Annotated in this window: 212 protein-coding genes (1 of these 212 cut by a window edge); 111 read left to right on the forward strand and 101 right to left on the reverse strand. The window is 70.8% G+C overall.

What is annotated here, in order from left to right; all coding sequences use genetic code 11:
- Positions 1-126: 126 nt before the first annotated feature.
- Positions 127-948, reverse strand: a complete 822-nt coding sequence (locus tag AC07DS_RS06225; protein WP_479143130.1) for a L,D-transpeptidase family protein — start codon at positions 946-948, stop codon at positions 127-129.
- 80 nt (positions 949-1,028) lie between these two features.
- On the opposite strand from AC07DS_RS06225, the gene AC07DS_RS06230 reads away from it, so the two are divergent.
- Together AC07DS_RS06230 and leuE are read left to right on the forward strand one after the other, a co-directional pair.
- Entirely contained in the window at positions 1,029-2,609 is a 1,581-nt protein-coding gene (locus AC07DS_RS06230) for an acyl-CoA mutase large subunit family protein (protein WP_479143132.1), read from the forward strand.
- 48 nt (positions 2,610-2,657) lie between these two features.
- Positions 2,658-3,308 carry a leucine efflux protein LeuE gene (gene leuE, locus AC07DS_RS06235; protein ID WP_479143134.1) on the forward strand — a complete coding sequence of 217 codons (651 nt, stop codon included), beginning with the start codon at positions 2,658-2,660 and terminating at the stop codon, positions 3,306-3,308.
- Positions 3,309-3,311: 3 nt separating this feature from the next.
- Here leuE and AC07DS_RS06240 read toward each other — a convergent pair whose 3' ends face one another.
- A complete protein-coding gene (locus AC07DS_RS06240) occupies positions 3,312-4,688 on the reverse strand; it encodes an FAD-dependent monooxygenase (RefSeq protein ID WP_479143136.1) in 1,377 nt (458 codons plus the stop codon).
- A gap of 69 nt (positions 4,689-4,757) precedes the next feature.
- Here AC07DS_RS06240 and AC07DS_RS06245 point away from each other — a divergent pair, with 69 nt between their 5' ends.
- Positions 4,758-5,408 carry a TetR/AcrR family transcriptional regulator C-terminal domain-containing protein gene (locus AC07DS_RS06245; protein WP_479143137.1) on the forward strand — a complete coding sequence of 217 codons (651 nt, stop codon included), beginning with the start codon at positions 4,758-4,760 and terminating at the stop codon, positions 5,406-5,408.
- A gap of 8 nt (positions 5,409-5,416) precedes the next feature.
- Here AC07DS_RS06245 and AC07DS_RS06250 read toward each other — a convergent pair whose 3' ends face one another.
- Together AC07DS_RS06250 and AC07DS_RS06255 are read right to left on the reverse strand one after the other, a co-directional pair.
- A complete protein-coding gene (locus AC07DS_RS06250) occupies positions 5,417-6,373 on the reverse strand; it encodes a class I SAM-dependent methyltransferase (protein WP_479143139.1) in 957 nt (318 codons plus the stop codon).
- A gap of 100 nt (positions 6,374-6,473) precedes the next feature.
- Positions 6,474-7,634 (reverse strand): acyltransferase family protein, encoded by a 1,161-nt coding sequence (locus AC07DS_RS06255; RefSeq protein WP_479143141.1) that lies wholly within the window; start codon positions 7,632-7,634, stop codon positions 6,474-6,476.
- Between the two features lie 262 nt (positions 7,635-7,896).
- Here AC07DS_RS06255 and AC07DS_RS06260 point away from each other — a divergent pair, with 262 nt between their 5' ends.
- Positions 7,897-9,360, forward strand: coding sequence for a glycosyltransferase family 29 protein (locus AC07DS_RS06260; protein WP_479143143.1), 1,464 nt, complete (start codon positions 7,897-7,899; stop codon positions 9,358-9,360).
- Positions 9,357-11,669, forward strand: a complete 2,313-nt coding sequence (locus tag AC07DS_RS06265; RefSeq protein WP_479143145.1) for a glycosyltransferase — start codon at positions 9,357-9,359, stop codon at positions 11,667-11,669. Before AC07DS_RS06260 ends, AC07DS_RS06265 begins: the two co-directional genes overlap by 4 nt.
- 62 nt (positions 11,670-11,731) lie before the next feature.
- On the opposite strand, the gene AC07DS_RS06270 is transcribed toward AC07DS_RS06265, so the two are convergent.
- A complete protein-coding gene (locus tag AC07DS_RS06270) occupies positions 11,732-13,066 on the reverse strand; it encodes an alpha-2,8-polysialyltransferase family protein (RefSeq protein WP_479143147.1) in 1,335 nt (444 codons plus the stop codon).
- Complete coding sequence (locus AC07DS_RS06275; protein ID WP_479143149.1) at positions 13,063-14,040, reverse strand: glycosyltransferase family 2 protein; 978 nt, start codon at positions 14,038-14,040, stop codon at positions 13,063-13,065. Before AC07DS_RS06275 ends, AC07DS_RS06270 begins: the two co-directional genes overlap by 4 nt.
- Positions 14,041-14,238: 198 nt before the next feature.
- On the opposite strand from AC07DS_RS06275, the gene AC07DS_RS06280 reads away from it, so the two are divergent.
- Genes AC07DS_RS06280 through AC07DS_RS06295 form a run of 4 tightly spaced genes read left to right on the forward strand, consistent with a single transcriptional unit; the run spans position 14,239 to position 19,012 of the window.
- Positions 14,239-15,549 carry a DUF6716 putative glycosyltransferase gene (locus AC07DS_RS06280; RefSeq protein ID WP_479143151.1) on the forward strand — a complete coding sequence of 437 codons (1,311 nt, stop codon included), beginning with the start codon at positions 14,239-14,241 and terminating at the stop codon, positions 15,547-15,549.
- Between the two features lie 32 nt (positions 15,550-15,581).
- Positions 15,582-16,865: a cytidylyltransferase domain-containing protein gene (locus AC07DS_RS06285; protein ID WP_479143153.1), complete on the forward strand. Its 1,284-nt coding sequence runs from the start codon at positions 15,582-15,584 to the stop codon at positions 16,863-16,865.
- A 12-nt stretch (positions 16,866-16,877) separates the two neighbouring features.
- Complete coding sequence (locus tag AC07DS_RS06290) at positions 16,878-17,816, forward strand: N-acetylneuraminate synthase family protein (protein WP_479143155.1); 939 nt, start codon at positions 16,878-16,880, stop codon at positions 17,814-17,816.
- A gap of 47 nt (positions 17,817-17,863) precedes the next feature.
- Positions 17,864-19,012, forward strand: a complete 1,149-nt coding sequence (locus AC07DS_RS06295; protein ID WP_479143157.1) for a hypothetical protein — start codon at positions 17,864-17,866, stop codon at positions 19,010-19,012.
- A gap of 80 nt (positions 19,013-19,092) precedes the next feature.
- Here the strand turns inward: AC07DS_RS06295 and AC07DS_RS06300 are convergent, their stop codons facing one another.
- Complete coding sequence (locus AC07DS_RS06300; RefSeq protein WP_479143159.1) at positions 19,093-20,844, reverse strand: multicopper oxidase family protein; 1,752 nt, start codon at positions 20,842-20,844, stop codon at positions 19,093-19,095.
- Between the two features lie 318 nt (positions 20,845-21,162).
- On the opposite strand from AC07DS_RS06300, the gene AC07DS_RS06305 reads away from it, so the two are divergent.
- Positions 21,163-21,318, forward strand: a complete 156-nt coding sequence (locus AC07DS_RS06305; RefSeq protein ID WP_479143161.1) for a hypothetical protein — start codon at positions 21,163-21,165, stop codon at positions 21,316-21,318.
- Here the strand turns inward: AC07DS_RS06305 and AC07DS_RS06310 are convergent.
- Positions 21,306-21,518 (reverse strand): DUF397 domain-containing protein, encoded by a 213-nt coding sequence (locus AC07DS_RS06310; protein ID WP_479143163.1) that lies wholly within the window; start codon positions 21,516-21,518, stop codon positions 21,306-21,308. The two genes, AC07DS_RS06305 and AC07DS_RS06310, sit on opposite strands and share 13 nt — an antisense overlap.
- An 8-nt stretch (positions 21,519-21,526) precedes the next feature.
- Positions 21,527-22,360 (reverse strand): helix-turn-helix domain-containing protein, encoded by an 834-nt coding sequence (locus AC07DS_RS06315; protein ID WP_479143164.1) that lies wholly within the window; start codon positions 22,358-22,360, stop codon positions 21,527-21,529.
- A 202-nt stretch (positions 22,361-22,562) separates the two neighbouring features.
- Here AC07DS_RS06315 and AC07DS_RS06320 point away from each other — a divergent pair, with 202 nt between their 5' ends.
- The 3 genes from AC07DS_RS06320 (at position 22,563) to AC07DS_RS06330 (ending at position 25,726) form a co-directional block, all read left to right on the forward strand.
- Positions 22,563-22,970: an ATP-binding protein gene (locus tag AC07DS_RS06320; RefSeq protein ID WP_479143166.1), complete on the forward strand. Its 408-nt coding sequence runs from the start codon at positions 22,563-22,565 to the stop codon at positions 22,968-22,970.
- 110 nt (positions 22,971-23,080) lie between these two features.
- Positions 23,081-23,968 (forward strand): glycoside hydrolase family 19 protein, encoded by an 888-nt coding sequence (locus tag AC07DS_RS06325; protein WP_479143168.1) that lies wholly within the window; start codon positions 23,081-23,083, stop codon positions 23,966-23,968.
- A 69-nt stretch (positions 23,969-24,037) separates the two neighbouring features.
- The gene (locus AC07DS_RS06330; RefSeq protein WP_479143170.1) at positions 24,038-25,726 is read left to right on the forward strand and encodes a serine/threonine-protein kinase; all 1,689 of its coding nucleotides are present in this window, start codon (positions 24,038-24,040) and stop codon (positions 25,724-25,726) included.
- On the opposite strand, the gene AC07DS_RS06335 is transcribed toward AC07DS_RS06330, so the two are convergent.
- Complete coding sequence (locus tag AC07DS_RS06335; RefSeq protein WP_479143172.1) at positions 25,723-26,376, reverse strand: class I SAM-dependent DNA methyltransferase; 654 nt, start codon at positions 26,374-26,376, stop codon at positions 25,723-25,725. The genes AC07DS_RS06330 and AC07DS_RS06335 overlap by 4 nt on opposite strands.
- A 226-nt stretch (positions 26,377-26,602) precedes the next feature.
- Here AC07DS_RS06335 and AC07DS_RS06340 point away from each other — a divergent pair, with 226 nt between their 5' ends.
- On the forward strand, positions 26,603-27,826 hold the full coding sequence (locus tag AC07DS_RS06340; protein ID WP_479143174.1) for an amidohydrolase: 1,224 nt from the start codon (positions 26,603-26,605) through the stop codon (positions 27,824-27,826).
- 237 nt (positions 27,827-28,063) lie between these two features.
- The gene (locus AC07DS_RS06345; RefSeq protein WP_479143557.1) at positions 28,064-29,140 is read left to right on the forward strand and encodes a BMP family lipoprotein; all 1,077 of its coding nucleotides are present in this window, start codon (positions 28,064-28,066) and stop codon (positions 29,138-29,140) included.
- A 155-nt stretch (positions 29,141-29,295) separates the two neighbouring features.
- On the opposite strand, the gene AC07DS_RS06350 is transcribed toward AC07DS_RS06345, so the two are convergent.
- Positions 29,296-29,634 (reverse strand): hypothetical protein, encoded by a 339-nt coding sequence (locus AC07DS_RS06350; RefSeq protein ID WP_479143175.1) that lies wholly within the window; start codon positions 29,632-29,634, stop codon positions 29,296-29,298.
- A 336-nt stretch (positions 29,635-29,970) separates the two neighbouring features.
- Between AC07DS_RS06350 and AC07DS_RS06355 the strand changes: the two genes are divergently transcribed.
- The 6 genes from AC07DS_RS06355 to AC07DS_RS06380 all read left to right on the forward strand — a co-directional run bounded on the left by AC07DS_RS06355 (position 29,971) and on the right by AC07DS_RS06380 (position 37,064).
- The gene (locus AC07DS_RS06355) at positions 29,971-31,017 is read left to right on the forward strand and encodes a BMP family lipoprotein (RefSeq protein ID WP_479143177.1); all 1,047 of its coding nucleotides are present in this window, start codon (positions 29,971-29,973) and stop codon (positions 31,015-31,017) included.
- A gap of 233 nt (positions 31,018-31,250) precedes the next feature.
- The gene (locus tag AC07DS_RS06360) at positions 31,251-32,924 is read left to right on the forward strand and encodes an ABC transporter ATP-binding protein (RefSeq protein WP_479143558.1); all 1,674 of its coding nucleotides are present in this window, start codon (positions 31,251-31,253) and stop codon (positions 32,922-32,924) included.
- Entirely contained in the window at positions 32,921-34,042 is a 1,122-nt protein-coding gene (locus AC07DS_RS06365; protein WP_479143179.1) for an ABC transporter permease, read from the forward strand. Before AC07DS_RS06360 ends, AC07DS_RS06365 begins: the two co-directional genes overlap by 4 nt.
- The gene (locus AC07DS_RS06370) at positions 34,042-35,304 is read left to right on the forward strand and encodes an ABC transporter permease (RefSeq protein ID WP_479143181.1); all 1,263 of its coding nucleotides are present in this window, start codon (positions 34,042-34,044) and stop codon (positions 35,302-35,304) included. The genes AC07DS_RS06365 and AC07DS_RS06370 overlap by 1 nt, the downstream gene beginning before the upstream one ends.
- Positions 35,301-35,708, forward strand: coding sequence for a cytidine deaminase (locus tag AC07DS_RS06375; protein WP_145879788.1), 408 nt, complete (start codon positions 35,301-35,303; stop codon positions 35,706-35,708). The genes AC07DS_RS06370 and AC07DS_RS06375 overlap by 4 nt, the downstream gene beginning before the upstream one ends.
- 72 nt (positions 35,709-35,780) lie before the next feature.
- Positions 35,781-37,064, forward strand: coding sequence for a thymidine phosphorylase (locus AC07DS_RS06380; protein ID WP_479143182.1), 1,284 nt, complete (start codon positions 35,781-35,783; stop codon positions 37,062-37,064).
- A gap of 61 nt (positions 37,065-37,125) precedes the next feature.
- Here AC07DS_RS06380 and AC07DS_RS06385 read toward each other — a convergent pair whose 3' ends face one another.
- Positions 37,126-38,046 (reverse strand): AEC family transporter, encoded by a 921-nt coding sequence (locus AC07DS_RS06385; protein ID WP_479143184.1) that lies wholly within the window; start codon positions 38,044-38,046, stop codon positions 37,126-37,128.
- Between the two features lie 101 nt (positions 38,047-38,147).
- Here AC07DS_RS06385 and AC07DS_RS06390 point away from each other — a divergent pair, with 101 nt between their 5' ends.
- Positions 38,148-38,501, forward strand: a complete 354-nt coding sequence (locus AC07DS_RS06390) for an STAS domain-containing protein (RefSeq protein WP_479143186.1) — start codon at positions 38,148-38,150, stop codon at positions 38,499-38,501.
- On the opposite strand, the gene AC07DS_RS06395 is transcribed toward AC07DS_RS06390, so the two are convergent.
- Both AC07DS_RS06395 and AC07DS_RS06400 read right to left on the reverse strand, forming a co-directional pair.
- Positions 38,385-39,398, reverse strand: a complete 1,014-nt coding sequence (locus AC07DS_RS06395) for a sigma-70 family RNA polymerase sigma factor (RefSeq protein ID WP_479143188.1) — start codon at positions 39,396-39,398, stop codon at positions 38,385-38,387. The genes AC07DS_RS06390 and AC07DS_RS06395 overlap by 117 nt on opposite strands.
- 151 nt (positions 39,399-39,549) lie before the next feature.
- On the reverse strand, positions 39,550-40,839 hold the full coding sequence (locus AC07DS_RS06400; protein WP_479143190.1) for an MFS transporter: 1,290 nt from the start codon (positions 40,837-40,839) through the stop codon (positions 39,550-39,552).
- A gap of 63 nt (positions 40,840-40,902) precedes the next feature.
- Between AC07DS_RS06400 and AC07DS_RS06405 the strand changes: the two genes are divergently transcribed.
- A complete protein-coding gene (locus AC07DS_RS06405) occupies positions 40,903-41,865 on the forward strand; it encodes a LysR family transcriptional regulator (protein WP_479143191.1) in 963 nt (320 codons plus the stop codon).
- A gap of 23 nt (positions 41,866-41,888) precedes the next feature.
- On the opposite strand, the gene AC07DS_RS06410 is transcribed toward AC07DS_RS06405, so the two are convergent.
- On the reverse strand, positions 41,889-42,650 hold the full coding sequence (locus AC07DS_RS06410) for a prolyl oligopeptidase family serine peptidase (protein WP_479143192.1): 762 nt from the start codon (positions 42,648-42,650) through the stop codon (positions 41,889-41,891).
- A gap of 121 nt (positions 42,651-42,771) precedes the next feature.
- Here AC07DS_RS06410 and AC07DS_RS06415 point away from each other — a divergent pair, with 121 nt between their 5' ends.
- Positions 42,772-43,947: an adenosine deaminase gene (locus AC07DS_RS06415; RefSeq protein ID WP_479143193.1), complete on the forward strand. Its 1,176-nt coding sequence runs from the start codon at positions 42,772-42,774 to the stop codon at positions 43,945-43,947.
- A gap of 151 nt (positions 43,948-44,098) precedes the next feature.
- Positions 44,099-44,452: an ATP-binding protein gene (locus AC07DS_RS06420; RefSeq protein ID WP_479143195.1), complete on the forward strand. Its 354-nt coding sequence runs from the start codon at positions 44,099-44,101 to the stop codon at positions 44,450-44,452.
- A 77-nt stretch (positions 44,453-44,529) separates the two neighbouring features.
- Here AC07DS_RS06420 and AC07DS_RS06425 read toward each other — a convergent pair whose 3' ends face one another.
- From AC07DS_RS06425 to afsQ1, 5 genes are all read right to left on the reverse strand, one after another.
- Positions 44,530-44,727, reverse strand: a complete 198-nt coding sequence (locus AC07DS_RS06425) for a PspC domain-containing protein (protein WP_145879807.1) — start codon at positions 44,725-44,727, stop codon at positions 44,530-44,532.
- A gap of 93 nt (positions 44,728-44,820) precedes the next feature.
- Positions 44,821-45,378, reverse strand: coding sequence for a VanZ family protein (locus AC07DS_RS06430; RefSeq protein ID WP_479143196.1), 558 nt, complete (start codon positions 45,376-45,378; stop codon positions 44,821-44,823).
- A gap of 93 nt (positions 45,379-45,471) precedes the next feature.
- Positions 45,472-46,083: a hypothetical protein gene (locus AC07DS_RS06435; RefSeq protein WP_479143198.1), complete on the reverse strand. Its 612-nt coding sequence runs from the start codon at positions 46,081-46,083 to the stop codon at positions 45,472-45,474.
- On the reverse strand, positions 46,080-47,672 hold the full coding sequence (locus tag AC07DS_RS06440) for an ATP-binding protein (RefSeq protein ID WP_479143199.1): 1,593 nt from the start codon (positions 47,670-47,672) through the stop codon (positions 46,080-46,082). The genes AC07DS_RS06435 and AC07DS_RS06440 overlap by 4 nt, the downstream gene beginning before the upstream one ends.
- Entirely contained in the window at positions 47,669-48,346 is a 678-nt protein-coding gene (afsQ1, locus tag AC07DS_RS06445) for a two-component system response regulator AfsQ1 (RefSeq protein WP_179851543.1), read from the reverse strand. Before afsQ1 ends, AC07DS_RS06440 begins: the two co-directional genes overlap by 4 nt.
- Before the next feature lie 230 nt (positions 48,347-48,576).
- On the opposite strand from afsQ1, the gene AC07DS_RS06450 reads away from it, so the two are divergent.
- A complete protein-coding gene (locus AC07DS_RS06450) occupies positions 48,577-49,314 on the forward strand; it encodes a SigE family RNA polymerase sigma factor (RefSeq protein ID WP_479143201.1) in 738 nt (245 codons plus the stop codon).
- A gap of 148 nt (positions 49,315-49,462) precedes the next feature.
- Here the strand turns inward: AC07DS_RS06450 and AC07DS_RS06455 are convergent, their stop codons facing one another.
- The gene (locus AC07DS_RS06455) at positions 49,463-50,098 is read right to left on the reverse strand and encodes a uridine kinase family protein (RefSeq protein WP_479143203.1); all 636 of its coding nucleotides are present in this window, start codon (positions 50,096-50,098) and stop codon (positions 49,463-49,465) included.
- A gap of 127 nt (positions 50,099-50,225) precedes the next feature.
- On the opposite strand from AC07DS_RS06455, the gene AC07DS_RS06460 reads away from it, so the two are divergent.
- Positions 50,226-50,648: a hypothetical protein gene (locus AC07DS_RS06460; RefSeq protein ID WP_479143204.1), complete on the forward strand. Its 423-nt coding sequence runs from the start codon at positions 50,226-50,228 to the stop codon at positions 50,646-50,648.
- A 107-nt stretch (positions 50,649-50,755) separates the two neighbouring features.
- Here the strand turns inward: AC07DS_RS06460 and AC07DS_RS06465 are convergent, their stop codons facing one another.
- Genes AC07DS_RS06465 through deoC form a run of 3 tightly spaced genes read right to left on the reverse strand, consistent with a single transcriptional unit; the run spans position 50,756 to position 54,094 of the window.
- Positions 50,756-51,664: an aldehyde dehydrogenase family protein gene (locus AC07DS_RS06465; protein ID WP_479143206.1), complete on the reverse strand. Its 909-nt coding sequence runs from the start codon at positions 51,662-51,664 to the stop codon at positions 50,756-50,758.
- Positions 51,657-53,093: an aldehyde dehydrogenase family protein gene (locus tag AC07DS_RS06470; RefSeq protein WP_479143208.1), complete on the reverse strand. Its 1,437-nt coding sequence runs from the start codon at positions 53,091-53,093 to the stop codon at positions 51,657-51,659. Before AC07DS_RS06470 ends, AC07DS_RS06465 begins: the two co-directional genes overlap by 8 nt.
- 5 nt (positions 53,094-53,098) lie before the next feature.
- Positions 53,099-54,094: a deoxyribose-phosphate aldolase gene (deoC, locus tag AC07DS_RS06475; protein WP_479143560.1), complete on the reverse strand. Its 996-nt coding sequence runs from the start codon at positions 54,092-54,094 to the stop codon at positions 53,099-53,101.
- Between the two features lie 137 nt (positions 54,095-54,231).
- On the opposite strand from deoC, the gene AC07DS_RS06480 reads away from it, so the two are divergent.
- Positions 54,232-54,891, forward strand: a complete 660-nt coding sequence (locus AC07DS_RS06480) for a PH domain-containing protein (protein ID WP_479143210.1) — start codon at positions 54,232-54,234, stop codon at positions 54,889-54,891.
- Between the two features lie 140 nt (positions 54,892-55,031).
- Entirely contained in the window at positions 55,032-56,687 is a 1,656-nt protein-coding gene (locus AC07DS_RS06485) for a hypothetical protein (protein WP_479143212.1), read from the forward strand.
- Positions 56,688-56,756: 69 nt separating this feature from the next.
- On the opposite strand, the gene AC07DS_RS06490 is transcribed toward AC07DS_RS06485, so the two are convergent.
- The 3 genes from AC07DS_RS06490 to AC07DS_RS06500 all read right to left on the reverse strand — a co-directional run bounded on the left by AC07DS_RS06490 (position 56,757) and on the right by AC07DS_RS06500 (position 59,879).
- The gene (locus tag AC07DS_RS06490) at positions 56,757-58,388 is read right to left on the reverse strand and encodes a phospho-sugar mutase (RefSeq protein WP_479143214.1); all 1,632 of its coding nucleotides are present in this window, start codon (positions 58,386-58,388) and stop codon (positions 56,757-56,759) included.
- A 103-nt stretch (positions 58,389-58,491) separates the two neighbouring features.
- Complete coding sequence (locus AC07DS_RS06495) at positions 58,492-59,316, reverse strand: purine-nucleoside phosphorylase (RefSeq protein WP_479143216.1); 825 nt, start codon at positions 59,314-59,316, stop codon at positions 58,492-58,494.
- Between the two features lie 125 nt (positions 59,317-59,441).
- Complete coding sequence (locus AC07DS_RS06500; RefSeq protein WP_479143218.1) at positions 59,442-59,879, reverse strand: gamma-glutamylcyclotransferase family protein; 438 nt, start codon at positions 59,877-59,879, stop codon at positions 59,442-59,444.
- Between the two features lie 99 nt (positions 59,880-59,978).
- On the opposite strand from AC07DS_RS06500, the gene AC07DS_RS06505 reads away from it, so the two are divergent.
- Positions 59,979-61,427, forward strand: a complete 1,449-nt coding sequence (locus tag AC07DS_RS06505) for an NAD(P)H-quinone dehydrogenase (RefSeq protein WP_479143220.1) — start codon at positions 59,979-59,981, stop codon at positions 61,425-61,427.
- A gap of 166 nt (positions 61,428-61,593) precedes the next feature.
- Positions 61,594-62,517: a DeoR/GlpR family DNA-binding transcription regulator gene (locus AC07DS_RS06510; RefSeq protein WP_403950111.1), complete on the forward strand. Its 924-nt coding sequence runs from the start codon at positions 61,594-61,596 to the stop codon at positions 62,515-62,517.
- A 165-nt stretch (positions 62,518-62,682) separates the two neighbouring features.
- On the opposite strand, the gene AC07DS_RS06515 is transcribed toward AC07DS_RS06510, so the two are convergent.
- Positions 62,683-64,455: an acetyl/propionyl/methylcrotonyl-CoA carboxylase subunit alpha gene (locus tag AC07DS_RS06515; protein WP_479143223.1), complete on the reverse strand. Its 1,773-nt coding sequence runs from the start codon at positions 64,453-64,455 to the stop codon at positions 62,683-62,685.
- Positions 64,456-64,830: 375 nt separating this feature from the next.
- On the opposite strand from AC07DS_RS06515, the gene AC07DS_RS06520 reads away from it, so the two are divergent.
- A complete protein-coding gene (locus tag AC07DS_RS06520; RefSeq protein WP_479143225.1) occupies positions 64,831-65,415 on the forward strand; it encodes a hypothetical protein in 585 nt (194 codons plus the stop codon).
- Here the strand turns inward: AC07DS_RS06520 and AC07DS_RS06525 are convergent.
- From AC07DS_RS06525 to AC07DS_RS06540, 4 genes are all read right to left on the reverse strand, one after another.
- Complete coding sequence (locus AC07DS_RS06525; RefSeq protein ID WP_479143227.1) at positions 65,387-66,004, reverse strand: Maf family protein; 618 nt, start codon at positions 66,002-66,004, stop codon at positions 65,387-65,389. The two genes, AC07DS_RS06520 and AC07DS_RS06525, sit on opposite strands and share 29 nt — an antisense overlap.
- A 26-nt stretch (positions 66,005-66,030) precedes the next feature.
- Positions 66,031-66,159 carry a morphogenic membrane protein MmpB gene (gene mmpB, locus AC07DS_RS06530; protein WP_261386320.1) on the reverse strand — a complete coding sequence of 43 codons (129 nt, stop codon included), beginning with the start codon at positions 66,157-66,159 and terminating at the stop codon, positions 66,031-66,033.
- A 148-nt stretch (positions 66,160-66,307) separates the two neighbouring features.
- Positions 66,308-66,517, reverse strand: a complete 210-nt coding sequence (locus AC07DS_RS06535; protein WP_479143230.1) for an acyl-CoA carboxylase epsilon subunit — start codon at positions 66,515-66,517, stop codon at positions 66,308-66,310.
- Positions 66,518-66,541: 24 nt separating this feature from the next.
- Positions 66,542-68,137, reverse strand: coding sequence for an acyl-CoA carboxylase subunit beta (locus AC07DS_RS06540; protein WP_145879841.1), 1,596 nt, complete (start codon positions 68,135-68,137; stop codon positions 66,542-66,544).
- Positions 68,138-68,248: 111 nt separating this feature from the next.
- Between AC07DS_RS06540 and AC07DS_RS06545 the strand changes: the two genes are divergently transcribed.
- Both AC07DS_RS06545 and AC07DS_RS06550 read left to right on the forward strand, forming a co-directional pair.
- A complete protein-coding gene (locus AC07DS_RS06545; RefSeq protein ID WP_479143232.1) occupies positions 68,249-69,109 on the forward strand; it encodes a biotin--[acetyl-CoA-carboxylase] ligase in 861 nt (286 codons plus the stop codon).
- A 574-nt stretch (positions 69,110-69,683) separates the two neighbouring features.
- Positions 69,684-70,808 carry an adenylate/guanylate cyclase domain-containing protein gene (locus AC07DS_RS06550; RefSeq protein ID WP_479143234.1) on the forward strand — a complete coding sequence of 375 codons (1,125 nt, stop codon included), beginning with the start codon at positions 69,684-69,686 and terminating at the stop codon, positions 70,806-70,808.
- Here AC07DS_RS06550 and AC07DS_RS06555 read toward each other — a convergent pair.
- Positions 70,799-71,407, reverse strand: coding sequence for a hypothetical protein (locus tag AC07DS_RS06555; RefSeq protein WP_479143235.1), 609 nt, complete (start codon positions 71,405-71,407; stop codon positions 70,799-70,801). The two genes, AC07DS_RS06550 and AC07DS_RS06555, sit on opposite strands and share 10 nt — an antisense overlap.
- A gap of 191 nt (positions 71,408-71,598) precedes the next feature.
- Between AC07DS_RS06555 and AC07DS_RS06560 the strand changes: the two genes are divergently transcribed.
- The 3 genes from AC07DS_RS06560 to hutH all read left to right on the forward strand — a co-directional run bounded on the left by AC07DS_RS06560 (position 71,599) and on the right by hutH (position 75,287).
- On the forward strand, positions 71,599-72,393 hold the full coding sequence (locus AC07DS_RS06560) for an enoyl-CoA hydratase/isomerase family protein (RefSeq protein ID WP_479143237.1): 795 nt from the start codon (positions 71,599-71,601) through the stop codon (positions 72,391-72,393).
- Between the two features lie 103 nt (positions 72,394-72,496).
- The gene (locus AC07DS_RS06565; RefSeq protein WP_479143239.1) at positions 72,497-73,684 is read left to right on the forward strand and encodes a GGDEF domain-containing protein; all 1,188 of its coding nucleotides are present in this window, start codon (positions 72,497-72,499) and stop codon (positions 73,682-73,684) included.
- 64 nt (positions 73,685-73,748) lie between these two features.
- Positions 73,749-75,287: a histidine ammonia-lyase gene (hutH, locus tag AC07DS_RS06570; protein WP_479143561.1), complete on the forward strand. Its 1,539-nt coding sequence runs from the start codon at positions 73,749-73,751 to the stop codon at positions 75,285-75,287.
- Positions 75,288-75,340: 53 nt separating this feature from the next.
- On the opposite strand, the gene AC07DS_RS06575 is transcribed toward hutH, so the two are convergent.
- Together AC07DS_RS06575 and AC07DS_RS06580 are read right to left on the reverse strand one after the other, a co-directional pair.
- Entirely contained in the window at positions 75,341-76,135 is a 795-nt protein-coding gene (locus AC07DS_RS06575) for a hypothetical protein (RefSeq protein WP_479143241.1), read from the reverse strand.
- A 42-nt stretch (positions 76,136-76,177) separates the two neighbouring features.
- Complete coding sequence (locus AC07DS_RS06580) at positions 76,178-76,504, reverse strand: LAETG motif-containing sortase-dependent surface protein (RefSeq protein WP_479143243.1); 327 nt, start codon at positions 76,502-76,504, stop codon at positions 76,178-76,180.
- Between the two features lie 110 nt (positions 76,505-76,614).
- Here AC07DS_RS06580 and AC07DS_RS06585 point away from each other — a divergent pair, with 110 nt between their 5' ends.
- From AC07DS_RS06585 to AC07DS_RS06610, 6 genes are all read left to right on the forward strand, one after another.
- Entirely contained in the window at positions 76,615-76,956 is a 342-nt protein-coding gene (locus tag AC07DS_RS06585) for a hypothetical protein (protein ID WP_479143244.1), read from the forward strand.
- A 219-nt stretch (positions 76,957-77,175) separates the two neighbouring features.
- On the forward strand, positions 77,176-78,423 hold the full coding sequence (locus AC07DS_RS06590; protein WP_479143246.1) for a L,D-transpeptidase: 1,248 nt from the start codon (positions 77,176-77,178) through the stop codon (positions 78,421-78,423).
- 143 nt (positions 78,424-78,566) lie between these two features.
- Positions 78,567-80,021 carry an ABC transporter permease gene (locus AC07DS_RS06595; protein WP_479143248.1) on the forward strand — a complete coding sequence of 485 codons (1,455 nt, stop codon included), beginning with the start codon at positions 78,567-78,569 and terminating at the stop codon, positions 80,019-80,021.
- 68 nt (positions 80,022-80,089) lie between these two features.
- Entirely contained in the window at positions 80,090-80,773 is a 684-nt protein-coding gene (locus AC07DS_RS06600; protein ID WP_479143249.1) for an ABC transporter ATP-binding protein, read from the forward strand.
- A gap of 241 nt (positions 80,774-81,014) precedes the next feature.
- Positions 81,015-84,317: a S8 family peptidase gene (locus tag AC07DS_RS06605; RefSeq protein WP_479143251.1), complete on the forward strand. Its 3,303-nt coding sequence runs from the start codon at positions 81,015-81,017 to the stop codon at positions 84,315-84,317.
- A gap of 82 nt (positions 84,318-84,399) precedes the next feature.
- Complete coding sequence (locus tag AC07DS_RS06610; RefSeq protein ID WP_479143252.1) at positions 84,400-85,170, forward strand: globin domain-containing protein; 771 nt, start codon at positions 84,400-84,402, stop codon at positions 85,168-85,170.
- Positions 85,171-85,218: 48 nt separating this feature from the next.
- Here AC07DS_RS06610 and AC07DS_RS06615 read toward each other — a convergent pair whose 3' ends face one another.
- From AC07DS_RS06615 to AC07DS_RS06625, 3 genes are all read right to left on the reverse strand, one after another.
- Positions 85,219-85,452 (reverse strand): hypothetical protein, encoded by a 234-nt coding sequence (locus AC07DS_RS06615; protein WP_479143254.1) that lies wholly within the window; start codon positions 85,450-85,452, stop codon positions 85,219-85,221.
- Positions 85,452-86,753 carry a WXG100-like domain-containing protein gene (locus AC07DS_RS06620; RefSeq protein ID WP_479143255.1) on the reverse strand — a complete coding sequence of 434 codons (1,302 nt, stop codon included), beginning with the start codon at positions 86,751-86,753 and terminating at the stop codon, positions 85,452-85,454. The genes AC07DS_RS06615 and AC07DS_RS06620 overlap by 1 nt, the downstream gene beginning before the upstream one ends.
- A 454-nt stretch (positions 86,754-87,207) precedes the next feature.
- The gene (locus AC07DS_RS06625) at positions 87,208-88,119 is read right to left on the reverse strand and encodes a helix-turn-helix domain-containing protein (RefSeq protein ID WP_479143256.1); all 912 of its coding nucleotides are present in this window, start codon (positions 88,117-88,119) and stop codon (positions 87,208-87,210) included.
- A 180-nt stretch (positions 88,120-88,299) separates the two neighbouring features.
- Here AC07DS_RS06625 and AC07DS_RS06630 point away from each other — a divergent pair, with 180 nt between their 5' ends.
- Complete coding sequence (locus tag AC07DS_RS06630; protein ID WP_479143258.1) at positions 88,300-89,340, forward strand: NAD(P)-dependent alcohol dehydrogenase; 1,041 nt, start codon at positions 88,300-88,302, stop codon at positions 89,338-89,340.
- A gap of 68 nt (positions 89,341-89,408) precedes the next feature.
- Here AC07DS_RS06630 and AC07DS_RS06635 read toward each other — a convergent pair whose 3' ends face one another.
- From AC07DS_RS06635 to AC07DS_RS06705, 15 genes are all read right to left on the reverse strand, one after another.
- Positions 89,409-90,158, reverse strand: a complete 750-nt coding sequence (locus tag AC07DS_RS06635; RefSeq protein ID WP_479143260.1) for a type 1 glutamine amidotransferase family protein — start codon at positions 90,156-90,158, stop codon at positions 89,409-89,411.
- An 84-nt stretch (positions 90,159-90,242) separates the two neighbouring features.
- The gene (locus AC07DS_RS06640) at positions 90,243-92,663 is read right to left on the reverse strand and encodes a SpoIIE family protein phosphatase (RefSeq protein WP_479143262.1); all 2,421 of its coding nucleotides are present in this window, start codon (positions 92,661-92,663) and stop codon (positions 90,243-90,245) included.
- Positions 92,664-92,901: 238 nt separating this feature from the next.
- Positions 92,902-94,179, reverse strand: a complete 1,278-nt coding sequence (locus AC07DS_RS06645) for an ATP-binding protein (RefSeq protein WP_479143263.1) — start codon at positions 94,177-94,179, stop codon at positions 92,902-92,904.
- Positions 94,180-94,248: 69 nt separating this feature from the next.
- Positions 94,249-94,740: a DUF6114 domain-containing protein gene (locus AC07DS_RS06650; protein WP_479143264.1), complete on the reverse strand. Its 492-nt coding sequence runs from the start codon at positions 94,738-94,740 to the stop codon at positions 94,249-94,251.
- Complete coding sequence (locus AC07DS_RS06655; protein ID WP_479143265.1) at positions 94,731-95,354, reverse strand: DUF6230 family protein; 624 nt, start codon at positions 95,352-95,354, stop codon at positions 94,731-94,733. The genes AC07DS_RS06650 and AC07DS_RS06655 overlap by 10 nt, the downstream gene beginning before the upstream one ends.
- A 328-nt stretch (positions 95,355-95,682) precedes the next feature.
- Positions 95,683-96,657, reverse strand: coding sequence for a hypothetical protein (locus AC07DS_RS06660; RefSeq protein ID WP_479143267.1), 975 nt, complete (start codon positions 96,655-96,657; stop codon positions 95,683-95,685).
- Positions 96,654-97,355: a cytochrome b N-terminal domain-containing protein gene (locus AC07DS_RS06665; protein ID WP_479143268.1), complete on the reverse strand. Its 702-nt coding sequence runs from the start codon at positions 97,353-97,355 to the stop codon at positions 96,654-96,656. Before AC07DS_RS06665 ends, AC07DS_RS06660 begins: the two co-directional genes overlap by 4 nt.
- Positions 97,352-97,540 (reverse strand): hypothetical protein, encoded by a 189-nt coding sequence (locus AC07DS_RS06670; RefSeq protein WP_479143270.1) that lies wholly within the window; start codon positions 97,538-97,540, stop codon positions 97,352-97,354. Before AC07DS_RS06670 ends, AC07DS_RS06665 begins: the two co-directional genes overlap by 4 nt.
- A 313-nt stretch (positions 97,541-97,853) precedes the next feature.
- Complete coding sequence (locus tag AC07DS_RS06675) at positions 97,854-98,156, reverse strand: hypothetical protein (RefSeq protein ID WP_479143272.1); 303 nt, start codon at positions 98,154-98,156, stop codon at positions 97,854-97,856.
- Between the two features lie 70 nt (positions 98,157-98,226).
- Positions 98,227-98,499 (reverse strand): hypothetical protein, encoded by a 273-nt coding sequence (locus AC07DS_RS06680; protein WP_479143274.1) that lies wholly within the window; start codon positions 98,497-98,499, stop codon positions 98,227-98,229.
- Complete coding sequence (locus AC07DS_RS06685) at positions 98,496-98,849, reverse strand: DUF6247 family protein (RefSeq protein WP_336111830.1); 354 nt, start codon at positions 98,847-98,849, stop codon at positions 98,496-98,498. Before AC07DS_RS06685 ends, AC07DS_RS06680 begins: the two co-directional genes overlap by 4 nt.
- A gap of 161 nt (positions 98,850-99,010) precedes the next feature.
- On the reverse strand, positions 99,011-99,724 hold the full coding sequence (msrA, locus tag AC07DS_RS06690) for a peptide-methionine (S)-S-oxide reductase MsrA (protein WP_479143276.1): 714 nt from the start codon (positions 99,722-99,724) through the stop codon (positions 99,011-99,013).
- Positions 99,725-99,801: 77 nt separating this feature from the next.
- On the reverse strand, positions 99,802-100,893 hold the full coding sequence (locus AC07DS_RS06695) for a hypothetical protein (RefSeq protein WP_479143278.1): 1,092 nt from the start codon (positions 100,891-100,893) through the stop codon (positions 99,802-99,804).
- 73 nt (positions 100,894-100,966) lie between these two features.
- Positions 100,967-102,607, reverse strand: a complete 1,641-nt coding sequence (locus AC07DS_RS06700; RefSeq protein WP_479143279.1) for a M48 family metallopeptidase — start codon at positions 102,605-102,607, stop codon at positions 100,967-100,969.
- 195 nt (positions 102,608-102,802) lie between these two features.
- Complete coding sequence (locus AC07DS_RS06705) at positions 102,803-103,921, reverse strand: hypothetical protein (RefSeq protein WP_479143281.1); 1,119 nt, start codon at positions 103,919-103,921, stop codon at positions 102,803-102,805.
- Between the two features lie 119 nt (positions 103,922-104,040).
- Here AC07DS_RS06705 and AC07DS_RS06710 point away from each other — a divergent pair, with 119 nt between their 5' ends.
- Positions 104,041-105,195 (forward strand): cystathionine gamma-synthase, encoded by a 1,155-nt coding sequence (locus tag AC07DS_RS06710; protein ID WP_145879884.1) that lies wholly within the window; start codon positions 104,041-104,043, stop codon positions 105,193-105,195.
- Between the two features lie 7 nt (positions 105,196-105,202).
- On the opposite strand, the gene AC07DS_RS06715 is transcribed toward AC07DS_RS06710, so the two are convergent.
- From AC07DS_RS06715 to AC07DS_RS06725, 3 genes are all read right to left on the reverse strand, one after another.
- Entirely contained in the window at positions 105,203-105,451 is a 249-nt protein-coding gene (locus AC07DS_RS06715) for a hypothetical protein (RefSeq protein ID WP_145879886.1), read from the reverse strand.
- Positions 105,448-105,978: a sigma factor-like helix-turn-helix DNA-binding protein gene (locus AC07DS_RS06720; protein ID WP_479143283.1), complete on the reverse strand. Its 531-nt coding sequence runs from the start codon at positions 105,976-105,978 to the stop codon at positions 105,448-105,450. The genes AC07DS_RS06715 and AC07DS_RS06720 overlap by 4 nt, the downstream gene beginning before the upstream one ends.
- Positions 105,979-106,108: 130 nt before the next feature.
- Complete coding sequence (locus AC07DS_RS06725; protein WP_479143563.1) at positions 106,109-106,612, reverse strand: MarR family winged helix-turn-helix transcriptional regulator; 504 nt, start codon at positions 106,610-106,612, stop codon at positions 106,109-106,111.
- A gap of 162 nt (positions 106,613-106,774) precedes the next feature.
- Here AC07DS_RS06725 and ilvA point away from each other — a divergent pair, with 162 nt between their 5' ends.
- From ilvA to AC07DS_RS06740, 3 genes are all read left to right on the forward strand, one after another.
- Positions 106,775-108,004: a threonine ammonia-lyase gene (gene ilvA / locus AC07DS_RS06730; protein WP_479143284.1), complete on the forward strand. Its 1,230-nt coding sequence runs from the start codon at positions 106,775-106,777 to the stop codon at positions 108,002-108,004.
- 232 nt (positions 108,005-108,236) lie between these two features.
- Complete coding sequence (locus AC07DS_RS06735) at positions 108,237-109,220, forward strand: ATP-binding cassette domain-containing protein (RefSeq protein ID WP_468813096.1); 984 nt, start codon at positions 108,237-108,239, stop codon at positions 109,218-109,220.
- Entirely contained in the window at positions 109,217-110,074 is an 858-nt protein-coding gene (locus AC07DS_RS06740) for an ABC transporter permease (protein WP_479143286.1), read from the forward strand. Before AC07DS_RS06735 ends, AC07DS_RS06740 begins: the two co-directional genes overlap by 4 nt.
- Positions 110,075-110,138: 64 nt before the next feature.
- Here the strand turns inward: AC07DS_RS06740 and greA are convergent, their stop codons facing one another.
- Positions 110,139-110,639: a transcription elongation factor GreA gene (greA, locus tag AC07DS_RS06745; RefSeq protein WP_479143288.1), complete on the reverse strand. Its 501-nt coding sequence runs from the start codon at positions 110,637-110,639 to the stop codon at positions 110,139-110,141.
- 171 nt (positions 110,640-110,810) lie between these two features.
- Positions 110,811-111,209 carry a DUF4307 domain-containing protein gene (locus AC07DS_RS06750; RefSeq protein ID WP_479143289.1) on the reverse strand — a complete coding sequence of 133 codons (399 nt, stop codon included), beginning with the start codon at positions 111,207-111,209 and terminating at the stop codon, positions 110,811-110,813.
- A gap of 123 nt (positions 111,210-111,332) precedes the next feature.
- Between AC07DS_RS06750 and mca the strand changes: the two genes are divergently transcribed.
- On the forward strand, positions 111,333-112,193 hold the full coding sequence (gene mca, locus AC07DS_RS06755) for a mycothiol conjugate amidase Mca (protein WP_479143565.1): 861 nt from the start codon (positions 111,333-111,335) through the stop codon (positions 112,191-112,193).
- The gene (locus AC07DS_RS06760) at positions 112,186-112,419 is read left to right on the forward strand and encodes a hypothetical protein (RefSeq protein ID WP_479143291.1); all 234 of its coding nucleotides are present in this window, start codon (positions 112,186-112,188) and stop codon (positions 112,417-112,419) included. Before mca ends, AC07DS_RS06760 begins: the two co-directional genes overlap by 8 nt.
- 4 nt (positions 112,420-112,423) lie before the next feature.
- Here AC07DS_RS06760 and AC07DS_RS06765 read toward each other — a convergent pair whose 3' ends face one another.
- Together AC07DS_RS06765 and AC07DS_RS06770 are read right to left on the reverse strand one after the other, a co-directional pair.
- Positions 112,424-115,627: a tetratricopeptide repeat protein gene (locus AC07DS_RS06765; RefSeq protein ID WP_479143292.1), complete on the reverse strand. Its 3,204-nt coding sequence runs from the start codon at positions 115,625-115,627 to the stop codon at positions 112,424-112,426.
- Positions 115,628-115,703: 76 nt separating this feature from the next.
- Complete coding sequence (locus AC07DS_RS06770; RefSeq protein WP_479143294.1) at positions 115,704-116,156, reverse strand: hypothetical protein; 453 nt, start codon at positions 116,154-116,156, stop codon at positions 115,704-115,706.
- Positions 116,157-116,268: 112 nt separating this feature from the next.
- Here AC07DS_RS06770 and AC07DS_RS06775 point away from each other — a divergent pair, with 112 nt between their 5' ends.
- From AC07DS_RS06775 to AC07DS_RS06800, 6 genes are all read left to right on the forward strand, one after another.
- On the forward strand, positions 116,269-116,880 hold the full coding sequence (locus AC07DS_RS06775; protein WP_479143295.1) for an ArsR/SmtB family transcription factor: 612 nt from the start codon (positions 116,269-116,271) through the stop codon (positions 116,878-116,880).
- A gap of 30 nt (positions 116,881-116,910) precedes the next feature.
- Positions 116,911-118,947 carry a thioredoxin domain-containing protein gene (locus AC07DS_RS06780; RefSeq protein WP_479143297.1) on the forward strand — a complete coding sequence of 679 codons (2,037 nt, stop codon included), beginning with the start codon at positions 116,911-116,913 and terminating at the stop codon, positions 118,945-118,947.
- Positions 118,948-119,162: 215 nt separating this feature from the next.
- On the forward strand, positions 119,163-120,431 hold the full coding sequence (locus AC07DS_RS06785; protein ID WP_479143298.1) for a glycosyltransferase: 1,269 nt from the start codon (positions 119,163-119,165) through the stop codon (positions 120,429-120,431).
- Entirely contained in the window at positions 120,428-122,080 is a 1,653-nt protein-coding gene (locus tag AC07DS_RS06790; protein ID WP_479143300.1) for an ArnT family glycosyltransferase, read from the forward strand. Before AC07DS_RS06785 ends, AC07DS_RS06790 begins: the two co-directional genes overlap by 4 nt.
- Positions 122,077-123,258 (forward strand): glycosyltransferase, encoded by a 1,182-nt coding sequence (locus AC07DS_RS06795; protein ID WP_479143302.1) that lies wholly within the window; start codon positions 122,077-122,079, stop codon positions 123,256-123,258. Before AC07DS_RS06790 ends, AC07DS_RS06795 begins: the two co-directional genes overlap by 4 nt.
- Positions 123,255-125,657 carry a galactose oxidase-like domain-containing protein gene (locus AC07DS_RS06800; RefSeq protein WP_479143304.1) on the forward strand — a complete coding sequence of 801 codons (2,403 nt, stop codon included), beginning with the start codon at positions 123,255-123,257 and terminating at the stop codon, positions 125,655-125,657. Before AC07DS_RS06795 ends, AC07DS_RS06800 begins: the two co-directional genes overlap by 4 nt.
- Here the strand turns inward: AC07DS_RS06800 and AC07DS_RS06805 are convergent.
- From AC07DS_RS06805 to trhA, 3 genes are all read right to left on the reverse strand, one after another.
- Positions 125,654-126,376: a Mut7-C RNAse domain-containing protein gene (locus tag AC07DS_RS06805; RefSeq protein ID WP_479143305.1), complete on the reverse strand. Its 723-nt coding sequence runs from the start codon at positions 126,374-126,376 to the stop codon at positions 125,654-125,656. The two genes, AC07DS_RS06800 and AC07DS_RS06805, sit on opposite strands and share 4 nt — an antisense overlap.
- Before the next feature lie 33 nt (positions 126,377-126,409).
- Positions 126,410-127,042, reverse strand: a complete 633-nt coding sequence (locus AC07DS_RS06810) for a TetR/AcrR family transcriptional regulator (RefSeq protein WP_479143307.1) — start codon at positions 127,040-127,042, stop codon at positions 126,410-126,412.
- 260 nt (positions 127,043-127,302) lie between these two features.
- Entirely contained in the window at positions 127,303-128,016 is a 714-nt protein-coding gene (gene trhA / locus AC07DS_RS06815) for a PAQR family membrane homeostasis protein TrhA (RefSeq protein ID WP_479143309.1), read from the reverse strand.
- A gap of 280 nt (positions 128,017-128,296) precedes the next feature.
- Here trhA and AC07DS_RS06820 point away from each other — a divergent pair, with 280 nt between their 5' ends.
- From AC07DS_RS06820 to AC07DS_RS06850, 7 genes are all read left to right on the forward strand, one after another.
- On the forward strand, positions 128,297-130,120 hold the full coding sequence (locus tag AC07DS_RS06820; protein WP_479143310.1) for a phosphoenolpyruvate carboxykinase (GTP): 1,824 nt from the start codon (positions 128,297-128,299) through the stop codon (positions 130,118-130,120).
- 349 nt (positions 130,121-130,469) lie between these two features.
- Entirely contained in the window at positions 130,470-131,462 is a 993-nt protein-coding gene (locus AC07DS_RS06825; protein ID WP_479143311.1) for a serine/threonine-protein kinase, read from the forward strand.
- The gene (locus AC07DS_RS06830; protein WP_479143312.1) at positions 131,449-131,904 is read left to right on the forward strand and encodes a hypothetical protein; all 456 of its coding nucleotides are present in this window, start codon (positions 131,449-131,451) and stop codon (positions 131,902-131,904) included. The genes AC07DS_RS06825 and AC07DS_RS06830 overlap by 14 nt, the downstream gene beginning before the upstream one ends.
- A 141-nt stretch (positions 131,905-132,045) precedes the next feature.
- The gene (locus AC07DS_RS06835; protein ID WP_479143313.1) at positions 132,046-133,095 is read left to right on the forward strand and encodes a hypothetical protein; all 1,050 of its coding nucleotides are present in this window, start codon (positions 132,046-132,048) and stop codon (positions 133,093-133,095) included.
- A 46-nt stretch (positions 133,096-133,141) separates the two neighbouring features.
- The gene (locus tag AC07DS_RS06840) at positions 133,142-133,906 is read left to right on the forward strand and encodes a vWA domain-containing protein (protein ID WP_479143315.1); all 765 of its coding nucleotides are present in this window, start codon (positions 133,142-133,144) and stop codon (positions 133,904-133,906) included.
- Positions 133,907-133,948: 42 nt separating this feature from the next.
- Entirely contained in the window at positions 133,949-134,752 is an 804-nt protein-coding gene (locus tag AC07DS_RS06845) for a PP2C family serine/threonine-protein phosphatase (RefSeq protein WP_479143316.1), read from the forward strand.
- A complete protein-coding gene (locus tag AC07DS_RS06850; protein ID WP_479143317.1) occupies positions 134,749-135,909 on the forward strand; it encodes a hypothetical protein in 1,161 nt (386 codons plus the stop codon). The genes AC07DS_RS06845 and AC07DS_RS06850 overlap by 4 nt, the downstream gene beginning before the upstream one ends.
- 49 nt (positions 135,910-135,958) lie before the next feature.
- On the opposite strand, the gene AC07DS_RS06855 is transcribed toward AC07DS_RS06850, so the two are convergent.
- The 6 genes from AC07DS_RS06855 to AC07DS_RS06880 form a co-directional block, all read right to left on the reverse strand.
- Complete coding sequence (locus tag AC07DS_RS06855; RefSeq protein ID WP_479143318.1) at positions 135,959-136,567, reverse strand: hypothetical protein; 609 nt, start codon at positions 136,565-136,567, stop codon at positions 135,959-135,961.
- The gene (locus tag AC07DS_RS06860; RefSeq protein WP_479143320.1) at positions 136,554-138,098 is read right to left on the reverse strand and encodes a vWA domain-containing protein; all 1,545 of its coding nucleotides are present in this window, start codon (positions 138,096-138,098) and stop codon (positions 136,554-136,556) included. Before AC07DS_RS06860 ends, AC07DS_RS06855 begins: the two co-directional genes overlap by 14 nt.
- Positions 138,095-139,264: a toxic anion resistance protein gene (locus tag AC07DS_RS06865; protein ID WP_479143322.1), complete on the reverse strand. Its 1,170-nt coding sequence runs from the start codon at positions 139,262-139,264 to the stop codon at positions 138,095-138,097. The genes AC07DS_RS06860 and AC07DS_RS06865 overlap by 4 nt, the downstream gene beginning before the upstream one ends.
- A 14-nt stretch (positions 139,265-139,278) precedes the next feature.
- Complete coding sequence (locus AC07DS_RS06870) at positions 139,279-140,355, reverse strand: hypothetical protein (RefSeq protein ID WP_479143324.1); 1,077 nt, start codon at positions 140,353-140,355, stop codon at positions 139,279-139,281.
- A 263-nt stretch (positions 140,356-140,618) separates the two neighbouring features.
- On the reverse strand, positions 140,619-141,038 hold the full coding sequence (locus tag AC07DS_RS06875) for an SCO4983 family protein (protein WP_479143325.1): 420 nt from the start codon (positions 141,036-141,038) through the stop codon (positions 140,619-140,621).
- A gap of 98 nt (positions 141,039-141,136) precedes the next feature.
- Positions 141,137-142,348, reverse strand: a complete 1,212-nt coding sequence (locus AC07DS_RS06880) for a pyridoxal phosphate-dependent aminotransferase (protein WP_479143326.1) — start codon at positions 142,346-142,348, stop codon at positions 141,137-141,139.
- Positions 142,349-142,474: 126 nt separating this feature from the next.
- Here AC07DS_RS06880 and AC07DS_RS06885 point away from each other — a divergent pair, with 126 nt between their 5' ends.
- Both AC07DS_RS06885 and AC07DS_RS06890 read left to right on the forward strand, forming a co-directional pair.
- Complete coding sequence (locus AC07DS_RS06885) at positions 142,475-143,212, forward strand: hypothetical protein (protein WP_479143328.1); 738 nt, start codon at positions 142,475-142,477, stop codon at positions 143,210-143,212.
- Between the two features lie 130 nt (positions 143,213-143,342).
- Positions 143,343-144,176 (forward strand): trypsin-like serine peptidase, encoded by an 834-nt coding sequence (locus tag AC07DS_RS06890; protein ID WP_479143330.1) that lies wholly within the window; start codon positions 143,343-143,345, stop codon positions 144,174-144,176.
- Positions 144,177-144,194: 18 nt separating this feature from the next.
- On the opposite strand, the gene AC07DS_RS06895 is transcribed toward AC07DS_RS06890, so the two are convergent.
- Both AC07DS_RS06895 and AC07DS_RS06900 read right to left on the reverse strand, forming a co-directional pair.
- Positions 144,195-145,805 (reverse strand): N-acyl-D-amino-acid deacylase family protein, encoded by a 1,611-nt coding sequence (locus tag AC07DS_RS06895; protein WP_479143331.1) that lies wholly within the window; start codon positions 145,803-145,805, stop codon positions 144,195-144,197.
- Positions 145,806-145,821: 16 nt separating this feature from the next.
- Positions 145,822-147,099, reverse strand: a complete 1,278-nt coding sequence (locus AC07DS_RS06900) for an alanine racemase (RefSeq protein WP_479143333.1) — start codon at positions 147,097-147,099, stop codon at positions 145,822-145,824.
- 124 nt (positions 147,100-147,223) lie between these two features.
- On the opposite strand from AC07DS_RS06900, the gene AC07DS_RS06905 reads away from it, so the two are divergent.
- The 4 genes from AC07DS_RS06905 to AC07DS_RS06920 are packed head-to-tail and all read left to right on the forward strand — an operon-like array spanning position 147,224 to position 153,609.
- Positions 147,224-148,291: a sugar kinase gene (locus AC07DS_RS06905; RefSeq protein ID WP_479143334.1), complete on the forward strand. Its 1,068-nt coding sequence runs from the start codon at positions 147,224-147,226 to the stop codon at positions 148,289-148,291.
- Positions 148,288-149,052, forward strand: a complete 765-nt coding sequence (locus AC07DS_RS06910; RefSeq protein ID WP_479143336.1) for an IclR family transcriptional regulator — start codon at positions 148,288-148,290, stop codon at positions 149,050-149,052. Before AC07DS_RS06905 ends, AC07DS_RS06910 begins: the two co-directional genes overlap by 4 nt.
- A complete protein-coding gene (locus AC07DS_RS06915; protein ID WP_479143338.1) occupies positions 149,049-149,459 on the forward strand; it encodes a RidA family protein in 411 nt (136 codons plus the stop codon). Before AC07DS_RS06910 ends, AC07DS_RS06915 begins: the two co-directional genes overlap by 4 nt.
- 13 nt (positions 149,460-149,472) lie before the next feature.
- On the forward strand, positions 149,473-153,609 hold the full coding sequence (locus AC07DS_RS06920; RefSeq protein WP_479143339.1) for a CHAT domain-containing protein: 4,137 nt from the start codon (positions 149,473-149,475) through the stop codon (positions 153,607-153,609).
- On the opposite strand, the gene AC07DS_RS06925 is transcribed toward AC07DS_RS06920, so the two are convergent.
- Positions 153,590-155,401 carry a caspase family protein gene (locus tag AC07DS_RS06925; protein WP_479143340.1) on the reverse strand — a complete coding sequence of 604 codons (1,812 nt, stop codon included), beginning with the start codon at positions 155,399-155,401 and terminating at the stop codon, positions 153,590-153,592. The two genes, AC07DS_RS06920 and AC07DS_RS06925, sit on opposite strands and share 20 nt — an antisense overlap.
- Positions 155,402-155,532: 131 nt before the next feature.
- On the opposite strand from AC07DS_RS06925, the gene AC07DS_RS06930 reads away from it, so the two are divergent.
- The 6 genes from AC07DS_RS06930 (at position 155,533) to AC07DS_RS06955 (ending at position 161,642) form a co-directional block, all read left to right on the forward strand.
- Entirely contained in the window at positions 155,533-155,997 is a 465-nt protein-coding gene (locus AC07DS_RS06930; protein ID WP_479143342.1) for a hypothetical protein, read from the forward strand.
- A gap of 61 nt (positions 155,998-156,058) precedes the next feature.
- Positions 156,059-158,266: a hypothetical protein gene (locus AC07DS_RS06935; protein WP_479143344.1), complete on the forward strand. Its 2,208-nt coding sequence runs from the start codon at positions 156,059-156,061 to the stop codon at positions 158,264-158,266.
- Positions 158,263-158,880 carry a hypothetical protein gene (locus tag AC07DS_RS06940; protein WP_479143345.1) on the forward strand — a complete coding sequence of 206 codons (618 nt, stop codon included), beginning with the start codon at positions 158,263-158,265 and terminating at the stop codon, positions 158,878-158,880. Before AC07DS_RS06935 ends, AC07DS_RS06940 begins: the two co-directional genes overlap by 4 nt.
- The gene (locus AC07DS_RS06945) at positions 158,877-159,428 is read left to right on the forward strand and encodes a hypothetical protein (RefSeq protein WP_479143346.1); all 552 of its coding nucleotides are present in this window, start codon (positions 158,877-158,879) and stop codon (positions 159,426-159,428) included. The genes AC07DS_RS06940 and AC07DS_RS06945 overlap by 4 nt, the downstream gene beginning before the upstream one ends.
- A 70-nt stretch (positions 159,429-159,498) precedes the next feature.
- Positions 159,499-161,064, forward strand: a complete 1,566-nt coding sequence (locus AC07DS_RS06950; protein ID WP_479143347.1) for an AAA family ATPase — start codon at positions 159,499-159,501, stop codon at positions 161,062-161,064.
- A 68-nt stretch (positions 161,065-161,132) separates the two neighbouring features.
- A complete protein-coding gene (locus AC07DS_RS06955; RefSeq protein ID WP_479143349.1) occupies positions 161,133-161,642 on the forward strand; it encodes a hypothetical protein in 510 nt (169 codons plus the stop codon).
- On the opposite strand, the gene AC07DS_RS06960 is transcribed toward AC07DS_RS06955, so the two are convergent.
- The 4 genes from AC07DS_RS06960 to AC07DS_RS06975 form a co-directional block, all read right to left on the reverse strand.
- Positions 161,639-162,982 carry a M14 family metallopeptidase gene (locus AC07DS_RS06960; protein WP_479143351.1) on the reverse strand — a complete coding sequence of 448 codons (1,344 nt, stop codon included), beginning with the start codon at positions 162,980-162,982 and terminating at the stop codon, positions 161,639-161,641. The genes AC07DS_RS06955 and AC07DS_RS06960 overlap by 4 nt on opposite strands.
- 214 nt (positions 162,983-163,196) lie before the next feature.
- Positions 163,197-164,483 (reverse strand): DUF1266 domain-containing protein, encoded by a 1,287-nt coding sequence (locus AC07DS_RS06965; protein ID WP_479143353.1) that lies wholly within the window; start codon positions 164,481-164,483, stop codon positions 163,197-163,199.
- A gap of 243 nt (positions 164,484-164,726) precedes the next feature.
- Positions 164,727-164,924, reverse strand: a complete 198-nt coding sequence (locus tag AC07DS_RS06970; protein WP_479143355.1) for a DUF397 domain-containing protein — start codon at positions 164,922-164,924, stop codon at positions 164,727-164,729.
- Positions 164,925-164,932: 8 nt separating this feature from the next.
- Entirely contained in the window at positions 164,933-165,784 is an 852-nt protein-coding gene (locus AC07DS_RS06975) for a helix-turn-helix domain-containing protein (RefSeq protein WP_479143356.1), read from the reverse strand.
- A gap of 206 nt (positions 165,785-165,990) precedes the next feature.
- On the opposite strand from AC07DS_RS06975, the gene AC07DS_RS06980 reads away from it, so the two are divergent.
- Together AC07DS_RS06980 and AC07DS_RS06985 are read left to right on the forward strand one after the other, a co-directional pair.
- Complete coding sequence (locus AC07DS_RS06980; RefSeq protein ID WP_479143357.1) at positions 165,991-166,398, forward strand: ATP-binding protein; 408 nt, start codon at positions 165,991-165,993, stop codon at positions 166,396-166,398.
- The gene (locus AC07DS_RS06985; RefSeq protein ID WP_479143358.1) at positions 166,398-167,270 is read left to right on the forward strand and encodes a hypothetical protein; all 873 of its coding nucleotides are present in this window, start codon (positions 166,398-166,400) and stop codon (positions 167,268-167,270) included. The genes AC07DS_RS06980 and AC07DS_RS06985 overlap by 1 nt, the downstream gene beginning before the upstream one ends.
- 247 nt (positions 167,271-167,517) lie before the next feature.
- Here AC07DS_RS06985 and AC07DS_RS06990 read toward each other — a convergent pair whose 3' ends face one another.
- From AC07DS_RS06990 to AC07DS_RS07010, 5 genes are all read right to left on the reverse strand, one after another.
- Positions 167,518-167,958 carry a hypothetical protein gene (locus tag AC07DS_RS06990; RefSeq protein WP_479143360.1) on the reverse strand — a complete coding sequence of 147 codons (441 nt, stop codon included), beginning with the start codon at positions 167,956-167,958 and terminating at the stop codon, positions 167,518-167,520.
- Positions 167,959-167,969: 11 nt separating this feature from the next.
- Entirely contained in the window at positions 167,970-172,742 is a 4,773-nt protein-coding gene (locus AC07DS_RS06995) for a putative T7SS-secreted protein (protein ID WP_479143361.1), read from the reverse strand.
- The gene (locus tag AC07DS_RS07000) at positions 172,742-173,422 is read right to left on the reverse strand and encodes a hypothetical protein (protein WP_479143362.1); all 681 of its coding nucleotides are present in this window, start codon (positions 173,420-173,422) and stop codon (positions 172,742-172,744) included. Before AC07DS_RS07000 ends, AC07DS_RS06995 begins: the two co-directional genes overlap by 1 nt.
- Entirely contained in the window at positions 173,419-173,916 is a 498-nt protein-coding gene (locus tag AC07DS_RS07005; protein WP_479143363.1) for a hypothetical protein, read from the reverse strand. The genes AC07DS_RS07000 and AC07DS_RS07005 overlap by 4 nt, the downstream gene beginning before the upstream one ends.
- A gap of 187 nt (positions 173,917-174,103) precedes the next feature.
- Complete coding sequence (locus AC07DS_RS07010; RefSeq protein ID WP_479143365.1) at positions 174,104-175,771, reverse strand: chitinase; 1,668 nt, start codon at positions 175,769-175,771, stop codon at positions 174,104-174,106.
- Between the two features lie 380 nt (positions 175,772-176,151).
- Here AC07DS_RS07010 and AC07DS_RS07015 point away from each other — a divergent pair, with 380 nt between their 5' ends.
- The 14 genes from AC07DS_RS07015 (at position 176,152) to AC07DS_RS07080 (ending at position 187,285) form a co-directional block, all read left to right on the forward strand.
- Positions 176,152-176,994, forward strand: coding sequence for a hypothetical protein (locus AC07DS_RS07015; protein WP_479143367.1), 843 nt, complete (start codon positions 176,152-176,154; stop codon positions 176,992-176,994).
- A gap of 60 nt (positions 176,995-177,054) precedes the next feature.
- Entirely contained in the window at positions 177,055-177,759 is a 705-nt protein-coding gene (gene cpaB, locus AC07DS_RS07020) for a Flp pilus assembly protein CpaB (RefSeq protein WP_145884342.1), read from the forward strand.
- 12 nt (positions 177,760-177,771) lie between these two features.
- Positions 177,772-179,004 (forward strand): CpaE/TadZ family protein, encoded by a 1,233-nt coding sequence (locus AC07DS_RS07025; protein ID WP_479143369.1) that lies wholly within the window; start codon positions 177,772-177,774, stop codon positions 179,002-179,004.
- A 3-nt stretch (positions 179,005-179,007) separates the two neighbouring features.
- A complete protein-coding gene (locus AC07DS_RS07030) occupies positions 179,008-179,391 on the forward strand; it encodes a TadE family protein (protein WP_479143371.1) in 384 nt (127 codons plus the stop codon).
- 1 nt (position 179,392) lies between these two features.
- Positions 179,393-179,752 (forward strand): TadE/TadG family type IV pilus assembly protein, encoded by a 360-nt coding sequence (locus AC07DS_RS07035; protein ID WP_479143373.1) that lies wholly within the window; start codon positions 179,393-179,395, stop codon positions 179,750-179,752.
- 18 nt (positions 179,753-179,770) lie between these two features.
- Complete coding sequence (locus AC07DS_RS07040) at positions 179,771-181,108, forward strand: CpaF family protein (protein ID WP_479143374.1); 1,338 nt, start codon at positions 179,771-179,773, stop codon at positions 181,106-181,108.
- A gap of 4 nt (positions 181,109-181,112) precedes the next feature.
- Complete coding sequence (locus tag AC07DS_RS07045) at positions 181,113-182,057, forward strand: type II secretion system F family protein (RefSeq protein ID WP_479143376.1); 945 nt, start codon at positions 181,113-181,115, stop codon at positions 182,055-182,057.
- 13 nt (positions 182,058-182,070) lie between these two features.
- A complete protein-coding gene (locus AC07DS_RS07050; protein WP_479143377.1) occupies positions 182,071-182,958 on the forward strand; it encodes a DUF5936 domain-containing protein in 888 nt (295 codons plus the stop codon).
- A 16-nt stretch (positions 182,959-182,974) separates the two neighbouring features.
- Complete coding sequence (locus AC07DS_RS07055) at positions 182,975-184,408, forward strand: sensor histidine kinase (protein WP_479143567.1); 1,434 nt, start codon at positions 182,975-182,977, stop codon at positions 184,406-184,408.
- Positions 184,409-184,421: 13 nt separating this feature from the next.
- Positions 184,422-185,183: a response regulator gene (locus tag AC07DS_RS07060; protein ID WP_479143379.1), complete on the forward strand. Its 762-nt coding sequence runs from the start codon at positions 184,422-184,424 to the stop codon at positions 185,181-185,183.
- 98 nt (positions 185,184-185,281) lie between these two features.
- Positions 185,282-185,479: a Flp family type IVb pilin gene (locus AC07DS_RS07065; RefSeq protein ID WP_351239101.1), complete on the forward strand. Its 198-nt coding sequence runs from the start codon at positions 185,282-185,284 to the stop codon at positions 185,477-185,479.
- The gene (locus tag AC07DS_RS07070) at positions 185,479-186,063 is read left to right on the forward strand and encodes a pilus assembly protein TadG-related protein (protein ID WP_479143569.1); all 585 of its coding nucleotides are present in this window, start codon (positions 185,479-185,481) and stop codon (positions 186,061-186,063) included. The genes AC07DS_RS07065 and AC07DS_RS07070 overlap by 1 nt, the downstream gene beginning before the upstream one ends.
- A 21-nt stretch (positions 186,064-186,084) precedes the next feature.
- Positions 186,085-186,666, forward strand: a complete 582-nt coding sequence (locus AC07DS_RS07075) for a hypothetical protein (RefSeq protein ID WP_479143381.1) — start codon at positions 186,085-186,087, stop codon at positions 186,664-186,666.
- Positions 186,667-186,673: 7 nt separating this feature from the next.
- A complete protein-coding gene (locus AC07DS_RS07080; protein WP_479143382.1) occupies positions 186,674-187,285 on the forward strand; it encodes an OmpA family protein in 612 nt (203 codons plus the stop codon).
- A 5-nt stretch (positions 187,286-187,290) separates the two neighbouring features.
- Here the strand turns inward: AC07DS_RS07080 and AC07DS_RS07085 are convergent, their stop codons facing one another.
- Together AC07DS_RS07085 and AC07DS_RS07090 are read right to left on the reverse strand one after the other, a co-directional pair.
- Positions 187,291-187,698: a DUF3224 domain-containing protein gene (locus tag AC07DS_RS07085; RefSeq protein WP_479143383.1), complete on the reverse strand. Its 408-nt coding sequence runs from the start codon at positions 187,696-187,698 to the stop codon at positions 187,291-187,293.
- Between the two features lie 53 nt (positions 187,699-187,751).
- Positions 187,752-188,132 (reverse strand): DUF192 domain-containing protein, encoded by a 381-nt coding sequence (locus AC07DS_RS07090; RefSeq protein WP_479143385.1) that lies wholly within the window; start codon positions 188,130-188,132, stop codon positions 187,752-187,754.
- A gap of 117 nt (positions 188,133-188,249) precedes the next feature.
- Here AC07DS_RS07090 and AC07DS_RS07095 point away from each other — a divergent pair, with 117 nt between their 5' ends.
- A complete protein-coding gene (locus AC07DS_RS07095) occupies positions 188,250-189,122 on the forward strand; it encodes an LLM class flavin-dependent oxidoreductase (RefSeq protein ID WP_479143387.1) in 873 nt (290 codons plus the stop codon).
- A gap of 55 nt (positions 189,123-189,177) precedes the next feature.
- Entirely contained in the window at positions 189,178-189,663 is a 486-nt protein-coding gene (locus AC07DS_RS07100; protein WP_479143389.1) for a GNAT family N-acetyltransferase, read from the forward strand.
- Positions 189,664-189,705: 42 nt separating this feature from the next.
- Here the strand turns inward: AC07DS_RS07100 and AC07DS_RS07105 are convergent, their stop codons facing one another.
- A complete protein-coding gene (locus AC07DS_RS07105) occupies positions 189,706-190,218 on the reverse strand; it encodes a DinB family protein (RefSeq protein ID WP_479143391.1) in 513 nt (170 codons plus the stop codon).
- 52 nt (positions 190,219-190,270) lie between these two features.
- Between AC07DS_RS07105 and AC07DS_RS07110 the strand changes: the two genes are divergently transcribed.
- From AC07DS_RS07110 to AC07DS_RS07130, 5 genes are all read left to right on the forward strand, one after another.
- Positions 190,271-191,056 carry a methyltransferase domain-containing protein gene (locus AC07DS_RS07110; RefSeq protein ID WP_479143393.1) on the forward strand — a complete coding sequence of 262 codons (786 nt, stop codon included), beginning with the start codon at positions 190,271-190,273 and terminating at the stop codon, positions 191,054-191,056.
- A gap of 731 nt (positions 191,057-191,787) precedes the next feature.
- Entirely contained in the window at positions 191,788-192,561 is a 774-nt protein-coding gene (locus AC07DS_RS07115; protein ID WP_479143395.1) for an isoprenyl transferase, read from the forward strand.
- Positions 192,562-192,934: 373 nt separating this feature from the next.
- A complete protein-coding gene (locus AC07DS_RS07120; protein ID WP_145884360.1) occupies positions 192,935-194,260 on the forward strand; it encodes a PhoH family protein in 1,326 nt (441 codons plus the stop codon).
- 434 nt (positions 194,261-194,694) lie between these two features.
- Positions 194,695-195,387 (forward strand): aggregation-promoting factor C-terminal-like domain-containing protein, encoded by a 693-nt coding sequence (locus AC07DS_RS07125; RefSeq protein WP_186581797.1) that lies wholly within the window; start codon positions 194,695-194,697, stop codon positions 195,385-195,387.
- 139 nt (positions 195,388-195,526) lie between these two features.
- Positions 195,527-196,879, forward strand: coding sequence for an AI-2E family transporter (locus tag AC07DS_RS07130; protein ID WP_479143397.1), 1,353 nt, complete (start codon positions 195,527-195,529; stop codon positions 196,877-196,879).
- 21 nt (positions 196,880-196,900) lie between these two features.
- On the opposite strand, the gene AC07DS_RS07135 is transcribed toward AC07DS_RS07130, so the two are convergent.
- A complete protein-coding gene (locus tag AC07DS_RS07135; RefSeq protein ID WP_145884361.1) occupies positions 196,901-197,434 on the reverse strand; it encodes an alkyl hydroperoxide reductase in 534 nt (177 codons plus the stop codon).
- A gap of 3 nt (positions 197,435-197,437) precedes the next feature.
- Positions 197,438-197,992: a peroxiredoxin gene (locus tag AC07DS_RS07140; RefSeq protein WP_097252652.1), complete on the reverse strand. Its 555-nt coding sequence runs from the start codon at positions 197,990-197,992 to the stop codon at positions 197,438-197,440.
- Between the two features lie 136 nt (positions 197,993-198,128).
- On the opposite strand from AC07DS_RS07140, the gene AC07DS_RS07145 reads away from it, so the two are divergent.
- The 4 genes from AC07DS_RS07145 (at position 198,129) to AC07DS_RS07160 (ending at position 201,045) form a co-directional block, all read left to right on the forward strand.
- Positions 198,129-199,082, forward strand: coding sequence for a hydrogen peroxide-inducible genes activator (locus AC07DS_RS07145; protein WP_479143399.1), 954 nt, complete (start codon positions 198,129-198,131; stop codon positions 199,080-199,082).
- 189 nt (positions 199,083-199,271) lie between these two features.
- Positions 199,272-200,165: a MarR family transcriptional regulator gene (locus AC07DS_RS07150; RefSeq protein WP_479143401.1), complete on the forward strand. Its 894-nt coding sequence runs from the start codon at positions 199,272-199,274 to the stop codon at positions 200,163-200,165.
- Positions 200,166-200,225: 60 nt separating this feature from the next.
- Positions 200,226-200,612 (forward strand): roadblock/LC7 domain-containing protein, encoded by a 387-nt coding sequence (locus AC07DS_RS07155; protein ID WP_186581798.1) that lies wholly within the window; start codon positions 200,226-200,228, stop codon positions 200,610-200,612.
- A gap of 4 nt (positions 200,613-200,616) precedes the next feature.
- Entirely contained in the window at positions 200,617-201,045 is a 429-nt protein-coding gene (locus AC07DS_RS07160) for a hypothetical protein (RefSeq protein WP_479143403.1), read from the forward strand.
- A 52-nt stretch (positions 201,046-201,097) separates the two neighbouring features.
- Here AC07DS_RS07160 and AC07DS_RS07165 read toward each other — a convergent pair whose 3' ends face one another.
- The 5 genes from AC07DS_RS07165 to AC07DS_RS07185 all read right to left on the reverse strand — a co-directional run bounded on the left by AC07DS_RS07165 (position 201,098) and on the right by AC07DS_RS07185 (position 205,986).
- On the reverse strand, positions 201,098-203,416 hold the full coding sequence (locus tag AC07DS_RS07165) for an ABC transporter permease (protein WP_479143571.1): 2,319 nt from the start codon (positions 203,414-203,416) through the stop codon (positions 201,098-201,100).
- Positions 203,417-203,499: 83 nt separating this feature from the next.
- Positions 203,500-204,189, reverse strand: a complete 690-nt coding sequence (locus tag AC07DS_RS07170) for an ABC transporter ATP-binding protein (RefSeq protein ID WP_479143405.1) — start codon at positions 204,187-204,189, stop codon at positions 203,500-203,502.
- Complete coding sequence (locus tag AC07DS_RS07175; protein ID WP_479143407.1) at positions 204,186-204,710, reverse strand: PadR family transcriptional regulator; 525 nt, start codon at positions 204,708-204,710, stop codon at positions 204,186-204,188. Before AC07DS_RS07175 ends, AC07DS_RS07170 begins: the two co-directional genes overlap by 4 nt.
- 104 nt (positions 204,711-204,814) lie before the next feature.
- Positions 204,815-205,105, reverse strand: a complete 291-nt coding sequence (locus AC07DS_RS07180) for a type II toxin-antitoxin system antitoxin (RefSeq protein ID WP_479143409.1) — start codon at positions 205,103-205,105, stop codon at positions 204,815-204,817.
- Positions 205,051-205,986, reverse strand: a complete 936-nt coding sequence (locus AC07DS_RS07185; RefSeq protein WP_479143411.1) for an SPFH domain-containing protein — start codon at positions 205,984-205,986, stop codon at positions 205,051-205,053. The genes AC07DS_RS07180 and AC07DS_RS07185 overlap by 55 nt, the downstream gene beginning before the upstream one ends.
- Positions 205,987-206,202: 216 nt before the next feature.
- Between AC07DS_RS07185 and AC07DS_RS07190 the strand changes: the two genes are divergently transcribed.
- Entirely contained in the window at positions 206,203-208,521 is a 2,319-nt protein-coding gene (locus tag AC07DS_RS07190; RefSeq protein ID WP_479143413.1) for a transglycosylase domain-containing protein, read from the forward strand.
- A 53-nt stretch (positions 208,522-208,574) separates the two neighbouring features.
- Here AC07DS_RS07190 and AC07DS_RS07195 read toward each other — a convergent pair whose 3' ends face one another.
- The 3 genes from AC07DS_RS07195 to AC07DS_RS07205 all read right to left on the reverse strand — a co-directional run bounded on the left by AC07DS_RS07195 (position 208,575) and on the right by AC07DS_RS07205 (position 213,153).
- Complete coding sequence (locus AC07DS_RS07195) at positions 208,575-210,701, reverse strand: SpoIIE family protein phosphatase (RefSeq protein ID WP_479143415.1); 2,127 nt, start codon at positions 210,699-210,701, stop codon at positions 208,575-208,577.
- 304 nt (positions 210,702-211,005) lie between these two features.
- On the reverse strand, positions 211,006-211,695 hold the full coding sequence (gene fomD, locus AC07DS_RS07200) for a cytidylyl-2-hydroxypropylphosphonate hydrolase (RefSeq protein ID WP_479143417.1): 690 nt from the start codon (positions 211,693-211,695) through the stop codon (positions 211,006-211,008).
- 72 nt (positions 211,696-211,767) lie between these two features.
- Entirely contained in the window at positions 211,768-213,153 is a 1,386-nt protein-coding gene (locus AC07DS_RS07205) for a class II fumarate hydratase (RefSeq protein ID WP_479143419.1), read from the reverse strand.
- Positions 213,154-213,369: 216 nt separating this feature from the next.
- Here AC07DS_RS07205 and AC07DS_RS07210 point away from each other — a divergent pair, with 216 nt between their 5' ends.
- Positions 213,370-213,735: a hypothetical protein gene (locus tag AC07DS_RS07210; protein ID WP_479143421.1), complete on the forward strand. Its 366-nt coding sequence runs from the start codon at positions 213,370-213,372 to the stop codon at positions 213,733-213,735.
- 353 nt (positions 213,736-214,088) lie between these two features.
- On the opposite strand, the gene AC07DS_RS07215 is transcribed toward AC07DS_RS07210, so the two are convergent.
- A complete protein-coding gene (locus AC07DS_RS07215; RefSeq protein WP_479143423.1) occupies positions 214,089-215,759 on the reverse strand; it encodes a fumarate hydratase in 1,671 nt (556 codons plus the stop codon).
- A 169-nt stretch (positions 215,760-215,928) separates the two neighbouring features.
- Between AC07DS_RS07215 and AC07DS_RS07220 the strand changes: the two genes are divergently transcribed.
- A complete protein-coding gene (locus tag AC07DS_RS07220) occupies positions 215,929-216,630 on the forward strand; it encodes a DUF1707 SHOCT-like domain-containing protein (RefSeq protein ID WP_479143425.1) in 702 nt (233 codons plus the stop codon).
- A gap of 174 nt (positions 216,631-216,804) precedes the next feature.
- Complete coding sequence (locus AC07DS_RS07225) at positions 216,805-217,179, forward strand: WhiB family transcriptional regulator (RefSeq protein ID WP_319147745.1); 375 nt, start codon at positions 216,805-216,807, stop codon at positions 217,177-217,179.
- Between the two features lie 70 nt (positions 217,180-217,249).
- On the opposite strand, the gene glpX is transcribed toward AC07DS_RS07225, so the two are convergent.
- Complete coding sequence (glpX, locus tag AC07DS_RS07230; protein ID WP_145884375.1) at positions 217,250-218,284, reverse strand: class II fructose-bisphosphatase; 1,035 nt, start codon at positions 218,282-218,284, stop codon at positions 217,250-217,252.
- A 126-nt stretch (positions 218,285-218,410) separates the two neighbouring features.
- Between glpX and AC07DS_RS07235 the strand changes: the two genes are divergently transcribed.
- Positions 218,411-218,938, forward strand: coding sequence for a DUF4245 domain-containing protein (locus AC07DS_RS07235; protein WP_479143426.1), 528 nt, complete (start codon positions 218,411-218,413; stop codon positions 218,936-218,938).
- 99 nt (positions 218,939-219,037) lie between these two features.
- On the opposite strand, the gene AC07DS_RS07240 is transcribed toward AC07DS_RS07235, so the two are convergent.
- From AC07DS_RS07240 to xseA, 3 genes are all read right to left on the reverse strand, one after another.
- Entirely contained in the window at positions 219,038-219,628 is a 591-nt protein-coding gene (locus AC07DS_RS07240) for a malonic semialdehyde reductase (protein ID WP_479143427.1), read from the reverse strand.
- Between the two features lie 131 nt (positions 219,629-219,759).
- Entirely contained in the window at positions 219,760-219,984 is a 225-nt protein-coding gene (locus tag AC07DS_RS07245) for an exodeoxyribonuclease VII small subunit (RefSeq protein ID WP_467814943.1), read from the reverse strand.
- Positions 219,985-220,000: 16 nt separating this feature from the next.
- Complete coding sequence (gene xseA / locus AC07DS_RS07250; RefSeq protein ID WP_479143429.1) at positions 220,001-221,209, reverse strand: exodeoxyribonuclease VII large subunit; 1,209 nt, start codon at positions 221,207-221,209, stop codon at positions 220,001-220,003.
- A 202-nt stretch (positions 221,210-221,411) separates the two neighbouring features.
- On the opposite strand from xseA, the gene AC07DS_RS07255 reads away from it, so the two are divergent.
- Both AC07DS_RS07255 and ppgK read left to right on the forward strand, forming a co-directional pair.
- Positions 221,412-222,428, forward strand: coding sequence for a 4-hydroxy-3-methylbut-2-enyl diphosphate reductase (locus AC07DS_RS07255; protein ID WP_479143430.1), 1,017 nt, complete (start codon positions 221,412-221,414; stop codon positions 222,426-222,428).
- Positions 222,429-222,480: 52 nt separating this feature from the next.
- The gene (ppgK, locus tag AC07DS_RS07260) at positions 222,481-223,233 is read left to right on the forward strand and encodes a polyphosphate--glucose phosphotransferase (protein WP_479143432.1); all 753 of its coding nucleotides are present in this window, start codon (positions 222,481-222,483) and stop codon (positions 223,231-223,233) included.
- Positions 223,234-223,244: 11 nt separating this feature from the next.
- Here the strand turns inward: ppgK and AC07DS_RS07265 are convergent, their stop codons facing one another.
- Entirely contained in the window at positions 223,245-223,793 is a 549-nt protein-coding gene (locus tag AC07DS_RS07265; RefSeq protein ID WP_479143434.1) for a DUF6542 domain-containing protein, read from the reverse strand.
- A 180-nt stretch (positions 223,794-223,973) separates the two neighbouring features.
- On the opposite strand from AC07DS_RS07265, the gene ychF reads away from it, so the two are divergent.
- Positions 223,974-225,062, forward strand: a complete 1,089-nt coding sequence (ychF, locus tag AC07DS_RS07270; protein ID WP_479143435.1) for a redox-regulated ATPase YchF — start codon at positions 223,974-223,976, stop codon at positions 225,060-225,062.
- 66 nt (positions 225,063-225,128) lie between these two features.
- Here the strand turns inward: ychF and AC07DS_RS07275 are convergent, their stop codons facing one another.
- A complete protein-coding gene (locus AC07DS_RS07275) occupies positions 225,129-225,710 on the reverse strand; it encodes a Uma2 family endonuclease (protein ID WP_479143437.1) in 582 nt (193 codons plus the stop codon).
- A 104-nt stretch (positions 225,711-225,814) separates the two neighbouring features.
- Between AC07DS_RS07275 and AC07DS_RS07280 the strand changes: the two genes are divergently transcribed.
- Positions 225,815-225,882: the 5' end (the start) of a DEAD/DEAH box helicase gene (locus AC07DS_RS07280; RefSeq protein WP_479143439.1), read on the forward strand. The gene runs 2,095 nt beyond the window's last position; only the first 68 of its 2,163 coding nucleotides appear in the window; it begins with the start codon at positions 225,815-225,817; its stop codon lies beyond the right edge, outside the window.

Consider the following 225,882-nt stretch of genomic DNA (forward strand, 5'->3'; position numbering starts at 1 on the left):
TGAGGGGGGGGCCTGGCTGGCGTCCCCCTTCCCCCCCCCCCCCCCCTTCCCCCCCCCCCCCCCCCCTCCCTCCCCCCCCCCCGCCCCCCCCCCCCCCCCCCCCCCCCCCCCCCCCCGCCCCGCTTCTCACCAGGACACGACGACCTTGTCGCCGATCCTCACCTGCGCGAACAGCCGCGCGATCGCCGCCTCGTCCCGCACGTTGACGCATCCGTGCGAACCGCCCGCGTACCCGCGCGCCGCGAAGTCGTAGGAGTAGTGCACCGCCTGGCCGCCGCTGAAGAACATCGCGTACGGCATCGGGGAGTGGTAGAGGGTCGACACGTGGTGCCGTGACTTCCAGTAGACGCGGAACTCACCCTCGCGGGTGGGGGTGTACTGGCTGCCGAAGCGGACGGACACGGTCTCGACCGTGCGTCCGTCGACCATCCAGCGCAGCGTCCGGCTGGTCTTGCTGACGCACAGCACCCGGCCGGCCAGACAGCGCGGATCGGGCGCGGCGGCCGGCTGACCGCCCATCAGGTACAGCTCCCAGCGGCCCGGCCGGTGCGTCATGGCCAGCAGCCGCTGCCAGGTGACGGTGTCCAGCGCTCCGCTCCGCGGCAGCCCGCGCCTGCCCTGGAAGCCCCGGACGGCCTGCTCGGTCAGATCGTCGTACGTCCCCGTCGGCCCGTCGAACAGCCACTCGACCTGGCGGAGTCGGGCCTGCAGCTCGCGCACGCCGGGGCCGCTGTCCCCGCGCGACCACAGGACCCGGGGCGCGGGCCCCGCGGCGGGCGTGCTCTGGGCCGTCCGGGTGGGTTCCGGGGCGGAGCTGGAAGGCAGCTGGATCTGCACCGGCAGGCGGTGCTTGCCGTCGGCGTCCGGGGGCTGCACGGTGCAGCCGCAGAGCGCGGCGAGGGCGGCGGCCGAGACGAGTAGGACGGCTGGTCTCCCCGGGATCGTCATGCCGGGGATGTTTCCCCGCGTGACCGCCGCCGAACTACGGGGCATGGTGAGGAGTGACAAACCGTACTGCGGAGGCATCCATGGCGCGTGAGTCGGAGTCGGGGCTGCCGATCGAGCCGGTCTACCGGCCGACGGACCTCACCGGGTGGGACCCGGCCGGGAAGCTGGGCGAACCGGGGGCGTACCCGTACACCCGCGGGGTGTACCCGACCATGTACACCGGCCGCCCCTGGACCATGCGCCAGTACGCCGGGTTCGGCACGGCGGTGGAGTCCAACGCCCGCTACCGGCAGCTGATCGCGCACGGCACCACCGGGCTGTCCGTCGCCTTCGACCTGCCCACCCAGATGGGCCACGACTCCGACGCGCCCCTCGCGCACGGCGAGGTCGGCAAGGTGGGCGTGGCGATCGACTCGATCGAGGACATGCGGGTGCTGTTCGACGGCATCCCGCTGGACCAGGTCTCGACGTCGATGACGATCAACGCCCCGGCGGCCCTGCTGCTCCTGCTCTACCAGCTGGTGGCCGAGGAGCAGGGCGTACCGGCGGACCGGTTGACCGGCACCATCCAGAACGACGTCCTGAAGGAGTACATCGCGCGCGGAACGTACATCTTCCCGCCGAAGCCCTCCCTCCGCCTGACCGCCGACATCTTCAAGTACTGCACGGCCGAGATCCCGAAGTGGAACACCATCTCGATCTCCGGCTACCACATGGCCGAGGCGGGCGCGTCCCCCGCGCAGGAGATCGCCTTCACCCTCGCCGACGGCATCGAGTACGTCCGCACGGCGGTCGCGGCCGGCATGGACGTGGACGACTTCGCACCCCGCCTGTCCTTCTTCTTCGTGGCCCGTACGACGCTGCTGGAGGAGATCGCCAAGTTCCGCGCGGCGCGCAGGATCTGGGCCCGGGTGATGAAGGAGGACTTCGGCGCGCGGAACCCGAAGTCGTGGATGCTGCGGTTCCACACCCAGACGGCCGGGGTCCAGCTGACGGCCCAGCAGCCGGAGGTGAACCTGGTGCGGGTGGCGGTGCAGGCCCTCGGGGCCGTGCTCGGCGGCACCCAGTCGCTCCACACCAACTCCTTCGACGAGGCCATCGCCCTCCCGACGGACAAGAGCGCACGTCTCGCGCTGCGCACCCAGCAGGTCCTGGCGTACGAGACGGACGTACCGGCGACGGTGGACCCGTTCGCGGGCTCGTACGCGGTGGAGAAGCTGACCGACGACGTCGAGACGGCCGCGCTGGACCTGATGCGGAGGGTCGAGGACCTCGGCGGCGCGGAGGCGGCGATCGAGCACGGATTCCAGAAGGCCGAGATCGAACGCAACGCGTACCGCATCGCCCAGGAGACGGACTCCGGCGAGCGGGTGGTCGTGGGCGTCAACCGCTTCCAGCTGGACGAGGAGGAGCCGTACCAGCCCCTGCGCGTGGATCCGGCCATCGAGGCACGCCAGCGGGAACGCCTGGGCGTGCTGCGCTCCGAACGGGACCGGGCGGCGGTGGACTCGGCCCTGGCCGCGCTGAAGAAGGCGGCCGAGGGCGAGGAGAACGTGCTGTATCCGATGAAGGAGGCGCTGCGCGGGCGGGCGACGGTGGGGGAGGTGTGCAACGCGCTGCGGGAGGTGTGGGGGAGCTACGTGCCCTCGGACGCGTTCTGAGCGCCCGCACCGGATCCGATGTCGTAGCCCCGTGCGACACTCCTTCTCATGTTCGGCGTCATCGACCTCCCCACCTACCTGGCCGGCCTCGCCCTGATCGTCCTGCTGCCCGGCCCCAACTCCCTGTACGTGCTCTCCGTGGCCGCCCGGCGCGGTGTGCGCTCCGGCTACACCGCCGCCGCCGGCGTCTGGTGCGGGGACACCGTGCTGATGACGCTGTCCGCCGCCGGAGTCGCCTCGCTGCTCCAGGGGAACGCCGTGCTGTTCGGCATCGTGAAGTACGCCGGTGCCGGATATCTGACCTGGCTCGCGTTCGGGATGCTGCGGTCAGCGTGGGCGATGTGGCGCAGCCGGCGGGATCAGCCCGTCGAGGAGGCCGCGCCGGTCGCGTCGGCCGAGGAGCGGCCCTTCCGGCGGGCCCTGGTCGTCAGCCTCTTCAACCCCAAGGCGATCCTGTTCTTCGTCGCCTTCTTCGTGCAGTTCGTGGACCCGGGGTACGCCTACCCGGCGCTGTCCTTCGTGGTCCTCGGTGCCTTCGCGCAGCTCGCCAGCTTCCTCTACCTCAGCGCCCTGATCTTCGGCGGCACCCGCCTGGCCGCCGCCTTCCGCCGCCGCAGGCGTCTGTCCGCGACGGCCACCTCGGCGGCGGGCGCCCTGTTCCTCGGGTTCGCGGTGAAGCTGTCGCTCGCCGGCGCCTAGCGTCTAGCGGCCGCCGACCCGGGCGAGATACGCGTCCAGCCCGGCCGTGGTGTCGCCCGTCCAGCCGACGTACCCGTCCGGGCGGACCAGGAAGACACCGGAGCCGTACGACTGCGGGGCCGCCGGGAGCGCGTGGAGGCCGGCGACGGGGGCCGGCGCGCCCAGCAGCGTCCAGTGCGGCCCCCTGAACGCGTCGAAGAGGCGTACGCCGTCCACCGTGCCGTCGGGGGCCCGGTCGCCCGCCCGGACCGCGGACGGCACGGCCCGGGTCTCCTCGCTCAGGGACGACTCCCGGTACCCAAGCCCGAGCTGCACCGTCGCCTTCCCGCGCTGCACCTCCCCGCGGTGCACGCTCGTCGACAGGCCCAGCATGGCCGCGGCGTTGGGGCGCCGCTCCTCCTCGTAGGTTTCGAGGAGCGCCTGCGGAGCCCCGTCGCGCAGTACCGCGCCCAGCTTCCAGCCCAGGTTGTACGCGTCCTGGACGCTGGTGTTCAGGCCCTGTCCGCCGGCCGGTGAGTGCACGTGGGCCGCGTCGCCCGCGAGGAACACCCGGCCCGCCCGGAACCGGTCCGCAAGGCCGGTGCGCGGCCGGAACTCCGAGGCCCAGTAGAGCTCGGTGACGTCCTCGGCGTCGAGGTGCGTGTACGCGGCGACCAGCCCCCGGACGCCGTCGAGGGACAGGTCGATCTCCGTGCCCTCGGCGAGCTTCCCGGCCAGCTGGAAGACGTCCGTGCCGGCCAGCGGGCACAGCGCCACGCCGGTGCCGTCGGCTCCGGGGAAGGCGTGCCAGTACTCCCGGTCGAGCCCCTTCACCCGCACGTCCGCCACCAGGAACGGGCTCGGGTCGACCGTCTCACCGGCCATGCCCACGCCCACCGCGCGCCGTGCCGCGGAGCGCCCGCCGTCGGCCGCGACGACGTAGCGCGCACGGACGGTCGTACCGTCGGCGAACCGCACGCTCACGCCTTCCGCGTCCTGCTCCAGGCCCGTCACCTCGCGCCCGAAGTCCACCCCGCCGCCCACCTCCACCAGCCGCGCGTACAGGACTTCCTGGGTCCGCCACTGCGCGACCATCAGCGGCTGCGTGTACGGCGCGCCCTCGTCCGCCTCCACCGGCTCGAACATCGGCTGCTCGCCGAGCCGTTCGCCGTCCTTCCAGATCATCCGGGTGGGATAGGGGCCGCCGGCCGCGCGGATCGCGTCCAGCGCGCCGAGGTCGTCGAAGACCTCCTGGGTGCGCGGCTGGATCCCCTTGCCGCGCGAGCCGGGGAAGAGCCCCTGCGCCCGCTCCACGATCAGCGCGTCCACGCCGCGCCGGGTCAGGTCGATGCCGAGGGCGAGGCCGGTCGGACCGGCCCCCACGATCAGGACATCACGCATGATTTCTCCTTAACGCTGTTAAGTTCCGTCGCCCATGAGAGTGCCCTTAACGCTGTTAAGCTGTCAAGCGTGAGTACGGAACGACGCGCGCCCCTGGACCGCAAGCGGGTCGCGGACACGGCGCTGCGGCTGCTGAACGAGACCGGCCTCGACGGGCTGACCCTGCGGGCCATCGCCAAGGAGCTGGACGTCAAGGCCCCGGCGCTGTACTGGCACTTCAAGGACAAGCAGGCACTGCTCGACGAGATGGCGACGGAGATGTACCGGCGGATGGTCGCCGGCACGGCGCTCGATCCCGCCGACAGCTGGCAGGAGCGGCTGCTCGTGACGAGCCGCGGGCTGCGTACCGCCCTGCTCGGCTACCGCGACGGCGCCAAGGTCTACAGCGGCTCACGCTTCACGGGTACGGACCACGCCCGCGAGATGGAGGCGCACCTGCGCGTCCTCACGGACGCCGGCTTCACCCTGGCGCAGGCCGTCAACGCGGCGCGGACCGCGAGCATGTTCACCATCGGGTTCGTCACCGAGGAACAGGGCGTGCAGCCCCTCCCGGGCGAGCGCCGGGAGGGGTACGACATCGAGGAGCGCGCCCGGCGCATGGCCGGCTTCCCGCTCGCGGCCGAGGCCGGGAAGGCGCTCTTCGACGACTACGACGAGCAGTTCGAGGAAGGGCTGGCGCTGGTGATCGCGGGCATCGAGGCCCGCTACGGGATCCGCTGAGCGGGGGGTCAGCTCCGGGCCGCGCGTGCCTTGCGGATCGCCCGTGTGACGACCGGCGGCAGCAGGTCCACGGCGACCCGGCGCACCCGGCTGCCACGGCGGGGCGCGGGCCGGGCGGGCCGCGCCGCGGGAGCCGGGTCCGGTGCCGGGGCCGGGGCCGGCGCGGACACCGCGGCCGGTGCCGGCACCGACGCCTCGGCCGCCACCGCGTGCTTGGAGGGCGGGAACGCCGGCGCGGACATCCCCTTGGACTTCAGGCGGACGATCCGGTGCCCCGCGGCCTCCTGGACGCTCAGATGGCAGTCGGACCGCTCCCGCGCCATGGCCAGCAGCGCCTCCTGGACCGGCTCGGGATCGCCCCAGGTGCCGTAGAGCTTCTGCGTGCTCAGGCAGACGGGATGCAGACCCCGGTTGAGCACGGCCTCCCAGGCGGCCATGGACACGCCGGGCGTGTGCTCGGAGCGGAAGTCGTCGAGGACGACGATGCCGTCGGGCAGCAGCAGGTCGTGGGCCGCGCCTATGTCGTCGTGCACGTGCTCGTACAGGTGCGAGGCGTCGATGTGCACGAACCGGCAGGAGCGGGTCGCGACCTCGTCGGGCACCAGGGAGCTGGGCCCCTGGAGCACCCGGGGCAGCTCGTCGTGGAAGGAGCGGTAGTTGTCCTCGAAGACGCGCCGGGTCAGCGCGCTGTAGGACTTGGTCGACTCGGCCCGGTTGGCGTCGTCCGGGGCGTCGCCCTCGAAGAGGTCGCACACGGTGTACTTCTCGCCCGGCTGCTGGTGCCGGCCGATGAAGATCGCGCTCTTGCCCATGTAGACACCGACCTCCAGGAGGTCGCCGTGGGTTCCCCCGGCCTCCTGCCGGTTCAGGAACCAGTCGAAGAGCAACTGGTCGAGCACCGGGAACCAGCCGGGCACGTCGTCGAGCCGGTGGGGCGGGCGGGTCGCTTCCTGGATGGTGGCCATGAGGCGGGGGCACTCCCTCGGTACGGCAGTCTGTGGGTTCACTGCGGAAAGCCTGTGGCGCGGGGGGCGGGGCACTACGGTGCCTGCCCCCGGGCCCGGTTCAAAACCCAAGGCGAGATGAACTGCTGCCCAACTTCCGGCCATGGAGGGCTCGCTTCAGCCTCGGGCCGAGCGGCTGCTCCACGAACCGGTGCATCAGCCACGCCAGCAGCAGCATGCCGAGCACCGTCGACACGAGCGTCGGCCACGCGGGCAGGCCCAGGCCCCGGTGCAGCACCCGGATGACGAACCAGCCCAGATGCTCGTGGACCAGATAGAACGGGTACGTCAGCGCGCCGGCCGTGGCCAGCCAGCGCCAGTCGGCCCGGCCGGTCCAGCCCAGCGCCACGGCCGCCACGGCGGCGAAGGCGAGGGTGACGATCAGCAGGATGACGTACGGGTCGCGCACGAAGTCGCCGTGCGCGCCCGTGTGCCACAGCCCGCGCGTGGCGTTGCTCTGCCCGAGCAGCCAGGAGACGGCCACGATGCCCCACAGCAGCAGGTCGCCGCCGAAACGGTGGATCAGGTAGAGGGCGAGACCGCCGACGAAGAAGGGGGCGTAGTCCGGCATGACCAGCTGGTCGATCAGGGCGTTGCCGGACGTGCGGCACACCACCGCCGCCAGCGTCCACACGGAGCAGAAGAGCACCACCCGGCGGTAGGTGACCCCGCGCAGGACGACGAGAAGGGCGAACAGCGCGTAGAAGCGGACCTCGACCCAGAGCGTCCAGCACACGCCCAGCACGCGTGGGGCGCCCATGGGCTGTTGCAGCATGGTCAGGTTGACCAGGAACTCGTCCGGGCGGACCGGGTGCACGACGGCCGGCAGGGCGAGGGCCGCGCCGGTGACGAGCGCCAGGGCGACCCAGTAGGCGGGGTAGAGGCGGGCGACGCGGGAGCGGAAGAAGTCGCCGAGGGTGCGGCCCCAGCTGCTCATGCAGATGACGAAACCGCTGATGACGAAGAAGAACTGGACGCCGAGGCAGCCGTAGGTGGCCGCCTGGGACAGGGTCGGGAAGACGTGGGCCGGTGTCCGGTGCCAGGACGCGGAGACGGTGCCGCCGCGTCCGGCGTAGTGGTAGAGGCAGACCATCAGCGCGGCCACGAGCCGCAGGCCGTCCAGGGCGAGCAGGCGGCCCCGGCGCGAGGGGGCGGGAGCCGGCGCGGGCGCGGAGGGAGCGGGAGCGGGAGCGGTGGTGAGGGTGGGGGACGAAGCAGCCATGATGCTCGGCGCCTACCCGACGATGCGCTGATCATCTCGGCTTCTTCTGTGAAAGTCCCCGGCATGAGGGAGCCGCTCCGCCGTCACCTGGCGGAATCACAGGAACGAGGTGATTGACCGTCTAACCATTCTCTTACCTGTCCGGATTCGTTAACCCGGTGGTCGCTTTGGCTTCCTAGTTTCTCCATCCACCCCCACGTTTTTGCAAACCCACGGCATGCCGCCGTAAACACCGTATTTGCTTGGCAAAATCAGGAGAGCTATGACGAGGGTCCAGAACCGGCGGGCACCTGCGCGTGGAGGGGAGCTGGAGGACTGCCTGCGCGCCTGCGCCGTCCACAGCGGCAAACTCGTGGGCAGTCTCGACCGCCGTCGCACGGAACTGGCCGAGCAGCTGCGCAAGTTGCTCGTGGTGTTCAGCACCACCGGCACGTCCGCTCCCGCCACCGCCCCGGCCGGTGGCGCGACCGCCCTGCTCAAGCGTGCCGTCAAGGGGGCCGCCGCGCCCGCCGGCAGCATCCCGGGCGACCTGCTGGACGCCCTGCTGGCCGTCGGCAACAAGGCCCTCGAGTGCGGCTACGGCGACGAGCTGCACCTCGCCCTGCAGATCAGCGACACCGTCCTCGCCGAGCGCAAGAACTCCCGGGCCGGCTGGCGGCTGCGCGCCCGGGTCCTGGAGGCCCTCGGTGAGGAACGCGAGGCCGTCGGGGCCTACGAGCGCTACCTGGAGCTGACCGACGAGGACGGCTTCGGGGTGGCCGCCCGGATCACCGGCCTGCGCCGGGCCGCCGAGCGCGAGCGCGAGCTGCTCGCCCTGCTGCAGCGCCAGTGCCCGCGCGCCGCCGACTTCGCCCGCGGCCCCGCCACCGACGTGTGGGCCGAGGGCCTGGCCCTGCACGCCCTCGGCGACTGGGACGCGGCCGAGCCCCGGCTGGTCGGTGCCCTGCTCGCGCTGGCCGCCGACGAGGCCCCGGTCGCCGACCGGCAGGAACTGCTCAGCCAGTACCTCGACCTGCGCACCGGGGTCACCGGCGACCCCACCGCCCTCACCGAGGCCGTCGCCCTCTACGCCGAGCAGCGCCGCATCCGCATGCGCGGCCCGGTCGCCGACCCCACCATCGGCGGGGTGGAGTGGATCAGCCTCGGCGAGTTCCGCAACCAGATCGCCGGCAAGTCGATCTGCCTGATCGCCAACTCCGGCCGTGTGGGCCAGAGTTCGATGGGTGCCGAGATCGACGGCTACGACCTGGTCGTCCGCTTCAACTCGTACCGGATCGACCCGGGGCACACCGGCAGCCGTACCGACATCCACGCCACCATCCACAAGCACGGCTTCAACTGGGACCGGCCGGTGACCACCCGGCTCGTCTTCGGCGGGGTCTCCGGCGACTGGAAGCACTCGCTGCGCAACCGCCTGGTGCCCGGCGCCCAGCGGTACCTCGGCGACGAGTCGCTGCGCTGGCCCGTCCGCAACATCGGCCGGCTCGGCAACGACGTCTGGTCCGGCATCCCGACCACCGGCTTCAACATGCTGTGGCTGCTGGACTTCCTGGACGTCAGCCCGACCCTGGACCTGATCGGGTTCGACTTCTACGAGAGCGGCGCCTACCGCGTCCAGGAAGCGATGAAGCTCGCCATCACCTCCGTGCACGAATACACCAGCGAGAAGGCATGGGTCATGGAGCGGGCCCAGAGCGTGACCGACATGAGGATATCCCTGCGATGACCACCTTCACCCCGGTAGCACCGGAGACCGCCGCGCACGCTCTGACCGGCAAGCGGCGCATCGCCTTCGCGAGCTTCGTCGACGAGAACTACCTGCCCGGCTTCCTCGTTCTGCTGCGCAGCCTCGCCCTGTCCAACCCGGGCGTCTGCGAGGATTTCGTCGTCCTCCACGACGATCTGAAGCCCTCCTCCGTCGCCCGCATCCGAGCCCTGCACCCGCGCATCGTGCTGCGCCGCGTCGACGCCGAGCACTACGACTCCTACGTCAAGGGCGACCAGGACAACTACCTGGTCCGCAAGGCGTACTTCATCCTCGACATCTTCAAGCTGCGCGACTACGACACCGTCATCACCCTGGACACCGACATGGTCGTCCTCGGCGACCTCGGTGAACTCCTCCAGCTGCGCGAGGGTCTTGCCGCCGTACCGCAGTTCTTCTACGGGCAGCACAAGCTCAACTCCGGGCTGCTGGTCATCCAGCGCGAGTACCTGTCGGACGCGTTCTGCGCGAAGATCGACCAGGTCGGGCGCAGTGGCGGCTACGAGCTCGACAAGCACGACCAGGGCATCCTCAACGCGGTCCTCGACGGCGACTTCGTCCGCCTGGACGCCCGCTACAACTTCGTCAAGCGGCGGCTCTCGGGCGACCTGCCGGTCCCCGACGACACCGCGATCCTGCACTTCACCGGCCGGCACAAGCCCTGGCAGGGCGGCGAGGCCGGGTACGCGCTGGCCGAGGACCGCTGGCGCGAGTTCGAGCTGGGCGAAGCCGAGTTCCACGCGGCCTACCTGGCCAAGGGCAACCTCCACCACGACCTGCTCGTGCACTACGGCACCCCGCACGTGCGGCGCACCGGTGACGTGGAGGCCGCCCGCAAGGTCGCCGCCGCCCACATCGCGGCCGGTGAGTACCAGGACGCGGTCGACCTCCTCGGCGGCGTCCGCATCCCGGTGGACGAGGCCTGGCCGCACGAGGTGCTCGGGCACGCCCTGATGAGCGTCTCCCGCCAAGCGGAGGCGAAGACCCAGCTGCTGCTGGCCACCGCCGCCCCCAACCGGGCCGCCACCGCCTACGCCCGCCTCGCCCAGCTGGCCTGGGTGCACGGCGACAACGCCGAGGCCCTGAAGTACGCCACCGCCGGCCTCACCGTCGACCCCGCCCACCGCTCCAGCCGACTGTGGGCGCAGCGCGCGGCCGCGGTACCGGCCCAGGAACAGGGCGCCGCCGAGGACCAGCTCGCGCACGTCGCCTTCTACATGGACCGGCAGGGCAACGCGGGCGACAAGCTGCTGCCCGAGACGGTCCGGCTCGCCTTCGGCCCCGACTTCACCTCCCGGCGCTGGCACTCCGTCCACGCCCACCGGCTGTTCGACAAGGCCGCCCTGGAGCGGGTCAACGCCCGGCGCGGCCTGGTCATCGGCGGCGGCGGACTGTTCATCCCGGACACCATGCCCAACGGCAACAGCGCCTGGCAGTGGAACGTCCCGGACGAGCACCTGCGCGCCGTCGACGTGCCGGTCATGGTGTTCGCGGTCGGCTTCAACGCCTTCGACGGGCAGTCCTACCGGGCCCAGCGGTTCAACGAGAGCCTGCGCCTGCTGGTGGAGAAGGCCTCCTTCTTCGGTCTGCGCAACCACGGCTCCATCGCCAAGGTCCGCTCGCTGCTCCCGCCCGAGCTGCACGACAAGGTCGTCTTCCAGCCCTGCCCGACCACGGTCATGCGGCAGCTGGTCGCGGGCTGGAGCGACCCGCTGCACCGTGAGGACACCGTCCTGCTGAACGCGGCCTACGACCGTGCGGGCCTGCGCTTCGGCCACGACTACGGGCACTTCCTCGCCGAGATGGCGAAGGCGGTCCGGGCGATCGGCGCCCACACCGAGGTGCGGTGCGTCGCCCACTCGCTGGACGACGAGCGCATCGCCTTCGACCTGCGCCGCGAGCACGGGATCTCGCTGCCGGTGATCCCGATGTACGACTTCTCCAACGACGAGATCCGCGAGACGTACGCCAAGACCCGTCTGGTCATCGGCATGCGCGGGCACGCCGGAATGATCCCGTTCGGGGTCGGCACGCCCATCATCAGCCTGATCTCGCACCCGAAGATGGCGTACTTCCTCAGCGACATCGAGCGCCCCGAGTGGGGTGTCTCCGTCCACGAGAGGAACCTGGGCGCGGTGCTCACCGAGCGGGCGCTGGACATCCTGGACCACCACAGCCGGACCGTCGCCGACGTGCACGACCGGCAGGAGCTGCTGTGGAAGGTCACGCAGGAGAACGCGACCCGGATCCGTACGATCCTGGGCCGCTGAGAAGCCGGAAGGGCGGGCCCGTGAAGGGCCCGCCCTTGGCGGTCGGCGAGAAGGGGGTGGGGTCAGCGGCGTACGACCCGGCGCAGATTGCGCGCCTTGCGCGCCACCCGGCGGACCGTGGCGTTGCGCGGGATGAACGACAGCTGGGCGGGCACCCCACCGGGCAGCGCCAGCGAGGTCAGACGCTTGCGCTTGAAGTAGCGCAGCGTGTGCGGGTTCAGGTTCCGGGCGAGGTACCGCTCCGTCTCCTCGCGCAGCCTCGGCAGGATCTTCGGCTGCATCGCGAAGCCCACCGCACGCACCAGCGCGCCCAGCGCCTCCACGTCCATGCCGGGGCGCTGCTCGGTGACCGCCGCACGGTCGCCCAGCTCGGGCAGCAGCGCGTCGACCACGGTGACCGGCACCCGGTTGCTGTTCTCGAACGGTGTCAGCCGCTCCAGCAGCAGATCGGTGCCGACCCGGGCGACCGGCAGGCCGTACAGCGCGGAGGCGGTGAGCAGCGCGGTGGAGAAGCAGCCGACGACCAGCGCGGGACGCATCCGCTGGTACACCACCTCGGCGAGGACCGGCGTGTCCAGCACGGTCAGCTCCACCTCGAGCTTCTCCGCCTCCTGCTCCAGGGTGCGGGTGAAGCGGGCCGGGGCGGTGGGGTGCGGCTTGAACACCACCTTGGTGTGCCCGAGCGCGACCGCGCCCTTCAGCATCCGCACATGCAGGTTCTCCTCCTGCTCGGCGGTGAGGATGTCCAGCGCGGAGAGGTACTGCCCGAGCAGCAGCGCGGGCTCCTCGATCTCCGGCAGGTCGTCGCCGAGCGGGGCGAGTTCGGCCAGCACCTTGGTGAAGGCCTGGGTCGGCACGATCTCGCCGGGGACACCGAACTCGGTGAGCAGCAGCGGCTTCAGGCCCGGCACCAGGTCGAGGTGGAGCACCCGGTCCACGCGGGTGCCGACCAGCGGGTCGATCTTGTTGCGGGTAGGGCCGTAGCTCATCAGACCGTCGGCGTAGACGGTGACCGGGGCGCCGGTGAAGATCTGGGCGAGCGCCAGCGACGGGTTGACCTGGATCGACTCGACCGCCAGCTCCACGTCGTCGTCGCCCAGCTGCCACTCGTGGCGCAGATACCGCTCCCAGAGCGGCATGTCGTCCACCCGGGGCGCCCACCCGCCGGGGTGGAAGGGGAAGATCGTCTCGTTGTACGAGATCACCTCGTCGAAGCGCTCGCGCAGCCGCTCGAAGCCGGGCATCTCGTCCAGGCCGGGCGTGGTCTCGGGCGTCGCGGCGTTGTTGCAGACCAGCAGGATGCGCCGGCCGGCCGGGCCGAAGCAGCCCGAGTCCAGGGCGGCGGCGAGCGTCGCCGTGCCGTACAGCGTCGACGCCTGGAAGATCTGGGTGGTCACGCGGCGACCCCCGTCGGGGCGGGGCGGCGGCGCAGCCGGCGCAGCTTGGTGGCGCGCTGCAGGTCCATGGAGTCCAGCGCCTCGTCCAGCACGTCCTGCGGCATGCGCCGCAGTGCCCCGGCGCTCATGGATTTCAGTTTTTTCGCCACCGCGGGCTCGAACCTTTCGATGGATCCCAGGTGATGGGAAATGATCGCGCAATAGGTACGCACGGCCTTCGGCAGGAGCGCGTCGGCGTCCGGGTCGGCGGCGGTTTCCGCGATCACCTGATCGAACGCGCGAATGAAATCGAGCTGCCGGACATCGCCGATCTGGGTGAGTGACGAGGCCACGCCGCGCCGGTAGAACACACCGAGCATGCTGACCGCGGCGAAGGATTCCGCCTCGCGGTGCAGCTTCCAGATCCAGGGCCGGTCCTCGGCCGTGCGCAGCCCGTCGGTGAAGTGCAGCAGCCCCTTGTCGACCAGCCGGCGGTGGTAGACGCCCGCCCAGGCGTAGGCGTAGTCGACGGAGGTGGAGCGGTCCGCGGGCAGGATCGCCTCGCGCGGGTTCAGCACCACGTTCCGCCGGCCGACCGGCACCCGGTGCACGGTGCGTGCCCGCGCCGTGCACTGCACATGGTCGGTGCGCAGGAAGTCGCAGCCCAGCTCCTCGATGGCGTCGACCAGCTTCGGGTAGTAGCCGGGGGCGAGCCAGTCGTCGCCGTCCAGGAAGGTCAGGTACTCGCCGCGCGCCCGGTCGATGCCGGTGTTGCGGGCGGTAGCCAGTCCTCCGTTCTGCTCGTGCCGGACGAAGACCGCGCCTGGCAGCTCGCGCTCCGCGCGCGCGAGAATGTCTGGTGTCCCGTCGCGGGAACAGTCGTCGACGAGAATGAATTCGAAGTCCTCACGTGCGTTCGCACTGAGGCTCCTCAGGGTGTCGGGCGCGTATTGCTGCACGTTGTAGAACGGCACGATGACGGAGAGCTTGACCACGTGGGGGACGTTAGGGCGAAGCCCGTCATTCGTCTTGACCGTTGGCTTGATACGAGGTGAACGACGCGTGGCGAAGCTGTGAACCGGGCTTTTTTCCGGCCCGATCATGGCCTGATTCGCCATTCGGCGATGTGCTGTTAACCGTTTGTTGCATTCAGGTTGGGCGGAACCTCGGAATGCCTTCCTAGCGTCTTCGACGTGCCAGCAAGTGCAACGAAGTCCCTGCGGGTCGCCGTCCTAGCCGATTCCGACACCCGGTGGAAGTGGGGCGCGCTCACCGCGCAGCGCGTCACCCCCACCGGCGCCGAGATCCGGCTCGACGGCTACCTCCTGCGGGGACGATCCACCCCCACCGCCCGCCAGCTCGAGGAAGTCGGCGTCCGCGCGGACTCCCTCCGCGAGGTGACCGGCGTCGAGTTCCTGCGAGCGATGAGCGAGCAGTCCTACGACGTCCTCGTCCTCGCCCTGGTCGGCGGCGGTGTGCAGGCGATGCTGCACGGGCTGCGCAACGCCTGGGGCCCCGGGAAGCGTCCCGTCGTCGTCACCGGCTATGTCGGTGTCGTCTACGAGAAGCTCGCCGACGGCCTGCTGCTGCGGCACGGCGCGGACCTCGTCCTCGCCAACTCCCGTCACGACGCGGACCGTTTCCGCGCCGTGTACGAGGGAGTGGGTGCCGACGCCTCCGCGGTGACCGAGGTCGCGCTGCCGTTCCTCGGCGGAGAGCCGTACGCCGGTGAACACGACCCCTACACGGTCGTGTTCGCGGCCCAGCCCTCCGTCCCGGACAGCCGCAAGGACCGTACGTACCTGCTCGACCGGCTGATCGAGCACGCCCGCAGGCACCCCGGGCGCGAGGTGCTGCTGAAGCTGCGCTCCAAGCCGGGCGAACACACCACCCACATCGAGGAACTGCCGTACCAGAAGCTGGTCCAGGGCAAGGACGTGCCCGCCAACTTCCGTCTGGTGTACGGCCACATGGGCGAGGTGCTCGACCGCACCGACCTGCTGGTCACGGTCAGCTCCACGGCCGCCCTCGAAGCCCTGCACCGCTGCGTCCCGACGGTCGTCCTGACCGACCTCGGTGTGCGTGAGGTGCTCGGCAACCACCACTTCACCGGCTCCGGGTGCCTCGCCTCCTGGGACCAGCTCGACGCCGGACACCGCCCGGCGCCGGACGAGGAGTGGGTGGCCCGGCAGGGCGTCGCCGCCGACGGCTCCTACGCCACCGCCTTCGACGCGGCCCGCGAACGCATCGCGAAGCTGCTGGAGCGGTCCGGGGGGCTGCCGTCCCTCGCCCCCTACTACACACCCGAGACAGCGCCGGGCTACCTGCCCGGCATCCTCGCCCGCCATCACCTCGGCCCCGACGGCGCACCGCTGCCCGGCGCGCCCGCCGCCGACAAGCAGCCGGGCCCCGTCCGCCAGATCGTGCGCCGGGCCGCGCGCGGTGCCTACCGCCACGGCGTGCAGCGCGTGGCCCCCGTGATCCGACGAATGGGAGAGCTGTGAGCGACCGGATCCCCCGGCAAGGAGTGGAGCAGATGACCGACGCCAACCCCGACGCACCCGCGTTGCGCCGCGTGCTCGCGGTGATCCCGGCGCGCGGCGGCTCCAAGGGTGTCCCCGCCAAGAACCTCGCCTCCGTCGGCGGTGTCCCGCTGGTGGCCCGCGCGGTGCGCGAGTGCCGCGCCGCCCGGCTGGTGACCGACGTGGTCGTCTCCACCGACGACCAGGCCATCGCGGCCGCCGCCCGCCAGGCCGGCGCCGAGGTCGTGCTGCGCCCCGCCGCCATCGCCGGCGACACCGCCACCTCCGAGGCCGCCGTCCTGCACGCCATGGACGCCCACGAGACCCTGCACGGCGCGGCCGTCGACGTCGTCCTGCTCGTGCAGTGCACCAGCCCGTTCATCATCCGCGAGGACATCGACGGGGTGGCCGGCGCGATCGTCGAGAACGGCGCCGACACGGCCGTGACCGTGGCGCCCTTTCACGGCTTCATCTGGCGGGACGAGGCGGACGCCCCGGTACCGGTTCCGGTCGCCACCGGCTCGGCGGGGGAGGACGCCGACCCGGCCTCCGTGGGCGGCGGTTACGGCGTCAACCACGACAAGTCCTTCCGCCCGCGCCGCCAGGACCGCCCCCAGGACCTGCTGGAGACCGGCGCCGCCTACGCGATGGACGCGGCCGGCTTCCGCGAGCACCGCCACCGCTTCTTCGGTCACACCGAGCTGATCCGCACCGACCCGGCCCGGGTGCTGGAGATCGACGACCCGCACGACCTGGCCCGCGCCCGCGCGCTGGCCCCCCTCTTCGACGCGGACCGCCCCGGTTCGCTGCCGACTGCCGCCGATGTGGACGCAGTCGTACTGGACTTCGACGGCACCCAGACCGACGACCGGGTGCTGATCGACTCCGACGGACGGGAGTTCGTCTCCGTGCACCGCGGAGACGGGCTCGGCATCGCCGCGCTGCGCAACAGCGGCCTGAAGATGCTGATCCTGTCCACGGAACAGAACCCGGTGGTCGCCGCCCGCGCCCGGAAGCTCAAGCTCCCGGTGCTGCACGGCATCGACCGCAAGGACCTCGCCCTCAAGCAGTGGTGCGAGGAGCAGGGCATCGCGCCGGAGCGCGTGCTCTACGTCGGCAACGACGTCAACGACCTCCCGTGCTTCGCCCTCGTCGGCTGGCCCGTGGCGGTCGCGAGCGCCCACGACGTCGTACGCGGCGCCGCACGCGCGGTCACCACCGTCCCCGGCGGCGACGGCGCGATCCGAGAGATCGCCAGCTGGATCCTCGGCCCCTCTCTCGATTCCCTCCCCAAGTAAGGACATCTCCTGATGAGCACCAACTCCCGTATCCGCACCTTCGGTACGCGTGAGGCCGGCCCGGGCCGCCCCGTCTACATCTGCGGCGAGATCGGCATCAACCACAACGGTGAGCTGGAGAACGCGTTCAAGCTGATCGACGTGGCCGCCGAGGCCGGCTGTGACGCCGTGAAGTTCCAGAAGCGCACGCCGGAGATCTGCACCCCGCGCGACCAGTGGGACATCGAGCGCGACACCCCCTGGGGCCGGATGACCTACATCGACTACCGCCACCGCGTGGAGTTCGGCGAGGACGAGTACCGCCAGATCGACGAGCACTGCAAGGAGAAGGGGATCGACTGGTTCGCCTCCCCGTGGGACACCGAGGCCGTCGCCTTCCTGGAGAAGTTCGACGTCCCCGCCCACAAGGTGGCCTCCGCCTCCCTGACGGACGACGAGCTGCTCCGCGCCCTGCGCGCCACGGGCCGCACGGTCATCCTGTCCTCCGGCATGTCGACCCCGAAGCAGATCCGCCACGCGGTCGAGGTCCTGGGCAGCGACAACATCCTGCTCTGCCACGCCACCTCGACGTACCCGGCGAAGGCCGAGGAGCTCAACCTGCGGGTCATCAACACCCTGCAGGAGGAGTACCCGAACGTCCCGATCGGCTACTCCGGCCACGAGACGGGCCTGCAGACCACGCTGGCCGCCGTCGCCCTCGGCGCCACGTTCGTCGAGCGTCACATCACCCTCGACCGCGCCATGTGGGGCTCGGACCAGGCCGCCTCCGTCGAGCCGCAGGGCCTCACGCGCCTCGTCCGTGACATCCGCACCATCGAGGCCTCCCTCGGTGACGGCGTCAAGAAGGTCTACGACTCCGAGATGGGCCCGATGAAGAAGCTGCGCCGTGTCGCCGGCGTCGTCGCCGAGGCGGAGATCGCGGCCGCGGCGGGCGAGCCGGTCGCGGTCTGAGCGCCCTGATCGCCTTAACTGCCCTACGACGGGACGGTCGTACGACGATGAGCCCCCGCGCCGGTCAGGCCGGCCACCCTGCCCACACGCTCGCCTTCGTGGAGAGCCCGGTACAGCTGCTGAACGTACTGGAGTGGGCTCACCTCCACGGCCTGCGCGGTGCGCCCGAGCCGACCCGGCTGTCCGTGCCCGCACAGGCACGGCGGTCGCCGGACGGTGCCCAGGCACCCACCGACTCGGAGCTCACGGTCGTCGTCCTGTCCCCGACCGACCCCATGACCCGGGGCCAGCTCCGCCGCATGGCGGACCTGGCCCGGGACGAGGGGTACCGGGTGCGCTGGGAGGAGGCGCGGGGCGGTACGACCGCGCCCTTCCACACGATCGGCGGCCTGGCGGGTTCCCTCCGCCGGGCCGACCGCATCGTCATGGGGGACCCGTTCTCCCGCTACGTACAACTGCTGCTGACGATCACCCGGGCCGACGACCTGGTCGTGGTCGACGACGGCACGGCGACGATGGAGTTCGTCGCCCAGCTCGCCCGCGGCGAGCGCCTGGTCCGCTGGCACCGCAAGGGCGGCCGCCCCGGAGCCAGGGACCTGCTCTTCGCCCCCGTCTCCTCCTCGGCCCGCCGCCGCCTCACACCGAGCGACCGCCGCCGCGTCGAGGTCTTCTCCTCGATGCCCGTGACCGAGACCCCCGAGGGCGTCACGGTCACCGCCAACGACTTCGCCTGGACCCGCGCCCGCTTCGGGCCGCCGCGTATCACCAAGGGCGCCGACCTGGTCGGCACCTCCCTGGTGGAGACCGGCGTGGTGGACGGCGACCGCTACCTGGAGGCCGTGCAGTCCCTCGCCAGGGCCCACGGCGCCACCCGCTACTTCGCGCACCGCCGCGAGCACACCGACAAGCTGCACCGCCTGGCCACGCAGACGGGCCTGGAGATAGTCCGCCCGGACCTCCCCCTGGAACTGATCGCCCGCCGGGGCCCCATCGGCCGCACGATCCTCAGCTTTCCCTCCACGGTCGTCCACACCCTGCCCCTGGCGCTGGTGGGTACGGGTGTCCGTGTCGCGGTCTGCGACATCGATCCGAGCTGGCTGACGGAGAACGCGTCACCCCGCGCGCAGGGGTTTCTGTCGGGGGTCACGGGGACGGCGAAGGATGTGCATCGGCTGGCGGCGGTGGGGTTGGTCTAGGGGAGGGCCGGGCCACAACTTCGGTGCCGGTCCGGGCCCGTTGTGGGCTCGGACCGGCACACGCGGGTCGATCGATCCCGTCAGTGGCCGTGGCCGCCGTCATGGTCGCGACCGCTGTGGTCGCCGTGGCCGACGATCGTCCACGGGCGCATCAGATCGTCGTCCTCGTGTTCGAGAATGTGGCAGTGGTGGATGTACGTCGCCGGAAGTTCGGTACCGCTGCCCGGAATCGACGCGATCGTAGCCGTCGGCGGGGTGAATTCCTGGATGATGATTCTGGTCACCGTCTCCGGATAGGATTTGAACGTGTCCTTGCTGGACCGTACTTCGTCCGGGTCCGGCGGTACCGGCGGGCCGGTGAAATAGTTCTCCAGCACCGGCAGGTCCTTCGTTTTGCGGCCACCGTCGATCCACTTGTCGTAATCGGCCTGGTAGGCGGCCGCGTCGATCGGCTGCCTGTCCAGCACCTGGAAGTTGACGAGGTGGACGTGCATCGGGTGGGCGTCGTGGTTGGGATTGATGTACTCCCAGATCTCGGTCGAGCCCTCCTCGATGAAGTCCTGGGACGGCGCCTCGAACGGCACCGCGTTGAACGTCATGGTCCTGAACAGCTTGTGCTGGTACACGACCCATTGCCGCCGACGGGTGTGCGGTTTCGGCTTGACCGGTGCGACTGTCGGCAGCCTGAGTTCCTTGGGCGGCCTCGACCTGTCCCCGCCTCCGGACAGTGGTTTGGTGACCTGGAACTCCATGATTTCCCGGATCTCCGGCCCCTCGCCCGGCATGCCGGGGTAGTGGACCGGCGCGTGGTAGTTCACCAGTCTGACCTTCGTGCCCATGCGCACCTGGCTGAAGTCGATGATCAGGTCGTACCGCTCGGCCGGTGAGATCAGGAAGTTCAGCATCTGCAACGGGGCGCGGAAACCGCTGTCGGTGCCGATCAGCCAGAACGGCAGTTGGGCCTCAGGCACTGCGTTCCTGGGCTGAGTCTCGAACCTCAGCCGCCAGAAACGCTCGTTCGAAGCGTTGAGAAGGCGTAGCCGGTAGCGTCGCGGCTCGACGGTCAGGAAGGGGTACGCCTTCCCGTTCACGACCGGGGTGTCCTCGCCCTCCCTCAGGGTCATGGAGTAGGCGAGCGAGCCGTCCGGGTGGAAGGTCCGGTCCTGCAGGATGAGCGGGACCTCGAATTCACCTCGCGGCAGCCCGAGCCGCTCGTCGGCGGGGTCACCGACGCGCCAGAGACCGGCCAGGCCCGCGTAGACGTTGAGGCTGGTCATCCCCATGCCGTGATCGTGGTACCAGAGCATGCACGAACGGTCGTGGTTGGTGTAGGCGTAGATCGCTTCGTTGGGTTCGACCCGGCCCGGCTCCAAGGTGGTGTAGGACTCGGCGTGGATGCCGTCCGGACTGAAGGACTGCAGCGGCATGCCGTCGGACTGCGGCGCTGTGAAACCGCCGTGCTGGTGTACGACGTTCCACACATTGACATTCGGGGGAAACGGCACCATGGACTTGTAGGGAGGCGGAGGGGTCGGGGTCAGCTCGTCGCACCCGCTGCGAATGGCGTCGATCACGAACTGGAACAGGTGGGTGGTCGGCAGTTCGTTGCGGTATTTGACGACCGTCGGGCGGTCCGTGGTCACGCTGATGGTCGGCCCGAGATAGCCCATGCCGGTCGGCTTGTGCGGATCGTGCGGGTTATTGGCCCAGTAACCCCACACGGTTGCCGGCCCGAGATCCCGGTGGAAGCGCCACGAGTCCTGTCGCATCGTGATCTCGTAGTAGTCGGCACCCGGATAGGCGGAAGGATCCGGGACGGCTGTCAACGGCATGGGAAGCGGGTCGACATACTTCTTCAGATGAGGGGTGTGGGGGACCGGGCCGCCCGGACACGTTGCTGCATACGCCCGCGCTCCCAGAACACCCTGTGGAAGCACGGCCGCACCCCCCATGGCGCCGGCCATGAGGAATTTCCTTCGCTCAAAAGCCATCTTCTCCAGCCTTCCATCGCCTCAGGTGACGTTCCAGACAGAGATACAGGCCTGGTTTGGAGCGTGCTGCGGTGCGCCGGTCCGGTCTGCCGAAGAGCACCCGATCAGCCCTTTCAGCGCTGCCGCTCCGGCGTGGAAAGAGCAGGGATCATTGCCCGCATGTGGAACGCGCTCGGGGACGCGCCGCAGACGTTCGCCGTTCTACAACGGGTCGAGCGGGAGGCGCCCCAGGAGGTCCGCCGGCCCGCGCTGCGGGAGTTCGCGGCGTGCACCGGCGCTCCGGCCGGCTGGGCGGTCCTCGTTCAGGGGGTCTGAGTGCGGACTTCGGAGCCGTCTTGGCCGCCCTCTTTCAGGGCCTCGACGAAGGGGGCGAAGGCTCCGGCCGGGAAGGTGAGGGCGCCGACGGCCGGGGCCTTGGAGTCGCGGACGGCTATGTGGGTGGGGGAGTTTGCGATCTCCACGCACTCGTTGCCGTCGCCCTCGCCCGAGTAGGAAGACTTCCGCCAGTTGTCCATGGGATGCCTCACAGCTCTTTCGCCAGCTGGTGGATGAAGTCACGGGATTCGTCAGGTTCGAGTGATGCCGCCTCCACCATACGGAAGCGTGTTCGGTAAATGTCGAGCTGTGCCTCAGCCTCGATGAGGACTGAGCCGTGAGGCGCGTCCCGCATCACCGTGTCCAGCTTGGGCAGAGGGCCACCGGCGTATGTCATCGCGCTCGAGGCGGCGAAGCCGTCCAGGTCAAAGGGAATGACGCGCAAGGTGACATGGTCCGCTTCGGAGAGCTCGAGGAGCCAGGCGAGCTGGGCCTTCGAAGTGGCACGGTCGTTGACCCTGATGCGCAGGGCCGACTCGTGGATCAGTGCTTCGTACGGAGTGCTGATCCTCTGGCGCGCCTTTCGGTGCCTGATGCGCAACTCAAGCTCTTCATCGGTGAGTTTGGGCAGTCTGGACGAGAAGACGGCGCGTGCGTAGTCCTCCGTCTGCATCAGGCCTGGCACATACAGGATGGCCACGTGGTGCAGGAACCGGGCGTGGTGCTCCAGCTCGGACAGGTCCAGGAAAGACTTGGGCAGCAGGCCCCGGTACTCCTCCCACCAGCCGCGTGTCCGATCGGTAGCCATCGCCACCAAGGCGTCGATGAACTCCTCGTCCGTACAGGCGTAGTGGGAAGCGAGGCAGCGCAGTCGCTGTTCGCTCACTCCCGCTAGTGCGGACTCGATGTGGGTGATCTGGGCGGGGCCCACGCCCAGCAGCGCGGCTGCCTGTCGGGAGTTGAGGTCCGCTGCCTCGCGGAGTCTGCGCAGTTCGGTTGCCAGTCGCATCTGGCGTGCCGTCGGTTCGCGCCTCTTCACCATCGACCGGTCCTCCTAACACGCCCCTGGGCGCGACTCGTTCGGCGTCAGATTACGGGATCGGCTTGCTGCGTCCCTAGATTTAGACCTACCGTCAGTGATGCGACGTACACACAGCGGAAGTGCACCGCTCTGCCATGCCATGGCGGTCGCGGCAATGCCACCGCGCGTGAAATCCCCTCCATCTGACCGGAGTTGATGACGCATGCCCGAAACCTGGGACTACACCCTCTACATCCCCAACGACCTCAGAGCCGTGACCGTCTGCCGCCGCACCCTGCGCCTGGTCCTGACGATGCACGGCCTGATCGGGATGGTGGACACGGCCGAACTCCTCGCGACGGAGCTGGTCTCCAACGCTGTACGCCACACGAAGGGGCCGGCCGCGCTGAGGGTCCGCCGCACCCCGGAGGGTGTGGTGTGGATCGGGGCGTGGGACACCGACCCCGCGCCGCCGGAGCCGCCGCAACCGTTGGACCAGGTCCCCGAACCGGAGGAGGCGGGGCGGGGTCTGGCGCTGGTCCGGGCCTGCGCGGACTACTGGGGCTGGCAACCGTCGGCCAGGTTCGGGAACCGGGGCAAGTTCGTGTGGTGCGAGCTGGGGGTGGCCTGATCCGTGCCAACGTTGTCAGATTTGATTGGTCTAGACCTTGACTGGTACATACCAACGCGGTTGAGTGTGGCTTCAGCCCCCCACCCCTGCTCCGCAAAGGAGTTGACCCCGTGTCGAAGCGCCGCCTCTCCGCATTCCTGGCCGCGATCGCGATAGGAACCGCCACGCCGGTGCTGTTGCCGGCCGCGGGAGCTTCCGCCGCGGCCTGTTCCAGCTACCCGAGCTGGACGGCCGGCAAGTCCTACGTCACCGGTGACATCGTCCGGTACACCGACGGCAAGGCCTACATCGCAGAGCACGACAACCCGGGCTACGACCCCACCATCAGCACCTGGTACTGGGACCCCTACGCCTGCGACGGCGGCACCAACCCCTCGGGCAACTTCGTCGTGAGCGAAGCGCAGTTCAACCAGATGTTCCCGAACCGGAACTCGTTCTACACGTACAGCGGGCTGACCGCGGCCCTCAGCGCCTACCCCGGCTTCGCGAAGACCGGCAGCGACACCGTGAAGAAGCAGGAGGCGGCCGCCTTCCTCGCCAACGTCAGCCACGAGACCGGCGGGCTGGTCTATGTGGTGGAACAGAACACCGCCAACTACCCGCACTACTGCGACTGGAGCCAGCCCTACGGCTGCCCGGCCGGTCAGGCCGCCTACTACGGCCGCGGTCCCATCCAGCTCAGCTGGAACTTCAACTACAAGGCGGCGGGCGACGCCCTCGGCATCGACCTGCTCCACAACCCGAACCTCGTTCAGACCGACGCCTCCGTCGCCTGGAAGACGGGGCTCTGGTACTGGAACACGCAGACCGGACCCGGCACGATGACGCCCCACAACGCGATGGTCAACAGTGCCGGATTCGGCCAGACCATCCGCAGCATCAACGGCTCCCTGGAGTGCGACGGCAGGAATCCCGCGCAGGTGCAGAGCCGCGTGGACGCCTACCAGCGGTTCGTGCAGATCCTGGGTACCTCGGCGGGCGGTAACCTCTACTGCTGATCGAGGGGTTGATCACGCCCCACGTTAAGATCCCTGCGCCGCACACGAGTTGCATGACACGGGGGATCGATGAACGGCGCAGGCGTGCCCCAAGGAGCCCTTCAGGCGCTCACCGAGGACGATCCGCAGCAGATCGCCGGTTATCGGTTGGCCGCCCGGCTCGGGGCCGGCGGCATGGGCAAGGTGTATCTGTCCCACACGCCGGGCGGGCGTCCGGTCGCGATCAAGGTGATCCGGCCGGAGTTCGCCGAGGATCCGGAGTTCCGGCGGCGGTTCGCGCAGGAGGTGCGGGCGGCCGAGCAGGTGCAGGGGCTGTACACGGCTCCGGTGATCGACAGCGACACCGACGGCCCGCAGCCCTGGCTGGCGACCGCCTACGTCTCCGGGCCCACGCTCGCCGCGGCGGTCGCCGAGCACGGGCCGTTGCCCGCCGCCACGGTCCTGCTGCTCACCGCGGGTGTGGCCGAGGCCCTCCAGGTGGTGCACGGCGCGGGCATCGTGCACCGCGATCTGAAGCCGTCCAACGTGCTGCTGGCCGCCGACGGCCCACGAGTGATCGACTTCGGCATCGCCCGCGCCGCCGACTCCACCGCGCTGACCGGCAGCGGGGTCACGGTCGGCACGCCGTCCTACATGTCGCCGGAGCAGGCCGCGGGGCGGGCCGTGGGGCCGCGGTCCGACGTGTTCGCCCTCGGCCAGGTCACCGCCTTCGCCGCTCTGGGCAGGTCCGCCCACGGGGACGGGGCGTCCCATGCCGTGCTCTACCGGATCGTGCACGAGGAGGCGGACCTCACCGGACTGCCCGCGGAGCTGACCGAACTCGTACGCCGGTGCCTGGCGAAGGACCCGGAGTCGCGCCCGTCGCTGAGCGAGGTCCTCGCGCTGTGCAACGCCGCCTCCGGCGCCACGCAGCTGCGCCGGCCCGAGGGCTGGCTGCCGGGCGCGGTGACCACGGCCATCGCCGACCGTTACGCCGCACCCCTGCCCGCGGTCGTGCCGCCCCAGCAGCCTCCGGCGCCCGCAGCGGTGCCGGCGCCGCCGCAGTACCGGCCGACGGCCGTGTCCTCCTCGCCCGCCCCGCAGGCGTCGCTGCCCCAGCAGCCGCCCGTCGCTCACCAGCAGCCTCCGGCGGCCCCCGCGTACCCCCTCTACACGCCGACGCAGACCGCCCAGCCCGTTCAGCCCCGTCCCGCCCCGCGCCGCAAGACCGGGGTCGTCCTCGGCTGTGTCGCGGGAGCCGTCGTGCTCACCGCCGCCGCCGTCGGCTACCTCGGCAACCTCGACCACGGCTCCACCGGCAGTGACGGCGGGAAGCGGGCCGGCGCCTCCGGCGGTCAGGCCACAGGTGGCGCGAGCAGTGCGCCCGAGCCCACCGTCCACAAGAACCTCAGCCTGGCGGACGGCTACTACATCAAGCTCAGCGACCAGCCCTTGGTGCCGCACAAGGACAGCCACGACGACCTGTACCTGATCTGCACCAGCAACTCCTGCACCTTCGGGTCCTACAACGACAAGCTCGTGCTGCTCGACCAGGGCGAGAAGGGCTCGCTCGACGCCTGCAGGCGGGACACCCGGTACCTGCCCCAGGAGGTCTCCCTGGAGCGTTTCTCCCGGGGCAGGAAGCTGTGCGTGACCACCGACGGCGGCATCGTCGCCCTCGTGACGTTCCAGGGCCAGTCGCCCAGCAGCAGCGCCAGCCGCTACGTCACCCTGGACGTCACGATCTGGCGCGACGCGGTGCCGGCGACGGACGGCTAGGGCTTCCGGGCCAGCAGGAACGCCCTCGGGCGGGTCTCCTCCCCGTCCGGTTCCCGGACCACCGTGGCCACCAGCTCCAGGCCCGCCCCCGTGAGCAGCGCCGTGACCTGCTCCGGGGTGCGCCAGTGGTAGTCCAGGTCGATCCGATGGCCGAAGCGTTCCGCCAGATGGAGGTGGCCGGATTCCGTGCCGGACTGGAAGGCGAGCAGCACCGGGCCGCCGGGGGTCAGGGTGCGGTGGAACTCGGCGAAGGCGGCCGGGAGGTGATCGTCGGGGACGTGGATGGTGGAGTAGAGGGCGAGGATGCCGCCCAGGGTGGCGTCGGGGAGGTCCAGGGATGTCATCGAGCCCACGTGGAAGCGCAGTTGGGGGTGTGCCTCGCGGGCCAGGCTCACCATGGCGGGGGAGATGTCCACGCCGAACGCGGGGACGCCCAGGCCGTGCAGGCGGGCGGTGACATGGCCGGGGCCGCTGCCGAGGTCGGCCACGGGGGCCGGGCCGTTCGCCGTGACCAGCTCGGCGAAGGCGCTGACCAGCTGCCGGTCCAGGGGGTGGAACAGGCCGTCCGGGAATCGGGACGCGTAGTCCTTGGCGATCGCGTCGTAGGAGGAGCGGGTGGTCTGCAGGAAATCCGCGGTCGAGTCGCTCACGACCGCGGAGCCTACTGGCCCGGGCCTGGTCCGGTCCGTGGACTTGCAGAGCGGGAGTATGGGTGGGCGTGGTATCCGTGGAAGGAGAAAAGAGAGGTTTTACCCATCAGAGTCCGCCGTCATGCGTCCCCCGGTCAGATTTTCTTCACCTAACGGGCTGAAGTTTTGTTGATCGAGGGTCAGTTGACCGGTCGGGCGTCCTACCCTTCAGAGGGTGAACCAATTGATGTCCCTAGAGTCCGAGACCAGTCTCCCCGGGGATGTTCTCCCCGGTGCGCTCAGCGAGTCCCTGCATGCCGAACTCGTGGCCTTCCGGCGCGACTTGCATATGCACCCGGAGCTGGGCAACCAGGAGTTCCGTACGACCGCCGCGATCAAGGAGCGGCTGGAGCAGGCCGGGCTGCGCCCCCGCGTGCTCGCCACCGGAACCGGGCTCATCTGTGACATCGGGCTCACGGAGGGACAGCGGCCCACCATCCCACTGATCGCCCTGCGGGCCGACATCGACGCCCTGCCCATCCCGGACACCAAGACCGACTGCCCGTACCGGTCCACGGTGCCCGACCGGGCCCACGCCTGCGGCCATGACGTGCACACCTCCGTCGTGCTCGGCGCCGGGCTCGTCCTCGCCGACCTGCATGAGAAGGGGCTGCTGACCCGCCCGGTCCGGCTGCTCTTCCAGCCCGCCGAGGAGGTCATGCCCGGCGGTGCCCTCGGTGCCATCGGGGACGGGGCGCTCGACGATGTCGGCCGGATCCTCGCCGTGCACTGCGACCCCAAGGTCGACGTCGGCCGGGTCGGGCTGCGGCACGGGCCCATCACCAGCGCCTGCGACCGGCTGGAGATCGCCCTGGACGGGCCCGGCGGCCACACCGCCCGTCCGCATCTGACCACCGACCTGGTCACCGCCGCCGCCCGGGTCGCCGTCGACGTGCCCGCGCTGATCGCCCGGCGCGTCGACACCCGCAGCGGTCTCGCCCTGACCTGGGGCCGGATCGAGTCGGGCCATGCCCCGAACGTGATCCCGCAGCACGCCGAGCTGTCCGGCACCGTCCGCTGCCTGGACCTGGAGGCCTGGCGCGAGGCGCCCGACATCGTGCACGCGGCCATCGACGAGGTCGCCACCCTGCACCGCGCCAAGTCGGAGATCACCTATGTGCGGGGCGTGCCGCCGGTCGTCAACGACCGGGAGTCCACCGAACTGCTGCGCAGATCCATGGTCGCCCGGCGCGGTCTGAAGTCCGTCGAGAGCACCCAGCAGAGCCTCGGCGGCGAGGACTTCTCCTGGTACCTGGAGCACGTGCCCGGCGCCCTGGCCCGCCTCGGCGTCCGCACCCCCGGCGACCGCACGTCCCGTGACCTGCACCAGGGCGACTTCGACGCCGACGAGCGCGCCATCACGGTCGGCGTGGAGCTGTTCACGGCCGCCGTACAGCTCGACGACCAGTAGGCCGCCCGGAGGGGGAGGCACCCGTTCGGTGCCTCTTCGTCCCCTTGTGCCACGCCGGCGTAACCGGCGGCGCACGGCTGTAACCCGGAGTCGGCACGAATCGATAACGGCCGCGAGAAACCCCGTTCCCCTCCCCTTCTACGCGCGTTACTGTGCGCCGAATCGCCACCACTGGCGGCATATTGGGGACAGCGGCCCGTGACGGCGCCGTGGGGATGAAGGGTGCTTGCTGTGCGTATGGTCTCTCGGAACATCTCCCGGAGAACGAGGTTCTCCCAGGCAGCGGTGGCCGTCGCGGTCGTCGCCCTCGCGGCCGCCGGCTGCGGAAAGTCCAGCACTGATTCCACCGGCACGTCGTCGAAGGACGGCAAGTACACGGGCAAGGGCATCGGCCTGGCGTACGACGTCGGTGGCAAGGGTGACCAGTCCTTCAACGACGCCGCCTACGCGGGCTTCGAGAAGGCCGAGAAGGACTTCGGCATCGGCGGCCGGGATGTCGAGCCGACGGACAACGAGTCGGACGCGGACAAGGTGCAGCGCCTGGAGACCCTGGCGAAGGCCGGTTACAACCCGGTCATCGGTGTCGGCTTCGCCTACGCGGGCGCCGTGCAGGAGGCCGCACAGAAGTTCCCGAAGGTCACCTTCGGCATCATCGACGACAACAAGACCCAGGCGAAGAACGTCGCCGACATGGTCTTCCACGAGGAGCAGTCCTCCTACCTCGCCGGTGTCGCGGCCGCCAAGGCGACCAAGAAGAACCACATCGGCTTCATCGGCGGCGTCGACGTCCCGCTGATCCACAAGTTCGAGGCGGGCTACGAGCAGGGCGCCAAGTCCGTCAACCCGAAGATCAAGGTCGAGTCGCAGTACCTGACGCAGACCGCCCAGGAGGGTGGCTTCGCCAGCCCGGACAAGGGCGAGAACGCTGCCAACGGCCAGATCGACGCGGGTGCCGACGTGATTTACGCGGCCGCCGGTCTCTCCGGCCAGGGCGTGATCAAGTCCGCCGCCGAGCACAAGGTCTGGGCCATCGGCGTCGACTCCGACCAGTACAACCAGGCTGCGCTCGCCAAGTACAAGGACTACATCCTCGGCTCTGCCCTGAAGAACGTCGGTGGTGCGGTGTACGGCCTTGCCAAGTCGGTCCACGACGGCAAGCCGTTGAGCGGCGACGTGCGCGGTGACCTGAAGTCCGGCGGGGTGGGCTTCGCCGACTCCAACCCGAAGTACCAGGCCATGAAGGACGTCGTCGCTGCGGTCGCCAAGGCGAAGCAGGACATCGTCGACGGCAAGATCACCGTCAACACGAAGTAAGTCGGCACTTGCCGCAGGCATGAAGAAGGAGCCCCGACCGTTCGGTACGGGGCTCCTTCCGTGCTTCAGCCTGCAGTGAGTGCGCCGGGGGCGGTCTCGCGGCGGCGCTGTGCTGCTACGAGCGACTCCATCGCCTCACCATGCAGGGCGCGGTTCTAGTCGAACGGGTCCGTCTCGACGCTGATCTTGTACACGCCGACACCCGAGGCCCTCGGGTTGGTGGTGCAGACGGCCTTCGAGGTCTCACCGTTGCGGGTGTTGGCCCAGTTGCCGTTGACGTTGAACGTGTGGCCGCTGGGGCCGACGCAGACGACCTTCACCCGGTGGGTGTCGAAGCGGGTGCCGCCCCCGGTGCACTTGGCGTAGCCGGTCGACCCGTCGTGGGAGATCCAGGTGTGACAGTCGGCCGAGGCCAGTGCGGGTGTGGCGACACCGATGACGGTGGCCGACACGGCGACGCCGACACTGGCTGCCGCAGCGGCGATCCTGGTCATTTTCATGTTGTTCCCCGTAGATCAATGAGGTGCCGCAGGTTGGTCAGGACCTGCGGAGATGCGCATTGCGATCAAGGATTCTCCCGGTGCCGGCCAGTCGGAAGATCCTCCCCAGGGGTGATCTTGAGGAACAGCCCATCTGATAGGCCCATGTCAAACCAGGTGGGGTAGAGGCTGTTTGTCCACGTGGCCCAGCCGTTGCGGTGACGGACCACCGAGGTTCAAAACGGTCGTATAACGCTCTGGCAAGTTGGGGTTCTCTCGTTTGTCTACGCGCGTTACGCTGCGGCGGAACCAGCGCCTGGTTTGGGCGCTTGCACAAAGGAGTCAAGTTCCATGCGCCGGGTGTCTCGTATCACGATTGCAGGCGTTGCGACCGCAGCGCTGGCCGTCACCGTCTCTGCCTGTGGCAGCTCGTCCACCTCCTCCTCCACCGAGGGCAAGTCCAAGGGCATCGGCCTGGCGTACGACGTCGGTGGCAAGGGTGACCAGTCCTTCAACGACGCCGCCTACGCGGGCTTCGAGAAGGCCCAGAAGGACTTCGGTGTCAGCGGCCGGGACGTGGAGCCGACGGACAACGAGTCGGACGCGGACAAGGTGCAGCGCCTGGAGACCCTGGCGAAGGCGGGCTACAACCCGGTCATCGGTGTCGGCTTCGCCTACGCGGGCGCCGTGCAGGAGGCCGCGCAGAAGTTCCCGAAGGTCACCTTCGGCATCGTCGACGACAACAAGACCCAGGCGAAGAACGTCGCCGACATGGTCTTCCACGAGGAGCAGTCCTCCTACCTCGCCGGTGTCGCGGCCGCCAAGGCGACCAAGAAGAACCACATCGGCTTCATCGGCGGCGTCGACGTCCCGCTGATCCACAAGTTCGAGGCGGGTTACGAGCAGGGCGCCAAGTCCGTCAACCCGAAGATCAAGGTCGAGTCGCAGTACCTGACGCAGACCGCCCAGGAGGGTGGCTTCGCCAGCCCGGACAAGGGCGAGAACGCTGCCAACGGCCAGATCGACGCGGGTGCCGACGTCCTCTTCGCCGCCGCCGGTCTCTCCGGCCAGGGCGTGATCAAGTCCGCCGCCGAGCACAAGGTCTGGGCCATCGGCGTCGACTCCGACCAGTACAAGCAGGCTGCGCTGGCCAAGTACAAGGACTACATCCTGACCTCGGCCATGAAGAACGTCGAGGGCGCGGTCTACGGCCTTGCCAAGTCCGTCATCAAGGACAAGAAGCCGCTGTCGGGTGACATCCGCGGCTCGCTGGACAACGGCGGTGTCGGCCTGGCCGACTCCAACCCGACCTTCAAGAACAACGCCGCCATGCAGGCCGCGATCAAGAAGGCCGAAAAGGGCATCAAGGCCGGCACCATCACGGTGAAGACCTCCTGACGATCCAGTCGGAGGCCTTGGCCAACAGAACGCTGTAATGGCAGCGTTACGGCCACGGAACGGGGTGCGGAGAGGATGACCTGCCCGCACCCCGTTCGCGCGGCAGAATGCTCGGAACGGATCGGATTTTTGCTCGAGGAGAAGTTCTCGATCAAGGTCGGTCAGATCCGGGCACTATTTAAAGCAGGGGCGCTACGCGCGTAGAGCGGCCCCTTTCCCGAGGAGAGTGCGCCATCGACGCGTCCAGCAGCCCTCCGCTCACCGCTCCGTCGACAGTCGCGGTCGAGCTCGCGGGCATCACCAAGCGTTTCCCGGGTGTCGTGGCCAACCACGACATCCACCTGACGGTCCGCAAGGGCACCGTCCACGCCCTCGTGGGCGAGAACGGCGCCGGCAAGTCGACCCTGATGAAGATCCTCTACGGCATGCAGAAGCCGGACGAGGGCACCATCCAGATCGACGGCGAGCAGGTCAGCTTCTCCAGCCCCGCCGACGCCATCACCCGCGGCATCGGCATGGTCCACCAGCACTTCATGCTGGCCGACAACCTGACCGTGCTGGAGAACGTGGTGCTCGGCAGCGAGAAGCTGCACGGCATCGGCGGTGGCGCCCGCAAGAAGATCAAGGAGATCTCCGACCGCTACGGCCTGGGCATCCGCCCGGACGTGCTGGTCGAGGACCTCGGTGTGGCCGACCGCCAGCGCGTTGAGATCCTCAAGGTCCTCTTCCGCGGAGCCCGCACCCTGATCCTCGACGAGCCGACCGCCGTGCTGGTCCCGCAGGAGGTCGACGCGCTCTTCGACAACCTGCGCGAGCTGAAGTCCGAGGGCCTGTCCGTCATCTTCATCTCCCACAAGCTGGGCGAGGTGCTGTCCGTCGCCGACGACATCACCGTCATCCGGCGCGGTACGACGGTCGGGACCGCGATCCCCTCCCGGACCACCCCGCGCCAGCTGGCCGAGCTGATGGTCGGCAGCGAGCTGCCCACCCCGGAGACCGCCGAGTCCACCGTGACCGACCGGGCCGTACTGGAGGTCAGGAACCTCACCGTGCACGCCCGCGGCGCCGTCTCCATGGGCACGGAGGAGGAGCCCTCCGCCGAGGGCCTCACCGAGTTCGCGCCCGCGGGCGAGGTCAAGAAGGTCCTCGACGACGTCTCCTTCACCATCCACGCCGGCGAGGTCATGGGCATCGCCGGTGTCGAGGGCAACGGCCAGACCGAGCTGATCGACGCGCTGATCGGCACCAAGCACGCCGACTCGGGCTCGATCGTCTTCCTGGACGAGGACATCACTCCCTGGACCACCCGCAAGCGCCGTAAGTCCGGCGTCGGCTACATCCCCGAGGACCGCCACCGCCAGGGCCTGCTGCTGGACGCCCCGCTCTGGGAGAACCGCATCCTCGGCCACGTCACCGAGAAGCCCAACGCCAAGGGCTTCTGGCTGAACCCCAAGGGCGCCCAGGACGACACCCGCCGGATCGTCGAGGAGTACGACGTCCGTACCCCCGGCATCGACGTCACCGCGGCCTCCCTGTCCGGCGGCAACCAGCAGAAGCTGATCGTCGGCCGCGAGATGAGCCACGACCCGAAGTTCCTGATCGCCGCCCACCCCACCCGTGGTGTGGACGTCGGCGCCCAGGCGCAGATCTGGGACCGCATCCGTGAGGCCCGCCGTGAGGGCCTGGCCGTGCTGCTGATCTCCGCCGACCTGGACGAGCTGATCGGCCTGTCGGACACCCTGCGCGTCATCTACGACGGCAGGCTGGTCGCCGACGCCGACCCGGCCACCATCACGCCGGAGGAGCTGGGCTCGGCCATGACGGGTGCCGCGTCCGGTCACCTGGAGCACGAAGAGACCGCCCCCGAGGGCGACGACAACGCCGGTCCGGAGGACGAGGCCCGATGAAGAAGTTCGACAAGGAGCGGGTGCTCGTCGCGGTGGCCGGCCCGGTCATCGCGCTCGTCCTGGCGATCGCGCTGACCTCCGTGGTCCTGCTCGCCTCGGGCAAGAACCCGATCGAGCCGTACATCCTGATGCTCCAGCAGCTGCCGTACTCGGACATCCAGGTGCTGATCATCAACCAGGCGTCGCTGTACTACATCGCCGCCATCGCGGTCGCCCTCGGCTTCCGCATGAACCTGTTCAACATCGGTGTCGACGGCCAGTACCGCCTCGCCGCGGTGATGGCCGCCGTCGTCGGCGCCCACGTGGGGCTGCCCGCCGTGCTGCAGGTCCCGCTGCTGCTGATCGTCGCCATGGCCACCGGCGCGTTCTGGGCGGGCATCGCCGGTGTCCTGAAGGTCACCCGGGGTGTCAGCGAGGTCGTCGCCACGATCATGCTGAACTCGATCGCCACCGCCGTCATCGGCTACGTCACCCTCACCGACGTGTGGGGCGTGCAGGTCGGCGACAACGTGACGACGGGCGTCATGAAGAAGTCCGGCTGGTTCCCGGGCATCGACCTGGGCTCGGACGTCGGTGAGATCTACGGCCTGGTCTTCCTCGCCGTCCTGCTCGGCATCGGCTACTGGGTGGTCCTGAACCGCACCCGCTTCGGCTTCGACCTGCGCGCCACCGGCGCCTCGGAGACCGCCGCCGCGGCCTCCGGTGTCGACGCCAAGCGCATGGTGCTGACCTCGATGCTGATCTCCGGCGCCATCGCGGGCCTGGCCGGCCTGCCGCTGCTGCTCGGCGACACCCACACCTACAGCCTGAGCTTCCCCGCGGGCCTCGGCTTCACCGCCATCGGCATCGCCCTGCTCGGCCGCAACAACCCCGGTGGCATCGCCCTCGCCGCCCTGCTGTGGGCCTTCCTCGACAAGGCCTCGCCCGCCCTCGACTACGCGACCCCCGTGGCGTACGACAAGGAGATCGCGACGATCATGCAGGGCCTGATCGTCTTCGCGGTCGTCATCTCGTACGCGGCCGTCCAGCAGTGGGCCCTGCGCCGCCAGCAGCGCCGGGTCGGTGCCGAGCTGGCCGCGGCCGCCGCCCAGAACACCAACAAGGAGGTGGCTGCCTGATGTCCACCGCGACCATCGCCAAGCCGCAGGCGAAGCAGCCCGGCAAGGGCGGCCGCCGTATGTCGCTCCCGGTACTCCTGCTGGTCATCGCGGGCGTGCTGGTGCTGACCTCGATCGTCCGCGTCATCACCGGCGCGGACGGCATCACCTCGGTCGGACAGATGTCCACCGCGCTGCAGCTCGCGGTCCCGATCGGCCTCGCCGGCCTCGGCGGTCTGTGGGCCGAGCGCGCGGGCGTCGTCAACATCGGCCTCGAGGGCATGATGATCCTCGGCACATGGTTCGGCGCCTGGGCCGGCTACCAGTGGGGCCCGTGGGTGGGTGTCGTCTTCGGCATCATCGGCGGCGCGCTCGGCGCCGTCCTGCACGCCATCGCCACCGTCACGTTCAACGTCAACCACATCGTCTCCGGTGTGGCGCTGAACATCCTGGCCCTCGGCGTGACCCGCTACCTGTCGAAGTTCACCTTCGCCAACGCCCCGCAGGGCTCCACCAAGCAGTCCCCGCCGATCGACTCCCTCGGCGAGTTCAGCATCCCGGGTCTGTCGGACTGGCTGAACACGCTGAACGAGAAGCACTGGTTCCTGGTCTCCGACATCGCCGGTCTGCTCGGCGGTCTGGTCACCGACCTGTCCCCGCTGACCGTGATCGCGGTCGCCACGGTCCCGCTGACCTGGTGGGTGCTGTGGCGGACCTCCTTCGGTCTGCGCCTGCGCTCCTGCGGTGAGAACCCGGTGGCGGCCGAGTCCCTCGGCGTCAACGTGTACAAGTACAAGTACATCGCCGTGATCATCTCCGGTGGCTTCGCCGGCCTCGGCGGCGCCTTCCTGTCCATCGTCGCCTCGAACGTGTACCTCGACGGCCAGACGGCCGGCCGCGGCTACATCGGTCTCGCCGCGATGATCTTCGGCAACTGGATGCCGGGTGGCCTCGCCCTCGGCGCCGGCCTGTTCGGCTACACCGACAGCCTCAACCTGCGCGGTGGTACGACCAACGTCCACGCGCTGATCCTGCTGCTGGCGATCCTGCTGGTGTTCGGCGCCGCCTACCAGGCCTGGAAGAAGAAGTACGTCCCCGCCGTCATCACGGCCGTCATCGCGGTCCTGATGTTCGTCTGGTACGCCTCCACCAACGAGGTTCCGCGCCAGCTGGTGACGGCGACCCCGTACATCGTCACGCTGCTCGTCCTCTCGCTGTCCGCGCAGAAGCTGCGCATGCCGAAGGCGGACGGCCTGCCGTACCGGAAGGGACAGGGCAAGTGACCGCCGCAGCGGCCGCCGACTTCGACTGGGAGGCGCTGCGCGCCGAGGCGCGGGAGGCCATGTCCCACGCCTACGCCCCCTACTCGGGCTTCCCGGTCGGTGCGGCCGCTCTGGTCGACGACGGGCGTACGGTCAACGGCTGCAACGTCGAGAACGCCTCCTACGGCCTCGGCCTGTGCGCCGAGTGCGGGCTGGTCTCGCAGCTGCAGCGCACCGGGGGCGGCCGTCTCACGCACTTCACCTGCGTGGACGGCACGGGCGGGCTGCTCGTCCCGTGCGGCCGCTGCCGTCAGCTGCTCTACGAGTTCGGCGGCCCCGACCTGCTGCTGGACACCCCGGCGGGCATCCTCCCGCTCTCCGAGATGCTGCCCCAGGCCTTCGGCCCGGACCATCTCACCAAGTAACTCCCGTACGGCCCCCCTGACCTGCGCAGGGGGGCCGTGCACTTCGCACCTCCCGGAAGGAAGCCATCAGCCATGGCCATGGACGCCATCTCCGTCATCCGCGCCAAGCGGGACCGCGGTGAGCTGACCGACGAGCAGATCGACTGGGTCATCGACGCGTACACCCGCGGCGAGGTCGCCGACTACCAGATGGCCGCGCTCAACATGGCGATCCTGCTCAACGGCATGAACCGCCGCGAGATCGCCCGCTGGACCGCGGCCATGATCGCCTCCGGCGAGCGCATGGACTTCTCCTCGCTGTCCCGTCCGACGGCGGACAAGCACTCCACGGGCGGCGTCGGCGACAAGATCACGCTGCCGCTCGCGCCCCTCGTGGCGGCCTGCGGTGCCGCGGTCCCGCAGCTGTCCGGCCGCGGTCTCGGCCACACCGGCGGCACCCTGGACAAGCTGGAGTCGATCCCCGGCTGGCGCGCGCTGCTCTCCAACGAGGAGATGCTGCACGTCCTGGACACCACGGGCGCGGTGATCTGCGCGGCGGGTGACGGCCTGGCCCCGGCCGACAAGAAGCTGTACGCCCTGCGCGACGTCACCGGCACCGTCGAGGCGATCCCGCTGATCGCCTCCTCGATCATGTCGAAGAAGATCGCCGAGGGCACCGGCTCCCTGGTCCTGGACGTGAAGGTCGGCTCGGGCGCCTTCATGAAGACGATCGAGGACGCCCGCGAGCTGGCCTCCACGATGGTCGGCCTCGGCACCGACCACGGCGTGAAGACGGTCGCCCTCCTGACCGACATGTCCACCCCCCTCGGCCGCACCGCGGGCAACGCCCTCGAGGTCCGCGAGTCGGTCGAGGTCCTGGCCGGCGGCGGCCCGGCGGACGTCGTCGAGCTGACGATCGCGCTCGCCCGCGAGATGCTCGACGCCGCCGGCGTGAAGGACGCGGACCCGGCGAAGGCCCTGGCCGACGGCTCGGCGATGGACGTCTGGCGCCGGATGATCGCGGCCCAGGGCGGCGACCCGGACGCGGTGCTGCCCACGTCCCGCGAGCAGCACGTCATCAAGGCCCCCTCCTCCGGCGTCCTCACCCGCCTGGACGCCTACGGCATCGGTGTCGGCGCCTGGCGCCTCGGCGCGGGCCGCGCCCGCAAGGAGGACCCGGTGCAGGCGGCGGCGGGCATCGAGATGCACGCCAAGCCGGGCGACACGGTCACCGAGGGCCAGCCCCTCCTGACCCTCCACACGGACACCCCCGAGCGCTTCGAGTACGCGCTCCAGGCGGTCGAGGGCTCGTACGACATCGCGGCCCCGGGCACGGACTTCACGGCTTCGCCGGTGGTGCTGGAGCGTATTGCCTGATCAGGGTTTTCCCGCTCGGGTGAAGGGGATCGGCGTACCTGTGCCGGTCCCCTTCGGCGTGTCACCCCAGGGCCGCCGCGACCGCGACCAGCACCGGCACGGACACCACCGTCGACAGCAGGATCGACTCCCGGGCCAGGGACTCGGCCACCCGGTAGCGGCTGGCGTAGGTGAACAGGTTCTGGGCGGCGGGCAGGGCCGAGGTCACCACCACGTCCAGGAGCGGGGCGCCGTGCAGGTCGAAGACGCCCCGCGCCAGCACCCACGCCACCAGCGGCTGCCCCAGCGACTTCAGCGCCACCGACATCAGGACCAGCCGGCGGTCGCGGCCCCGGCCGGGGGCCTTGCTGCCGTGCAGGGACATGCCGAAGGCCAGGAGGGCCGCCGGGACGGACATGTTGCCGATCAGGGTGAGGGGGTCCATGACCGGGTCGGGGACCTTCCAGCCCGCCGCCGACACCACGACGCCCGACAGTGAGCCGATCGCTATCGGGTTGCGCAGCGGGGTCAGCAGGCGGCGCGGGAGCGTGCCCTTCTCGCCCATCCCCGAGAGGTCGAGGATCGTCAGGGCGACGGGCGTGACCAGGACGACCTGGAAGAGCAGCACCGGTGCCACCAGGGACGCGTCGCCCAGGACATACGCGGCGATCGGGATGCCGAGATTGCCGGAATTTACGTAGCCGGAGCACAGCGCGCCGATCGTGGTGCGGCCCACGCCCCAGCGGCGCAGCGCACCGATCGCCACGAAGACCCCGCAGACAGCGGCCGTGCTCAGGGCCGTCACCAGGAGCCGGCTGGAGAACAGCACCGACAGGTCGGCCCTGGCCAGGGTCGTGAAGAGGAGCGCCGGGCCCGCCACGGTGAACGCCAGCGCGGTCAGGACCTCGCGGCCCTGGTCGCCGAGCGAACCGCGCCGCCCGAGTACGTACCCCACCCCGATGACGACCGCGATCACCGCGAACCCGCTCAGCACCCCCTGCACGGAGCCCACCCTCCGGCGGAGCGGGGGAGCGGGTCAATGTGATCTTCGTCAGGGTGCGGGCCGGCGCGATGAGTTAGGGGCGGCCCGCCGGTCTACCGCACGTGGATGAGAGGACACCTGCCGTGCTCGTGCCGGCCGGCCCCGTCACCAGGGACGAGGTGGCGGGGCTGTGCGACGACGTACGGGCGCTGCTGGAGGTCACCGGGGCCGGGGCCGTCGTCTGTGACGTGGCCGGGCTGGGGCCGCCCGGCCTGGCCGCGGTCGATCTGCTAGCACGGCTGGAGCTGGCCGCACGGCGGGCCGGGGGCCGGATACGGCTGCGCGGCCCGGACCCCGCGCTACGCGCCCTCCTCGATCTTGTCGGGCTCCGCTTCCAGGTGGAGGGGGAGCCCGAAGAGCGGGAACCAGCGCTGGGTGTCGAGGAAGAAGTGGAACCCGGTCAGCCGGCCGTCTGAGATCTCCAGGACCTGGATCGACCACGGTGTGAAGCCGCCCGCCTCCGGGTCCGGCTTGTACTGGGCGAAGCCCGGCAGCCCGTTGACCTGCACGGGCAGCAGACGGGAGCCGGCGCAGGCGGCACCCAGGGTGGTCATGAAGCCGGTGATGTCGTCGTGCCCGGTCAGCCACAGGTCGAACGGCGGCATCGTCATGATGGCGTCCTCGTGCAGCAACGCCGTGAGCGCCGTCATGTCGTAGCCCTCGAAGGCCTTCACATAGCGCTCCAGGAGCTTTTGCTGCTCCTCGTCGAGCGGGTCCGAGACCGCCGCCCCGGCACCGGACTGTTCCCGCTCGGCGAGCGTCGCCCGGGCCCGCTGCAGCGCGCTGTTGACCGAGGCGACCGTGGTGTCCAGCAGCTCGGCGACCTCGCTCGCCTTCCAGGCCAGCACCTCGCGCAGGATCAGCACCACCCGCTGCTTGGGCGGCAGTTGCTGCAGGGCCGCCATGAACGCCAGCCGGATCGACTCCTTGGCGACGGCAGCCTCCGCCGGGTCCTCGACCGTCGGCAGCACGCGCGCGTCCGGCACCGGCTCCAGCCAGGTGTTGTCCGGGCGCGGGGCGAGGGCCGCCTGCGCGAGGGGCGTCGAGTCGGTGAGGTCCATGGGGCGGGCCCGCTTGTTCCCCGCCGTCAGCATGTCCAGGCACACGTTCGTCGCGATCCGGTACAGCCACGAGCGAAGGGAGGAACGGCCCTCGAACTTGTCGTAGCTCCGCCAGGCCCGCACCAGGGTGTCCTGCACCGCGTCCTCGGCCTCGAAGGAGGAACCGAGCATGCGGTAGCAGTACCCGGTCAGCTCGGTCCGGTGCTTCTCCAGTGCGAGGTCCAGGTCCGCCGCCACCGTGCCGTTGCCCATCGTCCACCCACCCCTGTGGCCGTTGTGTTCACGCGCCTTCGCGCTCCAGCACTTCGGAAGCTACCGCAGCCCACTGACAATGGCCCCCCGAGCACGGAAAAGCGCAGTTCAGACCGGTTGCTTCCGGGAGTTGAGCGGACCTGGCACCGGCTCAGTGCGCCGGCACCGGCTGCCGGCGGGCCGCCACCCGGGCCGCCCGGGAGCCGAGGACCGTGATCGTCACGACCCCGAGGACCGCGAGGACGCCGACGGTGACCGTGCCGGCCCAGCCGCCCGAGTGGAAGGCCATCGCGCCGACGGTGCTGCCCGCGCTGGAGCCGACGTAGTACGCGGACTGGTAGAGGGCCGAGGCCTGGGCGCGGCCGCGGGTGGCCGTCTTGCTGACCGCCGAGGAGGCGACCGCGTGCCCCGCGAAGAAGCCCGCGGTGATCAGGACCAGACCCAGCAGGACCAGCGGCAGGGAGTCCGCCAGGGAGAGCAGCAGGCCCACCGCCGTCGTACCGCCCGCCAGGTACAGCGCACCCCGGCGGCCGAGGCGGCCCACCAGCCGGCCCGCGGTCGACGCCGACACCGTACCCACCAGGTACACCAGGAAGATCGAGCCGACGATGCCCTGCGGGAGGGAGAAGGGGGCCTCCGTCAGCCGGTACCCGATCACCGTGTACACGCCGCCGAACACCGTCATGAACAGCGCGCCGATCGCGTACAGGCGGCGCAGCAGCGGGTCGGAGAGGTGGTCGCGGACCGTGCCGAGCAGGACGCGGGGGCGCAGCGAGCCGGGCCTGAAGTGCTTCGGCGCCGGCAGCAGCAGCCGGAACGCCACCGCACAGGCCACCGCGATCGCGCCGATCACACCGACGGCCACCCGCCAGCCCCACTCCTGCGCGACCCAGCCGGTGATCACGCGGCCGCTCATCCCGCCGACGCTGTTGCCCGCGACGAACAGCCCGATCGCCGTGACCAGCGCCCTCGGCCGGACCTCCTCGGCCAGGTACGCCGTCGCCGAGGCCGGCAGACCGGCCAGCGCCGCGCCCTGCACCGCCCGCAGCACCACCAGCGCGCCGATCGACGGCGCGAACGGCACCAGCAGCCCGACGCCCACCGCGACCGCCAGCGAGGCCGTCATCACCGTACGGCGGCCGAAGCGCTCCGACAGGGCGCTCATCGGCAGTACGAACAGCGCCAGACCGCCGGTCGCGGCCGCCACCGTCCAGCTCGCCTCGCTCGCCGCGACCCCGAACTCCCCGGAGATCAGCGGCAGCAGTGCCTGCGTGGAGTAGAGGAGGGCGAAGGTCGCGACTCCGGCGAGGAAGAGGGCGAAGCTCATCCGGCGGTAGCCGGGGCCGCCCGGCGCCATGCGGGCGTCGGGCGCGGAGTCGGAGGAACGGACGGGCGAGACGGCGTCCACGCTGGTGGACGCCCCGGTACTGGCGGGAGACATGCTTCGAAGCTACGTACGGATCCGTTCATCCGTCCAATGCATGGATTCGTCATAATCGTTCCCATGGTGCATCAGCAGAGCTCACAGGCGCGACTGTCACCGTCCGGTGACACAGAAGACATGGCTGAGATGTCGAGGTTGCTGGCGCCCCGCCTCGCCTACTTCGCCGGCGTCGCCCGTACCGAGCACGTCACCCGGGCCGCCCACGAGATGAACGTCCCCCAGTCGACCCTCTCGCGCGCGATGGCCCGCCTGGAACAGGATCTGGGGGTCGACCTGTTCGCCCGCCACGGCCGTACGGTCTCCCTCACCACCGCCGGCCGCACCTTCCTCGCCTCCGTCGAACGCGCGCTCGCCGAGGTCGAGCGTGCCGCCGAGGAGGTCCGCGCCGACGCCGACCCGGCCACCGGCAAGGTCGCCTTCGGCTTCCTGCACACCATGGGCGCCGAGACCGTACCCGGCCTGCTGCACGCCTTCCGGGCCGACCACCCGCGCATCCGCTTCAGCCTGGTCCAGAACTACGGCGAGGCGATGCTGGAGCGGCTGCGCGCGGGAGAGCTGGACCTGTGCCTCACCTCTCCGGTCCCCGACGCGCCCGACCTCGTCGCCCGTCGCCTGGACGAACAGAAGCTCCGCCTGGTCGTCCCCGCCGACCACCGCCTGGCCGCCCGCCGCCGCATCCGCCTGGCCGAGGCGTCGGACGAAACCTTCGTCACCCTGGAACCCGGCTACGGCCTGCGCCGCATCACCGACGACCTCTGCGGAGAAGCAGGCTTCCGCCCGAGGGTCGCCTTCGAGGGCGAGGAGGCGGAGACCCTGAGGGGCCTGGTGGCGGCGGGCCTGGGCGTCGCCCTCCTGCCCCCGCCGACGGTCCCGCGTCCGGGCGTGGTGGAACTTACGGTGACGGCTCCCAGGGCGGTCCGCGAAATCGGCGTCGCCTGGCTGGCCGACCGCCCGGACACGCCCCCCGTGGCCGCCTTCAAGAAGTTCCTGCTCTCAAGAAGGGGGAACCTGCTGCCCGCCTAGGGGCGGGGCCATGCCGGACATGCCTACCGTCTCAGCGACTTCCCGAACCCCGCAGCCAACGGCATCCGGAGCCCGATCGGCGGCGGAGCGGCCAGCGCATCCTCCACGGGCCGCGACACCGAACACCCGAACAACGCCCCCATCGCGAAGTCCACCGCAAGGCTCAGCACTTCCTCCCGGTGCTGATGCAACCCATGGCCGTCGGAGTGCACTTCGAACCGGCACACGTCCCGGTTCGCCTTCTTCGCCCGGGCCGCCAGCCGGAACGACAGTTCGGGATCGGTCCGTTCGTCGTTCGTGCCGTGCACGACCAGCACCCGCCGCCCCACCAGCTGCTTCACCGGCTCGGCGGCCGCCGCCACGTCCTCCTCCGGCAGCCAGGGCGCCAGCGCGACGACCGAGTTCACCGCCTCGTGCCCGCCGGCCCGCAGCGCCGCCCGTGCGCCCATGTCGAGTCCGGCCAGACACACGGGAACGTCCCCGTAGCGCCGTACGATCTCGTCGGCGGCCCACTCCGCGTCCCCCGCGAGATGCGCCTCGCTGCCGTTCCAGCCCCGGTAGCGGTAGTGGACCGTATGGACAGCCAGCCCCTCCGCGCGGCCCGCGCGAGCGAACCTGCGGCCGAGGGAGCGGACGAAGGCCGTCGCACGGAGGGGCGACGGCCTGCGGGCGGAGACCTCCTCGCCCCCGGGGAGCAGCAGCACCGCTCCGCTCACTGACGTCGGCTCCGGGCCGACTGCCCTTCCCAGCCTGGCCGTTCGGACCGGCGTCGCTTGCTGTCCCATGACAGAACAGTGTCAGAAGCGACGGTGTACGAAACCCGTCCGTGGGGTCACCGTTAAATATCGACGGAAAAGTACATGCCGTACAACGGCTCTCTACGCGCGTAGGGGCTACAGTGCGGCAATGACGAGCCAGACTGCACCGACTGGGACCGTCCCGACGCACGTCCCGACGCCGGACCAGATCCGCCGGGCCCCCAAGGTTCTGCTGCACGATCATCTCGACGGCGGGCTCCGCCCCGGAACCGTCGTCGAACTCGCCCGGAGGGCCGGCTACTCCGAGCTCCCCGAGACCGACCCCGACAAGCTGGGCATCTGGTTCCGTGAAGCGGCCGACTCCGGCTCGCTGGAGCGGTATCTGGAGACCTTCTCGCACACCGTCGGTGTGATGCAGACCCGGGAGGCGCTCGTCCGGGTCGCCCGGGAGTGCGCGGAGGACCTCGCCGAGGACGGGGTCGTCTACGCGGAGGTGCGCTACGCGCCCGAGCAGCATCTGGAGGGCGGGCTGCGTCTGGAGGAGGTCGTCGAGGCGGTCAACGAGGGCTTCCGGGAGGGTGAGCGGCTCGCCCGCGAGGACGGTCGCCGCATCCGGGTCGGCGCCCTGCTGACCGCCATGCGGCACGCGGCCCGCTCCCTGGAGATCGCCGAACTCGCCAACCGCTACCGGGACCTGGGCGTGGTCGGTTTCGACATCGCCGGCGCCGAGGCCGGCTACCCGCCCACCCGGCACCTGGACGCGTTCGAGTACCTCAAGCGCGAGAACAACCACTTCACCATCCACGCCGGCGAGGCCTTCGGGCTGCCGTCCATCTGGCAGGCGCTGCAGTGGTGCGGCGCCGACCGGCTCGGGCACGGCGTGCGGATCATCGACGACATCGAGGTCCGCGAGGACGGCTCGGTGCGGCTCGGGCGGCTGGCCTCCTACGTCCGCGACAAGCGCATCCCGCTGGAGCTGTGCCCCAGCTCCAACCTGCAGACCGGGGCCGCCTCCTCCTACGCCGAGCATCCGATCGGGCTGCTGCGGCGCATGCACTTCCGGGCGACGGTCAACACCGACAACAGGCTGATGTCGCACACCAGCATGAGCCGGGAATTCGAGCATCTCGTCGAGGCGTTCGGTTATACGCTCGACGACCTCGCATGGTTCTCCGTCAATGCGATGAAATCAGCGTTCATTCCTTTCGATGAACGGCTGGCGATGATCAATGACGTGGTCAAGCCGGGGTATGCAGAGCTGAAATCCGAGTGGCTGTTCCAGCAGACCGCCTCCACCAGCGGTTCTTCCGGATCCGAGGGGTAGCGGCGAGGCGAACGGCGGCACGGAATGCGGACGTGCTTTCACAAGTCGTCCGCATTTCGGTGTTTGCGGGCGGCGGTCCGGCATGTTTACGGTCGTGGACCGCTCAGATTTTTTGTCACCTCCCTTCTCCGCATTCAAGGACGCATTCACCATGAAGCAGTCTGCTGCCAAGACCCTCGGTGTCGCCGCCCTCGGTGCCGCCTTCGCCGCCGTCGGTGCGGGCGCGGCCAACGCGGCCCCGGCCGTCCCCGACGCCACGCAGGCCCTGGACACCGTCACCCAGACGCTGCCGGCCCAGAACGTCGGCAAGGCGCTGCCGGGCGCCGCTGAGGCGCTCACCCAGGGGCAGGGTGCCCTCGGCGGCGGGCTGGCCGCCGCGCAGCCGACCGTCCGGAAGGTCCTCGCCGACGGCCCGACCGCACCGGCCGCCGGCCTGCTCGGCGGGCTGCCGCTGCAGGGCCTGCCCACGCACGGCGTGCCGGTGAACGGCATCCCGCTCGGCTGACATCCGCAGCGCGCACGACGCCGCTGGGGCGCCCCGGAGAAGTCCGGAGCGCCCCAGCGGCGTCTGCGTGCCCGCACTCACCAGGCGGTGGCCTTGTCCTCCGCCGGCAGCAGGATCCACAGCGCTATGTAGAGCAGGAACTGCGGGCCGGGGAGCAGGCAGGAGAGCAGGAAGACGACCCGCATCGTCGTCGCGGAGGTGCCGAAGCGCCGGGCCAGCGCGGCGCACACTCCGCCGATCATGCGGCCGTGGGTGGGGCGGGCGAGGCTGGACATCTGCGGCTCCTTCGTGAGCGTCGGGTGAGGCTCTCCCGTCGATCGCCTCAACTGTCTTCCACGGTACGGAGACGAAGGGGACGAAGCGTCGCTCTACGGGGCGATCCCGACCCTGGGAATCGTCGGGGTACGACCCTGAGGGAGGTCCTCCTGGACGGTGACCTGCTCCGCCTCGTGGGGTTCGCGCTCGCCCCGGCGCCGCAGCCAGGCCCGGCCCACGGGCACCACGGCCAGGTGGGCCAGGATCACGCCCACGGTGTTCAGCAGCAGCGAGTCGACGTCCACGACCCTGCCCGGCACCCCCGTCTGCAGCAGGGCTATGCCCAGCGAGATCAGGGCGCCCGTGGCCGCCGTACGGATCAGGGAGGTGAGCGGGGAGACGTCGAGCCTGCCGGACATCGGCAGCAATACACCCAGCGGCGCGAGCAGCGCCAGCCCCTCGCCGAGGCGTCTGGCGGCCTCGGGCCAGCCCAGCGCCAGATCGGCCCGGATTCCGGCCAGCGGGCGCAGATTGGCGGGCATCACCCAGGGGACGTCCAGGGGGCGCAGCATCAGCCAGGCGACGAGCCCGAGGTGCGCGACGAGGAGGACACCCCCTGTCGCACGGATGCGGATCGCGGCACTGCCGCCGATGGAGCCTTGACGCTGCACGCCCCCGAAGACGCACCCTTGTGCACGATCGGTTCCGCATCCGTCACGCGGATGCACATGAGGCGTCCGCCACACCCGCCCGCGTGCGGCAGCTCAGGCCGCCGTGACCTCGCCGGACGGCGGCTCGGTCGTCCCCGGGCGGTTGCGGACGTCGTCGGTGCACTCGTAGCGGCGCAGCGGGGCGGTGCCCGGGCCGCCCAGGATGACCGAGCCGTCGCCCTCGGTCGCCGCCGAGTCGGACAGCGTGCACACGAGCTGGGCGAGGGCGTAGGAGGTGAGCTGTTCCGGCGCGGTGCTCAGCCGGAGCGTGTCGTCCGGGTCCTTCCGGCCCGGCCCGGTCACGCTCAGGCCGCCCGGCACGTACGTCGTGTAGCCCGCTGCCTTCTGCCCGGCCGACGGGGACGCGGCGAGCTGGTCCAGCAGGCCCTGCGCCACGATCACCCGGCGCCGCTCGTCCGGCGTGCCCTCCGGGACCCGGACGGTCCGGTCGACGGCGGCCAGGGACGAGCCGCACAGCAGGAAGACCTGCACGGCCACTCCCTGCGAGGACTGCGTGGACACACCGGGCCCGGACGGCGTGCACGGCACCCGGGAGGGTGCCCCGCCGAAGTCCGTCGGCACCTCGGTGGGCCGGATGCCGCATCCGGTGAGCAGCGCGGCCAGGAGGGGCGCCGTCAGCAGGCTGCGTACCGTCCCTGCTCTCATGACCCCTCCTTCCCGGAGTTCCCGGCCTCGTCGTTGTTGGTGCCCTCGTCGTTCTCCTCCGTCAGCCGCGAGGCGTCCCGCGGCAATCGCAACGTGAACACCGCACCCCCGTCGGGGGAGTTGGCCGCGGTGATCTCACCGCCGTGGATGTGGGCGTTCTCCAGGGCGATGGACAGGCCCAGGCCGCTGCCCTCCGAACGCGGCCGGGAGGCGCTGGCCTTGTAGAACCGGTCGAAGACGTGCGGCAGGACGTCCTCGGGGATGCCGGGCCCGTGGTCGCGCACCGCGATGACCAGGTCGGCGTCCTCTTCGCCGTCCATGCGCACCGACACCCGCACCGGCGACCCGCCGTGCTTGAGCGCGTTGCCGATCAGGTTGGCCAGTATGACGTCCAGGCGGCGCGGATCGAGGCGGGCGTGGGTCCCGCGCTCCGCGTCCAGCTCCACGGCGTCCAGCCAGGCGCGGGCGTCGATGCAGGCGGTGATCTGGTCGGCGATGTCGACGTCGTCCAGGACCAGACGGGCGGTGCCCGCGTCGAAGCGGGTGACCTCCATCAGGTTCTCGACCAGGTCGTTCAGCCGCCGCGTCTCGCTGACCACCAGCCGTACGGCCGGCTCGATCATCGGGTCGATGCTCCCGGCGTCCGCGTCCAGCTCCTCCTCCAGCACCTCCGTCACGGCGGTGATGGCGGTCAGCGGCGTCCGCAGCTCGTGGGACATGTCGGCCACGAAGCGCCGGGACGCGTCGTCGCGCGCGGCCATCTCGGCCACCCGCTGCTCCAGCGCCTCGGCCGCGTTGTTGAACGTCCGGGACAGATCGGCGAGTTCGTCCGTGCCCGAGACCCTCAGCCGGGTGTCCAGCCGGCCCTCGCCGAGCCGCCGGGCGGCCACCCCGAGCCGGTGCACCGGCTTCAGCACGGTCGTGGCGGCGGCCTGCGCGAGCAGGGCCGAGCCGATCAGCGCGAGACCCGTCGCGATCCCCAGCGACCAGGCCAGCGAGTTGAGGTCCTTGGCCTCCGGCTCGAGCGACTTGGCCATGTAGCCCGTCGGGCCGCCGCCGATCAGCCGGGTGCCGGCGACCAGATACGGCGTGCCGTGGTTGTCGACCCGCTGCCAGTACAGGTGGTACGGCGACTCGTTGGAGCCGGTCACCTTCTGCCGCTTGTTCACCGCGGCGCGCAGCGACCCCGGCACGTCGTCCAGGGCGAAGCCGTTGATGCCGCCCGAGTTGCCGTACACCGTGTCGCCGCTCGGGTCCTGAGCGACCAGCAGCACGCTGAACCGCTGGCTGCTGCCGGCCATCTGGCCCGCCACGTGCTGCAGTTCGTCCTGCGAGGGGTGCACCGGCAGCGCACCCGCCCGGTTCTGCATCTCCTGCTGGAAGTCGCGCAGCACCGCGTCCTGGGCGCGGGTGAGCACCGCCTCCCGGTTCAGCCAGTACGCGATGCCCGACGCCGACACCGCGGCGGTGAGCGCGACCAGCCCGAAGACGACGACCAGTCGCAGCCTGAGGCTGGTGAACCGCAGCCGCGACAGACTTCCCTTGCGCCCCGCGGTCCAGCCGCGCAGCCCCCCCTGAGTATCGGTCACTGAGGAGCGTCCAGGCGGTAGCCGACACCACGGACGGTACGGATCAGGGTCGGGGACGAGGGCACGTCCTCCACCTTGGCACGCAGCCGCTGCACACACGCGTCAACCAGGCGCGAGTCGCCCAGGTAGTCGTGCTCCCACACCAGCCGCAGCAGCTGCTGCCGGGACAGCGCCTGACCGGGCCGCCGGCTCAGCTCCAGCAGCAGTCTCAGCTCGGTCGGCGTCAGTTGCAGGTCCTCGCCGTTCTTGGTGACCGTCATCGCGGACCGGTCGATGACCAGGCTGCCGAAGGCCGCCGAGTCGCTGGACTCGCGTTCGCCGCGGCGCAGCACGGCCCGGATCCGGGCGTCCAGCACGCGGCCCTGAACGGGCTTCACGACGTAGTCGTCGGCGCCGGACTCCAGTCCCACGACCACGTCGATGTCATCGTTACGGGCGGTCAGCAGGATGATCGGCAGCTGGTCGGTGCGCCGGATGCGCCGGCACACCTCGAACCCGTCGATGCCGGGCAGCATCACGTCCAGCACGATCAGATCCGGTCGCTGCTCACGCAGCAGCTTCAGACCGTCCTCACCGCTGGCAGCGGTGGCCACCCGGTGACCCTGGCGCGTCAGTGAGAGCTCCAGGGCCGTGCGGATGGCGTCGTCGTCCTCGATCAGCAACAGGGAAGGCACGGGCTCATTCTGGCCCATGGACGGGCTCTCGTACGACCTACCGGCACCATGCCATCCCTACCGCCACCTCCTGTGCGCGCTCTGTGACGGCCCTGGGCCCGGCCCCTGTGACAGGTCTGTGACAGTCGGCGGACACGGCCATGAAGGTCGCTCGGCAAGCTTTTCGGCACAGGCAGGAAAGCAACACCGAGCAAGCCGGACACCGGAAGTCCACGACGGGGGAGCGCGAGATGAACACGCTGCACAGCATCAGCACCAGCGCAGTGGTCACGCGTCTGCACGACGTGCACCGGGGTTCCGAGAAGTCCGGCGCCGTGAGCGGGCGGGGGTGCGCTCGCGGCGCCGGGCGTCAGCACACCGGCTACATGACGGTGGTTGACGCGTACACGGGGGAAACGCACGGGGGATCCGCGTACAGGGAGGACTCGGGGGAGCGCCGTTCGCTGAGCGAGGCGGAGTTCACCGCCTACGTCCAGGAGCGCCGCGCCTCCCTGTACGCCACCGCCTACCACCTGACCGGTGACCGCTTCGAGGCCGAGGACCTGCTGCAGAGCGCGCTGTTCTCGACGTACAAGGCGTGGGACCGGATCAGCGACAAGGCGGCGGTCGGCGGCTATCTGCGCCGCACCATGACCAACCTGCACATCAGCGCCTGGCGGCGCCGCAAGCTCAACGAGTACCCGACCGAGGAACTGCCGGAGACGCCCGGTGAGACGGACGCGATGCGCGGCACCGAGCTGCGCGCGGTCCTGTGGCAGGCGCTGTCCCGGCTGCCCGAACTCCAGCGCACCATGCTGGTCCTGCGCTACTACGAGGGCCGCACGGACCCGGAGATCGCGGAGATCCTCGACATCAGTGTCGGCACGGTGAAGTCCAGCATCTGGCGGTCGCTCCGCCGGCTGCGCGAGGACGAGGTCCTCAGCTTCGGCCGTGACGAGGAGGACGCCTTCGGCGAACTGGTCGCCTGAAGGTTCGGGGGGAACGACGGGGGACCAACGGGGGCCCACTGGGGGGTGGGCCCACGGAGGAACGGGGAAACACGGGGGAAGTACCGAGAAGCGGGGCTGGAGGGCCGGGGGGTCCGTCCAGTCCCGCTTCGCGTGCGCGCGCGTTCCGTTACGCCGGCGTCTGCTGCCGCGCCTGCCGTCCCGCGGCGGCGGCCGCCAGCCGGCCCAGCGCCTCGTCCCGGTCGCAGGGGTGAGCGCCCAGCGAGACCTGGCGGGTCACGATCGACCGCTCCGCGCGCATCAGCCGCCAGCCGCGGCGCAGCAGGAACGGGACCGACTTGCGGCCCTCCTTGAGGTCACGCAGGAAACGCCGGCGGAAGGTGGTGGCCGGACCGCGGGTCAGGCACAGCGCGTCCGCCAGCACCCCCAGTTCGCGGCAGCGCTCCACGATCTCCGCGGCGAAGATGCCCTCCGCGATGAACAGCGGGGTGCGCCCGATGTGCAGCGTCTCCTCGCCGGTACGGGCGCTCAGCGAGATGTCGTAGACCGGTACCGGCGTCGAGCCCGAGGCGCACAGGCGGGTGATGGCCTCGACGGCGACGTCCGCGTCCCACGACAGCGGATGGTCCCAGTCGATGTCCGAACTTCCGTCCACCAGCGGCAGCGTCGGGTCGTCGCCCTCCTTGTAGAAGTCGTCGAGGCGCAGGACGGGGAGCCCGGAACGGGCGGCGACGAGTGACTTGCCCGAGCCCGAGGGGCCGCACAGCAGCACGACGCGGGCGGGAGACGGGGGATGAATGCTCACGGAACACCAGTTTGACGCATGGTGGGCCGCCTGCCGACCCCGCGGGTCGGCTTTTGAGCGTGACCCTCACCTCAACTACCCTACGTGCTGACCGCATTACCCTGCGCACCAGAAGGTGGCACCAGCGATGGCCCGACACGCTTCCTCCCAGCACCCCACCGCGCAGCGCGCCCTGATCGCCCTCGCGACCGCCGGAGCGGCCCTGGGCGCGGGCGCTGCGACGGCGCACGCGGCCGCCTCCCAGGTCCTCGACGTGCCGTGGCGCCCCACCTCGCTCGGCAAGGTCGACCCGAACGCGGGCCTGACGGCCCTCACCGGGACGGTCGGCTATGTCACCGGCCCGGTCTCCGGCCTCAAGCCCAACCCGCTCGCCGGCACCGGCGTCGACCCGCTCGACAACGGCGTGGGCACCCAGATCGCCGACTTCAAGCCGGTCGGCTCGCAGATGCTGACGGGTCCGGTCGCGCAGGCCCGGTCGCTGAACGCGGTGCCGGGAGTGGGGCTGGTGACCGGTCTGCTGGGCGGCGGTACGGGCGCCCCGCTGGGCTGAACCCCGGCCGCGGTACGAGGAGAGCCGCGCCGCCCCCGGACGGAGGGGTGGCGCGGCTCTCCGGCTCTGCGGGGCCGTCGGGCTGCCGGGCCGTCAGCCGTGAGCCGTCAGTACGACGAACCCGACGCGCCCAGCGACCCTGTCGGGTGCCAGACCGTCTTGGTCTCCAGGAACGCCGTCATGCGGTCGATGCCGGGAGTCGCCGACCAGTCGTCCACAGGCTGTGGACGAAGAACGCGCTTCAGATTGTCGGCCGCGGCGATCTCCAGCTCCTTCGCCAGGACGTCGTCGGCGCCGGCGAGGTCGATCGCGTTGACGTCCTGGTGCGCGGCCAGCGGGGCCGCGATCTCCGCCGTACCGCCGGAGAGGACGTTGACCACACCGCCGGGCAGGTCCGAGGTGGCCAGCACCTCGCCCAGCGACAGGGCGGGGAGCGGGGACTTCTCGCTCGCGATCACGATCACCGTGTTGCCGGTGGCGATCACCGGGGCGATCACGGACACCAGGCCCAGGAAGGAGGAGTCCTGGGGGGCGAGGACGGTCACGACGCCCGTCGGCTCCGGCGAGGAGAGGTTGAAGAACGGGCCCGCCACCGGGTTCCCGCCGCCCACGACCTGGGCGATCTTGTCGGTCCAGCCCGCGTACCAGACCCAGCGGTCGATCGCGGCGTCCACCTGGGCGGCGGCCTTCGGCTTGGACAGACCCTCCGCGTCGGCGACCTCGCGGACGAACTGCTCGCGACGGCCCTCCAGCATCTCCGCGACGCGGTAGAGGATCTGGCCGCGGTTGTACGCGGTCGCGCCGGACCAGCCGCCGAACGCCTTGCGGGCGGCGACGACCGCGTCACGCGCGTCCTTGCGGGAGGAGCGGGGAGCGTTGGCCAGCCAGTTGCCCTTGGAGTCCGTCACCTCGTACACCCGGCCGCTCTCGGAACGCGGGAACTTCCCGCCGACGTACAGCTTGTAGGTCTTGAAGACCGACAGCCGCACGTCGGTCTTTTCCGTCTTCTCAGACATCGAGGTACGCCTCCAGGCCGTGACGACCGCCCTCGCGGCCGAAGCCCGACTCCTTGTAGCCGCCGAACGGCGAGGTCGGGTCGAACTTGTTGAACGTGTTGGACCAGACGACGCCGGCGCGCAGCTTGTTCGCGACGGCCAGGATCCGGGAGCCCTTCTCGGTCCAGATGCCGGCCGAGAGGCCGTACTGGGTGTTGTTGGCCTTGGCGACGGCCTCGTCGGGCGTGCGGAAGCTGAGCACCGACAGCACCGGGCCGAAGATCTCGTCGCGGGCGATGGTGTGCGCCTGGGTGACGTTCGTGAACAGCGTCGGGGCGAACCAGTAGCCGGAGGACGGCAGTTCGCAGGCGGGGGACCAGCGCTCGGCGCCCTCCGCCTCGCCCCGCTCGACGAGCGAGGTGATGCGGGAGAGCTGCTCGGCGGAGTTGATCGCGCCGATGTCCGTGTTCTTGTCCAGCGGGTCGCCCAGACGCAGGGTCGAAAGGCGGCGCTTGAGGGAGTCCAGCAGCTCGTCCTGGATCGACTCCTGGACCAGCAGGCGGCTGCCCGCGCAGCAGACCTGGCCCTGGTTGAAGAAGATGCCCGTGACGATGCCCTCGACGGCCTGGTCGATCGGGGCGTCGTCGAAGACGATGTTGGCGCCCTTGCCGCCCAGTTCCAGGGTGAGCTTCTTGCGGGTGCCCGCGACGGTCCGCGCGATCTCCTTGCCGACGGCGGTGGAGCCGGTGAAGGCGACCTTGTCGACGTCCGGGTGCCCGACCAGCGCGGCGCCCGCGTCGCCGTAGCCCGGAAGGATGTTGACGACACCCTTGGGCAGGCCCGCCTGGCGGCAGATGTCCGCGAAGAAGAGCGCGGAGAGCGGGGTGGTCTCGGCGGGCTTGAGGACGACCGTGTTGCCGGTCGCCAGCGCCGGGGCGATCTTCCACGCCAGCATCAGCAGCGGGAAGTTCCAGGGGATGACCTGGCCCGCGACACCCAGCGGGCGCGGGCTCGCGCCGAAGCCGGCGTGGTCGAGCTTGTCCGCCCAGCCCGCGTAGTAGAAGAAGTGCGCGGCGACCAGCGGGAGGTCCGCGTCGCGGGTCTCCTTGATCGGCTTGCCGTTGTCCAGCGTCTCCAGTACGGCCAGCTCGCGGCTGCGCTCCTGGACGATGCGGGCGATGCGGAACAGGTACTTGGCGCGCTCGGAGCCCGGCAGCGCCGACCACTTCTCGAACGCCTTGCGGGCGGCCTTCACCGCACGGTCGACGTCCGCCTCGCCCGCCTGGGCGACCTCGGAGAGGACCTCCTCGGTGGACGGGCTGACCGTCTTGAAGACCCTGCCGTCCGCCGCCTCGGTGAACTCGCCGTCGATGAACAGGCCGTAGGAGGGGGCGATGTCGACGACGGAGCGGGACTCGGGCGCCGGTGCGTACTCGAATGCGGATGCCATGGTGATCAGTCCACCGTCACGTAGTCGGGGCCGGAGTAGCGGCCGGTGGCCAGCTTCTGACGCTGCATCAGCAGATCGTTCAGGAGCGAGGAGGCGCCGAAGCGGAACCAGTGGTTGTCCAGCCAGTCCTCGCCCGCGGTCTCGTTGACCAGGACCAGGAACTTGACGGCGTCCTTGGTGGTGCGGATGCCGCCGGCGGGCTTCACGCCGATCTGGACGCCGGTCTGGGCGCGGAAGTCGCGCACCGCCTCCAGCATCAGCAGGGTGTTGGCGGGGGTCGCGTTCACGGCGACCTTGCCGGTGGACGTCTTGATGAAGTCCGCGCCCGCCAGCATGCCCAGCCAGCTCGCCCGGCGGATGTTGTCGTACGTCGACAGCTCGCCGGTCTCGAAGATGACCTTCAGTCGGGCGCTCGACCCGCAGGCCTCCTTCACGGCGACGATCTCGTCGTACACCTTCAGGTACCTGCCCGCGAGGAATGCGCCCCGGTCGATCACCATGTCGATCTCGTCGGCGCCCGCGGCGACGGCGTCACGGACGTCGGCGAGCTTCACGTCGAGGGCGGCGCGGCCGGCCGGGAAGGCGGTGGCCACCGAGGCGACCTTCACACCGGAGCCGGCGACGGCCTCCTTGGCGACGGCCACCATGTCGGGGTAGACACAGACGGCGGCCGTGGTCGGGGTCGTCCGGTCCGTCGGGTCCGGGTGGACCGCCTTGGCGCCGAGCGCCCGGACCTTGCCCGGGGTGTCCGCGCCTTCCAGCGTCGTCAGGTCGACCATCGAGATGGCGAGGTCGATGGCGTACGCCTTCGCGGTGGTCTTGATGGAACGGGTGCCGAGAGACGCGGCGCGCGCCTCCAGGCCGACCGCGTCGACGCCGGGCAGCCCGTGGAGGAAGCGGCGCAGCGTGCTGTCGGACGCGGCGACGTCAGCGAGAGCGTGTGCTGTGGGCGTGGGGGCGCCGCCCTGTTCGAGCGGAGCCGAGAACTTGGGGGAGGGCATGGTCACCAGACGAGCATATCTACGCGCGTAGCGTCTGTATACCCCCGGGTGCTCATTGCCTCGTAGTCGATCACGGATGAGCGCCGCCACGGGGGCGCATGGCGGCTCTCGCGCCGGCGTCGTGCAGAATCAGGACCATGACGACCCCGGACCACCAGTCGGCCACCACCAAGGACCTGACCTACCGCTCGCCCCTGGCGCTCATGGCCGGTGTACTGCTGCTCGCGCTGGCCGCCTGGCTGGGTTTCGACGCGCTGATCCACGGCAGCGGGCGCACCCCCTGGCTCGCCCTCGCCGCGCTGATCCTGGTCGTCCCGCTGGTGATCGCCTTCACCCTGCGGCCGGCGGTCTTCTCGGGCGAGGACCGGCTGCGGGTCCGCAACCCGTTCCGGGTGATCACCCTGCCCTGGGGCGAGGTCGCCTCCCTGCGCTCCGGCTACACCAACGAGGTCGTCGACAACTCCGGCACCAAGTACCAGCTGTGGGCCATCCCCGTGTCGCTGCGCGCCCGCAAGAAGGCGGCGCGCCAGCAGACCCGGGCGAAGGCGGCGGCCAAGGGCGAGGGAGGCGCCGCCGGCCCGGGGCCCGGCTTCGGCATGTTCGGCGGCTTCGGCGGCCACGACGGCCCGACCCGTGCCGAGACCGACCAGATCATGGACGACCTGCGGACCGCCATGGAGCGGCGCGGGCAGGCCAAGTCGGCGCAGGGCGAGGTGACCGTGCGCTGGGCCTACGAGGTGATCGCGCCCGTGGTCGCCGGGGCGGTGCTGCTGGCCGTTCTGCTGGCGATCGGCTGAGGCCCCCGGGGCCCGACCCCCGGTCCGTTCACAGTCGTACGGGTCATCATCGGCTGCCGCTCCGCGCAACCGCCGGAAGAGCAACCCGCTGTACCGCCCGACCGTCTGGAAGTCCATGAACACCAGACGTCTGGAAGTCCATGAACACCAGCCCCGGGCAGCCCCTGCCGCTGCCCGCGTCCGCCCTGCCCGACGGCTGCCCCTCCTGGGACGGTGAGCGGGCGCGCCGGTGGACCGACGCCCTGCCGCCGGGCTGGGTGCCCCGGCCGTCGCGGGGCGAGCACATCGGCCTCGCCCTGCTGGCCGCCGCGCTGGTCACCGGCGCGCTGATCTGGCCCGCCGACTGGCGTCCGTGGCTCGCCGCGCTGCTCGGGCTGCATCTGCTGTGGTCGGTCACGAGTCCGGAGACCGTGCGGGTCGTGGCGCCGCCGTCGGCGGCCGTCCTGCTGCTGTGGCCGCCCGCCTCGTCGTGGCCCCAGGCCGTGGCCGGTGTCCTCGCCCTGGCGCTCCTCTGGACGGCGGCGCTGCTGCGGCTGGCCGCGCGGACCCGGCAGCGGGAGCGGGCCGCGGACGTGTCCGGCGGTGTGACCGCGCCGGTGCCCGATGCCGGACCCGCCGTCGTGCGGGGGCGGTTCCAGGCCGGGTGCGGTGGGTTCCTCGCCGCCGTGGCGGTCGGAATCGTCCTGCTCGCGGTACCCGGTGGCTTCGCGGCCGCGCTCTGCTGGCCGGCGGCCGGGCTCGGCGCCACGCTGTTCGTCGCCGGGCTGCTGGGGCGGCGCCGGGCTGCGGCGCTGCGGGGCGGGCCGGTGCCCGTGCTGCGGGTGCTCGTGCGCGAGTCCGCCGGCGTCGGCACCGAGGTCTTCGCCGCCGACGACACGGGCGCGCTGCGTCCGCTGTTCACCGTCGCCGTCGCCGAGCTCGACCCGAAGGACGGCGAGGACGGCGAGGGCGAGGAGGACGCCGAGGGCGACGAGGAGCTGCTCGCGCGGCTGGAGCGCGAACGGCCCGGGCCGTTGCGGGAGGCCGTGCTGTACGGGGTGCCGTACGACGGTGCCGAGATCGTGCTCGTGTCCGCCGCCGAGGAGGCGGAGAAGGCCCCGCTGCCGGAGCGGTCGACGGGGCCGGTACGGGCACTGTCCGACGGCGCGCTACGGCGTCTGGCGGCGAAGGAGAAGCGGACCGCGGCACGGAGGGCGGCGCGCGAGGCGGCCTACGAGGAGCGCCGCCGGGCGGTTCGCGCGGCCGTGGCCCACGAGACGCCCGCCGAGGCCCCGGAGGGCGTACGGAGCTGGCGTGCGGGCCTGCTCGACCGGCTCGGCGGGCTGGCGCTGATGCTGTGGGGCGGCTACGTCATGTGGGGCGGCGGCGGCCTGTGGCACTCCCTGCTCGGTACGGTCCTCTGGATCGGCGGCATCCTGCGGCTGCCGCGCTGGTTCGCCTGGCGGATCACCGCCGACAGCGAGGGGCTGTGGTGCAACGGGCTGCGCGGCATCCGGCACATCGCCTGGGACGACCTGCGGAAGGTCGAGTGCGCGGGCACCGAGCTGACGCTGGGCAGCCGGCAGGCCGCCTTCAGCCAGTGGTCGGCGCACGCGCCGCGCTGGCCGTGGCTCGAGCGCCGGTTCGGGCTGCTGCACCCCTACGAGCGGACCGCCGCCGAGATCACCGTGCTGTGGCGGGAGCCCGCGCTGCGCCCGACGGTGCGCAGCGAGGAGAGCGACCGGGGACGCCCGCTGTGGCCGCTCGCCGCGGTGCTGGCGGTGGTGTGGACGGCGGCCCTCGTGTTCCTTCCGTAGGCCGCTGCCCGGGTACGGCGAAGGGGTGCCCCTGGAATCAGGGGCACCCCTTCGCCGTGGTGTGTGGACTCAGATGCCGGCGGCGGCGGACAGGTCCCGCTTGACGGCCGCGAGCAGGTCGGCCGCGCGGCTGTGCGCGGCCGGGAGGCCGTCGTGGGACGCGACCGGCACGACGACCTCCAGGTAGCACTTGAGCTTGGGCTCGGTGCCGCTGGGGCGGACGATGACGCGGGCGCCGTCGAGGGTGTAGCGCAGGCCGTCGGTGGGCGGGAGCCTGTCCGTGCCCAGGGTGAGGTCCTCGGCGCGGGTGATGGCCAGGCCCGCCAGCTCGGTCGGCGGCTGCTCGCGCAGGCGGCGCATCGCGTCCGAGATGACGGAGAGGTCCTGGACGCGGACCGACAGCTGGTCGGTGGCGTGCAGGCCGTGCTCCACGGCCAGATCGTCCAGCAGGTCGAGGAGGGTGCGGCCCTGCTCCTTGAGCACCGAGGCCAGCTCGGTGATCAGCAGCGCGGCGGTGATGCCGTCCTTGTCCCGTACGCCCTCCGGGTCCACGCAGTAGCCGAGGGCCTCCTCGTAGCCGTAGCGCAGGCCGTCCACGCGGGCGATCCACTTGAAGCCGGTGAGGGTCTCCTCGTACGGCAGGCCCGCCTTCTCGGCGATCCGGCCCAGCAGCGAGGAGGAGACGATCGACTCCGCGAAGGTGCCGGTGGCGCCCCGGCTCACCAGGTGGGCGGCGAGCAGCGCGCCCACCTCGTCGCCGCGCAGCATGCGCCAGTCGGACCCTGCCTTGACCGCCACGGCGCAGCGGTCGGCGTCGGGGTCGTTGGCGATGACCAGGTCCGGGTCGCTCGCGCGGGCCTGCGCGAACGCCAGGTCCATCGCGCCCGGCTCCTCCGGGTTGGGGAAGGCGACCGTCGGGAAGTCCGGGTCCGGGTCGGCCTGCTCGGCGACCAGCACCGGCTCGGGGAAGCCCGCACGGGCGAACGCGGCCAGCAGGACGTCCTTGCCCACGCCGTGCATCGCCGTGTAGACCGTGCGGGCGGTGCGCGGCGAGCCGGCGGCGAGGACGGCGTCGGTACGGGCCAGATAGGCGTCCAGCACCGAGTCGTCCAGGGTCTCCCAGCCGAGGTCCGGGCGGGGGACGTCGTGCAGCGAGACGATCGCGTCGATCTCGGCGGCGATCTCCGCGTCCGCCGGCGGCACGATCTGGGAGCCGTCGCCGAGGTAGACCTTGTAGCCGTTGTCCCGGGGCGGGTTGTGGCTGGCGGTGACCTCCACGCCCGCGACCGCGCCCAGGTGCTTTATCGCGAAGGCCAGGACGGGGGTCGGGAGGGGACGGGGAAGGACGGCCGCGCGCAGACCGGCGCCGGTCATCACGGCGGCGGTGTCCCGGGCGAAGTCGGCGGACTTGTGACGGGCGTCGTAGCCGATGACGACGAGTCCGCCGTGCTCACCCTTGCTCTTCAGGTAGGCGGCGAGGCCGGCGGCGGCGCGGATGACCACCGAGCGGTTCATGCGCATCGGGCCGGCGCCGAGTTCGCCCCGCAGGCCGGCCGTGCCGAACTGGAGAGTGCCGCTGAAGCGGGCGGAGAGTTCGGTGACGTCCCCGGCCTCGATCAGCTTGGCCAGTTCGTCGCGGGTCTCCCGGTCCGGGTCCTCGGCGAGCCATGCGCTGGCCTTGGCGATGAGATCGTCGTGCACCTTGGGATCAACCTCTCCTGTGTCTGCCTGCCGCCTGGGGACTCGGGCCCCAGACCCCCGTTCGCCCACCGGCCCACTCGGGGCGGTGGGCCGAAGAGCCCGCTTACAGCCTGCCCAGCACCTGCGTCAGCAGCTGGCCCATGCGCGCCGCCGAGTCGCGGCCCGCCTGGAGGACCTCCTCGTGGTTGAGGGGCTCGCCGGTCATGCCCGCCGCGAGGTTGGTGACCAGGGAGATGCCCAGCACCTCGGCGCCCGCCTCACGGGCGGCGATCGCCTCGAGGACGGTGGACATGCCGACCAGGTCAGCGCCGATCACGCGGGCCATGCGGATCTCGGCCGGGGTCTCGTAGTGCGGGCCGGGGAACTGCGCGTAGACGCCCTCCTCGAGGGAGGAGTCGATCTCCTTGCACAGGGCGCGCAGACGGGGGGAGTAGAGGTCCGTCAGGTCGACGAAGTTGGCGCCGACGATCGGGGACGTGGCCGTCAGGTTGATGTGGTCGCTGATCAGGACCGGCTGACCGGGGCGCATGCCCTCGCGCAGGCCGCCGCAGCCGTTGGTGAGAACCACGGTCTTGCAGCCGGCGGCGACGGCCGTGCGGACGCCGTGCGCGACGGCGGCCACCCCGCGGCCCTCGTAGAAGTGCGTACGGCCCAGGAAGACCAGGGCGCGCTTGTCACCGAAGGAGTACGAGCGGACCTTGCCGCCGTGCCCCTCGACGGCCGGCGGCGGGAAGCCGGGCAGCTCGGTGACCTGGAACTCGGCGTCGGGTGCGCCCAGGGCGTCGACGGCCGGAGCCCAGCCGGAGCCCATCACGAGGGCGACGTCGTGGGTCTCGGCGCCGGTGAGTGCGCGCAGGCGCGCGGCGGCGGCGTCGGCGGCGGCGTAGGGGTCGCCCTGGATGTCGTCCGGAAGAAGAGATGCGTTCACGCGATGAGGGTAGCCGGTCTTCGCCTACGCGCGTAGATGACAGACCTCACGGGAATGCTTTCGTTGTCTTGTCGTTTCCGACGAAGCGCGGGCAAAGCCGCAGGAAGGCCGCTGCCCGGCCGGCCTCAGCAGGGGCGCTTGCGGAGTTCCATCACATAGTCGTGGGGCGCCCCGGCCGACTCGGCCGCGTCCGCGATCTCCCCCAGGTACCGGGCCGAGGGCAGGCCGCCCTCGTAGGCGTTGAGGACGTACGTCCACGCCGACTCCTCGCCGTCCAGGGTGTGCACGCGGACCCGGGCGCGCCGGTAGATGCCGAGGCCGACGCCCTCCCAGCGGTCGAGGGACTCCTCGTCCATGGACGCGATGTCGTACAGGCCGACGAAGACCTGGGCGCCGGGCTCCTCGACGATCGTCGCCAGCGCGCCCTCCCAGCCCAGCTGTTCGCCGCCGAAGGTCAGCCGCCAGCCGTTCAGCCAGCCGATGGCGCGCAGCGGGGAGTGGGGGGCGCGGCGGGACATCAGCCGCGCTTCGAGGTTGCCGGCGTACGCGGCATAGAGCGACATGGGGAGAGGGTACGGCAGAAGAAACTCCTGTCTCGTCCGTACCGGAGACAGCCGTCCGACGCCCCCCCCGGGCAGTAGCACCTTGAAGCGTGCGGGACAATGGGGTACGTGACTCGGATCGTGATCATCGGTGGCGGACCCGGCGGATACGAAGCGGCGCTGGTCGCCGCTCAGCTCGGCGCGGAGGTGACCGTCGTCGACTGCGACGGTCTGGGCGGAGCGTCGGTGCTGACCGACTGCGTGCCGTCGAAGACCCTTATCGCTACGGCCGAGGTGATGACCACCTTCGACTCCTCGTACGAGGAGCTGGGGATCATCGTCGCCGACGACACCCCGCCGCTGGAGCAGGCGGCCCGGGTGGTGGGCGTGGACCTCGGGAAGGTCAACCGCCGTGTGAAGCGGCTCGCCCTCGCCCAGTCGCACGACATCACCGCGTCCGTCACGCGTGCCGGCGCCCGGGTCATGCGCGGCCGCGGCCGGCTGGACGGCATGCAGGGCCTCGACGGCTCCCGCAAGGTCGTCGTCAGCGCCGCCGACGGCACCGAGGAGACCCTCACCGCCGACGCCGTCCTCATCGCCACCGGAGGTCACCCGCGCGAGCTGCCCGACGCCCAGCCCGACGGCGAGCGCATCCTCAACTGGACCCAGGTCTACGACCTCACCGAGCTGCCGGAAGAGCTGATCGTGGTCGGCTCCGGTGTGACCGGCGCCGAGTTCGCCGGTGCCTACCAGGCGCTCGGTTCGAAGGTGACCCTGGTGTCCTCGCGCGACCGCGTGCTGCCGGGTGAGGACCCGGACGCCGCCGCCGTCCTGGAGGACGTCTTCCGCCGCCGCGGCATGAACGTCATGGCCCGCTCCCGCGCGCAGTCCGCCAAGCGCGTCGGCGACCGGGTCGAGGTGACGCTGGCCGACGGCCGCGTCATCACCGGCTCGCACTGCCTCATGGCAGTCGGCGCCATCCCGAACAGCGCGGGTCTCGGGCTGGAGGAGGCGGGCGTGAAGCTGCGCGACTCGGGCCACATCTGGACCGACAAGGTCTCCCGTACGACCGCTCCCGGCGTCTACGCGGCCGGTGACGTGACCGGTGTCTTCGCCCTCGCGTCCGTCGCCGCCATGCAGGGACGTATCGCCATGTACCACTTCCTCGGCGACGCGGTGGCCCCGCTGAACCTCAAGACGGTCTCCTCCAACGTCTTCACCGACCCCGAGATCGCCACCGTCGGCTACACCCAGGCGGACGTGGACGCGGGCAAGATCGACGCCCGGGTCGTGAAGCTGCCGCTGCTGCGCAACCCGCGCGCCAAGATGCAGGGCATCCGGGACGGCTTCGTGAAGATCTTCTGCCGGCCCGGTACCGGGATCGTCGTGGGTGGTGTCGTGGTGGCGCCGCGCGCCTCGGAACTGATCCACCCCATCTCGATCGCGGTCGACAACAATCTGACGGTCGAGCAGATCGCGAACGCCTTCACGGTGTACCCCTCCCTTTCGGGGTCGATCGCGGAGGTGGCGCGGCAGCTGCACACGCGCAAGGCGGGCGTCGAGGTCTGACGGCCTGCCCCGACTTCCCGCTGGTCACAGGGAGTTGTCGAGCATGCGTGCGGCATAGGCGGGAAGATTAGGCCCTATACCACTTCCCGTCCTACCGTGCGAACAACTTCTGTTATTCGGCGCAAACTGCTGAAACCAGACGGTCGTTGGGGTTACTGTCAGTTTCGTGTTCGCTGCAGAACGTCGCCAATTGATCCTCGAAATGGTGCGAGCGAACGGGGCCGTGTCGCTCCGTGAACTCGCCCGCGTCGTCCAGACCTCCGAAGTGACCGTACGGCGGGACGTGCGCGCACTGGAGGCAGAAGGACTCCTCGACCGCCGGCACGGCGGTGCGGTACTGCCGGGCGGGTTCACGCGGGAGTCCGGCTTTCCGCAGAAGTCCCATCTCGCGACCGCCGAGAAGACGGCCATCGCCGATCTCGCCGCGGGACTCGTCGAAGAGGGCGAGGCCATCGTGGTCGGCGCGGGTACGACCACGCAGGAGCTGGCCCGCCGGCTCGCGCGGGTACCCGGGCTGACCGTCGTCACCAACTCCCTGCTGGTGGCACAGGCGCTGGCCCACGCCAACCGCGTGGAGGTCGTGATGACCGGCGGCACCTTGCGCGGCTCCAACTACGCCCTCGTCGGCTCCGGAGCGGAGCAGTCCCTGCAGGGGCTGCGGGTGTCGAAGGCGTTCCTCTCGGGGAGCGGCCTGACCGCGGAGCGGGGGCTGTCCACGTCCAACATGCTCTCGGCGTCCGTCGACCGTGCGCTGGTGCAGGCCGCGGCGGAGGTCGTGGTCCTCGCCGACCACACCAAGCTGGGTGCGGACACCATGTTCCAGACGGTGCCGACCGATGTCATCACCCGGCTGGTCACGGACGAGCCGCCCGCGCACGACGATCGTGCCGCCACGGAGCTGCAGGCTCTCGCGGATCAGGGGGTGCAGATCGCTGTCGCGGGGGCGAGCAGCCCTCCGGGGGGTGAGCAGGTCCCGGCGCGGCGTCCGCTGCCGGGACCTCGGCGGGGGCAGGGCGGGTTGCGGGGAATGCTGGGGGAGCCGTCGGCAGGGGTTGAGCGGGGGCGCGTCGCCGACCTTCGCAGGCGCTGAGGTTCCTTCGCCTGTGCGCCGTAGGGCCTGTGGCGGGTGGGCGCGTGCGAGTCGTGTGTGGCTGGTCGCGCAGTTCCCCTCGCCCCTGCGGTTGCGCCCTGACGACTCGAAAAGCGGACGCCCGGCAGAGCCTTTGTCCACCGGGCGTCGCTCAGACTTCTGACGTCAGTCCTTGATCTCGCAGATCGCGGCGCCGGACGTCACCGAGGCGCCCACCTCGAAGTTGAGGCCCTTGATGGTGCCCGCCTTGTGGGCGTTGAGGGGCTGTTCCATCTTCATGGCCTCGAGGACGACCACCAGGTCGCCTTCCTTGACCTCCTGGCCCTCCTCGACCGCGACCTTCACGATCGTGCCCTGCATCGGCGAGGCGAGGGTGTCGCCGGAGGCCACCGGGCCGGACTTCTTGGCCGCGCGGCGCTTCGGCTTGGCGCCGGCGGCGAGGCCGGTGCGGGCCAGGGACATGCCCAGGGAGGACGGGAGAGAGACCTCCAGGCGCTTGCCGCCGACCTCGACGACGACCGTCTCGCGGCCCGTCTCCTCCTCGGCCTCGGCCTCGGCGGGGGTCGCGAACGGCTTGATCTCGTTGACGAACTCCGTCTCGATCCAGCGGGTGTGGACCGTGAAGGGCTCGCCGGAGCCGGTCAGCTCCGGGGCGAACGCCGCGTCCCGCACGACCGCGCGGTGGAACGGGATCGCCGTCGCCATGCCCTCGACCTGGAACTCCTCCAGGGCGCGGGCGGCCCGCTCCAGGGCCTCCTTGCGGGTGCGGCCGGTGACGATCAGCTTGGCGAGCAGGGAGTCCCAGGCCGGGCCGATGACCGAGCCGGACTCCACGCCCGCGTCCAGGCGGACGCCGGGGCCGGACGGCGGGGTGAACTGGGTGACCGTGCCGGGAGCCGGGAGGAAGTTGCGGCCCGGGTCCTCGCCGTTGATCCGGAACTCGAACGAGTGTCCGCGCAGCGCGGGGTCGTCGTAGCCCAGCTCCTCGCCGTCGGCGATACGGAACATCTCGCGGACCAGGTCGATGCCGGCGACCTCCTCGGTCACCGGGTGCTCCACCTGGAGGCGGGTGTTCACCTCGAGGAAGGAGATCGTGCCGTCCTGGCCGACCAGGAACTCACAGGTGCCGGCACCCTCGTACGCGGCCTCCTTCAGGATCGCCTTCGAGGCGCGGTACAGCTCGGCGACCTGCTCCTCGGAGAGGAACGGCGCCGGGGCCTCCTCGACCAGCTTCTGGTGGCGACGCTGCAGGGAGCAGTCACGGGTGGAGACCACGACCACGTTGCCGTGCTTGTCGGCGAGGCACTGGGTCTCGACGTGGCGGGGGCGGTCGAGGTAGCGCTCGACGAAGCACTCGCCACGGCCGAAGGCGGCGACCGCCTCGCGGACCGCCGACTCGTACAGCTCCGGGACCTCTTCCAGGGTGCGGGCGACCTTCAGGCCGCGGCCGCCGCCGCCGAAGGCGGCCTTGATGGCGATGGGCAGGCCGTGCTGTTCGGCGAACGCCACGACCTCCTCGGCACCGCTCACCGGATCGGGCGTACCGGCCACCAGGGGGGCACCGGCGCGCTGGGCGATGTGTCGGGCGGCGACCTTGTCACCCAGGTCGCGGATGGCCTGCGGGGGCGGGCCGATCCAGATCAGACCGGCGTCCAGGACCGCCTGCGCGAAGTCGGCGTTCTCCGAGAGGAAGCCGTAACCCGGGTGGACCGAGTCCGCGCCGGATTCGCGCGCGGCGTTCAGCACCTTCTCGATGTCCAGATAGCTGGTGGCTGGGGTCTCACCACCCAGGGCGAACGCCTCATCCGCGGCGCGGACATGCAGAGCGTCCCGGTCCGGGTCGGCGTAGACGGCCACGCTCGCGATCCCGGCATCCCGGCAGGCCCGGGCAACGCGGACAGCGATTTCGCCACGGTTGGCGATGAGCACCTTGCGCACGATTGAGGCTCCCTCCTTGAAACAAGCCGAGTTTAGGGACTGCCGACACGGCACTTCGACCCGTCCCCAATGGTGAGCTTGCCCACACGGAGCGTGATACGAGGCTCGCTCGACCCGCGAAATCCCTTGTCGCACCTCGGTACGCAGGACTCCTCCGGGAAACCCTAGCCCCGTCATGTGGTCAAGGTCTCTGTGAGAGCGTGCTGCGGCCCACTCTGTTTCTTTGTCGAGTCCCTACGAATGGCCCAATGATTCTTTGCCGGTGACCGAACCCTTGTCCCAGGGTTTACCCGTTAGTAGCGTTCGCGATGACTCGAACGTACTTCAGGTAACAGCAGCTCTGCTCGGGCTGAGGTCGAAGGTGGGTGGGGACCGGTGGTGCGCAGACCGGTGGCATGGGTCGTAGCGGTCGTCCTCTTGGCCGAGGCGTTGGTGATCGGGGCGCTGAACTGGTTCCTCGGGGTGGTGGTGGACCGGCAGCAGATGTCCCTGGCGGGCCTCGATCCGGACGTCATGTCGAAGTCCTCGAAGATCGGCGGGGTCGCCTTCGGCCTCTACTTCGCTTTGTGCGCTCTGGTGGCCCTGCTCGTGGCGATACGCAACCGCGCACCCGCGGGATTCGGGCGTGTCGCGCTGATCAGCGTGGCGGTCGTGCACGGTCTGCTGGGCGCCTTCACGCTGAGCCTGGTGGGCTGGCCGTCCTTCGTCTTCATGATCGTGATGCTCGGCCTCCTCGTCCTGCTCCTGGTGTCCTACGACCGCGAGGACGGCCCGGAGCAGGCTGCCTCCGGCGGCGACCCGGGGACGGGCGGCGACCCGAAGGCCGAGGGCGAACCGGCCGGGGCCCCGGGTGCCGTGGGCGAGTCGCACAGCCGGACGGACGAGCCCCAGGACGGGGACGAGGAGCCGCAGGACTCCGTCCCCGCCCAGATCACTCAGCCGGTGCCCACAACTCTGTGATCCCGATGCCCAGTTCGGCCAGCAGCCGTCGCACGAGGGGCAGGCTGATGCCGATCACGTTGCCGTGGTCGCCGTTGATGCCCTCGATGAACGGCGCCGAGCGGCCGTCCAGGGTGAAGGCTCCCGCGACGTAGAGGGGTTCGCCCGAGGCCACGTACGCGGCGATCTCCTCGTCCGAGGGCTCGCCGAAGTGGACGACGGTGGAGGCGAGCCCCGCGACGTACCGCTTGGCCGCCGTGTCCCAGATGCAGTGCCCCGTCTGGAGGGTCCCGGTGCGCCCGCGCATCGCCTTCCAGCGGGCGGTGGCCTCCTCGGCGTCGGCCGGCTTGCCGAGCGCCTGCCCGTCCAGCTCCAGCACCGAGTCGCAGCCGATCACCAGGGCGCCCTGCACCTCCGGCTTCGCCGCCACGACGGAGGCCTTGGCCTCGGCGAGCGCGAGCGCCAGATCGGCCGGGGTCGGTGCGGTGACGGCGTCCTCGTCGACGCCGCTCACGATCACCTCGGGGGCGAGGCCGGCCTGGCGGAGCAGGCCCAGGCGGGCGGGGGACTGGGAGGCGAGCACGAGGCGTCTGCGCGGCTTTGCAGTCATGCCGTCAGGTTAGCGGGGCCGCCGGGTTACCTCAGGCCGAGCATGATCATGCCGAGCAGCATGGCCAGGGCCATGACGAAACCGAGCCGCCGGAGCATCTCCTGCGTGTCGCGGAGTTCCTCTGGCGGCTCGTTCTCGGGGTCTGACCACAGCATGCCACCAGCGTGGGGCTTGGGCCGGGCCGGGGGCCTGAGTAGGGGTACTCAAATCGGCCCTGGTGTTGTCGAGCCGGTCGGGCCGTGGGGCGCTGCGGGTCCGTTGTGGCTGGTCGCGCAGTTCCCCGCGCCCCTGGGGAGTCAGGCCTCAGCTCGGCCAGTACGTGCGGGTCCACGACGCCCGGCCCGGCATCGGGACTCGCTGTGCTGCGATGCGGGCAGGGTCCGACCAGGAGTCCCTCGGGCCCGGTGCGCCGGGCGGCAGCGCTGCTGCCGCCGCGGCGCGGGCGCGGACCACCGCCAGAGCGGCGGCCAGCTCCTCCGGGGTGGGGTTGCCTCGTACGACCTTGATGTTCATGACCGCTCCAAGGGTCCGCGGGTCCTAGAGGGGGATGTTGCCGTGCTTCTTCGGAGGCAGGGATTCCCGCTTGGTGCGCAGTTGACGCAGGCCCCGGACGATGTGGCCGCGGGTGTCGGACGGCATGATCACCGCGTCGACGTAGCCGCGCTCGGCCGCGACGTAGGGGTTGAGGAGGGTGTCCTCGTACTCCTGGATCAGGCGCGCGCGGACCGCCTCGAGGTCCTCGCCGTTCGCCTCCGCCTCCGCGATCGTGCGGCGGTGCAGGATGTTGACCGCGCCCTGGGCGCCCATGACGGCGATCTGGGCGGTCGGCCAGGCGAGGTTGAGGTCGGCGCCCAGGTGCTTGGAGCCCATGACGTCGTACGCGCCGCCGAAGGCCTTGCGGGTGATGACCGTGATGAGCGGGACGGTCGCCTCCGCATAGGCGTAGATCAGCTTCGCGCCGCGGCGGATGATGCCCGTGTGCTCCTGGTCGACGCCCGGGAGGAAGCCCGGGACGTCCACGAAGGTGAGCACCGGCAGGTTGAAGGCGTCGCAGGTGCGCACGAAGCGCGCCGCCTTCTCACTGGCGTCGATGTCGAGGCAGCCGGCGAACTGCATCGGCTGGTTCGCGACGATGCCCACCGGGTGGCCCTCGACCCGGCCGAAGCCGGTGACGATGTTCGGCGCGAACAGCGCCTGCGACTCGAAGAACTCGGCGTCGTCCAGGACGTGTTCGACCACCGTGCGGATGTCGTAGGGCTGGTTCGCGCTGTCCGGGACCAGGGTGTCCAGCTCCAGGTCCTCCGCGGTGACGGTGAGGTCCGCCTCCTCCGGGAAGACCGGGGGCTCGCTGAGGTTGTTGGACGGCAGGTACGACAGCAGCTGCTTGACGTACTCGATGGCGTCCTTCTCGTCGCCGGCCATGTGGTGAGCCACGCCGGACGTCGAGTTGTGGGTGCGGGCGCCGCCCAGCTCCTCGAAGCCGACGTCCTCGCCGGTGACCGTCTTGATGACGTCCGGGCCCGTGATGAACATGTGGGACGTCTGGTCGACCATGACCGTGAAGTCGGTGATCGCCGGGGAGTAGACAGCGCCGCCGGCGCACGGGCCGACGACCAGGCTGATCTGCGGGATCACGCCGGACGCGTGGGTATTGCGGCGGAAGATCTCGCCGTACGCGCCGAGGGAGGCGACACCCTCCTGGATCCGGGCGCCGCCGGAGTCGTTGATGCCGATGACCGGGCAGCCGGTCTTCAGCGCGAAGTCCATGACCTTGACGATCTTCTGGCCGTAGACCTCGCCGAGCGCGCCGCCGAAGACCGTGAAGTCCTGCGAGAACACCGCTACGGGGCGGCCGTCGACCGTGCCGTAGCCCGTGACGACGCCGTCGCCGTACGGGCGGTTCTTCTCCAGCCCGAAGTTGCTGGAGCGGTGGCGGGCGAACTCGTCCAACTCGACGAAGGAGCCCTCGTCGAGCAGTAGCTCGATGCGCTCACGCGCCGTCAGCTTGCCCTTGGCGTGCTGCTTTTCGACGGCGCGCTCCGAGCCGGCGTGCGTCGCCTCATGGATACGGCGCTGCAGATCCGCGAGCTTGCCCGCGGTCGTGTGAATGTCGATCTCTTCCGGCTCGGACATCGGGATCGCGGCTCCCTGCCTGCTCAAAAGGGGGGACGGTTACTCATCCGTAGCGTAGTGGCGTGGCTTCGTGTCGGCAGTGCGGCGTTTCCCACACCTAGGGTGACTTGCATGACGCCGCACAATGCATCAGACGACAGCCGTTGGTCCGACCTGGACCGTCCGCCCCTGAACGCCGCCGCGCTGCGCAGGGCCCTGGTGCGGGAGGGCGGGCTGTGGTCGGAGCTGGACGTGGTCCAGCGCACCGGCTCCACCAACTCCGACCTCGTGGCCCGGGCCGGCGCGGGCAAGGCGGGGGAGGGTGCGGTCCTGATCGCCGAGGAACAGACCTCCGGGCGGGGGCGGCTGGAGCGGGAGTGGACCGCGCCTGCCCGGTCGGGGCTCTTCTTCTCCGTTCTGCTCAAGCCGGTCGAGGTGCCGGTGGCCCGGTGGGGGTGGCTGCCGCTGCTCACCGGCGTGGCGGTGGCGGCCGGTCTGTCCCGGGCCGCCGGTGTGGACACGGCACTCAAATGGCCCAACGACGTGTTGGTGACCGTGGGTGACGAGGAGCGCAAGACCGGGGGCATCCTGGCGGAGCGGGCCGGGGACGACGCGGTCGTGGTCGGCGTCGGGATCAACGTCACGCTTCGGGCCGAGGAGCTGCCTGTGCCGCAGGCGGGGTCGCTGGCGCTGGCCGGGGCGGTGAGCACGGACCGGGATCCGCTGCTGCGGGCCGTGCTGCGGTCGCTGGAGGAGTGGTACGGGCGGTGGCGGGCGGCCGGGGGTGATCCGGGGGACAGCGGGCTCCAGGAGGCCTATGCGGCGGGGTGCGCGACGCTCGGGCGGGTGGTGCGGGCCGAGCTGCCGGGGGATCGGGCGCTGGTGGGGGAGGCGGTCGCCGTCGATGGCGACGGGCGGCTCGTCATCGCTACGGAGCGTGGTGTGCAGGAGCCTGTGGGGGCGGGGGACATCGTCCATCTGCGGCCTGCGTGAGGTTGCGGGGTGCCTGCGGCGCCTTTGCCGGTTCGGGTGGGGCCGCTTCTCGCGGCGTCCGGCTGGGCTTGGGTGGGGGTGCCTGCGGCGCCTGCGCGGGTTCGGTGGGGTGCTTGTGGCGCCTGCGCGGGTTCGGTGGGGTGCTTGTGGCGCCTGTGCGGGCTTGGGTGGGGCCGCTTCTCGCGGCGTCCGGCTGGGCTTGGGTGGCGGTGCTTGTGGCGCCTGTGCCGGTTCGGTGGGGGTGCGCGTAGTGCCCCGGGTGGGGTGTGGGTCGGGGTCGCGCCGGGGGGTGTCCGTCCTCGGAACGGCACGGAATCGGTCGGCGGGCAGAAGCTGGTGTCGACGCGCCGACCGCTGCGGGCGGACCCCGGCCCGTCCCCTCCCGCCATGGGCGGCTGCGGCGCCGTTCGGCCGACGGCACGGCAGCTCCCCAAGGGGGGCCGATGCCGGGGACCGGGCGCACGGCCCCGGGGGCGAGCCATCGGCTGAACCCTACGGAGTGAGCTGGCGCACACCTGCCGTAGAGTTGAGGCCGGTCGATACCTGACCGTGGCAGATCGGAAGGGCAACAGGCGTGACCGTCGACGACACGGGCTCCGGCGCGGACGCGGACGGCCGGGTTGACCCCCAAGCCGACGACTCCGGCGAGGATCCGCTTGCCCTGCGTCTCGAGCAGCTCATCCTGGGGGCCGAGCGGCGCTACACCCCTTTTCAGGCGGCCCGCAGCGCCGGTGTCTCCATGGAGCTGGCGTCGCGGTTCTGGCGGGCCATGGGGTTCGCGGACATCGGGCAGGCCAAGGCGCTCACCGAGGCCGACGTGCTGGCCCTGCGGCGGCTCGCCGGTCTGGTGGAGGCGGGGCTGCTGAGTGAGGCCATGGCCGTCCAGGTCGCGCGGTCGACCGGGCAGACCACCGCCCGTTTGGCCGAGTGGCAGATCGATTCCTTCCTGGAGGGGCTGACCGAGCCCCCCGAGCCGGGCATGACCCGCACCGAGGTGACGTACCCGATCGTCGAGCTGCTCCTGCCCGAGCTGGAGGAGTTCCTGGTCTATGTGTGGCGCCGCCAGCTCGCCGCCTCGGCCGGCCGCGTCGTGCAGACCGGCGACGACGAGGAGATGGTCGACCGTCGGCTGGCCGTCGGCTTCGCCGACCTCGTCGGGTTCACCCGGCTGACCCGGCGGATGGAGGAGGAGGAACTGGGCGAGCTGGTCGAGGCCTTCGAGACCACGGCCGCCGACCTGGTCGCCGCGCGGGGCGGACGGCTCATCAAGACCCTCGGTGACGAGGTGCTGTACGCCGCCGACGACGCGGGTATCGCCGCGGACATCGCCCTGCGGCTGGTCGAGACGATGGCGAACGACGAGACGATGCCCGAGCTGCGGGTGGGGATGGCGTTCGGCACGGTGACCACCCGGATGGGGGATGTCTTCGGTACGACCGTCAATCTGGCGTCGAGGCTGACCTCGATAGCGCCGCGTGACGCCGTCCTCGTCGACAGTGCCTTTGCCGAGGAGCTGATCCGTACCGCCGAGGCACCCGCCTCCGAGGCCGAGGCGGCCGAGGCCGCTGCCGCCGCCGAGAAGGAGGGCGAGGAGCCGCCCAAGTACCGCTTCGGGCTCCAGCCGATGTGGCAGCGGCCGGTTCGCGGGCTCGGTGTCGTCGAGCCCTGGCTGCTCAATCGTCGCGACGGTCAGTCCTGACCGTCCGAACGGGCGCCCGGCAGGTCCAGGCACAGGGCGATCACCGGTACGCACACCCCGCCCTGCTCGGGTGCGGGTGTCTGCGTCGTCCGGCTGGGCGTCGGCGTGGGGGCCCGGGTGGGCGTGGGCGTCACCGGAGTCGTGGCTGACGGGCGGGGGGCCGTCGTCCTCGGGGCGCTCGTCGGGATCGTGGTCGGGATGTCCGTGCTGTCCGGGAGCGTCGTGGGGGTCGCCTGCGGGGCGGTCGTGGTCGTGGGTGTCACCGGGGGCGTGGGGGCCGGGCCGAAACCGCCCATGACCGACGTCGCCGAGGGCAGGGTCGTGGGGGCGGTGTCGCTCGCCGGGCCGGACGCGTGGTCGGTGGTGCCGCCCTGGTCCAGGCGGGGCTCCGCCTCCGCCGTACCCGTGGCGCCCACCCCGGAGTCCGGGGCCACCCGGACGAGGCTGAGGACTCCGGCTGCCAGGGCCAGGCCGCCCGCGGCCAGCAGGACCTTGCGGGGGCGGGGCTTGCGGTGGCGGCCGCGGCGGACGAGGGGCAGGACGGGGATCCCCGTCGGCTTTCTCTCGGCCGTGCCGGGCTGTGCAGGTATCGGTGTCATCAGGTTCCTCCCCGCCGTGCGCCATGGCGGAGCGCACGCTATGCGCTCTTGTGGGCGGTGTGGGGTGAGTCGGCCGGGATGTCACTCGAACGGGCGTAGAACAGCGGGCGGGGGCGGCTCTTTCCCGGGGCGGGGTACGGCTGCGATGATCGGGCCGACAGTGAGTTAACCCGCGTTAACCGGAGGGTGTCATGAGCGAGGAGCGGTTCGGGGAGTTCGTGCTGGTGCGGCGGCACGGGCATGTGGCTGAGCTGGTGCTGGACCGGCCCAAGGCCATGAACGCCGTCTCGACGGAGATGGCCCGTTCCGTCGCCGCCGCGTGTACGGCGCTCGGTGCCGACCGGGACGCGCGGGTGGTCGTCCTGACCTCGTCCCACGAACGGGCGTTCTGTGTGGGGGCCGACCTGAAGGAGCGGAACTCGTTCAGCGACGCGGATCTGGTGCGGCAGCGGCCGGTGGCGCGCGGGGCGTACACCGGGGTGCTGGAGCTGCCCATGCCGACGATCGCCGCCGTGCACGGCTTCGCCCTGGGCGGCGGTTTCGAACTGGCCCTGTCCTGCGACCTGATCGTGGCGGACCGTACGGCGGTGGTGGGGCTGCCGGAGGTGTCCGTGGGAGTGATTCCGGGAGGTGGCGGCACGCAGTTGCTGCCGCGGCGGGTCGGGGCGGCACGGGCGGCCGAGCTGATCTTCTCGGCGCGGCGGCTGGAGGCTGCCGAGGCTGCCGAGCTGGGGCTGGTGGACCAGTTGGTGGAGGAGGGCCGGGACCGCGAGGAGGCGCTGGCGCTGGGGGCGCGGATCGCCGGGAACTCGCCGGTGGGGCTGCGGGCGGCGAAGCGGGCGCTGCGGCTCGGGCACGGGCTGGATCTGCGGGCCGGCCTGGAGGTCGAGGACGCGGCGTGGCGGTCGGTGGCGTTCTCGGGCGACCGGGCGGAGGGCGTGGCCGCGTTCAACGAGAAGCGGAAGCCGCAGTGGCCCGGGGAGTGAGCCGGGGCACGGGCGGGGGTGTGGGTCCCGGGTGTGCTCCTGCGGCCACCTGATCGCCACGCTCCTATCCCTGTTTGCACCGTTTCATCCATAACCTGGGGTGATGGGTGAGGACAAGCGGCTCGCCGCCGTGGTGGCGCTGGCTCAGGGGATGGCGGCGGCGCACACCCCGCGGGAGTCGTGGCGGGCCGCCGCGCTCGGTGCCTGCCGGGCGCTGGACGGGACCTTCGCCGCGCTGTCGGTGTGGGAGCGGGAGCTGGGGCGGCTGCGGGTTCTGGTGAACGTGGGGGAGCGCCGCCCGGACGAGGAGGAGTTCCCGGAGGCCGAGGCCTATCCGGTGCACCAGTTCCCGGAGATCACCGAGTTCCTGCACGAGCGCTGGGCGGGCGGCGGCGAGCCGAACGCCTGGGTGGAGACCGCCGAGGGCACGGCGGCCGGCACCCCCGGCTACCACCACCACCGGGTCGCCGCCCTGCGCCGCAGGGGCCGCGGCTGCTGTCTGGTCGCCCCCGTCGTGCTGCACGGCAGGGCCTGGGGTGAGGTGTATGTCGCCCGCGCGGCCGGCGAGCCCGTGTTCGGGCGGGCGGACGCCGACTTCGCCACGGTCCTGGCCGCCGTCGTCGCCGCGGGCATCGCGCAGACCGAGCGGCTGGAGGAGGCGCGCCGGCTCGCGTTCACCGACGCCCTCACCGGCCTCGCCAACCGCCGCGCCGTGGACGTGGGTCTGGAGGAGGCCGTGGAGCGGCATCGAGCGGGCGGGGTCGTCGTCAGTCTCGTCGTCTGTGATCTCAACGGGCTCAAGAGGGTCAACGACACTCTCGGGCACGAGGTGGGGGACCGGCTGCTGGAGCGCTTCGGGTCGGTGCTGTCGCTGTGCGGGGCGATGGTGCCGGGTGCGCTCGCGGCGCGGCTCGGCGGGGACGAGTTCTGCCTGCTGGCGGTGGGGCCGCCCGCCGGCGACGTGGTCGAGGCCGCTGACGAACTGTGCCGCAGGGCCGCCGAGTTGGAGCTCGGGGAAGGGGTGGCGTGCGGGGTCGCCTCGACCGGGGAGGCGATCGGGCCCGTGCGCTCGGCCCGGCGGCTGTTCCGGCTGGCCGACGCCGCCCAGTACCGGGCCAAGGCCATGCGCGCGGACCGGCCGGTGGTGGCGGGCCGGGAGGGGCCGGACGACCCCGTCGTGCGCCTCGCCGACGAGCCGTCGCCCGAGCGGGCCGAGCGCGGGGAGCGGCGGCGCTTCCGCGGGCGCCGGCCGCCCGGGGGCGGCCGTGAGGTGAAGCACACGGATCGGTAAGGGGCACTCCTGTTCCCCACTAGTGACATCAACGCATTCAATGCGTACGCTCCTGAATATGGATATGCACACTGTGGTGGTGGGGACGTCCGGTGTCACCGCGTCCGACGTTCTCGCCGTGGCGCGCGGCGGCGCCCGGATCGAGCTGTCGGCGGAGGCGGTGGCGGCCCTCGCGGCGGCCCGGGAGATCGTGGACGCGCTGGCGGCCAAGCCGGACCCGGTCTACGGCGTCTCCACCGGTTTCGGAGCCCTGGCGACCCGGCACATCAGCCAGGAACTGCGCGCCCAGCTGCAGCGCAACATCGTCCGCTCGCACGCGGCCGGCATGGGCCCGCGGGTCGAGCGCGAGGTTGTACGGGCGCTGATGTTCCTGCGGCTCAAGACCGTCTGCTCGGGACACACGGGTGTGCGGCCCGAGGTCGCGCAGACCATGGCCGACGTGCTGAACGCCGGGATCACCCCGGTCGTGCACGAGTACGGCTCCCTCGGCTGCTCCGGCGACCTGGCCCCGCTGTCCCACTGCGCCCTCGCGCTGATGGGCGAGGGGGACGCGGAGGGGCCCGACGGCACCGTCCGGCCCGCCGGTGAACTGCTCGCCGAGCACGGCATCCAGCCCGTCGAGCTGCGCGAGAAGGAGGGCCTGGCCCTCCTGAACGGCACCGACGGCATGCTCGGCATGCTGGTCATGGCCCTCGCCGACCTGGACACCCTGTACAAGTCCGCCGACATCACCGCCGCCCTCAGCATGGAGGCGCTGCTCGGCACGGACAAGGTCCTCGCGCCCGAGCTGCACGCCATCCGGCCGCACCCGGGCCAGGGCGCCTCGGCCGCCAACATGCTCGCCGTCCTCAAGGACTCCGGGCTCACCGGGCACCACCAGGACGACGCGCCCCGCGTCCAGGACGCCTACTCGGTGCGCTGCGCCCCGCAGGTCGCCGGTGCCGGGCGGGACACCCTCGCGCACGCCCGTCTCGTCGCCGAGCGGGAGCTGGCCTCCGCCGTCGACAACCCCGTCGTGCTGCCCGACGGCCGTGTCGAGTCCAACGGCAACTTCCACGGCGCCCCCGTGGCCTACGTCCTGGACTTCCTCGCCATCGCGGCCGCCGACCTCGGCTCCATCGCCGAGCGGCGCACCGACCGGCTGCTGGACAAGAACCGCAGCCACGGGCTCCCGCCGTTCCTCGCCGACGACGCCGGTGTCGACTCCGGGCTCATGATCGCCCAGTACACGCAGGCCGCCCTGGTCAGCGAGATGAAGCGGCTGGCCGTTCCCGCCTCCGCGGACTCCATCCCGTCCTCCGCGATGCAGGAGGACCACGTGTCCATGGGCTGGTCGGCCGCGCGCAAGCTGCGCACCGCCGTCGACAGCCTCACCCGGATCATCGCCGTCGAGCTGTACGCCGCCACCCGCGGCATCGAGCTGCGCGAGGGCCTGACCCCGGCGCCCGCCTCGCAGGCCGTGATCGGGGCCGTGCGTGCGGCCGGTGTGCAGGGTCCCGGACCCGACCGGTTCCTGGCCCCCGACCTGGCCGCCGCCGACGCCTTCGTGCGCGGGGGGCACCTGGTCGCCGCCGCGGAGACGGTCACCGGTCCGCTTCAGTAGGACACGGAAGAGGTGAAGGGGCCCTGTCGTGCGACAGGGCCCCTTTCACGACGTCACTTCAGCTTGGCCGCCTGGGCCTTGATGACCGGGGCCGACACCGTGTAGGCCTTCTTCGTCATCATCGCGCCGATGTTGATGGTGGTGTACGTGGCGAGGGTGTTCCCGTGCCGCACGACCTCGGCGTGGAGCGGCAGGGCGCCGTCCTTGCCCGAGTCGTTGGTCGCCGTGAAGGCCACCGACTCGTCGCCAGTGCCCGAGGACTTCTCCTCCGCGACCTTGGTGAACTTGCCCTTCTCGCCGTCCTGCTCGCCGGTGAAGCCGCCCGAGCAGGACTTCACCGCGTCGGTCACCGACTTCAGGGCCGACTCGGCGCCGTCGCCGTCGTACGAGGCCAGGGTGACCACGGTGACGTCCAGGTCCATGGAGTCGTTGAGCGCGTCCTCGAACTTGCCGTCGGCCAGGTCGTCCAGGGACGTGGCCTTGTCCGTGGGGGCCTTCTTGTCCTCGGTGGCCATGCGGCTGGTGTTCGCCGCCGGCTCGCCGGGCGCGATGCCGGTCAGGGCCCGGAGCACCGGGTCGCACTGGGCGTCGTCGGACTTGACCTTGCTCTTGTCGGGGATGCCGCCCTCGACGGAGCCGACCTTGTAGCCCGGCACCTCGCCCTTGGCGATGATCAGCTGCTTCAGCTCAGCGGCGCTCAGCGCCTTCGCGGCCGGGTTCCCGCCCTTGCCGCCCTTGCCGTCTCCGGAGTCCTTCGAACCTGCGTCGGAGCAGCCGGTGATGAGGGCGAGCGACAGTGCGCTCACAGCTGCGGTGGCGCACAGCCGCACGCCCGATGATCTCTTCATGGGCGGACTATGCGTTCTCTGTCAAAGAAGAGTCAAGCTCAATTAAAAGCCGAGGCGTTCCCGCCGTATCGAATACACCACGAATCCGGCACCCACGGCGAGGAACAGGCTGCCGCCGACGACGTAGGGCGTGGTGTCGAAGCTGCCGGTGTCGGCGAGCTGGGTGCTGTCCGCGGTGTCCGTGGAGTCCGTGGCCGCGGCCTCGGATATCGCCTTCGCCTGCTGGGTGACCTGCGTCGTTCCGGTCACCTCCGTGGTCGCTCTGGCCGTGCCGTCCTGCGACGCGTTGGCGGACGGGACGAACCACAGGGCGCACAGCAGGGTCCCCGCGGCGGTGGCGGTCAGCAGCGGACGGCGAGCGGATGGCACGGAATATCGATCCCCCTTGTGACGCTGGCGAATTGGCCGTGTGGGGCGATGTTAGTGAAAATCGCGGGTCACGGGAAAGTCACGGGAGGTTTCAGTCGTACGCTCCGGTCATGAGCACGGAAGAGACATCACGTTTTGTACGGCTTCGGGTGGAGCTGGTTCTTGAGGTGCACGACGAGGGCGAGGTGACCAAGGCCGCGCTGCGCCGGCTCGCCGCCGACTCCGAGCTGCCTCCGGAGGAGCGGACCCACGCCGAGAACGCTGTGACGGAAGACACTGCGGAGGCCCTCGCCTATCTCGTGGACCCGTTCGACCTGATCAGCGAGGTGCCCGGAGTGGAACTCCAGCAGGCCTCCTGGTCCAGCGAGCGGATCGAGTACGACCCGGATTCGCCGGACTGGGAACTGGACGAGGAAGATGGGGACGACGAGGAAGACGACGGCATCGGCTGAGCGGCCCGGGGAACCCGGCCCCGGACGGCAACCGCCGTCCGGGGTCTCGTCGTCTCAGGGGGCGCACGGACGGCTTCCGCACCACCCGTCCCGGGCGGGACGTGGTGTGGCCCACACATTCGATCTATGTGGAACGGGGCGGACCGGCCGTAGCGTTGAAAGTTCCCGGCGGGGGCTTTCGGGGATTCCGCGGATTCGGCAGCGATGGAGAAGCGTGTGATGACGGACAGTAAGCGGCGCAAGGGCCTGACGGTCGCGTCCGCACTGCTCGGCGGTGTACTGGTGCTCACCGGGTGTTCCGGCGGTGACGACACCAAGGCCACCGGCAACGGAGACACCTCCCAGGCCAAGGCCGACGAGGCGGCGGCCAAGAAGTCCTCCGAGGCCCAGATCACGATCACGCCCAAGGACGGCTCCAACAACGCCTCCATCAACAACTCGGCCGCCGTCACGGTCGCCAAGGGCACCCTCACCGGTGTGACCATGACCACCGCCGACGGCAAGGCCGTCGCCGGCGCGCTGTCCGCCGACAAGAAGAGCTGGAAGCCGACCACCCAGCTGGAGCGCTCCACCGGCTACAAGGTCGCCGCGGAGGCCAAGGACGCCGCGGGCCTCGTCGCCCACGAGAACGCCTCCTTCACCACGGTCTCCCCGGCCAACAGCTTCATAGGCAACTTCACGCCGGAGGACGGTTCCACCGTCGGCGTCGGCATGCCCGTGTCGATCAACTTCGACAAGGCGATCACCAACAAGGCCGCCGTCCAGAAGGGCATCACGGTCACCAGCAGCGGCGGCCAGGAGGTCGTCGGCCACTGGTTCAACGCCAACCGCATCGACTTCCGCCCCGAGACGTACTGGAAGGAGAACTCCACCGTCACGCTGAAGCTCAACCTGGACGGCGTCCAGGGCGCGAGCGGCGTCTATGGCGTGCAGCAGAAGACGGTCACCTTCCACATCGGCCGCAACCAGGTCTCCTACGTCGACGCGCAGACCAAGCAGATGAAGGTCACGCAGGACGGCAAGACCATCAAGACCATCCCGATCTCCGCCGGTTCGCCCGAGAACAAGACGTACCAGGGCATCATGGTCATGCAGGAGAAGTTCAAGGAGACGCGCATGAACGGCGCGACCGTGGGCTTCACCGACGACGACGGCAAGGGCGAGTACGACATCAAGGACGTGCCGCACGCCATCCGCCTGACCAGCTCCGGCACCTTCCTGCACGGCAACTACTGGGGCGCGAAGTCCATCTTCGGCAGCGTCAACACCAGCCACGGCTGCGTGGGCCTGTCCGACACCAAGGGCGCCGGCGACCCGAACACGCCGGCTGCCTGGATGTACAACAACTCCCTGGTCGGTGACGTGGTGGTCGTCCAGCACACCGGTGACAAGACCGTCTCCCCGGACAACGGCCTCAACGGCTGGAACATGGACTGGGCGCAGTGGAAGGCCGGTTCGGCCGCCTGACAGCCCCCGCACAGCTCTTCCGATGCCGCCCTCAGGGGCGGCATCGGTGTTTCCGGGGCTTTTCCGGGGGCGGCCACAGCCTTCTCATGGTTCTTTTATTTCGGCCTTATCGAGAAATCACGGTCCGTACCTAGCTTGCGGGCATGTTCTTCACCTACCTGAGGCGCGAACTGCGCCGCCGCAGAAAGGCGGCCCTGGTCGTCGCCTCCGGCCTCGCTCTGGGCATCGCACTGGTCATCGTGGTCAACTCCGTTTCCAGCGGCATGGGCAAGGCCCAGGACAAGGTCCTGCAGTCGCTGTACGGACTGGGCACCGACATGACCGTCACCAAGGCGGCATCGGCGTCCACCGGCGACGCCCAGCGGCCCCGCTTCCGGTTCGACGCCCGCAACAACGGCGACGACTCGACCCAGAGCAGCGACCGCGTCATGGTGCAGGGCTTCCAGACGCTGTCGGCCTCGACCGTGACCAAGGTCGGCGCCCAGTCGGGCGTCTCGGACGCGGTCGGCGGGCTGAGCCTGCAGGTCATCAAGATCAGCGGCCAGTTCACGCGCGGCCAGTTCCAGCAGAACGGCGACGGAGGCAGCCGGCTCGGCGGCCCCGGCGCGACCGGCCGGCCGCAGGGTGAAGTGCGCGGCGGCGGCGCCGACTTCGGCGTCAACAACTACTCCGTCTACGGCACCGACGTCACCAAGCCGGCCCTCGGCCCGCTGACCTCGTCGAAGATCACCAGCGGTCGTACGTTCAGGACGACGGAGACGAACGCCAAGGTCGTCGTGGCCGACTCGGCCTACGCCAAGCAGAAGAAGTACAAGGTCGGCTCCACCGTCACCGTCAAGGGCGTCAAGTTCAAGGTGATCGGCGTCGCCACCGCCGACAGCGGTGACCCGGCGGCCAACCTGTACATCCCGCTGGGGCAGGCGCAGGCCCTCAGCGACTCCAAGAACAAGGTCACCACGATCTACGTCAAGGCGACCGACTCGCAGAAGATCGACAACGTCAAGTCGGCCATCCAGAAGAACGTCTCGGGTACGACGGTCACCACCTCGGCCGACCTCGCGGACACCGTCTCCGGCTCCCTGTCCACCGCCTCCTCCCTCGCCACCAACGTCGGCAAGTGGCTGTCCATCGCGGTGCTGGTGGCCGCGTTCCTGGTCGCGGGGCTGCTCACCTCCTCCGCCGTCTCCCGGCGCGTCCGCGAGTTCGGCACGCTGAAGGCCCTGGGCTGGAAGTCCGGCCGGGTGACCCGGCAGGTGGTCGGCGAGGCCGTCGTCAACGGCCTGGTGGGCGGCGCCCTCGGCATCGCGCTCGGCCTGGCGGGCGCGTACGCCGTCACGGCCATCAGCCCGGGCCTCGAGGCCCAGCTCGGCGGCACGGGCGGCGGCGGTTTCGGCGGCGGCCCCGGCGCAGGTGGCTTCGGCGGCCCCGGACGCCGGCCCGGCAAGACCCTGGAGGTCGCCCTCACGGCCCCGGTCAGCCTGACGACGATCCTCCTGGCGGTGGGCCTGGCGGTGGCCGGCGGCCTGATCGCGGGGGCGTTCGGCGGCTGGCGGGCGTCGCGCCTGCGTCCCGCGGATGCGTTGCGACGGGTGGAGTAGCAGGCCCTCTCAGCGGGGCTGGAGCAGCCCCCACCGACCCGCAGCCGAAGACGATCCCAGGAGCCACCATGTACGAACTCACCAACGTGACCAAGCGCTACACCAGGGGCAAGGACACCGTCCACGCCCTCGACGGCATAGACCTCACCATCGGCGACGGCGACCGACTCGTCATCCAGGGCCCCACGGGCGGAGGCAAGTCCACCCTCCTCCAGATGCTCGGCGGCCTCGACCGCCCCACCGAGGGCGAGGTCGTCCTCGACGGCACCGACCTGGCCAGGCTCTCCGAGGCCCGTCTCACCAAGGTCCGCAGCGAGAACATCGGCTTCGTCTTCCAGTCCTTCAACCTCATCCCGACGCTCACCGCCCAGGAGAACGTGGAGACCGCTCTCGTCCCCCTCGGAATCAAGGCCAGGGAGCGCCGCGAACTGGCCGCCGAAGCGCTGAAGTCCGTAGGTCTCGGCGAACGCCTCTCGCACCTGCCCTCCGAAATGTCCGGAGGACAGCAACAGCGCGTCGCCATCGCCCGCGCACTCGTCAAGCGGCCGAAGGTCCTCCTCGCCGACGAGCCGACCGGCAACCTCGACGAGAGCATGCGTGACGAGATCATGGACGTACTCGAACGCCTGTGGAAGGAGCACGGGCTGACCTTCATCATGGTCACCCACGACTCCGCGATCGCGAAGAAGGCCCCGCGGCTGGCCACGATCCGCAAGGGCAGGATCACCGTGCGGGAGAACGCGGGCGCCTGACGGCCCATAACACCGTTGGTACGGGCGCGACTTAGCGATTCTGTAACGGTGTCCCCCCTGGCGCGTAACAGTTTTGGGCAGCGCTTTCTTACGGTCCTCTCAACTATTGAGCCGTCTGATCGCCCCCCGGCATACTTCGGCATCCGGGGGGTTGGCGTGCAGGTGTGCGGGACTTCCCCCCGCCGGGTGAATGGGGATTCGCCCGGTCACTCATCTCCAGGGGGAGAACTTGCGCAGACAAGTGAAAAGAGCAGCTGCGGCCACTGTGGCCACTGCCGCAGCCGTCGCCCTCGCAGCGGGTATGACCAGCCCCGCGTCGGCGAAGCCCGAGCAGCGTGTCTCGGCCGCTGCCTCCTCGCTCAGCGTCAAGCACCACGTCACCCTGATCACCGGCGACCGTGTCGCCCTCGACGCCAAGGGCCGCGTCGTCGGCCTTCAGCGGGCCAAGGGGCGGGAGCACATCCCCGTCCAGGTCCGCAAGGCCGACGGACACACGCTCGTCATTCCCGCGGACGCGGCCCGCCTGGTCGCCTCCGGCAAGCTGGACCAGCGGCTGTTCGACATCACCGAACTGAACAAGGCCGCCACCCGCAAGGCCCAGAAGAACGGCCTGAAGGTCATCGTCGGCTACCGCGGTTCCGCCACGGCCGCCAAGCAGGACGTCCGCGACGCGGGCCACCTGCGCCGCAGCCTCACCGCGCTGAACGCGGACGCGGTGCAGACCCCGGTCAAGGACACCGCCGAGCTGTGGAACGCCGTCACCAACGGCGACAAGGCCGCCTCCGGCATCGCCCACGTCTGGCTCGACGGCGTCCGCAAGGCCTCGCTCGACAAGTCGGTGCCGCAGATCGGTGCCCCGGTCGCGTGGGCCGCCGGCTACACCGGCAAGGGCGTCAAGGTCGCCGTCCTGGACACGGGCGTGGACACCAGTCACCCGGACCTCAAGGACCAGGTGATCGACTCCAAGAACTTCACCGCCGCGGCCGACGCCAAGGACCACTTCGGTCACGGCACGCACGTCGCCTCCATCGTGGCGGGCACCGGCGCCAAGTCGGGCGGCAAGTACAAGGGCGTCGCCCCCGACGCCAAGATCCTCAACGGCAAGGTCCTGGACGACACCGGCTCCGGTGACGACTCCGGCATCCTCGCCGGCATGGAGTGGGCGGCCTCGCAGGGCGCCTCGGTCATCAACCTGAGCCTCGGCGGCTACGACACGCCCGAGATCGACCCGCTCGAGGCCGAGGTCAACAAGCTCTCCGCCGAGAAGGGCATCCTGTTCGCGATCGCCGCGGGCAACGAGGGCCCCCAGTCGATCGGTTCGCCGGGCAGCGCGGACGCCGCGCTCACCGTCGGCGCGGTCGACGACAAGGACAAGCTGGCCGACTTCTCCTCGACCGGCCCGCGCACCGGCGACGGCGCCATCAAGCCGGACGTCACCGCGCCCGGTGTGGACATCACCGCCGCCGCGGCCAAGGGCAGCGTCATCGACCAGGAGGTCGGTGAGAAGCCGGAGGGCTACCTGACCATCTCCGGTACGTCGATGGCCACCCCGCACGTCGCGGGCGCCGCCGCGATCCTGAAGCAGGAGCACCCCGACTGGGGCTACGCCGAGCTGAAGGGCGCGCTCACCGGCTCCGCCAAGGGCGGCAAGTACACGCCGTTCCAGCAGGGTTCGGGCCGGATCGCGGTCGACAAGGCCATCAAGCAGGCCGTGATCGCCGACCCGGTGTCGGTCGGCTTCGGTGTGCAGCAGTGGCCGCACACCGACGACACCCCGGTCACCAAGCAGGTGTCGTACCGCAACCTCGGCGACAAGGACGTCACCCTCAACCTGACCAGCACCGCCACCGACCCCAAGGGCCAAGCGGCGCCGACGGGCTTCTTCAAGCTCGCCGCGACCAAGGTGACGGTCCCGGCGCACGGCAAGGCCTCCGTCGGCCTGAGGGTCAACACCAAGCTGGGCGGCACCCTCGACGGCGCCTACTCCGCGTACGTGACCGCGACCGGCGACGGGCAGACCGTCCGCACGGCCGCCGCGGTGCAGCGCGAGGTGGAGTCGTACGACGTCACGCTGAAGTTCATCGGCCGTGACGGCAAGCCGGCCCAGTACTTCGACGCCGACATGACCGGCGTGGCCGGTCTGGCCGGCGGCCAGTGGCTGAACCCGTACGACCCGTCCGGCACGGTGAAGGTGCGCGCGCCCAAGGGCACGTACATCCTCAACACCGCCACCTACGTGGACCCGAAGGACGCCGCCAAGGGCGTCGACTGGATCGCCCAGCCGAAGCTGACCGTCTCCGGCAAGCAGACGATCACGATCGACGCGCGCAAGGCCAAGCCGGTGGACATCACCGTCCCGGCCACGGGCCTGAAGTCCGAGTTCGCCTCGCCGGAGTGGGACGTCACGATCGGCAACGGCCAGTACGGCTACGGCTGGTTCCTCGACTCGTACGCCAACTTCCACACCGCTCACCTCGGTGGGTCGCTGCCCGCGGGCACGCTCTACCAGCAGTGGGACGCGCACTGGTCCAAGGGCGCAGGCGAGGAGTACGACGTCACCACCGGCGGTTCGGTCACCAAGCTCGCCACCGGCTACACCAAGCACTACAAGGCGAGCGACCTGGCCACGGTGAAGGCCCGGCTCGGTGCCGCCGCGAGCGGCAAGAAGGGCACCGTCAACGCGGTGGGCTGGCTGCCCGGCAGCTCCGGAGCCTCCTCCATCAGCATCCCGCAGACCCTGCCCGGCACCCGCACCCTGCACCTGTCGGCCAAGGGCGGCGTGAAGTGGCAGCTGGAGTTCGAGCAGGACGGCGGGGTGGACCCGGACGGGTTCCCGATCGCCGACGCGTCCTACTCGGCCGGCGCCGAGTCCTTCACGGCGGGCAGGTCGTACTCGAAGACCTTCAACACCGCGGTCTTCGCCCCGCTGGTCAACGCCGACTTCGGTGTCTTCCGGGACGGCAACGAGATCTACGGCTCGCTGCCGCTGTTCGCCGACGGCGCCAAGCACATCGGTTCGTCGACGTTCACCTCGGCGACCACGACCCTGTACCGCAACGGTGTCAAGGTCGGCTCCAACAACGACCCGATGTTCGGCGAGAAGACCTTCAAGGTGCCCGCCGGTGACGCCGCCTACAAGCTGACCACCTCGGTCAAGCGCTCGGCCAAGGTGTCGGAGGCCTCCTCCCGGATCGACGCGGCGTGGACCTTCCGCTCCAAGAAGCCGGCGGGCGGTTCCGCGAAGCTCCCCGTCTCCGCCCTGTACTTCGGTGCCAAGACCGGCCTGGACAGCCGCGTCGAGGCCGGCAAGAAGGTCACCTTCCCGGTCACCGTCGAGGGCGCGGCCGCGGGCCGCAACCTGAAGTCCCTGACGGTGTACGTCTCCTACGACGGCAAGACCTTCAAGAAGGTCGACGTCCGCGGCGGCAAGATCACCGTGAAGAACCCGGCGAAGAACAAGGCCGTCTCGTTCCGCGCCAAGATCGCCGACAAGAAGGGCAACACGTCGACGATCACGATCTACAACGCGTACTACGGCAAGTGAGCCGCCGTACCTGAGTAGGCCGTGAGCGAACGGCCCGCCGGAGCAGCAGCTTCCGGTGGGCCGTTCGTGTTTGTGTGCCTGTATGACGGCTCACACAGTCGAGTACATCCGTTACCGCGTTCCTGACCAGCAGTCGGCCCAGTTCCTGGCCGCCTACACCCGCGCGGCCGTCCAGCTGGCCGCCGCTCCCCAGTGTGTCGACTACGGCCTGACCCGCTGCGAGGAGGAGCCCGAGTCCTGGATCCTGCGGATCACCTGGACGTCGACCGAGGACCACCTCCGGGGTTTCCGCAGTTCGGAGCTGTTTCCGCCGTTCCTCGCGGAGATCCGGCCGTATGTGGAGAACATCGAGGAGATGCGCCACTACCGGCCGACCGGTGTGCAGGGCGGCGGAGGTGCCGTGCCCACCCTGTACGACTGGGCGGGCGGCGCCGCGGCCTTCTCCCGCCTGACCTCGGTCTTCTACGACAAGGTGGTCAAGGACGACCTCCTCGCCCCGCTCTTCGCCGACCTGCCCGCCGAGCACGCGGAGCACGTCGCCCGCTGGCTCGCCGAGGTATTCGGCGGCCCGGCGGCATACTCCGAAACCCACGGCGGCCACGGCCAGATGGTCGCCAGACACTTCGGCAAGCACATCACGGAGGCCCAGCGCCGCCGCTGGGTCAATCTCATCCAGGACGCGGCGGACGACGCGGACCTCCCGAAGGACGCGGAGTTCCGCTCGGCGTTCCTGGCCTACGTGGAGTGGGGTACGCGCCTGGCCGTGTACTTCTCGTCCCCGGAAGCGAAACCGCCGGCGGAACAGCCGGTGCCGAAGTGGACCTGGGGGGCGATGCCGCCGTATCAGGGGTGAGCGGCGAGCGGACACCGGCCGTCGCTCACCCGGCCGCGCCGCGGGGCCTCAGCTGGCGCTCATGCCCCGCTCCGGCCACTGGCTGCGCTCCTCGAACAAGGCGTTGATCTTCCGGGACGCCTTCAGGAACGTGTAGTCGGCCGCACCGTCGTCGGACGTCGACGTACGGCTGCTCGTGTCCATGGTGAGCGTACGGTCCATCTCCGCGGGGTCCTCGCCGAACGAGTAACGGATGGATCCCGGCTGCTCGGACAGCTTCTTGAAGTAGACCAGGGATGCCATCACCACTCGCTCTCGAAATCTTCCCGCTTGTCGAGCGGAACCATGCTTTGCCAATTGTAGTTTTGGTTGGCCACTCGGTGCGCTTCCTGGTAAGTCGCGCCTGGGTGCGTACGCAGGTACTCGAGCTCTGTGAGCTCGTGTTCGAGCAGCACGTGGTCCTCGGGCAGCGCGTTGCCGGAACGCAGCCGAATCCAGGCATCGGCGATCTCGGCGTCCGCGTCGAACTTACGGGTGACGACCTTGCCGGTCTCGTAGTCCTCGATCGGGTGCTCGGTGTCGAAGACGTGCTTCTTGACGGTGGAGATCTCCTCTTCCGTGAACCCCGTCGTTCCGCCCGCGCGAGCCACGCCTTGGGTGTTGCGGCTGATGGCGGCGATGTCGCGGGAGTCCTGACGGAAGTTGTCGTAAGCGGCTTCCGCCCATTTCGTCTGGGCGGGATCGTCCAGGAGGTCGCGTGGCCGACGACGGGCGCCGGTGAGCCACTCGTCGCCGTTGCCTGTCGCCCTCAGGGCGGGACCGGCCTCTTCCGGCATGTTGGCCAGCAGCAGACGAGGGTCCGTCAGAGGCATGTCACCGCCGAGGAGACCACGCCAGCCGCCCGCTTCGGCCGCGGCCCTCGCACCACCGGCTGCCGCGCCGAACATGCCGCCGTAGAGCATGCCGTCCGTGGCCGCACGGCTGGCCTCGTCGAGGCTGAACCCCTTGCTCTCGCCGGTCGCGATCGCCACGGGTTGGGCGACCGCCAGGTCCACGGTGACGGATTCGACGCCCCCGAGCGCTGCGGTGGCCAAAGTGGTGCCCGCGATGGTGGCGACCTCGGTGGAGACGGTCACGCCGAGGGTTCCGGCCATCTCCACGATGCTCGCGGTGGCCGCAGCCGCGGCGCCTTCAGAGATGCCGGCCGTGAAGATGGCCAGAGCGGTTCCGGCGACGATCGTCGCTCCGACGATCTCCAGTTCGTGCTCGAGGTGCTTCGTGGCCGCATGGACGGCGTCGGCGTACTTGTCCAGGGCCTTGGCCATGTCCCGGGCGCCGTCGATCAGGTCCTGGAGCCAGCCGTGCTTCTCGTAGTAGTAGCGGCGCCAGAACGGGTCGTCGAAGGCCGAGATCGCCTCGCCCTTGTTGTGCTCGATGATGGAGCGGGCCGACTTGTTCGCGGCGGCCGCGACGTCCTCGACGTCGTCCGCGAAGTCTCGCCACGCCTTGGCCGCGTCCCGCAGCCCTCCCTCGTCGGCGGCCGGCCACCACATGCCGGTGACGTCCTGGACGATCTGCTTGGCCTTGTCGCCGACGCCGCTCATTCGCCCTGATCCCCGCTCGTGACGGTGATCTTGCTGAACATGGCTCGGACAGGCTCTCATTGTCGATGTGGCCGTCCGCCATGTCCGTCATCGCCTCATGGATGCTGGCCAGACCGTCGGCGAGGATCTGCGTCGCGTTCTCCATCTGCTTGACGTGCGGGGCGTATGCCTTGTGGAAGGCGGTGCCCTGTTCGTCGTCCCCCCAGGGCGAACCAGCCGCTCCCAGAGCCGTCCTGAGCTTGGTGAGCGCCTTGCCGAGGTCCGTGCTGTGGGTGTGGAAGTGGGGCGCGGTCGCCTTCAGATCGGCGATCTTGATCTGGAGTATCTCGCCCTTGCCGCCCGTGTCCCCCATGCGTCGCGTCCATCCCTCCGTCTGCCGAATCCCTCTGTACAGAGAGACGCATTCGGAGCGGGGAGCAGCGCAAGAACGCCAGTAAAGATCAACTCAACTCTGTCAGTGCGACGGCGTCGAGGTGCCCGTGCCCGCGCGGGTCGCGTCCGTGCCCCAGCTGGCCAGCAGACGCAGGGACTCCGCCGAGGGCGAACCGGGCTCGGCGTGGTACGTCACCAGCCCGAGGTCCGAGTCGCCCGCGAGGCGGAAGCCCTCGAAGTTCAGGGAGAGGTCGCCGACCAGGGGGTGGTGCAGGCGCTTGACGCCGTGGCTCTTCTCCTTGACGTCGTGGGTCGCCCACAGGCGACGGAACTCGTCGCTCTTCACCGACAGCTCGCCCACCAGCGCGGACAGCCGAGGGTCGTCCGGATAGCAGCCCGCGTCCATGCGCAGGGCACAGACGATGTCGATCGCCTTCTGCTCCCAGTCGACGAAGAGGTCGCGGTACTCGGGGCGCAGGAAGACGAGCCGGGCCCAGTTGCGCTCGGCGGGCGGCAGCTCCGACCAGTCGCCGAAGACCGCGGCCGCCATCCGGTTCCAGGCCAGGATCTCCGAGCGGCGCCCGACGACGTACGCCGGCACGCCCTCCATCACGTCCAGCAGCTGGCGCAGTGCCCCCCGCACCTGCTGCTGCCGTGCCGCCGGCTTCTTCTTGTGCGCCTTCGGCTTGGCCAGGTGGGTGAGGTGGGCGTGCTCGGCGTCGGTGAGGCGCAGGGCGCGGGCGATCGAGTCCAGGACCTCCGCCGAGACGTTGCGTCCGTTGCCCTGTTCCAGCCGGGTGTAGTACGCCACCGACACCCCGGCCAGCTGGGCCAGCTCCTCGCGGCGCAGCCCCGGCACCCGGCGGTGCCGTCCGAAGTCGCGCAGCCCCACGTCCTCCGGCTTCAGCCGGGCCCGCCGGCTGCGCAGGAACTCGCTCAGCTCGGCGCGCCGGTCCAGGGGCCGGCCGGCGGCTGCGCCCTGCTGTTCGTCCATACGGCCAGTATCGGCCGTCTCCCGTGGTCGTACGCCCGCCAGCCTGTCCCCGCCAGTGGTACGCACAGCGGTCGTACGAAGATCTGTGGTCTGGGTGAGCGGCGGCGCCCGCTGCAGGCTGGACGGGTGCCCGGTCGAAAGGCAGCCGGGCACGAACCCCCCTGCTAGGAGAACCCCGGCATGACCACTGTTGCTGCGTACGCCGCGCCCGCCGCGAAGGCCCCGCTGGAGCGGACCACCATCGAGCGGCGCGCGGTCGGTGAATTCGACGTCCTGATCGACATCGAGTTCGCCGGTATCTGTCACTCCGACATCCACCAGGCCCGCGAGGGCTGGGGCACGGCGATCTTCCCGATGGTCCCCGGCCACGAGATCGCGGGTGTCGTCTCCGAGGTCGGTCCCGGTGTCACCAAGTACGCCGTCGGCGACCGGGTGGGCGTCGGCTGCATGGTCGACTCCTGCCGAGAGTGCGAGAACTGCCTCAAGGGCCTGGAGCAGTACTGCCTGGGCGGCAACGTCGGCACCTACAACGCCGTCGGCAAGGACGGCGAGCCCACCTACGGCGGCTACTCGCAGAAGATCGTCGTCGACGAGAACTTCGTCGTACGGATCCCGGACGGCCTGTCCCTGGACGTGGCGGCCCCGCTGCTGTGCGCCGGTATCACCACGTACTCCCCGCTGCGGCACTGGAACGCCGGCCCCGGCAAGAAGGTCGCGGTCGTCGGGCTCGGCGGCCTCGGCCACATGGCGGTCAGGATCGCGCACGCGATGGGCGCCGAGGTGACCGTGCTCTCGCAGTCCCTGCGCAAGAAGGACGACGGGCTGAAGCTGGGCGCCGACCACTACTACGCCACCAGCGACCCGAAGACCTTCGAGGAGCTGGCCGGCACCTTCGACCTGATCATCTCGACGGTGTCGGCACCGCTGGACTTCGGCGCGTTCCTGTCGCTTCTCAGGACCGACGGCGCGCTGGTGAACGTCGGCGCCCCCGAGGAGCCGATCTCCCTCAACCTGTTCTCGGTGATCGCCGGCCGCAAGACCCTCGCGGGCTCGGGCATCGGCGGCATCCGGGAGACCCAGGAGATGCTCGACTTCTGCGCCGAGCACGGCATCGGTGCGGAGATCGAGCTGATCAGCGCCGCAGAGATCAACGAGGCGTACGAGCGGGTGCTGGCGAGCGACGTCCGGTACCGCTTCGTGATCGACACGGCGACCATCTGACGCCATTCGGTTCCGCCGCGTGGGGGCTGTGCGCGCCCACGCGGCGAAGCCGTGTCCCGGCACGGGGGCTAGGAGAGACCGAAGGCCTCACCGGCCCCGTACGCCCGCACCGCCACACCCCTCTCCCCGCCGGGCCGTGCGACATCGGGCCGTACGACATGAACGCGCCCGACCCCCGCCACCCGGCAACCCCCTCCGTTCACCTCGACCGCGGTGTTCTCGTCGACGGCGACGCCGTACGGCGCCTCTCCGCGGCCCACCACCGCGACCAGCCGCCCCAGCGTGCCCCACTGCGCTGCGTGCACATCCACGGCGAACGGCACGAGCCCGAGCCCCGCCCGTACGTCGATCTCCCCGAGATCCTCCGCGGTGTCCGCCGGGCACACCGGCACCCCGTCCGCCAGCCATCCCCCGACCACGGCCCGCCGCGCCGCAACGGCGGCGCCCGCGGAGAACCCCGCGTAGGGCAGCCCCCGGTCGGCGAGCAGCCGCGGCAGGCGGTCCAGGCACCCGGCGAACGCCTCCTGGTAGGCGGGCGTCAGCCCACCGCACACCAGGAGCCCGTCCACGCCGTCCAGTGCCCCCTCGGGCTCGAACCGGCCCCCGAGCGGTACCAGCAACGGCACGGGCGAGCACGGGCCGGCCTTCCGCAGCGCACCCGCATACCGCTCGAACTGCTCGGCCCCGTCCCCTTCGTCGACGATCACGCAGCCGATCCGCGGCACGTCCCCACCGTGCACCGCCGCTTGCCGCAGAAACGGCTCGTACACCTCCGGCACGTCCCAACCGCCACCCATCAGAAACGCAGAACTGCCCATCCGGACCCTCCCCTTGAGCGAAGTGCGAATGTGCGAATGTACGAGGACGCAGCCACCGCGGTCGCCTGAATTACCCGAGTCCGTTCATGCGGACGGCAGCGGCTGCTCCGTCCAGACGGTCTTGCCGTCGCGGCTGTAGCGGGTGCCCCACCGCTCCGTGAGCTGCGCGACCAGGAAGAGCCCGCGTCCGCCCTCGTCCGTGGTGAGAGCCCGTCGCAGGTGCGGGGAGGTGTGGCTGGTGTCGGACACCTCGCAGCTCAGGGAGTGCGTACGGATGAGGCGCAGGGTGACGGGTCCGGCCCCGTACCGGTAGGCGTTGGTGACCAGCTCGCTGGTGACCAGCTCGGTGGTGAAGGCCAGTTCGGTCAGCCCCCATTCGGTCAGTTTCGCCGTGGTCAGCTCCCTGGCACGGGCGGCGGAGGTCGCTTCCAGGGGCAGCTGCCACGAGGCGACGTTCTGCGGCCGCAGCACCCGGGTGCGGGCGATGAGCAGCGCGATGTCGTCGCTGGGGAGGTGGTCCTTGGGCAGCAGCGCGTCGACCACGGAGTGGCAGGTCTCTTCCAGCGGCTCTTCGGTGTGGGCGAGACATGCGCGCAGGTGTGCCAGCGCGGTGTCTATGTCGCCGTTGCGCGCCTCCAGGAGGCCGTCCGTGTAGAGCGTGAGCAGGCTGCCCTCGGGGAGGTCCAGATCGTACGTCTCGAAGGGCAGACCGCCCAGGCCCAGCGGTGGCCCCGCGGGCGGATCGAGCACGGTCACCTCACCGTCCGGGGTGGACACCAGCGGTGCCGGGTGGCCGGCGCGTGCCAGGGAGCAGTGCTGGGACACCGGATCGTAGACGGCGTAGAGGCAGGTGGCCCCGAGCACCTGCTCGATCGCCGTCCCGTTGTCGTCGGCGTTCGCCTCCAGCTCGGTGGCCAGCAGACTGACCAGATCGTCCAGCCCCGTCATCACCTCGTCCGGCTCCAGGTCGAGGCTGGCCAGGGTGCGTGCGGCCGCGCGCAGACGGCCCATCGAGGCCGCGGCGTGGATGCCGTGACCGACCACGTCTCCCACCACGAGGGCGACCCGGGCCCCCGACAACGGGATCACGTCGAACCAGTCACCGCCGATGCCCGGTTCACCGCTGGCCGGGAGATAACGGCACGCCACCTCCACGGCCGGCAGATCGGACACCGCGCTCGGCAGCAGACTGCGCTGGAGGGTCAGCGCGGCGCTCTGCTGCTGGGTGAAGCGGCGCGCGTTGTCGATGGAGACGGCCGCACGCGAGGCCAGCTCCTGGGCCACCGCGGCATCGTCGTCCTCGAAGGGCTCCGAAGTGCGCGACCGCCACAGACTCACCACGCCCAGCACCAGGCCGCGCGCCAGCAGGGGCACCGCGATCAGCGAATGAACGCCGAGCCCCAGCGCGATCTCGATCCGCCGCCGGTCCATGGCGTACCACTCGGGGCGCAGGGACAGCAGCCCGTCGAGAATCGGGCGACGCTCGGTCAGGCACCGCGCCTGCGGAGATTCCGGAAGCAGCGGGACCACGTCGCCCTCCTGGTACGGGACACGGCTCTCCGGTGGTGACAGGGCGGCCCGGACCAGCGGACCCGCCGTACCGGGACCTGGTTCGTCACCGAGTGTCACTGGCTTGAGAAGGTCCACCGAGCAGTAGTCGGACAGGCCGTGGGAGGCCACGTCGGCCAGTTCCCGAGCGGTCTGGGCCACGTCCAGCGAGGTCCCGATCCGGGCGCTCGCCTCGTTCAGCAGGGCGAGCCTGCGTTGCGCCCGGTGGCGGTCGGTCACGTCCTCGATCGTCTCGGCCACACCGAGGACCCGGCCCGAGGGATCTTCCATGCGGAATGCCGAAACGGACACGATCCGTTCCCGCCCCGGATCGTGGCGTGCCCGTGCGGACTGCTCCGTGAAGATCAACGGCTCGCCGGTCTCCAGGACGTGCCGTACCCGTTCGTCCTGCGGACCCGCGTCCTCGTCGACCATGAATTCGCGGGGGTGGTGACCCACCGGCGCCTCGGCCGGCACGCCGCTCGCCTTGGCGACCGCACGGTTGACCCGGATCACTCTCCGGTCCGGGCCGTAGGTGACCAGACCGATCGGGGACCGGCGGTACAGGCCGTCCAGTAGCGCGCGGTCCCGTTGCCAGGCGATGACCTCCGCGGCAGGAGCACCGACCAGGAGCCACTCCTGACCGCCCCCCTCCCGGGTGACCGCACGGGCCCGGAAACCCATCTCCAGGCGGTGTCCGTCGTGGTGCCGGACGGGCAGGACACCGAACCATCCCCCCGCCTTCACGGCTTCCACGACGACGGCCCGCACGACAGGCAGGTCACGGGCGTCGACCAGGAGGTCCTGCCACGCCCGTCCGAGCACTTCCTTGGCCGGATAGCCGAGCAACTCCTGCGCACGTGTGCTCCATGCGACCACGGTGCCTCGGTCGTCGAGCACGGCCGAGGCACCGTGCCCGATGGCGAACGGATCCTCCGGACTCTCGCTGAAATGCATCGACGGCGTCCCCATAGCCACCACCTGCCTCCGTGACTCCGATGTTCCTCCCCCCGGAGTCCGTCCGCGACCGACGCTCCCGGCGGATCCGGGCGCAAGGACACCGTCGTGCCGGGCCGGGATCAGGTCCCGCATCCCGCCCGGCGGCATCGGACTTCGGCCTCGGCCACACGGATCGGGCAGGTCACGCCCGTGCCGCCCAGGCCGCGCAAGCCGGACCCCCGCCGTGGCCGGGCTCTCAGAGACGGCTGTACTTCTCGATGTCCTCGGTGAACTCCTTGATCGCCTGTGCGGTGAGCGTCGGCCGGGTGTCGGCGATGGCGGTCATGTAGTCGTCGGTGCCGGCCGGCCGGCCCCTGCGCTGAACGACCTCACGCTCGAACGCCGCCTGCGCGCCCTTGCGGGCGGCGAACTCGATGTCGGCGGGGGTGAACAGTTCACTGGCCTCCACCAGTTGGGAGAGGTCCACCGAATCACCGGCGGCCCTGAGATAGCGGGTCCAGATCGCCGCGCGGGCGGTCGGGTCCGGCGGCCCGATGGGGATGACGTAGTCGAACCGGCCCGGCCTCAGGAAGGCCGGATCGAGCGACCGCACGGAGTTGGTGGCGCAGGCCAGCAGCCGCGCGTCGTGCTCGCGGAAGCCGGGGATCAGTTTGAGTAGCTCGTTGGTCACCCCGTGCCCCGGGTCGACGGCTTTTCCGGACCGCACGCCGGCGATCTCCTCGACCTCGTCGATGAAGAGCAGCACCGAGTCCAGTTCCGCCAGATCCGCGAAGGCCTCCCGAAGCGCCGCGGCCAGCCCCTCGCTCGTGTCGGCTGCGAGCCGGGACGGAAAGAGCTCCACGAACGGCCAGCCGAGCCGCGAGGCCACCGCTTTGGCGAAGCTGGTCTTCCCGGTGCCAGGGGGGCCGAACAGGATGATCGCCTTGGGCGGGGCGACACCGTAACGGTCGGCCAGCGCGGGCTCCGTCAGCGGGAGCACGACACGGCGTTCGACCACTTGCTTCTCGCGCTCCATGCCGGCCATGGCGTCCCAGAGTCCCTCCGGGAGCATGCGACCGCCCAGCGCCGCGAGAACGTCGGCGTTGGCGGTTCCGGGAGGTTCGAGCTTCTCGAAGTAGGTCAGGTCGTCGCGGAACCCGTAGCCGGAGTTCTCCAGGGCCTTCGTCCCGGCGGCACCGGCGGGCAGAAGCGCGCTGATGTGGCGCGTGCCCAGCGCTCGCAGGCGCCGCTCCAGCTCGGCGAGGAGCGCACTGCCGATCCCGCGCTCGCGCCAACGGGAGGCGAGCGCCACCAGGAGGATCCACCCTCGCTTGCCGTGCGCCTGGGCCACGGCCATGCCCACGAGTTCGTCCCCGACCACTGCGACGACCGCCGTCTGACCGCCCTTGGCTGCGGCCATGACCTCGGACACGGGAAACACCCGGTCCTCGCCGCCCCGGCGGCTCTGGTCCCAGATCTGAATGGCCTGGTCGAGATCGTCGTCGTGATAGTCGCGCAGATGCCAAGCGGGCATGGTCACCACCCTCACCAGGTGGGGGACTCCCATTATCCCAGCCAGGGCGTTCGGCGACGAACCTGGCGGTCAGCCGCCCCGCGGGCTCTCTCCTGCCGGGACCGCCGTGGACGCCCGGTCCGCCGGCACCGCCGGGGGTTCGGTGGCGACGGGAGCCCAGGCGCAGGCCAGCGAGCCGCCGACCAGACCACTGATCAGTCCGAGGAAGAGGCCGCCGAGGTTCGCGACGGGGAAGGAGATGAGAGTGAGCAGGAGAGTGGCGATCCCGGAGAACAGGCGAGGGTGCGGGTGGTACCAGAGGGTGAGCCCCAGGGAGATGAGCAGGACTCCGATGATCAGGGCTCCGGCCCCGGACGTGGTCGCCAGGGCCAGCGGAATTCCGCCCAGCTCCAGATTCGCGTACGGCCAGTACAGGATGGGCAGTCCCGCCGCCAGGGTGAAGAGCCCCGCCCAGAAGGGACGTTCGCCACGCCAGGTTCTGAATCTGCGCCGGGCCCGCGCTGCGACGACGCGCGGTCGGGGGCGTTCCGCGGGTACCGCCCGCCGGGGAATCAGAAGCATTCGTGACGGCCGTTCTCGAGCTGGACGCGCAGGCCCGGGATGTTGAACGTACCGGCGGTGAGCGCGACCGCGGTCAGGCGTACGTCGGTCAGGGTGACCGACGTGGCCTGCTGCCCGAAGCCGTCGGGGTCGAAGAAGCGCGAGTTCCTGTCACCGGGATTGATCGGACCCTTGGTGATCTCTCCCTGCGCGATGCCCTGCTCCAGGCCCCTGAAATCCGCCTGCCCGGCCGACTGGAACGTCGTGTCGAGGAACAGGTTCGATGCCTCGACCGGTCGGTCGTCTCCGCCGGTGAGCCTCAGCGTCTGCTCGCCCAGCACCGGGATCTCGACCAGTACGGACTGGCACAGCTCGCTGATCGTCGAGTGCCGGGCTCCGGTGACCAGCACCGGCACGTGTTCGCCCTTCCTGGTCACGTCCACCATGCCGTACGCGCTGAACCCGCGGGCGGTCAGCGTGTCCGCGCTGACCTGGAACCTCTTTCCGGAGATGAGGAACGAGGCGGCCAGTACCCCCTGTCCCATGGCGATGCCGAGGACAGCGCAGGCTGCGACGCTGGGTACCAGGACCGTCGCAAAACGCCGCCAGCGGGTTCTGCCGACACGGGGCGACATCCCGTCTCCTTCGGTCATGGCGCGAGCCGCCTCTACCTGGACGAAGCGGATGATTTCCTCGCTGTCCAGTGACGGATCCTAGGCTTCCGGTCGTCGCGATCGGCTGCACGCCGGGGCCGCCGTACGGGTGACGCCCACGTTGCTCGGCTCTTCGGGTGATGACACCCCGCGGGGTCAGCCCTCGGCCGGGGCCACGCCGATCGGGCAGGACACGCCCGTCCCGGCGAGCCTGTGCTGCCATGTGACCCGTTGGGCGGTGCGGGCGTGGAGAACGCGGTCAGGCCGGGAACCTTGACGATCGCTCTCTCTTCGATGCCTTGGCTGCCTCTCAGCTCTCCGACTGCCGGGCCCTCGCTGCAGCGTCCCGGTCACGGTAGTACGAGCGCCAGATCAACCGGTGCACTCGCGTCCAGCGTGGGATGGACCGTACGCCGGGGATGAAGGGGATCAGCACCAGACCCAGACTGAGAAGAGCCATCAGGCCCCAGATCAGGGCGTCGGCATTGCCGGACGACTTGAAGGGCTCGATCTGGTACCAGAACGTGTAGAGCCACAGCCACGCCTGGCCCGGGTAGTTTCCGGTCTCGTTCATCATTCCCCACTGGTCGCCGCCCAGGTGCTCGGCGCGGGCCAGGGACTCCAGATAGGAACCGTCGGAGAGAAAGAGCAGGGGGCGGGTGTAGTCGGTCTGGTAGAACTTGCCCGCAGCCTGCAACTCCCCGTCCAGAGAGCCCGACTCGGCCAGGTCGAGAAGGCGCGCGGTGAGGACGGGCACCGGGCCGTAGTCGCCTTCGGCGACCTTGGCGGGATCGCCGCCGGGAGACTTGGCCAGCGCGTCGGCATAGGCCTTGGCCCACGCCTGCTGCCGGGGGGCTGGAGCGGCGTTCCAGGCGGCGAGGGCCGCGCTGACGTCGGGCGGCTCGGGGGCGTCGGTCAGAGGACCGAGCACGAATTCCCTGGCGGTGTCCACCGGGGTGCGGACCCCGGCGATGCCCTGCAGCCCGACCGGGCCGAGTTTCTGGGCCGCATTCGGTGTGTGGTTGTACGGCGGCCCGTACTCGGCCGTCCCGCTCGTGCCGCCGAGTTCGGCCGCGGCGGTCGCCGTGAAGTCCGCGCCGTCCGCCCGCGACCAGGAGGCCAGTGTCACCGGCTTGACGTCGGGCGAGGAGAAGACTGCGGCCAGAGCGGCGGTGAGGACCGCCACCGCTACCAGGGCGATCGTGAACTCCTTGACCAGGTCGTACGGTCGGGTGGGGAACAGGGCCGGGTCCGGTACCGCGGACTTCCCGTGGTGTCGGCTCATCGCGGCGTTCCCCCCGCCGCAGGCGAGGCCGTGCCACCGGCCGTGGGATCCGTCGCCCCGATGGGCGGCACGATTCCGCGCCACCGGACCAGCAGGACGTGCCATGCGGTCAGCAGACCTAGGACGAACGGGAGCAGCACGATGTGCCACATCAGCATCTGCCCGAAGTCCAGCACGTTGAAGAACGCGCCGATGCCGACCGAGTTCAGCCCGTCCTTGGCCTGCCCGGCGATCCATTGCGAGTCAAAGTTCTGCTGGACCAGGTATCCGGTGAAGGCGGTGCCGATCGAGGTGAAGAAACACACCGCGCCGGTGACCCACGTCAGGGCCCGCCGGCCGCGCCAGGCGGCCATGAAGAACTTGCCCCACAGGTGGATGACCATGAAGAACATGAGCAGCTCGACGCTCCACAGGTGCAGGCTGTTCACGTACTTCCCGGTCGCCGAGATGTGCCACCAGGCGGGCCCCTTCAACGCGAGCACCCCACCGGTGACTAGCACCACGATCAGCGAGGCCACGGTGAGTACGCCGAAGACATAGATCCATGAGGCCATGTATGCCGGCTGGGCGTCCGGCAGCAGTTTGTCCGGAGGCAGAGCCGCGACCGCCCGCCGCCGCACCGCTCCGGTCCAGCCGCCCGTGGCGGACACGTTCTCGTACGGCCCGATGGCTGCGCCGCCCTCACCTGGGCCACTCATCTGCGGCCTTCGGGGAAGGGCAGCAGCAGGGCGGTGACAAAGACAACCACCATCAGGCCGATGACCACGAGGTTCGCGACGGACACCTGGACGACGCCCCAGTGCACATAGCGCCCGGTCCCGTTCAGATCGAGGGGCGCGGCCAGCGCCCGCTCACCCGACAGCACGAGTGCCGTGATTGTCATGGTCTCTCCGCCCATTCGTCTCCGCGCCGCCGATGACTAGCGAAGCGCCTCGTAGAGCTCTGGGCATCCGGGCTCGCCCGGACCATAGGCTGAAAGGCCGAAGGGGAACATGCTTCGGTGCGGGCGCTCCGGACGCTGCTCAGCAGCTCGCCGGCCCGCGGTTGGCTACTCGTCCGTGACTTCGGACGCGGGAGCGATGCCCGTCGGGCAGGACGCCCCCCAGTTCGTCCCGAACGGGGTACTTAGCTCGACGCCCGTCCCGGCGAGCCTGTGCTGCCATGTGACCCGTTGGGCAAGCTGATGACCCTGGGTGTCAGCGTCTGTTCCTCGGCGGTGTCGCGTTCCGCGCGCGGTCGAGGCTGCCGTCCCAGTCGCCGTCGCGGTCGAAGCTTGCTGCTCGGCATCCCCGTGACATGGGTGGGGCTGCATCGTGCCACCAGGTGAAATCGCCCACACGCATGATCGAGTGCCCGCAGTGGCGGCACACCGGCACCTCTACAAGCTCCGTCGTCGTGCGCTCGGCCACTGCCGTTGCCTCGTCTACCAGCTCATCGAGGCGGAGTAGGAGTACCTTCTGGCCGCTGAGCTCCGTGTTGTCCGTGAGGACCTGCCTCACGATGTACTGCGCTTCTCGTACGACGCGAACGCGATCCTCAACTTCCGCCAGGGCTCTGCGAGACCGACGGCTACAGTGCGTCGAACGGCGGCACGATGCGCACAATGATGATCAACGGCTCACGCGGCGCCACCAGAAAATAGAACCATCCGCCGGCGGCATCCATACGGCGCAGACCACCTGGCCGGGGACCGTTGCCGAGGTCGCTGACATCGATGCCCATACCGGCAAGCTCGACGAGCTGGTTGGCCAGACGCTCCACTTCCGCCACTACATGACCGGGGACGCCACCCGTCACGTGGTCGTGGTCAGGGTCGTACTCCCAGCGCCAGTCCACGCTCACCGGGTGGGGAGGCCGATGGCCGCGTGGGCCGCGTCCAGGATCCGCCCGATCTGCGAGGCGGCCTGCCGCGCCTGGGCGGCGTCGCCTGATTCGGCGGCGTCTTCCCAGCGGCGGAGGTCTGCCGCCATTTCGGGCTGGCGCTGGATGTGAACGTAGACGGCCCATTGGGTCACGAACCGCTGGAGCGGCGCCAGATCGGAGCCCTGCCGGGACTGGTCGGCCGCCTGATCCAGCTCCCGGGTGAAGGCCGGTAGTGAGGCAGGCGCGATCTGACTGATGGCCTGCCGCAGCGCGGCAACCGTGGCCGGGGGCTGGGGGATGAGCGGTTGCCCAGCGGTGGAGGTGGTCATGGCTGCTCCCATGGGCGCGATTCTGATCCCGAGCGTCAGCGTATCGGCCGGGATCACTTTTGCAGCGCTCGAACGAGTGAGGGAGAAGCGATACTGCTCCTACCTGCCGCTCGTCCCGCCTACGGTGGGCAACCAGGCCCCTGTCCGGCGCTCGGGGCGGTTCACTCGTCGTTGACGTCCAGGGCGGGCGCGACACCAGTCGGGCAAGATGCTCCCCAGTTCGTCCCGAACGGGGTACTTAGCTTGACCCCCGTCCCGCCCGAGCCGCAGTAGCCTGCCGGGTTCTTGTCCAGGTACTGCTGGTGACAGGCCTCGGCCGGGTAGAAGGTGCGGTCCTGTGCGGGGAGGATCTCCGTGGTGATCGTGCCGTGGCCGCAGTAGGTCAGGCGGCTCTGGTAGGAGGTGCGGGAGGCCTCGGCCGTGGCCGCCTGGGCCGGGGTGTGGGTGTAGATCGCCGAGCGGTACTGGGTGCCCACGTCGTTGCCCTGGCGGAAGCCCTGGGTCGGGTCGTGGGACTCCCAGAAGGTCTTCAGGAGGCGGTGGTAGGAGATCAGCGCGGGGTCGAAGACCACGCGGACGACCTCCGTGTGGCCGGTCAGGCCCGAGCAGACCTCCTCGTACGTGGGGTGCTCGGTGCAGCCGCCCTGGTAGCCGACCAGGGTGGTCCACACGCCCGCGGGGAGCTGCCAGAACCTGCGTTCCGCGCCCCAGAAGCAGCCCAGGCCGAAGTCGGCGGTCTCCAGGCCCTCGGGGTAGGGGCCGAGGAGCGGGGTGCCGAGGACGCTGTGACGCTCGGGGACCGTGAAGACGGGCAGGTCACGGCCCTTGAGCGCCTGCTCGGGGGTGGGCAGCTGGGGTGAGCGGCCGAAGAGCATGAGGTCTCCCTGTCGGTCTGGAAGGCGGGGCCGGCCCGGCACGTGGTGCAACGGCCCGGCCCTGCGCCGCATTCCGGTCAGGCCTCCGCGGCCACCGCCCGCACCGTGTCGTTGCGGACCTGGCAGTACTGCGCCGCGGCGCCGTCGCCCCGGTAGCTCCACGGCAGTGCTTTCACATGCCCGTCGACCAGCTTGAACTGCTCCAGTGCCGCCTCGTGCCGGTCCTGGAGGTGGAGGTAGAACGCCAGCAGGTGACGCAGCTGTGCCAGGCCCGGGTGGGCGGGGTCGGCGGCCGCCGCGTCCGTGAGGGCCACGTCCACCCGGGCCACCATCTCGGGCGTGTTGTCGGCCGCGGTGTCGGTCGACTCGTCGTGCTCGAAGTGCGCGATGAGCGGCAGCGCCGTCAGCAGGCTGCCCAGCGGCGCCTCGGCCGCCGCACGCTCGGCGAAGTCGAACGCCAGCTGCTGCGAACCCCGCCACTTCGCGCACCAGTACTGGAGAGCCGAGAAGTGGGCCCCGAAGTGGTGCGGGGCGCGGGTCGTGATCTCCGCCCAGAGCTTGTCCATCTCGGCGTTGGCGTACCCGAGACCGAGCGCCACCCAGATCTCCGCGACGTACGGCGTGGGGTCGTCGGGGTTGAGGGCGGCCGCCCGCGCGATCTCCTCGCGTGCGCCCGCCAGCGTCCGGTGGAAGCCCTGGGCCTGTTCCCGCGTCGTGTACTCGGCCGTCTTCGCACCCCGCAGCTCCCAGGCGAGGTACACCGTGCTCTGTGCCCGGACCACGGCCGCGTCCGGGTCCTCGGGGTGCGCGGCCTCCCAGGCCAGCAGCCACTCGTCGTCCTTGGCGGCGAGCGTTGCCAGGTGGCCGACGAGGGTCGTGCGGCGCTCCCAGTCCCGGCCGACGGCGCGCAGCGCCTCGGCGGCGGGCTCCCGGTCACCGCGGCGCACCGCGTCGAGGGCGGCGGCCCAGTCGGCGGGCAGCGCGGCGGGGTGGTCCGTGTTCTGCCGTTCGGCGGGCAGCAGACCGAGCTTCTCGGCGGCCTGCGCGGCCTCGGTGCCGTCGTCGGGGCTCGGGTTGAAGTACTCCTTGAGGAACACCCCGGCGATCCACACCACGAAGATCAGCGTGGGTACGGCCAGGACGGCCAGGATCCAGAGCAGCACGGTCATGGGAGAGCGCGGTCCGTTTCGTCGAGGGGGAGGCGAGGGAGAGTCGAGGGGAGCGCCGAACGGGCGGCGTCGCTCACGCGGGCTGTGCCGCCGTCGGCGGCAGCAGCGCCCGCAGCGGTGCGGTGTCGGGGTGGTCGGCGAGCGCCGCCTCCACGGCGGCTTCCAGCGCGGCCTTGGGGTCGTCGGCAGGGGTGTTCTCCGAGGACCAGCCGGGCAGCCGGACGACGGCCTCGCGGGACCAGGAGAACTCCCACTGCAGCAGTGAACGCGCGCTGAACTCGGCCAGCACCATCGTCCGCAGCATCCAGTGCAGCCGGGGCCGTACGAACTCGCGGAAGGCCCGGCCCTTGGCGGCTGCCGCCTCCTCGGACAGCGGCAGCCGTTCCGCCAGCCGCCACAGCCGGCCGTCGTCGATGACGTCCAGCAGCGCGGACAGCGTCGCGGGCTGCCCGGTGTAGTCGGTGAGCGCTTCGTGCAGCTGGGTGCGTGCGCAGGACAAGTCCTCGGCCATGGAGGCGTTCAGCAGTTCCGGCCACTCGGCGGTGCGCCGGAAGGAGAGGACCTCGTCCGTCAGGGCGGTGTCCTCCAACGCGGCCAGGGTGCGCTGCGGGTCGGTGAGCAGGGCGAGGGCCGCGTCCGTGGCCTCCTCGGTGCGCCCGTCGGAGGGCAACTCCTCGATCCGGCGCACCCGTTCGGCGATCGGCGGATGGGAGTCGTACGGCGATGCAGGCGCGGCCGGCAGTTCGGCCCGCAGCTTGACCAGCTCCTCTTCCCGGGCGGTCAGCAGCCGGCCGAAGCCGCCGAAGAACTCGCCGCGCGGCGGCAGCAGCCGTGCCGGCAGGCCCAGGGTGGCGTAGGAGTCGAGGTAGAACTCGTGGGATTCGGCCAGGACCGGGATCTCGCGCAGCGCCGACGCGGTCGCATCCCGCCCGGCGATCCGGGCGGCGGCCAGGTCGGCCGCGTACTCCTGGGCGCGGGCCGTGGACAGGGAGGCGCGCAGGTAGAGCTTGCCGTAGGCGGTGTAGATCTTCGCCATCGTCCGGTACGTCGCCCCGGCCCCGGCGGTGTCGATCCGCTTCGCCTTCCTGCCCTTCGCGACCCGCTTGGCGGAGGCCTGCTCCTGACGCGCGCGCTCGGCGGCCACCTTGCCGTCGGCCTTGGCGTGGAACTGCCCGATGACCCGGGCGATCTGCACCCGGCCGCGCACCACGAGCGCGGACAGCCGGGTGTCGCCGCCGGTGAAGTGGCCGTACTCGTGGGCGAGTACGCCGCGCAGCTGCGCCTCGGTGAGACCGGTCAGCAGCGGCACGCCGAGGAAGAGGCGGCGGGGGCCGGGGAGCAGGCCGAGGAAGCGGGACTCCTCGCTGACGGCCGCGTTGACGTCGGCGGTGAGCAGGATCCGGTCGGGTGCGCGGGTGCCGGTCGCCGCCGCGAGGTCACGGACCAGCGCCCACAGCCGGGGCTCGTCGGCCTCGGAGACCGGGATACCGGCCGGCTCCTCGCCCCGGGGTGTGCGCAGCATGAACATGCCGCGTACGACGGGGACGGCGAGCACCGCGGTGACGATGAGGAGTTTGAACGCGGCCGGGCCGCGCAGTCCCCAGCCGAACGCGGCGACGTCGGCACCGACCAGCACCGCGAGCAGCAGCAGACTCAGCAGATAGAAGCCGAACAGCAGGACCAGGGCGCGCAGCGCGCGCAGAGTTGCGCCCATCGGGCAGATCCCCCCACGGACCCAGTGACATGGACATGGCAAACACCGAGCCGCGGTGCTGCCGGTGAGTGTGGGGGGACTCGGAGCACGCCCGAAGCCGGCTCAAGGCAAAGCAAGAGCAAACTCGGAGCATGCGGAGTATGCCCTACCGCAGGTCAGCAGGGCAATCCACTTGAGCCAAGGAGGTCCGGCAGGTCAGCCGGGCAGAGTCGCCGGGCTGCCGCCGTTGGCCTCGTAGCCCGCCACCGCCAGCGCGCGGTGCACGGCGAAGGCCGCGGCCGGGTCGTCGGACAGCGTCCAGGGCAGCGCGCCCACATGGCCGTCGACGTGTACGAGCTGGTCCATGGCCTCCGCCCAGCGCTCGGCGCGGACCAGGAAGAAGAGCAGCAGATGGCGTACGTGCGCGAGCATCGGGTCGTCGGGGCGGGCCGTGTGCACCGCGTGCAGCGCGCCGTGCATCGCCTTGGTGACGACCTCGCTCTGGTAGAAGCTCACGACCAGGTTCACCTCAGGGATGTGCTCGAAGACCGCGAACAGCGGCAGTGCGGCGAGCAGCGAGCCCTCGGGCGCGCGGGCCGCCGCGGCCTCGGCGAACGCGTAGGCCGACTCGCGCGAGCCGTGCCACTTCTCGCACCAGTAGTGCAGCGCGGCCAGGTGCGCGCCCATGTGGTTCGGCGCGCGGTCCGCGATGTTCAGCCACAGCTTCTCGAACTCGGGCTGCGGATAGGCGAGGCCGCGGGCGACGGACAGCTCGACGATGTACGGCACCGGGTCGCCGGGGGCGAGCAGGGCCGCCTGCGCGCAGGCCTGCCTGGCCTCCTCCATGATGATGCGGAAGTCGTCCGTGCCCGGCGTCGACGTCCGCCACGCCTGCTGCACCAGGAACTCGGCGTGCACCGCCGCGCCGCCCGCGTCCTTGGGCTGCTCGGCCCGCCACACCCTGAGCCACTGCCCGCCCGGCGTCTCGTGCACCCCGCCCGGCCGCTGCGCGAGCTCCAGCGCCGCCGCACCGGCGAAGGCCTGCACCCGCTGCCAGCGCGCCTCGTCCTCGGCCTCGGTGCCGGCCAGCAGCTGGGCCGCCGCGCGGTAGTCCTGCGTGCGCTGCACCAGCTCCAGGACGTCCAACAGGTCCTGGTCGGGGCCGGGCATCCGCACGTCCAGCTCCTCCTGGCGCACGAAGCCGTAGTCCGCCGGGTCGGCGGCGTCCGGGTGGCCGGGGGACACCAGCCCCATGGCCCCGCGCCTGCGCCGGATGATCGGGAGCAGCACGAAGCCCAGCAGGACCAGCGCCATGAGCAGCCAGAGAATCGACATGCCTCCAGCGAACCAGACGCCGCCGACAATTGGCCAACCCCGCCCGCCGGGCCTGTGGACAACCTCGATACCCGTGTGCGGACGCCAGCATCCGGTCGGGCGCACTACGCTCGGTGGACATGAGCGACAGGCACATCAGTCAGCACTTCGAGACTCTCGCGATCCACGCGGGCAACACCGCGGATCCCCTCACCGGCGCGGTCGTCCCGCCGATCTACCAGGTCTCGACCTACAAGCAGGACGGCGTCGGCGGCCTGCGCGGCGGCTACGAGTACAGCCGTAGCGCCAATCCGACCAGGACCGCCCTGGAGGAGAACCTCGCCGCGCTGGAGGGCGGCCGCCGCGGCCTCGCCTTCGCGTCCGGCCTGGCGGCCGAGGACACCCTGCTGCGCACGCTGCTCAGCCCCGGCGACCACGTCGTGATCCCGAACGACGCCTACGGCGGCACCTTCCGCCTCTTCGCCAAGGTCGTCAGCCGGTGGGGCGTGGAGTGGTCCGTCGCCGACACCAGCGACCCGGCCTCCGTGCGGGCCGCCATCACCCCGAAGACCAAGGCCGTGTGGGTGGAGACCCCCTCCAACCCGCTGCTCGGCATCACCGACATCGCCACGGTCGCCCAGATCGCGCACGACGCCGGGGCCAGGCTCGTCGTCGACAACACCTTCGCCACGCCCTACCTCCAGCAGCCGCTGTCGCTCGGGGCGGACGTCGTCGTGCACTCCCTGACCAAGTACATGGGCGGCCACTCGGACGTGGTCGGCGGTGCGCTGATCGTCTCCGACCAGGCGCTGGGCGAGGAGCTGGCCTACCACCAGAACGCGATGGGCGCCGTCGCCGGCCCCTTCGACTCCTGGCTGGTGCTGCGCGGCACCAAGACCCTCGCGGTGCGCATGGACCGGCACAGCGAGAACGCCACGCGGATCGCCGACATGCTGACCCGGCACCCGCGCGTGACCCGAGTCCTGTACCCGGGCCTGCCCGAGCACGCCGGCCACGAGGTCGCCGCCAAGCAGATGAAGGCGTTCGGCGGCATGGTGTCCTTCCAGGTCGACGGCGGCGAGGAGGCCGCGGTCGAGGTCTGCAACCGCGCCAAGGTGTTCACCCTCGGCGAGTCGCTCGGCGGCGTCGAGTCGCTCATCGAGCACCCGGGCCGGATGACGCACGCCTCCGCGGCCGGCTCCGCCCTGGAGGTCCCCGCCGACCTGGTGCGCCTGTCCGTGGGTATCGAGAACGTCGACGACCTGCTGGAGGACCTGCAGCAGGCGCTCGGCTAGTCCCGCGTCACCAGCCGGTGACCGGTGGAGTCGTCTGCGAGGGCGGCTCCACCCAGGGATGGACGTGCACCGCCCAGACGGTGAACGCCACCGCCGCGGCGCACAGCAGCAGCCACCACAGGCGGCGGGCGAGCCGCCGGCGGCTCAGCATGCGGTCGCCGCGGCGCACGGCCTCGCCGTACAGGTCCGGCGGCAGGGGTGCCGGGGTCTGCTCCAGGATCCGTCGCACGGCGGCCTCCCGCTGGGGACGGTTCACCTGGGCCTCCCGGCGGGCCGTGAGGCCCAGGACGGTGTCGCCCTCGCCGCGCGCGGGGCGGCCGGGACGGGCGCCGGATGCAGCACTGTGGCCGTGGCCCGGTCGCAGATCGAGTGCACCCGCTCGACCGGCAGACCGAGCAGGGCCGCCGCCTGTTCCTCGGCGACTCCCTCGTACATCCGCAGCACCAGGACCAGCCGTTCCTGCGGGTTCAGCTCGACGAGCGGGCTGCGCGGATGCGGCCGTGCGCGGCCGACGGCGCCGTAGTGGTGCCAGGCCCCGCGCTGGAATCGGGCGGCCAGGTACTGGCGGGCGCAATCGTAGGGGTCGTCGCCGTGCAGCCGGTCCCAGCCGGCGTAGGTGTGGGCGAGCGCCAGCGTCAGCAGGCGCCGCGCGCGCGGGTTGGCGTCCGGCGCCTCCGCGGTGAGCAGCGTGGCGGTGTGCAGCAGGCGGCCTGCCGCGCCCGCGACGAACGCCTCGAACTCCCGGGCCCGACGGGCGGCACGGGATGCCTGCCGATCACGCACCGCGCCTCCCCCCTGAGGAGGTCCTGTCCGGTACGGGACAGGTGAACCGCGCACGACGCAGGACCCGGTCTCATATGAGGCCAGTGACGGCCCAAGGTCAAGACTCGGGACGGCACCGGTGCGGCCGGCCTCAGGACACCGGCGGCTGCTCCGCGGACGGCACCTGGACCGCCATCCGCGAGGAGAGCGCGGTGTTGAAGCGCGTGAGGAGCGTGCAGAACTGCTCGCGCTCCTCCGGCGCCCAGTCGTGTGTCAGCTCGGCCATCAACTGACGCCGCGACGAACGCACTTCCTCCAGCCGCGAGGACCCGCGCGGCGACAGCTGGAGCACCACCGCCCGCCCGTCCTCCGGGTGCGAGGTGCGCTTGACGAGCCCGGTGTCGACCAGCGGGGCCACCTGCCGGGTGACCGTGGAGGAGTCGATCCCCATGCTCGCGGCGAGCGCCTTGACGCCCATCGGGCCTTCCTTGTCGAGGCGGTTGAGCAGCAGATACGCGGCGCGGTCCATGGAGTTGCGCACCTGGCCGACGCCGCCGAGCCGGGTCTGTTCGGCACGGCGGGCGAACACCGCCACCTCGTGCTGGAGGGTGTCGAGAAGACCGGTGTCACCGACGGTCGTCATGTCCATCGACATTTCAGGTGTAGTGGGCATGGCCGGGGGCTCGCTTCATGAAGGGCTGCTGGGTTGGGGGACAGGGTACGCGGCCCGGGGGCGGGCCGTACCGGCGCGGACCAAACCGGTCTCGGAGCTTGGTCACACCCGCCGTGTGCGAGCGTGAACTGCGAGACTTGAGTCATGAGCTACGGCACGGCTGACTCCTTGCGCTCCGTCACCCTCGACGATGTGCGCGGAGCCCAGAAGATGCTCTCCGGTGTGGCACGTGTGACGGCGATGGAGGGCAGCCGCCACCTGTCCCAGCTGGTCGGCGCGCCGGTGCACTTCAAGTGCGAGAACCTGCAGCGGACCGGCTCGTTCAAGCTGCGCGGCGCCTACATCCGGATCGCCGGTCTGCTGCCGGAGGAACGTGCCGCCGGGGTGGTGGCCGCGAGCGCCGGGAACCACGCGCAGGGCGTGGCGCTCGCCTCCGCGCTGCTCGGGGTGCACGCCACCGTGTTCATGCCGGAGGGCGCCCCGCTGCCGAAGATCAGCGCGACCCGGGACTACGGCGCCGAGGTGCGCCTGCACGGCCAGGTGGTCGACGAGACGCTGGCCGCCGCCCAGGAGTACGCGGAGCGGACGGGCGCGGTGTTCATCCACCCCTTCGACCACCCGGACGTCATCGCAGGTCAGGGCACGGTCGGCCTGGAGATCCTGGAGCAGTGCCCGGAGGTGCGCACGATCGTCGTCGGCATCGGCGGCGGCGGGCTCGCGGCCGGCATCGCGGTCGCGGTGAAGGCGCTGCGGCCGGACGTGCGCATCGTCGGGGTGCAGGCGGAGGGTGCGGCGGCCTACCCGCCCTCGCTCGCGGCCGGCCGGCCGGTGTCGGTGGAGCATCCGGCGACGATGGCCGACGGCATCAGGGTCGGGCGGCCCGGCCTCGTGCCGTTCGGGATCATCGAGCACCTGGTGGACGAGGTGCGCACGGTCAGCGAGGACCAGCTGTCGGCCGCGCTGCTGCTGTGTCTGGAGCGGGCCAAGCTGGTCGTGGAACCGGCCGGGGCGAGCCCGGTCGCGGCCCTGCTCGGCGAGCCCGGCGCCTTCCCCGGCCCGGTCGTCGCGGTGCTGTCCGGCGGCAACGTCGACCCGGTGCTGCTGCAGCGGGTGCTGCGCCACGGCATGGCGGCGCAGGGCCGCTACCTCGCCGTCCGGCTGCGGCTGACCGACCGTCCGGGCGCCCTCGCCACGCTCCTCGGAGTGTTGTCGGCGGTCGACGCCAACGTCCTCGACGTGAGTCACGTACGCACCGATCCCCGGCTCGGGCTCACGGAGGCGGAGGTGGAGCTGCACCTCGAGACGAAGGGACCGGCGCACTGCGCCGAGGTCGGCCAGGCCCTGCGCGAGGCGGGCTACACGGTCATCGGCTGAGGCCGGCCGGGGCCCGGCGCCGGCGGTCACTCGTTCGGGGAAAACCATTGAGAGACGCGATACATCGCGTTATGGTGTGTCGAGTGGCTGCCGGTCCGCCGGCCGCCTGTCCGCCGGTTCGCGCACGGAAAGCCCCTGGTGGAAAACCCCGGGTGGCGTCGAGCGGACAAACCGAGCCTTTCCGTAACCCCCCACCCCTTCCCGAACGATCCCCGACGACGTGGAGACTCACATGCCAGGCGCCATCTATGCCGAAGGTCTGGTGAAGACCTTCGGTGACGTAAGGGCACTGGACGGCGTCGACCTCGATGTCCCCGAGGGCACGGTCCTCGGCCTGCTCGGGCCGAACGGCGCCGGCAAGACGACGACGGTGCGATGCCTGACCACACTGCTGCGCCCCGACAGCGGCCGCGCGGTCGTCGCGGGGGTGGACGTCCTCAAGCACCCCGACACCGTGCGCCGCTCCATAGGTCTGTCCGGTCAGTTCGCGGCGGTCGACGAATATCTGACCGGCCGGGAGAACCTCCAGATGGTGGGGCAGCTCTACCAGATGAGGGCCCGGGCGGCCAGAGCGCGCGCATCCGAGCTGCTCGAGCAGTTCAACCTCGCGGACGCCGCCGACCGCCCCGCCAAGACCTACTCCGGAGGCATGCGCCGCCGGCTCGACCTCGCCGCCGCCCTCGTGGTCTCACCGCCCGTGATGTTCATGGACGAGCCGACCACCGGCCTCGACCCGCGCAACCGCCAGCAGCTGTGGGAGGTCATCAAACGGCTCGTCTCCGGCGGTACGACGCTGCTGCTGACCACGCAGTATCTGGAGGAGGCCGACCACCTCGCCCACGACATCGCGGTCGTCGACCACGGCCGGGTCATCGCCAAGGGCACCTCCGACCAGCTCAAGGCCCGCACCGGCGGCGAGCGCGTCGAGGTCGTGGTGCACGAGCGCGAGCACATCCGGACCGCTCTGGAGGTCCTGCGGGGCTTCGGCAAGGGCGAGACCACGGTCGAGGAGCACACCCGCAGGCTCACCGTCCCCGTCAGCGGCGGCGCCAAGCTGCTCGCCGAGGTCATCCGGGAGCTGGACACCCGCGGGATCGAGATGGACGACATAGGACTGCGCCGCCCCACCCTCGACGACGTCTTCCTGTCCCTGACCGGACACGTGGCCGAGCGCACCGACCAGGACGAGACGAACGGCAAGGAGGCCGTGAAGTGAGTGCCGTCACCGACGCCGTGCGTGTCGCGGCTCCCGGCAACCCCGTCGGCCGGTCCCTGCGGGACTCGTTGATCGTCGCCAAGCGCAACCTGATCCGGATGTCCCGGATCCCCGAAATGCTGATCTTCGGGCTGATCCAGCCCATCATGTTCGTGGTGCTGTTCACCTACGTGTTCGGCGGCTCCATGAAGATCGACGGCAGCACCAGCGCGATCGACTACAAGAACTTCCTGATGGCCGGCATCTTCGCGCAGACCGTCACCTTCGCCACCGCCAGTTCCGGCGCCGGCATCGCCGACGACATGCACAAGGGCCTCATCGACCGCTTCCGCTCCCTGCCCATGGCACGCGGCGCGGTGCTCACCGGCCGCACCCTCGCGGACCTGGTCCAGACGGCCCTCACCCTGCTGGTCCTGGCCGTCGTGGCGCTCCTGGTCGGCTGGCGGGTCGGGACCTATCACGGCACCGACGCCGGCCGGGTCCTCGCGGCCTTCGGCCTGCTGCTCCTGCTCGGGTACGCGTTCACCTGGATCGGCGCCCTGATCGGCCTGACCGTCCGCACCCCGGAGGCGGCCACCTCCGGCGGACTGATCTGGCTCTTCCCGGTGACCTTCATCTCGAACGCGTTCGTCGACACCAGCAACATGACCCCGTGGCTGCGCCACATAGCGGAGTGGAACCCGTTCAGCGCCACCGTCCAGGCGGCCCGGGTGCTGTTCGGGAGCCCCGGCCAGTCCGACTCGACGGCCTGGCCCATGCAGCACCCGGTCTGGGCCTCGCTGCTCTACTCGGTGCTGATCGTCGTCGTCTTCCGCACCCTGGCCGTCCGCAAGTACCGCTCGGCGACCGCCTGACGACATGGCTGCGCCCCCGGTGTCACGCGGACGCCGGGGGCGCGGGCCGAAGCGATGGGTGGGGTCAGGCCGAGTACGGATCGGCCTTGAGGATCCGCACGGAGGCCTTCTTGCCGTTCGGCAGCTCGTACTCCGCGTCCTCGCCGACCTTGTGGCCGATCACGCCGGAACCCAGCGGGGACTGCGGCGAGTACGTCTCGATGTCGGAGCTCGCGTACTCGCGGGAGGCGAGCAGGAACGTCATCGTGTCGTCCTCGTCACCGTCGAAGGCGATCGTGACGACCATGCCGGGCGCGACGGCGCCGTCCGCGGAGGCCGGAGCCTCGCCCACCTGGGCGTTCTCCAGAAGCTGGGTCAGCTGGCGCACACGAAGCTCCTGCTTGCCCTGCTCCTCCTTGGCAGCGTGGTACCCGCCGTTCTCGCGCAGGTCGCCCTCCTCGCGCGCGGCCGCGATCTTGGCGGCGATCTCCGTGCGCGCAGGACCAGTAAGGTACTCAAGCTCGTCCTTGAGCTTGTTGTACGCCTCCTGGGTCAGCCAGGTGACGTTCTCGCTGGTCTGGGTCACAGGGTGCTCCTCGTCGGTACTGGGAATACAAAGCATCGCCCTACCCAGAAGAATGTTCCTTCTTGGATGGGCGAAACCACGAGCCTAACAATTCAATGGCGGAAGGGGGAGGACATAAGCCACCAGAATCTCATCGATGCAGCTCAGGGCGTATGCATTGCGAGTGAAGGATCAGCCGGCGTGGCAGCCGAGCAGCTCGGCCGTCGTCCCCTTGGCCGTCGTACGGAGCGTGACGACCTTGTCGATGCGCGTGGCCGGACCCGTGAAGCGGAAGTCCGCCCGGCCGACCTCGGCACCGTCCGCCGACTGGGAGCGCAGGGTGCAGTAGCCGTCGGCGCCGGAGTCCTTGTGGACCTCCAGATGCACCTCGACCGCGTCGTCCGAGGCCTGGAAGGTGATCACCTGGGCGCTGATCTCGTTCTGCGCGACGTAGTGGTAGGCGAAGTAGCCGACGAGTGCGAGCAGGGCCGAGCCCAGCACCGCACCGATGATCTTGAGCTTGCGGTCGGCACGCTCGTCCGAGGAACGGCCGTAGCGGCCCTCGGGTAGCCGCGCGCTCGCCGTGCTCATGATCGTCCTCTCCGCGGAATTATTCGCCCCCCGATTCGGTCACTATAGAAGCCGCCGAACGCACCCCAAGACGCGGGGGCGCCGACATACGAGGATCGAGTCTTGACTGACCAGCTGCGACTGATGGCCGTGCACGCGCACCCCGACGACGAGTCGAGCAAGGGCGCGGCGACCATGGCGAAGTACGTGTCCGAGGGGGTGGACGTGCTGGTGGTGACCTGCACGGGCGGAGAGCGCGGGTCCATCCTCAATCCCAAGCTGCAGGGCGACAAGTACATCGAGGAGCACATCCACGAGGTACGCAAGAAGGAGATGGACGAGGCTCGCGAGATCCTCGGGATCAAGCAGGAGTGGCTCGGCTTCGTCGACTCCGGTCTGCCCGAGGGCGACCCGCTGCCCCCGCTGCCCGAGGGCTGCTTCGCCCTGGAGGACGTGGACAAGGCGGCCGGTGAGCTCGTCCGGAAGATCCGCGCGTTCCGCCCGCAGGTGGTCACCACCTACGACGAGAACGGCGGCTACCCGCACCCCGACCACATCATGACCCACAAGATCTCGATGGTGGCGTTCGAGGGCGCGTCGGACACCGAGAAGTACCCCGAGAGCGAGTACGGCGAGGCCTACCAGCCGTTCAAGCTCTACTACAACCAGGGCTTCAACCGGCCCCGCACCGAGGCGCTGCACCAGGCGATGCTCGACCGCGGTCTGGACTCGCCCTACGGGGAGTGGCTCAAGCGCTGGAAGGAGTTCGAGCGCACCGAGCGCACGCTGACCACGCACATCCCGTGCGCGGAGTTCTTCGAGATCCGCGACAAGGCGCTGATCGCCCACGCCACGCAGATCGACCCCGACGGCGGCTGGTTCAAGGTGCCGCTGGAGCTGCAGAAGGCGGTCTGGCCGACGGAGGAGTACGAGCTGGCGAAGTCGCTCGTCGACACTTCCCTCCCCGAGGACGACCTCTTCGCGGGCATCCGCGACAATGCCTGACATGAGCGCAAGCCTGGCACTGACGCATCTCGTCCCCCTTGCCAAGGAGGTCGACGAGAACAAGGTCACCCCCGGCGTCCTCGGCTTCATCGTCTTCGCGATGTTGGCCCTGGCCGTGTGGGGTCTGATGAAGTCGATGAACAAGCACATGCAGAAGGTCGCCTTCATGGAGTCCCCGGACGCCGGGGCCGAGAAGACGGCCGACTCCACGGAACAGCGGGGCTGACCGCTCAGCGCCCGGCCGGAACCGCCACTCCCATCACCTCCCGGGCGTGGCGGTCCGGCGTCATGCGCAGCCGCCAGGCCTGCCAGCCCGCCTCCAGGCTCACGCCCCGCTCCAGCAGCAGGGCGTAGGCCGGCACCCACTCGGCCAGCTTCTCGTCCCGCAGCGGATGCGTGGCGCGGGCCAGCCGGGCCAGCTCCTCCTGGGCGACGGCCGTACCCACGTCCACCCCGCCCGGCGCCGCGTACGGCAGCAGGGTGCAGCGCAGGAAGCGGGCCCAGTCCTCGCCGCGCCGGTCGCCGTAGGACGTGAACAGGGTCAGCGCCTCGTCGCACAGGGCCAGCGCCTGCGGGATCCGGGCGTTGCCCGCGTCCACCACCGCCAGCTCCAGACAGGTCCAGGCCTCGCCGTGGGCGACGCCGATGCGCTGGAAGTCGGCGCGGGCGTCCACGAGCAGCTGGCGGGCGAAGCCCGAGTTGCGCAGCGAGCCGGTCTGCGCGGCCCGCTGGTCCCGGGTGGCCCGGGCCGAGTGGTGCCGGGCGCAGGCCAGGCCGTAGACGTCGCGCATCCGGGAGAACATCTGCCGGGAGCGTTCGAGATCGCGGACCGCCCGGTCCAGCTCGCCGGTCTCCTCCAGAGCCTGGCCGAGGTAGTACAGCGTCCAGGCCTCGCCCCGCGCGTCCTCGTTGTCCCGGTGCCTGGCCGCCGCCTGGCGCAGCCCCTCCACGGCGGGGGACGCCTCGCCGTCCACCAGCCGTGCCCGGGCCAGCTGGGTCAGCGCCCAGGCCTCGCCGCGCGCGTCGTGCGTACGGCCGTACCGCTCCAGGGCGGCCCGCAGCTCCGTCTCCGCGCGCGTCACGTCACCCATCCGCAGGGCCAGCTGGCCGAGCTGGAAGTGGGCCCAGGCCTCGCCGTGCAGGGAGCCGCCCTCGCGGTGCAGCACCAGGGAGCGGGTGAGCAGGTCCAGGGCCTGAGACAGCTGGGCGCGGTCGCGCTGGACCGCCGCCAGCGCGTGCATCGTCCAGGCCCGGTCCGTCGTCAGCTCCTCGGCCGCCTGCAGGTCCAGGGCCTCCTGGAGCTTGGCGGCCGCCTCCGTGAGGTTGCCCTGGTGGTGCAGGGTGATCCCGAGGGAACACAGGGCGCGGGCGGCGCCGGCGTCGTGGTGCGCCTGCCGGTAGAGGTCCACGACCGAGGCGAGCGTGGTGCGCGCCTTGTCCAGCTCGCCCAGATGACGGGCCGCGATGCCCGTGCGCCACTGCACGGAACGCACCAGCAGGCCCTCATCGACGGCCTGGGCCAGCTCGCTGATCTCGCCCAGCCGGTACAGGTCCCCGCGCAGCAGGCAGTAGTCGCACAGGGCACCGAGCAGGTTCAGCACGGCCGCCTGGTTCACGCCGTCGGCGTGCCGCAGGGCCGCCGTGATGAAGCTGGACTCGTCGTCCAGCCAGCGCAGCGCCTCGTCGAGCGAGGTGAAGCCGTGCGGGCCGAACCGGTCCGAGCGCGTCGACATGTTGCCGTCGACCAGCCGTAGTACCGAGTCGGCCAGCTCCGCGTAGTTCACGATCAGCCGCTCCTGCGCGGCCGTGCGCTCGGCCGGGTCCTCCTCGTCCAGCAGCCGGGCCTGGGCGAAGGCACGCACCAGGTCGTGCAGCCGGTAGCGGCTGCCGCGCACATGGTCGATCAGACCGGCCCGGGCGAGCGCGGCCAGATGCCGGATCGCCTCCGGCTCGTCGGTGGCCAGCAGGGCGGCGGCCGCCGCCGCGCCCAGCGAGGCCCGCCCGGCCAGCGCCAGCCTCCTCAGCAGCCGGCGCGCCGTCTCCGACTGGTCGGTGTAGCGCAGCCACAGCACCCGCTCCACCGGCTCGACCGGGCCGTACGCCCCGAGGTCCGTGGCCAGCTGCCGCGGCGAGCGCGGGCCCAGCGACGAGCCCGCGACACGCAGCGCCAGCGGCAGGCTCCCGCACAACTGCCGGATCCGGTCGGTGGATTCGGCGTCGTACGGCCCCGACGCGTCCTGCGCGGCCGTGCCCAGCAGCTCCTCGGCACCCGCCGCGTCCAGTGCCTCCACCGGTAGCTGGTGCACCCAGGCCACCAGGTCCGCGGGCAGCTCCAGCGGGGTGCGGGCGGTGACCAGGACCAGGCTGTCGGAGTGCTCCGGCACCAGCGCGTGCACCTGCTCCGGGTCGGAGGCGTCGTCCAGCACGATCGTCACCGGCAGGCCGGTCAGATGCCGGTGGTACAGCTCACCGAGCCGCTTGACCTGCTGGTCGGGGGAGGAGCGTTCACGGAACAGCAGCTGCTCGCGGGGCGCGCCGAGCCGGTTGAGCAGGTGCAGCAGGGCGTCCCGGGTGGGCAGCGGCGGCTCCTCCCGGCTGCCGCCGCGCAGGTCCACGACGACCGCGCCGCGGAAGTGGTCCCTGAGGTCGTGCGCCGCACGGACCGCGAGCGTCGTACGGCCGGAGCCCGGCTCTCCGTGCAGCACGACCACCGTCGGCCGGGTCTCGGTGGCCGCCCGGGCCGACTGCGTCCACTGCCTGATCCGCGCCAGCTCCTGCCGGCGCCCCGCGAACGGACCTTCCGGCTCGGGCAGTTGACCGAACGACTGCTCAAGCACCGTGCGCCTGCGGGCCGCCGCGCTCTTGTCCGCACCGCGCAGCGCCGGGCCGCCCGGCTTCTTCGGACCCATGGAGGTGCTGAGCACCCGCTGCTGGTCGAGGAACGGGCGGATGCCGCGCACCTCCAGCGCGGTCAGCCACTGCAGCCGCAGCTGCTCCGGGCCGCCGGGCTGGCCGGCCTCGCCCGCGCGATGGTGGGCGGCCGGCAGATGGGAGCCGGCCACCTTCACCACGGTGGCGGCGGCTCCCGCCACACCCACGGCGACACCCGCACCGACGGCCGTACCCGTGCCGGTGCCGAGGGACAGGTCGGCGACGGCGGCGGCCACCGCGGCAACGCCCGCCACCAGCAGGGCCGTTCCGGCGCCCTCGCGTGCGTAGCGCTGACCGAAGGTGAGGCGGCCGGCGTCGGCCTCGTCGAGCGCGCGCGTGTAGGTCCCGTACTCCTCGGCGGCGGTCTGTGCCATGGCGTCCAGCGCGCCGCGTCCCCGCGACAGGAGCAGCTGCGCGTCGGCCCGTCCGCCGGAGCGCCGTACCTCCTCCTCCACGGCCCGGCCCAGCAGCCGCTCGGCCTCCGCCCGGTGGCTGTCGCGCATGTCCCGTCCCCCTCCGGTGGCAACTCCTCTGCCTACGAGTGTCCTTCGGGGACGGCGGGAACGCGAGGGGCGGAGATCAGGGGGCCGGTGAGGGTTTCGTAGGGGCAACTCCCTTGTGTGCGGCCGCATTCGGCTGTTCGCCCGGCTTCCTGGGCTCCGACAGCGCCATGGCCACGCACGCCCCTGCCAGCGCGGTCTCCACCACCGCGCACCCGAGTGCCATCACCAGGTCGCCGCCCGACCGGGACGTCGTCACGTCGAACCACGCGTCCAGCACCGCAGTCGCCGCCGTCGCCGCGGCCGTGAGGCGGGCCCGGGGGTCGGCGCGCAGACCGAGCAGGGCCGTTGCCGCGCAGCCCGTCGCCATGAGGACGTCGAGGCCGATCCAGGCCAGCGACCAGTGCCGTACCTCCGTGCTGCCCGGCAGGGTCAGGGCGAGCACCACCGTCCACGGCACGAGCAGAACGGCCCCCGTCCCGAGCAGGATCAGCGTCCACCTCTTGAGCGTCGTCTTCAGCGCTGTCTTCATCGCGGCCCCCGTTTCGGCGTCTGCCCCCACCGTAGACCGCAGAGAAAATTCTGCAAAGAAAATTCGGCAGACATCGGGGACGTCTCAGGGTTCTCAGGGTTACGGTGGCCGCATGACCGACGGCATGCCCGAGATGACCAGCCTTGAGCGCACCGCTCTCTACAAGTCCCTGGGCAACCCGCTGCGCCGCCGGATCCTCGACTACCTCGGCCGGCACGGCGAGGCGAACTCCACCGTGCTCGCCCGCGAACTCGGCGAGAGCTCCGGCACCACCAGCTACCACCTGCGCAAACTCGCCGAGCAGCGACTCATCGAGGAGATCCCGGAGAAGTCCGGGGGGCGCGAGCGCTGGTGGCGGGCGCTGCCCTTCAGCCACACCACACCCGACCCGGCCACGATGTCCCCGGAGGAGTACGCGGCCGCGGAACAGCTCGCCCATCTCAAGATCGAGGTCGACACCGCCCTCTTCCGCCGCGCCCACCAGGAGTACCGGGGGCCGGAGGGGTGGGCGCAGGTGCAGCGGAACGGCACCTGGATGACCAGGGACGAACTCCTCGCCTTCATGCGGGAGTACCACGCCCTGCTGGACCGCCACGGCCACCCCCGCGACGCCGCCCCCGACGGGGCGCGCCCGGTCAGCATGCGGTTCTACGCCGTCCCGGAAGTCCTCGCGGAAGCCCTCCCGGAGGAAGCGCCCGTCCGCCGGAACACGCCTGACGCCTGATGTCCGGGGTACTGCGGCAGGATGGACCCCATGCCGAACCGACTGGCTCATGAGACGTCCCCCTACCTCCTCCAGCACGCGGACAACCCGGTGGACTGGTGGCCCTGGTCGGCCGAGGCCTTCGAAGCCGCCCGCGAGACGAACAGACCCGTCCTCCTGAGCGTCGGCTACAGCAGCTGCCACTGGTGTCATGTCATGGCCCACGAGTCCTTCGAGGACCAGGCCACGGCCGACTACCTCAACGAGCACTTCGTCAGCGTCAAGGTCGACCGCGAGGAGCGCCCGGACGTCGACGCCGTCTACATGGAGGCCGTCCAGGCGGCCACCGGCCAGGGCGGCTGGCCCATGACCGTGTTCCTCACCCCGGACGCCGAACCCTTCTACTTCGGCACCTACTTCCCGCCCGAGGCCCGGCACGGCATGCCCTCCTTCCGGCAGGTGCTGGAGGGTGTCCGGCAGGCCTGGGACGACCGGCGCGACGAGGTCGGCGAGGTCGCCGGGAAGATCGTGCGCGATCTCGCCCAGCGGGAGATCGGCTATCAGACCGACCGGGTTCCCGGCGAGCCCGACCTCGCCCAGGCCCTCCTCGGGCTCACCCGCGAGTACGACCCGCAGCGCGGCGGATTCGGCGGCGCGCCGAAGTTCCCGCCGTCCATGGTGCTGGAGTTCCTGCTGCGCCACCACGCCCGCACCGGCGCCGAAGGCGCCCTGCAGATGGCCCAGGACACCTGCGAGCGGATGGCCCGGGGCGGGATGTACGACCAGCTCGGCGGCGGGTTCGCCCGCTACTCCGTCGACCGCGACTGGGTCGTGCCGCACTTCGAGAAGATGCTGTACGACAACGCGCTGCTGTGCCGCGTGTACGCCCATCTGTGGCGGGCCACCGGCGCCGACCTCGCGCGCCGGGTCGCGCTGGAGACCGCCGACTTCATGGTGCGCGAACTGCGCACCGGCGAGGGCGGGTTCGCCTCCGCGCTGGACGCCGACAGCGACGACGGGAGCGGACGGCACGTCGAGGGCGCGTACTACGTGTGGACGCCCGAGCAGCTGCGGGACGCCCTCGGCGACGAGGACGCCGAGGCGGCCGCCCAGTACTTCGGGGTGACCGAGGAGGGCACCTTCGAGCACGGGCAGTCGGTTCTCCAGCTCCCGCAGACCGAGGGCGTCCTCGAGGCCGGGAAGATCGCGTCGATCAAGGAGCGCCTCCTGGACGAGCGCGCGCAGCGGCCCGCGCCCGGACGCGACGACAAGGTCGTCGCCGCCTGGAACGGGCTGGCGATCGCCGCGCTCGCCGAGACCGGCGCCTACTTCGGGCGGCCCGACCTCGTCGAGGCCGCCCTCTTCGCCGCCGACCTCCTCGTACGCGTGCATCTCGACGACCACGCACGGCTCGCCCGGACCAGCAAGGACGGACGGGTGGGCCCGAACGCGGGCGTGCTCGAGGACTACGCCGACGTCGCCGAAGGCTTCCTCGCGCTCGCGTCCGTGACCGGCGAGGGGGTCTGGCTCGACTTCGCCGGGCTGCTCCTCGACCATGTGCTGGCCCGCTTCACCGACCCCGACAACGGCGCCCTCTACGACACCGCCTCCGACGCGGAGCGGCTGATCCGCCGGCCCCAGGACCCCACCGACAACGCCACACCGTCCGGCTGGACCGCGGCGGCCGGCGCCCTGTTGAGCTATGCGGCCCACACCGGCTCGGAGCCCCATCGGGTGGCGGCGGAACGGGCGTTGGGTGTGGTGAAGGCGCTCGGACCGCGCGTGCCGCGGTTCATCGGGTGGGGACTTGCCGCCGCGGAAGGGCTGCTCGACGGACCCCGGGAGGTCGCGGTCGTCGGACCGTCCCTAGCCGACGAGCGGACGACCGCCCTGCACCGTACGGCACTTCTCGGCACCGCGCCCGGCGCCGTCGTCGCCGTCGGGACTCCGGACAGCGACGAGTTCCCCCTGCTCACCGACCGTCCGCTCGTGGACGGTGAACCGGCTGCGTACATCTGCCGTAATTTCACCTGTGACGTCCCGACGACGGATCCGGAACGGCTGGGGGCCGCGCTGAACACCCGCTGACCCGCCGAAGGCGCGGGAGGACGGGTCAGTCGAACTGTCCAAATGTGAGCAGGTGTTCGGATAGATCCCGCTACCCCTACCACCGTTCCGAAACACGTTATTTATCGGAAGAGCTCCCGCGCTTCACAGATCCCCCCTAGTCTCTCCGCATTGGTGCGACGGGTGTGAATGACTGTTGCGCGCGCAGGGGGTATTGGGGATCTGGGGGGATCTTTTTGCTGACTTCTGTCTTTGTTGCTGCCGTTTCGCTTGCCCTGTTCTGGATGGCTGCCTTCACCCTGTGGTGGCAGATGCACGCGTGGCGCACGCCCGAGGTGCTCGCCTCAACCCGGTTCAGCAGACCGGACGGGGACGAGCACCTGTCCTTCTCGCTGCTCCTGCCGGCCCGGCACGAGCAGGCCGTACTCGACCACACCATCCAGCGGCTGCTGGAGTCCACGCACACCGACTTCGAGATCATCGTGATCGTCGGGCACGACGACCCGGAGACCACCGAGGTGGCCCGGGCCGCGGCCGAGCGCGACCGGCGTGTCCGCGTCGTCGTCGACACGCACGAGAAGAAGAACAAGCCCAAGGCCATGAACACGGCGCTGCCGCACTGCCGCGGTGACGTCGTCGGGGTCTTCGACGCCGAGGACCAGGTCCACCCCGAGCTGCTCGCCCACGTCGACCACGCGTTCCGGACCACGGAGGCGGACGTCGTCCAGGGCGGCGTCCAGCTCATCAACTTCCATTCCAGCTGGTACAGCCTGCGCAACTGCCTGGAGTACTTCTTCTGGTTCCGCTCCCGGCTGCACCTGCACGCACAGAAGGGGTTCATCCCGCTCGGCGGCAACACCGTCTTCGTGCGGACCGACGTCCTCAGGGAAGCGGACGGCTGGGACCCCAACTGCCTCGCCGAGGACTGCGACCTGGGGGTTCGCCTGTCCAGCGTCGGCAAGAAGGTCGTCGTCGCCTACGACTCCGACATGGTCACCCGTGAGGAGACCCCCGGCTCCCTGATGTCGCTGCTGAAGCAGCGCACCCGCTGGAACCAGGGCTTCCTGCAGGTCTACCGGAAGAAGGACTGGAAGCAACTGCCCGCTCTGCGGCAGCGGCTGCTCGCCCGGTACACGCTGATGACCCCGTTCCTGCAGGCCTTCTCCGGTGTGATCATCCCGGTGAACGCGGCCGTCGCGCTCTTCCTCGACGTGCCCGTGGGGGTCGCCTTCCTCACCTTCCTGCCGCTGGTCACCGCCGCCGTCACCTTCGTCTTCGAGGTGGTCGGACTGCACGACTTCGGCAAGCAGTACGGGCTCAGGGTCCGCCTCGTCCACTACGTGAAGCTCGTCGTGGGCGGCCCCTTCTACCAGGTCCTCCTCGCCGGAGCCGCGATCCGCGCCGTGTGGCGCGAGCAGCGCGGCCGGAACGACTGGGAGCTGACCACTCATGTCGGCGCGCACCTCACCGCGGCCGAGCCGATCCGAGAGGACGTTCCTGCGTGACCTCCACTCTTCCCGCGGTGACCACTCCGACGGTCCCCGCGCAGCGCAAGCCTGCGCCTGATGAGCGTTCGACCGGCCGAACGAGCCCGCCGGAGCGGCTCCGCTCCTCCCGCTCCGACCTGCTGCTGTGCGGTCTCCTGCTGGTGGCGATCCTCGTCGTCCAGGGCTGGAACATCACCGACTACCCGACCCTCAGCGACGACGAGGGCACCTACCTCGCCCAGGCCTGGGCCGTCCAGAACGGCAAGGGCCTGGCCCACTACACCTACTGGTACGACCACCCGCCGCTCGGCTGGCTCCAGATAGCCCTGCTCACCTGGATACCCTCGGTGATCAGCCCCGGCTCGATGACCGTCGGCTCCATGCGGTTCGCGATGCTGGTGATCAGCGGCATCAGCGCGGTGCTGGTCTACGTCCTCGGCCGCAGGCTCTCCCTGCCCCGCTGGGCCGCCGCGCTCGGCATGGCCCTGTTCGGGCTCTCCCCGCTGGCCGTCGTGCTCCAGCGCGAGATCTTCCTCGACAACATCGCCGTGATGTGGCTGCTGCTGGCGTTCTGCCTGGCCGCCTCGCCCAGCCGGCATCTGTGGCACCACTTCGGCGCGGGCCTCGCGGCCGCCGCCGGCGTGCTCACCAAGGAGACGATGCTCGTCGTCCTGCCCGCCCTGTTCGTCACCATGTGGCGGCACAGCCACCGCGACACCCGCAAGTTCGCCCTCACCGGAGCCGTCACCGCCTGCGCCCTGATCGGCTTCTCCTACCCGCTGTTCGCCCTGCTGAAGGGCGAGCTGCTCCCGGGCAGCGGGCACGTCTCGCTCTGGGACGGCATCAAGTACCAGATGTCCAGGCCCGGTTCGGGCTTCATCCTGGATGCCTCCTCCGGTTCCCACGGCGTGCTGCACTCCTGGCTCTACTACGACCGGGTGCTGCCCCTCGGCGGCCTCGCCGGAGCCCTGCTGCTGATCGTCACCTGGCGCTGGTCGGTCACCGCCCGCGCCCTCGCCGGACCCGCCCTGGCCGTGGCGATCCTGGCCGCCGTGGCCATGCGCCCGGGCGGCTATCTGCCCGCCATGTACATCATCGGCGCACTGCCCTTCCTCGCCCTGGTCCTGGCCGGCGGCGCCGCCTCCGTCACCCACGCCGTCGTGCGCCGCCGGCGCACCGACGCAGAGAACCGGTACGTCACCGGCGGCCGGTACGCGCTGGCCGTCGTGCTGGCCCTCGCCGCCGGCGCCTTCGTCGTGCCGCACTGGTACGACGGCGACCGCACCGCCCTCACGGCGGACGCCAACAGGCCCTACCGGCTGGCCTCCGCCTGGCTCGGCACCGAGGTCGAGAACCCGAAGGCCACCCGGGTCCTGGTCGACGACGCCCTCTGGCTGGACCTCGTGCACTCCGGGTACCGGCCCGGACTCGGCGCGATCTGGTTCTACAAGGCCGACCTCGACCCGGCCGTCACCAAGACCCTGCCGCACGGCTGGCGGGACATCGACTACGTCGTCGCCTCGCCGACCGTCCGCCGCGACGCCAAGGACCTGCCCAACGTCCGAGCCGCCATCCGGCACTCCGAGCCCGTCGCCACCTTCGGCAGCGGCCCCGACCGCATCGAGATCCGGCAGATCCGGACGGCAGCCGCGGGAGGCGCGCGATGAGCAGCCATGAGTACGCGGTTCCCGCCGAAGGGCTGGACGCCGCGGAAGTCGCCGAACCCGGTGCCGTCACCATCGTCGTACCGACCTTCAACGAGTCCGCGAACATACGGCAGTTGCTGCAGCAGATCACCGAGTCGGTGCCGGCGCGGCTGCCCTGCGAGGTCGTCTTCGTCGACGACTCCACCGACGACACCCCCGAGGTGATCCGCGCGGCCGCGCAGGACTGCCCGTTCCCGGTGGCCGTGCTGCACCGCGAGGAGCCGGCCGGCGGGCTCGGCGGGGCGGTGGTCGAGGGACTGAAGGCGGCGACCTCGGACTGGATCGTCGTCATGGACGGCGACTGCCAGCATCCCCCTTCCCTCGTTCCGGAGCTGGTGGCCACCGGCGAGCGGACGAACGCCGGGCTCGTCGTCGCCTCCCGGTACATCAAGGGCGGCAGCCGGGCCGGACTCGCCGGCAGCTACCGGGTGGCCGTCTCGCGCGGCGCGACCTGGCTGACCAAGGCGCTGTTCCCGCGCCGGCTGCACGGCATCAGCGACCCGATGAGCGGTTTCTTCGCCATCCGGCGCAGCGTGGTCACCGCCGACGTGCTCAAGCCGCTCGGCTACAAGATCCTCCTCGAGCTGGCCGTACGCAGCCGTCCCCGGCAGGTCGCCGAGGTGCCGTTCGTCTTCCAGGACCGGTTCGCCGGCGAGTCCAAGTCGACCGCGCAGGAGGGCTTCCGCTTCCTGCGCCACCTGGCCGGGCTGCGCACCGCCTCGCCGGTCGCCCGCATGGTCGGCTTCGGGCTGATCGGGGCGAGCGGCTTCGTGCCGAACCTGGTCGGACTGTGGGCGCTGACCGTGCTCGGCCTGCACTACGTCCCCGCCGAGATCCTCGCCAACCAGCTCGGCGTCGCCTGGAACTTCCTGCTCATCGAGCAGCTGCTGTTCCGCGACCGGCGCGCGCACCGCCGCTGGTGGGACCGGCTCGGCCGGTTCGCGCTCCTCGCCAACGCGGACCTGGTGCTGCGCATCCCGCTGATCGCGCTGCTCGTCGACCGGTTCGGGATGGGTGCGCTGCCGGCCACCGCGTTCGCGCTGGTGATGACGTTCGTCCTGCGCTTCGTCGGGACCGAGGCGCTGGTCTATCTCCCGCGCAGGCGGGGGGACCGTACAACCCCAAGGAGAGCCGTGTGAACAAACACCGCAGACGGACCGCGCTGGTCGGGGTGGGGGCCCTGACCGCCGGTCTGCTCCTCACCTCGCCGCAGAGTGCCGAGGCCGCCAACCTGGTCAAGAACCCGGGCTTCGAGACGGCCGGCACGGACGGCATGCCGTACTGCTGGGAGAAGTCCGGCTGGGGCGACAACGACTTCAGCTTCCAGACCACGTCCGACGCGCACTCCGGCGCCAAGGCCATGAAGGTCACGCTGACCCGCCGGGTGGACGGCGACCGCAAGGCGCTGATCACCGAGTCCACCGCGTGCGCGCCGGTGGTGACCGTCGGCAAGCAGTACGACCTCGGGCTCTGGTACAAGACCACGACACCCGACGCCAACATCACCCTGTTCCGGCACGACGCGACCGCCGGCTGGCAGTACTGGACCGACCTCAAGACCCTGGACATGTCGTCGGGCTGGACGCAGGCCACGGTCCGCACACCGGGAATCCCGGCCGGCACCGACCGCATCACCTGGGGTGTGTCGGTGTACGGCACCGGTTCGGCGACCACCGACGACTACACGATGGACCAGGTCCCGGACACGCTCCCGCCCCCGTCGTGCACGGCCACGAAGCAGATCTGCGCCAACGGGAGCTGGTCCGTGCTGCCGACGCAGAACCCGGTCCGCTCCATGCACTCCGTCGTCCTCAACAACGGCAAGGTGCTGCTGATCGCCGGCTCCGGCAACAGCGAGGAGAACTTCGCCGCGGGCACCTTCACCTCGGCGGTGTACGACCCGGCGAACGGAACCTACAAGGTCGTCCCGACGCCCAAGGACATGTTCTGCGCGGGCCATGTGCAGCTCCAGGACGGGCGGGTCCTCGTCATGAGCGGCAACAAGGCGTACCCGGTTCCGGGCGGGCACGGGTACGAGGGCTTCAAGGACTCGTACATCTTCGACCCGCAGACCGAGACCTACAGCAGGACCAACGACCTCAACGACGGCCACTGGTACCCGTCGGCGACCGAACTGGGCAACGGTGACGTCGTCTCCTTCGGCGGTCTGCGCGAGGACTCCAGCGGATCGGTGACCGCCGAGCGCTGGTCGGACAAGGACCAGCAGTGGCTGCCGCTGTGGAAGGTCAACCAGACCTGGTCGTACTGGGGTCTGTACCCGTCGATGGTCCTCATGCAGGACGGCCGCCTCTTCTACACGGGCAGCCATGTCTTCGGCAACAACATCCCCGGCACCGGCTCGGCGGTCTACGACTACGACGCCAACACGGTGACCCAGATCCCGGGGCTGCAGAACAAGGACGAGCGGGACCAGTCGGCGAGCGTGCTGCTGCCCCCGGCGCAGGACCAGAAGGTCCTCACCATCGGCGGCGGCAACATCGAGTCCAACCCCGACGCCAACCGCCTCACCGACCTGATCGACCTCAAGCAGGCGAACCCGTCGTACGTCGCCGGCCCGCCGATCCCGCAGGGCACGGTGGACCTCGGCAACGGGAAGGTCGCCGAGACCGGTAACCAGGGCAAGATGTACGTCTCCGCCGTCCTGCTGCCCGACGGCAAGGTGCTGGAGACGGGCGGCGCCCTGCACAACCGGGCCAACCCCGTGTACGAGTCCTCGATCTACGACCCGGCCACCAACCGCTTCGAGGCCGTCGCCGCCGACCCCGAGTCCCGCGGCTACCACTCCTCCGCGTTCCTGCTCCCCGACGGCCGGGTGATGGCCACCGGCGACAACCCGGGCAACGGCACCTGGAACCACAACGTGTCGATCTACACCCCGCCCTACCTCTACAAGGGCACCCGCCCGGCGATCACCTCGGTGATCAACCAGGAGTGGAAGTACGGCGACACCCAGCGGATCACGGTCGACCGGCCCATCGCCAAGGCCGAGCTGATCCGCCCGGCCGCGGTCACCCACTCCTCCGACCCGAACCAGCGCTTCGTCGACCTGCCGCTGTCCGTCGACGGCAACAACGTCGACCTGAACGTGACGAGCAACCCCAACCTGGCCCCGCCCGGCTGGTACATGCTCTTCGCGGTGGACGCGGGCGGGGTGCCGTCGGTGGCCAGGTGGGTGCACCTGCAGGGACCGGCCGCGCTCAGCGCCTCGGCCGCCTCACCGCACGTCCACTCCTTCGCCGACTCCCTGTCGGGCAAGGTCTCGGGGCCGGGCAAGAGGCGGACGTCGCAGAAGGTCAGCCCGACGATCTCCGGCTGCGACCGGCACTACGGTTCGGTCAACGTGTGCGTGCCGACGGTCTTCCCCGCCCAGGTGAAGAAGACGACGGCCGCCCGTTGCGGCTGGCTGAAGCAGAACCACTACGGCCGCCTGGAGGTCAACGGCGGTGACGACCCGCTGGGTCTCGACCCCAACAGGGACGGCGTGGCCTGCGGGAAGGGAGACGCCCGCAGGGCCTAGCCCCGGTCGGCGAGGGCGCGCTCCACGATGGCTTCCAGCTGGTCGTGGTGCGCGCCCTTCCAGTAGGCGCGGCCGCATTCCGTGCACTGGGCGAAGACGTCGTACGAGCGCTGCGTGCCGCCCTTGAGACGGTCGGCCAGCTCTTCCTTGGTGGCCTCCTTCAGCAGGCCGTTGCAGGCGGTGCAGCGGGTCCAGGGGCGCAGGTCCGGGGCGAAGCGGTCGAGGACGTCCTGCAGCTGGTCGTCGGGGCGGGTGCTGTAGATGTACGCCCCGGCCCACAGCTCGCGGCGGCGCAGCAGGCCCCGGTCGCGGCTGAGCATGACCCGCTTCTCCGCGGCCGAGCGGGAGGCCAGCGCCGGGTCGCCGATGTCGGTCGACTCGTACGCCGTGTCCACGCCGAGCAGCCGCAGCCGGCGGGCGAGGGTGCCGAGGTGGACGTCGAGCAGGAAGCGCAGCGGGGCGCCGGGGACCTGCTGGGGGCGTTGCACGGCACGGACCGAGACGCGCTCGTCCGCCGCCGGGATGTGCGACGGCGGCACCTCGCGGCCGTCCACCACCAGGGCGCCGACCTCCGTCAGCGGGATCCCGAGGGACTCGACCACGTGGCCGAGGGTCGAGACACCGTCCGTACCCAGGGCGGTGGCGCCCGCACGCCTCACGGGCGGCACGAAAAGCTGCAGGGCGGGGGCGACTTCGACGTGGATCTCGGGTCCGTTCACATCGTCAGGATGGCACGGGGCCGGGCCGGGGCCTCAGGGTTTTCCGGCGGAGAGACCGTGTTCGAGGACGCCCAGGGTGCGGTCGACGAGGCTCTCGAAGTCGTCCCGCTGGCCGTGCTCGGCCCAGTACATGGACGTCTCCATCAGGCCGCCGATCAGCGACATGGCGTAGACCCGCACCTCCAGGCTCTCCGGATCGCGGCCGGTGCGCTCGCCGATGACCTGGCAGAGCATGTGGGCGGTCACCGACATGCTCTCCATCATGCGCGAGCGCACCGCGGGGACCTGGACCATCAGGTGCGTCCGCAGCCGCAGGATCCGCTGGTCCTCGTCGACGGCCTGCCGCACCGCCCGCCGCAGCGCGTGCCGGATGGTGTCCGCCCAGGGTTCCTCCGCGGGCCGCTGCCTGATCTCCGCCAGGACGAACGGGTCGTACTCGTCCGTGAGGACGATGTCCTCCTTGGTGGGGAAGTAGCGGAAGACGGTCGACGGCGACACCTCCGCCCGGTCGGCGATCTGGTCGATCGTGGTGGCGTCGTACCCCTGCTCCTCGACCAGGGAGTACATCGCCGCGCGGATCGCCTCACGGGTCTTGATCTTCTTGCGTTCGCGCAGACCGAGGCGGGGGCGGTCGGCAGCGGACGTGGGGGAGTGAGCGGCCGTCATGCGCGTCATTGTCCGGCATCTGCCGCGGGGGCGGCCACGGCCGGGACCTCCTCACGTTCCGTGCGCCGCATGCTCGCGACCAGGGCCCCGAGGACCCACCAGCGGCGGGGGTCGTGCCGCGTCTCGTCGGTCTGGATGACGGTAAGCGTAAAATGAAAGTAGCTATCAAAAGATTCTTGCCGTCAATAGGGGTACGTTGTCATGGCATGAAAAACGGCCACGGCGGGGGTGCCGTGGCCGGAGGAGGCTGCTCGAAAGGGCTATGAGTGCTGGTACGCCACCAGCGAGATGCCCACGTAGTGGACGACGAACGCGGCGAGGGTGAAGGAGTGGAAGACCTCGTGGAAGCCGAACCAGCGCGGTGAGGGGTTCGGGCGCTTGATGCCGTAGATCACGCCCCCCGCGCTGTAGAGCAGGCCGCCGACGATCACCAGGACCAGGACGGCGATGCCGCCGGTGCGCATGAAGTCGGGCAGGAAGAAGACGGCCGCCCAGCCCATCGCGATGTAGCAGGGGGTGTAGAGCCAGCGCGGGGCGCCGACCCAGAAGACGCGGAAGACGATGCCCGCGGCGGCCGCTGCCCAGACGCTCCACAGCAGCCACTGACCCTTGGCGCCGGGTAGCAGCAGCATGGTCAGCGGGGTGTAGGTGCCCGCGATGATCAGGAAGATGTTGGCGTGGTCGAGGCGGCGCAGGACGCCGTCCATCCGGGGGCTCCAGTTGCCCCGGTGGTACAGGGCGCTGACACCGAAGAGCAGGCATGCCGTCAGGACGTAGATCCCGCAGGCGATGCGGCCTCTGGTGGAGTCGGCGAGGGCGGTGAGTACCAGCCCCGCGATGAGTACGGCCGGGAACATGCCGAGGTGCAGCCAGCCGCGGAGCCTGGGCTTGACCGGATGCGGCAAGGAGAGCGCGGTGGGACCGCGGCCGGCGGCCGGCGGGTCCGTGGGCGCGTCGGGGACGGGCGCAGTCATGCGGGGCATGGTACCTACGGTGCCGTAAGTCGCGTGTCAGCGCGCCCTCGTGAGTGGCCGTAACGCAAAAGGTCCTCCTGTTGAACTCCATGTGCACGCAAAGAATCACGGAAACCGTGGGATTCCTCACGTTGCTCACCTGTGATGCCCTCTGGACAGATGGGCACTAGAATCGGATGATCAAATGAGTGCGGTCGGCACCGGATGAGCAGCTACGAAGCGTCCGGGCCGCGGCCCCCACGGGGCGACAAGACATAAAATCCCTCAATTAGGAGCAATCGTGGCGCGCGACATCGCGGCTCCCACCGTCATCCCCACCAACCACCAGGAACTGATCTCGTGGGTCAACGAGATCGTCGAACTGACCCAGCCGGACAGTGTGGTCTGGTGTGACGGATCCGAGGCCGAGTACGAGCGACTGTGCGAGGAGCTCGTCGGCAAGGGGACCTTCAAGAAGCTCGACCCGATCAAGCGCCCGCACTCCTACTACGCCGCCTCCGACCCGACCGACGTCGCGCGCGTCGAGGACCGGACCTTCATCTGCTCGGAGAAGGAGGAGGACGCAGGCCCGACCAACCACTGGAAGGCCCCCGCCGAGATGCGGGAGATCTTCGCAGGTGAGAAGGGCCTGTTCCGCGGCTCGATGAAGGGCCGGACGATGTACGTCGTCCCGTTCTGCATGGGCCCGCTCGGCTCCCCGCTGTCCGCGATCGGCGTGGAGATCACCGACTCCGCCTACGTCGCCGTCTCCATGCGCACGATGACGCGCATGGGCCAGGCCGTCCTGGACGAGCTGGGCGACAGCGGCTTCTTCGTCAAGGCCGTCCACTCGCTCGGGGCCCCGCTGGAGGCTGGCGAGGCGGACGTCCCGTGGCCCTGCAACCAGACCAAGTACATCTCCCACTTCCCGGAGAGCCGCGAGATCTGGTCGTACGGCTCCGGCTACGGCGGCAACGCGCTGCTCGGCAAGAAGTGCTACGCCCTGCGCATCGCCTCCGTCATGGCCCGTGACGAGGGCTGGCTGGCCGAGCACATGCTGATCCTCAAGCTCACCCCGCCGCAGGGCGAGTCCAAGTACGTCGCCGCCGCCTTCCCGAGCGCCTGCGGCAAGACCAACCTCGCCATGCTGGAGCCCACGATCTCCGGCTGGACCGTGGAGACCATCGGCGACGACATCGCCTGGATGCGCTTCGGCGAGGACGGCCGCCTGTACGCGATCAACCCCGAGGCCGGTTTCTTCGGCGTCGCGCCCGGCACCGGTGAGCACACCAACGCCAACGCGATGAAGACGCTGTGGGGCAACGCGGTCTTCACCAACGTCGCGCTCACCGACGACGGCGACGTCTGGTGGGAGGGCATGACCGAGGAGTCTCCGGCCCACCTGACCGACTGGAAGGGCAACGACTGGACGCCCGCGTCCGGGATTCCGGCCGCCCACCCGAACGCCCGCTTCACCGTCCCGGCCTCCCAGTGCCCGATCATCGCGCCGGAGTGGGAGGACCCGAAGGGCGTGCCGATCTCGGCGATCCTCTTCGGCGGCCGCCGCGCCAGCGCGGTGCCGCTGGTGACCGAGTCCTTCGACTGGAACCACGGCGTCTTCCTCGGCGCCAACGTGGCCTCCGAGAAGACCGCCGCCGCCGAGGGCAAGGTCGGCGAGCTGCGCCGCGACCCGTTCGCGATGCTGCCGTTCTGCGGCTACAACATGGGCGACTACATGGCCCACTGGGTCGACGTGGCCAAGGACAAGGACCAGTCCAAGCTGCCGAAGATCTACTACGTCAACTGGTTCCGGAAGAACGACGAGGGCAAGTTCGTCTGGCCGGGCTTCGGTGAGAACAGCCGCGTCCTGAAGTGGATCGTGGAGCGCCTGGACGGCAAGGCCGAGGGCGTCGAGACCCCGATCGGTGTCCTGCCGACCCGGGACGCGCTGGACACCAACGGCCTGGAGCTGGCCGAGTCCGACCTGGACTTCCTGCTCACGGTCGACAAGGAGATCTGGCGCGAGGAGGCGGCCCTCGTCCCCGAGCACCTCAACACCTTCGGCGACCACACGCCGAAGGAACTGTGGGACCAGTACCGCGCGCTGGTCGAGCGCCTGGGCTGAGACCCGCACGAAGAACTCCACGGCCGGTTGGGATGCCCTGACCAGCGATCGTCACGGCCGGCCGTGGTGACGACCCGGACCGGGGCCCCGCACAACGGCGTGCGGGGCCCCGGTCCGGGTTGTCACGCCCCCGTCGGCCCCGACGGAGGCAACGGCGGCGGGTCCCGCCGTGTCTCCGACTGCCGCCCCGCCTCCCGTGCGCCGCGTTCCGGCTACGCGTGCCGAAGGGGGCGGTGACGTACCGCAGCCGTAATCCCGGCTGCCAATTCGCGCATCACCTCTTTCCCGCCGGTCATTTCGGGAGACACTCGGGACATCCTTGAACGAACCCGTGAAAGAGGTGGGCGGGGTGCGTACACCGGTCAGTGATCCGCTGCGGGTGGGGCCGTACCGGATCGTCGGGCGGCTCGGCTCCGGCGGGATGGGGTGGGTCTATCTCGGCCGGTCGCCCGCGGGCCGCGAGGTCGCGGTGAAGGTGGTCCGGCCCGAACTGGCCGCGGAGCGCGAGTTCCGGGCGCGCTTCGCCCGCGAGGTCGCCGCGGCGCGGGCGGTCAGCGGCGCCTACACCGCGCCGGTCGTCGACGCCGACCCGGACGCCGAACTGCCGTGGCTGGCAACGCTCTACGTCCCCGGCCCGCCGCTGTCGGAGGCGGTGGGCGGCGACGGTCCGCTGTCCGAGGCACAGGTGCGCCGCCTCGGCGCGGGCCTGGTGGAGGCCCTCCAGGCGATCCACTCCGCCGGGGTCGTGCACCGCGACCTCAAACCGGCGAACGTGCTGCTGGCCGCCGACGGCCCGCGCGTCATCGACTTCGGCATCTCCCGCGTCGACGGGGTGCCCGGACTCACCCGCCACGGCATCGTGATGGGCACCCCGCCGTTCATGTCCCCCGAGCAGATGCGGGGCGAGCCGGCCGGGCCGCCCAGCGACGTGTTCTCCCTCGGCGGCGTGCTGACGTACGCGCTGACCGGCCGCCCGCCGTTCGGCGGCGGCGACCAGGTCTCCTACCGGATCGTGCACGGCACCCCCGACCTGACCGGGGTGCCCGGCGCCCTGCGCGGGATCGTCTCCCACTGCCTGGCCCGGCACCCGGGGGAGCGGCCCGAACTCGGCGCCCTGCTGCGCGCGTTGCTCGGCGAGGCGCCGCCCACGGCCGTCTGGCCGCCGGAGACCGTCGCCCGGAGCATCGACAGACGCACCGGCGACCTCGCCGACCGCCGCAGCCGCGAACCCGGCACCAGCATCTCCGTGCCTTCCTGCCTGCGGCTGCACGCACAGGCCCTGCTGGACGCGGGCCTGACCGATGCGATGGTCACCGAGGCGGTGGCCCGTGGCGGTCGCTGACCCGTACGCCGGCCAGGAGATCGGCACCCGCTGGCGGCAGTTGGTGGCGGCCTGGGGGGAGCGCGAGCACCACCCCACCGAGACCGACGCCAACACCGACTCCGTCTCCCTGCTCCTCGACGTGCGCGAGACGGGGCGGCTGCTCACCGTGCGCTTCATGACGACGAAACGACTCCTCGTCGCGTTCTTCACCGACGGCAGGTCGCTGCGCCACGACCAGCTCGCCGTCGCCGCCGCCGCGGCCAACGCGTGGAACACCGAACAGCTCTACCCGATGCTGTCGGTCTGGGACGTGCGCGGGCCGGGCCCCTGCTTGGCCGGGGTCTGCGACATGCCGCTCAACTGCCGTGTCACACAGGCGGAGTTCGACGATCTCGTCAACGACTGGGCGGAACGTGCGCGACAGATGTTCACCAGGTGTCGTGAGGTGTTCGAGTTGTAAGTCGGATTTGATCGTTCCTTGCAAAACCCTTACAGGCTCCCCCTGTTACCGCCACTATGGGCGCGTGCGGTTTCGGCCACGGGGGGTCTTATGAGGCGACCGTTCCTTTCGTTCCTGTTGTTTGCTTTCGGGGCGCTACCGGTGGTGTGGGGCGCGTCGATCGCGGCGGCGGCGGGACCCGCGTCGGCCCAGTGCGGCCAGGACTTCGTGGAACTGGTGAGCTGTTCGGCGTACAGCGGGGAGCCGGTCACGGTGACCCTCAAGACGTCGCTGGACTACGGCAAGCCGGACGGCGAAGCCGAGAAGGCCGTCCTGCACCGCCGGGACGACCTCATGGTCCAGGTGCCGTCCGGGGTGCACACCGGTGAGGGCGGCACCGTACTGCTGCTGCTGGCGGGAAACCGGTTCGTGTCCGACAAGGCCGAGATCCAGCTGCTCTCGCCCGCGACCGTGGACCAGTTGACCAACGGCGGCATCTGCGGGACCAAGAACATCGACTGCAAACCGTTCACCGCGACCGCCGGCCAGACCACGGTCAAGGGCGCGGACCTCGTCCGGAACGGAGTGGCCGAGGCGCTGGACCGGCAGACGATCACCGTCCCGTCCGCCGCCCCCACCAGCCGGCCCGCGCCGACCAGGACCGCCTCGGGCAGGACAGGCGGGAACACCGGGGCCAGGGCCGACGACGGCGGCGGCAGCTCCACCAGCGGGATCCTGATCTCCGTGATCGCCCTGTTGGTGATCGTCCTCGGCGTGCTGGTGTTCCTCGTCCGCCGCACCGGCGGCGCCCTCCCGCACGCCTTCGCCGCGGCCGGTTTCGGCGGCACGTCCGCCCCGAACCACACGTCCGCCCCGAACCACACGGCCACCACGGCCGCCGCGCCCGCCCAGGGCGGCGGCGACGAGCCGACGACGGTCGTGCGGCCGCGCCCCAAGGAGCCCCCGCGCAGCCCCGGCCGCGCCGTCGGCCCGCGCCGCGGCCAGTTCCGTACCGCCGTGGTCCGCACCGAACTGCACCCGCAGGGCTACGTCGAGATCGAGCGCGTGCTGTACCGGGCGGTGTGGGCGGACCCGAGCCGGCCCCCGCCCCCGCCCGGCGGCGTCATCGACCTCACCGAACCGCACGACCCCGACGACGACGTCTTCTACGCCTTCCCCTCCGAGCAACAGCCCGCCACGGGCGCCCGGTGAACGGGTCCACCACCACTGAGCATCAGCGGCTCGTCAGGAGACCACCATGTCCAGCGAATACCCGCCCACGATGCCGGCGGAGTACGCCGACATCGAGTTCGAGAACAACGCCCAGCGGCTGCCGCTGGTGCTCTGCCTCGACATCTCGAGTTCCATGGCGGGCGCACCCATCCAGACCCTCAACACCGCGCTCGCCGAATGGACCCGCGAGCTCCAGGAGGACGTCTCCCTCAGCTACAGCGTCGAGGTCGCGGTCGTCACCTTCGGCGGCCGGTTCGGGGTCTCCTCCTGGCGCGGGCCCCAACTGCTGGACACGCGCGCCGGGGTGAGTCCCTTCGTGCCCGCCCACATGTTCCAGGCACCGCAACTCACCGCGTCCGGCGTCACGTTGATGACCGAGGCGCTGGAGCTGTCGATGCGGATCGTCGCCGCCCGCAAGGCCGAGCTGAGGGCGAGCGGACTCCAGTACTACCGGCCGCAGATATGCCTGGTCACCGACGGCCTGCCGACGGACGCCACCGGGCACTTCACCGAGACCTGGCGCCGGCTGATCCCGGTCCTGGAGGAGGAGCAGCGCAACCGCCGCTTCCGGCTCTACGCGATCGGCGTCGGCGGCATCACGGAGCTGGGCGAGCAGGTGCTGCGCAACTTCGCGCCGAAGTTCAACGCGCGCATCCAGGGCTTCCCGTTCCGCGAGCTGCTCCAGATGATGTCGGCCAGCGCCAACGCCGAGCAGAAGGGCGCGGGCGACGAGGTCTTCGAGAAGATCTTCAGCCAGTTCAAGACCCAGCGCCCGGCCTGGGAGAGCTGACATGCCGCGGACGGCAGCGGTGAACGTTCCGAAGGGGGAGCGGTGAACGGTTCGGAGGACCGGGACACCCCGTGGCGGGCCCACGGGGTGAGCGTCCAGGGCTACCGCCACCGGCGCTCGGGCGTGCCCTGCCAGGACGCCTTCGAGCACCGCGTCGTGGGCCCGGTGACCGTGCTGGCCGTCGCCGACGGCGCGGGCAGCCGGCCCCGGTCCGACGAGGGGTCGAAGTTCGCGGTCCGGCTGGCCATGGAGCACTTCGGCCGCCGCGCCGGCGGACTCGCCGCCCTGTCCGCCCCGAAGGTCCGGGACGTGCTCAGGGAGATCTTCCTCGACGTCCGGCACGCCTTCCGCGAGCACACGGGGGCGGACGCGCCGGACTTCGCGACGACCCTCACCGTCGTCGTCCTCGCCCCGGAGTGGATCGGCCAGGTCAGCGTCGGGGACGGCTTCGTCGTGCTGCGGGCCGGCACCGAGGACGGCGTACGCCAGTACCACCTGCTGCCGCAGCCCGCGGCCGTCAGCGAGTACAGCAACGAGACCGTCTTCCTCACCTCGAACGACGCGGCCGACTGGGTCTACGACAGCTGTGTCAACGACCACGGGGTCGACGGGGTGCTGCTGTCGACGGACGGCCTCGCCCAGGCCGCGCTGAGTCGCGGGCCGGGCGGCGGGACGATCCCGCACACGGCCTTCGTGGAGGCCGTCCTGCGTTCCCTCGACGCTCCGGGCCACGTGACCGACAGCGCGCACGAGGCGCTCGCCGCCCTGCTCGGCTCGGACCGGCTGACCGCGCTCAACGCCGACGACAAGACACTGCTGCGGGCCGTGCGCAGGGGGCGCTCATGACCGACCGCACCGTCTACCTGGACGGCAGGGCCGTCGTCCTGGTGGAGCCGCCCCTCAAGAGCGGCGGGCAGGCCGCCGTGTACGCGGTCCGGGACGACCAGCAGGTGGTGGTGAAGCTCTACCACGACGTGCCCGGCCCCGACCAGGAGCGGCGGCTGACCCGGATGCGCACCATGTCCCCGCTCGGCGGCCGCCCCCTGGACAGCGCGCAGCCCCCCGAACTGGCCTGGCCCACCGCGATCGCCCGCAACAGCCACGGAAAGTTCATCGGTTACGCGATGCGCCGCTTCGGCGAGCCCCAGCACGTGCAGCTGGTAGGCCTGTTCACCCGTTCGCAGCGGCTGAAGCGGTTCCCCGACCGGGCCGACTGGCGGTTCCTGCTCGGCGTCGGCTGGAACCTCGCGTTCATGACGGCGCGGATGCACCACGAGAAGCTCGTCATCGGCGACTTCTCCAGCAACAACGTCGTCGTGGACGCCAACGGCTTCGTCACCTTCCTCGACTGCGACTCCATCGCCTTCACCGACACGGAGACCGGCGAGGTCTTCCCGTGCCTGATGCACACCACCGACTACTCCGCGCCGGAACGGCAGGCGGGCAGGCCGGCCACCGCGGCCAGCGACGACTTCGCGCTCGCGGTGCTGGTCTACCAGCTGCTCACCGCGGGCAACCATCCCTTCGGCGGCGTCGCCCACGACAGCGTCTCCCAGTCGGGGGTCAAGGACAACATCGTCTCCAGCGTCTCCTACGTGGTGCGGCCCGAGCTGGTCACCGTCCCGCGCAGCACGCTCGACCCGTCGGTGCTGCCGCCCGAGCTGCTCGTGCTGGCCCGCAGCGCCTTCGGCATCGGCGTGCACGACCCCGACGCCCGGCCCTCGGCCGAGGCATGGCTGCGCGCCCTCGACAAGGAACGCGGGCAGGTCAAGCGCTGTGGCACCCGCCCGCTGCATGTCTACGGCTCCCATCTGAGCGCCTGCCCGTGGTGCGCGCGGGCCACGACCACCGGGCACGACGTGTTCAACGCGCAGGCGCCCACGGGTGCGGTCCCGCCGCCGCCCCCGCCGCCGGACCGGGCCCCCGGCTCACCCAAGGCGGGCGTGTTCGTGCTGCTCGCGGTCCTCGTGATCATTCTGGTGGTGGTGCTCGCGACGACCTGACCCGGGAGCCGCCGGGGAGATCCTGGGAGCCGCGCCCAGGCCGCTTCCCTCACCCGCTCTGCCCGCGGTCCTCCAGATACCGGGTGTGGGACTCCTGCCGGCGCGCCTCGGTCTCCCGCAGCGCGTCGGCCGTCCGCAGCAACTCCTCGTGCAGCAGCGCAAGCTGGCGCTCCAGGTGGTGCTCGGGCGGCTGCTGCCCGGGCGCCAGCCGGGTCCACCAGCGGGTCCGGGCGAAGGTGTCCACGGCCTCGGGGACGTCCCGCCGCACGGTCCGGGCGAGCATGTGCAGGCTCTCGGGGTCCTGCGCGAGCAGCTCGGCCGCCCAGCCCGGGTCGAGCAGCGCGGCCAGCACCTCGTCGAGCCGCTCGGCGCCGGCCGCCGCGACGGGCGGCAGGCCGACGTCCCGCAGGTAGTCGCGCAGCCGCTCGAAGTCCTCGCGCAGTTCGTCCAGTTGGGCGGAGGGGTCGGGGAAGTCGGGCAGCGGCGGGCGTTCCGGCGGGGCGATCAGCGCGCCCGCGCCGTAGAGCCCGGCCACCACGACGGGCCAGTACGGGCCCGCTGCCCCGGTGAAGGTCAGCACCAGGCCGACCAGGCCCAGGGCGCCGCCGGTGAGGTTCTTGCGGGACTCGAGAAAGCCGAGGACCTTACTGGTAGCCACGGATCTCCTCGAAGGCGCCGTCCAGCGAGCCGTTTCGGGCGTCGAAGAGGCGGCCGCCGGTCAGGTCGGCGATGTGGCCCAGCTCGGAGCGGTCGGAGTCGCCGAAGAGGATCGGGAAGACGGGGGTGTCCCGCCGGGCGCCGGTGAGCCGGCGGTAGAAGCCGTCGAAGTCCCCGGCCTCGGCCCCGGTGGTGTTCTCGCCGTCGGTCATCAGCACGATCGAGGTGAACGTGTCGCGGTCGGCGCCGAGCCGGCCGTACGCCTTCTCCAGCGAGGTGTAGATCGCGGTGTTGCCGTCGGCTTCGAGCGCGTCGGTGTCCTTGCGGATGGCGTCCAGACCGGCCTTGGGGTCCCCGGGTTCCACGACATGGGTCCGCACGCTCTTCACGTCCGAGCCGAACGGCATCAGCGTGACCTCCTCGCGGTCACGGAAGTCGCCGGTCAGGCCGGTGAGCGCCTGCTTCAGCGCGTCCAGCCGGCCGCCCTCCATCGAGCCCGAGGTGTCCAGGACGTACACGGTGCGCGAGGGGCGGCGCAGCTCGTTCTCGTAGGAGTCGAGGAGCCCGTCGGCGACGGAACGGCTGCCGGGGAACGGCAGTTCGTGCCGCCGGCCGGTGTCCAGACCGGGGGCGGGCGGCACCGAGGCGACGACCGGCCGGCGGTGGGTGGTCTCGGTGATCAGCCTCTGCACGGCGTCGGTACGCAGGTCCTGCGTCACCTTGCGGACGTCCTCACGGGTACGGGCGCCGGTCCCGGAGAGCGAGGAGAACGGGTAGTCGGCGGTGACGACCCCGTCCTTGGGGCGGATCACGGTCAGGCCCGGGATGCCCTTGAGGACGGACTCGTAGTTGAGCAGGGCGTCCACGTTGCCGCGCCGCTTGTACGCCGTCGCCAGCCAGCCCGACGATCCCGACGTCAGCTTCTGGCCCTTGAAGAACTCGTTCAGCCTGGGCGTGGCCTTGGCGACGTCCGCGTCCGTGAGCGCCGACTGGGCGCCGGAGAGAGCGGAGGCCACCGAGACCAGCGTGGAGAAGCCGGAGTTGGAACGGGCCGGGTCCGTCATGCCGTAGGTCAGCCTGCCGTCCTGTACGGCCTGCTCGATCTGCGACCAGCTGACCTGCTCGGGCTTCCAGCCGAGGGCCCGCACGGTGGCCGTCCGCACGCCGATCGCGACCGGGCTCGACATGACCGGCGTCTCGGAGAGCACCTTCTTCGCCGCGTCCGGGCGCAGCCGCAGATAGTCGTCCGAGGACAGCCACAGCGCGTCGTACGCCCCGTCCGCCCTGCCCTTGGCGAGCAGGTCGACGGCGTCCAGGGTGCCCATGTAGGTGGGGCGGATCGTGACGCCGGTGTCCTTGCGGACGCGGTCGAAGACGGCGGTCATGTCGCTGAGCTCGCTGGAGGCGAGGACCCGCAGCGTGCCGGGCTTCGGGGCGGTGGAGTCGTCCTGGTGCTCCTCGCTCGTGCAGCCGGTCAGGAGCGCGGCGGTCGTGGCGAGCAGGGCCAGCAGGCCCGAGGTCCGTCCGCTCATGCGAGTCCGCCCTCCAGCGCGCCCTGCGACCGGCTGCGCTCCAGGTACGCGCTCGCGCCCTGCAGCTCGTCCGTCAGCGACTGGACGGTGGCGGCCATCGCCTCGGTGGCCTGCACCTTGTAGGTGTCGATGGCGTCGAGGGTGCGGTGGATCTGCTGGAACGCCGAGCGCAGCGTCTCCGCGCCGACGGCCGGGTCGGCGGCGATGCGCTGGATCTCGCCGCTCTGCGTGCTGAGCATGTCGGCGTTGGCCCGGATCAGGTCCTCGGTGGTGCCGCGCAGCGCGTTGACCTGCTCGACGACCTTCTTCTGGGTGTCCAGGGCGGAGGCCAGCATCACGGAGATGCGCAGGGCCGACACGGTGGTGGTGGCCGCCCGGTCGACGCCCTTGATCAGTTCGTCGTTGTTGCGGCGTACGACGTCCATGGCGAGGTAGCCCTGCGCGCACACCGCGAGCTGGGTGAGCAGGTCCTGGTGCTTCTGCCGGACCGGGAAGAGGACGTCGGCGCGCAGGCTGTCGGCCTGCTGGGGGTCGCCGACCTGGGCGATGTGCCCCTCGACGGCGGAGTCCAGGGCCTCGGTGAGCACGACGTACTCCTGGAGCTTGCCCATGGTCTCCCACAGCCGGACCCGCTCGGTCTGCAACGCGGCGTTGTCCCGGCGCAGTTCGTCCTGCCCGCCGCGCAGCGAACCCACGATCCTGTTCAGCGTGCCCTGCGCGGAGGCGTACTTGGCGACGTGGTCGCGCAGCTTGTTGCCGCCGGGCAGCCTGGAGAGGAACCTGCGGCCCTTGCCCGCCGGCAGGTCGCGCGGGTCCAGGTCCTCGACGACCCGGCGGAGTTCCACCAGCGAGCCGGCGACCTTCCCCTGGGCGTCCCCGCCCTTGTCGGGCAGGCTGCGCACGGTCCGCTCCAGCATCCGGTTGGACTGCGCGGCGGCGGTCCGCATGTCGCCGGCGCCGAGGGCGGTGATCTCGCCGACCTTGCCCGCGAACTCGGGCGAGCGGGCGTCGAGCGAGGCGAGCCCCTCCACGTAGGCGGCGGCCTTGCGCGCCATGTCGGTACGCACACCGTCCTCGACGGGCACCAGCCCACCGGCCTTGTCCCGCGGCACGGGCGCTACGGCCTCGGGCGGTGTGAGCGTGAACTCATTCTCTTTGTCGGTCATTTGACGATCCCCCGTCATCCGCGCGCCCGGCGGGCCATCTCGTGCAGCACCGCGGAGGTGGGCACGGGCGCCTGCCGGACGCCGGTCAGCTTCTGGTTCAGGTAGGCGGCACGGTCCGCGGTGGCCGCGACGAACTCGGCGGCGTCGCCCTGCGGCCGGAACCCGTGCCGTACGGCGAGCTTGCGCAGGGCAGGGTCCGTGCTGAGAAGCTCCCCGAGCGCACGCCCGTTCGCGTCGAGCGGCACGACGGTGTGGTCACTGTTGACCGTGGTGTCCGGGTAGAGCACCACCAGGTCGTCCACGGTGTGCTGGTCCGCGAGCAGCGAGGCGACCTGCGACTCGTACACGAGCACCAGCGGGTTTCCGGCACCGCTGATGAAGTCCCGGAAGACCGCGTCCGTACTGGACTGCTGCGCGCCCTGGACGCTGACCAGCTGGTGCAGCAGGGGTGCGGTGCGGTCGAGGTCGGCCTTGCTCGCGGTCACCTTGCCGCCGTTCGCGACGTAGGAGGCGGCGGCCAGGTACAGCGCGCCCGAGTTGGAGGACTCGGGATCGGTGCTCGCGATGTACAGCGTGCCGGTCAGCTCCCCGTGACCGGCGGAGCCCTTGAGCTGCTGCCAGGTCCGGTTGTGCCGGGCCGCGTCCAGGTAGGCGGCCATCTTCAGCGTGCCCCGGTTCTTCCCGTCCAGCGTGGCCAGGCCGCCCGCCGCCAGCACGTCGGCCGCACTGCGGTGGGCCACGACCACGAGGGGCGAGTAGAACGGCCGGGGCAGCGGCTCCTGCACGTGGTACTTGGCGGCCAGCTGGTCGGCGGGCGCCTGGCTGGACGGGAAGGCGAAGTCGTACCCCTTCAGGTCCAGACCCTCCATGGCCCAGGACCCCGACGCCTCCGTCTTCACGGTGTAGCCCTTGGCGGCGAGGGCCTTCACCACATCGGGATCGGCGAAGAAGTCCGCCTTCTCCGAACCGATCACTCCCCGCACGGTCTTCGCTGCCGTGCCCTTGTCCTCCCCGTGCCGGCCCGCGACGACGGCGGCCACCACGCCACCGATCAGCAGAACCGCGAGGACGATTCCAGCGATACGTCTCACGCCGGGGACTGTGCTCGCGGAACCCAACATTCCCCGCGGCGGACGGTGAACGGGGGGTGACATACCGGCCCCGGCCCTGCAACGCCCCCAAGGGGCGCGGGGAACTGCGCGAGAAACCACGACGAGCCGTCAGCCGCAAGAGGACACAAGCCCCTACGGCGAAGCGCACCCCGGCTCAAGCCGACGCAGTGCATGGCTCCCGGTCCGCGCGTCGCTGCGGGTACACGCGGACCGGGGCCGATCGGGGGACCCCTGAGGCGGGGTCAGTGGGCCGCGCTGAGTTCCTTCGGGTCGGCCAGGGCGGCGGCGTGCGCGTCCATGCACTCGGCCGCGAGGATCGCCGCCGCGGTGTCCGCCCGGGAGGCGGCGACCACGAGGGCGCGGCCGGCGAGGGCGTGTGCGCGCCGGTGAAGGGCGGCGGGGTCACCGGCCGCGGTGGGCGTCGCGCGCAACGGCGCACGTCCTCCCCGCAGCCGGCCGATCTCGCGGGCGAGGCGTTCCGCAGCCGCGTCCAGACCGGCCGACGGCATCAGGGCGCGCAGGTCGTCGGTGACGGCGAGCAGCGCGGAGAGGTGTCCGGCCAGCTGGATGTCCAGCTCCTCCTCGCGCGACCGGTGCGGAAAGTCGGAGGGGGTGCCGGCCATCGTGCTGTGGACCGACTTGGTGCGGATCGGTTCGTACATGGGGATGGCCTCCTGTGCGCTGACAGGAAACCATCCTAGCTTGGATTTCGTCTAAAGTTGAGTCGTGTCACGGACTGCGGTCCGCCGGTCTCCGTCCGCTACGGCTGGCTGTAGCCGTCCAGGAAGTTCCCGATCCGGGTCACCGCGTCCCGGAGATCGCCGGCGGTCGGCAGGGTGACCACGCGGAAGTGATCGGGCTCGGGCCAGTTGAAGCCGGTGCCCTGGACGACCATGATCTTCTCCTGGCGCAGCAGGTCCAGCACCATCCGCCGGTCGTCCTTGATCTTGAAGACCTTGGGGTCGAGGCGCGGGAAGAGATACAGCGCGCCCTTGGGCCGTACGCAGGTCACGCCCGGGATCTGGGTGAGCAGCTCGTAGGCGACGTCCAGCTGCTCCTTCAGCCGGCCGCCCGGCAGCACCAGGTCGTTGATCGACTGGCGCCCGCTGAGCGCGGCGACCACGCCGTGCTGGCCCGGCATGTTGGCGCACAGCCGCATGTTGGCCAGGACCGTCAGGCCCTCGATGTAGGAGTCGGCGTGCGCGCGGGGGCCGGAGATCGACATCCAGCCGACGCGGTAGCCGGCCACCCGGTAGGCCTTGGACATGCCGTTGAAGGTGAGCGTGAGCAGATCGGGGGCGACCTTGGCGGTCGGGGTGTGCGTGGCGCCGTCGTAGAGGATCTTGTCGTAGATCTCGTCGGAGCAGACCAGCAGGTTGTGCCGGCGGGCGATGTCCGTCAGTCCCTTGAGCATGGCCTCGTCGTAGACCGCACCCGTGGGGTTGTTCGGGTTGATGATGACGATCGCCTTGGTGCGGTCGGTGACCTTGCGCTCGACGTCGGCGAGGTCGGGCATCCAGTCCGACTGCTCGTCGCAGCGGTAGTGCACCGCCGTACCGCCGGACAGGGAGACGGCCGCCGTCCACAGGGGGTAGTCGGGGGCCGGCACGAGGACCTCGTCGCCGTCGTCCAGTAGGCCCTGCATCGCCATCACGATCAGCTCGGAGACGCCGTTGCCGATGTAGACGTGTTCGACGTCGGTCTCGATGCCGAGGGTCTGGTTGTGCATGACGACCGCCCGGCGCGCGGCCAGCAGGCCCTTGGCGTCGCCGTAGCCGTGCGCGGTGGAGACGTTGCGGAGGATGTCCTCGAGGATCTCCGGCGGGCACTCGAAGCCGAAGGCGGCCGGGTTGCCGGTGTTGAGCTTCAGGATGCGGTGACCTGCTGCCTCCAGGCGCATAGCCTCCTCGAGAACCGGGCCCCGGATCTCGTAACAGACGTTGGAGAGCTTGGTCGACTGGATCACCTGCATGACCGTGAGCTTACGGCCCGGTAACGCCTCACGGGCCGTGTTTTCCAACACGTGAGACTCGGAGCTTTGTGCTGTTATCGCCGGTAGCTGTCTCAGGAGTCACACACGTCTCTACAATTCCCGCCCATGTCCACCGATCGTGAGCACGGGGCGGAGACGTACGGCGCGCACGGAGCGGGCGGCGAGCCGGGGGTGCCGTCGAACGTGTACCACCCGCATGCCGCCCCGGCGCCGTCGTACGAGGAGTACGCCGACCCTGCCGCCGCCCACGGCTGGCAGAACGCCTACGACGAGACCCGTGAGCTGCCCGCGGTGCCCGCCATGCCCGCGGTGCCCGCCATGCCCGCGGTGCCCGTGCCGGACGGTCCCGCCGGGTCGCCTCCTCACGTGCCGGGCGGTGGCCGGGCCGATCTCCGGCGCCGCAGGAAGCAGGGCGGCCGGCGCCGGGTGGCCGTCGCGGGGGTCCTCGGGGCGGCCGGTGTCGTCGCCGTGGTCGCCGGTCTGACGGGTGGCTCGGGTTCCCCGGCGGGACAGCAGCCCGCGAAGGGCGGCCGCGTCTCCTCCGGTGACTCCGGTGCCGCGACGACGCGGAAGGACGGCGACGCGCCGAGTGCCACGGCCGGCTCCGGCGCCCCGGGCGGGACCTCGCCGTCCTCCGCGCCCACGTCCGGCGCGCCCCCGGCCGCCTCTCCGGCCGGCCCGGCCGCCTCTCCGGGCGCGCAGACCTCCGCCGCCCCCGCACCGACCGCGACGACCCCGTCGACGGTCCCGTCGGCGACCGCGACGACGGCCGTGCCCGGCGGCCACGGGCACGGCCGGGGTGGCGGCAGGAAGCCCAGATGGTCCCAGGATTCCCAGAATTGACGCCCCGTCGGTAAAACAGTTCGCATACAACTCCTTGCCCACCCATGCCCCTCTCATGAGAATGCTCATGACAAGACAGTGGGCGGCCGGAAGATCTCCGGTCGCTTATGTCTGCAGAGGGGACCCCCACATGAACAAGCCTCTCCTGGCCTCGCTGTCCGCCCTGGCGATCGCCGGGCTCGGCGCGACCCCCGCTGTCGCCGCGCCCCAGGCCAAGACGGCAAAGGCGGTGACCGTCACCTACGCCGGCACCGTCTCGCTCAGCAACTGCTCCGGTTCCGTCATCCGCTTCCCGAACTCCGCGGACAGCGACCCGGCGCTCGTGATGACCAACGGCCACTGCCTGGAGACCGGCTTCCCGGACCCGGGCGAGGTCATCACCGGCCAGTCCTCCAGCCGCAGCTTCGGCCTCCTGAACGCCTCCGGCAGCCGGATCGCCACGCTCCGCGCCAACCAGGTCGTCTACTCGACCATGACGGACACGGACGTCACGATCTACCGGCTGACCACCACCTACGCGGCGATCAAGAGCTCGTACGGCATCAGCCCGCTCACCGTGCAGAACACGCACCCGGCCACCGGCACCGCCGTCAAGGTCGTCTCCGGCTACTGGAAGCGCACCTACAGCTGCAACGTGGACGGGTTCGTGTACCGGCTGAAGGAGGGTGGCTGGACCTGGAAGGACTCGATGCGCTACACCTCCGCCTGCAACACCATCGGCGGCACCTCCGGCTCCCCGGTGATCGACACGGCCACCGGCAACGTCGTCGCCGTCAACAACACGGGCAACGAGGACGGCGAGAGCTGCACCGAGAACAACCCGTGCGAGGTGGACGAGAGCGGCAACGTGACCGTCCGCCAGGGCATCAACTACGCCGAGGAGACCTACCAGATCCCGGCCTGCTTCACGACCGGCAACAAGCTCAACCTGAGTGCCTCCGGCTGCACCCTGCCCAAGCCGTAGTCCCTCCGGGCCGGGCGGTCACACCGGTGTACGGCGCACCGCCCGGCCCGCCAGCACGTCCGTCCGCCGGCCGTCCTCGATGACGAACCTGCCGTCGACCAGGACGTACGGGATCCCGGTCGGGAGCGTGCGGGGCTCGGCGAAGGTGGCGCCGGGCGACACCGTCCGCGGGTCGAAGAGCACCAGGTCGGCCCGGTAACCCTCGCGCACCAGCCCGCGGTCCGGCAGTCGCAGCCGGGCCGCGGGCCGCGCCGTGAGGTGCGCGACGCACTCCTCCAGCGTCAGTACGCCCAACTCCCGTACGTAGTGGCCGAGATAGCGGGGGAACGTGCCGTAGGCCCGCGGGTGCGGCTTGGCGCCCCGCAGGATGCCGTCCGAGCCACCGGTGTGGGCGCGGTGCCGCATGATCGTGCGGACGTTCTCCTCGTGGCCGACGTGCTGCAGGACCGTCGTGCCGAGCCGGTCCTCGACCAGCAGCCGGCGGGCGGTCGTCCAGGGACTCTCGCCGCGCAGGTCCGCCGACTCCCGGACCGTACGGCCGACGTGGTCCGCCAGGGCCGGCGAGGTCACGCCGGAGATCTCGATCGTCTCCCACTCCACCGGCACGCCGTGGCAGCCGTCCGCGCCGGTCACCTCCAGGTCGTGCCGGATCCGCGCGGCCGTCGCCGGGTCGGCGAGCCGGGCCAGGACCCGCTCCGGACCGCCCTCGCCCGCCCAGCTCGGCAGCAGCGCGGCCAGGGTGGTGGAGCCGGGGGTGTAGGGGTAGGTGTCCAGCGTGATGTCCGCGCCGGAGTCCAGCGCCTCGTCGAGCAGGGCCAGCAGTTCGGGCGCCCGGCCCCTGTTCACGCCGAAGTTCATCGTCGCGTGGGCCAGATGCAGCGGGCAGCCCGCCGCCCGGGTCAGCGCCACCATCTCGGCGTAGGCCTCCAGGGCGCCGGCGCCGTAGGACCGGTGGTGCGGGCAGTAGTAGCCGCCGTACTGCGCCACCACCCGGCACAGCTCGGTCAGTTCGGCGTCCGCGGCATACATCCCCGGCGTGTACGTCAGTCCCGAGGACAGGCCGACCGCGCCCTGCTCCAGCCCCTCCGCCACCAGTTGCCGCATCCGGTCCAGCTCCGCGGGCGTGGCCGGGCGGTCCTCCCAGCCGACGGCGAGCGCGCGGACCGTGCCCTGCGGGACGAGGTAGGCGGCGTTGACGGCGATGCCCCGGTCCAGCCGGTCGAGATACTCGCCGACCGTCCGCCAGTTCAGGTCGAGATCGTCGCCGTACCCGTTCCAGCCGGTGATCGCCCGCCGGACCTCCTCCAGGGTGCGGTCGTCCACCGGCGCGTAGGAGAGACCGTCCTGGCCGACGACTTCGAGTGTGACCCCCTGCGCGGCCTTCGCGCTGTGGTCGGGGTCGCGCAGCAGGGCCAGGTCGGAGTGGGCGTGCATGTCGATGAAGCCGGGGGAGAGGACGAGCCCCTCCGCGTCCAGCTCGCGCATCGCGCGGGGCCGCTGGCAGCCCGCCGCCGCGGCCTCCTTGACGATCGAGACGATCCGGCCGCCGTCGACCACGACATCGGCGCGGTAGGAGTCCGCACCGCTGCCGTCGACGACGTCCGCGTCACGGATGACGAGGTCTTCCACGGCACTCCCCGGTTCTCTAGAAGAAGGTACGGATGAAGTCGACGACCGTCCCGTCCGCCTCGGCCACCGGGATCAGCTGCCACTTGTCGAACGACGTGCAGGGGTGGGACAGGCCGAAGCCGATCCAGTCACCGACCTCGACGTCCGCCTCGGGGCCGGTGCCCAGCCAGAGGTGCTGGTCGGACAGGGCGGTCACCTCGATGCCGGCCGCCGGGTGCTCACGGCCGTCCCGGCGCACCACGTGGGCCACCGGGTGGTCGAGGTCGTAGGCGGCGTCCCGCTTGCCCGCGTTGACGAAGGCCTGCTCGGGGGAGGGGCGGGAGACGACCTGCGCCCACAGCCGGAACGCGGGCTCCAGCGCGCCCTCCTCGGGCACCCGGTTGAACGGGGTGAGCCTGCTGTAGTGCACGTCGTCGTGCGAGACGTACGCGCCCGAGCGCAGCAGCTTGAGGACGGGCAGCGAGAGCTCGGGGATGTCCGCGAAGACGTCGGCGACCGCGTCGAACCACTCGCTGCCGCCCGCGCTCACCACGATCTCCTCGGCCCCGGCGAACAGCCCGGCCTTGTCGAACTCCGCGGCGAGCGCGACCATCCGGCCCAGCCAGGCCCGTACCGGCCCGGGGGCGGCGCCGGGTACCTGGGCCTCGTAGCCCGCCACGCCCACCAGCCGCAGCGTCTCCACACCCGCCACCGCGTCCGCCACCGCCCGCGCGTCCGCCTCCGTGCGCACGCCAGTACGGGCGCCCTCGCCCGCGCCCAGCTCCACCACGACGTCGATCGGGCGGGCCGCGCCGCGCAGGGCCGCGTCCATCAGCTCGACCCCGCGCACGGAGTCGACGTAGCAGACGAAACGGAAGCCGGGGTCGGCCGCCAGGTCGGCGGCGATCCGGCGCAGGGCCGCCGCGTCGACCAGTTCGTTGGCCAGGAAGATCCGCTCGGTCCCGAACGCCCGGGCCACCCACACCTGGTGCGGCACCGCGAGGGTGATGCCCCACGCGCCGTGCTCGATCTGGCGCCGGAAGAGCTGGGGTGCCATGGAGGTCTTGCCGTGCGGGGCGAAGGCGAGGCCGTGCCGGGCGGCGTACGTCTCCATGAGCCGCAGGTTGTGCTCCAGGCGTTCGGCGGAGAGCGCGAGCACCGGGGTGGTGAAGCCGTCGGTGAAGAGGTTGCGGCGCTGGGCGGCCAGCTCGGCGACGGTCAGGCCCACGGCGTCCGGCGGGAGGCCCTTGAAGCGGTGGTCGACCCGTTCCCCGGCGAGTCGGGCGAGTGCTTCGGTACAGGCTTCCTGGGCCATGAGGCCTCTCCCATCTGATGCGTTGCATTATCTGCAACGTTCATTGCGCATGTCGCTCGCTGCTGTCTAACATCTCGGCCACGCGGGGTCAACGGACTCCCACCACCGAGGAGCTACGACGATCGTGACCGCCACCGGAGCCCGCAAGGCCCCCGACATTGTGGACGTCGTGGCGCTCGGCGAGTCCATGGTCACCTTCCTCCCCACCCGCCCGGGCCGCCTCGCCGACGTCCCTTCCTTCGAGCGCGGGACCGGCGGAGCCGAGTCCAACGTCGCCTGCGCGCTGGCGGCCTTCGGCCACTCCACGCGCTGGGTGAGCCGGGTGGGGGCGGACGGGTTCGGGGACCACCTGGTCGAGACGATCGGGTCCTACGGCGTCGACGTCGCCCACGTCCGCCGGGACACGGGACGCCCGACCGGCCTGTACTTCCGCACGGCGGGGGACCGGGCGACGGACGAGCACGAGGTGGCGTACTACCGGGCGGGATCGGCGGCCTCCGCGATGACCGTGGACAACGTCGACATGGAGGCGGTGCGGGCGGCGCGGGTGCTGCACCTTTCGGGGATCACGGCGGCGTTGTCGCAGGGGTGCCTGGAACTCGTACGCGAGCTGGTGCGGACCGGCGAGGGGCGGCCCCTGGTCTCCTTCGACGTGAACCACAGGCCCGGACTGTGGCGGGACGCCGATGACGCCCGGGTGCTGCTGGAGCTGGCGCGCGCGGCCGACATCGTGTTCGTGGGACACGGCGAGGCGCGCCAGGCCTGGGGGCTGCACGGCGGCCGGGCCATCGTGGAGGCGCTGCCCGGGCCGGAGATCGTGGTCGTGAAGCAGGGCAGGGGTGGAGCGGTCGCGTTCGACAGGAACACCGGCGGAGCGGAGGACGTCGCGGGTACGGCAACCGCCGTCCGGGCACCGCGGGTCGCTGTCGTCGCCCACGTCGGTGCCGGAGACGCCTTCGCCGCCGGATTCCTCTCCGGCACCCTGCGCGGACTTCCGGTGCGCGACCGCCTCCGGCACGGCCACCTCATGGCGGCAGCCACCCTCACCGCCCCCGGCGACCTGGCCGCCCCGGCCGCCCGAAGCCACGCCGACCGGCTCGCCGCCCTGGACGACGACGCATGGGGGAGACTTCGACTCGGCCCCGGCTGGACGCAAGCCGACGAGGCCCCGGAGGAGGCGAACACCCCATGAGTCAGACCGTCGACCGAGCCCTGAGCATCCTGCCGCTGCTCGCCGAGGGCCCCGCCGACCTCGGCCAGGTCGCCGGCCGGCTCGGCGTCCACAAGTCCACGGCGCTGCGCCTCCTGCGCACGCTGCACGAGCACGGCCTGGTCTACCGCCAGTCCGACCAGCGCTACCGCCTCGGCGCCCGCCTCTTCGCCCTCGCCCAGGAGGCGATGGAGAACCTCGACATCCGCGAGATCGCCCACCCCCACCTCGTCCGCCTCAACGAGCGCTGCGGCCACACCGTCCACCTCGCCGTGTACGAGGAGAACGAGGTGCTGTACATCGACAAGGTCGAGAGCCGCTACCCGGTCCGCATGTACTCGCGCATCGGCAAGCCCGTCGCCATCACGGTCGCCGCCGTCGCCAAGCTGCTCCTCGCCGACCTGCCCGAACCCGAGCGCCGCGCCCTCGCGGACAAGCTCGACTATCCCCTGTACACCGCCCGCTCCACCCCCAACGCCACCGCCTTCCTGAGGGAGTTGGAGCAGGTGCGTGAACAGGGCTGGGCCACCGACCTCGGCGGCCACGAGGAGTCCATCAACTGTGTCGCGGCCCCCGTCCGCGGCGCCGACGGCCGGGTGGTCGCCGCGATGTCGGTGTCCGCGCCGAACGTCGTCGTCACCGCCGAGGAACTCCTCACCCTGCTCCCGCAGGTGCGCCGCACCGCGGACGCGATCAGCGGCGAGTACTCCGGAAGAACGCCAGTGAAGGGCACCCCCGAATGACCGAGAAGATCGCGCTCACCCCGAAGACCCACACCACCCCGCCCGCGCAGTTCTCCCACGGCGTGCAGAAGGGCAACATCCTCCAGGTCGCCGGCCAGGTCGGCTTCCTGCCCGCCGAGGAGGGCAGGCCCCCGACACCGGCCGGTCCCACCCTGCGCGAGCAGACCCTGCAGACCCTGGCCAACGTCAAGGCGATCCTCGAAGAGGGCGGCGCGAGCTGGGACGACGTGATGATGATCCGCGTCTATCTGACGGACGTGGACCACTTCGCCGAGATGAACGAGATCTACAACGCGTACTTCGAGGAGCAGGGCCTCACCCAGCCGCCCGCCGCCCGGACCACGGTGTACGTCGGTCTGCCGGCCGGCCTCCTCATCGAGATCGACGCGCTGGCGGTGCTCGGCTAGGCAGTATGGGTGGGTGACCTTCTCCTCCTCCCGGCCGACCGGTCCTTTCGATGACATCACCGCCGAACGCGACGCCGTACTCGATGAGTTGGCCCGGTACTCCACCGGTGATCCGCAGGCCGCCGAGCTGTGCGGGTACGCCGGAGAGCTCAGCCACCGGCTGTACCTGCTGCGGGATGACGACGGCCGGGACGAGGAACTCGCCCTGGCCGTCGAGGCGTTCGAGCACGCCTTCCGCACCCCGGGCACCGAGCCGCTCTGGTCGGCCTGGCAGGTCAGGTTCGGGCATCTGCGGGGCGTGCAGTACGAGGACCGGGGCGAGCGGCACCTGCTGGAGGACGCCTTCGGGCTGCTGGCGGCCGGGGTGGAGGGGCTGCCCGCCGGGGACCCCGACTTCGCCTGGGAGCGCGTGTGGGGGCGGCATGTGCTCGCCGTGTGCGCCAAGCTGCGCTGCCTCGCCGACCCCGACGCCGCCGAGCTGCTGGCGGAGGCGCTGCGCAGGCACGACGACGCCCTTCAGGACGTGGAGCCCGGCAGCGAGGAGGAGGCCGACCTGAAGGCCGGTGCCGGATACCTGTTCATGCGGCGGGCCCTGCTCCACGGCGACCTCGACGCCGCCGACGCCTCGGCCCGCCACTACCGGGCCCTCCTCGACACCGCCCCGCCCGCCGACGTCCCGCACCTGCGCTACAGCCTGGGCCTGGCCGCGCTGGTGCGCGGCCGGGTGCGGGTCGACCGGGAGGAACTGGAGAGCGCCCGGGATGCCTTCGACACCGCGCTCACCGAGGCCCGCCGGGCGGGCGGACCCGCACCCGACTGGGCGTTCGAGGCCGAGGTCAACGCCCTCCTCGTACGGACGCTGATCTGGTCCACCTGGAAGGACGTCGGTCAGAGCCTGGCCGCCGAGGTCGAGCTGCGCCGCCTGCTGGAGCGGCCCGGCGCCGAGGACCAGCTGCTGCCGCAGTACCTGGACATGTTCGGGCGCCTGCTGTACGAGCGGGCCGCCGCCCGTGACGACGTCGAGGGCCGGGACCGCGGGATCGCCCTGGTCCGCCGGGCCGTCGACACCTGGCGGCCGGAACGGGACGGCGACATCTGCGCCACCGCACTCTTCCTCGCCCTCTTCCAGCAGTCCCGGCACCACGACGACCCCCGGCCGGACCGTGCCCGGGACGTGCTGCGCGCCGCCGGTCTCGTCCTGGACTCCGGGGCCGGCAACCACGACATGCTCCAGTCCGCCCGCATGCTCGACGGCTGGGCCCGGTTCACCCTCGCCGACCACGGGGTGCTGCCCGAGACCGACGGCTGCCCGGAGGGACTCGACGTCGAGCGGATGAAGCAGACGTGGGACAGCCTGCTCGACGACCTCCGTGAGGGCCGGGCCTTCGTCGACTTCGGGGAGGAGGAGTTCCTGCGGGGCATGGAACGGGACGTCGTCGGAGCCCGCCGTCGCATCCAGGGCTTCGAGCAGGCCCTTGCCCGACTGCGCTCCCTCGAACCGGGCAGCCCCGGCCGGGCCCAGCTCGCCTCGCTGATGCTGAGCAACCTCACCCTCGTCGACCCCGACGGCACCTACGTCACCGCCGAGCACCGGCGGGAGCTGACCCAGGCGGTCCTGGAACGGGCCGAACGGGACCCGGCCTGGCAGGGGCCGGCCAGCGCCGTCGCCGGTGTAGCCCGGCTGCACCAGGAGATGAGCAGCGGCTCCGGCGCCGGGTTCGACGAGGTGCTCGCCCACTTCGACCGGGCGGAGGCCGACGGCGGCCTCGGCGAAGAGGCCGAACACGGCCTGGCCCTCACCCGGTTCGTGGCCCAGACCCAGCGCGGCCAGACCGGCGGCGCCGGCGACGACATGGAGGCCGGCGCCGCGACCTGGCGGCGGCTGCGCTCCGACCCCGCCCTGCCCGCGCACCTGCGCCGCCTGATGGACCTCCAGCAGGCCGGCTACGACGCGCACGCCGCCGTCCGGCGCGGCGACCTGGCCGCCGCCGACGGCCATATCGCCGCGCTCACCGAGGGCCACGCCACGCTCGGCGACGAGGACCCCTCCCGCATCGAGATCCTCACCCTCCTGGAGAACGCCCGCTCCGGGCGCGACAACCTTGCCCAGCACCTCGGCGTACCCCCGCTGCCGCCGCTCGCGGCCCGTCCGAGCGCCGCCGAACTGCGCCGCCAGGCACGGCGGTTGCCCCGCGACCACCGGGCCTGGGTGCTCGGCGACTGCGGCATGACCCGGTTCATACAGGCCCTCACGCAGCAGGACGGGCCGGGCATCGCGACGGCCGTCGGCCTGCTCCGGGAGGCCCACGAGCTGTGCGAACCGGGCAGCGACAGCCGCCTGCGCTACGCGAACGCCATGGGCATCGCCCACTGCGCCCTGTCCGAGCTGGAGATCGACCGGGTGCGCCGCCGCGAGCGCCTCGCCAAGGGCATCGCCCTGCTGGAGGGCGCCTTCGCGGAGGCCGGCGGCCCAGAGCACCGGCTCTACGCCGACATCGGCCTCGCCCTCGCCCAGGCCCGCCGATCCCGCGACGACCTGCACCGCCGGGACCGGGCCGGCGCCCGCGCCCTCGGCCTGAAGTCCCTGCGCGGGTACGCCTGGGCCGCCCTGCTGCAGTCCGGCACCGACCACGCGACGGTCGCCGCCGCACAGGCCACCAGGGCGGCGCTGCAGGTGGCCGGCTGGTGCCTGAAGGACGACCGCCCCGAGGAGGCCCTCCAGGCCCTGGACGCCTGCCGGGGCCTGGTCCTGCACGCGGCCCTCACCTCGGCGACCGTCCCCGACCTCCTCACCGCCACCGGACACACCGGCCTGGCGGCCGAGTGGCGGACCGCCGGAGCCGACGCGGCCGAACCGTCCGCCGACCCCGTCACCGCCGTCAGGACCCCGCTCACCGTGCCCAGCACCCTGCGGCGCCGAGTCCTGGCCGCCCTCACCGACACCCACCAGGCACGACTCCTCGACCCGCCCACCCCCGACGAGATCGCCGAGGCCCTGCGCAGCCTCACCAAGGACGCCCTGGTCTACCTGGTACCGAGCACGGAGGACACCCCGGGCACCGCCCTGGTCGTCACGTCGAAGGGCGCGGTGCACGCCGTACCCCTGCCGAAGCTGACGGAGGACGCGGCACCACTGAAGGAGTACGGGCCCGGGGAAGGCCTGACCCGCGACGCAGCCCCTCGTGACCTCGGCCCCGTCCCCGGCTGGCGCCCCTCGGCGCCCACCACCCTCCGCGGCCGGCTCGACCGGCTGTGCGGGTGGGCCTGGTACGCGGCGATGCGGCCCCTCCTGGAGGCCTTCGAGATGCCGGCCGGAAGGTTGCCCCGGCTGGTGCTGGTGCCGATGGGCAGGCTGGGGCTCGTGCCCTGGCACGCGGCCTGGGAGCCGGGCGGTCCGCGTGGGCGGCAGTACGCGCTGCAGGCCGCCGAGATCTCCTACGCCGCCTCGGCCCGCCTGCTGTGCCAGGTGGCCGCCCGCCCCGCAGCCGAGCACACCGGCGCCGCGCTGATCGTCGGCAACCCCACCGGCGACCTGCGCCACGCGGGCGAGGAGGCCGACGCCGTGCAGCGCGCCTTCTACCCCGAGGCCCGGTTCCTGGGCCGCCGCACGACCGGTCCCACCGACGGCCCCGGCACCCCGGGCGAGGTGCTGCGGTGGCTGCGCGAGTCGCCGCAGGACGGGGGAGTGCTGCATCTCGCCTGCCACGCGTCCGTCGCCGAGAACGCCCGCCGCAGCGCCTGTCTCGCCCTGCACGATGGCCAGTTGGCGGCCGAGGAGATCACCGGCGCGGGCGGCGACCGGCTCGGTCTCGTGCTGCTCGCCGCCTGCCGCAGCCATGTCTCGGGCCGCGGCCACAACGAGGCCTACAGTCTCGCCACCGCCTTCCTCGCCGCCGGCGCCCGCTCGGTCGTCGGCTCGCTGTGGCCGGTCCCGGACGAGGCGACCTCGGTGCTGATGTACCTCACCCACCACTTCCTGCGCACCCACGGTGAGCCACCGGCCCGCGCCCTGCGCCGCACACAGCTGTGGATGCTCAACCCCGACCGCGAACTACCGGCCGAGTTCCCGGAGTTCCTCGCCGAGCGGGCCCGCGGGCTCGACCCGCACGATCTGAGCGCCTGGGCCGGCTTCACGCATCTGGGCCGCTGACCGGCTCCGGCACCAGCGTGCGCAGCGGCACGGTCGCGGCCGTCCAGCGGCCCGCCGCACCCAGCACGGGCCCCAGGATCCTGCGGCCGGTGGCGGTCTTCCACGGGGGCAGCTGGAACGGCAACGTGTTCAACTCCCGGTCGGACACCACCAGTTTGAGCCAGTCCCGGGCCTCCGCCCCCGGTACCGCGGCCAGGGAGGCAGGCAGAAACAGCCGCACGGGATCGCCGTCCAGCGCGTGGCCCGTACGGCCGGGACCGATGAAGTGCCCCGGATACAGCACCGAGGAGGAGGCGTAGCCGTCGGTCAGGTCGAGCAGGACGCACCACAGGGTGCGCTCGGGGGAGCGGTTGTGCAGCCGGATCGACACCCACGGCGGGCGCGGCCCGGCCGGCCCCGGGGTGTACGGGCAGACGATCTCCCCGGACCCGTCCGGCCGCAGCGGCTCGTCCGAGCCCCACGGGACGATCTCCAGCTCCACCAGCCCGTCAAGCAACGAGGGCCGCGGGGCGAGGTCGCGCAGCTGGTGCCAGCGGGAGAGGTGGGCCAGGCAGTCCGCGACCCGCTCGGCGTCCCCGGGAGCCGCGAAGGGCAGGGGCGCCGTGAACTCGGTGCCGTCGCGTCGCAGGACGTACGCCTGCCCGTCCCGCACCCGCACCTGGAAGTGCAGCCCGTACGCCCCCTCCGGCCCCTCCACCAGCCGCACCAGCGGGCCGAGTTCGCGGGCCAGCCACGCACGCTCCTCCGGTGTTCCGTTCACCGTCACACTCGCCGGCGGCAGCGCGACCTCCGACAGCGCGACCGGATACACCAGCTCCGGCTCCGGGTCCCAGTCCACCGGCGCGACCAGCGTCCGCGCGGCCGACACCTCCACCGCGCGTACGACCCCCCGGCCGGGCCCCTCCTCCAGCGCCGCGAAGGTGGTGCCCCGCGCCTCGGTGCCGCCCTCCCGGAGCCCGTGCACCGCGCCGCAGTCCACCTCCCAGCCTTCGGCGCCGTACCGCAGCAGGTGCGGGCTCGCGGTGCGGGGCGCGCCGCCCAGCAGCGGGCGGTCCGCCGCACCGTCCGGCAGGTCGGGGAAGAGCACCGGATGCTGGGTGCTGCCCGCCCGCTGAACCCGGGCAGCGGCCGCCGCCAGCAGCTCGCGGCACGTGGCGCCGGGACCGGCCGCGCGCACCGCGCCGATCAGCGCATGGGTGAACGCCCCGTGCCGGCGCCCCCCGAACCAGCCCTCGTACGACGGCTCGTCCAGCCGGCTCGCCGCCAGCAGCACATGCCGGGGCGGTCCGCCGTGCGCGCGGGCGCCGAAGTCCCACTCCGGCCGGGGCGGCGCGTACCGCGCGGTGAGTTCCGCCTCCCGCGTCGCGCCCCCCGAGTGACAGCAGTCCAGCACCGCCGTGACCTGGGCACCGCCCGCCGCGACCCGGTCCAGCAGCGCGCCCAGCCGCTTGTCGGGCAGCGGACCGTCCACGCACACCAGTGCCTGGTTCAGGCCCGTCGCCTCGATCAGCAGGTCGTCCCCGGTGGCGGCCTCCTGCGTGCCGTGCCCGGAGAACCACAGCAGCGCGGTGTCCCCGGGGCCGGCCGAGCCCAGATGCCGCAGCACGGCGTCCGTCACGGCGGACACGGTCGCGTCGGCGTCCGACAGGACGGTGACGTCCGTCTGGTCACCCGCCAGCTCGGTCAGCAGCCGATGTGCCTCGGCGATGTCGTTCGCGCAGCCGCCGAGCGCGCTCGCCACGGAAGCCGGATAGTCGTCGATGCCCACCAGGAGCACCTTGATCCTCCCCATGCGAAGAGAGTCTGCCAGTGTCGTTCAGGGGTCAATCGGGCTTACCGGGATGCACTCTTGACGTGACGTCACTAATCTTCGCCTTCCGTGCATCGCACAACCGCTCACCACCCATGACTCTCGGGGGACACATGGGGTACACCGAACGGCCGCGCCGTGTCGTGCGGCCGGCACAGCAGGGGCCGGGGATCCAGCCGGGCTCCGCGCCCGCGAGCCCGGCGCCCGGCGTCGTACGCCGCGAGCTGTACACACCGCGCTCCCGCAAACTGCTCGACGCCGTGGGCCGGCTCGACGCGGGGCTGGACGAGCAGGCCTGCCGGTCGCTGGCCGAGTGGGTCCGCGAGCAGTACACGACGGCGTACGGCTCGGTGCCGCTCGGCTTCGTCGCACGCTGCCACCTGGGCCCGCCGTACGTCGACCACCAGCTGAACCTCTTCCACGTCATCGTGCGGCACTTCGCCCCGGCCGAGCCGATGCCCGAGCCGTTCGCCGCGGCCCGCATGCTCGCCCGCTCCGGCGGCTACGCCCACGTCGAGGTCTACGACGACGGCCTGATCCTGCCGGTCCTGGACGACGGCACCGTAGTCCGCCCTTGAGCCCTGACCCCTGTCCCGTCCCCCTGTCCGCTCACCCCGCAGCACTCGAACGGAGTTCCGCATGTCCGAGGTCGACTACACACTGCGCCGCCAGGTGCAGGAGGTCAGCAACCTCGTCATCAGACTCAGCGAACAGGTCGGCTCCGTCTCCGGCCAGGTCTCCACCGTCGAGGCCAACCAGCAGCAGACCCGCACCGAACTCCAGCAGCTGCGCGACGAGTTCCTCGCCTTCGTGCAGCAGGCGCAGGCCACCGCGAACGTGCAGCGCGCCGAGACCCGCATCGGGGCCATCGAGGACAAGATCGACCACGAGTTCGGTCACCACAAGACGGTCCGCCGTACCGCGGTCGGCATGCTCCAGGCCTTCGACATCGGCCTGGTGTCGGAGGACAACGTCCGGATGGTCGGCGACCAGCTGATGCTCCAGACCCCCCGCTACTGGCTCGCCCCCGCCCTGGTCGCCCTCGCCTCCTGGTCCGCCGACGACCGCACCCTGTGCGAGCGCGCGGTCGACGAGGCCTTCCGCCGCTCGCCCGACCGCACCTCCCTCTTCTTCGCGCTCGTCCTGCGCCGCCAGGGCCGCTCCGAGGGGGCGGTGCGCTGGCTGCGGCACTATCTCCTCGCCCAGGACCCGGCCGCGCTCGGCCGCGAGTTCGCGGTCATCCTGGAGGCCATCGCCCAGGGCGCGTTCGGACCGGTCGGCCGTGAGCTGCTGGACCGCACCCTCGCCGAGTGGCGCTCCCAGCTGATGGACAGCGCCGACGCACAGGCCAGGCAGGTCCGGCGCTGGCGCGACGAGCTGGAGTCCCTGCGTGGTCCGTCCCAGGCGGCCGAGTTCCCGCGTCTGGCCGCCCTCTCACCGCAGTGGGTCACCCTCGACGGCGTGCTCTCCTCCGCGCGCGGCCAGCAGCCCGTGCTGGACAAGTACCGGGCCATCATGGACCGCGAGTTCCAGCCGTCCGAGCGCATCGAGGACGCGGTCGACGACATCCTCGACCGGCTGGTCTCCGAGTACGACAACGAGGAGCTGCCGCTGCGCCGCGACCTCGCCTTCAACCAGGCGGTGGTCGACCACGACGGCGACCTCACCACGGCCCGCAAGGCCGCCGACGCGGACGCGGCCTCGTACGAGGAGACCCTCGACTACCTCACCGTGCAGACCACGGCCGCGCTCAACCCGCAGGCCATCGGCACCTCGCCGGCCACCCAGCGGCTCTCCGTCGCGGCCTGCCACGAGTGGTTCCGGCATGCGCACGGCGCCCACACCCGCGACTACCGGGCCGCCGTGCCGCAGGACGTCCAGGCTCAGTTCGCCACCTCGCACTCCGTGGGCTCGCAGCTCTTCCAGCTGCCCACGTGGGTCGGCTCGTTCACCCAGCCCCTGGCCGCCCTGGAGAAGTCCCTCGGCGACCACTGGGACCGCTGCACGGGCCCGTTCGTCGAGGCGCTCGCCTTCCCCTGGCTGAAGAAGGCGGCCCCGCCGGCCGGCGTCGTCGCGGCCATCCTCCTCTTCCTCGCCGGCAACTGGCCCGCCTTCGCGATCGGCGCGGCAGCCGTCGTCGCCCTCGTCTGGGGCCTCGTCCTGCGCAACCAGGCCCAGACCGCGGCCCGCGCCCAGGCCGCGGCCCGCGAACTCCTGGACCGCGCCAAGACGGAGTCCCTCCACCAGCTCCGCGCCGCCTCCGCCGAACTCACCGACTGGTACGAGAAGTTCACAACGGCCGACCAGGCCGAGGCCAAGGTCCGCGAACTGATCGCCACGCTTCCGACGGCGGGCGGAGGAGCTTCGCCCTTCGAGGGACGCACGGTACGCAAGCAGCCCGCGCCCGCGGAGCCGGCCCAGGAGGAGGCGGTGCCTTCGGCGCACTGGGCGTCGGCATCCGAGTCGGCGGCTCGCACTGAGACTTCGTCGGAGTCGGCGGCTCGTGCGGGGGCCTCGGCGAAGTCGTCGAGCGGTGCGGAGGCCTCGTCCGAGCCGGCGGCTCGCGAGGAGGCCTGGTCCGGGTCCGGGGGCGGCTCGGGGGCGGCTTCCGGGGCCCGGCCGGGGGAGGAGTCGGTGTCTGGGGGGTCGGGTCAGGGGGAGGCCGTGCCCCCGGCCCGCCCGGGAGGCGCCTCCGGGGCGTCGGGCCGGGAGGACGCGGCGTCGGGCTCGTCGGCCCGCGCGGAGAGTTCCTCCGCGTCCGAGCCGTCGTTCCGCAAGGAGGCCGAGCCGGAGGACAACACCGGCCAGGAGATCCCGTCCGAGTCCCAGGAGGACAGCGCCCGATGAGTACGCCACCGCCGCCCGCCCACCAGCCCGGCCCGGCGCCGCGCGGCGCGCAGGACGAGTCGCCGTGGGCGAACGCCGCGCGCCCCGCGCCGCACGAGGCGGGGACTGTGCCGCCAGGGAACTCCACGACACCTCCGTCGGCGACCGCAGCCGAGCGCCCCTGGGCCGCCACCGGTCAGCCCGGGGCCACGGTGCCCGCGCAGGGGGCCACCCCGGCGGCGGCGCCCTGGGGCGGCGCGGCTGCCACCCCGCAGTCCGCCGCAGGCGGCGCCGTCTCCCGGACCGGGCAGCCCGTCGGCGCCGGCCCCGTCCCCCAGAGCGGGCAGCCCGTCGGCACCGCCCCCGCCCTCCAGAGCGGGCAGCCCGTCGGCACCGCCCCCGCCCTCCACACCGGGCCGCCACCCGGCACAGGCGCCGCCCAACAGCCCGCCGCCTCCCCGTGGGCCGCGTCCGTCGACTCTGCCCGTGCCCAGTCCTCCCCCTGGGCCGCGCAACGGCGTCCGCAGCAGGAGCGGGTCACCAGCAGGCTTCGGCGGGTCGTGGAGGGGCTGCCGGACTGGGAGCCGTTGCCGCCGGGGGAGACCGTCGTGCGCAGGCCGGGCAGCACCGTATGAGCGGGCTGTGGGGTGACGGAGGGCCGTACCAGGCCTGGGCCGGCTTCCTGCGGCGCTGGGCGGCCCTGGAGCCCGTCGATCCGGCCGTGCTGCCCGCGCTCGCCGAGGAGCAGTACGACAGCGACACCTGGGCCCGGCTGACCGAACACCTCACGGGCGCCCTGAACACGCGCCTGGTCACCTGGGCGGAACACCTCGTCCGTGCCCTGAACGCGAGCCGGGACGACTTCAGTTGGGGCCGCGAACTCGCCCAGGCCCGCACCGGCCTGCACTCCGTCCGCGGGCTGGCGGCCCACCCGGGCCTCCCGGAGTCCCTGCGCACCCGGCTGACCGAGCTGGTCGACAACCAGATCACCGAGGTGCAGGCCCAGCTGGAGCGGAACCTGGACGCCGAGATCCGGCGCGGCACCGACCCCCGCCTGGTCGAGCGCCGCCGCCGCACCCTGCGGGACAACGCGCTGACCGCCACCCTCACGGCGCGGCCGGCCCAGGACGCCTGGGCGTACGACCCCGCGGCCCCGCCCAGACGCCGCATCGTCCCCGGCTGAGGCGGACAGCGGCGGGCCCCGGCCGGCCGCGCACGTCCCGCCGTCCCCGAACACCTCCGAGAAGGCCCGAATGTCGAACTACGCCGAGAGCCTCAGCCATCTCGACAGCTACATCTCCGCCCGCGTCCCGGTCATCGCGATGCGCACCATCGAACAGCAGCGCGCCCTGCGCCTGTTGCGGGAGGCGGCCACCCAGTCCCGGCGCAGCAGCATGCCGTTCTGGATCTACACCCGGGCCACCGGCCTGCGCGACCTGCGCACCAACGCGCCCGTGCAGGACGACCGTTCGCTGGCCGGCGCGATGGACTTCGCGGCCGCCCAGTTCGGCAGCCGCGCCAACGCCACCGTCGTCTTCGTCGACCCCGACGAACTCGAGTCGGACACCCCGGTCACCCGCCACTTCGCGGAACTGGCCCGCCTCGCCGACAGCAACATGGGCAGCATCGTCCTGATCACGGACACCCCCATCTGGAGCGGCCTGCAGCGCCTCGGCATGAGCCTGCGCCTGGACCTGCCCGACTCCGAGGAGATGTACGGCATCCTCAGCGGCTTTCTCGGCGACCACCACGGCCACATCCCCATCGACTGGACCGAGGAGGACGCCCGCCGCGCGGCCGAGTTCCTGAACGGCGTCACCGAGGCCGAGTGTGTCAACCTCATGGCGACCATCGCCGCCAAGGGCGCCATCCGTCGCGAGGACGTCCTCGGCCTCGCCCAGGCCAAGGACCGCATCTTCAGCGACCTCACCGGCCTGGAGCGGGTCAGCCTCAAGCAGAGCGACTACGCCATCGGCGGCCTGACCGGCCTGCGCACCTGGCTGGAACGCAAGCACGACATGATCTCCCGCGACCTGCGCCACACCGCCCTGCGCCCGCCGCGGGGCGTGCTGCTGGTCGGCGTGCCCGGATGCGGCAAGTCGCTGTCGGCCAAGGCCATCGCCCACGACTGGCAGCTCCCGCTCTACCGCCTGGACATGGCCAGCATCCACGGCAAGTACCTCGGCGAGTCCGAGGGCCGCTTCCGCGAGGCCCTGGCGATGGCCGACAGGGTGGCCCCCTGTGTGCTCTGGATCGACGAGATCGAGAAGGGCCTGGCCGGGCGGGACGACATGTCCGGCGTCCCGCAGCGCATCATCGGCCAGTTCCTGTACTGGCTCCAGGAGTCGCAGTCCCGCGCGTTCGTCGTGGCCACCGCCAACGACATCCGCAGCCTGCCCCCGGAGCTGCTGCGCAAGGGCCGCTTCGACGAACTCTTCTTCGTGGACCTGCCCGACGCCCAGGACCGCAAGGAGATCATCCGCATCTACCACCACCGCTACCTCCAGGCCGAGCCCGACCCCGAGCAGCTCGACCGTCTGGTCGACCTCTCCGAGGGCTTCGCCGGCTCCGACATAGAGGCCGCCCTGCACGACGTGGGCGAGGAGGCGGTACGCCGCGGCGGCTTCGCCCGGCTGAAGGACTCGTACGTCATGGACACCTTCGCCCAGGTGCGTCCGCTCAGTGTCAGCAACCCCGAGCAGATCGAGGAGATCCGGGCCTGGGGCCGCGAGCGCGCGGTACCGGCGGGCCGTGCGGCGGTGACGCCGGTGCCGGGCGACGGGGGCCGTACCCGGAGGATCGTCTTCATGGACGAGTGACCAGGGTCGATCCGTGTGTCGGGTGGTCCGACTGGTTCCGGCACAGCAATGTCGTCCATACTGCCGCCGTGGAGCAGCGCATAGGATCGAGCAGCAAGCCCGTCGAGGGCGCCGGATTCGACCCGGCCTTCATTCCCGGGCTCACCGGACCGGCGGCGAAGTCGGAGCAGGAGCAGGAGCCGCAGGCGGCGGCACCGGAACCTGCCGAGGAGCCGGAACAGGAGCAGGAGCCAGAGGCCCCGGCGGCCGGGGCACCGGCGAAGCCGGAGGAAGAGGCAGAGGAACAGGAGCCCGCGGACGGGCCCGTCTTCGAGGCCTCCGACCGCCGCGCCAAGTTCGCCGCCGATCACCGTGGTGTCCGGCTCAGCCTGGACGAGGAGAACTGCGAGTTCCGCTGGAACGAGATCGCAGCGGTCGAGACGGAGTCCCCCCGCTTCGGCAAGCGTTTCACTATCACGGTGCACACCCCTGACCGCCGCTGGTACCCGATAGAGATCGAGGCGACGGCCAGGGCGCGCTTCAAGGAGTGGGAGGACCAGCTGGACGCGGTCCTCGACGCCTACTTCGAAGAGGCCTAGCTGCAGTACTGGGCGGCCTTCCCGATCGCCCGGTACATGCAGTCCGCGTTCTCCAGCAACTGCAGCACCGCGTCCTTGTTCCGGGACGTCTCCCGCTCGATGACCTCGTCGGGCGGGTAGAACCCACCCCCGGAACTGGACGTCGGATACATCTCGAAGGTGAAGTCGAAGATCTTGTGGACGCCCCACAGGTAGTCGTCGATCGACCCGTCGGTGATGTACAGATCGCTCGACTGCTCCGGCGTGTACCCGTTGCTCGCGGCCATCTTCTGCCCCACGGCCTTGAACGCGGCGGCGTCATCGGCGCTCATCCCGGTCGCCGTGTCCGAATAGGTGTAGCCGAACGGCCACAGCACCAGCTCGCTGTAGGTGTGGAAGTCGATACCGGCCTTGATCTGCTGCTTGCCGCCGACGACCCGGCTGCGCACGAAGTCGGAGACGACCTTCACCTCGGGTGCCGACTCGGCGGCCGAACCGCGGTAGGTCTCGGACGACTTCGAGCCCGACGACCCGCCGCAGCAGCCCCACTTGTAGTCCCAGTTCCGGTTGAGGTCGGTCCCGACGTACGAAGAACCCGAGTTGGGCTGCCGGTTCTTCCGCCACGACCGGTACGACCCGGTGGCGATGTCGTACTCTCCGCCGTCCGGGTTCAGATCGGGGACGATCCAGATCTCCCGGCTGTTGATCAGGTTCGTGATCCGCGGGTCGCTCCCGTACCCGGCGCCGAACTCGCGCAGCAGGTACAGGGCCATCTCCACGGTCAGATGCTCACGCGCGTGCTGATGGAAGGTGAACAGCACCTCCGGCTCGTCCTCGTCCGTCCCCACGTTGTCGCTCACCTTGATGGCGACGATGTCCCGCCCCTGGTACGACTTCCCGATCACCCGCTTGCTCATGATGTTCGGGTAGGCGGCCAGCCGCTGGTCGATCTCGGCGTTCATCTCGGCGTAGTTGTGGTACTTCGAGTCGGCGCTGGGGAAGTCGTAGAGCCGGAGCCCGGACCGCTGGGGTGCCGCCCCCAACGGAGTGACGTCGTACCCGAGCTTTCGCAGCTTGCCGATCTGCTCGGCCCGCCCGGACACGACGACGGTCTCCTCGTCGGCCTCGTCGACGGTGACGCCGGTCTGCTGAATGGCCGTACGGGTCACGGGGGTGGTGCTCTGATGGATCTCGTACTGCCGGATGTCGTCACCGGACGGCGCGGCCCTCCGGACGCCGTCGGCGCTGGCGTGCGTGGCGGTGGCCGATACGGGGGCGGCGAGGGCGAGGGCCAGCAGGGCGCCGAGTGCGGCGGTACGCCTGCCGCCGCGCACGCCGGAGCCGCGGATACGAAGTCGCATGAACTCTCCTTGGGTCTCCAGGGATTCCGGGGTCGCCGGAAGTGGGGAGTGGAGCTGGGGGTGCGTCAGTGCGACGTGCCTATTGCTGTGAGGCCGCTGTGCGGGGGTTGGCGCTCATGGTGAAGTGTTGGCATGATCAGGTCAAGAGGCTTCCAAAGCGGCACCGGCCGGATTTCGCCTTCGTCTTCGCCGGAGCTGGTGGGATTCGCCGGCATCACCGGAAGGGAACGGTGAGCCAGGGACTGTCGGGTTCGGACGTCAGGATGCGGTGGACGTCGACCATGTCCGTGTACCAGCTGCCGAACTCCTCGTCATCGAAGTGCAGACAGCGTCCGAGGATGTACCCGGCGGCGAAGTCCCGCCAGGACTTGTACGACCGCGCCGCGACCCGCCCTGCCTCGACGACGGCGGACTCGGCCTCCTGCAGAGAGCAGTACCGGGCCCCCAGCCCCCACCGGGCCATGCCCGATGCGCGCCCGAAGTTCCAGGCGTCCACGGAACTGACGAACCGGTTCTCGTCGAGGATGCCGTCGGCCCGGAAACGTGCCTCGTAGCGGGTGATACGGCCGACGAGAGCCTGGACACCCTTGATGCGTGCCTCGGTCTCCGGATCCGGACCGGCGGGGGTGCTGGTGACCCCGTCCGGGGTGATGACGACCTCGCCATCGGAGGGACCGCGCAGCACCCGGGCGACCGCGTCGCGCCAGTAGGCGGTGTCGACATGGCCGCCGAAGTCACGGGCGATGGTGCGACGCAGGTTCAGGGCGAACTCCCAGACCGGGTTGGCGCCGTCGGGATCGAGCAGGGCACGCTGCTGGACCTGCCACTCCTCGCGACTGGTGACGCCCCACCACTCCTTGAGCGTCTTGCGCTCCTCGGGGTAGCCGTGGCCGTGATACGCCATGGCGTTCCAAGGGTGCCCGCAACGCACGAAGAGCAGAGCACCGCAGGCCAGTCCGTGAGCCACGGCACCCTGCTGCGGCCCGCCGACCCGCAGGGCGCGCAGCCCCGGACCGCACGAGGACACGCCGTGCCGTTCGGAATGCTGGGCCCAGGCCCCGGAGTGCGGCGGCGCGGACGGGAGAAAGGCCTCGCAGGGGCTGCCGGGATTGACCACGACCCACGGAGGGTCCGTGGGCTCCCACCCCCGCGCGAACCACCCGAGCGACTTCCGGTCGAACACCCGGTGCGGCTCCGGGGCGGGCAGCATGCCCTCGGTGTACACCGCCCAGACGCGACCGCCGGCAACCCGGGGGTCGTGCCCGAAGAGGGGATGGACCTTGCTCGGGTCGGCATCCGACTTTTCACGCCGTATCTCGAAGTAGAGGTGATGCCGTGCGAGGGTGTCGAAGTACGCCGCCCAGTCCTCACGCGCCTTGGCCTCGAAGAGGGCCTGCTCGAGGGCCGTCGGCGGAGTCCAGGCCGGCGGAGTCGACCCGAGCGGATTCCAGGCCGGCGGTGTCGCAGGCTCGAACCCTGCGGCTGGCGGACCGAACGACATGTCGTGCCCTTTTCAACTTATGGCCGTCTGCGGCGACTTGACTTGCATGGTCATGCTATGGGATGCGGGGGTGGTGACCGTGGTGGGGCGGCGTGTCGGGTGCGAGGTGTTCGCCACGGAGTGACCCGGGCCGCGCCCCTTTACCGCGACCTGACTCTTTGCGCCACGGCCTGTACCGGTGAGTCGGCGACCAAGTAGGCTCCGGGCCTTCGTACGCGCCTATGGCGGTGAGGCACTCTTGGCCTACAGGGGGTGGTCCGCACTCTTCAGGGCTTCTATGAAGGGGGCGAAGGCTCCGAGCGGGAAGGTGAGGGTTGCTCTGGCCGGGGCCTTGGAATCGCGGATGGCTATGTGGGCGTCCAGGTCTGCGACTTCGACGCAGTCGTTGCCCTCGCCTCCGCCGGAGAAGGAGGACTTCTGCCAGGGGGTGGGGGTGATCATGCCGGTCCTCACAGCTCCTTGGCCGACTGGCGGATGAGGTCACGCGACTGCTGCGGAGGCAGCGCCGCTTCCCTAACCCTACGGAAGAGCTTTCGAAAGTGCTCCAGCTGTGCGTCGGAGTCGACGAAGGCAGTGCCGTGCGGAGCATCACGCACGACGGTGTCCAGCCGGGGAACCTCGCCACCCAGATGCACCATGGTGCTACCGGCCCCTGCGAAGTCGTCCAGCGCGAAGGGGATGACCCGAACGGTGACGTGGTCGGCCTCGGCCATTTCCAGGATGCGGTTCAGTTGAACTCGGGAGGCTGCGCGCCCGGCCACCTGGATGCGGAGCGCCGCCTCGTGGATCACGGTCTCGTACGAGATGGGGGCGGGGCCGTCGATGACGACCCTCCGCTTCATTCGGTGCTCCACACGAAGGTCCACCTCGCTGTCCGGGAACTCCGGGTTCATGTAGGCGAAGAGGGCCCGTGCGTAGTCCTCCGTCTGGAAGAGCCCAGGCACGTGGATGACCGCCACGTCGTGTCGGAACCTCGCGTGATGGTCCAGCTCGGCCAGGTCCTGATAGGCGGCAGGGAGGATGCCTCGGTACGCCTCCCACCAGCCCCGTGTGCGGTCGGTCGCCATCGCTGCCAAGGCATCGATCAAACGCTCGTCCGAGCAGGCGTAGTTGGCGGCAAGTCGTCGCACGCGCTGCTCGCTCACCCCCGCGATCCCGGACTCCATCTGGCTCATCTGAACAGAGTTCACCCCGAGCAGGCTGGCCGCCTCAGTGGCTTTGAGTCCGGCGGCTTCGCGGAGTCTTCGGAGTTCGGTCCCCAAGCGCACCTGGCGCGCTGTGGGATGCCGTCGTGCTGGCACGGCGTCCTTCTTTCCTCAACGGCTCTGGTGGGACCCCTCGTTCGGGGTCAGGTTACGCGACTCGCTTGCAGCGAATGAAATTTATGACCTACCGTCAGTGACGTAATCGACACGCATCGGAAGCGCACCGCTCCGTCCTGCGATGACGGCTGCGGCAATGCCACCGCGTGTGAAATCCCCTCTTGCTGCAACGGAGTTGATGAGGCATGCCCGAAACCTGGGACTACACCCTCTACATCCCGAACGACCTCAGAGCGGTGACTGTCTGCCGCCGGACCTTGCGTCTGATCCTGACGATGCACGGATTGACCGGGGTCGTGGACATTGCCGAGCTTCTGGCGGCGGAGCTGGTCTCGAACGCGGTACGGCACACGAAGGGGCCGGCCGCGCTCAGGGTGCGTCGCTCCCCGGAGGGGGTGGTGTGGATCGGGGCGTGGGACACGGACCCCGGGCCGCCGGAGCCTCCGCGGTCGCTGGAGCAGGTCGCCGAGCTGGTGGAGGAGGGGCGGGGGTTGGCGCTGGTCAGGGCGTGTGCGGACTACTGGGGCTGGCAGCCGTCGGTCAGGTTCGGGAACCGGGGGAAGTACGTGTGGTGCGAGCTGGGGGCTGCGTGATGGTGGGCTCGTCGCATGAAGCGCTGCACCGGATCTTCCAGAAAGACCCGGCGCTACTGACCCGGGCGTTACAGCGGGTGCTGGACGTGTCGTTTCCCGAGCCGCGGGAGATTGCTGCGTTGAACGTGGACCTGACCGAGGTCGAGCCGGTGGAGCGGCGGGTGGACACGCTGCTGCGGGCGGAGACGGACGAGGGCACGTACCTCCTGGTGGTCGAGTCACAGGGGAAGGTGGACGACCGCAAGCGGGGCAGCTGGCCGTACTACCTCTCCTACCTGTACGAGAAGTACCGCTGTGAACTGGTGCTGATCGTCATCACCCAGAGCAGCGCCACCGCACGCTGGGCATCGCGCCCGATCCGGCTCGGCTTTCGAGACTGGCATTCACTGACGGTACGGCCGCTGGTGCTGGGTCCGGACAACGTGCCGGTGATCACGAGTGAGCGGCAGGCGGAGCGGGATGTCCCCCTTGCGGTGCTCTCGGCGATGACACACGGGCGGGGCCCGCAGGCTCCGGCCATACTGGAGTCCCTGGCCTCCGCTCTGCGGACCATCGACCCTGACAGTGCCGCGGTCTTCGTGCAGTTCGTCGACTCATGCCTGGTCGACCCCCAGGCGAAGCAGATGTGGAGGGACCTGATGACGGCGATCCAGTACTTCTGGCGACACCCCCTGGCCGAGCAGGTACGCGAGGAGGGACGTATCCAGGATCGACAGGAGATGACACTCCACATCCTGGAGTGGCGCGGCATCCCGGTGCCCGACGCCGTCCGCGAGCGAGTGAGCGCCTGCACGGACCTGGACCAACTCGAGCTCTGGGCCCAGCGAGCCGTGCAGGCCACGGACGCGGCGGACCTGTTCGCCGAGCAGTAAGCCGGGGGCGGTGGCCTACGAGGCAGTAGGGTCACCGCCCGATGAGACGGTCACTGGAGCGGAATGCCCAGAAGGAACTGGCAGGCTCGGATAGTCACTGGAATTAGGTCGCAGTGGTGGCTGCTCAAGGGGGCAGTGAAGATAATTCAGTGGGGTCTACCGGAATTTCGTGACGTCACGGCTTTCCGTGGTACGCCGCTCGCGCACGGCCTCGATGAATCTTGCCAGCGGTCTTGACTGTTGACGCTTAAAACTCACGAGTGACGATCCAGTATTCATTTTGTTCGGCTGTGACTGCGTACAGCATTTTGCTATCCAGGGAGAGGCAGCAGAACTCCGGCCTGCCGATGGCGGCGCAGACGCGGGAGGGCAGTCTTATTCCGGGGTCTTTGGTTTCGCGCACGCGAAACCAACCCTTTCTGAGCGACCCAGGCCCCCACAATATGATCAAGAATTCTCCGTTGTGCGAGGTGATCAGCGGTGCAGCCACTTCCTGCCACCGCATATCAAGCATGCTGAGGGAGTCTTCTTTCTTGGCCACCGTGACAGTGGGTTGGACATTCCCGCTCGATACTGCGAGGGTGGCGACCTCGGGATCCAGGGAGCCTGGAAGTGGAGGCGTTTTTGATATTTCGAGGCCACATTTTCGGATAGTCGACTCCCAGTCGATTTGGCCGCCTTCGGTCATTTCATGCGCTCCTACCATGAGCCCCAGCCGTGCTTGTAGAAGAAGTGGTGATCGCCGCCAGGTTTGTCGATGGCATCATACCGCTCCCAGGAGTCTTTGTACCGGAAGAAGTCGCCGGGTGAATTGTCCCAGCCGAAATTTACTCCTGTTCGCGTCGGGTCCATTTTTGGCTGTCCTGCATGGAAATGAGGGCCAGCTTTGTCGAATGTGTGTTCCACGATGACTCGAGACCCGCTTGGTGTCTCGAACTGCCGGAACCTTCCCAGGTGGGTAACGTTGTCGGAGTAGAAATATCCGGGCATGTGAGCCAGGTGTTTGACGTCCGTAACAACCCATTCCGCGTCAGGGATGGCCCCATAGGGTACGCCCGCTACTTCGAAGGCTGCCCGCTCTGCTTCCTCCCGGCGATCGAACGGATTACCCTTCTCGCCCTTGGGGTAGTCCGGCGCTAGCCCCAAGTGGTCCGTCCATGCGTGTGGATTTGCCACGTACAAGGATGGGTTGGGGGCGGGTGTGAGCCCGAGTGGATCGGGCGTGAGATAGCGAGCGGTTTCTGGGTCGTAGTGACGGAAGTAGTTGTAGTGGAGGCCGGTTTCCGGGTCGTAGTACTGGCCCGGGAAGCGCAGCGGCGTGTATGCCGTGCTGTTGGCCGCCCAGGCCGTCGTTCCCCACAGGGTGCTGCGGGTGCGCCAAGCGATGTCGCCCTGCTCGTCGACGAGTTCGCTTGGGGTACCGACCAGGTCAGTGGTGATCGCGAAGAAGCGGGAGTCGATCTCGCCCTGGGGTGCGTCGTCTGCGGTGATCCGTTCCGTCTGGGCGAGGGGGCGTAGGCCCTGGTGGTCCCAGGTGAGGGTGACCGGGTTGGGGAGGTCGTGGGATGTCGTGGTCTGTTCGCAGAGGGTGGTGCCGTCCCAGGTGAAGTCGACTCTTTCGACGACGGTTTCGCCGTCCGCAGCGAGGCGGAGTTTCGCGGTGCGGCGGCCCAGGGGGTCGTATGCGTAGCGCCAGCGGGTGTCGTCCGGCGTCGTCACCGATGTCAGGCGGTCCTCGGCGTCCCATTCGTAGTGCCAAGTGTCCGGCTTGCGTGACAGACGGGTCTTCTGACGGAGGGTGATGCGGCCCAGGGCATCGTGTTCGTAGCGGACGTTGCCCGCTCGGGTGATGCGGGTGCCTGTGTAGGTGCGGGGGCCGACGGCCTCCTGGCCTGGGTGGTTGGTCGGCCAGCTCGCCTGGGTCTGGTTGCCCGCCTCGTCGTAGGCGTACCGCTCCGTCCAGCCCGCTGCACGTACCGCCGTCACTCGGCCTGCCGCGTCCAGGTCGAAGTCGCGGGATCCGGTGAGCTGGTCGTCGATGCCGATCAGGTTGCCGTCGGCTCGGTAGGTGTACGTCCGGTGTTGGACGGTGTGGCTCTCGGCACCCGTCACTGACTCGTTCGTCAGGCGGCCCAGTGTGTCGTAGGTGTGCTCCACCGCGATCGTCCCGCCAAGCCGGCGTGTCAGTTCGCGGCCTGCCTCGTCGTACGTGAAGTCGATGGTGCGGCCCGAGGCGACCATGCCCGTGCGACGGCCTACAGCGTCGTACGACCAGGTTGTCGTAGCCCCGGTGGGGGTCGTACGCCCTGTACGACGGCCCATCCTGTCGTACGTGTAGTTCAGCGTGCGGCCGTCGACCGTCTCCGAGTGCAGGCGGCCGTAGCGGTCACGGAGGAGGGTGAGGGTGGTGCCGTCGGAGCCTGTTGCCTGCGCCAGATGGTCCGTGAAGTCGTAGGCGTACGTCGTGATCTGGTCGGCCGCGTCCTTGCGGATCACCTGGCCCAGTTCGTTCCGCTCGAAAGACACCACCTCCCCGAGAACATTTCTCCGGGAGGTGAGACGACCTGCGGGGTCGTACGCGTACGTCAGGGTGCGGTCGTCGAAGTCCGTCTCCGTCATCAGGCGGCCCGCCGCGTCGTACTCGTACGTCCACGTCAGACCCTGCGGGTTGGTGACCTTCGTCAGGCGCAGTTCGCTGTCGTGGTCGAACTCGTAGCGGACCCCGTCCGGGCCCGTGCTGGCGCTCAGCAGGTCGAAGTGGGTGTACTCGAAGCGGGAGACGCCGCCGATCGGGTCGGTGTGGCTGGTGCAGTTGCCCTCACCGTCGTACGTCCACGTCTCCGTCGTGCCGTCCGGGGCCGTGCGGCGGGTCAAGTGGCCCTCGGTCGACCACTCCAGCGACGTCGTAGCGCCGACGGGGTCCGTGATCGCCGTCGGGCGGCCCAGGGCGTCCCGCTCGTAGCGGGTGGTCGCGCCCAGTGGGTCCGTGATCTCCAGGGGGAGGCCGGCGCGGTCGCAGACGACCCTTGTCGTGTTGCCGAGTGGGTCGGTCACGGAGGTGAGGTGGCCCGCCTCCGTGTAGATGAAGTGGGTTGTCTGGCCCGCCGCGTCCGTCACCGAGGTGCGGTTGCCGCGTTCGTCGTACGTCTGGCGCACGGTCGTGCCGTCCGGGTTGACCACCTTCACCGGCAGGCCGAGTTCGTTGTACTCCGCCCTCGCCCCGCGGCCGTCCGGGCGGACCACCGACGTCAGGTTGCCCTCGTCGTCGTAGCGGAACGTCGTCGTGTGGCCCAGCGGGTCCGTCTGGGAGAGCAGACGGTGGTAGCGGTCGCGGCGGTAGCGCGTGGTCGCACCCAAGGCGTCGATCTCCGCGACCACCTGCCAGGTGTCGTTGACCAGGCAGCGGCGGGTGTGGCCCTCACCCGTCGTCGCCGTCGTGGTCCTGAGGCCGGTTTCCGGATCCGGTTCCCCGTAGGACAGGCGCAGGGCCATGTGGCCTGCCGAGCCGCCCTCGGCTGTGCAGCGGTCCCGCTCGTCGTACTCGTACGTGTAGCCGCGGTCGTTGGTGTCCGTCCAGGAGGTGATCCGGCCGGCCTCGTCGTACGTGAAACGGAGAGGCAGGGCGGAGGAGATGTAGACCTCCGTGAGGTTGCCGTCGGTGTAGCCGTAGCGCTTCAGCTCCTCGCCGGTCGCGGCCAGGTGGAAGGCCGTGATGCGGCCGGAGCCCGTGGTGATGCTGACAGCTTGGCCACTGCTCGAGGCGACCGTGACCGGCGTGCCCTCCGCGTCGTACTCGAAGGTGATCCAGTTGCCGTTGCGGTCGTCTATCTGTTCCAGCACCGCCAGGTTTTCGCCGCGGTCGGCGAAGTGCCACGTACGGAGAGTCTGCGGGTCCGTGATCGTGTAGCCGTCGGACACCCGGTCGAGCGGCCAGCGCGGACCGTGGCTCGGGAGGGTCGGTAAGCCCGGAGCCGGGTGCGGGTACGCCAGGAGCAGGCCGTCCTCCGTGACGAAGACGACTCCCTCGGTGTCGATCTCCAGGCGCTGGTCCAGGGTGGAGGACCAGGACGGGCCGAACCAGCGGCCCAGGTGGTAGCCGGACTCGACCCGCCGCTTCAGGACCAGCGGCAGTACACCGGGAAGGGTGACGTCCGTCTGCGGCAGGTACATCTTGCCAGTGGCGAGGTTGATCGGGTCGGTGCCCTTGCTCACCGTACTGTTCTCGTCGTGGGAGGGCGCCGACGGGTCATCGTTGACCGTGTCCCGGGCGGAGTTCCCGGCCTCTTCCCCGGCGCCTGCCTCGCCCTCGCGCTTCATGGCTGACTTTGCCGCGTCCCCGACCGCCGCCCTCTCCCCAGCCGCAGCCCGAACCCCGTTCGCCTCCACCCCCAACCCGTCGGTCAGGAGCACCTGGGGAGCGAACCGTCCCCCGAACTCGGACGGATCCTTGATGAAGTCGCCCAGGTTCTGCTTCAGCGTCTGTTCCGGATGCGTGACACCGGAGACGAGGCCGGCCAGGGTCATCGCCTGGTGCTGGAGGGCCTCGGCGGGGTGGGCGAGGTTGTACGGCTCCAGTGGGTTGGCGCTGCGGGCCATGTTCATCAGGCCCGAGAGGCCTTTGACTGCGCCACCGCCGAAGTGGACGGCCTCCGTGTTGAACGCGTCGAAACCGTCGGCCGCGTCCACCTTGAGCCGGGTCAGTGGAGGCGGTTCGGCGGGGGCGTGCGCGAGGGCCGTGTCGACGGCCTTGGCGGCGGTGTCGGCAGCGGTGTTGCGCTGCTTGCGGGCCTCGTTCAGGATCTCGTCGGCCCGTTTGCGGTCGGCGGCGCCGGGATCGTGGAAGTCGCCGGGGGCCGGGCCGGGGTCCTTGTCGCCGGAGGACACGGCGGCCTTGTACGCGTCGGCCTTCTTCTTGTACGCGGTCGTCGCCTTCTCGGAGGCCTCCGTGCCCGCCTTGTACAGGTCGATCGCGTCCTTGGCCTGCTTCTGCGCCCAGGTGACCGTCTCGGCGTACGTCTCCAGGGCGGCTGCCGCCTTCGAGCAGGCGTCCGCCGCATGCAGCCATTTCACCGGGTGCATCGCGAACTTCTTGCGAAACGCTTCGGCCGCCTCGCCCTGCCACTGCGAGGAGTCCAGCTTCCGCATGCCCTGGCCGACGTTGTCGAAGGCCTTGTGGAAGTCCTTCAGGTGTTTGGCGGTGGCCTGGATGTCCGCTGCGTTGCCGTGGACCAGGTCCTTCGGGTCGTCACTCTCGCCGAGCTGCTTCTCGCCCGGAGTGGCGCCCAGGGCGGATGCGGCCCCATCGCCCCAGTTTTCGACCTTGTCCGCCCAGCCGTGGGCACCGGCCTTGTCCAGGCCCTCACCGACGAGGTCGGTGCCTTTGTCGATGCCCTCACCGACGAACTTCTTGCCGGAGTCAACGATGTGCCCGGCACCGCTGATGAGGTCGTTGGTCACGTCACCGAGCCCCATCAGCCGGCACCCCCGTCCTGCTGCTGGCTCTGTTGCTGCTCAGCGGCCCGCGCACGTTCCTCGGGGGACGGGCCCCACGTGTCGTCGAGCATGCGGTTGTAGTCGTCGCTGTTCCCGGTCAGCTGGTTGATGTTGTCCATGGTCACGCCCGGCGGCAGCCCCAGCGATCCGGTCATCGCGTCGCGCCCGGCGTCCTTGAAGCTCTGCTTGCTGTGCTGCCAGGCCTCGTCGAAGGACTTCCCGCTGTAGTCGGGGTGGGTGAGGGCGTCGGCGCTGCCCTGTCCGAGCTGGTCCCAGCTCATCTTCTCGACGTCCTCCTCGGACGCGTAGGGGTTGCCCACCACCGAGTTGTAGCCGACCTTCAGCGCACCGCCGACGTACTGGTCCGTCTCGTACAGGGTGCCCGCCGACAGACCCACGTCCTCCGCGAAGGTGTTGCCCTCCGCCACCAGGGCGCGCACCCCCCACTCCCAGCGCTCGCAGAAGGACTTGAACTTCGAGGTGAGGTTATCGTCGCCCAGTTGGAGCCCGGACAGCTCCAGGTTCGAGAAGCCTCGGCCCGCCCCAGCCAGACTGTCGACGCCCAGCTCCTTCAGCTCGGCGAGCGTCTGGGTGATGCCCTTCGCTATCTCGTCCAGCCCGGCGGCCCTGATGTCCTTGCCGCCCTCGCCCCCGCTCACCGCGGTGCCTCCCCATTGCTCAAGTCGACGGCTGCCGAGTCGGGCACGATCCCCGACACCGGCGGGAACAGCACCCCTTCGTCCCCGCTCGCAGCATCCAGGGCCACCCCGCATGGCACCCCTACGGCCGGGACCCCCGCGTCCAGCAACCTGGCGCCCAGCACCCGCTGGTACGCCCACTCCCGCTCCCCTTCACCCCTTGCGACAGCGAACCGGGCCAGGGACAATTCGTTCGAGAACGCCAGGATCCAGCGGATGCCGCCGTGGTCGGCGGTCAGTGGGGTCTCGTCCGTATCGACGGGCAGCAGCACTGCCGTACGGCGGAACTCGCCCAGCACAGCAGCGAACTCGCCGCGCCTGCGCGCGATGTCCTCTGCTTCGGAGGAAGCAGGCGCCACAGGAGGTACGTCCGCGTCGGCCGGCTCCGCATACTCCGCCGGCCGCGACCTGCGTATCGGCCCCGACGAGTCGGCGCCACCCCCGTGATCAGCCATGCCCGGGATCCTCACATCGGTCCGTTGCCGAACGCAACGCGTTACTCGGCACGGTGAACGGCCTTTGGCCGAATCTGTCCATCGGGAGGCCCGGACACGCGAGGACGCCCGGACCCCACACCGGGGCCCGGGCGTCCGCACGCCGAGAAGTCAGAGAGGCAAGTCAGAGAGGCTCAGGAACCTCCCGCTACGGCATCGCGTGCACATGCGCCCCCACCGAGTTCGACCACGCATTCCCCGAAGCCGCGTCCCAGTTCGTCGACCACGTCATCGCGCCCCGCAGGTCCGGGTACGTCTTCGACGGCTTGAAGGTGCCGCAGCCCGTGCCCTTCGCCAGGCAGTCCAGCGCGTTGTTCACCACCGTCGGCGACACGTACCCGCTGCCCGCCCCGCTCGTGGAGGCCGGGAGGCCGAGTCCCACCTGGGACGGGGACAGGCCGCCCTCCAGCTGGATGCAGGCGAGGGCCGTCAGGAAGTCGACCGAACCCTGGCTGTAGACCTTGCCGTCGCAGCCCAGCATGGAACCGCTGTTGTAATACTGCATGTTGACGACCGTGAGGATGTCCTTGATGTTCAGCGCCGTCTGGAAGTAGGAGTTCGACGTCGACTGCATGTCGATCGTCTGCGGGGCCATCGTGATGATCAGGGACGAGCCCGCCTTCGACGACAGGGAGCGCAGCGCCTGCGTCATGTAGGTCGCGTTCAGGCCGTTCTCCAGGTCGATGTCGACGCCGTCGAAGCCGTACGTCTGCATCAGGGAGTAGACCGAGTTCGCGAAGTTCGTCGCCGACGTCGAGTCGTTGATCGACACCGTGCCGTTCTGGCCGCCGATGGAGACGACGACCTTCTTGCCGGCCGCCTGCTTGGCCTTGATGTCCGCCTTGAACTGGTCGGTCGTGTAGCCGCCGAGACCGGCCGAGTCCAGGCTGAAGGACACCGCGCCCGGCGTCGAGGTCGCGTCCGCGAAGGCCACCGCGATGATGTCGTACGAGGACGGGACGTCGGACAGCTTCTGGACCGTCGCGCCGTTGTTGAAGTTCTGCCAGTAGCCCGTCACGGCGTGCTTGGGGAGATTCCCGCCGCCTCCGCCGGTGCTGCCGGAGGTCGTCGTACCCGTCACCGTCGCCGACTTCGCCGACTCACCCGCCGAGTTCGTCGCCGTGACCTGGAAGGAGTACGACGTCGACGCCGACAGGCCGGTCACCGTCGCCGAGGTGCCCGTCACCGCCGTCACCTTCGTGCCGCCCCGGTAGACGTTGTAGCCCGTCGCGCCCGACACCGCGGACCAGGACAGGGACACCGAGGAGGAGGTCGTACCGGAGACCGAGAGGCCGGAGGGCGTGGAGGGCACGGTGGGGGCCGGGTCGCCGCCGCCTCCGCCGTCGGGGCCGTAGACCGAGACGTCGTCGGCGTAGTACGCGGCCTGGCCGTACCAGCCGTGTGTGTACACCGTGACCGAGGTCGTCGACGCGCCCGTGGTGAACGTGGTCGACAGCTGCTTCCACGAGGACGAGTCGGGGGTCCAGGTCGAGACGTCCGTGGTGCCCGTGCCGGTCACGCCCAGGTAGGAGTAGCCGCCCTGCACCCACGCGCTCAGCGTGTAGGTGGAGTTGGGCTTCACCGCCACGGACTGGGTGCACTGGGCGTTGTCCTGGCCGGCCGGGGTCGCCTTCAGGGCCGACGATCCGCCGTGGACCGGGGACGAGACCGTCGTGCCGCTGCCCGCCGTGCAGGTCCAGTTGGTCAGGCCCGACTCGTAGCCGGCGTTCTTGACGTTGTTGACGTCCGCTGCGGACGCGGGGGTTGCGGTGAGGCCCGCCAGTGAGAGGGCGAGGGCGGTGGCGGCGGACCACATCGCGATCCGTCCTCTGCGTCTGGGTGTGCCTGGTGCGCGGTCCACTGGGGCCTCCGGTGGGGGAGTCTGCGGGGAGAGGGGTGAGGGACGGTGGCCACCGTTGGCGTACAAGTTGGTCCAGACCAATCTCGCTGTCAAGAGGTCCAGACCAAAACCATCTCCGTCGTCGAGAAGTTCATCCGCTCAACCTGTCCGGTTTTGGCGGGACTTGTGACCAGAGAGTTCCACACGAGCTACACAAACGCTGTTCTCCGGTCATTGGGGCGTGGATACAGTGCTCAGGTAGTCACGCAATGAAGTCGTCCTGGCGCATTGGAGTCACACCGGTGGGCCGAAGGGTGTGAAGAAGCGGGGAGCTGCGCGTGCCAACTGTCATTGCCGTGACCAGTGCCGACATGGCACTGCCGGCGCAGGACGAACGGACCATGCCCGCAGCCGTGCTGCGCGACCTCGACCAGCGCCCGCTGGATCACGCCCTCACCGAACTCCACGCCCTGATCGAGCAGTACGGATATGTCGTGGTCGTGTGCTCCCAGGCCGCTGCGGAGCCGGTGGTGCGGCGGCTGTACACCCTGCGGTCGTTGCTGGAGAGCGATCGCATCGCCTTCTTCCGGCCCGAACTGCCCCCGCTCGGCACGGCCGTCCTGGCCCGGCAGCTGCGGCAGCTCGCCTCCTGCGACCTCAGCCCGGGTGTGCTGGCCTCCGCCGGGCGGCTGCTCACCCACTACATCCATGCCGGTGCCGTCCTCGGGTCGGTCGCCCGGCTCGACCGGGTGCCCGTCGGACTCAAGGCGCACGCCAAGTCATGGGTGCCGGGCAGCCAGTTCGCCGTCGTCGCCCATCCCGATCCGCAGCTCGTCAGGGTCGCACCCGGCGCCACACTCAAGGGACCCGAGTTCAGTACATGGATGCTCGTCGCCAAGGGGCAGCTCCAGACGGACTGGATCGCCGGGCTCGCCGAGGCATGGGGCCCGCACGGGCTGCGGGAGGCGCCGTTGCCCGCCGAGTCCTCGCGATGGTGGGGGACCGGGCGGCTGGTCGAGTTCTGCGGCCATCTCGCCGACCTGTCGGTCCTGTACCAACTGGTGACCTCGGTACGGCAGTCCAGATGCCACTGGTGCGGCCTCGACGTCATCGGCGACCTGTGCGTGTTCTGCTCGGCCACCCCGCCCGTGTACGAGCCTCCCGCGCCCCGTGCTCTGGAACAACGAACTCCCGCCTGACCCGCACGGACGTCACTCACATCCCGCTCGACCGATTCCCCCAATGAGGTTGCACGGTTCATGAACTCCCGTCAGCGCCGCGGCGTGATACTCCTGATCCTGTCGGTCCTGTGCGCTCTCGGCGCGTTCGCCGGCGTGCTCTCCGTCGTCGACGACGTCCAGTCCAAGGTCGGGCCCGAGGTCAGCGCCTATCGGGTCAGGTCCGACGTGAAGCCGTACACCGCGCTGAACACGGGCCAGTTCGAGAAGATCAAGATGCCGAAGCGGTGGCTTTCCGGCAACGCCGTCACCGACCTCCGGCAGATCCAGGGCAAGATCGCCGTGACCACCCTGCGCGCCGGCTCCCTGCTGCAGACCGACATGGTCGTCGACCAGCCCGCCCTCCAGCCCGGCCAGCAGGAGGTCGCCATCATGATCGACGCGGCGACCGGAGTCGCCGGCAAGATCACCCCGGGCTCGCGGGTCAACGTGTACGCCACCTTCGAGGGAAAGAAGGAGGGCGACCCGGACCAGTCGAAGATCATCGTCACCAACGCCCGGGTCCTCGACGTCGGCCAGATCACCGCGCTCGACCCCGACCGCGACAAGAACCAGCAGCCCACCGAGGCCGTCCCCATCACCTTCGCGCTGTCCACCCTCGACGCCCAGCGGATCACCTACGCCGAGTCCTTCGCCCAGCGGGTCCGGCTCGCGCTGGTGGCGCCCGGCAGCGAGACCAGCGTCCCGGACAAGGACCGCACCTACGAACTCGCGACGGACAAGTGAGAGGCGGCCCGCATGCCCACCAGGATCCTCCCGGCCGGTGCGGACCCGGACGCCGTCCGCTCCCTCACCACGCTGCTCAGCCAGCTCCCCGACGCCGAACCGCAGCCGCCCGTCGGTGACTCCACCCAGCTGGTCGACACCCTCGCCCGCTTCGCCGCCGAGTCGGTGGACGAACTGCCCGAGGTCGTCGTGGTACACGAACGCATCGGCCCCGTCCCGGCGCTGGAGCTGATCCGCGAGGTCGCCCTGCGCTTCCCGGCCGTCGGCGTCATCCTCGTCAGCACCGACGCGAGCCCCGGCCTGTTCGCCGCCGCCATGGACTCCGGCGCCCGCGGCCTGGTCGCGCTCCCGCTGTCGTACGAGGAACTCGCCAGCCGCGTCCAGGCCGTCGCCCAGTGGTCCACCGGCGTACGCCGCCATCTCGGCCGCGGCTCCGACGTGTTCGGCGGGGCCGGCGGTACGGTCGTCACGGTCAGCGGCGCCAAGGGAGGCGTCGGCGCGACCCTGGCCGCGATCCAGCTCGCGCTCGCCGCCCAGGCCTCCGGCCGGTCCACCGCCCTGGTCGACCTCGACCTGCAGACCGGTGACATCGCCTCCTACCTGGACGTCCAGTTCCGCCGCTCGGTCGTCGACCTCGCCGCCATCAGCGACATCTCCCCGCGCGTCCTCGCCGACGCCGTCTTCCGCCACGACACCGGCCTCGCCCTGCTCCTCGCCCCCGGCGAGGGCGAACGCGGCGAGGAGGTCACCGACCGGGCCGCCCGCCAGATCGTGAGCGCCCTGCGCTCCCGCTACGAGGTCGTCGTGGTGGACTGCGGGGCCCAGCTCGGCGCGGCGAACGCGGCCGCGGTGGAGTCGGCCGACACCGCCCTGCTGGTGACCACCCCGGACGTGGTCGCCGTACGCGCCGCCAAGCGGACCGTGCGCATGTGGGACCGGCTGCAGATCCGCAAGGCCGAGGAGACGACGGTCGTCGTCAACCGGCACACCCGGAGCACGGAGATCCAGCCCGCGCTGGTGCAGCGGATCACCGGTACGGCGGTGGCGCGTACCGCCGTACCCGCCAACTTCAAGGAGCTGCAGGGGGTTGTGGACGCGGGGCGCCTGCACGAGCTCGACGGCAGGAGCACGGTGAAACAGGCCCTGTGGGCCCTCGCCGGCGAGCTGGGCCTGGCGAAGGCACCCGAGGCGTCCCATCGCGGGAGCGGCCGGGGGGCGGTCGGCTTCCGGCGGCGGAAGGAGTGAGCGTTGCGCAGACGGCCGGGAGGGGACCGGGGACAGGTCAGCATCGAGCTCCTCGGGATGACGCCGCTGATCATCCTGACGCTGGTGCTCATGTGGCAGTGCGTGCTCGTGGGGTACGCGTACACGCTCGCGGGGAATGCTGCGGACGAGGGCGTACGGGCGGGGACGGCGGCTCCTCGGGGCGAGCGGTTCGGCGCGTGCGAGCAGGCCGCGCTGAAGGATCTGTCGGGGGCGTGGCGAGGGGGTGCCAGGGTGGAGCAGTGCGGGGGGACCGGATACGTGACCGCCGACGTGGCGCTGAAGGTCCCCGTCCTCTTCCCCGGCTCGATCGACTTCCCCGTCACGGTGCACGGACACGCCGGTGCCGTGGAGGAGGTGAAGCGCTGAGATGCCTGCGGTATCCGGGAAGCCGCGCCGTCGCCGCCGCGACGCGGGACAGGTCGCCATCGAGTACCTCGGCTTCGTCCCGGTCCTGCTGATCGTCGGCCTGGCCGGCATCCAGATCGGGGCCGTCGCCTACGCCGCCGAGCAGGCCGGTACGGCGGCCCGGGCGGGGGCACGTGCCGCGTCGCTGCGGCAGGACGCGCAGCAGGCGTGTGCGGAGGCGGTCAGCGCCGGGATCACGGTGCGCTGCTCGGCCGCCGAAGGGGGCGGCTCGGTCACCGTCACCGCCACCGTCCACATCCCCCGGGTCGTCTGGGACTTCGGCGACGCCCACCGGACCGCCACCATGCCGCTCGACCACTGAACGAGGAGTTGCCGACCCATGAGTCTGCGGGCACGCATCAACTCCCCCGAGGAGCACGGCAGCCGGGGCGAGGACGGGCATCTGGTCGCCTCCTACCGGGCCAAGCTGCTGGAGGAGATCGATCTCGCCGAGATGAGCTCGCTGGCCGCCGCCGAGCGCAGGGCGCGGCTGGAGCGGGTGCTCGGGCACATCATCAGCCGCGAGGGCCCAGTGCTGTCGACGGCCGAACGCTCCCAGCTGATCCGCCGGGTGGTGGACGAGGCGCTCGGCCTCGGCATCCTGGAGCCGCTGCTGGAGGACGCGTCGGTCACCGAGATCATGGTGAACGGACCGGACGCGGTCTTCGTGGAGCGCGGCGGCCGGGTCGAGCAGCTGCCGATCCGCTTCGCCTCCGCGGACCAGCTGATGCAGACCATCGAGCGGATCGTGTCCACGGTCAACCGCCGGGTCGACGAGTCGAACCCCATGGTGGACGCCCGGCTCCCCTCCGGCGAGCGGGTCAACGTCATCATCCCGCCGCTGTCGCTGACCGGCCCCACCCTCACCATCCGCCGCTTCCCGCGCTCCTTCACCCTGCAGGAACTGATCGGCTTCGGCTCGCTCGACGAGCACATGGTGTACCTGCTGGCGGGGCTGGTGCAGGCGAAGTTCAACATCATCGTCTCCGGGGCGACCGGCACCGGCAAGACGACCCTGCTCAACGCCCTCTCCGGGCTGATCCCGGCGCACGAGCGCATCATCACCATCGAGGACTCGGCCGAACTCCAGCTCCAGCAGACCCATGTGGTCCGGCTGGAGTCACGGCCGCCGAACGTCGAGGGCAAGGGCCAGGTCACCATCCGCGACCTGGTCCGCAACTCGCTGCGCATGCGGCCCGACCGGATCGTCGTCGGCGAGGTCCGCGGCGGTGAGTCCCTCGACATGCTCCAGGCGATGTCCACGGGCCACGACGGCTCCCTCGCCACGGTCCACGCCAACAGCGCCGAGGACGCGCTCACCCGGCTGCAGACCCTCGCCTCCATGTCCGACGTCGAGGTGCCCTTCGTGGCCCTGCACGACCAGATCAACAGCGCCGTCGACGTCCTCGTCCAGCTCACCCGGTTCGCCGACGGCGCCCGCCGCATCACCGAGATCGCCCTGCTCGACAGCCACGGCGGCGAGCCGTACCGGCTGGCGTCCGTGGCCCGCTTCCACGCCCGGCCCATGACGCCGGACGGCCGGGTGTACGGCGCCTTCGAGTACTTCCCGCTGCCACGCCGTACCGCCGACCGGCTCTTCATGGCGGGCCAGCCCATCCCGCAGGCCTTCGGTGTGGCCCACTCCGCGGACCAGCTCGCCACCCGAGAAGCCAGGTAGGACCATGGAACTCCACACCCTCGTCCAGCTCACCACCGGTGTCGCCCTGCTGACGTGCGTCCTGGCCGTCGTCGGAGTGCACACCTACGCGGCCGGCCGGGCCCAGCGCGCCGAGCTGGTGCAGCGGTTGTCGTCCACCGGCCGGGCACCGGGGACCGGCCGCAGGCGCCGCTTCCGCAACCTCGACCGCCGGCTGCGCCGTACGGCACTGGGCCGGAAGCTGGAGCTGCGGCTGGCGGCCACCGGCCTGGACGTCACCCCGGGTGAGTTCTTCGCCTACATGCTCGCCGCGGTCGCCGCGCTCTGGCTGATCGGCCAGGCCTCCCTGGCCCCCTTCTTCGGCCCGCTCGCCGGACTGCTCGGCCTCTGGGCGGCGGTCCAGTTCCTCAACTGGCAACGGCAGAAACGCATCGAGCGCTTCATCAACCAACTCCCCGAACTGGCCCGCATCCTGGCCAACGCCACCCAGGCCGGCCTCGCCCTGCGGACCGCGATCGGCATGGCCGCCGAGGAGCTGGAGGCACCGGCGGGCGAGGAACTGGGCAAGGTCGCCAGCCAGTTGGCGATCGGTCTCTCCCTGGACGACGCCCTCGGCGAACTGGCCGAACGCCTTCCCTCCCGGGAGCTGGTCGTCCTCGTGACGACGCTGGTCCTCTCCAACCGCGCGGGCGGCCAGGTGGTCTCCGCACTGCGGAACCTGACCGAGACGCTGGAGGAACGCAAGGAGACCCGGCGCGAGATCCGCACCCAGCTCTCCCAGGTGACCATGACGTCGTACGCCGTCCCCGTCCTCGGCGTCGGCGCCCTGTTCCTGATGAACGGGGTCAAGGACGGCGCCCTGGAGCGGATGACCGGCTCGCCGGTCGGCCAGGCCTGCGTCATCATCGCCTTCGCGATGTACGCCGTCGGCTTCGTCCTCATCCGCCGCCTGAGCCGGATCGACGTGTGAGGGGCCTGACCTGATGGGATTCCTGTACGCACTCCTCATGGGACTCGGCGTCTGGGGCGTCTTCGCCGGCATCCGGATGTACCGCGCGGACGCCCAACTCCCCGGTGACCTGGCGCTCGCCCTGGAGGTCGGCGCCACCCGCACCGGCGCGGTGGGCTCCGTCATCGACCGCATGGGCATGCGCTACGCCCCCGCGGTACTGCGCCTGATGGGCCCCCGGCTGGTCGCCAAGTACCGCCGCAGGATCGACCTCGCGGGCAACCCCGGCGGCCTGACCATCGACCGCTACGCCGCCCGTCGCGCGGTGTACGGCGCCCTCGGCGGACTCGGCTTCCTGGTGTTCCTGCTGCGGGGACAGTGGTTCGTGGCCCTCCTGCTGCTGCTCTTCGGCGCGTTCTGGACGGAGGTCGGCATCTGGTCCGCGATCCGCGTCCGCAAGGACGTGATCGAACGGACGCTGCCGGACTTCCTGGACGTGCTGGCGGTGGTGGTCAGCGCCGGACTGGGCTTCCGCCAGGCCCTGGACCGGGTGGCTTCGCGCTACGAGGGCCCGTGGGCGGACGAACTCCGCATCACGCTGCGCCAGATGGACCTCGGCATGAGCCGCCGCCAGGCCTTCGCGGAACTGCGCCGCCGCAACGACTCGGAACAGGTGGCCATGTTCGTCACCGCGCTCCAGCAGGGCGAGGAACTCGGCGCCCCGATCGTCGACACGCTCGTCTCCCTCGCCAAGGACATGCGCCGCACGGACGCCCAGAACGCCCGCCGCAAGGCCGCCCGCGCGGTCCCCAAGGCCACGCTGATGATCACCACGTTCATGGTCCCGGCGACGATGCTCCTGCTGGGTGCGGGCCTGCTGCTGGGCTCCGGCGTGGACTTCGGCTCGCTCACCGGGAGGTGAGCGGCGGGTGACGACGATGGGAGCGACGGAGCGGCCGGGCAGGTCCCCGGCCCTCAGGGGGCCGGGGAGGGGATGGCGGGCGTGGTTCGAGCGCCGCCGCCCGGAACAGCCGTCGGTGCCGCCCCGGGTGTCCCAGCTGTCCCGGCCGTTCAGGATGGTGCGGATGTCCGGCGCGTCCCGGGGGGAGGCTCCGGTCCCCGAACCCTCCGAGAAGATCCAGATCCGGGCCCTGCAGGCGATGTGCCGCCAGGTCTTCGGCTTCCGGCTGGCGATGATCGTCGTGGCCGCCCCCGCGGCCCTCCTCAACGCGGCCCCGGGCCTGGGCGTCCGCCTGGTCGGAGCGGCGGTGGTCGTCACCTTCATGGTGTCGTACGTCCTCTTCCGCGACTGGGAGCGCTTCGGCCCCCTGCTCCTGCGCCACCCCAGCCTGCTCGCGGCCGACACCCTCTTCGGGTCCCTTCTCCTGATCTCGGCGGGCCCGGACACCACCCTCGCCTACGTCAGCGTGTGCACCCCGCTGCTGGCGGGCCTGGTCTACGGCTGGCGGGGCGCGGCCTGCTTCGCCTCCCTGCAGTCGCTGATCCTGCTCCTGGTCCACGCGACCCTGAAGTCCGACGGCCGGACAGCCGTGGCCGAGTCGCTCCTCCTGCCCGGCCTGTGCGTCATCGCCGGTGCGATGGGGTCGACCCTGCGCAACCTGATGCTCCGCTTCGGCGCGGCCACCCAGGCCCTCACGGCGGTCCAGGCCCGCCTGGCGGCGACGGAGGCGGTGCACGCGGAACGGGCCCGGCTGGCCCGCGAGATGCACGACTCGGTGGCCAAGACCCTGTACGGCGTGGCCCTGGCGGCCGACGGCCTGGCGACGACGGCGTCCGCCGACGCCCCCGACCCGGCCCGCATCCGGCAGCAGGCCGAACTGGTGGCCCGCTCGGCACGCCGGGCGGCCGCGGAGTCGCGGGAACTGCTGGAGGACCTGCGCCGGGACGAGACGGCTGCGGCGAGGCCGGCGGACCTGCGGACGGAACTGAGCGCACGCACAGCCGACTTCACCTCCCGTACGGGCATACCGGCGTCCTGCCGGCCGCTGAACGGCATCCCCGTTCCGCCCGTGCCCCCGCCCTTCGCCCGCCATCTCCTCGCCATCGCCACGGAGGCGCTGGAGAACACCCACCGCCACGCCTCGGCGACCCGGGTGGACCTCACCGTGGGGATCGACGGTGACCTGCTCCGCCTGGCGATCCACGACGACGGGAGCGGCCTGCCCCCCGGCACCACCCTCGAACAGCTCCGCCGCTCCGGCCACTTCGGCCTGCTGGGCATGGTCGAGCGCGCGGCCTCGGCAGGGGCCCGGATCCGTGTCGGGCGAGGGGAGCACGAGCGGGGCACCGAGGTCCGGGTGGAACTGCCGCTGAGCGCCCTCACCGTCGATCTTTCGTCCCGGGAAACCTGAGAGGAGGCACCCGATGCAGCACCTGAACCCGCCGGGCCCGGACTCCTTCCCGGCACCCACCATCACGGCACCCCTGCGCCTCGTGGTGGCCGACGACAACCCCGTGATCCGCGCCGGTCTCACGGCCCTTCTCTCCGGCCGCGAGGACACCACGGTGGTTGCGGAGGCGGCGGACGGCCGCGAGGCGTACGAGGCGGCACTGCGGCACCGCCCCGACGTGATCCTCCTCGACGTCCGCATGCCCGGCGTCGACGGAATCTCGGCGTTGCCCCACCTGGTCAGGCTGGCTCCGGTCATGATGCTCACCTACAGCCACGAGACGGACACCGTGCAGGAGGCCATGCGGCTGGGGGCGGGGGGATATCTGGTGCACGGGGAGTTCACGGCGGAGCAGCTGGTGAGGGCGGTACGGGATGTGCGGGAGGGGCGGCCGCATGTGACACCGGGAGCGGCGAAGGCGTTACTGATGCATCTTCAGGCAAGTGCACCTGCACACGCGGAACCCCAACTCTCAACTCTTCTCGGCGGGATTCCACCTCAAGAGCTTTCGCACATGCAATCCGATGTGGGACAGTCGTTTAGGTCGCGGTTCCAACTGAGTGCCAGGGAGGCGGAGATCATGGACCTCATCGCGTCCGGCATGACCAACCAGCAGATCGCCGCGGCCTGCTTCATCAGCGAGAAGACGGTCAAGAACCACATCAACCGCATCTTCGCCAAGCTCCACAGCACGAGCAGGTCCCAGGCGGCCGCGAAGTGGCTGGGGGTGGCGTGAGGTGGATTGGGTCCGGGGTTGGGTCCGAGGGCCCTCTCGCGGGTGCTGTGTCCCCGCATACGTTTTCCGGATCGGAGGCGAGCCCGAAGGGGACCACCATGAGCAACTGGTTCAACACCACCGTCGCGTATCTGCAGGCCCGAGTCGCTCGCAGCGACAAGGGGCAGACCGCGGTGGAGTACCTCGGCATCATCGCGGTGGTCGTGGCGATCGTGTTGGCGATCACGGGTACGAGCATCGGCCAGACGATCTTCGATGCGATCAGGAACAAGATTTCCGAAGTCACCGGCGGCTGATTCCTCCACGCCGCGACTCAGGGCAGGCCTTCCCCATCTACATCACGGTGGTGGCGGGTCTGCTCTTTCTTGCGTTGGCCTACCTCGCCGTCGGCCAGGCCGCGGTCAACCGGAGTGGTGCCCAGACCGCTGCTGATGCTGCTGCGCTCGCCGCCGCGCAGAACAGGCGCGACCAGCTCGCGGCGAAATGGGTGGAGGACGTTCTCGACCCGACCAAATGGAAGGGCGACTTCCACGGCGAGGTGCCGCTCGAACCGTCGTGCTGGCGCGCGGATCAACTCGCGGTGCAGAACAAGGCCCGGGCACAGTGCGACTCGCCGCAGCCGCTCACCTTCACGGTCACGGCCACGGCCGACGAGTCCGTCGGAGAATCCGTCGTTCCCGGGTCCGAGAACTTCCACTCGACCGCGTCCGCCAGAGCCGTGATCGAACCCCTCTGCACGTTCGAACTCCCCGGGGAGGGCGCGGGGGGCAAGGCGCTGCCGCAACTCACCTGCAAGGACCGGGACTGGGATCTGAATCCGGACGACCTCACCGACCTCCCGGGGCCCGAGGATCTTTTCGACGTCCACCTGGCTGACTGACGTAAAGAAGGAAGCAGAGTCATGAGCATTCGGGTCACAGAGAAGGCCACCAGGGGGATGGTCGCGCTGACTGTCGTGGCTGGTCTGGCCCTCGGCGTGGCCGGCTGCGGTGGTGGCGGCGACGACGCCAAGAAGCCGGACCACACGGCGTCCGCCTCCGCGTCCGGCGGAGCGAACCCGAGTACCCAAGAGGGGCAGTCGGACAGTCCGTTGGCCGAACTGAAGGGCTCGGACGGCCTGCTTCTCCAGATCACTGCCGTCCAACGTGATGCCGGTGGCTTCATCACGGTGAACGGCACCATGAAGAACGACGGGGGCAAGGAGCTGCTCATCCCGTCCGCCCTCAGCGGCAACGAAACAGAGATCACCAAGAACGGACCGTCGCTGGGCGGAGCCACCCTCGTCGACTCCAAGGGCAAGAAGCGCTACTACGTACTGCGCGACACAGAGGGCCGTCCGCTCACCACAACCGGGCTGGGCTCGCTCAAGGGAGGGCAGTCGCTGCAAGTCTTCATGCAGTTTCCCTCCCCGCCGGCGGACACCACCGATGTGACCCTGCAACTGCCCACCTTCTCCTCCGCCACCGTCAAGATCTCCGGGTGAGGCTGAAGTGACCAGCACGCGTCTCGCCCTCGTCCTCACCGCCACCCTTCTCCTGGCCGCCACTCCGGCCCAGGCCGATGACACGGACCCGAGTCAGCCCCCGGTCACCGAACCCTCCGCCACCGCCCCCGTGAAGATCGACCCCACCGACCCCGACCTCAAGCTCCCCGAGGGCGCCACCCTCGCTCAGCCCAAGGTGCTGGACATCAAGTCGGTCGTGGAGGACCAGAGCGGGGACGAGCGGCGGGAGGACACCAACGCGGACGTGACGTTCGCCCTCCAGGCCGAGGTGCTGTTCGGCAAGGACAGCGCCAAGCTCGGCGGGGAGGCCAAGGCCCGGATCGCGACGATCGCCGAGGAGATCAGGAAGCAGAACGCGAGCCAGGTCCGCGTCTTCGGCTTCACCGACGACCTCGGCTCCTCGGCCCACGGCGACATCCTGTCCAAGCAGCGCGCCAACGCCGTGCAGGCGGTCCTGGACCAGGACCTGAACAGCCCCGGCATCACCTTCGACGTACGCGGCTACGGCGAGCAGTACCCGATCGCCGACAACTCGACGGAGGAGGGCCGGAAGAAGAACCGGCGGGTGGAGGTCTCGTTCCCGCGCACGCAGCAGTGAGCCGCCTACTCGCCCACCTCGTAGTCGAACCAGATCCGATGGGTGCCGTCCGCGTCGATCGCCATGCCGCCGGCCCCTCGGATCCCGGCCAGCGCCCCCGTCCCGCTCCCCGGCACGATCACGAAGAACTCGGACTCGCGGCCTTCCCCCAGGGTCGTCGCCGAGTGGGCGAAGTTGAAGGAACCGGCCGAGCCGTGGAGGGATCCCTCGAAGGACTCCATGGCGACATAGGTGCCGGTGGCCGTGGCCTGGTCGTACGCGGCGGTGAACAGCGTGGCCGACACCCCGCTGACCTCACCCTCGTACTGTTTCCGCATCGTGGCCACCCCGACGGGCACCGCCGTCCCGACCACCGGCCCGGCGACCTCGGCCGGGGTGAACTCCGCAACCTCGAACGTCCCAGATGCTCGCATGCCCGGATGCTATGCCGCCCCACTGACAACGGCCCCGGGCCGACGGCCGGCCGTCAGGGCGCGCCGTCCTCCGGCTCGACGCCGACCACCGCCCCCACCGTCAGCCCCCACCCGGTCATCGCCCCGGCCTCCGCCTCCAGCACATGCCGCGCCCGCAGCCTCGGCCTGCCGAGCCGGCCCGGCTTCATGGTGCGTACGGCGATGACCCGCAGCCGGCGATCGAGATAGGCGACGTCGATCGCCATCCGCATCCCGAAGGTGTGCACCCCGCCGGCCGGCGACAGCAGCATCACCCCGTCGACCGAGTCCCGGCCCAGCAGCCCCTTCGTCCGGGCGCGGTACGAGGCCGCGATCTCCAGGGGGAGCGGGAGAGGGGTTCCGTCCGTCCGCCGCACGACCAGCTTGCCCCGCCCGTCCCGCCAGCGCCGACCCATGCCCGGCCACCTCCGCCCTCTCCCGGTCGAGGCGACCGTACCCGTCACCACCCATCAGTGACCCGCCGCGCGTGTGATCGAGTTTGCGTGACCCCGGTCGATGGCTAGGAAAGCCCCATGACTGGAATTGGTGCCGTATTCCGACCCCAGCTTCCCCCCGAGCGGCTCCGCGCGGTGGCCCGGCTCGCGGACACCACGGGGCTCGAAGAACTCTGGTTGTGGGAGGACTGTTTCCGGGAGGGCGGGATCTCCACGGCCGCCGCCGCCCTCGCCTGGACCGAGCGGGTGCGGGTGGGTGTCGGGCTGATGCCCGTGCCGCTCAGGAACGTGGCCGTCACCGCCATGGAGGCCGCGTCACTGGAGCGCATGTTCCCGGGCCGGGCCGTCCTGACCGTGGGCCACGGTGTGCAGGACTGGATGGGGCAGGTCGGTGCGCGGGCCGCCTCGCCACTCACCCTGCTGGGGGAGCATCTCGACGCGCTGCGCGCCCTGTTGCGCGGGGAGCGGCTCAGCGTGAGCGGACGGTACGTCCGGCTGGACGACGTCGGCCTCGACTGGCCGCCTGAGCAGCCGGTCGACGTGCTGGCGGGCGCCACCGGAGTCCGTACGCTCCGCCTCTCCGGCGCCAGGGCCGACGGCACCCTGCTCACCGCCTCCACCTCGCCGGAGGGCGTACGGGAGGCACGGCGGATCATCGACGAGGGGCGCCGGGAGGCGGGGCGCACCGAGCCGCACCGGGTCGTCGTCTATCTGCTGGCCGCGACCGGGGCCGACGCCGCGGCCCGGCTGCGCGCCGAACTCGCAGCCGAGGGGCTGGAGTCGGTCCCCGACCTCGGGATCGCGGGGGACGCGGGTGCCGTGGCCAAGGCGGTGCAGCGGCTGGCCGAGGCCGGTGCCGACACCGTCGTCCTGCAGCCGACGGGGGACGAGCCCGACCCGGAGGGCTTCGTGCGCTTCGTCGCGGACGAGGTCCGGCCCCTGGTGCCGTAGGGGAGGCCGGGTGGGACGCGGGGCGTTGTCAGTGGCTGCTGCCACACTGCAGCGCATGACCGACGAACACGGCGATGTGCGTCTGCGGGACGTGACGGACGACGACCTCCACGTCTTCCACGACTACGAGCAGGACCCGGAAGCCGTCCGGCGGTCGAGGTTCGCCCCCCGGCCGCGGGACGCCTTCCTCAGGCACTGGCGGGAGCGCGTGCTCGGCGACCCCGACTGCCTGGTGCAGACGGTCACCGTCGACGGAGAGGCGGCCGGCAGTGTCGTCTCCTGGACGAAGGACGGGCAGCGGTACATCGGCTACTGGCTGGGGCGGCCGTACTGGGCCCGCGGTGTCGGCACCCGCGCCCTCGGCCTCTTCCTGGAGCTGGAGCCGGTACGGCCCCTGTACGCCGACCCGTTCTCCGGGAACACCGCCTCCGTCCGTCTGCTGGAGAAGCACGGCTTCGAACGCGCCGGCACGGTCCGGCACGGTGAGGACGAGCACGTTCTGCTGGTGCTCGGCGGCCCGGCTCCCGAGGATCGCGGGTGACGGCCCCGACGCCGGTCACGGGCGTCGGGGCACCCCCGGTTCCTAGTCCTCGGTGACCGGGCGGTGGTCGCCCGTCGCCCCGTCGATCAGCTCACGCAGGATGTCCATGTGCCCCGCGTGCCGGGCCGTCTCCTCGATCATGTGGACGAGGGTCCAGCGCAGCGAGACGGAGACGTCGCGCCAGGCGGGGCGGCCCGCAGCGTCCAGGGGCAGCTCGATGATCGTGCGGTCGGCGGCGGCGCGGGCGCGGCCGTAGAAGGCGACGATCTGCTCCGTCGTCTCGCCGGGGGCCACGCTCATGTCCTCGTCCTTGTACGGGTCGAACCACAGGGGTTCTCCCTCACGCCCGAACGTCTCCACGAGCCAGCCGTACTCCACCGAGGCCAGATGCTTGACCAGGCCGAGCAGGGTCGTCCCGGTCGGTGTCATCGACCGGCGCAGCTGTTCGTCGTCCAGTCCGGCCAGTTTCCAGAGCACGGCGTCCCGGTGCCGGTCCAGGCTCGCGTGCAGGATGTCCTTCTCACCGGCGGTGTGGCCGGTCGCAGAGGTCGTCATGTGCGCGGAAATTAGCAGGCCCGACGGACCACGCCCTGCGACCATGGCGTTCATGACAGAGAACCGCTCCTATGAACAGCTGGTCGTCGAGGGTGCTGCCGTGCCGACCGAGGGATGGGACTTCTCGTGGTTCGAGGGGCGGGCCACCGAGGCGCGGCCGTCCTGGGGGTACGCACGCTCGGCGGGGGAGCGGCTGGCCCTGGCCGAGGCGGCGCTGGACATCCAGACCGGGGGCGGTGAGGTGCTCGACTTCGCCCTGGGCGGCGCGGGGGAGGCAGGGCCGGTGCTGATCGCGGCCACGGAGGGCTGGCCGCCGAACGTCGCCAAGGCCACCGCTCTGCTGCGGCCGCGGGGTGTGGTGGTCGTCGCCGCACCGGACGACGCGCCGCTGCCGTTCGCCGACGCGGCCTTCGACCTGGTGCTCAGCCGGCACCCGGTGCGGCCGGACTGGGCGGAGATCGCCCGGGTGCTGCGGCCCGGCGGTACGTACTTCGCCCAGCATGTCGGGCCCAGCAGTGTGTTCGAGCTGGTCGAGTACTTCCTCGGGCGTCGGCCGGACGAGGTGCGCGGCGGCCGTGATCCCGAGCGGGAGCGCAAGGACACCCGGGCGGCGGGGCTGGAGGTCGTGGACCTGCGGGCGGAGCGGCTGCGGATGGAGTTCCATGACATCGCGGCCGTCGTGCACTTCCTGCGCAAGGTCGTCTGGATGGTCCCCGGCTTCACCGTCGAGGCGTACGAGCCCCAATTGCGCTCCCTGCACGAGCGGATCGAGAAGGAGGGGCCGTTCGTGGCGCACAGCTCCCGCCATCTCTTCGATGTCCGGAAGCCGACCCTCTGATGAACCGGATGAAACGGGGCATTTCTCTGCCCAGTTCACCCGCAGTTCTCTCGCGGTTCCCACATCGTTATCGGCGGCGGTTCACATCCGTCCCACCCGTCACGTAAGTTCAGACCAAGGTAATTCGCGTGAGCAAAGCTGCGCGGGCGGCACCGCGCAGTGGAGGGGGCTGTGCGGTGCCGCGATGCCGGGCCGGACGCGTACCGGAACCGTCAAGTCACCGTTCGCTGCCCGGGTAGCCCATCGGAGGGACCCTCGGACAACTCGCCGAACCATCCCCAAGGCGCCCCAAAACCTCTCGATCTCTCCATATGAGCCCCGATCGCCTGGGATTCCGCTGTGAATCGGCCATGAAATGCCCCGGAATCCATCCTTCCGCGTGCATCGGGGCGTCGTCGGATGATTCCGGAGAGTAGTTGTATCGCGCCGATGCACCCACCATCCCTTACGAAGGGTTATGGTGGAAACCCCCCCTCGGGCCGGTCCGTCTCCCCCCCACGGACCGGCCCGTTTTTTCATGGGGCGCTCCCGGAACTTCGGAACGAGGGACGGGCGTCCCCGCCCAGGGGTGAGGGGCCTGCCGGTGTACGGCTCCGCCGCCTGCGCGCGACGAGCCCCCACCGGGCCGCACGAACCCCGCGAACCACGCCCTCGAACCCCCAAACCCCGAGCCCGAACCAAGCCGAAAGCAAGGGGTACGCTCAGAACCCGCCCAACCCCCGGAGGGTCCCGTGAACGTGCGCGACACGCTGCGCAGCCTGCTCGTCAGGCTCTACGCACGCCGGGTGGAAGGCCACCTGGACCACGACCAGGTGCCCAAGCACATCGGTGTGATCATGGACGGCAACCGCCGCTGGGCGAAGGCCGCCGGCTCCACCACGGTGCACGGCCACCGCGCCGGCGCCGAGAAGATCGAGGAGTTCCTCGGCTGGTGCACCGAGACCGACGTCGAGGTCGTCACCCTGTGGCTGCTGTCCACGGACAACTTCGACCGCCCGCAGGACGAGCTGGGTCCCCTGCTCGGCATCATCGAGGACGTCGTCCGCACCCTCGCCGCCGACGGCCGCTGGCGGGTGCACCACGTAGGCACCCGCGACCTGCTGCCGTCCGGGATGCAGCGCACCCTCAAGGAGGCCGAGGAGAACACCGCCCACGTCGACGGGATAGTGGTCAACGTCGCCATCGGCTACGGCGGCCGCCAGGAGATCGCCGACGCCGTGCGCTCCATGCTCCTCGACGCCCGGGACAAGGGCGTGTCGATGGACGACCTCGCCGAGTCCGTCGACATCGACATGATCGGCCGTCATCTCTACACCGGAGCCCAGCCCGACCCGGACCTGGTGATCCGCACCAGCGGCGAGCAGCGGCTGTCCGGATTCATGCTGTGGCAGACCGCGCATTCCGAGTACTACTTCTGCGAAGTCTTCTGGCCCGCCTTCCGCAAGGTCGACTTCCTGCGCGCGCTGCGCGACTACGCGGCACGTCACCGCCGTTACGGCGGCTGAGCCGACTCGAACACCCTGCCCGTCAGCACTGGGGCGGAGTGTTCGGTTCACCCCGGTTGGGGCGCAAGTAACAAGGAGTTCACCGGCGCGCTGTTGGCCGCTTTTGCATGGCGGTGCATGTTCGAGGGCATAAGCCAAGCAGGTCGACGCCCGAACCACGGGCGTCGGATCTCAGCGGGCGGCACGGGGCCGTCCGCCCGGGAGGCCCTTTGCACCAGCCCGACCGTGCGGTCACTGCGCGGAAGCAGCCGCGGAGGTCCGGTGTCCGGCCCGCCGTTCGCGGGGGCCAGGGACCGGTCGCAATGCTCCTTCCCTCCCGGCCCGGCTTCCACTTCGTCGCTCCCCGACCTCATCCGAGGGGGTACGTCCTTCCGTGGTGACCAGCACAAAGCGCCACAAGTCAGACCGGCGCACGTATGTTCTCGACACCAGCGTCCTGCTGGCCGACCCGAACGCCCTGACCCGCTTCGACGAGCACGAGGTCGTGCTCCCCATCGTCGTGGTCACGGAGCTGGAGGCCAAGAGGCACCATCCCGAGCTCGGGTACTTCGCCCGTCAGGCCCTCCGCCTGCTGGACGACTACCGGGTCAAGCATGGTCGCCTCGACGCCCCCATCCCGATCGGGGAGCTGGGCGGAACGATCCGTGTCGAGCTCAACCACTCGGACCCCAGCGTGCTGCCCACCGGCTACCGCCTGGGGGACAACGACTCCCGCATCCTCGCGGTGGCCCGGAACCTGCAGGCCGAGGGGTACGACGTCACCGTCGTGTCGAAGGACCTGCCGCTCAGGATCAAGGCCTCCTCCGTCGGTCTGCTGGCCGAGGAGTACCGCGCCGAGCTCGCCATCACGGAGAACTCCGGCTGGACCGGTATGTCCGAACTGACGCTCTCCGGCGAGCAGGTGGACATCCTCTTCGAGGAGGGGCACGTGTACGTCCCGGAGGTCTCCGACCTCCCCGTGCACACCGGCCTGACCATCCAGTCCGAGCGCGGCAAGGCGCTCGGCCGGATCTCCGCCGAGGGCAACGTCCGTCTGGTGCGCGGCGACCGGGAGGCGTTCGGCATCAAGGGCCGCAGCGCCGAGCAGCGCATCGCGCTCGACCTGCTGCTCGACCCGGACGTCGGCATCGTCTCGATGGGCGGCCGGGCCGGCACGGGCAAGTCGGCGCTCGCGCTGTGCGCGGGTCTGGAGGCGGTCCTGGAGCGCCGTCAGCACCAGAAGGTGATGGTCTTCCGGCCGCTGTACGCGGTGGGCGGGCAGGAGCTGGGCTATCTGCCGGGCAGCGAGGCGGAGAAGATGAGCCCGTGGGCGCAGGCCGTCTTCGACACGCTCTCCGCGGTCACCAGCCGCGACGTCATCGAGGAGGTCACCGCGCGCGGGATGCTGGAGGTCCTGCCCCTGACCCACATCCGGGGCCGCTCCCTGCATGACGCGTTCGTGATCGTCGACGAGGCGCAGTCGCTGGAACGCAACGTCCTGCTGACCGTTCTGTCCCGAATCGGCGCTAATTCGCGGGTCGTTCTGACCCACGACGTGGCACAGCGGGACAATCTGCGCGTAGGCCGCTACGACGGTGTGGTCGCCGTCGTGGAGAAGCTGAAGGGACATCCCCTCTTCGCGCACGTCACGCTCACGCGTTCCGAGAGGTCCCAGATTGCGGCGCTTGTGACCGAAATGCTGGAGGACGGTCATATCTGATGTACATCTGATGTGCGTCTGACGTACATCTGACTTGCGCCCGACACCCGTTGGCGCCGTCCGGCAAAGGCGAAGAGCCTAGCCGGGCGGCGCCTTCGCGTGTGGGGGTTTCCTGAAATCCCTAGGGGCAAACGAGGTGTGAGCTTTCACACGCAACTCGGAATTGCCACCCGGTGTGGGGTTACGGCAGAGTCTCACTCCTGTCAGGCCCCGCATACGACACACCTGTACCCCCAGCGGTACGGCACCACAGAAGCACCACTTCAACTCCATAGAGTCGTCGTATGCCGCCCGAGCATCACGTGGCACTCCTTTCGCGGGAGTTGCCCACCGGGCCCGCGCCTCCCGTGACCCCGCAGTTGGGAGGCCAGTGCCAAGGGGCACGATTGCGTCCGCCAGGGTCACCGAAGCGGGCGATGCTGGAAGGAAACCGTGTGAGCCGGATTTCGGTCCGGGGATTCGCAGTGGCATCGGCCACCGCGGTCACCGCCGTCGGAAGCGTTGTCGGCGTTGCCTCGGGCAGCACCGCGCAGCCCAACGACGCAGAGGCGACGGCAGCCGACACCACGCTCCTCGCGGACATACCCGCGGGTCAGCAGGCCCAGGTGCAGACCGCGTCCCTGACGCAGCAGGCCGACTCGCAGGCCATCGCCGCGGACGCGAGCGCCAAGAAGGACGCCGAGGCCGCCGCCCGCAAGGCCGCCGCCGAGACCGCGGTCGCCAAGAAGGCTGCCGCCGAGAAGGCGGAGAAGGAAGCCAAGGCCCGCGCGGAGGCGAAGAAGGCGACCACCCGGTCGACCCGCGACTCCTCCAGCTTCCCCGTCCAGAGCAACTACACCGTCGCGCAGATCCAGGCGATGGCGCGTCAGATGGTCGCGAGCGGCCAGTTCCAGTGCTTCAGCAACATCGTGGACCACGAGTCCAGCTGGAACTACCACGCGACCAACGCCTCCTCCGGTGCCTACGGTCTCTTCCAGGCCCTGCCCGCCGGCAAGTACGCGTCCGCCGGTGCCGACTGGCAGACGAACCCGGCCACCCAGATCAAGTGGGGCCTCAACTACATGAACAGCCGGTACGGCAGCCCCTGTGAGGCCTGGTCGTTCTGGCAGGCCAACCACTGGTACTAGGCCACCCGGTTCTCGCTCAACCCTGCGCAGCCCCTCCCCGTCCTAGGGGGAGGGGCTTTCGCCCTGTACGGTCGTACTCGATCGACTCCAGGGGGGAGTGGTGGCGGACACCCGGGGACGCGGGGGAAGAGGACGGATCATGTCGCGAGTGCCAGGGTGGCTCGGCCGGCTCGGTGCCGGGCTGACCGAGATGAGCGAGCGGCTGGACGAGCGCCGCGCCGAGGTGGAGAAGGACACCGTCCCCGAACCCGCACGCGCCGAGCGGCCCGCCGACCCGGTGGTGCCGGCGCCCCGGCCCCCCGTCCCGTCCGGCCCCCGCCCCGACCCCGCCGAGGCGGTGCCCTGGGGTGTGCGCGTCGCGGCCGAGGCCGGCTGGCGGCTGCTGGTCCTCGCCGGCACGGTGTGGGTCCTCATGCGGGTCATCAGCGCCGTACAACTGGTGGTCTTCGCCTTCGTCATCGCCCTGCTGATCACCGCCCTGCTCCAGCCGACGGTTGCCCGGCTCAGGCGCCGCGGGGTGCCGCGCGGTCCGGCCACCGCGATGACCGCCATCCTCGGCTTCGTCATCATGGGCCTGATGGGCTGGTTCGTGACCTGGCAGGTCATGGAGAACATCGACACGCTCTCCACCCAGATCCAGAGCGGCATCGACGATCTGCGCAACTGGCTGCTGAAGAGCCCGTTCCACGTCACCGACAAGCAGATCAACCAGATCGCCAAGAACCTCCGCGAGGCGATCGGCGCCAACGCCGACCAGATCACCTCGGCCGGCCTGGAGGGCGTCCAGGTCATCGTCGAGGCCCTGACCGGCATCCTGCTGGTGTTCTTCTCGACGCTGTTCCTGCTCTACGACGGCGAGCGCATCTGGCAGTGGTTCCTCAAGCTGGTGCCCGCCGCCGCCCGCCCGGGCGTGGCCGGTGCCGGCCCGCGTGCCTGGCGCACCCTCACGGCCTACGTCCGCGGCACGGTCCTGGTCGCCCTCATCGACGCCATCTTCATCGGCATCGGCATCTACTTCCTGAACGTGCCGATGGCGGTCCCGCTGGCCGTCTTCATCTTCCTGTTCTCGTTCATCCCGCTCGTGGGCGCGGTCGCCTCCGGCGCGCTGGCGGTGATCGTGGCGCTGGTGACGCAGGGCGTCTTCGCGGCCGTCATGACCCTCGCCGTGGTCCTCGCCGTCCAGCAGATCGAGGGCCACGTCCTGCAGCCGTTCATCCTGGGCCGCGCGGTCCGTGTCCACCCGCTCGCGGTGGTCCTCACGGTGGCGACCGGCGGCATGGTGGCGGGCATCGGCGGTGCGGTGGTGGCCGTACCGCTGGTCGCGGTGACGAACACGGTGGTGGGTTATCTGCGGCAGTACTCGCAGGAGGCTCAGCTTCAGTCAGCACGTCCGGCGTTCGAGGACGAGGCCGTTCGGGCCGACGTGGGGTCTGGGGGCACAGCCCCCGGGGACGCCCTGGGAAACACCGAGGGCCTCGCCCACAAGGAGTGAGCGAGGCCCCGGCACGACGGCCTACTCAGCGAGCAGCGCCTCCGCGTCCAGCGTGACACCGACCGCCTGGATCACAGAGGCGATCTTGAACGCCTCCTGGACGACCTCACGGTCGACCCCGGCCTTGCGCAGCACCTGCTCGTGCGAGTCCAGGCACAGCCCGCAGCCGTTGATCGCGGAGACCGCGAACGACCACAGCTCGAAGTCGACCTTCTCCACGCCCGGGTTGCCGATGACGTTCATCCGCAGGCCCGCGCGCAGCGTGCCGTACTCGTGGTCGGACAGCAGGTGACGCGTCCGGTAGAAGACGTTGTTCATCGCCATGATCGCGGCCGCGGACTTGGCCGCGGTGTACGCCTCCGGCGTGAGGTTCGCCTTCGCCTCGGGCTCCAGCTCACGCAGGACGATGGGGGAACGGGAGGCGATGGCGGTCGCCAGCACCGTGCCCCACAGCTGCTGTGCGGGCAGGTCGGAGTTGCCGATGACCGAGCCCAGGTTGAGCTTCAGGTCCTTGGCGTAGTCCGGGACGCGGGACTTCAGCGAGTCGAGCGACATGGGTCACTCACCGGCCAGCAGCGCGACCGGGTCCAGGGTCTCGTCGCCCTTGCTCCAGTTGCAGGGGCACAGCTCGTCGGTCTGCAGGGCGTCCAGGACCCGCAGGACCTCCTTGGGGTTACGGCCGACGGAGCCGGCGGTCACCATGGAGAACTGGATCTCGTTGTTCTGGTCGACGATGAAGACGGCACGCTTGGCGAAGCCGTCCTCGCCCTCGATGCCGAGGTCGCGCATCAGCTCGTGCTTGGAGTCGGCCATCATCGGGAACGGCAGGTCGCGCAGGTCGTCGTGGTCCTTGCGCCAGGCGTGGTGGACGAACTCGGAGTCACCGGAGAAGCCGAGGACCTGGGCGTCACGGTCGGCGAACTCGTCGTTCAGCTTGCCGAACGCGGCGATCTCGGTCGGGCACACGAAGGTGAAGTCCTTGGGCCAGGCGAAAACGATCTTCCACTTGCCCTCGTAGGTCTTGTGGTTGATCGTGTCGAACTCCTTGCCCTTCTCCAGCGAGACGCAGGCGGTCAGTTCGAACTCGGGGAACTTGTCACCGACAGTGAGCACTAGCTCTCCTTGCAGCGAAGAAAAGCCCCTTTTGAGGGCGTTTTCTCGTATGGGTTGGACGCCGTCGATGGTGGCACAGGGTGCATTGATTAGTGAAATAGCTACACTCGGTCTTGTTGATCGGAGGTGGCTATCAGTGACCATCAGTAACGGCAAACGGAGGCAGCCGAGCCTCGCACAGCTGCGTGCCTTCGCCGCCGTGGCCGAGCATCTGCACTTCCGGGACGCGGCGGCCGCCATCGGGATGAGCCAGCCCGCCCTGTCCGGCGCGGTCTCGGCGCTGGAGGAGACCCTGGGCGTGACCCTCCTCGAGCGTACGACCCGCAAGGTGCTGCTCTCGCCCGCCGGTGAGCGGCTGGCCGTACGGGCGAAGGCGGTGCTGGACGAGGTCGGGGCACTGCTGGAGGAGGCCGAAGCGGTCCGGGCCCCGTTCACCGGGGTGCTGCGGCTCGGGGTGATCCCGACCGTCGCGCCGTACCTGCTGCCCACCGTGCTGCGGCTGGTGCACGAGCGGTACCCGCAGCTCGACCTCCAGGTGCACGAGGAGCAGACCGCGAACCTCATCGACGGCCTCAACACCGGCCGGCTCGACCTGCTGTTGCTGGCCGTCCCGCTCGGTGTGCCCGGGGTCGTGGAACTCCCGCTGTTCGACGAGGACTTCGTGCTCGTCACTCCGCTGGACCACTGGCTGGGCGGCCGCGAGGGAATTGCGCGCGAGGCCCTGAAGGAGCTCAACCTGCTGCTCCTGGACGAGGGGCACTGTCTGCGCGACCAGGCGCTGGACATCTGCCGGGAGGCGGGGCGGAAGGATGCGCCGGTCACCACCACGGCCGCCGGGCTCTCCACCCTGGTCCAGCTCGTGGCGGGCGGCCTCGGCTGCACGCTGCTTCCGCGCACCGCCCTCAAGGTGGAGACCACCCGCAGCAGCCGGCTGCTCACCGGCTCCTTCGCGGAGCCCGCCCCGAGCCGTCGTATCGCCCTCGCCATGCGCACCGGCGCGGCCCGCGGCGCGGAGTACGAGGAGCTGGCGACCGCCCTGCGCGAGGCCCTGGGGCCGCTGCCCGTCCGGGTGTGGGACGGCGGCGTCTGAGGGGCGGGCGCCCGCGCACCGGAATCGATCAAATGAGCCTCCGGTAAAGCGAGTTGGACGGCACCAACCGTCAACTTCCGCCAGCTCGGGGCAGGTCGGAAAGGCCTGACTGAAATATGCCTACGAACTGATACACATACCCCCTCAGTGCGACGCGTCACGCGTGTGTGCGAAGAGCCAAGGGGAGTGATGTCGGACGTTCGGGACGCCCTGGGCCGTGTCGGCTACGACCGGCTGGCGCACGCCCTCACGGCCTGCGGGCACGCACGGTTCACCGGAGAGCTGCGGGTGTCCGGCCGGCCCGGCGGCACCTTCCATCTGCGGGACGGACTCGTGGTGGCGGCCGAGAGTCCCGGTGCCCCCGGCCCGGAAGTGCTGCTGCTGCGCACCGACCGCATCGACGCCGAGCGGTGGGCCGAGCTGGTACGGGAGTCCGACGGAGCGCGCTGGCCGGCCGCGGCGCTGGTCGCCCGCGGCTACGCCGGAGCCGCTCAGCTCAGGGTGGTGTGCGTGATGGCGCTCCACGACGCCGCCTTCGCCGTCGTCGCGGGCCGGGTGGACGGCTGCGAACGCATCGTCGGCACCGAACCGCACGCCCCCGTCACCGTCGGCGAGACACCGGCCCGGCTGGTGCAGGACGCGGCCCGCAAACTGGCCGCCCTCGCCACCCTGCCGTACCCGGTGGGACCCGACCGGGAACGCCCGCTGCCCGCCGCACCGACGGGCCGCCCGCTGAGCGGGCTCCAACAGGATCTGCTCGCCCGCGCCGACGGCCGCCGCACCGCGCGTGACCTCGCCTTCTGCGTCGGCCGGGGTGTCTACACCGTCACGGTGGAGGTCGCGCGGATGCTCGCCGAGGGGTTTCTGGAGTGCGCCGGCGCGCCCGCGGAGATCCCCGTCCGGCTGCCCCCGCAGGTACGGGCCGTGCGGCACCGCGACCCACCGCCCGAGCCACCCCCCGTGCCCACCGTCCTGCCGCGCCGTGAGCCCGGCGCCAGTGGCATCACCGAAGCCCTCGCCCCGCCCCGGAACGGGACGAGCTGGAAAGGGTTCTTCCGGCTGCGGCACACAACCGCCGAGTAGAGGGGCGGACGGCCCGCCGCGACGGCCGGACCCGACCGAAGAACAAGGGAGTTCCACCAGATGAATCGTGAAGCGCTGGCGCTGGAGATGCGCGGGCTTCGGGAACAGGTGACAGGCATCACCGACACAGCCGTCGCGGCCGCCGACGGATTGCTCATCGCGGCCGACACCGCCGAGTCGATAGACCCGGAGGGCCTCGCGGCCCTCGCCGCGGCCGGCCTCGGCCTCGCCCGCCGTACCACCCAGGCCACCTCGCGCGGGGTGCTGCGGCAGACGGTGGCCTATGGCAGCCACGGATGTGCCGCGTTCTACGCCGTCGGCGACACGGCGTTGATGGTCGTGCTCGGTGACGAGGGACTCGACCTGGAGAGCCTGCACCGGGCGACCCGGCCGGCCCTCGACCGCATCGGCTCGATCCTGACCGAGAAGACCACCGAAGGAGTGTGAAGGGATGGCGACGAAGCGTATGACCCCGGGATTCTCCGACCAGGTGATGAGCCTGGTCAAGTCGCTCCGCTCGAACGCGCCGGACTGCGTGGCGGCCGGCGTGGTCGACATGTCCACCGGCATGCTGTTGTCGTACGAGACCGTGGACAACCACCCGCCCGAGGTCCTGGACCTGCTGGCCGGGGCCACCCTCGACCTGTTCCAGGGGCGCACGGTCGTGATGATCGAGGACATCTTCAAGGAGCGCCGCGGGACCACCGACGACACCCACTTCTTCCAGGAGATCCTCGTCAACAGCGACAACCTCACCCACCTGTTCGTCAGGATGAACGAGCAGCAGGACGTCGTCGCGGTAGTCGTCTGCCGTAAGTCGGTGAACGTCGGCATGCTGCTGGCCCAGGCGCGCAGGGTGGTGCGCGAACACAGCCTGTGAGGAACCGGACATGGGCCCCTCCCGGCGGGGAAGGGCCCATGCGGTGGGCCTGCTACTCGGTGCGCAGGCCGTCCGGGCGCATCAGCCGCCACAGCGGCGGCAGGCTGAGCAGGGTGACCACGAGGACGACCGTCGCGCCGATGCCGGTCATCGTCAGGACGCTCGCCCAGTCGACGCCCACCGTCGCGCCCACCATCTTCAGCAGCACCGCGCCCAGCGTCAGGCCCACGGCCGAGGCGAGCAGCAGGCCGAGCGCGATCGGGATCGTCGTCTGCCACAGCACCGACAGGCCCAGGGTGCGCCGCCGGGTGCCGAACGCGATCAGCGCCGACAGCAGCGTCCTGCGCTCGCGCAGCTGCTCAAGCTGGGACACCAGCAGGCTCGCGCCGATCAGCGCCAGCACGCAGGTGGCGCCGACGAGCAGGCCGGTCCTGATGGAGGTGAACTTCGTGGACTGCTCGGTGGAGGCCCACACGATCGTGTCCGCCAGCGGGTCGATCCGGGCCGCCGTGTTGCGGACGTACTCGTGCACGTCCGGCACCGACTCGTCGAGCGACAGGTACACCTGACCGCTGACCAGCCCGGTCATCCGGTGCGGCACGGCGGCCGGGGTCATCAGGAAGCCGCTGTCCGTGTTGTCGTTCGGGCCCTTGGTCGCGCGGACCTGCTGCAGGCCGCTCGGCACGGACCAGACGAAGTCCCGGCCCTTGTAGAAGCCGTTGCCCGTGTCGAAGTAGAGCTTGCGGCCCGGCTCGGCGAGCTTGGCCACTTCGGAGTCCATCCCCTTGTCCCCGCCCCGGGCCACGAAGACGTCCCCGTCGTGGCAGGAGGTCAGCCGCGCCACCTCGCGCAGCGCGGCGCAGTCGCCGACGGTCACGCTCGTCGAGGTGTTCGGCCCGTTCTCGCCGTTCCAGCTCCGGTCGCCCACCGAGAGACCGCCGAGCGCGGTGGCCTTGCGTACGCCCTTGGTGGCGGCGAACTTGTCGGTGGCCGAGAGGAAGGAGCTGCCCCGCGCCATCTGGACCTGCATCTGCGTCCGCTGGACGTTCTGGCCGGTGACCTTGGTGTAGTCGCCCGCGACGCCCGCGAACAGCATCTGCAGGGCGACCGCCCCGGCCACCGCGACCGCGATGCCGTTCACCATGCGGGCTGCCGAACCGCTGTTCAACTGCAGTCGCCGTACCGCCAGTTGCCAGGAGACGTTGCCCGCGCCGAGCCGGGCGACCACGGCCTCGACGACCCAGGGCAGCAGCGCGGTCACGCCGACGAGCAGCAGCAGGACGCCGCCGATGACCAGGTACTGGTTGAACTCGCCGTTCGACCGGCCCTGGCCGATCATCGGGGCGAGCATCGCGAGGCCGCCCAGCGGCAGCAGCAGCCGCCACCACAGCCGGCGCCGCGAGGGCTTGGCCGTGCGGACCACGCCCAGCGGCTCGATGACCACCCCGCGCATCGCGAACAGGGTGACCAGCACCGCCGCCGCCGGGACGATCACGGCGACCAGCAGGGCCAGCGCGGGCGACGGGTTGAGATAGCTGGGGAACACGCTGATGTCCAGGATCTCGACCGAACCCGCGAGATGGCGGCCCAGCAGGAAGAAGACGGTGCCGAAGACCAGCCCGACCATGGACCCCGCGAGCGCCTCGCCCGCGGCGATCCGCCGGGTCATCCGGCTGTCGGAGCCGACCAGCCGCAGCGCGGCCAGCCTGCGGTCGCGCCGCTCGCCGCCGAACCGTACGGCCGCGGCGATGAACACGGCGACCGGCATCAGCAGCACCACGAAGACGACCAGCACCAGCAGGATCAGCACCGGGTCCGTCTTGTCGGGCGGGCTCGGATGCGGATTCCCGAACGCGCTGATCCGGGCCGTCTGCCAGCCGTTGATGCGCGGTGCCAGGTTCTTCGCGCCGGCGTAGTAGGCGAGTTCGTGCGAGCCGATGAGCCCGGGCTCGCCGATGGTCCCGACCACCCGGTACGGCAGCCGGTCGCGCAGCAGCTTCCCGTCGGCGGAGTCGAGCAGCCGCTTCAGCGCCGGGGAGACGACCATGTCGCCCGGCGCCGGGTACTTGGCCAGGCCCGGTGCGAGCGGCGCCCGCGGCCCCTCGGGCTCCACCAGACGGCCGCGGATGTCGGAGCCGCGGTAGTTCGAGTTGGCGTCCGAGATCACCAGGGTGTCGGCGGCCTTCGGCCTGTGCTTCTGGTCGTAGGTGTAGTCCAGGCGGGCCTCGTCGCGCTCGTGCCGTACCGCCAGGGCGTTCGGTACGGCGGTCGTCAGCAGCAGCAGCGCGACGCCGAGCCCGACACCGACCGCCGTCAGCAGCACCCGGACCCAGCCCTCGCGTCCGCCGGCGAAGGCGAACCGGCCCCCCATGGCCAGATCCCTGGACCACTTGGAATAGAAGGGGGCGGCGCGAAGCGCCTCGGGCAGGGCGGTGGTGGGAGACGGGCGGGTGTTCATACAGCTCGCTCCATGTCCCGGGACTTCCCGTCGCGTACGACGATCTCGCGGTCGGAGTAGGCGGCCACCCGCGCCTCGTGCGTGACCAGCACCACGGCCGCGTTGGTCGAACGGGCCGCCTCGGTCAGCAGCTCCATCACGCGCTCTCCGTTGAGGGAGTCCAGCGCGCCGGTCGGCTCGTCGGCGAACAGCACCCGGGGGCCGGTGACCAGCGCCCGCGCCACCGCGACGCGCTGTCCCTGGCCGCCGGAGACCTCACCGGGCCGCTTGTCCTTGAGGTTGTCGACCTCGAGGCGCTCCATCCAGCCCAGCGCTGCTTTCTCGGCCGCCTTGCGCGGGGTTCCGTTCAGCCGCAGCGGAAGCGCCACGTTCTCCACGCAGGTCAGCTCCGGTACGAGCTGCCCGAACTGGAAGACGAAGCCGAACTCGGACCGCCGCAGCGCGCTGCGCTGGGCGTCGCTCATCGTCGCGAGTTCCTGCCCGTTGTACATGATCGAGCCCGAGTCCGGCGGCACGATCCCCGCGAGGCAGTGCAGCAGCGTCGACTTGCCGGACCCGGAGGGGCCCATGATGGCGACGACCTCGCCGGGATGGATGGAGAACCCGGCGCCGTCGAGCGCGACGGTCGGCCCGTACGCCTTGCGCAGGTCCTGGGCTATGAGCAGGGAACCGGGAGGAGGAGTCACTTGGCCACCTCCGCACGGAGCCTGTCGAGGCGCGCTGCGGTCAGCTCCAGCCAGCGCAGGTCCGCCTCCAGGTGGAACAGCGCGTGGTCGCAGATCAGCTGGTCCGCGAGGTCGCCCTTGCGCTTGCGGTCGGTCAGGATCCGCATGCTGCGCAGGTGCTCGGAGCGCTGGGTGTCGAGGACGTCGGCCGCGTTGCGGTGGGTCAGCAGCGCCAGGACGACCTTGGTGTAGAGGGTCGACTGGAGGTACTCCTCCGGCTTCTCCGGGGTCGCGAGCCACCGCTCGACGTCCGTGACGCCGGCGTCGGTGATGGCGTACCGCTTGCGCTCGGGCCCGCCGCCCGCCTCGATCCCGTCGACCTCCACGAGGCCGTTCTTCAGCAGCCGGGACATCGTCGAATAGACCTGGCCGTAGTGCAGCGGCCGGTCCTGACCGAACTTCTCGTCGAAGGCACGCTTCAGGTCGTAGCCGTGCCGGGGGCCGGACTCCAGGAGCCCCAAAAGGGTGTGACCGATGGACATGGCAGCACTCTACACACCGTGTATACGCACCATGTATACGCGCAGTGTGTAGATCATGGCCGAGGGTGGGCGAGGGGTACGGAGGTGCAGGTGATGGCCGATTGTCACTGTTCGGAAACAGGCGGCCGCCCGCGACGCGGAAGCGGCCCGGTGTCCTTCGGCAGCCGCCCGGCCTCGGCCAGCGCCTTGCGGAGCAGGAACTCGATCTGCGCGTTGGCCGACCGCAACTCGTCCCCGGCCCACCGCGCCAGCGCCTCGTACACCGACGGGTCCAGCCTCAGCAGCACCTGCTTGCGCTGCTGAGGCCGACGCTGAGGGGCTGAACCCCCGGAGGGAACCGTCACTGGTAGAGCGTCCCGGTGTTGAGCACCGGCTGCGGGGCACGGTCCCCGCACAGCACCACCATCAGGTTGGACACCATCGCCGCCTTCCGTTCCTCGTCCAGCTCCACGATGTCCCGCTCCGCGATCCGGGCGAGCGCCGCCTCCACCATGCCGACCGCGCCGTCCACGATCTGCCGCCGGGCCGCGACCACCGCGCCGGCCTGCTGCCGCTGGAGCATCGCCGAGGCGATCTCCGGAGAGTACGCGAGATGCGTGAAGCGCGACTCGATGATCCGCACTCCGGCCGCCTCCACGCGGGCCTGGAGCTCGACGGCCAGCCGCTCGGTGATCTCCTCGGCGTTGCCGCGCAGCGAGAGACCGTCCTCCTCGTGGGCGTCGTACGGGTACTCGATGGCGATGTGCCGGACGGCCGTCTCGGTCTGGGTGGCGACGAACTCGGCGTAGTCGTCCACCTCGAACACCGCCCGGGCGGTGTCCTGGACGTTCCAGACCACGACCGCGGCCAGCTCGATCGGGTTGCCGTAGGCGTCGTTGACCTTCAGGACGGCCGTCTCGTGGTTGCGCACCCGCGTGGAGATCCGGGTCCGCGAGGTGAAGGGGTTCACCCAGCGCAGGCCGTCCTGCCGGATCGTGCCCCGGTAGCGGCCGAAGAGCTGCACGACCCGCGCCTCGCCGGGCGCGACCGTGTTCAGGCCGCGCATCGCGATGACCGCGGCGAGGAAGACGAGGACGCCGCCGGCGATGAGCCCGCCCTTGGCGCCGGACGCGGTGACCGCCGAGGCGGCGGCGAACAGGGCGGCGGCGGTGCCGAGCCCGACCAGGCCGAGGAGCAGGGCGAGCCCGCCTCCGATGCTGTGGGCCTGGAACTCCCGCACGTGCGGCGCGGGCATCTCGGGTACGTCGGCGGTCGCGGATACGTCATGTACGGACATGGGTGGATCCCCCGTTCTGGTCCTGCCTAGCTTCGGTCTAGCTAAGTGATATCACTTTATGCCCGCAGGCAACCTTGGGCCAGTGATATCCGTCGGTTCCTTTGGGGCGGGTGCTGATTGTCACGTCCGTAAAAGAGCGGATCAGGCGCCCTTTGTCATATAGACGGGTGTTAGCTTTCGGAGCTGACCCCGAGAGGAAGCGGAGCGTACAGAGCCATGGGACGAGCGGAAGAGAGACGAGCGCGGCAGCGCGGCCACCGCGCGGCGCCCAAACGCCGCCGCTCCGCCCCCGCGGCCGGTGCCAAGCCGGCCAAGGGCCGAATACGCCGGCTCTTCACCTGGAAGAAGATGCTCGGCACCTTCCTGGGCCTGTGCCTGCTGGGCATCGGCGGCTTCATCGTGCTGTACCTGGTCGTGGACGTGCCGGAGGGCAACGCCGCCGCCAGGCAGGAGAGCAACGTCTACAAGTACAGCGACGGCAGCCTCCTGGCCCGCGTGGGTGAGGTCAACCGCGAGAGCGTGGACCTGGCGAAGGTGCCCAAGGAGGTCCAGCACACCTTCGTCGCGGCGGAGAACAAGTCCTTCTACCACGACTCCGGAATCGACGTGCGGGGTCTGGCCCGAGGCCTGTTCAACACGGTGACCGGCCGGGGCACCCAGGGCGGCTCGACGATCACCCAGCAGTACGTCAAGAACTACTACCTCAACCAGGACCAGACGGTCACCCGCAAGCTCAGGGAGATGGTCATCTCCCTGAAGGTGGACCGCCGTCTGACCAAGGACCAGATCCTCGCGGGCTACATCAACACCAGCTACTACGGCCGCAACGCCTACGGCATCCAGGCCGCGGCGCAGGCCTACTACCACAAGGACGCGGCCGAGCTGGACGTTCAGCAGGGCGCCTACCTCGCCGCGCTGCTGCAGGCGCCGAGCCAGTACGACTGGGCGGTCGCCGGCCCCGTGGGCAAGAAGCTGGTCCAGGCACGCTGGAACTACGTCCTGGACAACATGGTCAAGCAGCACTGGCTGGACCCCGCCGAGCGGCAGACCATGAACTTCAAGAAGGACGCGATCCCCAAGGACCCCAAGGGCACGCCCGGTGAAGAGGGTCAGAAGGGCTACCTGGTCCGGCTCGCCAACCAGCAGCTCGAGCAGCAGCTCATGAAGCAGCAGGGGCTGACGCAGGCCCAGGCGGAGAACGCCGTCGTGGACCGCGGCTGGACCATCACCCTGAACATCAGCAAGAAGAAGCAGGCCGCGCTGGAGAAGGCGGTCAAGTCCCAGCTGACCAGCAAGCTGAACGCGAAGAAGCGCAAGGTCGACGCCGACATCCAGGCCGGCGCCGTCTCGGTCAACCCGAAGAACGGCAAGATCGTCGCCCTGTATGGCGGTCAGGACTACTTCAAGCACTACTTCAACAACGCCACGCGCCGCGACTACCAGCCCGCCTCGACGTTCAAGCCGGTCATCCTCGCCGCCGCGCTGGAGAACAACGCCACCACGCAGACCGGCAAGCAGATCGCCGCGAACACCATCTACGACGGCACCAGCGGCCGCCAGGTCCTCGACCACGGCACCAAGGTCGGCTTCGGCCCGCCGAACGAGGACAAGGTCGACTACGGACCCATCACCGTGCAGCAGGCGATGAACCAGTCCGTCAACTCGGTCTTCGCCCAGATGGGTGTCGATGTGGGCATGCCCAAGGTGATGGACACGGCCAAGCAGCTCGGCATGGACACCGAGGGCATGCAGGCGGTGCCCGCGCAGACGCTGGGCTCGATGGGGGCCAGCCCGCTGGAGATGGCCGGCATCTACGCCACGTTCGACAACCACGGCTACAAGGTGACGCCGGGCATCCTCAAGTCGGCCGAACAGAAGGGCCGTTCGGTCGACATACCGAACCCGATCGGAAGCCAGGTCATCAGCCGCACGGCCGCCGACACGGTGACCTCCGTGCTCACCGGTGTGGTCGACGACGGTACGGCCAAGAAGAACGTGGCGAACAACCCGCTGCGCAACGGCCAGCAGGTCGCGGGCAAGACCGGTACCTCCGACGAGAACAAGTCCGCCTGGTTCACCGGCTACACGCCCGACCTGGTCACCTCCGTCGGCCTGTTCGGCGAGGACAACAAGAGCAAGGCCCACGTGTCCATGATGGGCGCCACCGGCCTGCTGCCGTCCCCCGGCCGCGTCAACGGCGGCACCTATCCCGCGCAGATCTGGGCGGCCTACACGTTCGGCGTCACGGACGAGGCCAAGTTCGACCTGAACACCACCCAGGGCGCCGCCGTCCAGCCGACGGACACACCGACGTTCAGCCAGACCCCGTCCCAGACCCCGTCGAACACCCCGAGCAGCGCTCCGCCGACGTCCACGACCCCGTCCACGACGCCGACGCAGACACCGACCCAGACGCCGACCACCGGCGCCCCGACCACGGGGACCCCGACCACCGGGGCCCCGACCACCGGGACGCCGACGGGCGACGCCACGGACGATCCGCTCGACGAAGGCAACGGCGGACTCGGCCAGTAGGCCCGCGCACGCAAAGGGCGCCCGGGGACTCCCCGGGCGCCCTTTCCCCGTCCTCAGGCCCGGTTCAGCTCGAACCAGACCACCTTGCCGGTGCTCAGCCGGGTCGCACCCCACCGCCGGGCCAGCCGGTTGACCAGGTACAGCCCGCGGCCGCCCTCGTCCGTGGCCCGGGCCTGGCGCAGCCGCGGCAGCTGCGGGACGTCGTCGCCGACCTCGCAGCGCAGTACGTCGGTGCGCAGCAGACGGAGCGTCACCGGTCGGGAGGCGTAGCGCACGGCGTTCGTGACCACCTCGCTGACCAGCAGCTCCACCGAGTCCGTCAGCTCCTCCAGGTCCCAGCGGGCCAGCGCACGGCGGGCCAGCCGGCGCGCCTGGCCGGGGGCCGTCTCCTCCGGATCCAGGGTCCAGTACGCCACGTCGCTCGGCGCGATCCCGTCGAAGCGGGCCGCGAGCAGCGCGATGTCGTCGTCCCGGTCGCCCGGGCCCAGCATGTCCAGCACCTCGTCGCACAGGGCCTCGAGCGGCGGCGGATGGTCCGGACCGGTCAACTGGGCGGTCGCGGCGAGCCGCTCGCGCAGCTGCTCTATGCCGGTCCACACGTCCCGCAGCCGGGACTCCACCAGGCCGTCGGTGTACAGCAGCAGCGTGGCCCCGGCCGGCGCGTCCAGCTCGACCGCCTCGAAGTCCACCCCGCCGACACCGATCGGCGCGCCCGGCGGCACCCTGAGCACCTCCGCGCGGCCGCCCAAGTGGAGCAGAACGGGCGGCGGATGACCGGCGTTGGCGATGGTGATGCGGTGCGTGACCGGGTCGTAGACGGCGTACAGGCAGGTCGCCATGCGGTCGGTGCCCAGCCGCTGCGCCTGCTCGTCCAGGTGGTGCAGCACCTCCTGCGGAGGCAGGTCGAGCCCGGCCAGGGTCTGGGCCGTGGTGCGCAGCTGGCCCATGATCGCCGCCGAGGTCATGGAGTGCCCCATGACGTCACCGACCACCAGCGCGACCCGGCTGCCGGGCAGCGGGATCGCGTCGTACCAGTCGCCGCCCACCCGGGCGGTCTCCGCGGCCGGCAGATAGCGCGAGGCCAGCCGCACCCCGGTCGGGCGGGGCAGGGTCTCGGGCAGCATGGTGCGCTGCAGCTCGTCGGCGATGTAGGCCTCCCGGCCGTACAGCACCGCCTTGTCGATGCCGAGCGCGCTGTGCGTGGCGAGCTGGGCGGCCACCAGCAGGTCGTCCGCCTCGAACGCCATCCGCTCCGGACGGCGCAGGAACAGCGCCGCGCCGATCACCCGGCGCCGGCCGCGCAGCGGCGCGAGGATCGCGTGCTGCCCGCTCGGTACGACCGCCTCGCCGCCCTCGCCGAGCAGCTCGGGCAGCGCGGCCCGGGCGGCGGGCGCGTCGGCGAACACCGGCCGCACCCCGCGCAGCACCTCGTTCAGGGCGCCGCCAGGACGCACCTCGCACAGCTCGGTCGTCAGCGACGACAGGTCGGAGAGCGCCGACGGCTCGGGCTCCGGCTCCGGGAACGGCGGGAGCAGCAGGCCCTCGGTGTCCCGTTCGTCCGGTATCCGGTCGGTACGGCGCAGCCGCAGCACCACCGGGCCGGTGGGCCGCTCGTCACCGACCGGCAGCGGGTCGCGCAGATAGACGAGGATCGCGTCGGAGAACGTCGGCACGGTGGCGCGGCACAGCCCCATCACGATCTCGTCCAGATCGATGCCACGGGCGATCCGCCGGGTCGCCGCGCCCACGAACCTGAGCCGGTCCCCGTCGCGCCGCATCGGCATCGGCCGCCCCGGCGGCAGCCCCCGCCCGGTACGGCGCTCCTGGCCGCCCGGCGCCCGCTCCTCCTCGGCGCCCGGCTGCGGCGGAATGGCTTCCGGCGCGGGGCGCGGGCGGTGGTCCCCCACGCTCGAATTCCCTCGCGCGGGAGGTGCCCCCATCGGTTCCGCGGTGGCGGGCTGGGAGTGCTCCGGGCCGTTGACTGGGGGCTCCTTCCCCTTGTTCCCCTTGCCGCAGGGCGCGGTCGTCCCGGGGCCGGAGGGCGGTCCGTCCGCCCGGGCCTGTGCCGGTAAGGCCGAGGTGCCGGGCGGCTTCTGGGTACGCAAGAGCGCCCCGCGGGCCTCCGCGGGGTCGGCGCCGGGCTGCGGGCGCTCGTAGGAGGAGATGGGGTGCTCCGTCACGCGTGTCGAATCCATCCGTCCGGGGCTGCGCGCCGGGCGCGCAGGTGGTCCCGCCGAAATCCCGATACCCGGAATACGTGCCCCAGGAACGGAATTCCCGCGTGGTCAGAGGTTGTTCCTGTGCCGCCGAAGAACCCGCCCGGGCCAGGGCAGGCCCCGGTGGTGTTGCCCTCGTACCCCTTGCTCACGTCCTGCCGCCCCTCGGTGACGTCTGGTCAAGCCCGGCGCACGCTCCGGTAGTTGCTGTCGCGCCCCCTTGCGGAGGACGATCCTACGGTTGTGGACCGGGGGCGCATCAAGGGTCTCATGAGGACACGTGCGCGGGCGTACGGTCCCAGTCCTCGGGGAGTGACGGTACCGCCCAGGAGGGGTCCGGGCGCCAGTGCTGCCAGCCGTCCGAGAACGCCGGGCCCCAGGCGCCGATCGCCTCCACCGCGGCCCGGCCTGCCGCCCGTACCTGCCCGGCGGTCGCCGCGTCCATCAGCCCGTCCCGCTGGGCCTGTGCGAACTCGTCCTCGTCGCGCCAGTGCCAACTGCGGTCCGGGTTCACCGAGATGTCCAGGTAGTAGTCCACGGAGTCCACACCGCCCGCCCAACGGGACAGCGGCTGCTCCAGGTTGACGTACCAGTTCTTGAAGCGCCAGCCCCGCTCCCAGAACAGCCACACCGACCAGGGCTCGCCGGGCCGGGCCAGTTTCAGCACGCCCGTGCCGAACCACCGGCCCCGCTGCACCGAACGCGGCTTGGTGTAGCGGGTCTCCAGCGGCTCCAGATGGACGGGCGTGCCGTCGGCCAGCACCGGCTTGACGCACTCGGTGCCGGGCGCCAGCCACACCGCGAGCAGCTCCTCGTCGTCCCGGACGACGGTGACGGGCCGAGCGATGTGGAGGTGCTCACCGGCGTTCTGCCGGTACCGCCACAGGATCCCGGTACCGGGGGTCCAGTACGTCGCAGGTTCCGCCGCCACTCGTCTCACCGCTCCGTCGTCCGTCATGCACAGATATTAGGTGCCGCAGGCATACGACGCTGCGGCGGACGTCACGGTTCAGCGGGGCTGCACCACTTGTTACGGGTGCGTCATCCGCAGGACATCCAGCGCCTCGTCCAGCTGCTCCAGGGTGAGGTCGCCGCGCTCCACGTACCCGCTCTCCAGCACGACCTCGCGGATGGTCTTCCGCTCGGCCAGGGACTTCTTGGCGACCTTCGCGGCCTCCTCGTAGCCGATGTACTTGTTCAGCGGGGTCACCACGGAGGGTGACGACTCGGCGTACTCGCGAGCCCGTTCGCGGTCGGCGACGATGCCGTCCACGGTGCGGTCGGCCAGCAGCCGCGAGACGTTGGCGAGCAGCCGCACGGATTCCAGGACGTTCTTCGCGATCACCGGGAGCATGACGTTCAGCTCGAAGTTCCCGGCGGCGCCGGCGGTGGCGATGGTCGCGTCGTTGCCGATCACCTGGGCCGCGACCATGAGCACGGCCTCCGGGATCACCGGGTTGACCTTGCCCGGCATGATCGAGGATCCCGGCTGCAGGTCGGGCAGCCGGATCTCGGCGAGTCCGGTGCGCGGCCCGGACGCCATCCAGCGCAGATCGTTGGCGATCTTCGTCAGCCCGACCGCGATGGTGCGCAGCTGTCCGCTGGTCTCCACGATCCCGTCCCGGGCGCCCTGCGCCTCGAAGTGGTCCCGGGCCTCGGTGAACGGCAGCCCGGTGGCCCGCGCGACCTCCCTGATCACCGCGGCGGAGAACCCGGGCGGCGTGTTGATCCCGGTCCCGACGGCCGTGCCGCCCAGCGGCAGTTCGGCCAGCCGGGGCAGCGAGGCGCGCAGCCGCTCGACGCCGTACCGCACCTGGGCCGCGTACCCGCCGAACTCCTGCCCCAGCGTCACCGGTGTCGCATCCATCAGATGCGTCCGCCCGGACTTCACGACGTCCGCGAACTCCTCGGACTTGCGGGTCAGGGATTCGGCGAGGTGTTCCAGCGCCGGGATCAGGTCGTGGGTGACGGCGCCGGTGGCGGCGATGTGGATGGACGACGGGAACACGTCGTTGGACGACTGCGAGGCGTTGACGTGGTCGTTCGGGTGCACGTCCCGGCCGAGCCGCTCGGTGGCGAGGGTGGCCACGACCTCGTTGGTGTTCATGTTGGACGAGGTCCCGGACCCGGTCTGGAACACGTCGACGGGGAAGTGCTCGTCCCACTTCCCGTCGGCGACCTCGGCGGCCGCCTCCTGGATCGCCTCCGCGACGTCCTTGTCCAGCACCTCCAGCTCGGCGTTCACCTTGGCCGCGGCCGCCTTGATCCGGGCCAGCGCCTCGATGTGCGCCCGCTCGATCCGCTGCCCGGAGACGGGGAAGTTCTCGACGGCACGCTGGGTCTGTGCCCGCCACTTGGCGTGGGCGGGGACCCGGACCTCACCCATGGAGTCGTGCTCGATGCGGTATTCGCTCATGCCGGTGTCAGCGATCGGGGCGCGGCGGTTGTTCCGGAGCGTGGGCCGCGCGGGGTGAGGGGGACCGCGGCCTGCTGCATTGGAACCACCGGCGTCACCGGGTCGGGGGACTGCCCCACCGGCTGCCGGGCCGGACATCACGGATAAGTGTGACTATCAGCTGAAGGTGACAGGGCGACTCCCCGCCGTCACCACTGCTGGCAGGAGGACCGATCGATGAACCTCACTCCGAAGCGCCTGCTCGGCGCCACCGCGGCGGTGTCCATAGGCGCGGCGGCTCTGCTGGGCGCGGGCGCCGGTACCGCCGGCGCCGCCGGCAGGGCCCACTGCGACCGTGCCGAGCGGCCCGTCTGGCGCGGCGACCCCAGCCGCAACGTGACCGGCCACGGCTGCAGCATGCCGTCCAACGGGCGCCGCTGGTACACCGTCGAGATCGACACCCTCGTGCTGCCCCATCACAACACGGACTACCGGAACGGTCCGGTCGACCGGACCGTTACGCGGCACGACAGAACGATCAGGTGCATGGGTTACACCACCAGCGGCGACACGGTGAACTGGTTCGGCTGCGTACCCCACTGACACATGGGCCGGGGCCGGTCCGCACCGGCCCCGCCCGTCGGTCGGGCCAGTCCCGGCCCGGGTAGGGGCGGCGGAGGCGCGGTGTCGGTCAGCGGCTGCGCCGCGGGCCGTCCCCGGCCGCCCCGAAAGGCGCTACGCGAGCCCAGGCCCCCGCACAGGGATCGAGGTGAACGGCGGCGCCGGGGCCGGGTTTTGGAAGAAGTCGTTCGACTTGTTCGTCCGACGGCACCCTTCAGCCCGTCCGGCGCTTGAGGACGAGGCCGTTCAGGCCGAACGGGGTCTGGGGCCGAGCCCCTGGGATGGGATGGGTAGGGGCGGCGGGGGCGAGATCCGTCCCCGCCGCACCGATGGCACTACGCCAGGCCAGGGCCCCGCACCGGAATCGACGTGAACGTGGGCGCGGGCGCCGGCTCGGTGAAGAAGTCGTTGCCCTTGTCGTCCACGACGACGAACGCCGGGAAGTCCTCGACCTCGATCTTCCAGACGGCCTCCATGCCCAGCTCCTCGTACTCGAGGACCTCGACCTTCTTGATGCAGTCCTGGGCGAGCCGGGCGGCCGGGCCGCCGATCGAGCCGAGGTAGAAGCCGCCGTGCGTGCCGCAGGCGTCGGTGACCTGCTTGCTGCGGTTGCCCTTGGCCAGCATCACCTTGGAACCACCCGCCGCCTGGAACTGCTCGACGTAGGAGTCCATGCGGCCGGCCGTGGTCGGGCCGAAGGAACCGGACGCGTAGCCCTCGGGGGTCTTGGCCGGGCCCGCGTAGTAGACCGGGTGGTCCTTCAGGTACTGCGGCATCTCCTCGCCCGCGTCCAGGCGCTCCTTGATCTTGGCGTGCGCGATGTCGCGGGCCACGACCAGCGGGCCGGTCAGGGACAGCCGGGTCTTGACCGGGTACTTGGTCAGCTCGGCGAGGATCGTGTCCATCGGCTGGTTGAGGTCGATCTTCACCACGTCGGACGACTCGTCGAGGTGCTCGTCCGTGGTCTCCGGCAGGAAGCGCGCCGGGTCCGTCTCCAGCTGCTCCAGGAAGACGCCCTCGGCCGTGATCTTGGCGACGGCCTGGCGGTCGGCCGAGCAGGAGACGGCGATGGCGACCGGGCAGGACGCGCCGTGACGGGGCAGGCGGACCACGCGGACGTCGTGGCAGAAGTACTTGCCGCCGAACTGCGCGCCGATGCCGATCTTCTGCGTCAGCTCGAAGACCTTCTCCTCCAGCTCCTTGTCCCGGAAGCCGTGGCCCAGCGCCGAGCCCTCGGCGGGGATCTCGTCCAGGTAGTGCGCGGAGGCGTACTTCGCGGTCTTCAGCGCGTACTCGGCGCTCGTGCCGCCGACGACGATGGCCAGGTGGTACGGCGGGCAGGCGGCCGTACCGAGCGAACGGATCTTCTCCTCCAGGAACTTCATCATGGAGGCCTCGTTCAGGACGGCCTTCGTCTCCTGGTACAGGAAGGACTTGTTGGCCGAGCCGCCGCCCTTCGCCATGAACAGGAACTTGTAGGCGCCGCCGTCGGTCGCGTACAGCTCGATCTGGGCCGGCAGGTTGGAGCCGGTGTTCTTCTCCTCCCACATGGTGAGCGGAGCCATCTGCGAGTAGCGCAGGTTCAGCTCGGTGTAGGCGTCGTAGATGCCGTGCGACAGGTGCTTCTCGTCCGTGCCCTCGGTGAGGACGTTCTGGCCGCGCTTGCCCATGACGATCGCCGTGCCGGTGTCCTGGCACATCGGGAGCACGCCCGCCGCCGCGATGTTCGCGTTCTTCAGCAGGTCGAGCGCGACGAACTTGTCGTTGCCCGACGCCTCCGGGTCGTCGATGATGCGGCGCAGCTGCGCCAGGTGCGCCGGGCGCAGGTAGTGCTGGATGTCGTGGATGGCCTCCGCGGCCAGCTTGCGCAGCGCCTCCGGCTCCACCTTGAGGAACGTCCGCCCGTCCGGTCCCTCGACGGTGGACACGCCCTCCGAGGTCACCAGCCGGTACGGGGTGGTGTCCTCGCCCTGGGGGAGCAGATCGGTGTACGCGAACTCAGGCATCTCAGCCCATTCCTCACTCTGACGGACGACCGCCCGCCGACGCTGGCGGGCCTCACCAGCGTAGAACCTGCCACCGACACGGAACCTGTGAGGTAAGGCTCAGTTCCGGGACACGCGGGCCGCTCCGGCCCCCTAGTCGCGATCTATCGCGTTTCGGTACGCTGCTGCCGTGGACCTTCAGAAGCACGCCCAGACCCAGGGCAGCGCACCGCGCGTGTCCGAACTGCGCGCCTCGGACGCCGACCGTGACCGTGTCGCCGACATCCTCCGCGAGGCCCTGGCCGAGGGCCGGCTCACCGCGGACGAGCACGCCGAGCGCGTGGAGGGGGTGCTGCACGCCAAGACGGTCGGCGAGCTGGAGGTCTTCATCCGTGACCTCCCGGCCGCCCACCAGCAGCCCGCGTCCCCGGCCTACACACCCGTCCCGCCGCGCCCCGCACCCGGCGCGATCCCCGCCGAGGCCGACGCCAACGTGGTGGCCGTCTTCAGCAGCGCGGTGCGCCGGGGCCGCTGGCGCGCGGGCCGCCGGCTGCACGCGTACTCGGTCTTCGGCTCGGTCGAGATCGACCTGAGCGAGGCGATCTTCGAGTACCAGCAGGTCGTGATCAAGGCCGTCTCGGTCTTCGGCGACGTCCAGATCCGCGTCCCGGAGAACGTCTCGCTGCGTGGCACGGGCGGCGGTGTACTGGGCAATTTCGAGGTGGACACGCTGGATTCGGTCGAGTCGGACGCGCCCGTGGTCTACGTCGACGGGTGGGCCGTACTGGGCAACGTCGAGGCGCGGCCCAAGCGCGGCCGGCGCGTGTCGGACATCCTCGACCGGGTCCAGGACAAGGTCGACAGGAAGCTGCGCAAACACCTGGACCGTTGACGGTCGCGAATCCGCCGGTGGCCGGAGGGCCGCGGACCCGCTGTCGAGGGTGCCCGGGGGCGTGAACAAGCCGCCGCGCGCCTGCGGTTGGAAACGCTGTGCATAGGCGCGCGCACAGCGGGTAGGCCTTGCTGCATCGTCGCTCACTCGCGAAGCCGTCGTCAGGAGTAGACCGTGCTGCAACCGCCGCATTCGTCCCTGCAGGTCGCTGCCGTTCCGGCCCAGCGGGTACCTGCGCGCGACCGGGACCAAGACGCACCCTGGCACACCGAGGCGGTGTGCCGGCGGGACGAGGCCGGTCTGTTCTTCGCCCCGTCCAAGGAGCCGACGGCCGCCCGGCTGTCGCGCGAGGAGGCGGCCAAGCGCGTCTGCGCGCGCTGTCCGGTCATGGTCGAGTGCCGCGAACACGCCCTGCTCCAGCCCGAGCCGTACGGCGTCTGGGGCGGCCTGACGGCGGCGGAACGCCGAGTGGTCCTGGCCAGGCGGCGCAGGCGCGAGGTGGAGCTGAAGAAGGCGGCACGCGCGACGGCGAACCGCATAGCGGGCTAGGCATGAGCAAGGGCGCCCTCTCCGCACCGAGGGCGCCCAAGACGTTGCCCGCTGCTGCAGGCTTCGGGTGTTACTTCGCCCGGTCGAAGTCGATCGCGCTGTAGGCGCGCAGCTTGCTCAGCCGGTGCTCGGAGTCGATGCGCCGCACGGTCCCGGACTTCGAGCGCATCACGATCGAGTCGGTGGTGGCGGTCTCGGACCGGTACCGAACCCCGCGCAGCAGCTCACCGTCGGTGATGCCGGTGGCGACGAAGAAGACGTTCTCCCCCTGCACCAGGTCCTCGGTGGTCAGCACCCGGTCCAGATCGTGCCCGGCGTCGATGGCCCGCGCACGCTCCTCGTCGTCCTTGGGCCACAGCTTGCCCTGGATCGTGCCGCCCAGGCACTTCACGGCGCAGGCCGAGATGATGCCCTCCGGCGTGCCGCCGATGCCGAGCAGCAGGTCGATGCCCGTGCCCTCGCGCAGCGCCAGGATGGAGCCGGCCACATCGCCGTCGGAGATCAGCTTGATGCGCGCGCCGGCCTCCCGGACCTCCTTGATGATGCCCTCGTGCCGAGGCCGGTCCAGGATGACGACGGTGACGTCCTCGGGCGCGGACCGCTTCGCCTTGGCGATCCGGCGGATGTTCACGGCCACGGGCGCGTCGATGTCGACGAAGTCGGCGGCCTCGGGGCCCGTGACCAGCTTGTCCATGTAGAAGACGGCGGACGGGTCGAACATGGCGCCGCGCTCGGTCGCCGCGAGGACGGCGATCGCGTTCGGCATGCCCTTGGCCGTCAGCGTGGTGCCGTCGATCGGGTCGACGGCGATGTCGACCTCGGGCCCGGTGCCGTCACCGACGCGCTCTCCGTTGAAGAGCATCGGCGCCTCGTCCTTCTCGCCCTCGCCGATGACGACGATGCCGTTCATCGACACGGTGGAGACGAGGGTCCGCATGGCGCGCACCGCGGCGCCGTCGGCGCCGTTCTTGTCGCCGCGCCCGACCCAGCGGCCCGCGGCCATCGCCGCGGCTTCGGTAACCCGGACGAGTTCGAGGGCGAGGTTGCGGTCGGGGGCCTCTGAGGGAACGTCCAGCTCGGACGGCAAGTGATGATGCTCGGTCATCGGAGCGCACCTTTCTGATACGACGACGGCCGGATGAGGGTGTGTCTCCGACTCTATCGTTAGGCAGACAAAATGAGCAGGGGACCCCACGGATGAGCGCTCCGGGCACCTGCGACGATAGGGGGCGTGGCAGGTTCGAACGGAAAGCAGAAGACGGTCCGGGACATGATTCTCTCCCTGGGCCTCATCGGGATCGCGGCGGCGGTCATCTACGTCTTCGTCCCGCACGACGATCACGCGCCCGACATCAAGCGCGTCGACTACCGGGTCGAGCTGCTCACGGCGCGCCGTGCGGCGAGTTACCCGGTGGCCGCGCCGGAGGGGCTGCCCAAGACCTGGAAGGCGACCTCGGTGCGCTACCAGGGCGAGGACTCCGACCGCTGGCACCTCGGCTTCCAGACCCCCGACGGTCAGTACGTGCAGATCGAGCAGTCCACGCAGAAGAAGCGTGCGGACTTCATCGACCGGGCCGGCCAGGGCGCCTCGGCGACCAGGCGGACCGAGAAGATCGGCGACCGCACCTGGACCCGCTACACCGGCGGCCGCTACGACGCGCTGGTCCTGGAGGACACCCCCGGTTCCACGACGGTGGTCGCCGGTACGGCCTCCTTCGACCAGCTGACGACGATGGCGGCGGCGCTGAGGATGCAGTGAGCGCGTCCGCGCGCAGGACGCGGTGAGCGCGCGTGTGAGCGCACACGCAGGAGGCCCCCAGCGACGCTGCTGGGGGCCTCCTGCCGTACCGGGGGGAACTCAGACGGTCGTGACGACGTCCGCGTACGCCAGGCGCGGCGAGCGCGGGAACCAGGCGTCCGGGCCCGGGCGGCCGATGTTGACGACCATCAGCGGGGTGTGGTCGCCGTCGAGGAACTCCTTGCGGACGCCCTCGAAATCGAGGCCGGTCATCGGGCCGGCGGCGAGGCCGGCGGCGCGGACGCCGATGATGAAGTACGCGGCCTGCAGGGCGGCGTTCAGGGCGGCGGCGCCCTCACGGGCGGGGCGCTCGCTGAAGAACACGTCCTTGGCCTGCGGGAAGTGCGGGAAGAGGGCCGGCAGCTCCTCGTGGAACTCGTTGTCCGCGGAGAGGATCGCGACCAGCGGGGCGGTGGCGGTCTTGGCCTGGTTGCCCTCGGCCATGTGCTGCACCAGGCGCTCGCGGGCTTCGGCGGAGCGGACCAGGGTGATGCGCAGCGGGCTCTGGTTGAAGGCGGTGGGGCCGTACTTGACCAGGTCGTAGATCGCCTGGACCTGCTCCTCGGTCACCGGCTCGTCGGTGAAGTTGTTCGCGGTGCGGGCCTCGCGGAACAGCAGGTCCTGGGCAGCGGGGTCAAGAACGAGAGACATACGTGACTTCCTCAGGTGCGCGTCCGGTCGGGGGGTGTGACCGGCTGACACGCACGACCTTACGCAAGCGAAGTTCAACGTTCAACAAAAACCGGGGTGTGGTGATCCGCCTCACAGCACCCCGCTCTTGCCTACTCGCCCTCTTCCTGGGCTTCTTCCTCGGCGAGCGCCGCGTCCAGCCGGGCCCGTGCGCCCTCCAGCCAGCGCCGGCACACCTTGGCCAGCTCCTCGCCGCGCTCCCACAACGCCAGGGACTCCTCCAGCGTCGTGCCGCCCGCCTCCAGCCGCCGCACGACCTCGATCAACTCGTCCCGCGCCTGCTCGTACGAGAGCGCCTCATCCACCTTGCTGGTCATCCATCCACCCTAGACATCAGACATCGACACGAACCGTGAACTCACCCTCGGCGACCCGCGCCCGCAGCGCCTCGCCCTCTGCGACCTCCTCCGGGTCGCGCACCACGTGGCCGTTGGCCTTCTGCAGCACCGCGTAGCCGCGCTTGAGGGTCGCGGCGGGCGAGAGGGCCACCACACGCGCGTGCGTGTGCGTCAGCTCCGAGTCCGCGCGGTCCAAAAGGTGGCCGAGGGTGCGCCGGCCACGGTCCAGCAGGGAGGCCACGTGGTCCGCGCGCTCGTCGACCATCCGGTGCGGATCCTCGATCGAGGGCCGCGCCAGCGCATGCGCCAGGCCCCGCTGCTCCCGCTCCACGAACGCCTCCACGCACCGCCGGGCCCGGTCCCGCAGCATCCGCACCCGCTCGAACTCCTCACCGACGTCCGGTACGACCTTCTTGGCCGCGTCGGTCGGCGTGGACGCGCGCAGGTCGGCGACATGGTCGAGCAGCGGGTTGTCCGGCTCGTGCCCGATGGCGGACACGACGGGCGTACGGCACTGAGCCACCGCCCGTACGAGCTGCTCGTCGGAGAACGGCAGCAGGTCCTCCACGCTGCCCCCGCCCCGCGCGACGATGATCACGTCCACGTCGTCGATCGCGTCCAGCTCCTTCACGGCCTGCACGACCTGTGGGACGGCGTGCACGCCCTGCACCGGGACGTTGCGCACCTCGAAGCGGACGGCGGGCCAGCGGTGGCGGGCGTTCTCCAGCACGTCCCGCTCCGCGGCGGAGGCGCGGCCGCAGACCAGCCCGATCAGCTGGGGCAGGAAGGGCAGCGGCTTCTTCCGCTCCGGTGCGAACAGCCCCTCGGCCGCGAGCGTCTTCTTCAGCTGCTCGAGGCGGGCCAGCAATTCACCGACGCCGACGGGCCTGATCTCGGCGGCCCGCAGCGAGAGCTGACCGCGCGGCGCGTACCACTCCGGTTTCGCCAGGACGACCACACGGGCGCCCTCGCCGACGACGTCGGCGACCGCGTCGAACACCTGCCGGTAGCAGGTCACGCTCACGGAGATGTCGTGCGACGGATCCCGCAGGGTCAGGAACACGACCCCGGCTCCCGGCCGCCGCGACAACTGGGTGATCTGCCCCTCGACCCACACGGCCCCGAGCCGGTCGATCCAGCCCCCGATCAGCCGCGAGACCTCACCGACGGGGAGCGCCGCTTCGGGCGACGTGTTCACAGCCATGCGGCGAGCGTAACGGTCCCCTCCGACACCGGACTCCGAAGCGCCGTCAGGGTCCGGACCGTCGCCGGCTGCGGGCCCGTCGTGGCTGGTCGCGCAGTTCCCCGCGCCCCCGGGGAGTCGCAGCCCCGTCGGCCGCACACCACCGGTGTTCGCCCGAAGGGGAGGGGCACGCGATCTCCGGCCCGCCGGACGCACCCTTACGATGGGTCCCATGACCGCTTCGCCTGGCCGCCGTGTCCTGCTCGCCGCCCCCCGGGGCTACTGCGCCGGTGTGGACCGTGCCGTGATCGCCGTCGAGAAGGCCCTGGAACAGTACGGGGCCCCGATCTACGTCCGGCACGAGATCGTCCACAACAAGTACGTCGTGCAGACCCTGGAGAAGAAGGGCGCCATCTTCGTCGAGCGGACGGAGGAGGTGCCGCCGGGCAACATCGTGATGTTCTCGGCGCACGGCGTCGCCCCGGTCGTGCACGAGGAAGCCAGGCAGGGCCGCCTCGCCACCATCGACGCCACCTGCCCGCTGGTCACCAAGGTCCACAAGGAAGCCGTGCGCTACGCCAACGAGGACTACGACATCCTCCTGATCGGCCACGAGGGCCACGAGGAGGTCATCGGCACCTCCGGCGAGGCCCCCGACCACATCCAGCTGGTCGACGGCCCCGAGGACGTCGCCAAGGTCACCGTCCGCGACGAGTCGAAGGTCGTCTGGCTGTCCCAGACCACCCTCTCCGTGGACGAGACCATGGAGACGGTCGACGCCCTGAAGACGAAGTTCCCGGGGCTCGTCTCCCCGCCGAGCGACGACATCTGCTACGCCACGCAGAACCGCCAGCTCGCCGTGAAGCAGATGGGCGCCGAGGCCGAGCTGGTCATCGTGGTCGGCTCGCGCAACTCCTCCAACTCCAAGCGGCTCGTCGAGGTCGCCAAGCTCGCCGGCTCCCGCGAGGCCTACCTGGTGGACTTCGCCAGTGAGATCGACGAGGCCTGGCTGGAGGGCGTCACCACGGTCGGCGTCACCTCCGGCGCCTCCGTCCCGGAGGTCCTGGTCGAGGAGGTCCTCCAGTGGCTCGGCGAGCGGGGCTACGGCGACGTCGAGATCGTCAAGGCGGCCGAGGAGTCGATCACCTTCTCGCTGCCCAAGGAACTCCGCCGCGACCTGCGCGACGAGGCGACCGCCCTGGTCGCCGAGCGCGGCGGATCGGGTGCGTCCGACGCGTGAGCGTCCGTACGTCCGGGGCGTGACCGTCAGTCGTCCGTCGTAACGTGGGGCCATGCAGATCTTCGGCGTGGACATCGGCGGATCCGGGATCAAGGGCGCTCCCGTGGACCTGGACAAGGGCGACCTGGCCCAGGAGCGGTGCAAGGTGCTCACCCCGCACCCGGCGACGCCCGAGGGCGTGGCCGACGGAGTGAAGCAGGTCGTCGACCACTTCGGCTGGACGGGCCCGGTGGGCCTGACCTTCCCCGGAGTGGTCTCCGGCGGTGCCACGGTCCGTACGGCGGCCAACGTCGACAGCAGCTGGATCGACACGGACGCGCGCGCCCTGTTCAGCGACCGGCTGGGCGGCCTGCCGGTGACCGTGGTCAACGACGCGGACGCGGCGGGCGTCGCCGAGATGCAGTTCGGCGCCGGCCGGGACCGCGAGGGCACGGTCATCCTGCTCACCTTCGGCACCGGCATCGGCAGCGCCGTCTTCATGGACGGCGCCCTCGTGCCCAACACCGAACTGGGCCACCTCGAGCTGAACGGCCACGACGCCGAGAAGCGGGCCTCCAGCAAGGCCAAGGAGGACGGCGAGCTGACCTGGGAGCGCTGGGCCCGCCGGGTGCAGAAGTACCTCGCGCACGTCGAGATGCTCTTCTCGCCCGAGCTGTTCATCATCGGCGGCGGGGTGAGCCGCAAGGCGGACAAGTTCCTGCACTTCATCGACGACATCAAGGCCGAGATCGTGCCCGCCCAGCTGCAGAACAACGCGGGGATCGTCGGAGCGGCGATGCGCGCCGCGCACGACCACGCCGGATAGCGGCGCGGTGCTCAGGTGCGGTGCCTGCGGGCCCGCACCCACAGCACCCGGCGTGCGAGCACGATCACTCCCGCGACCAGCGTCCCCCCGTACAGCCAGCCCGCCTGTGTGGCGAGCCCGGTGACCAGCCCCATCAGGCGGCCGAGCAGACCCCCGCTGCCGTCGACGGCGGGGAAGAGCCCCACGGCGAAGGCGATCGGTACGACGACGGGCGCGGTGAGCAGATCACTGCCGCGCACCCACAGGGCGGTCAGCGCGCACACCGGCAGGAACAGCACGCCGTACAGCGTCAGCGACGCACCGAACAGCAGCTGGTCCAGTAACCCGAGCAGGAACATCGCGACCGTGCAGAACAGCCCCCCGCCGAGCCCGGTGAGCCGCGGTCCCGGCACCTGACCGGGGGGCACCTGCCGGGCGGTCCGGGACGGCCGCGCCCCCCGCTGCGCACCCGGCGCGGCCCTGCGCTCACCGGCCGGCCGCCGTGCCTGCGGCGGCAGCGGTGCGCGGGGTGTGCCACGGCGTGGTCCGTCGTTCGGGGGGCGCGTCCTGTGATAATCCACTGGACCAACCTAGGTCGGTTAATGTGCCGAATCGCCCCTCAGACACGCCGATGAGGAGAGCTTGGCCAGGCGTTCGACGCTCCAGTGAGCCCGCCGCCGCCGACGCCGTAGACTGGTGGATCGGCCAGTGTCTCTGGCCCCTGGCAGCCCCTGGCCCCTCTCACTACGGGAAGTCGCAACGTGTCGCTCACGATCGGAATCGTCGGCCTGCCGAATGTCGGCAAGTCGACCCTGTTCAACGCCCTGACCAAGAACGACGTGCTCGCGGCCAACTACCCGTTCGCCACGATCGAGCCCAACGTGGGTGTGGTCGGCGTCCCCGACGCGCGCCTCACCAAGCTGGCCGAGATCTTCTCCTCGCAGCGGATCCTCCCGGCCACCGTCGACTTCGTCGACATCGCCGGCATCGTGCGCGGCGCCTCCGAGGGCGAGGGCCTGGGCAACAAGTTCCTCGCGAACATCCGCGAGTCCGACGCGATCTGCCAGGTCATCCGCGCCTTCAAGGACGAGAACGTCGTGCACGTCGACGGCAAGGTCTCGCCGAAGGACGACATCGAGACGATCAACACCGAGCTGATCCTCGCCGACCTCCAGACCATCGAGAAGGTCCTGCCGCGGCTGCAGAAGGAGTCGCGGATCAAGAAGGACATCGCGCCCAAGGTCAAGGCGGTCGAGGAGGCCAAGGAGATCCTGGAGAAGGGCGACACGCTCTTCGCGCACGGCATCGTCCAGGGCACCGAGCGCAACGAGCTGCTGCACGACCTGCACCTGCTCACGACGAAGCCCTTCCTCTACGTCTTCAACGTCGACGAGGACGAGCTGGTCGACGAGGACTTCAAGAACGAGCAGCGCGCCCTGGTCGCCCCCGCCGAGGCCATCTTCCTCAACGCCAAGCTGGAGGCGGACCTCGCCGAGCTCGACGAGGCGGACGCCCTGGAGCTCCTGGAGTCGGTCGGTGCCGAGGAGCCCGGTCTGGCCACCCTCGCCCGCGTCGGCTTCAACACCCTCGGCCTGCAGACCTATCTGACGGCCGGCCCCAAGGAGTCCCGCGCCTGGACGATCAAGAAGGGCGCCACGGCCCCCGAGGCGGCCGGTGTGATCCACACCGACTTCCAGAAGGGCTTCATCAAGGCCGAGGTCATCTCCTTCCACGACCTGGTGGAAACGGGCTCGGTCACCGAGGCCCGCGCCAAGGGCAAGGCCCGCATGGAGGGCAAGGAGTATGTGATGCAGGACGGGGACGTGGTGGAGTTCCGCTTCAACGTCTGATCACCCCAGCTCAGAAGGGGTCGGCCTCAGCAGAGCCCGGCCCCTTCCGCGTTCCTGCGCTCGCGTCTAGGCGGGCTGCGGCGGGATGAGCTTGTCGAGGTCCAGGTTGATCTCGAAGGGAACCAGGCGCCGCAGGGTTCCCCGGAAGATTCCGGCGGGGGCATATGCGCCGGTCGGTTCGTCGAGCTCGTAGACGTGGACGACGGGGGCGCCCTTGTCGTCCTCGATGCACCAGTAGTGCGGGATGCCTGCCTCCGCGTACTTACGGAGCTTGACCGTGCGGTCCCGGTGCGCGGATTCGGGTGAGACGACCTCGATGACGAGCCGGACCTCTTCCGGCGCGTACCACGTGCGGTCCGGGTCGTAGGGGGCGGTCGTCACGAGGAGATCCGGCTCCGGTCGATTGCGCTCGTCAAGGCGGATCGTCATCTCCCGCTCGACCTCGAAACCGGCGGGCACGTCGGCCATGAGTGTGGTGGTGAGGGCGGTGACGAGGCGGCCGTGCCAAGCCCGCTGGGGCGACATCATGAAGACGAGGGCTCCGTCGATCAGCTCGGTATGGCGGGGTGCCTCGGGGAGGCGGTCCAGGTCCTCCGCGAACCAGCCTTCCTCGCGCGGGGGGCGCATCCAGTCGGGCAGTGCGGTCATGGCTCCACGGTAGCGACTGGGCGGGGCCCGGGCCGCGAGATCGTCGGCAGTGCGACCACCCGTCGGTGGGAGGATGCCCCGACGGTCTGAGAAGGGCGGGGCGGGTGGGGCGGGGCGAGCGGGATGTGGTCGCGGGTGGGGCGCGGCTGTACGCGGCGGCGCAGTCGGTGGC

This window comes from Streptomyces sp. NPDC044064, from assembly GCF_056434245.1.

Bases quoted from the DNA above. Each gene is read 5' to 3' on its own strand.
- AC07DS_RS06225 (WP_479143130.1), bottom strand. From the start codon at position 948: ATGACGATCCCGGGGAGACCAGCCGTCCTACTCGTCTCGGCCGCCGCC.
- AC07DS_RS06230 (WP_479143132.1), top strand. From the start codon at position 1,029: ATGGCGCGTGAGTCGGAGTCGGGGCTGCCGATCGAGCCGGTCTACCGG.
- leuE (WP_479143134.1), top strand. From the start codon at position 2,658: ATGTTCGGCGTCATCGACCTCCCCACCTACCTGGCCGGCCTCGCCCTG.
- AC07DS_RS06240 (WP_479143136.1), bottom strand. From the start codon at position 4,688: ATGCGTGATGTCCTGATCGTGGGGGCCGGTCCGACCGGCCTCGCCCTC.
- AC07DS_RS06250 (WP_479143139.1), bottom strand. From the start codon at position 6,373: ATGGCCACCATCCAGGAAGCGACCCGCCCGCCCCACCGGCTCGACGAC.
- AC07DS_RS06255 (WP_479143141.1), bottom strand. From the start codon at position 7,634: ATGGCTGCTTCGTCCCCCACCCTCACCACCGCTCCCGCTCCCGCTCCC.
- AC07DS_RS06260 (WP_479143143.1), top strand. From the start codon at position 7,897: ATGACGAGGGTCCAGAACCGGCGGGCACCTGCGCGTGGAGGGGAGCTG.
- AC07DS_RS06265 (WP_479143145.1), top strand. From the start codon at position 9,357: ATGACCACCTTCACCCCGGTAGCACCGGAGACCGCCGCGCACGCTCTG.
- AC07DS_RS06285 (WP_479143153.1), top strand. From the start codon at position 15,582: ATGACCGACGCCAACCCCGACGCACCCGCGTTGCGCCGCGTGCTCGCG.
- AC07DS_RS06290 (WP_479143155.1), top strand. From the start codon at position 16,878: ATGAGCACCAACTCCCGTATCCGCACCTTCGGTACGCGTGAGGCCGGC.
- AC07DS_RS06295 (WP_479143157.1), top strand. From the start codon at position 17,864: ATGAGCCCCCGCGCCGGTCAGGCCGGCCACCCTGCCCACACGCTCGCC.
- AC07DS_RS06300 (WP_479143159.1), bottom strand. From the start codon at position 20,844: ATGCCGTTGACAGCCGTCCCGGATCCTTCCGCCTATCCGGGTGCCGAC.
- AC07DS_RS06305 (WP_479143161.1), top strand. From the start codon at position 21,163: ATGTGGAACGCGCTCGGGGACGCGCCGCAGACGTTCGCCGTTCTACAA.
- AC07DS_RS06310 (WP_479143163.1), bottom strand. From the start codon at position 21,518: ATGGACAACTGGCGGAAGTCTTCCTACTCGGGCGAGGGCGACGGCAAC.
- AC07DS_RS06315 (WP_479143164.1), bottom strand. From the start codon at position 22,360: ATGGTGAAGAGGCGCGAACCGACGGCACGCCAGATGCGACTGGCAACC.
- AC07DS_RS06320 (WP_479143166.1), top strand. From the start codon at position 22,563: ATGCCCGAAACCTGGGACTACACCCTCTACATCCCCAACGACCTCAGA.
- AC07DS_RS06330 (WP_479143170.1), top strand. From the start codon at position 24,038: ATGAACGGCGCAGGCGTGCCCCAAGGAGCCCTTCAGGCGCTCACCGAG.
- AC07DS_RS06340 (WP_479143174.1), top strand. From the start codon at position 26,603: ATGTCCCTAGAGTCCGAGACCAGTCTCCCCGGGGATGTTCTCCCCGGT.
- AC07DS_RS06345 (WP_479143557.1), top strand. From the start codon at position 28,064: ATGGTCTCTCGGAACATCTCCCGGAGAACGAGGTTCTCCCAGGCAGCG.
- AC07DS_RS06350 (WP_479143175.1), bottom strand. From the start codon at position 29,634: ATGACCAGGATCGCCGCTGCGGCAGCCAGTGTCGGCGTCGCCGTGTCG.
- AC07DS_RS06355 (WP_479143177.1), top strand. From the start codon at position 29,971: ATGCGCCGGGTGTCTCGTATCACGATTGCAGGCGTTGCGACCGCAGCG.
- AC07DS_RS06365 (WP_479143179.1), top strand. From the start codon at position 32,921: ATGAAGAAGTTCGACAAGGAGCGGGTGCTCGTCGCGGTGGCCGGCCCG.
- AC07DS_RS06370 (WP_479143181.1), top strand. From the start codon at position 34,042: ATGTCCACCGCGACCATCGCCAAGCCGCAGGCGAAGCAGCCCGGCAAG.
- AC07DS_RS06380 (WP_479143182.1), top strand. From the start codon at position 35,781: ATGGCCATGGACGCCATCTCCGTCATCCGCGCCAAGCGGGACCGCGGT.
- AC07DS_RS06395 (WP_479143188.1), bottom strand. From the start codon at position 39,398: ATGGGCAACGGCACGGTGGCGGCGGACCTGGACCTCGCACTGGAGAAG.
- AC07DS_RS06400 (WP_479143190.1), bottom strand. From the start codon at position 40,839: ATGTCTCCCGCCAGTACCGGGGCGTCCACCAGCGTGGACGCCGTCTCG.
- AC07DS_RS06405 (WP_479143191.1), top strand. From the start codon at position 40,903: ATGGTGCATCAGCAGAGCTCACAGGCGCGACTGTCACCGTCCGGTGAC.
- AC07DS_RS06410 (WP_479143192.1), bottom strand. From the start codon at position 42,650: ATGGGACAGCAAGCGACGCCGGTCCGAACGGCCAGGCTGGGAAGGGCA.
- AC07DS_RS06415 (WP_479143193.1), top strand. From the start codon at position 42,772: ATGACGAGCCAGACTGCACCGACTGGGACCGTCCCGACGCACGTCCCG.
- AC07DS_RS06420 (WP_479143195.1), top strand. From the start codon at position 44,099: ATGAAGCAGTCTGCTGCCAAGACCCTCGGTGTCGCCGCCCTCGGTGCC.
- AC07DS_RS06425 (WP_145879807.1), bottom strand. From the start codon at position 44,727: ATGTCCAGCCTCGCCCGCCCCACCCACGGCCGCATGATCGGCGGAGTG.
- AC07DS_RS06435 (WP_479143198.1), bottom strand. From the start codon at position 46,083: ATGAGAGCAGGGACGGTACGCAGCCTGCTGACGGCGCCCCTCCTGGCC.
- AC07DS_RS06450 (WP_479143201.1), top strand. From the start codon at position 48,577: ATGAACACGCTGCACAGCATCAGCACCAGCGCAGTGGTCACGCGTCTG.
- AC07DS_RS06460 (WP_479143204.1), top strand. From the start codon at position 50,226: ATGGCCCGACACGCTTCCTCCCAGCACCCCACCGCGCAGCGCGCCCTG.
- AC07DS_RS06465 (WP_479143206.1), bottom strand. From the start codon at position 51,664: ATGTCTGAGAAGACGGAAAAGACCGACGTGCGGCTGTCGGTCTTCAAG.
- AC07DS_RS06470 (WP_479143208.1), bottom strand. From the start codon at position 53,093: ATGGCATCCGCATTCGAGTACGCACCGGCGCCCGAGTCCCGCTCCGTC.
- deoC (WP_479143560.1), bottom strand. From the start codon at position 54,094: ATGCCCTCCCCCAAGTTCTCGGCTCCGCTCGAACAGGGCGGCGCCCCC.
- AC07DS_RS06480 (WP_479143210.1), top strand. From the start codon at position 54,232: ATGACGACCCCGGACCACCAGTCGGCCACCACCAAGGACCTGACCTAC.
- AC07DS_RS06485 (WP_479143212.1), top strand. From the start codon at position 55,032: ATGAACACCAGCCCCGGGCAGCCCCTGCCGCTGCCCGCGTCCGCCCTG.
- AC07DS_RS06500 (WP_479143218.1), bottom strand. From the start codon at position 59,879: ATGTCGCTCTATGCCGCGTACGCCGGCAACCTCGAAGCGCGGCTGATG.
- AC07DS_RS06505 (WP_479143220.1), top strand. From the start codon at position 59,979: ATGGGGTACGTGACTCGGATCGTGATCATCGGTGGCGGACCCGGCGGA.
- AC07DS_RS06525 (WP_479143227.1), bottom strand. From the start codon at position 66,004: ATGACTGCAAAGCCGCGCAGACGCCTCGTGCTCGCCTCCCAGTCCCCC.
- mmpB (WP_261386320.1), bottom strand. From the start codon at position 66,159: ATGCTGTGGTCAGACCCCGAGAACGAGCCGCCAGAGGAACTCCGCGAC.
- AC07DS_RS06535 (WP_479143230.1), bottom strand. From the start codon at position 66,517: ATGAACATCAAGGTCGTACGAGGCAACCCCACCCCGGAGGAGCTGGCC.
- AC07DS_RS06540 (WP_145879841.1), bottom strand. From the start codon at position 68,137: ATGTCCGAGCCGGAAGAGATCGACATTCACACGACCGCGGGCAAGCTC.
- AC07DS_RS06545 (WP_479143232.1), top strand. From the start codon at position 68,249: ATGACGCCGCACAATGCATCAGACGACAGCCGTTGGTCCGACCTGGAC.
- AC07DS_RS06555 (WP_479143235.1), bottom strand. From the start codon at position 71,407: ATGACACCGATACCTGCACAGCCCGGCACGGCCGAGAGAAAGCCGACG.
- AC07DS_RS06560 (WP_479143237.1), top strand. From the start codon at position 71,599: ATGAGCGAGGAGCGGTTCGGGGAGTTCGTGCTGGTGCGGCGGCACGGG.
- AC07DS_RS06565 (WP_479143239.1), top strand. From the start codon at position 72,497: ATGGGTGAGGACAAGCGGCTCGCCGCCGTGGTGGCGCTGGCTCAGGGG.
- hutH (WP_479143561.1), top strand. From the start codon at position 73,749: ATGCACACTGTGGTGGTGGGGACGTCCGGTGTCACCGCGTCCGACGTT.
- AC07DS_RS06575 (WP_479143241.1), bottom strand. From the start codon at position 76,135: ATGAAGAGATCATCGGGCGTGCGGCTGTGCGCCACCGCAGCTGTGAGC.
- AC07DS_RS06585 (WP_479143244.1), top strand. From the start codon at position 76,615: ATGAGCACGGAAGAGACATCACGTTTTGTACGGCTTCGGGTGGAGCTG.
- AC07DS_RS06590 (WP_479143246.1), top strand. From the start codon at position 77,176: ATGACGGACAGTAAGCGGCGCAAGGGCCTGACGGTCGCGTCCGCACTG.
- AC07DS_RS06595 (WP_479143248.1), top strand. From the start codon at position 78,567: ATGTTCTTCACCTACCTGAGGCGCGAACTGCGCCGCCGCAGAAAGGCG.
- AC07DS_RS06600 (WP_479143249.1), top strand. From the start codon at position 80,090: ATGTACGAACTCACCAACGTGACCAAGCGCTACACCAGGGGCAAGGAC.
- AC07DS_RS06610 (WP_479143252.1), top strand. From the start codon at position 84,400: ATGACGGCTCACACAGTCGAGTACATCCGTTACCGCGTTCCTGACCAG.
- AC07DS_RS06615 (WP_479143254.1), bottom strand. From the start codon at position 85,452: ATGGCATCCCTGGTCTACTTCAAGAAGCTGTCCGAGCAGCCGGGATCC.
- AC07DS_RS06620 (WP_479143255.1), bottom strand. From the start codon at position 86,753: ATGAGCGGCGTCGGCGACAAGGCCAAGCAGATCGTCCAGGACGTCACC.
- AC07DS_RS06625 (WP_479143256.1), bottom strand. From the start codon at position 88,119: ATGGACGAACAGCAGGGCGCAGCCGCCGGCCGGCCCCTGGACCGGCGC.
- AC07DS_RS06630 (WP_479143258.1), top strand. From the start codon at position 88,300: ATGACCACTGTTGCTGCGTACGCCGCGCCCGCCGCGAAGGCCCCGCTG.
- AC07DS_RS06635 (WP_479143260.1), bottom strand. From the start codon at position 90,158: ATGGGCAGTTCTGCGTTTCTGATGGGTGGCGGTTGGGACGTGCCGGAG.
- AC07DS_RS06640 (WP_479143262.1), bottom strand. From the start codon at position 92,663: ATGCATTTCAGCGAGAGTCCGGAGGATCCGTTCGCCATCGGGCACGGT.
- AC07DS_RS06645 (WP_479143263.1), bottom strand. From the start codon at position 94,179: ATGCCCGCTTGGCATCTGCGCGACTATCACGACGACGATCTCGACCAG.
- AC07DS_RS06650 (WP_479143264.1), bottom strand. From the start codon at position 94,740: ATGCTTCTGATTCCCCGGCGGGCGGTACCCGCGGAACGCCCCCGACCG.
- AC07DS_RS06655 (WP_479143265.1), bottom strand. From the start codon at position 95,354: ATGTCGCCCCGTGTCGGCAGAACCCGCTGGCGGCGTTTTGCGACGGTC.
- AC07DS_RS06660 (WP_479143267.1), bottom strand. From the start codon at position 96,657: ATGAGCCGACACCACGGGAAGTCCGCGGTACCGGACCCGGCCCTGTTC.
- AC07DS_RS06665 (WP_479143268.1), bottom strand. From the start codon at position 97,355: ATGAGTGGCCCAGGTGAGGGCGGCGCAGCCATCGGGCCGTACGAGAAC.
- AC07DS_RS06670 (WP_479143270.1), bottom strand. From the start codon at position 97,540: ATGACAATCACGGCACTCGTGCTGTCGGGTGAGCGGGCGCTGGCCGCG.
- AC07DS_RS06685 (WP_336111830.1), bottom strand. From the start codon at position 98,849: ATGACCACCTCCACCGCTGGGCAACCGCTCATCCCCCAGCCCCCGGCC.
- msrA (WP_479143276.1), bottom strand. From the start codon at position 99,724: ATGCTCTTCGGCCGCTCACCCCAGCTGCCCACCCCCGAGCAGGCGCTC.
- AC07DS_RS06695 (WP_479143278.1), bottom strand. From the start codon at position 100,893: ATGACCGTGCTGCTCTGGATCCTGGCCGTCCTGGCCGTACCCACGCTG.
- AC07DS_RS06700 (WP_479143279.1), bottom strand. From the start codon at position 102,607: ATGGGCGCAACTCTGCGCGCGCTGCGCGCCCTGGTCCTGCTGTTCGGC.
- AC07DS_RS06705 (WP_479143281.1), bottom strand. From the start codon at position 103,921: ATGTCGATTCTCTGGCTGCTCATGGCGCTGGTCCTGCTGGGCTTCGTG.
- AC07DS_RS06710 (WP_145879884.1), top strand. From the start codon at position 104,041: ATGAGCGACAGGCACATCAGTCAGCACTTCGAGACTCTCGCGATCCAC.
- AC07DS_RS06725 (WP_479143563.1), bottom strand. From the start codon at position 106,612: ATGTCGATGGACATGACGACCGTCGGTGACACCGGTCTTCTCGACACC.
- ilvA (WP_479143284.1), top strand. From the start codon at position 106,775: ATGAGCTACGGCACGGCTGACTCCTTGCGCTCCGTCACCCTCGACGAT.
- AC07DS_RS06735 (WP_468813096.1), top strand. From the start codon at position 108,237: ATGCCAGGCGCCATCTATGCCGAAGGTCTGGTGAAGACCTTCGGTGAC.
- AC07DS_RS06750 (WP_479143289.1), bottom strand. From the start codon at position 111,209: ATGAGCACGGCGAGCGCGCGGCTACCCGAGGGCCGCTACGGCCGTTCC.
- mca (WP_479143565.1), top strand. From the start codon at position 111,333: ATGGCCGTGCACGCGCACCCCGACGACGAGTCGAGCAAGGGCGCGGCG.
- AC07DS_RS06760 (WP_479143291.1), top strand. From the start codon at position 112,186: ATGCCTGACATGAGCGCAAGCCTGGCACTGACGCATCTCGTCCCCCTT.
- AC07DS_RS06765 (WP_479143292.1), bottom strand. From the start codon at position 115,627: ATGCGCGACAGCCACCGGGCGGAGGCCGAGCGGCTGCTGGGCCGGGCC.
- AC07DS_RS06770 (WP_479143294.1), bottom strand. From the start codon at position 116,156: ATGAAGACAGCGCTGAAGACGACGCTCAAGAGGTGGACGCTGATCCTG.
- AC07DS_RS06775 (WP_479143295.1), top strand. From the start codon at position 116,269: ATGACCGACGGCATGCCCGAGATGACCAGCCTTGAGCGCACCGCTCTC.
- AC07DS_RS06780 (WP_479143297.1), top strand. From the start codon at position 116,911: ATGCCGAACCGACTGGCTCATGAGACGTCCCCCTACCTCCTCCAGCAC.
- AC07DS_RS06795 (WP_479143302.1), top strand. From the start codon at position 122,077: ATGAGCAGCCATGAGTACGCGGTTCCCGCCGAAGGGCTGGACGCCGCG.
- AC07DS_RS06810 (WP_479143307.1), bottom strand. From the start codon at position 127,042: ATGACGGCCGCTCACTCCCCCACGTCCGCTGCCGACCGCCCCCGCCTC.
- trhA (WP_479143309.1), bottom strand. From the start codon at position 128,016: ATGACTGCGCCCGTCCCCGACGCGCCCACGGACCCGCCGGCCGCCGGC.
- AC07DS_RS06840 (WP_479143315.1), top strand. From the start codon at position 133,142: ATGTCCAGCGAATACCCGCCCACGATGCCGGCGGAGTACGCCGACATC.
- AC07DS_RS06850 (WP_479143317.1), top strand. From the start codon at position 134,749: ATGACCGACCGCACCGTCTACCTGGACGGCAGGGCCGTCGTCCTGGTG.
- AC07DS_RS06860 (WP_479143320.1), bottom strand. From the start codon at position 138,098: ATGAGCGGACGGACCTCGGGCCTGCTGGCCCTGCTCGCCACGACCGCC.
- AC07DS_RS06865 (WP_479143322.1), bottom strand. From the start codon at position 139,264: ATGACCGACAAAGAGAATGAGTTCACGCTCACACCGCCCGAGGCCGTA.
- AC07DS_RS06875 (WP_479143325.1), bottom strand. From the start codon at position 141,038: ATGTACGAACCGATCCGCACCAAGTCGGTCCACAGCACGATGGCCGGC.
- AC07DS_RS06880 (WP_479143326.1), bottom strand. From the start codon at position 142,348: ATGCAGGTGATCCAGTCGACCAAGCTCTCCAACGTCTGTTACGAGATC.
- AC07DS_RS06885 (WP_479143328.1), top strand. From the start codon at position 142,475: ATGTCCACCGATCGTGAGCACGGGGCGGAGACGTACGGCGCGCACGGA.
- AC07DS_RS06890 (WP_479143330.1), top strand. From the start codon at position 143,343: ATGAACAAGCCTCTCCTGGCCTCGCTGTCCGCCCTGGCGATCGCCGGG.
- AC07DS_RS06900 (WP_479143333.1), bottom strand. From the start codon at position 147,099: ATGGCCCAGGAAGCCTGTACCGAAGCACTCGCCCGACTCGCCGGGGAA.
- AC07DS_RS06910 (WP_479143336.1), top strand. From the start codon at position 148,288: ATGAGTCAGACCGTCGACCGAGCCCTGAGCATCCTGCCGCTGCTCGCC.
- AC07DS_RS06915 (WP_479143338.1), top strand. From the start codon at position 149,049: ATGACCGAGAAGATCGCGCTCACCCCGAAGACCCACACCACCCCGCCC.
- AC07DS_RS06925 (WP_479143340.1), bottom strand. From the start codon at position 155,401: ATGGGGAGGATCAAGGTGCTCCTGGTGGGCATCGACGACTATCCGGCT.
- AC07DS_RS06930 (WP_479143342.1), top strand. From the start codon at position 155,533: ATGGGGTACACCGAACGGCCGCGCCGTGTCGTGCGGCCGGCACAGCAG.
- AC07DS_RS06935 (WP_479143344.1), top strand. From the start codon at position 156,059: ATGTCCGAGGTCGACTACACACTGCGCCGCCAGGTGCAGGAGGTCAGC.
- AC07DS_RS06940 (WP_479143345.1), top strand. From the start codon at position 158,263: ATGAGTACGCCACCGCCGCCCGCCCACCAGCCCGGCCCGGCGCCGCGC.
- AC07DS_RS06945 (WP_479143346.1), top strand. From the start codon at position 158,877: ATGAGCGGGCTGTGGGGTGACGGAGGGCCGTACCAGGCCTGGGCCGGC.
- AC07DS_RS06950 (WP_479143347.1), top strand. From the start codon at position 159,499: ATGTCGAACTACGCCGAGAGCCTCAGCCATCTCGACAGCTACATCTCC.
- AC07DS_RS06960 (WP_479143351.1), bottom strand. From the start codon at position 162,982: ATGCGACTTCGTATCCGCGGCTCCGGCGTGCGCGGCGGCAGGCGTACC.
- AC07DS_RS06965 (WP_479143353.1), bottom strand. From the start codon at position 164,483: ATGTCGTTCGGTCCGCCAGCCGCAGGGTTCGAGCCTGCGACACCGCCG.
- AC07DS_RS06970 (WP_479143355.1), bottom strand. From the start codon at position 164,924: ATGATCACCCCCACCCCCTGGCAGAAGTCCTCCTTCTCCGGCGGAGGC.
- AC07DS_RS06980 (WP_479143357.1), top strand. From the start codon at position 165,991: ATGCCCGAAACCTGGGACTACACCCTCTACATCCCGAACGACCTCAGA.
- AC07DS_RS06985 (WP_479143358.1), top strand. From the start codon at position 166,398: ATGGTGGGCTCGTCGCATGAAGCGCTGCACCGGATCTTCCAGAAAGAC.
- AC07DS_RS06990 (WP_479143360.1), bottom strand. From the start codon at position 167,958: ATGACCGAAGGCGGCCAAATCGACTGGGAGTCGACTATCCGAAAATGT.
- AC07DS_RS06995 (WP_479143361.1), bottom strand. From the start codon at position 172,742: ATGGGGCTCGGTGACGTGACCAACGACCTCATCAGCGGTGCCGGGCAC.
- AC07DS_RS07005 (WP_479143363.1), bottom strand. From the start codon at position 173,916: ATGGCTGATCACGGGGGTGGCGCCGACTCGTCGGGGCCGATACGCAGG.
- AC07DS_RS07010 (WP_479143365.1), bottom strand. From the start codon at position 175,771: ATGTGGTCCGCCGCCACCGCCCTCGCCCTCTCACTGGCGGGCCTCACC.
- cpaB (WP_145884342.1), top strand. From the start codon at position 177,055: ATGAACTCCCGTCAGCGCCGCGGCGTGATACTCCTGATCCTGTCGGTC.
- AC07DS_RS07025 (WP_479143369.1), top strand. From the start codon at position 177,772: ATGCCCACCAGGATCCTCCCGGCCGGTGCGGACCCGGACGCCGTCCGC.
- AC07DS_RS07035 (WP_479143373.1), top strand. From the start codon at position 179,393: ATGCCTGCGGTATCCGGGAAGCCGCGCCGTCGCCGCCGCGACGCGGGA.
- AC07DS_RS07040 (WP_479143374.1), top strand. From the start codon at position 179,771: ATGAGTCTGCGGGCACGCATCAACTCCCCCGAGGAGCACGGCAGCCGG.
- AC07DS_RS07045 (WP_479143376.1), top strand. From the start codon at position 181,113: ATGGAACTCCACACCCTCGTCCAGCTCACCACCGGTGTCGCCCTGCTG.
- AC07DS_RS07050 (WP_479143377.1), top strand. From the start codon at position 182,071: ATGGGATTCCTGTACGCACTCCTCATGGGACTCGGCGTCTGGGGCGTC.
- AC07DS_RS07055 (WP_479143567.1), top strand. From the start codon at position 182,975: ATGGGAGCGACGGAGCGGCCGGGCAGGTCCCCGGCCCTCAGGGGGCCG.
- AC07DS_RS07060 (WP_479143379.1), top strand. From the start codon at position 184,422: ATGCAGCACCTGAACCCGCCGGGCCCGGACTCCTTCCCGGCACCCACC.
- AC07DS_RS07065 (WP_351239101.1), top strand. From the start codon at position 185,282: ATGAGCAACTGGTTCAACACCACCGTCGCGTATCTGCAGGCCCGAGTC.
- AC07DS_RS07075 (WP_479143381.1), top strand. From the start codon at position 186,085: ATGAGCATTCGGGTCACAGAGAAGGCCACCAGGGGGATGGTCGCGCTG.
- AC07DS_RS07085 (WP_479143383.1), bottom strand. From the start codon at position 187,698: ATGCGAGCATCTGGGACGTTCGAGGTTGCGGAGTTCACCCCGGCCGAG.
- AC07DS_RS07090 (WP_479143385.1), bottom strand. From the start codon at position 188,132: ATGGGTCGGCGCTGGCGGGACGGGCGGGGCAAGCTGGTCGTGCGGCGG.
- AC07DS_RS07095 (WP_479143387.1), top strand. From the start codon at position 188,250: ATGACTGGAATTGGTGCCGTATTCCGACCCCAGCTTCCCCCCGAGCGG.
- AC07DS_RS07100 (WP_479143389.1), top strand. From the start codon at position 189,178: ATGACCGACGAACACGGCGATGTGCGTCTGCGGGACGTGACGGACGAC.
- AC07DS_RS07105 (WP_479143391.1), bottom strand. From the start codon at position 190,218: ATGACGACCTCTGCGACCGGCCACACCGCCGGTGAGAAGGACATCCTG.
- AC07DS_RS07110 (WP_479143393.1), top strand. From the start codon at position 190,271: ATGACAGAGAACCGCTCCTATGAACAGCTGGTCGTCGAGGGTGCTGCC.
- AC07DS_RS07130 (WP_479143397.1), top strand. From the start codon at position 195,527: ATGTCGCGAGTGCCAGGGTGGCTCGGCCGGCTCGGTGCCGGGCTGACC.
- AC07DS_RS07135 (WP_145884361.1), bottom strand. From the start codon at position 197,434: ATGTCGCTCGACTCGCTGAAGTCCCGCGTCCCGGACTACGCCAAGGAC.
- AC07DS_RS07150 (WP_479143401.1), top strand. From the start codon at position 199,272: ATGTCGGACGTTCGGGACGCCCTGGGCCGTGTCGGCTACGACCGGCTG.
- AC07DS_RS07155 (WP_186581798.1), top strand. From the start codon at position 200,226: ATGAATCGTGAAGCGCTGGCGCTGGAGATGCGCGGGCTTCGGGAACAG.
- AC07DS_RS07160 (WP_479143403.1), top strand. From the start codon at position 200,617: ATGGCGACGAAGCGTATGACCCCGGGATTCTCCGACCAGGTGATGAGC.
- AC07DS_RS07165 (WP_479143571.1), bottom strand. From the start codon at position 203,416: ATGGGGGGCCGGTTCGCCTTCGCCGGCGGACGCGAGGGCTGGGTCCGG.
- AC07DS_RS07175 (WP_479143407.1), bottom strand. From the start codon at position 204,710: ATGTCCATCGGTCACACCCTTTTGGGGCTCCTGGAGTCCGGCCCCCGG.
- AC07DS_RS07185 (WP_479143411.1), bottom strand. From the start codon at position 205,986: ATGTCCGTACATGACGTATCCGCGACCGCCGACGTACCCGAGATGCCC.
- AC07DS_RS07190 (WP_479143413.1), top strand. From the start codon at position 206,203: ATGGGACGAGCGGAAGAGAGACGAGCGCGGCAGCGCGGCCACCGCGCG.
- fomD (WP_479143417.1), bottom strand. From the start codon at position 211,695: ATGACGGACGACGGAGCGGTGAGACGAGTGGCGGCGGAACCTGCGACG.
- AC07DS_RS07205 (WP_479143419.1), bottom strand. From the start codon at position 213,153: ATGAGCGAATACCGCATCGAGCACGACTCCATGGGTGAGGTCCGGGTC.
- AC07DS_RS07210 (WP_479143421.1), top strand. From the start codon at position 213,370: ATGAACCTCACTCCGAAGCGCCTGCTCGGCGCCACCGCGGCGGTGTCC.
- AC07DS_RS07215 (WP_479143423.1), bottom strand. From the start codon at position 215,759: ATGCCTGAGTTCGCGTACACCGATCTGCTCCCCCAGGGCGAGGACACC.
- glpX (WP_145884375.1), bottom strand. From the start codon at position 218,284: ATGACCGAGCATCATCACTTGCCGTCCGAGCTGGACGTTCCCTCAGAG.
- AC07DS_RS07240 (WP_479143427.1), bottom strand. From the start codon at position 219,628: ATGTCTCTCGTTCTTGACCCCGCTGCCCAGGACCTGCTGTTCCGCGAG.
- AC07DS_RS07245 (WP_467814943.1), bottom strand. From the start codon at position 219,984: ATGACCAGCAAGGTGGATGAGGCGCTCTCGTACGAGCAGGCGCGGGAC.
- xseA (WP_479143429.1), bottom strand. From the start codon at position 221,209: ATGGCTGTGAACACGTCGCCCGAAGCGGCGCTCCCCGTCGGTGAGGTC.
- AC07DS_RS07255 (WP_479143430.1), top strand. From the start codon at position 221,412: ATGGGTCCCATGACCGCTTCGCCTGGCCGCCGTGTCCTGCTCGCCGCC.
- ppgK (WP_479143432.1), top strand. From the start codon at position 222,481: ATGCAGATCTTCGGCGTGGACATCGGCGGATCCGGGATCAAGGGCGCT.
- AC07DS_RS07275 (WP_479143437.1), bottom strand. From the start codon at position 225,710: ATGACCGCACTGCCCGACTGGATGCGCCCCCCGCGCGAGGAAGGCTGG.